Genomic DNA, 230,686 nt, shown 5'->3' on the forward strand with positions numbered 1-230,686 from the left:
CACCCAATGCCACTTGCTCGCCTTCAATATTTGCAACACCTGTCAATACAGATTCACCCAAGTCAGTTTGTGACTTAGCTCGTGCTAACTTTTCCGCATAACCAGGAAAATCTGGCGTTGTCATTTCAATATCAGCATCCATCTCTTCAAAGTTATCTGTCAGGAGAGCCACACGTTCACGTGCCTGTAAACGGAAACCATAGCCACATTTAGCGCAAACGCGATAGTCGCCCAACTGCTTATTGTACATTTGTGTACCACAGTAAGGACAAGCTAAAAATAGCCCATCGGGAATGCGATCGTTAACTGAGGCATCTCGTTTAATTTTTGATGTTGATCGTTGATTTTCATATAAATCCATATTAGCTTTGTGTATTCACCAATTGCCAATAACTGATGAATACACATCCTCCTATTCGTTCTGATAAAACAAAAGACACAATCCTTTAAGGTTGATACAACAATACCGCATATGGTGACCATACGCGGTATGTCTGTTTATTCGCTATCTGATAAAGTTGCCATCCATTGTGGCAAAAATTCATTTTCTAAATAGCGCGTATCAAAGTCACCACTTTGTACATGTGGATCATCTAGCAAAGCTTTTTGGAAGTCGCGACTGGTTTCGACACCTTGAATGACGATTTCATCGACAACACGACGCATTTTAATCAGTGCTTCCTCACGTGTTTTACCCTTAACAATTAATTTACCAATCATAGAATCGTAGAATGGCTGTACTTTGTAGCCATCATAAAGTGGTGCGTCAAGACGAATACCAGGCCCACCTGTTGGTAAGAAGACAAAATCAATGGTTCCCGCACTCGGTGCAAAGTGCTTAGCAGGCTGTTCAGCCGTCAAACGTACTTCGATAGAATGTCCGTCAACCTCAACTTCATCTTGTGTCAGTGGCAAATCGTAACCGGCCGCTACCATGACTTGCAGCTTAATCAAATCAAGGTTAGTAACCATCTCTGTCACTGGATGTTCAACTTGCAGACGTGTGTTCATTTCCATAAAATAGAAATTGCCATCTTTGTCTTGCAAAAATTCGATTGTTCCAGTATTTTCGTAGGTAATTGCTTGAGCAGCTTTAGTCACAATCTCACCCAAGTGCTCACGCATGGCTGGTGTCATACCAGTTGCTGGTGATTCCTCAATGACTTTTTGGTTATTACGTTGCAATGAGCAGTTACGTTCTGGGAAATAAATGACATGGCCATTATCATCACGGATTAACTGCATTTCGATATGACGCACATTTTCCATGACTTTTTCCACATACATGTGATCATCGCCAACTGCGCCACGTGCTTCATTTTGAGCAGAGTCAAACTTTTCAGATAATTCATCTTCATGATACACAAACCGCATGCCTTTACCCCCACCACCACCGGCAGCTTTCAGTAATAGCGGATAACCAATTTTATCAGCCACAGCTTTTGCTTCATCAAAATCACGAATAAAGCCATCTGATCCTGGAATAATGGGGACACCAGCTTGTCGCATTTCTTCACGCGCATTTGACTTATTGCCCATTAAATCAATAGTTTCAGGTCGAGGGCCAATCCATTTAATACCAACTTCACCAACCATTTCTGCAAACAAAGCGTTTTCAGATAAGAAACCATAACCAGGGTGAATAGCCTCAGCGCCTGTCAAAAGTGCAGCAGTCAAAATATTTTTCATATGTAAATATGAATCTTTTGGCTTTGGACCACCAACTGCAATAGCTTCGTCGGCTAACTGCACATGTAGACTGTCTTTATCGGCCGTAGAATAAATCGCAACTGAAGCGATACCCATTTCTTTTAACGTTCTGATAATACGCACCGCAATTTCGCCACGGTTTGCAACCAATACTTTTTTAAACACAATTAATCTCCAATGATGAATGTTAGTTCTGCCGTCGTCGCCTTTTTGTCATTAATCCAAACAATACCTTTACCAGTACCAATTGGACCACGTAGACGTTCAATATTCACTTCTAACTTCAAGCGGTCTCCTGGACGTACCATTTGACGGTAACGGGCCTTTTTAATACCACCAAAGTATGCCGTCTTACCTTTATATTCAGGCATTGATAATAAAGCAACAGCACCTGCCTGTGCTAATGCTTCGACAGTTAATGCGCCGGGGAAAGTTGGATTTCCTGGAAAGTGGCCTTGGAAAATTTCTTCGTTAATTGATATATTTTTGTAGGCAACAACGCGTTCCCCAGGTACAAGTTCTTCAACTGTATCCAACATTAACATAGGATAACGATGAGGAATAATTTCCATAATTTGTTGGGTATTTAATAAGCTCATTTGTCTTTCTAACGTATCATTTATCTGTGTAACAAAATGATAACGCCTTTCCTCCTATTCAGGTATGTACGCGGTTAAAACCGCTTTGATTAATCTTCTGTCACAACATAGAGTGGCTTATTATAATCAACCACTTCTTCGTTTTCAACAAGAATATCAGAAATAGTCCCAGAAACTTCACTGTGAATTTCTGTCATCAATTTCATAGCTTCAATAATTGCAACGGTTTCACCAACCGCAACTTTATCGCCAACTTTCTTGAACATAGGTGCGTCTGGCTTAGGTTGTAGATAAACCGTACCGACCATAGGTGCAACAATTTTAGTACCAGCCTGTTCAGGAGCAGCTACTGGTTGCGTAGCAGCTTGTTCAGCTACCGCTGCTACTGGGGCAGCTGCCACAGGTGCTGGTGCTGCAACTGGGCTAACAGGTGCAACATTTTCATTCTTTGACAGGTGTAAATTAAAATCACCATCAGAAACTTGGAATTCACGTAGTGAACTGTTTTCTAAATCCGCTATTAAACTACGAATTTCTTCGATTGTTAAACTCATGAATTACGCCTCTTCATACCATTTTTTGAAAATTATAACTGCATTATGACCACCAAAGCCATAGTTCGCGCTCATAACATATTCAGGTGCTTGGTTTTGTGTTACTTTTGTTACTAAGTTAACGACTTTAGTATCATCATCTTGTTCATCAACACCAACGTTAACAGGCAATTGGCCACGATCAATAGCGCCAACCGAAATCAATGCTTCAATAGCACCTGCAGCACCTAGTAAGTGTCCTGTCATACCCTTTGTTGAAGAAACAGGCACAGTATTTTCACCAAAGACTGTCGCAATGGCATGTGCTTCACCAGAATCATTAGCCCCTGTAGCTGTACCATGAGCATTGATATATGAAATTTGGTTTGGTTCAAGTGATGCATCACGTAGTGCATCGTTGATGGCACGTGCTGCACCTTCGCCATCAGGCGATGGTGAAGTCATATGGTATGCATCTGAAGATGCACCATAACCAACCAATTCAGCTAAAATATTTGCGCCACGAGCTTGAGCATGTTCAAGGCTTTCAATCACCAAAATACCAGAACCTTCGCCTAATACGAAGCCATGACGGTTCTTATCAAATGGTTTTGATGCTTCAGTTGGATCTGTTTCTGTTGACAAAGCAGTCAAAGCTGCGAAACCAGCAATACCAATTTCGTTGACAGTGGCTTCAGACCCACCAGTCAACATGACATCAGCCTTGCCTGATTGTACACGCCAGAACGCCTCTCCAATGGCATTAGTAGCCGAAGCACAAGCAGTGACGACTGTATAATTCACACCCTTGGCACCAAAACGTAATGATACGTTACCAGACACCATGTTTGGAATAGATTCAGGCACGAATAGTGGGCTAACACGTTGTGGCCCTTTGTCGTGCATTTTAATCACTTGTTCTTGGATAGTCGTCAAACCACCAATACCATTTCCTAAAATAACACCAAAACGTGTTGGATCTTTAACTGTTGTTGGATTTTCAGAACCTTCAGGGGCTTTCAATCCAGCATTTTCCAAAGCTTGATCGGCTGCATCAATTGCGTATTGTGAAAATAAATCCAACTTACGTGCATCACGTTTACCAACACGTTGTGCTGGATCAAACCCATCAACTTGACCTGCTACTGTGATTCCTGTCTCGCTTGCATCAAACTTTGTAATTGGCTTAATACCAATTTCTTCGTTGAAGATACCATTTAAAAACGTTTCTGCATCGTTTCCAAGTGGTGTTACTGCACCAAGACCAGTAATTACTACTCGTGACATGTTATTCTCCTTCATTAATTAAATATACAATCCACCATCAACTGTCAATGTTTGCCCAGTAATGTATGTGTTGCTTGCCAAGAACAAAGCGACATCTGCTACTTCAGAAGCCTCACCAAATCGAGACAAAGGAATATTTTTCAATATTTCAGCCTGTGTCTCTTCAGGTAGCACTGCTGTCATATCTGACACAATCATGCCTGGCGCAATCGCATTGACACGAATACCACGCCGCGCACCTTCTTTGGCTAATGACTTTGTAAAGCCAATAATACCAGCCTTTGAAGCAGCATAATTAATTTGACCCATGTTACCCATGAGTCCTACAACAGAACTTAAGTTAATAATAGCCCCATGCTTTTGACGAATCATTTTTTTGAAAATAGGTTGTGTGACATTAAAGGTACCATTCAAATTGACATTAACGACATTAGCAAAGTCAGCTGGTGCCATTGCCATAGCAAGTTGATCTTTAGTAATCCCAGCGTTATTGACCAAAACGTCGATACCTTCAAAGCCCTCTTGCTTATAAAGTGCTTTGATACTTGCTTCCGCAGCTTCTGCATCGGCAATATCAAATTGCAATGTCTGTGGCTTTTGCTTAAATTCAGCTAACACTTCTGGCTTAATTTCTGAACGTGCATGTAAAATTAATTGCGCACCAGCGGCATCAAAAGCTTTGGCAATTGCCAAACCAATACCACGTGATGATCCTGTAACTAAGACTGTTTGGTTAGTAAAATCTGTCATGCTTGTGATTGCTCCTTTTCGGCTAATAGCATATCGCGGACATCATTGAAGCTTGCCAAATCTGTTATCGCATAGCGCTTGACGTCCTTTGGCGCGATTTTCTTTGCAAATTTAATTAAAGTGTCAGATGGGCCAACTTCTATGAAGGTATCAACGCCATCATCCAACATACGTTGTAGTGCTTGTGCAAAGTAGGTTGGTGAAATAATTTGCTTCGTTAATGTATCAAATAAGGTATCCGTTGAAAATGCTTCACCGGTGGTATTTGAGTAAACGGGGTAATTAAATGGGGCGAACGTTTCATTAGTTAGACGCTCAGTTAACTGCGTTGCTGCTTGAGTCAACAATGGTGTATGAAATGCACCAGATACCGGTAATTCAACCATACGCTGAATGCCTGCTTCAGTTAATGCTGTCATTGCTACATCAACATCAGCCGCCACACCACCAATGACCAACTGTGCAAAGGTATTGTAATTAGCCGGATAAACGCGCTTACCCTCTGACTGTAATTTTGCCAGCACATCTTCAACTAATTGTTGATTGTCTCCCATCACAGCGACCATTTTACCAGGATTAGCTTCACCAGCAGTCTGCATATAAATGCCCCGGTCTTTGATAATAGCAACTGCTTGGTCAAACGATAATGCACCAGCAGCTGTCAAAGCCGAATATTCTCCCAAACTTAATCCCAATCCCGCAAGTGGTGTTGGTAACGCGTCGCCCAAAGCATTTACAATCGCCGTACTCATTGCAAGAATAGCAGGTTGTGCATATGCTGTTTGAGAAATTTTACTATCATCATTAGCAACTGATTGTAAATCATAACCCAATATATTTGATGCGCGATCAATCGTTTCTTGATAACCTGGTAGTGCGTCATACAAGTCAGAACCCATACCGGCTTTCTGTGCCCCTTGACCACTAAATAAAATACCTAATTTCATGTTTAACCCCGTATACTATCTATTTACGAAGACTGTACGCCTTCTAAACTTATGATAGTGTTTTATTCTCAATACCCATTACACCGGTAGCTTGTGTCCAAATATCAGACAAAATATCAGCAGCCGGCTTTTCATCTTTAATTAAGCCTGAAATTTGGCCGGCCATAAAGGCTCCGCCTTCCTTATCGCCTTCTTGCACTGCGCAACGCAGTGTGCCTGATTCCAATTTTTCGATAGCAGCAGCGTCTGGCTTTTCTTTTTGTAATTCGTTAACTTCATTTTTAACGAAGTTTTTGGCCATTTTATTTTTCAAGACACGTGCACGATTACCTAATAAGTTACCAGTTACAATCGTATCAATATCTTTAGCTTTCAAAATTTTCGCTTTAAAGTTAGGATGAATTTCTGATTCAGTTGCTGTTAGGAAACGTGTTCCCATTTGTGCTCCGGCAGCACCTAGCATGAAGGCAGCCGCAACACCACGACCATCCCCAATACCACCAGCTGCAATCACTGGAATATCAACGGCGTCAACAACCTGAGGCACCAAAGCCATTGTTGTCAACATACCAATATGACCACCAGACTCCATACCTTCTGCAATAACAGCGTCAACACCCTTTTTCTCCATCATTTTGGCGAGAGAAACAGACGGTACAACAGGCATAACAATGATCCCAGCAGCATGCAATTCATCTAAGAAAGGTGATGGATCACCTGCACCTGTTGCCACAACTTTAACGCCTTCTTCGATGATAACATCAAATACTTCACGGATATGACGACTCAACAACATCACATTAACGCCAAAAGGCTTATCTGTCAATGATTTCACACGCTTAATTTCTCGGCGTACATCTTCGCCGTGCCAATAACCAGTACCAATAAATCCAAGGCCACCAGCTTCAGAAATTGCTGCTGCTAATGCACCTGTTCCGGCCCACGTCATCCCGCCTTCAACAATTGGGTATTTCATGCCTAACTTTTTAAAAATTGGGTTGTCTACGTTTACTACCATTATGTTTTCCTTTGAATATAATTATGTACGTGACCATAGCTGATCACTTGATACATTAAGCTGCCAATTGTTCCTTAACCTTGTCAACCAAATCTTGGGTTGTCTTGATATCTTCGGCAACAGCCAACTTAATGTCGAAATCATCTTCAACACGGTTCAACACTTCAAACAAGTCCAATGAATCGGCATCGATATCATTTGTCAAATCTGTTGTAAGCGTTACTTCGTCTTCTTCCAAATCAAATTGGTCAACCAAGATTTCCTTAACCTTGTCAAAAATTTCTGCATCTGTCATTATAAGTCTCCTAATATTCGTTTTATGTATTGTCGTTAGATTTTTACGGTGCAGCCGATCTACACCGATTATTTTAGATTTTCCAAATTTGAGCGCCAACTGTTAAGCCACCGCCAAAGCCAACAAAGGCAATTGTTTGGCCAGGATGAATAATTCCAGCTTCTCTTAACTCATCTAATAAAATACCAATACTTGCTGCGCTCGTATTGCCATTAGTTCCCATATTCATCGGGAATTTCTCAATTGGTTGTCCAAAGCGCTTAGCAATAGATGACACAATTCTTGCATTTGCTTGATGTAATAAGTAGAAATCAACATCATCAGCAGCCACTTTCGCCTTTTTCAAAGCACTTTCTAACGCTTCAGGCACTTCACGCGTGGCAAAATTATAAACTTCTCGACCATTCTGGTGAAAATATGGATCTAAACTAGATATTTCACCAGAGAAAGGGTTACTGTTGCCAAATTGTCCGGCAACTAAATTTCCCCCCTTATCACCAAAAGTACGTAGTTCTTCACCAGCTAGGCCAATTGCATCTGATGTGCGTTCAATCATTACACCAGCAGCGCCATCGCCGAATAATACAGCCGTTGTTCGGTCATGCCAATCGACTAATTTTGATAACACTTCGGCACCAATTACAATACCGCGTCGATAACGCGTTAATAAACTTGTGGCAACACTCAAACCATAAACTAATCCGGAGCAAGCCGCACTCAAATCAAAAGCAAACGCCTGATTGGCGCCGATTGCGCCTTGAACAATCGCTGCAGTACTAGGTGACAAGGCGTCTGGTGACATTGTACTGACAATAATAAAATCGATACTCTCTGCCGTCGTCCCTGTCTGCTCAAGCAGCTTTTCTGCCACTTTCGTAGCTAAATCACTGGTGTTTTCAGTGACAACAACATTACGTTGATGAATGCCAGTTCTACTGTGTATCCATTCATCATTTGTGTCCATCATCGTGCTCAACTCGTCATTAGTCACCTGTCGACTTGGAATTTGCCTTGCTGATGCCACAATTTTTAGGTGTTCCATGGCTTCCCCTATTTAATGTTTAATAACATTTGCTAAATAACATACCAAATTATGGATGGCTCGTTGGACAATAACGGTCTCTTGCGGTGCCATGTCTTTTAACAAATTATGTGTTAAATCACGATGAAATCCTTGATGTGCACGATAAACCACTCGTCCCTTGTGTGTTAACCCCAAACGAACAACGCGACGATCTTTGTTAGATCGTCGTCGCTCAATATAACCTTTATCGACTAATTTATCGATGGCAGTCGTCATCGCACTGGGTGTTAAGTGTACAATCTTTGCTACCTGTGATGCACTTTTCTCCGAGTACATCGAAACAGCATCAATGGTGTGCATATCTTTCAAAGTAATATCTGAAAAATCACTCTGCTTTAAGGCAGCTTCTTCAATCCACATCACATTATTGAAAACATCAACTAATTCACCGTTTAACGATTCAAAATTTACTGGTACTGTTTCATTCATTAGTTTCATCTGGTGCAACAACGAACATCAGCTCTGCCGATGTTGCTGTCTTCCCGTCAACTTTTGCTTCCACAATCACGCTCCCCATATTTGCGCGAAGCTTACCAAAAGTAACATGCAACTTCAAAACATCACCAGGTACAACCATTTTCTTGAACTTGGCGTCATCAATACCTGTCATATAAGCTGTCTTACCTTTAAATTGGGGTGAAGACAAAATCAAGATTGAGGCGGCTTGGGCAAGTGATTCAATAATTAGAACACCTGGCATTACTGGATTGCCTGGAAAATGACCTTGGAAAAATTGTTCATTAATTGTGACGTTTTTAACCGCTACAATTGATTCGTCTGGTACCATCTCCTCAACGTAATCCATATAGAGAATGGGATAACGATTGGGAATAAGATCCATAATTTCTGTTGTTGTAAGAACTGGCATAATTCACTAGCATGATTTGACTAAAAAAGCACTTAGCCAAAACACATTTCCTTTCGTCAAATACTTCGATAATCGAAATATATAATAGTCAAATTATCTCATGATTTATTTCGATAGTCAAACTAATTTTTAAGAATTAATAAAAGCACCCGCTATAGGTGCTTAAAAATTAAGAATAATTAATCGTTGCTGCCACTCAGAAATAAAATCATCTGATGCCCATTCATGAACACGCGATGTGTTATAGCCAACAGCAACATTGTAATAAACATTATTGCCAACTTTTAATGGGGCGGGGTGTAAGTGCAGATGGCCGGTAATTGTATTAATCGTATATGATTTATCTAAGATACGGCCGACCTGTTCACTTCCCAGTAGCGCGTTAGCCATATCTAGTCGCGTATTACCGTTTGGAAAACGTTTAATGTAGTCACGTCGGGGAACAAAATGTGACACAACGACAGTTTGCTTCTGCCCTGCAGCTTTTAACTGTTCTGACAACTGTGACATATTACGATTAAAGCGCTCTTTATCTGAAACAGGTTGTTTAATTCGGCGATCATACCAGAACGCCGCCTTAAATTGTGCAATCTGCTCTTCTGTGTAATCATCACCAACAAAATCATAATTGTACCAACCGTTATTGCCAATCAAGCGAACTTCTGGTGTTAAATCAATGAACTTATTATGAAAGTACAAGGGATCAATATCACTTTCTAACTCTTCGTAAGTCACTCCATAACCCATATCATGATTGCCGGCAATAAATCGAATCAACATTTTATCACCCAGGGCTTCTTGCATGTCGCGCGCAAATTTTAACGATTGGTTAAAATCATTAAATAAATCACCGGCAATCACATAAATATCTACCGCATGATTCAACAAATATAATGCTTGAATGTGCATCATCCGCTGGACATCCAACTTATTGAGATCAAAATGATTATCTGATGAAAACGCAACTTTCACAAACAAAACCTCTTTCAAATAGCTGAATAAAGTATAGCATAGATTGGTAAAAAATACCGACACAACACAAAAAAGACCTACACAAGTAGGTCTTCTTTTAATGAAACGAAACAATCAAATTACAATGTAGCGAAGTGCAACAATGTACGGATCATGTTTGAAGTGAAGCCGTATTCGTTATCATACCATGCAGCAACCTTAACAAGTTGTGCATCTTCACCTGAAACGATTTCAGTTTGTGTAGGATCAAATACTGTACCGTGTGTGTCGCCGATGATGTCTGTTGATACCAAACCATCACCATTGTAACCGTATGAATCTGATTCATACTTCTTCATAGCTGCGTTAACTTCTTCTACAGTTACTTCTTTTTCCAAAATAACTGACAATTCAGTGATTGAACCTGCAGGAACAGGGACACGAATAGCTGAACCAGTCAACTTACCATCCAATTCAGGCACAACAAGACCGATAGCCTTGGCAGCACCTGATGAGTGTGGCAATGAGTTTGATGCAGCATCGCGGTTAGCTTGACGCTTTGCAAAGTTTGAGCTCTTAGGGCCATCTTGCAAGCTTTGTGAAGCAGTGTATGCGTGCACTGTCAACATCAAACCAGTCTTAACACCGAATTCCTTTGACAAAGCATTTGCCATTGGAGCCAATGATTGCGTTGTGCATGAACCAGCAGAAACAATCTTGTCTTCTGCCTTCAAAATGTCTTGGTTAACGCCGTAAACAACTGTTGGTACCTTACCTGCTGGTGCAGAAATCAAAACTTTCTTGGCACCGGCATCCAAGTGAGCTTGTGCTTTTTCGGCTGATGTGTAGAAACCAGTAGCTTCCAATACATATTCAACGCCATCATTTTGAACCCACTTTAGGTCAGCAGCATTACGTTCTGCGTAAACTGTGTAGTGCTTACCATCAACGATGATACCTGTTTCATCTGATGAAACTTCTGCCTTCAACACACCATGAATTGAGTCATACTTCAACAAGTATGCCAACATTTCGGGTGAAGTTAAATCGTTAATTGCAACCACTTCAATATCTGAAGCTGTATCTGACAATTCAAGGATACGACGGAAAGCCAAACGGCCAATACGTCCAAATCCGTTAATACCAATCTTAACAGTCATGTGTTTAGATCCTCCAAAAATTTTTGACTTATGTCAACACCAATATTATAGCACAAAGTTAGCGATTGAGCGAACGAAAGCACAACACAAACGATTGCCACCGTTCGTTATACGACAACATGAAATAGCATGATAATTAACACGCCACCAGATTTTCCATCGTCAAAAGCTAGCGCGCACAAGTACTTTTACCTCGATGATTCACAAACAAAAAATATAGTCAAATGATAAAATAGCCTGTATATTGTCACATCAATAGCCGTAAAAAACAACTCTCAATCACAACATTGTGATTGAGTGAACTTTAAAAGATAAACCTACACTTTTCCTTAGTCATAAGGAGAAAATACTGTTTAGCCTTTATACCCGTTGTTTGGCAACATTAACTTAGTAATTTCACCAGAATTAATATATGCTAACCCTGTTTCAGTATCTACTACCAAACGCCCGTCTTCATCAATCTCTTTAATAACACCATTAATGTGTGTCTGGCCACGTTGTACTTCCACTTGTTGCCCAATCCCAACCACACGTTGGCGATACTGGTCGATATACCGACCATCTTGATAGTCAGCATACATATCAAAAAAATAATTAATTAGCGTGGCAACGACTTGGTTTCGCGACACAGTTAATTTGTCGACTAACGCCCCAGCCTTTTGACTGATTGTTTCGGGGAAACCTGTTGCCGGAACAGCCAAGTTCATCCCAACACCAACAGCTAAAGACGAAAATTGTTGGCTTTCAATATCGATGGTGCCCTCAGTTAAAATACCACCAACCTTACGGTTATGGTAAATCAAATCATTAACCCACTTGAATTCTAGGTCGATATTAAACAATTCTTTTACCATTTTTGATGTTGCGACCGCTGTGCTTGTTGTTAATCGCCCAGGATTGACCGCACTATGTGAATCTAATGGTAACGCAAATGTGACATATAATCCTGTATCTTTGGGTGAAAAAAATTGCCTACCTAAACGGCCAACACCGCCTGTTTGTTGTTCAGCCACCAGTACTGTGGTCTCGTTAATTTCACGTGAACCAAGCTTTTCCTTGGCGTAGATATTTGTTGAATCAATGGTATCAAAAACTTCCAGATTCACATGTTGTTTGAGATATTTTTCTATACCAGCAACTGATATTTTAGCCCCTTCAACATAACGATAACCCTGCCCGCGGACACTTTCTATCGTGTGCCCTTGTGCTTCTAATTTTTGTACAGACTTCCATATAGATGTACGTGTCATACCAAGACTTTGGGCAATCAATTCCCCCGATACCCAGCCGTCGGCCTGAATTAACAAGTATAGTAACTTATCTGCTGTATTCATCACATCTCCTATTTGCTACTCAGCATAAAATTTATGCCAAGATGCGTCAAAACATCTTGGCATAAATGCTATTATTCAATTCCAGAACCAGCCACAATCGTGTCGGGTAATATTGTCACAGTAACAATGTCATTCTTTTCGGCTGATAGAATCATACCTTCTGACACCTCACCCGCCATTTTACGTGGCTTCATATTAGCAACAATGGCAACTGTCTTGCCGACGAGCACTTCTGGATTAGGGTACCATTTGCGAATACCTGATAAAATTTGACGTGGCTTGCCAGAACCATCATCAAGTGTAAACTTCAATAACTTTTCTGACTTGTCAACAAGTTCTCCGGCAACAATTTTAGCGGCTAAAATTTTCACTTTGGCAAAATCATCATAAGTAATCAAATCCCGTTTAGGTTCTTGCGGTGCCTCATTGGCTGCCTGCTTGGCCGCTTCCTTGGCAGCACGGCCTTTGCCTTTGGTATCTTTTGATACTAAGCCGGAAATGAAGGCAACTTCTTCCGTTACATCTTGGCGTGGGAAAATTGGTTCGCCCTTTTTGACCACTGTGCCACCCGTTGGTAATTTACCGAAAGTTAAGCCAGCAATACGTACGCCATTTTCTGGATAAGTGAATCCAAGCTGTTCATAAATTTTCTTTGGTGCTTGTGTTAATACAGGCTGTAACAATACAGCAACAACTCGCAAGGCTGCCGCAAGATGTGCCATAACATTAGACAAAACGACCTTTTGCGTATCATCTTTAGCTAATACCCACGGTTGCGTTTCATCAATATACTTATTTGCCCGGCGAATAATCGTCCAAACGCTCTCTAGTGCATCAGCTGTACGCATGTCTTGGAAATATCTATTGTAGTCTGCAATAGCATCTTCAACTGTACGGACAAGATCTTCATCAAAGTCCGTTTTACCGGTGTGCAATTCTGGCACAACACCATGTTCATATTTATTAATCATAGCAACTGTACGGTTCAACAAATTACCAAGATCGTTAGCTAAATCAAAATTGACTCGGGCCACAAAGTCTTCTGGTGTAAAGACACCATCATTTCCAAAAGGCATGGCACGTAACAAATAGTAACGGACAGCGTCCAGACCATAACGTGCCTCAAGCACTTCCGGATAGATTACGTTTCCCTTGGACTTTGACATCTTGCCATCTTTCATAACCAACCAACCATGTCCAATCACTGACTTTGGTAATTCCAATCCAAGAGCATGCAACATAATCGGCCAATAAATGGTATGGAAACGAACGATTTCTTTACCAACAAGCTGCACATTTGCTGGCCAAAATTTATCAAATAAGTCTGTATTATCAGAATCATATCCTAATGCTGTAATATAGTTTGACAAAGCATCGATCCAAACGTAGATAACATGCTTTTCATCCCCTGGTACTGGAATACCCCAGTCAACAGCTGTACGTGTCACAGCCAAATCTTCAAGACCCGGTGCAATAAAGTTGTTGATCATCTCGTTCATGCGCGCTTCTGGTTGGATGAATTCAGGATGTGTCTTATAATAATCTAACAGCCAATCAGCGTACTTGCTCATTTTGAAGAAATAAGCTTCTTCTTTAACTAACTCTACTTCGTGACCTGAAGGTGCTTTACCACCAATCATTTTCCCAGCATCATCGTGATATACTTCTGCTAATTGTGATTCAGTAAAGTATTCCTCATCAGAAACAGAGTACCAGCCTTCGTACTCCCCTTTGTAAATGTCGCCCTTTTCAAACAATGTATTAAAGATTTTTTGGACGGCCTTCTCGTGACGTTCCTCCGTGGTCCGAATGAAATCATCATATGAAATGTCCATCAGTTGCCACAAGTCTTTAATTTGCTTAGCCATACCATCAAGATAAGCAATCTCAGACGTGCCAGCTGCCTCTGCCTTTTGCTGGATTTTGAGGCCGTGCTCATCCGTTCCCGTCAAAAAATGCACCTGTTCACCAAGCAAACGATGATAGCGCGCTGCAGCATCAGCCAATACTGTAGTATAGGTATTCCCTAATTGTAACTTTCCGGATGGGTAATAAATTGGTGTCGTAATATAGAAAGTCTTGTCTTTTTGCACAGAAAACTGTTGTTCTGCCTTCGAAAACTTATCGTAAATGACAGCTGAATCTGTTAGATTAGCTGTATTAAAAAGAACATTATTTGGTTCTGACATATGAGTCTCTCTTTCTCTAACATGCTAACAAGGGTCTTGTGCATGTTTTTCTGCCGTATGAGGCGTGATTTACTAAGATAATTATAACGAATTTTATTTATTTTTCATAGTTTTTTTCAGCTCGTGCTGCCGATTTGTGGGAAATATTGCCCCTTTATTACTCGACCAGAAACTGATAAGGTAGAAGATACCACATTAATAATTTAAGGGAGCTTGATATGACGCAACTCGAACAAATTACGCAATACATGCAGACAGCACTCGCTTCAGATAATTCAGGGCACAGTGCCGATCACATTGACCGTGTCGTGGCGTTAGCAAACAAAATTCTAATCAATGAACCTATGGCCGACCCTTTTATCGTTCGTGCTGCCGCATTACTGCACGATGTCTACGATGATAAATTGTTTAATAATGCATCGGATGTGCAATTAGCAAAATCACATCTTAAAACATTTTTGAGCAATATTTCAGTATCTCAAGACGATATTTCACGGATTTTTTACATTATTGATAATATGTCTTGGTCAAAAGGCATTGGTGGTCAAGCTCAACACCTTGATATCAATGGTCAAATCGTGCAAGATGCTGACCGATTGGAAGCTGTGGGCGCCATTGCCATTACACGTGCCATTACTTATGGTGCCGTGAAAAATCGCATCTTATATGACCCAGCAATTCCACCCCGTATTGCGCAAAACAAAGCTGAGTACCGGAATGATGATAGTACGACAATTAATCACTTTTATGAAAAATTATTATTGATTAAAGACCGTTTAAATACTGACACTGCAAAAAAAATTGCAACTAGTCGTCATCAATTCATGCTCGATTTTCTAGCTCAGTTTAAAGCAGAATGGGATTTAACTAAGTAAAAGATTTGACAACGCTATTAATCCCAGTTAGAATGATATTGTTTTGGAGGATACCATGTTAAAATTACAAGCAGTAATTGCATATTGCTCGAACCGGCGCATTGTTTAGCACCGGTATTTTGACGTTCATTCTATCAAACTATCATACGGACTAACTCAGCGCCAACTAGAAATTAACTAGTTGGCGCTTTTTGTTTGCACAGGAGAAAAAACATGAAGAAAATCACTATCGCCGTCATCACTATCGTCATTATATTAGCCGCTGCTATTGGATTGGCTAGACAGCAAGCGCATCATAAACAAGCGTCAGCTGATACCATATCGCCTAATACACTAACCATTGGATTAGAAGGCACATTTGCGCCATTCTCATATCGACAAGACGGTAAACTGACTGGCTTTGAAGTCGATTTATCTACTGCTATTGCCAAAAAACTTGATTTAAAGCCCAAATACGTCCAGACAAAATGGGATTCTTTGATTGCCGGTTTGGGTTCTAAACGTTACGATGTGATTTTTAACGACGTTGGTGTGACCCCAGAAAGACAGCAAGCTTACCGTTTTTCCACGCCTTATTTATATGCCAAAACAGTCTTAATTAAGCGTAAAAACAATACGCAACTCAATTCTCTAGCAGATCTCAAAGGTAAGAAAATGGCACAATCAACCACATCAAATTTTGGTGTGCTAGCCAAAAAAAGTGGTGCTGAAATCGTTGCTGTCCCTGGTATGACTGAAGCCATGAATATGGTGACAACACAGCGCGCTGATGGTGCACTCAACGATCTTGGTGCCTATGCTACCTGGCAAAAAGCCAACCCTGATGCTGATACGACAGCCATTGATTTGAGTAAAGAAAGCCCCGCAGCACCGGCAGCACCATTGTTAGCGAAAAATAATAAAAAATTACAGCAACGTATTGATCAAGCTATTGCAGATTTGAAACAAGATGGCACACTTCAAAAATTGTCATTAACTTACTTCAACGCTGACTTAACAAAGAAATGATTACACGGTAAAAATCAGTGATTTCGATTTTGACCCACACTAAAAACTGAGGATATCATATGTCAGATTTTATCAATTTAGCTATCAAATATTTACCAGAAATTTTGCGTGCGGCATTGTTTTACACGATACCATTAACTATCATTTCTTTTACGTTGGCGATTATTTTTGCTGTTATCACGGCAGTCATTCGCATCATGAAATTACCAAAGTCACCAATCATACGTTGGTTAACTCTTATCATTAAAAGTATGGCCAGCTTTTATGTTTGGTTATTTCGCTCGACGCCTATGATAGTACAATTATTTATTGTTTTTTATGGCCTGCCTAATGCACATATCACGCTTTTTGCAAATGCTTGGGTTGCCGCCATTACAGTTTTCTCCTTAAACACAGGTGCTTATGCTGCTGAAAGTATTCGTGCCGCAATAACTTCTGTCCCAGCCGTACAAAAAGAGGCAGCCGAATCATTAGGCATGTCACCTTTTCAGGTTTATCGTCATATTATTTTGCCACAAGCAGCGCGCATTTCAATTCCACCACTAAGTAATTCGCTCATTAGCTTGCTAAAAGATACTTCATTGGCTAGCGTGATTACGATTGTCGAGATGTTTTACCTTAGCCAACAAATTGCAGCTGAAAACTATAAAATTCTATCCATGTATCTACTTGTTGCCCTAGTTTATGCTGCCATGACAACTATTTTGTCTATCGGTCAGCATTACTTAGAACGTTATACATCGAGGTTTATCCAATGATTCGTATTAATAATTTAGTCCAGCAATACAATGATAAATTAGCCCTTGATCACGTATCGGCTACGTTTCCAGAACATCAAACCACCGCGATTTTAGGACCTTCTGGTTCAGGTAAATCGACTTTGTTACGGGCATTAAATTTGTTAGAAATGCCAAGCAAAGGCACGTTAAAGATAGGTAATGATACAGCGATTGACTTTGATCAACCACTAACCATGCCCCAAATATTAGCAACACGACAGCAGTTTGGCATGGTTTTCCAAGAAAAAGCACTGTTTACACATCTAACTGTCCGAAAAAACCTAACTGAGGGTCCGATTAAAGTCAAAAAAATGTCTATTAAACATGCCAATTTAACAGCAGATCGTCTCCTGCAACAGTTTGATATGACAGATTTAGCTGAACGTTATCCCTATCAACTATCAGGCGGTCAGCAACAGCGAGTAGCGATTTTGCGTGCACTAGCGATGCAGCCTAAGTATTTATTGCTAGATGAACCAACAAGTGCTTTAGATCCAGAATTAGAAGCACAAGTTCTACGCATCTTACGTGATTTGGCATCACAAAAAACGTCGATGATTATCGTGACACATAATATGCAGTTTGCCAAACGTGTTGCTGATCAAGTACTCTTTTTAGAAGCTGGGCAAATCACTTACGCAGGTGCAGCCCGTGAATTTTTCGAAGCCCCGAATCCCCGCATTCAAAATTTTTTAAGTGCCATGCAATTTTAAACGAAATCAACAAACTTTTATATGTTAAAATAGTATGATTTCATGACACAAATTAGGGAGTATGATATGGCTAGAAAGCGCACGTATAACCGTCGAAACCAACCACAAAATAAAATATTATCAGTGCTCATTTTAGTTGCTGTGATTGGTTTTTATCTCTGGCAAAACAACCAAGCCTCCCATTCTAATCAAAGTGCAACAAGCACTAAACCGTTTTCGAGTGCTGTGGCTGCTGATAATCAAGCCTTACTTAATTTAAAATGGGACGGCACACTTGATGGTGATGTGGTTCATATTAATAGCGATAAAGCAACCTTTACAAATGTTGAAATGGGGGAAACTTTCCCCTCACAAGGGTCTAAGCTCCGCCCTGTCGATGGTTTGAGTTTATCACCGCTGGATAATCTAGGTCGTTCACAACAAGGTAATTTTATTGCTAGTCGTTCAGCGATGGACAAAGTTACCAAACGTCCAGATCGTATTGGTTACGATGTACGCCCTTCTGGCTGGTTCATTGATGACCGCTTTGATGGCACAAAGTGGGTTGGTGGCTACCATAATAACCCAAATGTTAAATTAGGTAATAGCAAACAGGCACTATGGAACAAGTCGCATATTGTGGGTTATCAATTTTTTGGTATGCCAACCATGGTCACAGAAAACATGACCACTGGTACGCGCGTCGAAAATGCGTACCCTGGACAGCTTGTGGCCGAAGATGACATCCGCAACGCAATTAAAAAGCATCCAAATATCATGATTAGAGGCCAAGTTACACCGCTATATATTGGTACTGAACGCTTACCACGCGGCGTACACTACATGGCTAAATCCATTCAAGATAATGGTAAAATACTAAACTTAAATTATTGGATTTTTAATGTTCAACCTGGCATTACTATTGATTATCAAACTGGTAAAGCAACCATACAAAAGAGTGCAAAATAAAAAGCCAATCGAATCAAGACGATTGGCTTTTTTAGCATAATCACTTATTAGTCGTTTCTTACGATTGTATCTTTTAACACCATCGAACTTGAGTGTCCTGGTCCCCCACGATTAGGATCAAAACAACGAATAGCAGCATTCACTGCACTTGGCGCTTCGCCTAGACCAATTGCAATTAAGTCTGCTTTGCCAATATAATGACTAGCATCACCAATGGCAAAAAGCCCTGGTACGTTTGTCTCTAGCGTCTGATTTACCGCAAAGACTTGCCCAGCTAACTTTGGCTGAACTGCCCAAGCTTGAATAGTTTTGTTTTCAGAGATGAAGCCATAGTTAATAATTAAGTCATCAACTATGATATCGTTAACTTGTTGATTATCTTTAACGTGTGCTAAACGTAATTTCAGACGCCCATCGGGTTGCTTTGAAACTGATAATATTTTTTTAGGCGTTTCTCGAATAACCTTAGATGCCATCAACGTTTTAACACTTTGTTCCATTGCTCTAAAATTATCGCGTCGATGAATTAAAGTTGTTTCTGCTGCAATATGGCTTAACATCGTTGCCATATCGACGGCTGTGTCACCACCACCCGCAATCGCAATATGATGATTATCAAAGTCGTGCTTATTTTTTATAAAATAATGCACCCCTTGACCCACTAAATTATCAACACCGGCAACTTGAATTTTACGTGGTTCAAAAGCACCTTTACCCGTTGCGACAATAACTGTTTTAGCTTGAATAGACGTGCCATTATTTGTTGTTACTGTGAATAAATTGCCGCTTTTTTCTAAGTTAACCACTGTTGTCTGCGTTCTAATATCGACTGGAAAACGCTGTAATTGCTGTGATAGTGCAGCAATAAAATCGGTTCCTTTAGTTGCTGAAAAACCAGCAACATCCAAAATTGTTTTTTCCGGATAAAGCGATGTAACTTGCCCACCAAGGGTTGCTAGGCTTTCTAAGAGTATTACCTTTGTATCACGCAAACCAGCGTAAAATGCTGCAAACATGCCGACTGGGCCACCACCAATGATAGCAATATCATAAATTTCTTGTGCCATATTACCTTCAATAAACCCAATTTTTTGGGCAACCGTCCTTTCAAATAAAAATTCTACTCCCATTATTATACCTATTATGACATCTTTTAACGCACTTTTTTTCGACAGTCGGTATAATAGAGATATTAATGACTTGGAGGATGGATGTGTTGCATCATCAGCGACAACACAAAAAAAATTATGGCTCAAAAAAAGATGATTCTTGACCTTGATACTGGCATTGACGATGCCCTCGCTCTGGCTTATGCTGTTGGCGATCCCAACGTTGACTTGATTGGCGTTATCGCAAGTTACGGTAATACCTATGTTGAAACGGCTGCACAAAATTCGTTGAATCTATTGCACCTACTTGGCGCCGATGAAGTGCCTGTCTTTTTGGGAGAAAGCCACGCCTCAACAGCTGACCATTTTGATGTTATGCCAATTTCTCAGTTAATTCATGGTAAAAATGGTGTCGGTGAGGTACCCTTAGATGTCGCCCCACGTGGTGTTGAGAAACAATCTGGCGTTGATTTTTTGATTGCATCAGCTCATCAATATGCTGAGGATTTAATTTTCATTCCAACCGGCCCGTTGACAAATTTGGCTACAGCAATTAAAAAAGACGCTGAAGTTGCTCACTTAATTGGCAACACCACCTTAATGGGTGGTGCACTGACAGTGCCCGGCAATGTATCGCCATTTACCGAGGCCAATATTCACCAAGATCCTGAAGATGCTGACTACGCTTTTACTCGCCAAAAGAACCTGACAATGGTTGGATTAGACGTGACATTGCGGACACTGCTGACAAAAACAGAAACCGCCGCTTGGCGTGCTTTAGGCACCTCAGCGGGTGAAAAATATGCCGACTTGATGGATTTCTACATTGATGCTTACTACAATTTAGATATCGACAAAAAAGGCGCAGCGCTACATGATCCATTAGCTGTAGCTGTTGGTATTGATCCAACTTATGTGACAACAATGCCTTTAGCTATGCATGTTACCTATGATCGTGATAGTGGTGATTATGGTCGTACTATTGGTGATAAAGAAAAATTGCTTGAACCAACAACAACTAAAGCAGCTATTTTAGTTGACACTACTCGTTTTGTCTCTGATTTTCAAAAGATGATGCTGACTGTTCTAGCTTAATAAAAAAGTGTTGCAACGCGATAACGTTGCAACACTTTTTTATTCACGTATTTGTCCTTGACCAAAGACTTCATATTTAATTGTTGTCAATGCTGGTAAGCCCATCGGCCCACGCGCATGTAACTTTTGGGTTGAAATACCAATTTCAGCGCCAAAACCAAATTCAAAACCATCAGTAAAGCGACTTGATGCATTTTGATACACTACAGCAGCATCTACTTGATTCATAAATTGTGCGACATTTTCAGAAGACTTACTGATAATCGTTTCTGAATGATGTGTTGTATGGTTATTTATCCAATCAATCGCATCATTGGTATCAGAAACAATTTTAATCCCCATAATCAAATCATTATACTCAGTATCCCAATCTTGTTCTGATGCCAAGCTAATCCGTGGGTCTAGCTGGTGGCTGGCTTGATCCCCACGCAATTCAACATGTGCACGGACCAATTTTTCGGTAATCTTAGGTATAAACTCAGCCGCAATAGCCACATCAACCAATAACTTTTCTGCTGCATTACAGACAGCAGGTTTTTGTGTCTTAGCATTGTGAATAATTGCAATAGCCTGCTCTTGATCTGCTGATTGATCCACGAAAATGTGGGTATTTCCGGCCCCAGTCTCTATCACAGGTACTGTCGCATTGGCCACAACAAAGTCAATGAATTTTGCTGAACCTCGTGGAATTAAGACATCAACGTAGTCTCGCATATTTAGCAAGACATTCACTGACTCGTGAGATGTATCCGTAATCAGTTGGATAATATCTGGATTCAGCGCATTATCTCTCAAAACATCACGCAAAATATTTGCTAACACGGTATTGCTATGAATGGCTTCTTTCCCACCACGCAAAATAACAGCGTTTCCTGATTTCAAAGTTAATGCTGCTGCATCGATTGTGACATTCGGACGTGCTTCATAAATCATAGCCACGACGCCTAATGGCACCACTCTTTTAACAATTTTCAAATCAACATGTGTTTGCCAAGTATCAAAAGGCCCTGCTAATGGGTCGGGTAATGCAACAACTGCCAATAACGATGTCGCAATAGCTTTAATGGTTGGTTGGTCCAGAGTCAATCGCTTAATCATCGGTTGACTTAAAGTATTCGCATAAGCCGCTATATCTTCCTTATTAGCTGCCATAATGGCCGACTGGTTATCTAACAATGCCTGACTCATTTGACGTAATAAATCATTTCGTGTTGTTATTGTTAGTCCCGCGACATCAGTCGCTGCTGTCTTAGCGCGCTGTCCAATTTCTTGTACGCTTACTACCATATTAAACTCCTTTAAATAAAGTACCAACTTGTTTTCCGTTAACTACATCTAATATTGTAGCGGGATTTTCGCCATTAATTAATACCATTTGGCGTGCTCGTTTTAATAAATAATCGGCTGCATACAATTTAGTGGCCATTCCACCCGTTCCTAGTGTTGATGAGCCATTAGCACCAGCCAACAATTCAGCTGTCACTTCAGACACTAGTGGGATTGCCTGTGCATTTGGGTTGACGTGTGGATTAGCTGTGTATAACGCATCAATATCGCTTAGGACCACAAGACTATCAGCAGATGTCTCATGTGTCACAATTGCTGCTAGGCGATCATTATCACCAAAAGAGTGTTGGTGGTCTAACTCATCAACCGCAATAACATCATTCTCATTAATAATCGGAATAACATTTTGACGCAACATAGCCTCAATGGCATCGATTGTATGACGTAACATTTGCTTATTGTTGAAAACATCATAGGTTAAAAGTACCTGTCCAACATGTTGTTGATAAAAAGCAAAACTCTGATTATAAATTGCCATTAAATAGCTTTGCCCAATAGCTGCAAGTGCTTGTTGCGCAGGAATGTCAGTTGGCCGTGTGCGACTATTCATCTGATTTAATGCAACGCCAATGGCACCGGAAGTAACTAAAATAACATCATAATTTGATTTTTGTAGCTGTGTGAGTGTTTGTGCTAAACGATTAATTACTGGATACTTAATATCGCCAGTAGCATCAACAATAGTACTGGTACCAACTTTAACGACAATGCGTCGCCACGCTCTATCAGATTGAATGTCTGACCGTGATAATTGCATGATAATTGCGTCCTTTTTTACTTGCATGTTCATGGTTGTTAGCTATGTCTGACACAGGTAATAACGCACGGTATAATGATTTTCTCATTTAACATTTATCATTATATCATGAATAGACAGGTATAAAAAAATAAAAACATGATGCGACTCATGTTTTTATTTTTTAGCGATCATATTCTGATAAAAACTTTTCAATCTTGTCACGATAAAGTACTGGGTGGTCATGAAAACTCTGAACATGCTTTGAGCCTTGACTAACCCACAATAACTTTGGTGCTTTTAAAGCTCGATATAATGGATAAACCATCTTGGTTGGTACAAAATCATCGGCACTGCCATGTATAAAGAAGGTTGGTAATGAACTTTTAGACACTTGTTTTAAGGGACTCACTTCGCCGTAAAAGTAACCAGCACGAATTTTTGAAATGCCGGAAACAACATTAACAAACGGAAAACTTGGCAAATGATACATTGCTTTCGCTTGATATTTTGTTTCGTCTGCTAAATTTGTATAGGCAGAATCTGCAATAACTGCTTTAACTTGATGTGGTAAGTCAGGCTCACCAGAGACTTGCAGTACCGTTGCTGCACCCATACTCATACCGTACATAATAATATCGGTATCCTGACCCTGGTATTTAATAATTTGATTCAACCATTGAATATAGTCACGGCGATCAAGCCAACCATAGCCAATGATTTTTCCTTGAGAATCACCATGTGCACGATTATCAGGAATCAAAACATTGTACCCTAATTCATGAAATAGTTCACCATAAATTGCCATGGTTGTTTTATTATTGTGCCAACCGTGAGCGAGTATCGCTGTTTTGTTGGTTTTTTTATCGGCTGGTACGTACCAGGCATCTAATTTTAAGCCATCACGCGTTGTTTCATGCCAAATTTGCTTGTGACGTGCCAGAAATGTATTTTCATATCGGTAAAGTGAGTTATCTTTTGAGCGCAAGATATCTGGTTGGTTTGACTTTGGATTACGTACTTGCGCGACATGAAAAAAATACATACCTGATAGCAGCAAGATAATGACAATCACAACCACAAACCCGATCAGCCATTTGACTAAGTTGTGCATATTTGTTTACCCCTTAAAGTAATTATTGTACACCCCTATCATCTTTCTCGCAATTAAGGGCACTTATTCTGAGCAATCACTTACTGATATGATAATAAATTCATTTAGTTGCAATATACTCATCATGAAAAATGGTATACTAAAAAGAAAGTCAAAAAGAGGTATAAACATGGGTTACTCACAGACCTGGGATTTAGAAAGTATCTATCCCGGCGGCATCAGTTCACCAGCTTTAGAGGCAAAATATCAAGCAGTAGCACAGGATATTAAATTGTTTGAGCAGGACCTCATATCAGCAGAAACTTCAGCTGATAGCCTTGCCGATTTATCTGATTTAGCGCAAAAAATTGGTTCTGGGTTGGGCACAATCAGTATTTTCATTAATGGTTGGGCTTCAGTTGATTATGGCAACAGTATTTATGGCCCTCATTTTGCTAAACTAGGTCAACTGTTTGCTGATTTTGCTACACCCATGAACAAATTCAAAAAATTATTGTTAAGCTTGAACGAATCAGCGTTTAGAGATGTACTAAAAACACCTCGCTTAGAACCAATCGCTTTTTACCTTAGCGAATTGCGAACTGATGCAAAGCGACTACTCGATGACCAAACTGAAACATTAATCAACCAATTTGATTTAGACGGTCAGCAAGCTTGGTCACAGCACTATGATACAATTTCAGCCGGCTTATCGATGACTTATACAGATGACAATGACGGCAAAACACGTCGCATTTCTGCAGGACAAGCACTCAATATGTTAGATGGCGAACCCGATAACAAAACGCGTGCCAACATTATGACAAATTATGAGAAAATGTGGGGCAATGCTGAAAACTTAACTGCTGATACACTCAATCATTTGGCAGGTTTTCGTTTAACTAATCAAAAGGCACATGGCCGTCAATCACACTTAGAACAGCCATTAGAAATGAATCGTATGTCCCAAGCAACACTAGATGCCATGTGGTCGGTTGTTGATAATAATAAAGCCATGTTCAAGCCTTATTTTGAACGTAAAAAACAACTGCTCGGTTTAACGCAACTTGGCTGGCAAGATCAAGTTGCGCCACTGACATCCATTGGTAATTATCAACCCGCCGAAGTGTCTTATGACGATGCAGCAGATTTTATTGTGACACAGTTTGGCAAATTTTCTCCTAAAATGGCTAGTTTTGCTAAAATGGCATTTGAAAAGCGTTGGATAGAATCTGAAAATCGTCCTGGCAAGCAACCAGGTGGTTATATGGAATCTGTTCCTGATTTGCATGAATCCCGTATTTTCCTGACTTACACTGGCTCTGTCAATGATGCAGCAACAATTGCACACGAATTAGGACACGCTTTTCATTCTGCACAGCTAACGGATTTACCTCTTTGGCGTGATGCCTATGCGATGAATGTGGCTGAAACAGCCTCAACATTCGCTGAGTTAATTGTTAACGATGCAAATGTTAAGGCAGCAACTTCTGATGCCGAAAAGCTCGTGCTGCTTGATGCGAAAATGACAAACCCTATTGCCATGTTTTTAAATATTCATGCACGCTTTTTATTTGAGGATGCTTTTTATAAAGAACGTCAGCATGGCGTCGTTACACCGCAAAAACTTAATGCACTGATGGATGAGGCTCAAATTTCGGCGTTTGATGGCATCCTAGATATACGCCATCCACATTTTTGGTCCTCAAAACTACATTTCTTTATCGATTCCGTGCCATTTTATAATTTTCCGTATACCTTTGGTTATTTATTCTCAGCTGGCATTTATGCTGAAGCCCAAAAAGATCCTAATGGATTTGAAGATAAGTATATTGCGCTGCTTCGCGACACAGCTAACATGACTTCAGAAGCACTGGCACAAAAACATCTTGGTGTTGATTTAACGCAACCTGATTTCTGGCAAGCAGGTGCTGACCTGATTCAACAAGACATCAACGACTTTTTGAGATTGTCGGAACAATTTATTTAAACAAAAAGCCAAGCACAATGCTTGGCTTTTTGTTTATTTATATTTTTCTTCCAACTGACTCATCCATAGGCCTATACTAGTACCTATCAAGAATAATAACGCACTAGCAATGCCACTGACCAGATTAAAACCACTATAATCGGCAACTGGTGGCACAATAATTAATACAGTTGAGACAATAACAATTCCTAAAATCACATGATACACTTTCGCATGATACTGTCTAATCAAAAAATGCATAATCTTTGATAGTAAAAGAAGTGTCACTAAACCACCTAGTGTGATGGGGATGAAAACCCCCGGATCAGCACGCTTAAAACCCTGAATCATTGGCTTAAACAACCCGAGATACAGCAGAAAATTAGAAGGGCTTAAACCAGGTACAATGACCCCTAATGCAATTAAGCCGCCAGCAAGTAACCAAGAAAAGAAATTAACTGGTAATTGGCCAACTAGTCCTGCGACATTATATAAGAACACACCACCAATAATAATTGTGGCAAACAATACCAACCAATCGGACCAATGACGACCTGTCTTGCTACTTTCTTTAAACAAAGTTGGTAAAGTCCCCACAATTGCCCCAGCAAATCCCCACAAAACAACTGCCTTATAAGTCGTCAACAAGTAGGACAACGGGTTGCTAAGCAAAATAATACCTACAATGCCACCAAGACCAACCGGCAAGAAATACCAAAAGTCACGCTTAAAATTTTGACGTACATGAGCCATAAAATCTAACATACGTTCATACAAACCAAGTATTGCTGCGAGTACACCACCTGATACGCCTGGTAAGATAAAACCAAGTGCGATAAATATACCCTTAACAAAACGGCTAATCCAATTTTTAATGATTTGATTTTCCATAATAATAGCCTAACATATTTTTAGAATATACTCATTAAATATGTTTTTTCTTATTATGTCCTGTTGCGCCAATCTGCTAATGTTTTTTGGATATCTTCACTTTGACTAATCATGCTAATCACCGCTGCCCCGTCTACGCCCGTTGATAAAACCTTCGATAAATTATCACGTTGAATCCCACCAATAGCTACAATTGGGTGATGCGCGATGCGAATCAATTGGCTGAGTCCAGATATGCCAATTGGCGGTTTGGCATCTGACTTACTCGTTGTTGCAAATATTGGGCCGACACCTATATGGTCAATACCCGCTACATGAGCAATTCGCTGGTATTCTTGCTGGTTAGACACGGAAACACCGACAAACAAATTGCCAGATTGTTTAATATTATCAACTGGCCGACCATCATCTTGACCAAAATGAATACCATCAGCAGCAATGGCGTGTGCTAATGCCATATCATCATCGATTACCAGAGGGACATGATATTGCGCTGTTAGTGCGCGTACTTGCTTTGCTAATTGTAACTTTTTTTGCCCAACTAACGCACCTTGCCCTTTTTCACGATACTGAAATAGGGTAATTCCACTTCGCAATGCCTGATTTAAGATTCTTAAAAATTCTGCTTCGTCAGCAACATCTTGTGTGCCCATAATGAAATACCGAGCTAACATCGTCTTATCAAATATCATAAATCACCTCTGGTTGGTTTTTTATTGTACTTTGGGCTAGGTGATTTAACGGCCCATAGCGATGACCAACCAAAATACCATCACGAATAGTTGCATCAACATAAGTCTTGGCAGCAATAATGGCAGTTTCTAAATCATGTCCTAGTGCGAGTTGCGCTGTAATTGCAGCGGAAATTGTATCGCCAGTGCCATGCGTCCGTGCTGTGTTAAAGCGCTTTGTCCTTAGCCAAAAATGGCGACCATCTGCCAACAAAATATAATCTAAAACAATTGGTGCATCCCCGTGGCCGCCCTTTAGTAGCACATTTTTTGCGCCCAACGTCTGTAACTGTTGTGCAGCTAGCATGATATCATCTGTGGTTTTAATTGATAGATGAGTTAATACTTCTGCTTCAGGTAGATTCGGTGTCACTAGTGTTGCCAAAGGCATCAACAGTGTTTTCACTGCTGAAACAGCCTCATCAGTTAATAGCTGTGCGCCACCTTTAGCAACCATAACAGGGTCTAAAATTAACGGCCCAAAGTTAAATTTAGTCATTGCTTTTGCCACCGTTTCAACCGTGGCCGTATCGCCTAACATGCCCGTCTTCACCGCACGAATTTTCAAATCATCAGCAACAGCTGACAATTGTGCCATAATCATATCTGGTGTAATCATTTGGACTTTTTGAACACCACAAGTATTTTGTGCCGTCACCGACACCACAATATTTGCCCCATAAACACCTTGAGCTGAAAATGTATTTAAGTCTGCCGTCATACCTGCGCCACCACTTGAATCTGTGCCAGCTATTGTCATAGCCTGCGGTGTATCATTCATATTTTTTCACCTCCTTTGCAATAAATGTTTCAAGCTTGCTTTCTGATAATAAGTATAATTCATCTAATACCTGATTAGCAAAGTAACCAGGTGTGGTTACTTTGTGGCTTGCTGTTAAACCAGCTAATTTCATCATAGCCATAGCACGAACAGTGTTGTCCATAGAAATTTCATCACCGTTGAATGCTCCGATTATAGCTGATAATGCATCACCCGTACCAACATTGCTAGCTAGTAATGGTACGTTAACTGGTAGCATACGCGTTGTTTTACCGTCAGAAATAACATCGCTAGGGCCACTCATTGCAATAATTGCGCCGGTTTTATTCGCGGCTAACTGTGCAATCTGCTCTATATTTCCTGATCCAACGGCATCAATACCATGACTGGCAAAATCGATGCCAGCAAACCAGGCAATTTCGGCAGCATTACCACGAATAATATCAACTTTACTATTTGTGAGCAACTCTTGAACAGGAACGCTTCTAGACGGTATACCTACCGCAACAGGATCCAAAACCACTACTGTCTGTGTTTGATTGGCAATTTGTATCAGCTTTACTGTCTCAAGCAGCTCTGCTCGTCGCCAAGTACCAGTATTAACTACCACGGCATCACTGACAGCAACGAGATCTGAAAATTCTGCCACTTCTCGTGCCATAATTGGCGAGCCACCAATAACATTAACAGCATTTGCAACAAACTGCGGTGTCACATAGTTAGCATAATTAAATACTAAAGGTGTTGTTTCTTTTAATGTTGATAACTTCATAGTTTTAATTCTCCAATCAATTGCGACAAAATTTTTGTGCCCGCCACAGCTTTTAAAAACAAATAAGCTAGTATGGCACCAAAAACCGATGCTGGCAGAAAAAACGGTATATAAAAATAAAAATGTGGTACTTTAACATGATAAAGCCAAGTCATTATTGGCGCGGAAACGATAGCTGAAATAATGCCTGTCCCAACGATTTCACCCAGAACTGCGGCTAGGTAATTGTCCGTTAGACGATATAATAGACCAGCTAGCGCTGCACCAAAAACCGCGCCTGTAATAGCTAAAATTGGGCGTCCTTCTAATACCATCCGCATGCCACCTGTTAAAAAGGCAACACCAATTGCATACCAGGGTCCTAGTAGTACAGCTGTAATAACGTTAAAAAAATGTTGAAAAGGGGCCATATTAGGTAACACAACAATACTAGACGTTGCAAACGATAGTGCGGTTAACACACCAGCTATGCTGATTTGACGTAATGTTTTATGGCTACCCGATTTTACTGTTATCTCCAAAACATACTCCTTTTACCTATTAGCATGCCACCATATGAGCAATCAAAAAGCCGCCACTTATTTACGCTGGAAATAAGTAACGGCTACCAAAAAAACGTGCTTTATTAGTACCATTAGTGTATCTCCCTTCGCGCGCATGACCACGATCAGGTTCAATGGGTATTTCTCAGCCAATGAAGGCACCCCAGATAGGTTTATTTAGTTTATGGCATAATTGTAACCTAGCTTAACACGATATGCAAGATTCAATTTAAGGCTTACCATGTTTTATCATCAAAATCACGCATTTGCTGCGTCAATGATAATTGTGATTCAGAGGTCACCCGACTATAACTTGTAGTATATGGGTTTTTCATTAAGTGTTTCATTTGTGCAAATAATTCACTGGCTAAAAAATCAGCTAGTGCATCGTGATCCGGCCAAAAAGTCCATAGCATGAAGTCAGCTTTACCATTACTATTTTGCGCTAAAATTGCGTGGTTCGGCACGAGTTGCTTGATTAATTCATCGTTATGTTCTTTGCTTTGAAAAGCAATTTGATGTACCACATCGCCAACTATGGGCGACTTAACGATGCGACTATCAAAAGACATTGGTCTCTGAAATTTCGCAACCAAGTCAGGAGCGTCCAACAACAAGACGTTTGTTCCAGCTAGTTGTGACTCTTTACCCAAATAAAAAAAGTTGTCTGGATGTTGCGCTTGCATTGCAAGTAATGTTGCAGGTTCTTGTTCCGGTGTTAAAATTAAATTGATTTTCATAAGAATGGCTCCTTTAACGCATTCACGACATTTGATGATAAACGTGCTTGATGAGATAAAATAAAGTGTTGTACACCAGAAAAAGTTGTCAAATCAACCTCAGGTTTAATAACATGGGCAGCAGCAAGCTTTTTCGCAAAGGTTATATCAGCCTGCGTCATCATACTAACGCCCCATGAATCATTTAATAAAAGTGACTCCCATTGATTTGTCAATATTGCCTCGGCGCGTCTGAAACGACTGTCTTTATCAATAAAGCTACGTAAATCCATCGGCTCTAATTTTTTATCCATATGTTCGCTTAAAATTTTCCTCACCTCCTATGCCAAATCAATTGGTATCATTTTTCCAAATGGTTGCTTAATACTTAAGCGCTTTCCACGAGGTAATAGCCAATATACTTGATGAAAATTTGTTGATAAGGCAGCGTGCTCACCATCACCATCGGTTAAAATAACGATAACGGTCCGCATTGGCTCATAGTGTTTTGCTGCAAGCATATCAAAGATACATTGAAATGATGTACCCCCACCTGCATGTCTGACCCATTGTTTAATACGCTTAACAACGTGCACTGATGTATCAAAAGAAAATATTTGTATATTTGCATCGAACTGCTTCGCAATCTGTGCCACTTGCGCCAACATCATACTCACTTGGTGATTAGATATCGAAGCAGAATTATCAACAAAAATTATCAATTGTAATGCATAAGTACTGAGTTCTCCTGGCAAATCTAAACGATAGGCTTGACGTCGGTTAAATCGTGCACGTGTTGTTTTACGGCGATTAGGTATAGCACTTAATCCTGCACGTAAAATCGCTCGCCAATGACGTTTGGGTACCATAATTTCATCAATCCGTTGCTGGATACTTCCCGGCAACTGTCCTCGACCGGAACGTTGTGCATCTTTTTGTGCCTGTCTGATGACTGTCTCTAATGCTGCCTCGGCTTCATCTAATGATACACCAGCACTTTGCCATTCTTCATGGCCTGAATAATTGCCAGCATATTGTGGTAATAACTTATCATCGAGTTCCGCCAGTTGTGCAATATACTGCGCAGAATCTTGATATGGTGGTAACAGCTTACCATAAATCCCCAAGATGGTCTGTAACGTGATGGCCTCTGGCAGGTCACCTAAATGTGATGGCAAATATTGATTGACTGCTATATCCGTTCCTAAATTAACCAATTGACGACGTTGCTTTCTATCAAAAGCATAGCGAGTTGGATGAGCCCAAACAATATGTAATGCCTCATGAGCCAATGCTAATGCAACTTGATTATGATTACTAAATTGACGGTTAAATCGGGTTGGATTCACAATCAAAAACCAACGATGTGCTTGCCATCTCAGCTGCAAGGCCGTCAATGCTTTTTCGTCATCATCGCGTGCTAAATTCATCACAATATTACCATACAGCGGTGAAACATCTAAAAGTGTTTTGATGCCATCAACAATCAGATTGTTATTTAAATTTGTCATCGTGTCGCAATATCCATAATTTGCTGATACAAAACATTGGCATAATGCGCATCAGAAGCATACAAATCATCTAAAATCGGGGCACTTGTCATTTGCTTAACTAAAGCATATTGCCCATCTGGTGATACCAAACCTAATAATTCACTAAATCGCCCAGCGTTATTATCAGTAGTCATATTAGCTGTTAATAATAATGTCTTCATAACGCTTAATTTTTGAATATCGGAAAGTTTTTCAAACGTTAATCGAATTGTCTTAGGTAACTGCGGTCCCACCGGTTCTGTCTCAAAAACATCTGCTGCCGTTAGACTAGGTGTCTGTTCACGAACAAACGTCACAAATTGCGTAGCAACTTGATGGCCTAAATCACCAGCCACAATATCAAATAGCAGTTGGTCTTGCATAGGCGTTGCTAGTTGTCGTAACTCGTACAAATTATCAGATACACGTTGCCATGCGCGCGGCGTTGGGTTCAAATCAATTTGTCTGACTTCTGGATATAAGAGCGTGGCGTGCTGCGAAATAAATTGTCTTACCAGTGGATGAATGTGCTCTCGATGCTGAGTTTGTTCTTGCTTAGCCCAATCTAACCAATCAGTCACTGAAACCGACATAACCAAACGCGTGGTACGATCTTTAATGGCAGCATCGGAAGTCTGCACAGCATATTCTGAATCTTCAAACCCAGTCATCGAATCATCTGGGTTTTCTGCTAGAACTAATTTGACATTTTGGGGTAAAATCAAATCATTTATCTGACGCTGTAAAACCAAATTCATGAGCTCACCTTGCACAGCTTGTGACCCACGATTGAATTCATCTAGAAACCAAATGATGGGTTTTTCTGGGTTGGACTCAGCTTGTTGAATAATTTGAATCAACGTATGGGTATAACCAAATTGAACATCCGCTAAACGACCATAATTTTTCGTCGTTATAAAAGCCGCATCAGTTAATGGTGGTATAGGTATCGCTAAATCCCCTTTTTCAGATAGTGATACCACTGTTGTAAATAGTGTTGCATTTAAACGCTTAGCAACAGTTTGTACAAGTGCTGATTTCCCAATCCCCGCTTCGCCAACAATTGTTGGCACATTGCCACCCTTTAAGATCAAAGGCACAGCTGTTAATAATTGTTGAAATGATAATGCCATATTTTGCCCTCTTTTACTTAACTCAATTTTACCGCTAATTTGTTTTTCATGCTAAAATAAAGACATGACAAAACTACTTATTCTCGGTGCTAACGGTCAGATTGCTAAACTCGTCGTCCCTATGTTAGCTAATACCGATGTACAATCTACTTTAACTTCATTACATGGACGTTCCAACAAGAATATTCAAACACTTGACGCTGTCAATGAAACGCAGTTAGTCTCTATGTTAAAAGATATTGATATCGTTTATGCAAATATCGGTGCAGAAGGACGACAAAAAACAGCCGCCAACAGTGTTGTTAATGCTATGCATCTAGCTGGCGTGCGCCGCTTAGTTTGGGTTGCCACGGTTGGTGTTCATGATGAATTACCTGAAAAGCAAAGTGATTTATGGGCAAATATACTCGGTACAACAGATAATGAAAATACCTACATGGGTGATCAGGCCGCAGCTGTCAAAAGGATTATGACTTCTGGTTTAGACTATACAGTTATTCGTCCAAATGAATTAATTGATGATAATATCATGCAACAGTTAACTATTCAAACGGATCCAAAAGAAATAATTCAAGGTGGTCCGGTTACCCGAGTAAGTGTTGCTGAATTTATTACGCAAATTATTTTAAATCCAACAACCTACAATGGCATGTCTGTTGCTATTTCTAATAAAACAAATTAAAACACGAGCCACTAAAGTGGCTCGTGTTTTAATTTTACTTTGGTTTTTCGGCAACATATTTCCAATAAGCATCAATAATTTTAGCTGATATCTTACCGTTAGTACCATCTAAGTAGTTATTCATACCCGGAATGGCCATTGCAACAGCAAATGGTTGGCCTGGTACGTAAGCTACCATTGATTCAGTATACGTATCATGTCCATTAGTTTTGGTTTCCGCAGTTCCTGTTTTTGCGTAAACATGGGGCTGTAATTTGTGCATATCGCTACCACCCGTGTTCCAAGGATCGGAACCATTGGCTACACGTTCCATACCATTTTTAATGACTTGCCATTCATCAGCGGTAAGATTAACTTGGCCTTGAATATTTGGTGTTGCCGTCCAAACAGTTTTTTGCGTATCGCTATTTGGCATGCTTTGCTGGACAGCTCCAACGACATGTGGCGCTACAAGATAACCACCATTAGCAATTGTTGATACATAACGCGCTAATTGTAAAGTCGTATAAGAATCATATTGTCCAAACGAGGCATACAAATACTTTCCACGTGCCTCACCAGTCGTTGGTCCGCGATAACCAGCGGTCTCACCAGAAATATCAATTCCAGTCTTAGTACCTAGTCCAAACTGACCAAACCCATTGCGTAATGTTTGAAAGGCATCTGGTTGCAAAGCTAATGGTGATCCTGGACTATAGGTTTGACCGCCAATTTTCATACCTAACTGTACAAAATAAGTGTTGGAAGAACGCTCAAATGCGGTTCCAGCATCAATAGGCACTGGTGCTCCGGATTTGTTCCAGTAAGAGGTAATTTCTTGAGTACCTGCAATTTTAATACCTTGATCATTTAACACTGTGTTACTAGGTGATATAACCCCTTTTTGAAAGGCTGTTGCCATCACTGCTGGCTTAACAACAGATCCCATCACAATTGCATGATTCATATTACCTAATGGGTCAGCCGTTTTTTGACCCGTTTCGTAATTGCGATCAACACCTGCCATTGCATAAATACCGCCAGTGAAAGGATTAATGACTGTCGCATAAGCGCCTTCCACATCACCGCCAGGCACATTGTCTTCCAAAATCTTTTGAACCTCACTTTGGAAACGTGCGTTGATTGTCAATTTGACATTATCACCGGCTTGCCCGTTGTATTTAATTTGTGATGATTTAACCTGACCATTACTGCCAGTTGTCACTAGTGTTTGAGATGCTGAGCCTTTCAAAATTGATTCATAGCCCATTTCTAAACTAGAATTACCAACCGGCTCATTTTGTGAGTAGCCTTGTGCCAAAAGTGTGTGTAACTTGCTTTCTGGCAAACCTGTCGCCTCATTGGTTACTGTACCAACCAAGGCTTTAAATTCATCCCCCTCAGGATATTGGCGTGACCAGCTTGTTCCAAGCTTCACACCAGGAAAGTCACTTAATCGCTCGCCAACTTCAGCTAACTCTGTGTTCGTTACCCCTGATTCTTTAATAAAAGTAGTTGATAATGTGTAAGCGCCACTCATGCGCTGGAAAATCATGGCAGCATTGCTATCAACGTTATCAGCTAAGTGATTTTGCTGTACATAAGCCACCATATATTTATTAATTTGGTCTGGCGTCAGCGTACTCTTCTGTTTCTGATATTTTTTGACCATAATGGCCGATAATTTTGTATTATTTTTGTTATCGGCTAAATAAAAGTCAACTTTAGCCCGCTCACTTAGCCGCTGTGTATCAACTGCTACTATTTTCCCAAGCTTAATAGCCGTTTGCCGCATTGTTGGTGCTGTCACTGCCGTCCCACGTGTAAACGTAATAGCAGCCTGTGCCTTGTTACCAACAATAACTTTTCCAGTTGCATCATAGAACATACCGCGCGGAACGTTACCCTTTTCAATGGTTTCATCACTACGGTTTACTTCTCCCTGATAATATGCACCTTGTTTGATTGTCAGAAATGCTAACTGAATAATGAGTGCTATCATTAAAGTGAGTGAAATACCCAATAATATGTTTAAACGTACGGGTAGATTACCACTAGCACTATTTTTTTTATCACGATCTTCTAAGTAAGGATTACGCTTCATATTTGACCCCAATTTATCAATAAGTTACTTAAACTAGATTACCACAAATCCTGTTTTCGCGCTAAAAAAGACTAAAAATTTGGTATATTAGTAACATGAATAAAAAACACTACTTTATTGCACCATTAGCACTTAGCTTTTGGCTCCCAGCTTTAGTAATACTGGGTTATTTTGTTTATCGGGGTATGGCGCCATTTGGACCAAACTCTATTTTAACAGTTGATCTAGGCCAACAATATATTGACCAATTTGCTGCTTTCAAACACACATTTTTATCCCATCCTACAAGTTTTTTCTATTCATTTAGTAATGCGTTAGGTGGTGATATGCTCGGCGAATGGGCTTACTACCTTATGAGCCCATTTAATGTCATCTATTTATTCACGCCAATTGTGCACCTACCCTCTGCCATATTATTTGTTACCGTACTGAAATTTGGTAGCGCTGGCTTAAGTATGGCTTGGCTTCTAAAACAACTACAGTTGCAACGCGGTTACTACATCACATTATTTGCCGTTAATTATGCTTTATCTGGGTGGTTTATCGCCAACGATTTAAACCTGCTCTGGTTAGATGCTGCCATATTACTCCCAATACTGATTGTACAAATCGAGGCTCTTTTCAAACAAAATAATTGGTGGCGCTATGCCCTAATTTTAGGTCTAACCATTACCAGTAACTATTACATTGGCTACATGATTACATTATTCGTTATATTGTATTTTATTTGGCGTTTAACTTGGCCAAACCAAATTAAGCAGCGCTGGCAAGTAATCAAACATTTTGTTTACGGTAGCTTACTTGCTGGTGTTTTAAGTGCTTGGCTGATATTACCCACATATTATCAATTACGACTAGGTAAGGCCCAATACAATACGAATTGGTCTTTCAAATTTGACAATGATCCCGTTAAATTAATCCTGAAACTAATTCCAGGTAGTTTCGATTTCAATCAAATGCAAAGTGGACAAGCTAATTTTTTCGTCTCTGCTTTTATATTGTTTACAGTCATTAGCTTTTTTGTTGTCAAAACGGTTCATTGGCGCATTAAAATAGGCGCACTATTGCTTCTTGGTATTCTATTAATCGCAACAACCTGGGCCCCTTTAACAATTATATTCCACGGTATGCAATATCCTGTCTGGTATCCCTATCGTTTTAGTTTTCTAATTAGCTTCATGTTCATTTATTTAGGCGCGTTGGCTTGGCAACCAAATCAACCATTAAATCTTATGAGTAGCTCATTAAGTCTCGTATGTATCATTACTATCACTTTTTACGCTTATCAACAAAGTCATCATCTCAGCTACATCGATCAACGTAGTATATCGTTATTTGCGATTTTAGCTATGCTTATACTTGCGCAACTGATGTTCCCATCACAGGATCACTATCAGTGGCTATTGCTCTCTTTTACCGTTCTCATGCTAGTCGTCAACGTTTTGCTAACACTCAACCGTTTTTCCTACCTCACAAACACTGAATATCAAAGAACAATTAAATCACTTACACCTGCCATCAAAAAAATTAAAACAGATCGAACTTTTTATCGGATAGCACAAACCTTTCAACGTACACGCGGCGATAGTATGATGCTAGATTTTTATGGTGGTTCACATTTCAGTTCAACGCTACCAAAGGCAACACCTACTTTCTTTGGTAATATAGGTCAACCAGATGGTGATAACTACGTTGCTTATAGTAATGGTAGTTTATTATCGGATGCCTTGTTAGATATGAAATACATTGTGGCCCCAAATAATCAAGATAAACACTTGCCCGGTGATCCAAGTACACATTTGATTGGTTATCGGCCTGATACATCAAAGTATCATCTTAAAGCAGTAACAGACAAAACAAGTGTATGGGAAAATCCATACGCGCTGCCACTGGCTTTTGCAGCTAGCGATACTGTACTCAAAACAGCAATGCTACTAAATAACCCTATGCAGAACCAAAATAATATCTGGCAAGGACTAAACGCTCAAAAAGCACCCTTAGTGACGGCAGAAAATTTCAGCCAAGCCGTTGGCCATAACGTCAATACGCCAGCTACAATTACGGATGCATTATTGGTAAAAAACAAACCCAACGAGCCAGCTAGCCTTGACCTCACGTTTAATCCAAAAACCAATGATAGCTATTATTTAACACTTGGTAGTGGCTTACCGATTAAAGATTTTGATTTACTCATTAATGGCCAAGTGATTACACAGTTTAATTCTTACCGCCATACTGTCATTATTAATTTGGCCTCACAGGTTAAAAATAAACCACAAACTGTTACCATACGTTTTAAACAAACTCGCTCGTTGTTATTAAACAATGTTACCTTATACCGCATATCGCAAGATAATTTCCAGCAACAAGTTAATCAGTTAAAAGCACATCCCCTAACTATCGATGAATATCGCGACAATAAGATTACTGGCAATATCACGACAACTAAGCAACAACCCCTACTTATGACAACTATTCCTAGCACACCTGGCTGGCAAGTGCTGGTTGATGGAAAACGTGTCAAAACAGAAAAAGTGGCCAATTACTTTATCGCTGTGCGAACCGCCCCTGGAAAGCATCATGTCACCTTTAAATATACACCACCTTTTTTCTGGCTAGGTGTCATGTTAACAGGCACTGCTGTCCTGATTTTAGGCATATTCCAGTTTTATTATAAAATGCTTGCAAGAAAACGCTCTGCATGATATGCTCGTCTTGCTATTATTTGCGAGAAATACGCAAAATTGAAAGGAATCTTTTTATGTCAGAAGAAAAAGTATTTCCAATGACAGCTGAAGGACGCGATAAGCTCCAAGCTGAATTGGAAGATCTCATTACACGTCAACGCCCAGAAATTACAAATCGCATTCAAATTGCACGTTCATACGGTGATTTATCTGAAAACTCTGAATATCAATCTGCTAAAGATGAACAAGCTTTCGTTGAAGGTCGCATTCTCACATTGAAAAAAATGATTGAAAATGCCGAAATTATTGACCCAAACGCAACAGCTGCAGATGTTGTGTCCCTCGGTAAGACTGTCACATTCAAGGAACTACCCGATGAAGAACCTGAAACGTATGCAATTGTTGGTTCAACTGAGTCTGATCCGTTGGCTGGTAAAATTTCTAATGAATCAGCTATGGCAGTTGCACTACTTGATAAAAAAGTTGGCGACAAAGTCTCTGTTCCGCTACCAAGTGGTGAAAGTATTGACGTTGAAATTCTAAAAGTTGAAAAGTAATAAAAAGGACTTGCTGTTAGCAAGTCCTTTTTATTACTTCTTTATGCAAACTGATTAATATTTCCAATAATAATTGCACCGACAACAACTAGTATTGTGCCAATAATTATTAACTTCATTTGGTAATTAGACTTCTTTTCGCCTAATAGATAAATACCGCCAAATGTTGCCACAATGATACCTAATTGTGAGAACGTCGTTGCAATTGTTTGACCGATGGCTGGGTTAGCGGCTGAAATAAACATAAATATATTACCAGTCGCCCAAACTAACCCAGTCAAAATGTTTTTCCATGTTGGTTTGTTAAACATTTTATCCGCTTCTTTTAACACAAAGATAACAATCAAAAATGCACCAATTACTTGTCCAATCGCTTGAGGCCCAACGATTGCAGTCATATAGTCAACACCATTATTCTTAGCTTTAATGGTATCAGAAATATAGCCAATTTTATTCAAAAAATTAGGTAATACGAAATAAAACATATACCCAACAGTCGAGATAGCTAGATACACTAACCCTTTAGTCATACTTTTCGCTTGGCTTTCAATGCCTGAATTTAATGCCTTATCACGCGCAGAAATAAGTGTTGCACCAATAACAACGGCAATAATCGATATCACACCGATAGCCCACATCTTCCCTGTTTTCCAATCGCCAAGCACCACTGCTGCCATTAAAGCATTTGTAACAATTTGACCAGCAGTAGACAATGGAATAGCCAAGGACACACCTAAATCTTTAATTGCCAAGAATTGGCCGGCAGTACCAACTGCCCACACAAGACCAGATGCGACGCCCACTGTCCAAATTTCTTTTCCTAAATAGGCATGGTGTGGCATCACATAGAAAAACATAGTGGCTAGTCCGAATAATAGCGCACCAAATGTCATGCCTAATGTCTGTTGCCCAGCTGAGCCACCCATTTTTGTATTGACGAGACCAACTGATCCCCAAGCTAATGCAGGCACAAGTGCCAACAAAATTGCTGCATTCATTATATCTAATACTCCTTCATCGTGTTTGATTAACAAAAACTATTTTACACGAATGAAAACGTTTACACAAGTCTTTTTAGGAAATTTTGTAAACGTTTTCATCATTATTCTTGTAACTTACATCACAATCTCTCTATATATTAAAATGAGATACAAGCTGATAGCTGCTTTAACTTGATTATCGCGTATTTTTTATGAAAAAACTCATGATGATCTATTAAAAATAGGCTGACGAGTGTGACTTCACTCATCAGCCTATTTTATTTATTTATCATATTTTTGCATGTTCCAAGTTTCAATTACATTAATGAGTAATTTAGTATAGTTAACATCTGTTGCATAATGATCATCGTAGAGCGCCTTAGCTGCCTGTTTATAATTTTTAGCTGCTAAAACGTCCTTAAATTGATTAGGGTTCCAAGAATTACCATTCACAATTGTTTCAGCATGCTCCCGCATACTGTCCTTCCAACTATCATAGACAGCAAAACGTGCCTGTTGTGTTTCAGGTTTGCCGTCCACATATTCTGTAGTGTCTAGAACAACTGACTTACCTGGTGTGGTATCTTGTGTTTTAACACCATAAAAGTTATTATACTTTGATGACAACTTAGAGTTATCCCAATTCGATTCATGGGCTGCTTGTGCAATAGAAACTGAAGCTAAGATCCCATACTTTTTGGACAACTCTTGTGCATAAGGAGCAATTTTTTTAACAAAAGCTAAGCGTCGTTCAAATTCCGATTTACCAGAAGTAGCAATCAATGCCATCACATTTGGCGTTGCCAAACCATTGCTTTTTAAGGTTTTATAATATGGTTGCATTGTTATATCAGAAGTTTTTAACATTGTTTCAACAACATCACCAGCATTTTTAGCATTTGTTAAATTAAAGGCTTGTGGATAAATATAGTCTAATAATTTGGCATCCTGCGTATCTGATTGATTAACACCTCGCAACAAATCTGGATACTTCTGATACATCTTAGCGATTAATTTTTTATCATTAAGTGCTGTTAAGACAGACTGTTCTGAGACATTCTTGACCTTATCAGAAACATTTTTAGCAACTTGACTAGCAGATTGTCCAACGCTGACCATGACATACCCCTTTGGTAGACTCGGTTCAGCTGTCGGACCACTCACCATCTGTTGATAAATTAACTGTATCGTTTGTGAAGGTGATAGATGATACGTTCCGGCTTGTAACTTTTCTGCTCCTTGAGACATAGCATACTTGTAAAACGCTTTGGCGCTCTTAATAATTTTTTTATTTTCTAGTGTTTGACCCATTTGCATGGCCGTGGAACCATCATTAATTTTGACAGTTTTAAAAGTGGTATCCTGTGGGTTTAAAGCAGCATTGTTATCCGTAAAAAGTGCCTTAATAACTAGTACAAAGCCCACAACAACAATAACGGCCAAAAATGCCGTTAGCCATTTAGACTTTTTAGATCGCTTTTTGTGTGGCCCACGGCCACCGCCTATTGGTCCAGCAAATGGATTATTTGATGTACTATTTTGTGTGGCATCTAAAGCTTCTGCTGCTTTTATTTCATGTTGATGCCGTTGTTTTCGAGATTCCATAGTTTATCCTCTAAAATAAATTATCATAATAATGAAAGCGACCAGTATCATTAATACTAGTCGACTTGTTATATTTTAGCATATTTTTTTATGGGATAGATTAAGAGAAGATTACTTTAACGCTTCTACATCGCGTGCAATCATTAGTTCTTCATTAGTTGGTATTAATAGCGCCTTGACCTGTGAGTCCTTTGTTGAGATTTCAATTTCTTCACCACGCTTCTCATTAGCTACTGAATCTAATTGTATACCAAAATAAGCTAAACGATCGATAATTCTTTTTCTAATTGGAGATGAATTTTCACCAATACCAGCTGTGAATACCAACGCATCTACGCCACCCATTTCGGCAATATATTGCCCCACATACTTAACAATACGATTGACAAAAATATCGACAGCCAACCGCGCATGATCATTCGTGTCCTGAACGTCTAATAAATCACGCATATCAGATGAGATTGTTGATAAACCTAATAAACCTGATTTTTTATTCAAAATAGTCAGCATCTCGTCATTTGATAAGCCCTCTCGTTCTTGAATATAATAAACTAGTGATGTATCAACATCTCCAGATCGCGTAGCCATTGCTACGCCAGCTAGCGGTGAAAAGCCCATAGATGTATCTAATGACTTACCATCCTTAATAGCAGTAATAGATACACCGGCACCTAAATGTAATGTGATGAGTTTAAGTGATTCTAACGGCTGCTTAAGCATAGTTGCCGCACGAGAGGCCACATAGCGATGCGAGGTACCATGAGCACCATACTTACGTGCCCCATAGCGCGTATAGTATTCATAAGGCAACGGATAGAGATAGTTTTCTTCGGGCATCGTCTGATGAAATGATGTATCGAATACGGCAACAGATAGCGCATTGGGTAAAAGCTTCTGAAAGGCACGAATTCCCATGGCATTAGCTGGATTGTGCAAGGGTGCATAATCGGCAAGACGATCAATTTTTTCTAAAACGGCATCGGTCACAACAACAGAATGATTAAACCATTCACCACCAGCTACGACACGGTGTCCAACACCTGTAATTTCATTAAAATCTTCAATAATGCCTAAATCTGTTAACTTTTGAAGCATGAAATTAATGGCCTGCTGATGATCTTTAATCGCCAGCACATTTTCATACTTGTGACCCTTACCGTCTTTTAAAATAACAATATGGTCATCATCTTCAGAGTTGCCAATTAAACGTTCACCCTGCACTTCTGAACCGTACTTAATTGTCACAATAGCGTCATCCATCCCAATTCGCTCGATAACACCTTGTGCAATTACTTGTTCTGCTGGCATCTCTAATAATTGAAACTTTAGCGAAGAACTGCCGGCGTTAACAGCCATTGTTTTAGCCATAATATGATTTTTACCTGTCTTTCTTAAACGTTTCTTGACTGGACGCATGTTGAAAATATAAGACAAAAATAATTCAGTAGACTTTGCCATACATTTAGGCGATGTTTACAATCTCACGCTTCATTCTTTTCTCTATCCAGTTTAACCCAAGCCTTGATATCTTGCAAAAATTTTTTTAAATTATCCACATCTTTCAGTGGTGGATATTGTCCCATTAAAATGTCACCAGTATTCTCTGCCTGCTTTTTTCTAATCACTAAAATAGCTTTCGCAGCACTTTGGTTTTGAAAAAAATTGTTCGGTAATTGTAAAAATGCTTTAATTTGTGCCTTTGCTGTAAGCATGCCTAACAATTTTTTTGAATCAGTTCCCGATAGTACATCTGCTGGAACAAGCAAATATGCCCAACCATCAGGCGTTAAAAAGTCTAGACTCTTTTCTATTAATAGTTGATGTACCATTGACTGTCCATTGGCTAGCTGTGTGGCATAATAACTCGGTGCTGCCATTGGATAATAGCCTACTGGTAAATCAGCTATAACAACCTTAGCCTTTGGTATATCTTCTAATTGAACGACATCTGCCTCATAAAAACTAGTTGTTCTATCGTTAATCAAGCCATCAACCGCTGAAGCTAACGCTAACTGCCTACTATCATTATCAATCCCTATTCGAGCAACTGTAATGCCGTTATCTACTAACAAATTGTTAACTGTGTTGAGTAAGTTTCCTGTACCAACATTAAAGTCTATTAGGGTATCACCCGTTTTGAGTGCCGCAGTTTGTAATAGAAAATCCGATAACAAATAACCAATACCATCGGGTGTAATTTGAGAATTGGCGGGTACTTTATCTTCACGATGAACTTTGAGCGTAACAAGTTGTAATAATTTACGCAAATCATCAGCTGACAGTTTATCTTGCCTGAGCGATTGTGTTAACGTTTGTATTTGCTCAACTATAACTGAATTAGGTTTATTAGCATCGACATGAACAGATCCATCATTGATGTCTTCAAGTATTTCAACAAGTGCATCTGTAAAATTCATGTCAACATCTTTAGAAAAATCAGTCGTTATTGCCGTTAAATTATCAAAGTATTGTGCTATTTTTTCTTGTGTCATAGCTTAATTTTAGCGTCTTTCACCTGTGTTTTCAAGAAGATGTCACTGCCAATAAATCTCTATTGTGATAGCGTGACCCTATTTTGATAGTTATCTTTTGCCCATCTATCATAATGTCATGCTGATCAATTTTTTGGTGACGGTGCCCAGACTTTGCAAACTCAAGACTTGCTTCTAATTGCAGCCGATCTAATTCGACTGCCAAAATCATTTGTCGACGATTAGATAGTTGCGCATTAAACGCATTGTTTTGTAATAGTAAACCAAAGCTCAACATTGCTAACATTATGACCGTTGTGACAGTAATTGTTGCTTCTACACGTATCATTTGGCCGCTTTACTTTCTTTTAAAAAGAGTATATCTGTTGCTACCTGTCCCTTGTTGTTTACCACAGTTATGTCTGTGTATCCTTGATGACGAACTATCTTCATTTTATTGATATTATTCATCAAAATAATTTGACCAGCACCCTCGCCTAGTAACTTAAGTTTTTGATTGTCTACTTTTAATATCATTTTTTTACCTTCACTATTTTCTAATATTATCTGGTCTGGGAATCTATCAGCAAGCAAGTATTTTTGCGCTGCTAGTTGATGCACAATTATGTTTAATGTCATATCTGAAGACAACTCACTTCTATACTTAAACATTGGCAACACCAACTGCATTGTGAGTAAGAGCAATGCTATAATACCAAACGATAATAGGGATTCAATTAAAGTGAAACCTTTTCTATCGCCCACTAATATAATCTCGCCATTTTTTTGCTGAAATAACACGAAATTTAGTAGCATCCTCATATTGCGCTTTTAATTTCGTTTCTTGCTGTTTAAAATTAGCAATTTGCTGATATTCAAATATGCTCAATCCCGTCACCAAGAATAATGATAATAATGCCTCCGTCAAGATAAAGGCAGATCTACGATTTTTCCACACGATATTCTCCTCCACCAAAACTAAAAATAATTTTTATGTATGCTGACCCACTAGTTAATGTTACAGTAGTCGGTGCGACATAGCCTGTGGGTAAAATATCTAATTGTTGCTGTCCTTTGTGGCGATACCCCTTAGGATAGATCAAATTAGCATGAGCCATTGCAACAGATTTTTCTTTAAAACAAACATAGCATTTTTGCTGCTTTTGTTGCGCAGTAAGACGAACATGTTGCCAATTCGAGTGAAAAGCCGTTTCCCAATGGTTAATATTTGATGTTTGTGGTAGCGAATTCTGTACGCCAAAAGTAATCACCCCCGCAATAATACCTAATACAATCAGCGATTCAATTAACGTATATCCTTTATCTATGTGCTTCATTATTAGCAATTACTATCTTTAACTCTTTAGCCTTTTGTGCCTGTTTTGAGGTCAAGTAACCGGCTGATTTCAATTCCTCGATTGTGACATTTTTCTTGTCTGGATGGTCATTAATATATAAATCAATTTGTGTCTGAATAGTCGATACCATTGCTACCTGATGTGTTTCGACAGCCTTTTGGCGTTGTGTGTTTAGATTGGGTAAAATTAACAACATTAAGAGACTGATGATAAACAGTACAATAGCTGATTCAATTAGTGTGAATCCAGATGATAAATGCTTGCATTGTAATCTTTTAAAATTCATTGATACAACCTTCCTATAGATTGGTACATGGGTAACAACATAGACATATAGACACCGATGATTGACAGCCCAATTACACCAAAACAAATCGGTTGTATCGTGTTAATGAGTCGATCAATTTGTCTCATAGCCATTTCAAATTGAGTTTTAGCATAATATGATAGATGCTTTGCAATAATTTTAGGTGCTTGTCCACGAGCAAAGTAACCTGCCAGTGACTCATTAAAATAAGTTTGTCTTAAAATATAGTTTTCAACAGACTCGCCATCTGCCAAATATTGTTTCGCATGAGCAATTATGACTGATGCTGTTTTTGACAATACTTTGCGCTGAGGAACATCAGATAATGATTCTAATACTTGTGGTAATGTTAAACCATTAGCCAGCAATACCGTCAACTGTTGTGAAACTTGATACGTTACAATTGTTCTTATAATTGCACCAATAATTGGTAGTTTAACCAAAATAAGCAATTTTTTTCGAGAACTAATTTTAAACCAACATATCATTACCATAACACTAACAATTAAAAGTATTGTTGTTACAACAAACGGCATTGAGACAAAAAGTGACTTATTTTCTGACATATCGACATTTTGCCACTGATTCAATATTGGTGAAATAAAATATTTAATGCCTACTAACAGTGCGCCTAAAATAATAAGTAGTATCATAGGATAACGCATAACTTGTTTGATTTTATTCTTTTGTCGTTGTATTTGCCTTAAATTTTTTCCAATTAGTATTAGGGATTCAGATAAATTGCCATGCTGATCTGCTAATCGGAGCTGTAACAAAATATCTAGGCTAACATATGGTCTAAGACTATCCGAAAATGACTGACCTGCTGCTAGATCTTTCTGGATATCAGATAACCAAGAACGCCATGAATGGTGTGCTAAAAATAGTGTGTCTAAACTTTGTGCCATATCATACCCAGATTGTAATAAAGCGCCGAGTGATTGAAAAAATACTATTTGCTGCTGTTGTTTAAATCGCTTTGTATGTTTCATAGACCGCCTTTGATATAATATTGTGTTTAAGCGCGTATTGGAGTGTCTCTCGCCACATATTAGAAAATTTTTCAACCGATTCTCCCGCTATAATACGCTTAATTAACCCTTCTGACAGATAATCAATAAGCGCTGCTTGAGTTCCAGATATAGTTGTAATTAGGCGTTGATAGACAACACCACCAAGCGCTAGTTTCAATTGCTCCGATTTGATACCAAGATCTAATAGACGTAAAACAACATCACGTGCTGACATAGCATGAACCGTACTGAACACTAGATGACCACTAAGCGCTGCACGTATCGTAGCTTTTGCAGTAGCAGTGTCTCGTATTTCGCCTACTAATAACACTTCAGGACGGTGACGTAACGCTACTTTGATTAGTGCATCATAATCCATTTGTGCTGACGTATTGACCTGCAACTGTATAAATTGATGCTGTTGAATTTCAACTGGGTCCTCAATCGTCAAGACTAACTTCTCAGCTGCTATGTTGTTTAATAGGCGATACAGTGTTGATGTTTTCCCCGATCCCGTGGGTCCAGCAATAACAAACAATCCACTATTTGGTATGGCAGCTCTGAGTTGCTTAAATTGACCATCATCTACCCAATTTTGCTGCTGTTGATTGGTATAAATAAATCGTAAAACAACGGTTTCACGGTTCAAAAAATCACCTACGGTAGATACGCGGATCCAAATCTTACCAAAAATAAATCGCCCTATTTGCGGCCTTCGCTTCTCAGCAATATCCATGTGAGCACGATATTTAATTGATGCAATCAACCGCTGTACGTTAGTATTCTCTACATACTTAGATATCTTCAGTTTCCCATTAACATGAAACTTGATAACATATTTTTCTTCCTTAGTTGGCGAGATATAAATATCATTCACACCTTTTAACATCGCTTCGTTCAGTATTTTTTCCATTCATATATTACGACCTTTCTAACTTTCATATGGCATAATACGTGACAACAACAAATTTATCTTATTATTATCCCCTAAAAGAAAGCATCTGAATTATTTAAGGTACTAAAAAAGTTGGCCAGCGTAACAAAAATGTTACGCTGACCAACTTTTATGTTGATTCTAAATATTAATAATTTTATTCACCTAAACGAGCACGGAAGTCTTTTGTCGCTTCTTCATAGCCAGGCTTACCTAAAAGCGCAAACATGGCTGTTTTGTAAGCTTCAACACCTGGTTGGTTGAACGGATTAATACCGAATGTGTACCCAGAGGCACCCACAGCCATTTCAAAGAAGTAAATCATGTAACCTAATGTGTAGGCATCTTGCGCTGGCAAATGAACCGCCAAATTAGGTACACCACCATCAACATGTGCTAGCGTAACACCTTGTGACGCTTTAGTATTTACCTCATCAATGGTAATACCCTCAAGGTACTGTAGACCATCATTATTACCCGCTTCATGTGGCAAATCCAAATTTGATACCGGATTATCTAACTTGACAACTGTTTCAAATAAGTCACGACGGCCTTCCTGAATATATTGACCTAGTGAGTGTAAATCAGTTGAGAAGTTCGCAGAAGATGGGTAAATACCCTTTTGATTTTTACCTTCTGATTCACCCATTAATTGTTTCCACCATTCAGACAAGTATTGCATTGTGGGTTCCCAATTAATTAACAGCTCTGTTGTGTATCCCTTATCGTACAAAATACGACGTGCAGCAGCATACTTATAGGCTTCATTCTTAGTTAAATCTGATTCCGAATACTCTTCTTGGGCATCTTTTGCACCGTTCATCAAGTCTTGAATATTTGCACCACTAGCCGCAATTGGCAATAATCCAACAGGCGTTAAGACTGAGAAACGACCACCAACACCATCAGGAATAGTAAATGTCTCATAACCTTCACTGATAGCTTCGTCATGCAATGCCCCATGCTTAGCATCAGTAGTAGCATAAATACGCTTTTTAGCCGCTTGAGCACCGTATTTCTTTTCTAGTAATTGCTTGAATACACGGAAAGCAATTGATGGTTCTGTGGTTGTGCCAGATTTAGAAATAACATTCACTGAGAAATCTTGGTCACCGATGACACGCACCAAATCATTTAAGTATGATGCCGATGTTGAGTTACCAGCAAAATAAATTTTGACACCTTGGCGCTGATCATCTGCTAGTTCATTATTAAACATTGGATTCAAGAAATCCACAGCCATCTTTGCGCCTAAGTAAGAACCCCCAATACCAATCACAACCAAAATTTTTGAATCTGACTGAATTTGCTTAGCTGCTGCTTGAATACGTGAAAATTCTGCCTTGTCGTAATCAGTTGGTAAAGTAATCCAGTCGGAATACTCTGCCCCTGCGCCTGTACGATGGCGTAATTGTTCATCAGCCATTGTGATTAATGGTTGCATTTCTGAAAATTCATGTGCTGCCACGAAATTTTCAATGTTCTTTGTGTCAAATGTGATGTGTGCCATAGTGTTAGCCAAACGTCATTTGCTATTATCAGCTAGTGACGCGTTTCCTCCTTAAAATATGTTAAGCGCTTACAAATTTATTTTATCACAATTTCGCTGCCGCTGCGTCATCAATAATGACTGTAACATTGGGATGTTGTTGCAACACAGAAGCTGGGAGCTTTTCAGTGATAGGTCCAGATATCATTTGTGCCACTGCATCTGCTTTTTCAGCACCAAATGCCATTAACAATATATGCTTGGCGCTCATTACTGAACCAATGCCCATGGAAATTGCTTGTGTCGGTACATCTACTTCATGATCAAAAAAACGCGCATTTGCATCAATTGTAGACTGCGTCAAATCAACGATATGCGTTTTGCTATCAAAAGCTGTGCCGGGTTCGTTAAAACCAATGTGTCCATTACGACCCAGACCGAGCAACTGTAAATCAATAGGATTCTCTTCAATAATTCTGTCATATTGTGACGTGGCCGCTTGGCGGTCAGGATTTTTGCCATCAGGGATAAATGTTTGCTTGAACGCTTTATGATTAAATAAATGTTGCGCCATAAAAAAATGATAACTTTGTGGATCATTACCAGAAAGACCTAGATATTCGTCTAAATTAATAGCAGTAGCCTGAGAAAAATCTAGTGGACTTTCGACAAGGCGTTGGTATAAAGGTACCGGTGTAGAACCCGTTGCTAAGCCAAAAACCCTTGCCCCTTTGGTTAAGGTCTCTGCAAAGATGTCATAGGCACGTGCAGCACCTTGGCTTGCGTTGTTAACTTTTATAATGTTCATCGTTACTCCTCCTATTGGTCTATACCACTTCGGTCTATACCAATATAATACCACATTATTACGGCTTTGAAAAGGTACAATAAAAAAGGACAAATTATTATTTTAAATAACAACTTGTCCTGCTTATAATTACCCAAAAATGTCACGCCAGACACGTGTCCACCATGGTGCTTGTGTTGTGTCTATCGTTGATTTTAATAATAAATTACGGCTATTAACAGACGTGTTCGGTAAAAATACGACGTCAGGTAGTGCCAGTTGGGCTAGTGCAACGGATTGACCCCGAGCTACTTTTTTAGGATGTCGGCTTAATGTTGTGTGGTTCACCTTGATTGGTGCCTGTTTTTGATGCCAAAAAGTTTTAGTTTGGCCAACAACAACCGGTACTTCTTTTCGTTTCATATCTAACATTTTTACTTTTTTGCAATCAGAAAGTACGCTGCCGGCCTCAAAAGTCTCTGGTACCTGTGATTTGAGTACATCATTCACAATGTTAATTGTCTCTTGATATCTCGTTACTGTATCAGTATAATAGCCAGCACCATTCACTACAGTAATAAATTCATGGCCTGCTTGATCTTTGACAATTCCTGTAAAAGCAGCCCCTGATTCTGGGGTTGACCCTGTCTTTAAGCCCTCAATGATTAAATGATTTGGATTCGATACTTTCTTTGAGTGTTGGTGACGAAATAAAAACTGGTCAGTGGTTAATTTCACAGTACGATTAGCTGATGCCGATTTATAAGAAATAAAATCGCTCTCACCCAAAGTACGAATATTAGGATCTAATTTAATAATTTCACGTGCTAGCATGGCCAAGTGCTCGGCACTGGCTAAATTAGCGGCCTCACCAGGCTCATGAGCTATTTTATTTTCAAAAGCATTACCATTCACTTGACCAGCGGCATTGTACCATTTGGAGTGATCTAATTTCAATTCATTAGCCCATGATTGTAATGCTGCTTGAGTCGTCATACCTTTAGGTGTTAAATATTCGCTCAGTGCAAATGATGCATCATTTGCGGAAATCGTGAGCATAGCATTGTACAGTTCTCGAACGGTTAAATGGTCACCTGCTTTAATATCAAGATGAGAATAAACATACTTAGGTTGATGAGATAAATCTGCTTTACTCGTAATTGGAATCGGTGTATCCCAGGTTAGTTTGCCGTCATGAATCGCACGAAGCGCAGCATATGCTGTTAACATTTTTGATTGTGACGCAATCATACCAAGTTTTGTCGCATTTCTAGTCGCTAATACCTGTCCTGTTCTTGCATCAACAACAACTGCTGAGGTCAATGACTCTTTTAAATCTATTGGCTTAGCCGATGGTGCTGCTGACACAATACGCACGAAACTTATTAATCCTACACTAAAAAATACGACAAATTTAATCCACTTCATCTCTATTTCCCCTACTTTGCTTGAGTGGCAACGTCATAATAAATGTTGTTAACTCAGCATCTGATGTTGCACGAACAGTGCCCCCATGTTGCAAAATAATGCCTTTAACAATGGCTAAACCTAAACCTGTCCCACCCGTCTTACTATTACGAGAACTTTCGACACGATAAAAACGATCAAAAATTTCCAATAGGGCTTCCTGAGGAATCTGAACACCATTGTTAATCACACGAATTTCTACTTCTTGTGCCTTTACCTGCGCGGTTAGCTTAATATATGTTGCCCCTTCGCCATATTTAAAAGCGTTCGTAATGAGATTAATTAATACACGCGCTAATTTATCAGAATCTGCTTCCAAAATAATGAGTTCTGGGTTGGTGATTTGCATCATTTCAATTTGATGTTCGTGTGCTTCGATTTCATAACTGGCGAGAAGTTGTGCAAACAAATCGCCTAAACTAATAGTTGTTAAATTCAAGACTGCATCTCGAGCCTGTGTTTTCGAGAATTCAAATAAATCCTCGACTAATATTTTCATTTGATTCGATTTATCATAAGCAGTATGAATATATTTAGCACGATCTTCAGGACTCAAAGTCGTTGCGTTCATTTCAACTAACCCAAGATAACCAATAATAGCAGTAAGCGGTGTACGTAAGTCATGTGAAATATTAGTAATCATTTCATCCTTGGAGCGTTCACTCGCACGTTCTTCTTCCCGGATTTTTCGCGTATTTTTGGCTATCTTGTTAGAGACGTCAATAAGGGCTTGTGTTCGCGGGGCGTAGTGTGCATGCCAATCAATTGTCATATCTGAATTTTCTTTGGCAATTTGGTGTAAATCACGAATTAAGTGAATTAAACTTTCTGCTTGGCGCCAACGAACGTATTGCCAAAACACAATCACTAAGTCACCTAGTATTAAAATTAACATACTTAACCAGAAACGCCATCGTAAAGCTATGTGAGCCGCTTGCCCTAATACTACTGTGGCAGACAATACGAACCAACTAAAAAGCAGTAGTAACAATACTGTTCCTACCGCATAATATATTTTGGTGCGATTGTGCTTAAAAAATAACGATAGTTTGTTCATTAATTTACTTCAATCTTATAGCCGACACCCCAAACGGTTTGAATGACTTGGTCACCATTCGTGGCTTCTTCAATTTTATCACGTAGATGTGATACATGTACCATAACTGTTTTAGCTGAGACAACCGATTCTTGTTGCCAAACACGTTCAAAAATATCATCGGCTGAAAACACACGATTTGGATGAGAGGCTAATAAGTAAAGAATACCGAATTCTAGGGCCGTCAAATTGACAATGTCGCCATTGGCCGTTTTCACTTCATGACTGTCTTTGTTAATCACTAACGAACCAATATCTAAAACATCAGGCGTTTTATCTTGTACGGCATTGTCTGCCCGTCGTAATAACGACCGAACACGGGCCATGACTTCTAATGGATTAAAAGGTTTTGTCACATAATCATCCGCACCTGTAATCAGTCCCTGAATTTTGTCCATATCGCCCGACTTAGCTGACAACATCAAAATTGGCACACGACTGTCTTTGCGGACAATCTTAACCACCTCTAGCCCATTCATATTGGGCATCATAACATCTAAAATCATCAGTCCAATATCTGGATTGGTATTCAGTTTTGAAATGGCTTCTTTACCATCAGCAGCCATGACTGGCTCATAGCCTTCATTTTTAAGATAAATTTCGAGCAATTCAGCTATTTCAATATCGTCGTCAACAACTAAAATCTTCATCAGTAGCGTCTCCTATTTTTTAGTCTTGGCTGAATCCAAACGTGCTTGTTGTGATAACTGGCTAATAGCAAAGAAACCGCCCTTTAAACCAGCTTTTTGGCGATTCCAACGGAATAGGCCATATGCAGCCGCAGCTAAAATAATATAAGCAACTGGCGGCAAAGTTGGATTAATAACTGGTGGTAATAGACCAAGTATCAAAAAGCCAATTAACCATGCCACAACTGCTGCAATGAGGTATAACCATCTTCGTGAATTAGATGGTGCATTCTCGGGTGCTTTTGGATTAGGCGTAAGCTTGAGAATAATTCCCGTGTAGATTGACCCACCTAAAGCAGCAATAAGCAATAGGGAAATAATACCAGCACCTTGATTTGCTTGCTGTTTAGCGAAAAACAGTGATAAGCCAAATACACCACTAAACAGCATAAAAATAACAAGTGACGTATCTAATGCTAAGGGGGCAAATTTATAATCATGCAATTTTTTGGCAGTTACTTTTGGATCTAAATATTTTTGCGCCGCCTGTGTAGGCGTTCCAAATAGTTGAACAGCTGTGGTTCCTGTTCCTTGTGCTGCAAGCAATTCTGCGGTAACTTCATCAGTAATCTCTTCTATCTTTTCTGCTGATAAATGACTGTTTTGCGCCACAATTTTTTTGAAACGAAAAATAAAATCTTCGTTTTTCTTAGTTAATTGATGCTTTTCTTCTACCATGTTGGTCGTCCTCCGAGACTATGTACGCAACCCGCAGGTTGTCTTATTTTAGACGTTAAATCTAAATTCAATAATATCACCGTCATTAACGATGTATTCTTTACCTTCTGATCGTAATTTACCAGCCTCTTTAACAGCTTTAACCGAACCAAGTTTGTCAAGATCTGCAAAAGCAATTGTTTCAGCACGAATAAAGCCACGCTCAAAATCGGAATGAATAACGCCAGCAGTTTGTGGTGCTTTCATACCTGCTTTAAATGTCCACGCACGCGTTTCTTTACCACCAGCGGTAAAGAATGTACGTAAATCAAGCAGGTGGTATGCTGCGCGAATTAATTTGTTTAGGCCAGGCTCTGTCACACCAGCCATTTCAAGAAATTCAGCCTTATCTTCGTCAGCTAACTGAGCAATTTCTTCTTCAGCACTAGCCGACAACCCAATAGCATCTGCCCCTTCTGTGGCAGCAAAATCTTGAATAGCTTTAAAATACTTAGATGATTCAGGATCTGCCATGTCATCTTCAGCCAAATTAGCAACATATAATACAGGCTTAGTCGTCAGTAAAAATAGTCCCTTTACAATTTTTTGCTCATCATCTGTAAATGTTATTGTTCGTACAGATTTACCAGCTTCAAGCACTGGCTTGATTTTTTCTAAAACCGAAAACTCGGCTTTTGCTGCTTTATCTGCACCTTTGGCTGCGCGTGCTACCTTGCTATAGCGCTTATCAACAGTCTCTAAATCAGCTAAAATCAATTCAGTATTGATTGTATCAATATCATCTAATGGATTAACTACCCCATTGACGTGAATAATATCATCACCGTCAAAGGCACGAACCACGTGAATAATGGCATTAACTTGACGAATATTTTCTAAAAACTTATTGCCGAGACCCTCACCTTGCGAAGCACCTTTAACGATACCTGCAATATCAGTAAATTCAAAGGTTGTCGGAATAATTTTGTCTGCCGGCACTAATTCTTGAATACGTGCCAGACGATCATCAGGCACTTCAACCATACCTACATTTGGTTCAATTGTTGCAAACGGATAGTTTGCCATTTCAGCTCCAGCTTTAGTGATTGCATTAAAGAGCGTTGATTTGCCGACGTTAGGAAGACCGACGATTCCAGCAGTAAGTGCCATAGTTTAGGTATATATTTTGCTAAGTATCTAGCTACTCTTAGCGAAATATATCCTCCTTTCTTAAAATACTTCATATTAGTTATCTTTTTGAGATGATAAAACTTTTTTTAAACGTTTATTAAAGTCAAATCGTGGCATCATAATTCCGCGACCACAATTCGTGCAAGTTAATTTAATATCTGCACCAATTCTTGTGATTCGCCACGAATTGGTCCCACAAGCGTGTGGTTTTTTCATTTCCACGACATCTTGTAATTTATAAGTTATTGGTTCAGCCATTTAGTCTACCTCAACATTTAACAGCGCTAAAATACGACTCAAATCATCATTGGAAAGATAATTAATTTCAATTTTTCCGCTACCTTTTTCCGTAGCATTGACTTTAACTTTCGTACCAAATTTCTCTTCAAGTTGTGTGGCTAATGCGCGAATATATGGTGACGTTGGTGTTGCTGGTTGCTTTTCGACAGGCCCCTCATTTATCTGTTTTACTAATACTTCGACTTGACGGACTGTCAGTTGACGACTGACCACAGTCTGCGCTAACTCTTCAATATTAGCTTTTACTTTTAAGCCTAGTAGCGCACGCGCTTGACCCATTGATAACAAACCAGACTGTACCATGTCTTGCACAGCTTCAGGCAATTTCAACAAACGGACCGCATTCGCTACTGTCGTACGTTCCTTACCTACTTTTTGAGCTACTTGTGCTTGTGTCAACTTAAGTTGTGACATCAACCCACTGTACGCTTGTGCTTCTTCAATAGCATCCAAATTATCACGTTGCAAATTTTCAATTAATGCAACGGCAGCCATTGTATTATCATCAACATCACGCACAATGGCACTAATTGTTGCCTGCTTAGCTAATTTCGAAGCACGCACGCGCCGTTCACCAGCAATAATTTGAAAATCATTACCAAACCGTCTCACAATAATGGGTGTCAATACGCCATTTTCACGAATAGAATCAGCAAGTTCTTGTAATTTACCTTCATCAAAACGGTGTCTTGGTTGAAAAGGATTTGCAGTGATACGGTTCAAATTCAATCGTTCAACACGTTCAAATTCTGTTATTTTTTTGGTTGCTTGTTTAGTATGCTCAAGAGTTTCTTCAGTAACATTATTTGCATTAAACAAACCACCTAGGCCTTTACCTAAGCCACCTTTTTTAGTTGCCATATTGTTTCAAAACCTCCTGTGCAAGTTCTGTATACACCTGAGCACCAATAGACTTTGGATCAAAATCAATAATGGCTTGACCATAAGAAGGCGCCTCACTTAAACGTACTGAACGAGGCACAACTGTGTGATACACTTTATCACCAAAATATTGGCGAACTTCTTCTGAAACTTGTTTAGCTAAATTAGTTCTGCCATCATACATTGTCAATAGTATGCCAGCAATATCCAGTGACTCATTAAACTGTTTACGGACTAATTCAATCGTATTCAGTAGTTGCCCTAGACCCTCTAAAGCATAAAACTCTGTCTGCACAGGAATTAAAATAGCGTCAGCTGCAGTAAAAGCATTAACTGTTAATAATCCTAAGGCTGGTGGATTGTCAATTAATATAAAATCATAATCATCACTGACAGTCATTAATGCCTTCTGGAGTCGGTATTCTCTTTGTTTTTGCGTAGCAAGTTCAATTTCAGCACCAGACAATTGGATAGTGGCTGGTAATAAATCATAATTATCAGTTGGTACAATTACATCTCTAAGGGCAGCGCCATCAACTATCACGTCATAACTATCTAGTGCTAACTCAGATTTATCAATGCCTGACCCACTAGTCGCATTACCTTGTGCATCAATATCAACCAAGAGAACGCGCTGTCCATCCTGTGCCAATGCCGCACCTAAATTAATACTTGTCGTTGTCTTACCAACACCACCTTTTTGGTTGGCTAATGCAATTATATGTGCCATATGCTGTTGGCATCCTTTCTTTGAATATGGAAATAGTATCTCAGTCGTGCCTCATTAAGCAATTGGCTTTTTATTGGGTGTCCCAGCTTGACGCGGATACTTTTTAGGGGTTTTCTTGTGCTTATCAACTAATTGAATGACACGTTGGTCGCCATTGGGTAGCTTAAAGTCAAAGGCACTTGATACTGTGCCCCCAAGCGTTGCTAAAGCTTGTTGTCCGTCAGCCAATTCTTGCTCTGCAGCAGCGCCTTTCATCACTAACAACGCACCGCCCACTTTAACAAAGGGCAACGTATACTCAGCTAAAACACTAGTTCGAGCGAGCGCTCTGGCCGTTGCAAAATCAAACTGTTCGCGATAGGCAACATTTTGACCAATGTCTTCTGCTCGGCCATGAACAATTGATACATTTTTTAAGTCCAACGTATCCACAACGTCTTGGAGAAAGCGTACACGCTTTTGCAAAGCATCAACCATGGTGATTTTCAATTGTGGAAAAGCAATTTTTAAAGGCAAAGATGGGAAACCTGCACCAGTACCAACGTCAATTAATGTGCTTGATTGATGCTGTAACGCCTTCACATAAATAGCAACGGTTAATGAATCATAAAAATGTTTTAAGTAAACATCTTTCTCATCGGTAATCGCTGTCAAATTAAATTGTTTGTTAGCTTCAACAAGTAGTTCAAAATAACGTTGAAATTGTTCAATCTGTTGTTCTGTTAATGTAATACCATCATCATTTAAGGCTGAAATAAACGCTTCGACTGTCAATTATTTGCTCCATTTCAAGTTTGTACAGCACAAAAAGCGCTAATTACAACTACTTTTAGAATACCTGAAAAAGCCTTAATTTTCAAGCTTTCCAGCATTAACCATCCCGTCGTTTATTTTATTAATTTCCAATAAATACCAGGCATTAAAAGCTGCCACATCAACTGCCATTGCGACGTGAATATTGGTTGTCTGATGTGTTCTCGCATGAATATCAGCTACTGTTGCCCCAATAGCTGGTCCGTCTGTGACAACGTCAACCCAATAATCCTGTAAAGTAAACTTTTCCGGTGCTAACAAATAAAATAAAGTATTAACATCATGCATTGGCTTGCCTGCTTGCATGGAGCCATCGCCATAGTAAGAAAAGAGTTGCATCAACATTTGTCCTGTGTGATTCATATTGGATAATGTTGTCATTGTTTCTGATTTTAATAGTGCTTTTAGCGTGACATCCAAGCCAATCATAGTGATATCTAAGCCGCTTTCAAACACAATTTTGGCCGCATCGGGATCAGTGAAGACATTAAACTCAGCTGCCGAAGTCATATTACCACCAGATAAACTACCACCCATGACAATAACACGCGCAATGTTGGTCATCGCTTCGGGGTGAATTGTCAGCAATTTAGCTAAATTAGTAAACGCGCCGACTGCAACAAGTGTCACTTTTTCTGGACTAGTCACTAAGGCATTGAACATCGCTTCAACAGCATCTATTGGCATGGCTTCAGTCGTTGGTGTTTGAAATACGTAACCCGGCATACCACTTTCACCATGAATATTGGCCGCATCGTGATATTCCCGCACCAATGGCTTTTCAGCACCACGCGCTACCGCAACATCTTCTCTTTTGAAAAAATGCGTCAACTTTAGTACATTCAATGTTGTTTTATCAACTGAAACATTGCCCGCAACTGAAGTAATTAAACGCACATCAAAGGCTGGGTTGGTCAGCAGAATAGTCAGAGCAGCAGCGTCATCAATGCCAGGATCTGTATCAAAAATGATAGGTATCTTCTTTTTCATCAGTCAAGAACGATAATTATTTAAAGTAATGATCAAAGAAATCAGGGCTTCAAATAACATACGTATTCCTCCATTATTAATTTACTTTAATTATAACAAATTCATCACAAGTTCCAGAGATTGATTTGGATTATCTCTCAATACATTATTTATTTAGCTTTACCACATGGGGTGAATTAAAATGATTCTAATTCAGATTGCACTAGCAATTATAAAAAATACCCCATTTTATATTTATGTAACCCTTTACTTATTTCCATTAATATTCATACAATTACAACTTATTTTTAATAACGCATTGTAATAAATAATTATGCTAGTCTTATTCATTATTGGATAAATCCAGTTTAAACCTTTATCATTATGAGAGAAATATTGCAAAATGTAAACATTAACATCCTATTATTACTTTTGTTCATTAAATATATAGGCGCATTTCCGAATATATGTTATATTATATATCTAACACAAATATTAGCATGAAGGTAGACAGTATAATGACTGGACTGGAATACAACATCATCAAAGAATGGGGTCGCAAGGTGCTCGTATACTGAAAATCCGGACCGCTTTATTTCTAGGGCATAATCCGAGATAATCAAGTATAGGAGTTTTTTTATATTATGAAAGCTAAGCGATACTCAACAGAATTTAAGTCATCAATTGTCACCTTGTATAACGAGGGACGTTCTGCTAATTCTCTAGCCAATGAATACCATTTGGCTGTACAAACCGTCACGGGTTGGGTGAAGAAAGCCCAAATCATAGGGACGGACGTTACCGGTAAGCCAGTGACTCGCGCCCAATTTAATGCAATGCAGAAAGAAGTCGCAAGACTCAAAGAAGAAAACGAAATTTTAAAAATTGCGGCCGTTTTGCTGGGCGAACATCGCAAGTAACACGTAAGACCCATTTTACTATTGTCCAATCATTGCTAAAACAGCATTTTAAACTCATGATGGTGCTTCGCCTACTCAAAATACCCAAAAGCACCTACTTTGATTGGGTTCACTATACTGAGAGCCAACGACAACGAGAAGACACGATCTTAAAAGCTTTGTTGCGTGAAATTTGGCAAAATAACTATAAAGCTTATGGCGCGCCACGTCTGCGATTAGCATTAGCTGATCTGAATTTGCATCATGGAACCAACCGAGTTCGTCGTTTAATGCGAGAAGCTGGCATATACTCTGTCATGAGTCGTCGATTTAACAAACCAACGACAACTGTTGATTATCGTCAACGTCCCAACTTAATCAGGCATTTACCCGAAGCCAACGCTTGGAGCATGGACATCACTTATTTAAAGTTGAGTAATGGTCAGTGGGTCTATTTAGCGTCAGTTTTAGAGTTACAAACGCGTAAGATATTAGCCCATCAAATCAGTGCCACGATGGATACCAAATTGGTAGTTACAACACTACAAAGATCGCTGTCAACTGATAAAAAACCAAATTATTTACATACTGATATGGGCAGTCAGTTCACTAGTTTTGGCTTTGAAAATTTGTTAAAGCGACATAAAATTGATCATTCGTATTCAAAACTAGGACATCCATATGATAATGCCAAAATTGAAAGTTTTCACTCCCTATTAAAGCGTGAAATGATTTATCAATTCCGGTTTCCATCGATTGCACATCTAATTTTAGATGTGTCCAAGTATATTCATTGGTTCAACAACGAAAGAATCAGTCTTGCCAATCAAAAAATAAAAGTTGCCTAATCAGTTCAGCCCTAGATAAAAAACATTCCGAATTATTGACATATGAGCAAGGCTTACCGTAAAGAAACTGATGATAAATTACTTGAACATGTCCCTGTTCGTGTTCAAAATCTATGGGAAGACTTTCACATTGCGCATCAACTCCCCCTTGATGCGCAAATATTGGCGTTCGATCGTATCTTGACCGATTTTCAATCGCATGGCTGGTCTAAATAAAAAAAGCTGCTATCCAGCAGCTTTTTTTATTTCCCTTCTCTGCCCGTTTTACAAACCAGAAATAGCTAGTAATTGTTCATAATGTTGATATAACATGATAAATGGATTGATACTGTTACTCTTTTCCCAAGGTTTTGGCCGACCGCAATAGTGTAATATCACTGTATTTTCCATAACCCATCGCATATCAACTGATCCAAAGCTTTTGGCATAATGCATAATATTATCACGTGTATCATAATTCCAAATTTCTTCGGGTAAACTTAAAATCTCATCACCATAGAGATAATTTAAAATGTCCTGATCTGGTAAAATAAGCTCTTTGCCGTATTGCTGAATAACAGACAAAATAGCTTTCATATCAACTCGTTGTCGCATCATATCTAGATCCATTAACATCACGCCCGAGTTGAAATATACTTGACGGGTACCAAGTCGTAAGTGATTAATCGTTTGGCTAATACCTGTCAGCCCCATATGACTTGAAGCAGCCAGCATTTGGCCTTTTAATGGCATATTAGCTAATGGCCTAATTGGATTAATCACTAAAATATCTGGATCAAGATAAATCACACGATGTAGTGTTTTAGGCAGATATTGACCGCATAATAGTCGAAAGTACATTTCTGGCGGATACTGTTTGAAAGTTGGCGCACTTGCCCATAGACTTGTATCGACTCTAATCGTGTGCAAAACAAAACCTAATTGCGCAACAAATTGATGTAATTTTTCTAACTGCGCCGCCTCAATATGGTCATGAGCCAACCAAATTGTCATATTTTCTCTTGGGTTAGTTTGCCTAAGTGAATAAAGCAAAACACGTAACGGTTTAATATAATTTTCATCGATGGTGATTAATATGTTCACGCTATCATCATTTATTATTTTGGTTTTTTCCATATACTATATTATACGCTGAGAATATTGTTAGTGTGTCATTAGGTTTAACGCGAGTAATTGTCAAACGTTATAGTATAATAAATCACAGTGGGGTAATTTTAATGAATAAGATTCTAAAAGAACAGTTTTTAATTGATACGCTCTCTGACGATCAAACAAAAAAGATTACAGAGCTCAATAACTATATCAATCACAACATGTCTAAAAAAGAACATGCAGTTGCCATCATTCAAGGCGCAGCAGGTACTGGTAAATCGGTCGTACTCATGCAACTTGTTAAAAAATATATGACTGACAGACGCTACAAAAGTGCGCTTGTCGTTAACCACCCAGAACTTTATAAGGCTTATCAAGATATGGCTAAAAGTTTTGACGGCCTCAATCCACGCGACATTAGACGGCCAACTGCTCTGATTAATGATGCACAAAAAAACCATCGTCACTATGACGTCATTTTCGTTGACGAAGCACACTTGCTCTATTCTAAATCAGAGCCGTATGCCCATTATCGCGGTAAAAATCAGTTAACTGATTTAATGGCTTTGTCAAAAGTTGTCGTAGTTGTTTATGATTTTAAACAAGTATTTCAATCAAAGATGTATTGGTCCAAGCAGCTATTATTTAAGACAATCGGTCACCATCCATATCGTGAATTCAATATGGATTTCCAGTATCGTATGGTTACAAGTGACAAACAAGTAGCTTGGCTGGATAGTTTCACCGCACAGCAACCAATCACACCTTTTCCAAAAGATAGTCAATTTGAGTTTGAAGTTTTTCCTACAGCTGGTGCACTTTATGACAAAATCAAAGCGCGCAATAGTGAGTATGGTTTAAGCCGTGTCGTTGCAACATCTGGATTCCCACGCATCGATGGCCGTCATAATGTCGAGATGGACACCTTTTCCCTACCTTGGGATGAATGGGATCCGCAACGCACCCACTGGGCAAAGCGCGAATCATCTATTACTCAAGTCGGGACAATTTACACATTACAAGGTTTCGATTTAAATTATGTCGGTATGATTATTGGTCCTTCTTTCGGTTACAATCCTAAAACCGATAGCATGACTATTATTCCGGAAAAATACTCTCATAAAGAAATTTTCAAAAAAAGGCAAGATATTCAATTTACACCAGCACAATATCAAGATTTTATTGCCAATGTTTTAAACGTTCTCCTCAAGCGTGGTAAATATGGCCTGTATCTGACTGCTTACGATGATGCACTACGTCAGCGGCTCATGGCATTACAGTCCTAATTATTAAGCATAGACGTACTAAGCCAATCATGCTTGCTAAAAATAAATCACTAAAAAAGACATTAAGTTAACTTAATGTCTTTTTAAATCAATGATGCCGTCGGTGGGAGTCGAACCCACACGGTGTTGCCACCACTGGATTTTGAGTCCAGCGCGTCTGCCAATTCCGCCACAACGGCATATATCTAATACCGTTTGTATTAAACAACTATATTAGAATACCAAATTTTAACATTCACGTCAACCCTATAATTCAAATGATAATTATTCGTCTCCTAAATTAAATACATGATCAACGTGCTTTAAAGCATTGTCTAAAAGAATTAGAATATGCGAGTCACTCAGATAATACAATACTTCACGTCCTCGCTTCTCTGCTTGAACTAATTGCGCTTCGCGGAGTACGCGTAGTTGATGAGAAACAGCCGATTGCTCCATATTCAAAATATCAACAATTTCAGAGACCGAATATGAGCGTGATCGCAATAACTCTAGAATCGTTAATCGTTGTTTATTCCCTAATATTTTAAATATTTTTTCAAGTTCACTAATTGCTTTTGTCTTCATACTTTTATTATAACAGGCTTATAAGATATTGAATCGTTCCTGCATCAAACATAACGTATAAGCCAAGAACAATATAAATAATCACTTGAATTTTGTCACCAAAACGTTCGAAGAACGTATGAACTGGCTTAAAGTCGGTTAGCTTTTTAGCCAAAAAGATAACAATTGTTAGCACCGCAATAAAAATCAGTAAAATTGCGGGTAAGTAGACAAGATTCGCAGTAGCAAAATAAGGCATATACAAGGCCAAATTATCAGCACCACAGGCACCAATCGTAATGATAACCATGTTACTAATCAAGTTTCTATTATTATCCTGCGCTAACTTATCTTTAACTTCTTCTGTTTCATCGTCATTTGAAAAATATTTGCGAATACCAATTACAATCGGCACAATTCCCAGAAAACCAAGCAGCCAAGATTCTGGAATGTTTTTAAGCAATACCGCAACGAGTAACGCTATCAAAACCAAGAGTGCATTTCCTAAATAGGCACCGAAGATAATTGACCGTGTCTGCTTTGGTCCCCGATATTGTCCGAAGACCAGTAGTAAAACAACAAAATAATCAGATGTTGTGCCAATATAAGATGTAAGTGCCGTTAAAAGTGTTTGAACCATGTTGACCTCTTTATATGAACTATTTTTACATGAAATACTTTTCATATATTATACCACAAAAAATTTATTTCAGTTTTTTTAAAATTTTTATACTGATTTAATCTGGTCAAGTTATATTATATACAACAACAAAACAAGTCATCTCAAACAACGACGCGTTTTAGAAAGGTAGGAATTGTATATGCTAGATTATCGTTGATGTTCTCCACGGCATCAACACACGAAACCCCATACGGGCAACTTTTCTCTCCTATAATCTCCCAATATTCTCTTCTCTAAAATCTCTCCCAAAAAATAGCCCCGATAAGCGCGTTAGCTTATCGGGGTTTCGTGTTATACAAAAGCTAATTTTCAAAAAAGACACTGTCTATTATGGCAGTGTCTTTTTGATTACTTACGAGCAACCATTGATGAAATTTTTGCATGACGGGCAATGTATGCGGCTTGTGAACCCAATGATTCCCAAAAGCCCTCACGTGAGTGCGCCCCCACAATAATTAAATCTGCTTGTACTTTTGGCGCAACATCTTGCAACAAAACTTCTCCAGCCTTGGCACCATCAGCAAAGACCGTTATAACGTTTTCAGCCCCTTGTGATTCAGCATAGGCCTTATAACGTGCAAGGTTCGCCTCGATTTGAGCGCGACGTTCTTTAATGACATCCAGATGAAGGGCATCAATGGTTGACAAATCCCCCATCTCCAAAACGGATGCAATGATTAGTTGCGCTTCATCTTCACTAGCTTGATGAATGGCGTTAGCCAAAGCAACATAACCTTGCTCAGATTCATCAACACCAACTAACACGCGTTTAAATTGAATCGGTTCGATGTTTAAGTTTAAATTACTCATGTTATCTCTCCTTAAATAATTATATTAGCCACCAGTGACTTGCTGGTAAATACTTAGAATATTCAAAGCTGTTAAAATAGCAAATGAAATCCAACCTAGAATTGCGACCCACTTAGGATTAGCAAAATCGCCCATTATCTTTTTAGAAGATGTGAAGTAGACTAATGGCGCCATAGTGAATGGTAACGCTATAGCTAAAAATACTTGTGAATCAACCATCAATTTATCTAAACGGCCTTCTGCGCCACCGTACATTAGAGTAATGACAACTACGGGAGCCAATGCTATACCTCGTGTAATGACACGACGTAACCACATTGGAATGCGTAGGTGAAGGAAACCTTCCATCACAATTTCACCAGTCAATGTTCCCGTAATTGTTGAATTTTGGCCTGACGCAAGCAAAGCCACGGCAAACAATGTTGAAAGCACAGGAGAGGCAATAGCACCAGCAATGTCACTATTTCCTAAGGCACGGTACATGTCACCAAACGCACCAACAGAATCAGCATGTCCAAAGAATAGTGAGGCACCTAAGATTAACAATAACGAATTGATAACAAAAGCTAATGAAAGTTGTATGTTAGAATCCCATGTCATAAAGCGAACAGCTTCTTTAATGGCTGATTTATCTGTACGATCAACCTTACGTGTCTGTGAAATTGATGAATGCAAATATAAGTTATGTGGCATAACAGTTGCACCAATGATACCCAGAGTTAATGTTAGTTGTGAAGAACTTGCCCCAACGGCTGGTTTTGAGCTCAGAGTCTGTAACTGTGGCAAATAACCACCAAACATCGCAGACAATTCAGGTCTCGAAAGTACAACTAAATAAGCAAAAATAGCCAAAATTGTTATAATCAATGTCATAACAATTGCTTCGATTTTACGGAACCCAAACTTCATAAGCAACAACAACAGCACAACGTCAAACGCTGTCGTAAGGACTGAGGCAATCATTGACCAACCAAACAACAAGTGTAAGGCAATCGCACCACCAATAACTTCGGCGATATCCGTGCAAATCAAAGCTAATTCAGTCATTATCCACAAGATAATACCACCAGCTTTATTCGTGCGATCACGAGTAGCCTGCGCCAAATCTTCTTGCTTGACAATACCTAATTTTCCAGCCATGTACTGTAATAGCATGGCCATCAAACTTGATACTAACACTATAGATAATAGTGTGTACTTATACTGTGCACCACCGGCTACAGATGTCACCCAGTTACCTGGATCCATATAGCCGACAGCTACTAACGCACCAGGCCCAGAGTAGGCTAATAATTTACGCCAAAAAGACCCATCTTTGGGCGCTTCAATTGAGCTGTTTACGTCACTCAAGCTCAGTTGATCATCTGCCTTCTCCACAAAATGATGCTTTGGCTTAACGCTTTTAGAATCTTGCATTCTAACTCTCCTTAAGATTTCTCCTCAGGACAAAAAATATACGAATTTTGACCAAAATACGCATTTAGTATTCACTTTTTAAGCTACTTAACGGTGAGCTAAACACGTATTAACAGTGCTAAATAATTTTCATAAAGGATTTCATTCAACAGTGTTGAAAGCTTATGAAAGGTATCTAACTCGGCTATTAATGCCCTAATACATAATAAATGATACACGTTTTTAAAAATTCGTCAACTAAAAAAATCATAAATAATGTTTTCTTGCCATTATTTATTACATTTTCTGACTATAATGATAAAAGCACCTTATTATTATATAGCTTTGTAAGCCTTTTCATGAGAAAGTTACAATTACGTAACATTTTAAATCAAATTACATGGCTGATTCATTGCGTGACGCTCTATTTGAATGGTGACATGGTGAATTTCATACTTTTGACGTAATGTCTGTGACATATCTTCTAACAAAACCTGCGTATCAACATCTGGAGAAACAGAAAGATGAACGGTTAAAGCCGTCTCTGTTGTTGACAATGGCCAAATATGTAAGTCGTGTAACTTTTCAACACCAGGATACTGTTTAAGATAACTTAAGATGGCTGTTTCATTAATCGTTTTTGGTACCCCATTAATAGCCATAGTAAATGTTGATGTCATTACAGGCCACGAAGTGACTAATATAATTACACCTATAATCATCGATACAATCGCATCAATCATATGAATGCCTGTCAACTGAATTAAAATACCAGCCAGAATAACACCAACTGAAACGCCTGCATCAGATAACAAATGTATATAAGCAGTCTTAGCATTCAAATCCTGGCCATGGTGGTGTCCATGTTCATCTGGTGCGCCACTTGCTCTAAACAACATTGCCGTAAAAAAATTAATCCCAATACCCACGGCAGCAACAATCGTAATCATGATACCGTTGGTATGTATTGTTGGCACAACAATTAAATCGCGAATACCTTCATAAAAAATCGTGACAACTGCAAACAACAATAAAATTGAATTAAATACACTGGCTAAAATCGAAACATTATGCCACCCATATGTATGTTTTCGCGTAGCCTTTAAACCAAAAGCAACAACTGCAAGCCAAGCAATGACTAAAGCTAAGACATCACTTAAATTATGAAATGCATCAGCAAACAGTGCGGTTGAATGGGCTAATTTAGCAAACACTAACTCCGTCAGCACGAAAATTAAATTCAATGTGATGCCAATCACGTAAGGCGTTTGTCTCATTTTCACTTGTTCCATCACTATACCTCCATGAACCACTATAGCACACATGAAAATAAATTCATACAATAAATAACAAAAAGCATAACTTCATACTTTAAGCGCTTCAAAAAAAGTTGTTGCATCCCCTAATATTTGCGTCACTGGGAATGTTGTCTGAATATGTTCAAGATTGATTGCAATGACTGGTACGTCGGGCTTAGCATAATTAAGCAACCCTGCAAATGGGTAGACTTGAAAACTGGTGCCAACAATGACAATCAAGTCCGCTGCTTGGACCCACGCAGCAGACTTTTCCACTTCAAAAGGCATTTCTTCATAAAATGTAATTCTGGGTCTTAGCATTGCCCCATCTGCACGCTTAGGACTTTTCATATACGCTGACAAATTTGCTTTTTGACCATCTTTTGGTGCATAAATATCGTATAGTGAGCCATGAAAGCGAATCAAATTGGCTGCTTGTGATTTGGCTTTAACATGCAAATCATCGACATTTTGAGTAATAATTTTAGCACGATTTTGTCGCGTTAATTCAGCCATTTTTTCATGAATCACATTAGGCTCAGCCGCTGGAAAATACATATTATCAATCATAAATTGATATTGCTTTAATGGTTCATTTTGGAAAGCTGTTGCTGACAATAAATATTCTGGGCGCAATCTCACCCCTTGATAAATACCATTTTTTGAACGATAATCCGGAATACCTGATGCCGTCGAAATACCAGCACCGGTCATGAAAAGAATGTGTTTAGCTTGATCAAATTGTTGTTGGATATCTGCTGTTAACATCTTATCTTCTTGCATTATTCCCCCCTGAAAATATAAGGTAGCGCTAATTTCTTAAATAAATCGCTGACACGCATACGATAAAGTGATTTAAAGAATTCAGACGATTCTTGATTATCTGGCTTAGAAATAACAAAACTATTTTGCTTATCCACTTTACTAAGTCCGACATAAGCTGTTTGGTGCGTTTGATAATCTATCATTTCAGAATGATAAATAGTAAATACTTGGCTAACTGGCAAGTTAAGCTGCCGCTCTGACAAAACACTCGTCAATGTCACATACTCTTTTGCATTGATTGTTGGTCGTCCCCATTGACTCATAATATCATCAACGCCAGCAAACATAGCAACCATCTGTCGACGCACATGACGTGGCTGTTTTAAATCCGCTGATAAAATTGGGGTAACTAGCTTTTCAGCCGCAGTATAGGCCAATGGGTACAAGCCTGATAAGCTCTTAAAATCAGCTCCACTGACACTTGCGAATACTAAAGCATCTGCTAATGTCAATAAACGCCATAAGCTTTCATCATCCACCTCACCATTTTCTGGTGTTAGTTCAGCTTTGACACCTGCCAAGTAAGCATCAACAGTTTTCGGCGTCAAAATACCCTTTGCTTCTAACTCACGGTATGTTATTGCATGCATGACAGTACGATGCATGCGCGTGGCAATTTGAATCATTTGTTCATCTAACGTATCATCTTTAAATGTTAGTGCAAAAAATATTTGTGGTATAATACCATTCAAAGTTAATAACATCTTGAGTAATTCGTTACCTATCAAGAAATCAGACTCGGTTGCTTCGGCCAATTCAATTAGTAGTCGATCTTCGAATACTTCTTGTGAAACGCGGTCAATATGCAGCTCCCCTGTCTGATTGCCAGCAACACGTGTTAGTACAGTTCCCGGATAAATATTATTCACCGCTTCTAAAAGTGATTTTATTTGTGGATTCATTTTCTCATCTCCGTTAATAATTCTTGTGCTACTCTGGCATCAACTTGCTGTTCTTGGCTTAGTTTGAATACAAGATTAGGAAGTTCTTCGACAGTTGCGCCGACTTGTAGCGCCAAAGCGCGGTATTGCATGCGCATATGGCCGCGCTGAATACCACCGTCTACTATGGCTTTTAAAGCAGCTAGATTTTGCGCCAAGCCAACAGCGAGCATAATGCCACGCAATTGATTAGCCGTTTGAATAGCCATCACTTCTAACGCTTGTTTTGCTTGAGGTAATGCCGTAATCGTTCCACCAACTGTACCAACAGTGATGGGCATGGATATTTCGCCGAGTAATAAATTGTCAACAATATGCCATGTTGTTAACGCTTGATAGCACCCCGTCCTGCTAGCATAGGCATGTCCTGCAGCCTCAACTGCTCGCCAGTCATTACCAGTTGCTAAAGCGACAGCGCTGATCCCATTAAAAATACCTTTATTTTCAGTTGTCGCACGATAAATATCATGTTTTGCAAAATCATTTAAGGCAACAATTTTTTCAGCGATATGCTGCCCACCAATTTGTTGTACAGTAACTTCAGCACTGACTGTCACAACTTGTTCAGTTGCATAATTTGATAAAATAGCGCCCAAAAAGTTGGCTTCAAACGATGAAAATACAGCACGTTCTGCCTCTAATATCGTGTTAACAATATTAGCCCCCATTGCATCTTTTGTATCAATTAAAAAGTCGACACTAACTTGTGTTGGCGATACACGTCTAGCGTTAACAGAAAGTAACCCACCGTTTCTGCGATAAATACTTGGCTTAGCATGCTTGGCACATTCAAAAAAGGCCTGCTGATTGGCACTCACAAACTGCGCTATAGCATCATCTGCAGTCTGATAGAACAATAGTTGCCCAATCATTGCCGTTTGCCGAGGAGACTTTACATGTAAGCCACCAAGATTATTCAGCAATTTAGCACCATGATTTGCTGCGGCAATAACACTAGGTTCTTCCGTAGCCATAGGCACTGCATAATGTTTATCATCAACGACAATGTCTTTCAATATTCCTATTGGTATGCGCATATCACTCACATAATTTTCAATGAGTTGTGCATTAGTCTCACTTTGATTGTCATGCCACAATGTAGTTGCCCTTTGGTCTAAATGTAAAGACGCCAAACGTTCATCTGGCGTCAATTCATAATATTTTTTAGTCATTATTTTTCATCATCTCCGCGATTAACCCTTCACGTACACCGCTCTCTGAAAATATTACTCTTGGTGCATCTATCAACTGCATAAGATTAAGTAAAGGCAACAAACCGCTAATAATAATATCGGCACGTGATATTTCTAATCCTGCAATATGCTCACGTTCTTGTCTTGACATATACCTCAGATTTTGAAAAATATGTTCAACCATTTCAACAGACATTTCGAAGCCGTGAATTTGATTAATAATATCTTTCCCAAGGATTGTTCGGCCCATACGGGCCAGAGAACGATTGGCACCCCCCAATAGTATGACTGGCAGACCCCGATGTGCATTCAGCCAAGGCAAGACTTCATATTGCGACAAAATATCTTTGCACGCAGCAGCAATATCACGTTGACTGACCTCGTTTGCCAAATTGAACGTTTCGGACAATGTCACGGCGCCAAAAGGTAAGCTGATTGCTGATTGGTTCTGACCATCAATTACGGCAATTAACTCAACCGATGCCCCTCCTGTGTCAAGAATAATACCATTATCAATCGCTAACGTTGTGATAACACCTAAATAATCATAATACGCTTCTTCATCACCTGTTAACACTTCAAAATCGATACCGGTTTCATTTTTAACACGCGTCAAAAATTGTGTCTGATTCCTGGCAACACGAACTGCAGCTGTGGTAATCGCACGTACAGTTGGCTCAAAGTCACTGTACTGGCTTTGAAAGTATTTCAGTGCAGCAATGGTGCGTGCGATTGGCACCTCTTTTAGCACGCGCTCTGGCCCCATATTTTGAGCAATGCGGGTATCTTCTTTTTCACGGATTATTTCGGTATAAGTGCCATCATTGTTTAGCCGCTCGACGACCATGCGCGCCGAGTTACTCCCAAGATCGACAATTGCTAAGTAGCTCATGTAGACATCCTAAATTCTAGTATTATCTTTAAGTATAACAAAAAAGTGCTTATAACAGTATGAGTTTTACTCCTGGATAAATAATAATATATAAAAAAACTGGCAGTCAGATGTCTGCCAGTTTTTTTCAATGCCTCAAGATACTAACGTCAATCTGACCTTAGCACCACAAGAACATCGAAATGTTATTATTTTAATTTATTAATACCAAGGTTCATTTCCCTGCTGCATCGCTTTTTCTCAGTAAAGCATTAATGCACGGCTATTAGGACTGAGATTCGACAAAGTGTGCACCGATTAATCGACTAGCTGCAAAAACTAATAATCCAACCAAAATTGCCGAAACCGTTACATCCCCCAACCAATGTGCACCAATGCGTACACGACTCATGGCAGTCAAGATACCCATTGCGAGGCCAAAAATTGTCATCTTTTTTTGAAGAGAAACATTTTGACGTGGTACAAACAATGCTAAGTATAAGAATAACCAGCCTGACATGGTGTGTCCTGAAGGAAATGAATTATGACCATTAATACCATTAATATGGTACCAAGGCGTAAATTCACTAAATGCTTGTCCCGAAACTGTTGTCATTTCATACGGTCGAAAACGTCCCCAAATTGTTTTCATTTCACCAATCATTGTCTGGGCAATAAATACTGTTGCAATACCAACAATTGCAACAACAATTAAGTACGCCATATCTTCATCCGTTTTTTGACTTAACCACCGAGCAAATAGCGCTGAGAGCAAAATCGTGATAACCAACGCTAACGACCAACGCAAAGCTTCAGGATAATTTTTAACAGCCGCTGTGTTGTTAGCAATCCCCATAGGCACACCTTTAGCGATATTATTCAGCATTGAAAAGGTATAACTTAAAGCATCTTGTAGCAATGACAGCGCCTGATTGAAAGCAAATATTAACATCCCACCTGTCATAATAAAACGAATCACGTCATCGGCAACTCGACGCCAAATGTACCAAGCAATCACTTCAGCACAGACAAATGTCACAACTTGTGCACCTTGGTCGGCGTAATTCTGAAAAATATTACCAAAAATAGAATTTTGATTCATGACTGCTTGTGTCACATTCTTATCGAAAAAGGTGGCTATCAATAATGACAATATGCCTAGTCCAAGTAAAGTTAAAACAACTTTTTTCTCCCCACTTGTGGTTCGAAAACTACTGTGATTTAAACCATTACCTGAGTTTAAATATGATGGTCGAACGCTATTATCCCCTGCTAATTGCATCTTTTTACTCCATTTCCTTTTCTATACTTTCATTTTAAACCGGAAGTATAGCTATTACGTCAGGATTATATCTAGATAATGTAAAAAGTCGACTGTTTTCAGTCGACTTTTTACATTATTTTCATTGTGGATCTAATATTTCATTAATCACACTTAAATTATTTTCAGCAACTCCTAGCGAGGCTTGTGGTACATTACTGCCAAATTGCGTACCAGTCTTTTTAGCTGACAAATCTAACGATTGCCTGAGCTTATTGGTAACGCGCTGCTTTTCTGATTCCGGTACCATTTGATAACTCACCCCGCCATACATATCTCCAACGCCTTGCATGTGATCAGATACTTGATTCTTAGTTGCGGGCATATATTTTTTAGCGAGGTTCATAATATCAGAATAGGTCATATCTGTTTCAACATTCGTTGAGATTGATGCCATAAATTTAGCATTCATTAATGTCGATATGCTTGCTGACTTTTTCAATAGCGCTTTTAAGACTAAACGCTGTCTGAGTTGTCGACCATAATCACCTTGTGGGTCATCATAGCGCATACGAGAAAATGACAGAGCAGCGTCACCATTCATCGTTGTATAAGTTTTGAAGTTTTTGCCATCTTTAGCATATTCAAACTTTTCTTGGTCTTTAAAAAACTTATAAGTTGCCGGGGTTGTATCTGCTTCTGGTGTGTAGGTAAACGTCAAGGGTGAGGCCACTTTTACACCACCAACTTGATCAATTAGTTTTTCCAAACCACCCATGTTTACCAAAACATAAAAATCAATTGGCACATTTAAATAGTTTTGCAATGTCAACATTGAAGCTCCTACGCCAGCAATGGGAAAAGCTGCATTCAACTTCTGGGGGAATGTATTTTCAGCACCAGAAATCGACATCATGATATCACGTGGAATGGACATCATTGTTGTGGTTTTTGTTTTTGGGTTGACAGTAATCAGCATCATTGAATCTGTGAGACCAGTGCGATCACGTTTCAAGGCCCCAGTATCCGTTCCTAAAACGAGCATAGAAAATGGCTTGCCATCTTTAATAACTTGAGACACTTGCCTGGCTTTAGTGATGTCGGCACTGCGTTGCATTTTATTAATTGATTGATGCACATTATTAAGAACGGTCGCAAAAACTACTCCGCCTATAACAGCTAACAACAAAACCAGCGCCAACAGCCAGCGCCAAATCCTGCGACGACGCCTTGGCTTTTTAGGTGGCCTGCCATCACCACCATGATGATTTTGTTCTACTTGTTGTTCACGTCGTTCTGTACGACTCAAATTTTGGTTATCCATGGTTATCCTCGCTCGATAACAATTATTATACCATTAAACGAAATATTGTCGGCCACTGGGTGCTAATGATAAAAGCAATTAGTGCTTATGCACGCCCCGTTATCTTCTTTAAAGCACGATAAGCTTTATACTTCAAGGGTCTAACTGGTAAAATAAAACGTCCGACTAACTGTCTCGCATGGCCTTCAAAAGCTGTTTTAAAGCCTAACACACCATCTGAGCCATCAAAACGGCCAGAAATACCATAGAAGTTATACCTTGGAATACCAAGTGCAACCGCGCGGCGAATCATCATATCTTGAATCTGATAAGGACCATAATAATCTTTGTAGGCCTCATATGTACCAGAATACAAATATGTCATCTCCTGTGGCTGTTTGATAAACAACGCACCAGCAACGACAACCGTTGCTTGCCCAGCATCAGAGAATTGCTTCGTTGCCTTTTGTATGCGTTGGCTGTGGTGCTGTTTTTGATCTTCAAATTCATGATACTGTCGTTTGAATTTGTCTTGGTTCGGATATTTGCTTATTTTTTCATTAATTTTAACTAATTTCTGTTCTAATGCAGAGACTTTGTCTCTCTCAGAAGCAATATAAGTCTCAAAATTCAATTCAGCAAATACAAAAATAGCATCATCACCGTAAATATCATAAATCGATTCATAAAAAGCTAAATCTTTATCATGATAGTGTAATCGCTCTGCTGTACTTTCAGTCAACGCTTTAAAACTCGGCAAATCAGTCCGTGATAATTCACGTAATTGAATGCCAAATTGTTTATTCTTTTTTAAATAATATTGTACATTTTTACTATAGGACTTCAAAATGGACTTTTCATCGGATAAATCACTTATATCTTTAACATATTCCCAACTTGGCGACCCAGTCGTTGACATGCCAAAAGTAAAGGGCTCATGCTGAAAACCAAGACCACTCATAGTTGTCATGAATGAGTCATTAACACTTTGTTGCATATCGCCTTTGTTGTTTGTGACTAAATAAGTGACATTAGGTGTCCATTCTATGTATAGTGCGCCTCGTTGCTTAGCAAATTGTCGCGATTTAGTCACAAAGAAATGACAAAGTGCCCGATCATTAAAATCAATTAATGGCCCGCGATCAAATAAAAAAACAGAACCGAAGCGAGTTGTTTCGGTTAAAACGAGTGCGGCAGCAACCACCCGCTCATAATGTTTAACACCAATTAAATAAGGGTGCCGCCCACGTGCCGATAAAACATGATACTGTGCAATTGATTGTGTATAAGTACCCAAAGCATGCTGTTGCTCAAATTTTTCAAATTCTTTTGGTAGTAATTCAACAAAACGATACGGCATAAAAAATTATCCTCTAACATCTATTATATAAAATAAAAAAACGCCCTGCGGACGTTTTAATGAAATTTTATAATTAATATTGACCGGCGTCTGATTCAGCAACAATTGTATCACCAACAATACCAAAACCAACTGAAGTTACTCTAGGATTGGCAACCCACATGCGGTGACCAGGTGTGCCATTTGTTACCATGTTTGTTTCATTGTACCAAGCATTAACAACATCTCCATAGCCCCAACCAATAGCGACTACTTCACCATTCGTGCGGAAATGATTTACTGGCAAACCGCCATTTGCAACTGCATTAGCTGCACGAGCCGCTGCACGAGCTGACAAACCAGCATCTAAGCTAACTGGGCCCAATCCCAATGCTGAACGCTTTGCATTCAAAGTGTTCAATAATGTTTGGATAGCAGAATTTGGTGTTGCTGGTGTTGCAGTTTGTGCTGGTTGCACTGCAGGCGTAGTTGTCTGAGCTACGGGTGTTACTTGTGTCGTTGCCGTAGTTGTTTCTGCTGCTTGTGTTGTAACAGTAGTTGTTTGTTGTGCAGGTGCTACCGTCTGAGTTGGCGCAACAGTTGCTGGCGCTACTTCAGGTTGTGTCACTTGCTTAGCAGCAGGTGTTGCGGGTTGTGCAGGTGTAACGGCCGGTTGTGCAGCCACTTGCTTAGCAGCAGGTGCTGCTGCTACTGGTGCTGCATTACCAGACAAGTTCAACACTTGACCAACACTGATAAAGTTAAGATTTTGAATATTGTTAGCTGCTACAAGGGTTGCCACAGAAGTACCATTTGCAGCCGCGATACGATACAATGTATCACCAGCTTTAACAGTATAAGCACCGTTAGTTGCTGTAGCAGGTGCTTGCGCTGGTTTAGCTTGCGCAGCAGAAGCTGTACCTTCTGTTTGAAGTTGTTGACCCACAAAAATCAAATTGGGGTTGTTAATGCCATTGGCTTTAACCAAAGCATCAACTGTTGTGCCATTGGCACGGGCAATTTGATTAAGTGTGTCACCAGACTTAACAGTAACTGAGTTAGCAGATGCAGTTGCAACGCCAGCTGCGGCAAACGCACCGGCGGCAACAGCAGATTTAATAATAGTAGATGATTTCATAACAGGGATAACTCCTTAAAGTTCATTCAGTTAAGCAATGCTTAATGTTGTTTGAGGTCTTCTCGACATTTATAAGTGTACCAAACTAGCATAACATGGATGTTTTATCTTTTTTGCACTTCGTTATCAAAAACACAATCAGGTAACTAAAAAGTCTTTTTGGTTATCTTTGTGACAAAATAGTGTCAAAACACCAACAAATTCATGTCATCAAAGAACTGTTCCTGTAAATGACGGATACCAATTTTGATTCAATGTCTGCATTTTAACTCGCTTACTATTTTCATCTACCGACACAAAATGACCACCGCCAACATAAATCGCGACACTATAAGGTTGCTCTGGAATACCCCAAAACAATAAATCACCAGGCCGAGTATTCTCAACCGAATTTAATTCATAAACATCATAAACTAAATCAAGTAATGCTGTGGACCATTCACCAGTCTGACCATCAGCACGAATACTCGACTCATTCATGACAAACGCAACAAACGCACCTGAGGAAGGATACGTGTTCCCCAACTGCGTTAATGCAACATCTAGCCAATTACTTGTCATAAATCTTTATCAATAATTAGAATTGTCCGGCATCAGATTCGCCGACAATCACACCGCCAACAATACCAAAGCCAACAGCAGAAGCACGTGAGTTAGCTACCCACATACGATGTCCTGGCTGGCCATTTGGCGTCATCATATTTGTTTCATTATACCAAGCATCAATAACAGACCCTGTAGAGAAGCCATCAGCAACCACTTCACCATTTGTTGAGAAATGGTTTGTAGGAATACCACCATTGGCTGCCGCGTCTTGGGCACGACCTTGGGCACGCGCTGATAATCCAGCATCCAAACGAACAGGAGCTAAGCCTAATGCTGCACGTCGCGCATTCATTGCGTTAACTAATGTTTCAACATCAGATGATGCAGCTGGCGCTGCTTGCTGCGTTGTTGCAACTGTTTGTGTTGTTGCGACTTGGGTCACTTGAGCTGTCGCCGTGCTTGGTGCTGCTGGTGCTTGTTGTTGTGCTGCTGAACCACCGTTTGCTTCATAGGCTGCATATTCTGCTGCGCTCATGAAACCATCTTTGTTGGTATCAGCTGCCGCAATATATTGCACATTTTCAGGTACTGAAGCTTGTGCGGGCTGTGCTGCTGGTGTTGACGCAGTCACAGTAGTGTCGCCACCATTCGCCTTATATGTATTGTATTCTTCTAATGACATAAAGCCATCTTTGTTAGTATCAGCTGCCGCAATATACGATAACTTAGGCGCTGCTGGTGCAGCCTGTTGTGCTTGTTCACTAGCTGTTACAGTAGGTGCTGTTGCCACCGGTGCAGCCTTTAATGACAATTGTTGACCAACAACCACCACATTGTTACTTGCTAAATTATTTAATGATGCTAAAGTTGCAATATTAACACCTGTCTGTTCAGCAATCTTTGATAAACTATCCCCTGCTTGAACCGTGTATGTTGCCCCATCAGCTGAAACAGACTTGGCAGCTGGTGCAGCCACAGTTAGTTGTTGTCCAGCAATGATAAGATTCTTGTCATTGATGTTGTTGGCCTTAGCCAAATCATCAACAGTCGTATTGTTTTCTGAAGCAATACCTGTTAAGGTATCGCCTGATTTAACTGATACTGTATCAGCTGACGCAGCGGCATGACCGCCAACAAATGCTGCAACACCAGCAGCAGTTGCTAATAATGTTTTCTTGATATTATTACTCATTATGTTATAGGCTCCGAATAGTTTAGTTTCTCTTAATATTGTTTAACTTTTTGTTCAGTTGTTATATAAATCTTAAGAACATTATCTAGTATAGCTGTCTTGTATAACGTCAACATTTTGCTAATTTATCAATTATATAACATTATTACAACTATGTGACATGGACAAAAAACGCTGTTATATCAAGGGTTTTAAACTGGCTTGGCCCTTTTCAATGCGTTAAAAAAATGACAAACCGTCTCACCAGACCCGTTCGCCATTTCTTTTTTTACACTATTGATTTATTAAAGCTCTTAACACTTTCTTTAGAATTGCATCAAAATACTACCGTAAGTAAATCCAGCGCCAAAACCAGTCAATAAGACACGTTTCCCAGTTAAATTGACTGACTGATTCAATTCATCAAAACCAATAGCAATGCCTGCTGATGATGTATTGCCATTTCTAATGATGTTTGTTGAAAATTTTGATAACGGTTCATCTAAATCTTTTGCAATGTATTCAATTAAACGCAGATTAGCTTGGTGTGGAATGAAATAGTCGATATCACTTGGCTTCAGAGATTTTGATGCCAGAAAATCCCTTATGTGTTGTGGAATAAGAGTTGTCACCTCATTAAACACATCTCGACCCATCTGGACGAAAGCATCAGTCTTTGGGTAATTTTCAGCTGACAATTCCTGCAACGGTGGAATACGGCCTGAGTGCACAACATCAGCATTTCCAATTGTATGCATATCTTCACCAGCTAAGAAGCCATTCCCTTGCATATCGGCTGTTAATACAACCGCACCGGCACCATCTCCAAAAAAAACTGTGCTCGTCCGGTCAGTAAAATCCATCATTTTTGAATTCACTTCAGCCGAAATGACTAATGCATGTTGGTAAACACCAGAACGTAGAAATTTGTCAGCCGTACTCAATCCAAAGATGAATCCTGAGCAAGCCGTCATAATATCGTACGCCCATGCTTTATTGGCGTTTAAATTACGCTGTACCAATGCAGCAGTTGATGGTGCTAAGCCATCAGGCGTAAATGTTGTCACAATAATTAAATCAATATCTTCAGCGGCCAAATCGGCTTTGTCCAAAGCTAGCTGTGCTGCTTTAGTTGCCAAGTCACTCGTATTTTCCCCCTTCAACGACATGTGTCGCGTTTTAATCCCGGTATGAGATTGAATCCACGCATCGCTGGTATCCATTATTTTGGCTAAATCATCATTTGTGACAATATCACTTGGTACATAATGAGCGCTGGCTAATATTTTACTTCCGGGCATGTTTTTTCCCCTTTAATGTCTATCAGTGTTGCGATAGGTGCTCATTTTGTGCACTGATTAAAATTATTTATACTTATATTATTGTATCTGATTTTATGCTTAACGCAAGTTGTTCGCATTATCACGCCACAATAAAGTTGTTTGGGGTTGATCGAATTGATGCCAATTGAAAGCATGATAAACGCTCATGCCCAAATAATCAGTATCTCTAAAATCAGCATATAAAACACTACCTACCGGTAAAATACCTAATAAGTCATGCCACAAATCGATTATAGTTGGGACATCATCACCAAAAGTCCATCCCAGACGATAATCTTCTTGTGCTTGAAAAATAAGAATTGCAGCAACAACATGTTGTCGTGATAACCTCACAATACTATGCTCGAAATCAAAAGATGCTTGATTATAAGTTAACTGGCGATAATCAATGTTAGCAGAGGCAGGATTAACGCGATTGATACGTTCATAATGATCACGCAATAATAATAGCACTTCATGCTTTAAATCATCTTCCAAGTCTAAAATAGAAATAACTGGATTTCCTTTGTAATCACGGACATTTAATTTAGAGAAATAAGTATGATATAGTGTCTCAAATCCTCTATCTTCTAAAAATCCTTTGCTAATATTATCAGAAACTTGCGCTATTAAACCTTTGTGTTGCTTATGTGCAACGGATTGTATCCCCCATACCGTTTCAACAGCCATATCTGCTACATTTGATAAGACATAATTACTTGGGTGATTTGTGTTTAATTTATAAAATGATGACATGTTTTTTCCCTCTATCGTTTTATTGCTCGTCTCGATAAAAAGCTATAAACAGGAAAAGAATCAGCTCGTGATTCGAACTGATTCCTTATACCTCATTGCACTGCTTCAAGTGCTGCTAAACGTTCTTGCGTCGCCCGCAACTTTTCTTGCCAATCTGCTAACTTTTGTTTTTCAGCAGTTACAACCGCCTCGGGTGCTGAATTGACGAATTTTTCGTTATTCAACTTACCTGATGCACGCTTAACTTCACCAGTAAACTTTTTGACTTCTCCTGATAACCGCTCGATTTCAACTGTGATATCAATTAATTCTGCCAAAGGAACATAAATTTCTGCTCCTGTAATCACCTGCGACATAGCCAAATCTGGTACTTCAATGTCGGCAGCAATACTTAGTGACTTTGGATGGACAAAACGATTAATATAATCTGTATTTTCATTAAATATTTGAATTAAATTATCATCTGTCGTTTTAATCAGTAAATCAATTTCTGTTGACATTGGGGCATTCGCTTCTGAACGAATATTGCGAACCGCGACAATCAAATCCTGCAGTGATTTAAACGCCGATTCAGCTTGTTCATCGTGAAGTGCTTCATTGACGACAGGATAACGTGTAATTGAAAAGTCAACATCTTTACCGGCTTGGTCTGGCATCTCTTGCCAAATAGCTTCCGTCACAAACGGCATAATAGGCTGTAATAAACGCAATGTTTGATCCAAAACATAGGCCAATGTTTGTTGCACTGGCGTTTTATCGCCATCACCGTTTAACGTTTCTTTGGTCATTTCGATATACCAATCAGCAAAATCTGACCAAATGAAATTATATAATTCACGACCTGCTTCACCAAACTCAAATTTATCAAAGTTTCGCGTCACATTGTCAATTGTTGTATTTAAGCGTGACAAAATCCATTTATCAGCCAATGTTAATTGCGTTAAATCTGGTAATGTTGAAGGTGTATGATTATCTAGGTTCATAATGACATACCGCGACGCATTCCAAATTTTGTTAATGAAATTCCACGCTGCATCCATTTTGTCATAAGTAAAACGGACATCTTGTCCAGGTGTCGATCCCGTAGCTAAGAACCAACGCAAGGCATCGGCACCATATTTTTCAATGACATCCATTGGGTCAACGCCATTACCCAATGATTTAGACATTTTACGTCCCTCGCCATCACGAATCAAACCATGGATGAGCACATTTTTAAATGGTCTTTGTCCCGTAAATTCTTTCCCCTGGAACATCATACGTGCAACCCAGAAGAAAATAATATCATACCCTGTCACTAATGTGTTAGTTGGGTAATATTTTGCGAAATCACCGGTTGTGTTTTCTGGCCAGCCCATTGTTGAAAATGGCCACAATGCTGAACTAAACCACGTATCTAAAACATCAGGATCACGTTCCCAGCCATCACCGTCAGGGGCTTGTGTCCCCACAAAGATTTCCTCTTGATCCGTCCCTTTATTTTTATACCAAGCTGGAATCTGATGACCCCACCATAACTGACGAGAAATTACCCAGTCGCGAATATTTTCCATCCAACGTGTAAATGTGTCTTCAAATCGTGCGGGTACAAATTCAACTTTTTCATCTGGCTTTTGTTGCATGGCTAACGCTTGTTCAGCCAGTGGGGCCATTTTAACAAACCATTGCGTTGATAGTCTTGATTCTACTGGAACACCAGTTCTTTCAGAATGCCCAACTGAATGTACAATTGGGTCGACTTTTAACATATAATCGCCAGCTTCTAAATCAGCCACAATAGCTTTACGGGCTTCAAAGCGTTCCATCCCATTATACTTACCAGCCAAGGCATTAAGATGTCCATCGTCCGTCATGGTGTTAATACGTTCTAAGTTATGACGGTTACCTACTTGGAAATCATTTGGATCGTGTGCTGGCGTAATCTTGACCATCCCAGTACCAAAATCTTTTTCAACATATTCATCGGCGATAATAGGAATTTCACGTCCAACCAATGGGACCATCACAGTCTTACCAATGAGATCTTTATAACGTTCATCACTAGGATGTACCGCGACAGCAACGTCACCAAACATCGTTTCTGGTCGTGTTGTCGCAATTTCAATATAATCTTGCCCATCAAACGTTGTCCCATCTGTAAATGGATACTTTACGTGATAGAAGGCGCCTTCATCATCTTGATAGATAACCTCAATATCAGATAATGCTGTTCGTGCCTGTGGATCCCAGTTAATAATATATTCACCACGATAAATTAAGCCTTTGTTGTATAAATCAATAAAAACCTTATTAACTGCTTTATTCAAACCCTCATCTAACGTAAAACGCTCACGGTCAAAGTCTAACGACAAACCCATTTTACCCCATTGTTGTTTAATCGTTGCAGCGTATTCATTTTTCCAATCCCAAACTTGTTCGACAAACTTTTCGCGGCCCAAATCGTAGCGTGATACTCCTTCAGCACGCAAACGTTGTTCAACTTTAGCCTGTGTTGCAATACCTGCATGATCCATGCCTGGTAACCACAAAACATCCATTCCTTGCATTTTTTTCTGTCGAATAATCATGTCCTGTAATGTTGTATCCCAAGCATGACCCAGATGTAGCTTTCCCGTTACGTTTGGTGGTGGAATCACAATGGCATAAGGAGCTGGCTCGTTTCCTTGAATGGCCTGGTTCGATTCAGGGGCAAATAATTTTTTTGCTTGCCAAGTATCATAACGCCCTGATTCAACTGACGTTGGTTCATATTTTGTTGACATATCAATATCACGCATTAACTTAATTTCTCCTCATTTAGTGCACCAATTAAAAAATCGTCCTAAAACACAATTAGGACGATTTTCACCGTGGTACCACCTTATTTGCTGTCGCTATTTTACAGCGCCAACCACTCTAAAAATTATCAAATTTTAAACACTTAGCAACCTTGGGCATTAACATGACTGATTTACAGCACCATCAGCTCTCTACACATGTATTTGCTTAATCCTCTAAGATAATCCTAATCTTACTAGAATTTCTAGTGTCCGTCAAGTTAACATGAGTTCATATAGCGTGAACTCATGAAATACACATTATTTTTGCTTCCTATGGGGGTATTGATATGGATTAAAAACCAAAGATAGCCAAGGTATATTTTGTACTAGACGTACCACCAGTAAACTAATACACCAAGCACTGATTAGTGTCAGAAAAACCAATAAAACATAAGATTCCAGACCTAACTTCTGTAGTGCTATCCTGATGACAGAAGCAGCAGGCGCATGGACTAAATAAATAATCAAAGAATACCGGCCACAATTGGTGAAATAATTGCCAACAGAACCCAATTTAATATGTGAAAACAGATATAAAAATAACGGTATGCTACTCAACTTCGCCAAAACGTCAGTTGGCGTCATCATATCAGTAACAAACCAAGTTGAACCACCAAAATTTGCTTGAACAATGCAGCCCAAAGCAAATAAAGCCACGCTCATAATAAATAGCAATCGATCATGTAACATCAATGGTTTCTTTTTTAACAGATATCCAATGTAAAAACTACTTGTCCACATACATACGCCTTGTAGTATATATGGTAAATGAATGATTTGACTGAGACTTAGAACAAGTAATAACAGATAAATGGTTAATTGTAAAATAGGTGATATATTTAATATAGACAACAGACCAACCAAAACAAAAACAAAAAAAAGCACATATAAATACCACAGATAACCAATCGGTAAAACACCAATGTGGGCCAAATCTTGCCATGAATTGAGATGGTGTACATCTGTACCCAGATGCTGTAACATGACGTAAATCACTGAAAAAATGATATAGGGTACGCCTAAACTTATTATTTTTTTCTTTAAACTAGCTAAGAGTGATTTAAGCCCACTCACTGGTTTGTATACAAACCCTGATAATGCAAAGAAAACTGGCATTACAAATGTAAACAATATACCCATTGTTGCTTCTGCAAAAAAATTGAACTGGCGATACTGTCCTGTCTTATAGATGCCTTCAAGGACATGAACAAGTACGACAAAAAAAATAGTGATCCCTTTTGCTACATCTAACCACGCAATGCGTTTCACAATTTATTCTCCACGATAATCATTTGAATTATTTCAAACCAACACTGATACGAAGTGCCTGAGCAACCTGCTGCATCTCTTGTGAATTAGCGCTAATATGCGCTATTTTGTCACGCAACCGGCGCTTGTCAATAGTTCTAACTTGTTCTGTTAGAATCACTGAATCGCGCTTAATGCCGCCCATATGAGCCGGCAACAATACATGCGTTGGTAGTTTTGGTTTAGAAATTTGAGAGGTAATAGCAGCAACAATTGTTGTTGGTGAGTTTGCATTACCAACATCGTTTTGAATAATCAGAACTGGCCTTACACCTGATTGTTCTGAACCGATGCCTTGTTTCAAATCGGCATAGAAAACATCGCCACGTGTCACAACTTGATATTCTTCTTTCATAAAATGTCTCACTTAATTATGTACGCGCCAAAGCGCTTAAACTATTTTTTATATATTCTAGGTAATCTCGGACCAAAAGATGTCAAAATTTCATGAGGAATCGTATTTGCATAATCAGCAAATTCTTCAACAGTAATCTCATTATCGCCATCACGACCTATTAATGTCACCTCTGTACCAATAGGGTAGGCTTGATCTAAGGCAATCACAATTTGATCCATGGTAATACGGCCAATGACATATGTTACTTTCCCATTAATTAACACGCGCATCCCAGCCATACGTCGTAAATAACCATCTGCATAGCCAATAGGCAAAGTTGCAACCCACTGTGGTTTTTGTGCCGTATAGGTTGCCCCATAACTAACCGATTCACCTGTTATTAATTGATGTACTGCCCCAATACGTGATTTTAAAGCAAAAACGTGTTTGAGCGGAATTGGCAAAGTCAACAATGGCGTGCCCGGATTGTAACCATAAAGTACCGAACCAACGCGGATAGTACGTGTATCAATTTCCTGGGTATGCCACAACGCAGAACCTGAATTCGCCAAATGCCAATATTGACGTGGAATACCGGCAGCAGTTACCCAATCGTTAAATCGTTGTGCTTGCTGTTTATAGTAACCAATATTACTATCATCCGCTGTGGCAAAATGTGTAAAAACACCGCCAAGCTCTAGTTTGTCATTATTCTTGATATAACGATATACTGAATCAACAGCCTCTTTGGAATGAGCACCCATACGCCCCATACCTGTATCAACAGCCAATTCAACATCTAAGGTAGCACCTTCTGGTATTGCTTGTAATGCGACTGACAACCAATCAATTGACTCAATTGCAGGGGAAAGCCGATATTTGACCATAACGTCTACATGGGCAATATCTTGAACCCCTAACAATACAATACGATAATCTTGATATGCTAATTCTTGGCGCAGTTTAATTCCCTCAGCAATAGTTGCAACAGCAAAATCTCGCACACCTATCTCATAGAGAGCATTAGCCACTGGTGTAGCCCCATGCCCATAACCGTCTGCTTTCACCACAGCAATTAAACGTTTCGCCCCAGCATGTGCCATAATACTCTGAGCGTTTTCTTGAATGGCCCCTAAATCAATTTCTATCCAAGATGGCCGTGTCAATAAAGTATCTTTTTGTTCTGTCATAACTATAAAACTCCACGTTTTGGAAAAAACTTCAAACTCAGACGTTCTAGAATTGTTAATCGCTCAATAATAACAACAGTATTCACGAAATCACCACTATGTGTAATCGCAACATATGTTTTATAACGAAAATTTTTGACCTGCATAATCGGTCGGCCATTAGGTTCATTTAAAATTTCAATATCATGCCAATGGACTTTTTCACCAATGCCGTAGCCAGTCGCTTTTGAAAAAGCTTCTTTCGCAGAAAAACGGCCCGCCACAAATTCATGAAAATGTTTTCCTTTGCGCTCTAATGCTTGCTCACGTTCTGCCGGCGTTAAAATGCTGTCCATAAATTTTGTCTGACGTGCCACAATTTGTCCTACACGACTAATGGCTTCTGTATCATTTCCAATTCCGATTATCATGATTCTATTGTATCAAAACGTCTCCAATTCACCAACTACTATCGTCCGGACATCCCATGATTAGGCTAACAGCTTCAAATATAAATATACGCTCTTTATCCATGATAATATATTACAAATTCATAACTGAATCTGAAGAGATGCTTTGCGATAAAAATCTCCAGTCAATGTAAAAGGGTAACATCAAGTTGATGTTACCCTTTTAGTCATGCCGTCGGTGGGAGTCGAACCCACACGGTGTTGCCACCACTGGATTTTGAGTCCAGCGCGTCTGCCAATTCCGCCACAACGGCAAATATAAAGCCATAAGGCTTATAGGGCGGTAGAAGGGGATCGAACCCTCGCATGCTGGATCCACAAACCAGTGTGTTAACCACTTCACCACTACCGCCATGGCAGGGATAGAGGGAATCGAACCCCCATCAACGGTTTTGGAGACCGCTATTCTACCGTTTAACTATATCCCTACATTTTTAAACTCAGCTATAAGCTGATATAACATGGTGAGGAATTGCGCCTCACATAACACTGGCTTGTTCATGTTTGTCAGTAATTAGCGGTCACAGCGGGGCTCGAACCCGCGATCTCCTGCGTGACAGGCAGGCGTCCTAACCAGCTAGACCATGCGACCAATGGACGCTACAGGGATCGAACCTGTGACCCCCTGCTTGTAAGGCAGGTGCTCTCCCAGCTGAGCTAAGCGTCCATAATGGAGAGGAAGGGATTCGAACCCTCGAAACAATTCCTTGTTTACATGGTTTCCAACCATGCTCCTTCGGCCAGACTCGGACACCTCTCCGATATCTTCCGTTCTCTCTTCTAATTAAAGCAAAAGCACTCTTCTCAGAGCACTCCCTATGTACGGCACCGCATCTTCCTATCCTCGCAGCCAGCGATCCGGCAACTACTTTCGGCGTGATAGAGCTTAACTTCTGTGTTCGGAATGGGAACAGGTGTGTCCTCTATGCTATCAATACGACACCTTTGAGTTATTCACTCAAAACTAAATAGTATCAAATTCTTTCTCTTCATTAAACCACTCATATTACGTTTTGAACTTCCGTTCTTGACTTTGGTTAAGTCCTCGACCGATTAGTACTAGTCCGCTACATGCCTCACAGCACTTCCACTTCTAGCCTATCTACCTCATCATCTCTAAGGGGTCTTACTTCATTAAGAATGGGAAATCTCATCTCGAGGCGAGTTTCACACTTAGATGCTTTCAGCGTTTATCTCATCCAAACATAGCTACCCAGCAATGCTCCTGGCGGAACAACTGGTACACCAGCGGTTTGTTCACCCCGGTCCTCTCGTACTAAGGGCAACTCCTCTCAAATTTCCTGCGCCCGCGACGGATAGGGACCGAACTGTCTCACGACGTTCTGAACCCAGCTCGCGTACCGCTTTAATGGGCGAACAGCCCAACCCTTGGGACCGACTACAGCCCCAGGATGCGATGAGCCGACATCGAGGTGCCAAACCTCCCCGTCGATGTGGACTCTTGGGGGAGATGAGCCTGTTATCCCCAGGGTAGCTTTTATCCGTTGAGCGATGGCCCTTCCATGCGGAACCACCGGATCACTAAGTCCTACTTTCGTACCTGCTCGAGTTGTAGCTCTCGCAGTCAAGCTTGCTTATGCCTTTACACGCTACGAATGATTTCCAACCATTCTGAGCAAACCTTTGAGCGCCTCCGTTACCTTTTAGGAGGCGACCGCCCCAGTCAAACTGCCCGCCAGACACTGTCCACGATCGCGATAAGCGACCAGTGTTAGAATGTTCATACAACGAGGGTAGTATCCCACCGTGCGACTCCGTCTAGACTGGCGTCCAAACTTCTACGTCTCCTACCTATGCTGTACAAGCAGCACAAACATTCAATATCAAGCTACAGTAAAGCTCCATGGGGTCTTTCCGTCCTGTCGCGGGTAACCCGCATCTTCACGGGTATTTAAATTTCACCGAGTCCCTCGTTGAGACAGTGCCCAGATCGTTACGCCTTTCGTGCGGGTCGGAACTTACCCGACAAGGAATTTCGCTACCTTAGGACCGTTATAGTTACGGCCGCCGTTTACTGGGGCTTCAATTCATACCTTCGCCGAAGCTAAGCACTCCTTTTAACCTTCCAGCACCGGGCAGGCGTCAGCCCCTATACTTCATCTTACGATTTTGCAGAAACCTGTGTTTTTGATAAACAGTCGCCTGGGCCTATTCACTGCGGCTCATGTTGCCATGAGCACCCCTTCTCCCGAAGTTACGGGGTCATTTTGCCGAGTTCCTTAACGAGGGTTCTCTCGCTCACCTTAGTGTTCTCCACTCGACTACCTGTGTCGGTTTGCGGTACGGGCAGTGTAATACTTCCTAGAAGCTTTTCTCGGCAGTGTGACATCTCAGACTTCTCTACTTTATTTCGATCCGCATCACAGCTTGTCCTTATAGTAGAAAGCATTTCACTCTCTACAAAACTTACTGCTTGCACGCACATATCCATCAGTGCGCATCTGGTAGCCTCCTGCGTCCCTCCATCGGTCAAACGCATTACTACTGGTACAGGAATCTCAACCTGTTATCCATCGACTACGCTTCTCAGCCTCGCCTTAGGTCCCGACTAACCCTGGGTGGACGAGCCTTCCCCAGGAAACCTTAGTCATTCGGTGGACAGGATTCTCACCTGTCTTTCGCTACTCATACCGGCATTCTCACTTGTAAGCGCTCCAGCAGTCCTCACGGTCTACCTTCGTCGCCCTTACAACGCTCTCCTATCGCGCACTTACGTGCACCCGCAGTTTCGGTAATATGTTTAGCCCCGGTACATTTTCCGCGCAATGGCACTCGACTAGTGAGCTATTACGCACTCTTTAAATGGTGGCTGCTTCTAAGCCAACATCCTAGTTGTCTATGCACTATCACATCGTTTTCCACTTAACATATATTTAGGGACCTTAACTGGCGATCTGGGCTGTTCCCCTTTCGACGGTGGATCTTATCACTCATCGTCTGACTCCCATTCATACATATCTGGCATTCGGAGTTTATCAAACTTTGGTAACCCGAGATGGGCCCCTAGGCTTAACAGTGCTCTACCTCCAGTATGCTTATAATGAGGCTAGCCCTAAAGCTATTTCGGAGAGAACCAGCTATCTCCAAGTTCGTTTGGAATTTCACCGCTACCCACAGTTCATCCGAGCATTTTTTAACATGCACCGGTTCGGACCTCCAGTAAGTTTTACCTCACCTTCATCCTGACCATGGGTAGGTCACCTGGTTTCGGGTCTACAGCATCGTACTATTCGCGCTATTCACACTCGCTTTCGCTGCGGCTCCGGTCTTTCCACCTTAACCTCGCACGATACCGTAACTCGCCGGTTCATTCTACAAAAGGCACGCCATCACCCATTAACGGGCTCTGACTTCTTGTAGGCGTCGTGGTTTCAGGAACTATTTCACTCCCCTTCCGGGGTGCTTTTCACCTTTCCCTCACGGTACTGGTTCACTATCGGTCACTAGGGAGTATTTAGCCTTACGGGATGGTCCCCGCAGATTCCGACCGGATTTCACGTGTCCGGCCGTACTCAGGATCCTGAAAAGAGTGTGCTCTATTTCGCTTACGGGGCTATCACCCTGTTTCGCCAAGCTTCCCAACTTGTTCTGCTATAAAACACTTTTGTAACTCTTATTTATCAGTCCTACAACCCCAACATGCAAGCACGTTGGTTTGGGCTCTTCCCCGTTCGCTCGCCGCTACTTAGGGAATCGATTTTTCTTTCTGCTCCTGCTGCTAATGAGATGTTTCAGTTCACAGCGTATTCCGTCGTCTATCCTATGTATTCAGATAGCGACAACTCTTTTCGAGTTGGGTTTCCCCATTCGGAAATCTCTGGGTCATAGCGTACTTACCGCTCACCAAAGCTTATCGTAGTTAGTCACGTCCTTCATCGGCTCCTAGTGCCAAGGCATCCACCACGCGCCCTTATTAACTTAACCTATACAACTTGCGTTGCGGTTTCGTTTTATGAGTTGGTCATTTTTCAGACCTGCGATTAAACCGTTCTTTTTAAAGAACTTCTTTTTGTGTTGTTTCTCGGTTCAATTTAGAATAATGTTTCCATTACTTTTAAAAGAATTTGTTACTATTCAGTTTTCAATGTACAACCAAGACAATCTTTCGATTGCCTATGGAGAATAGCGGGATCGAACCGCTGACCCCCTGCTTGCAAAGCAGGTGCTCTCCCAGCTGAGCTAATTCCCCATAGGATCATCTTTTGAACATGATACCTATTACAGTACCACACTCAAAACTAAACAAAACTTTGAACATTTGAACTTGCAATCTAATGCACTGTCACTTTCCGATTATCCTTAGAAAGGAGGTGATCCAGCCGCAGGTTCTCCTACGGCTACCTTGTTACGACTTCACCCCAGTCATCTGTCCTGCCTTAGACGGCTCCCTCCCGAAGGTTAGGCCACCGGCTTTGGGCATTACAAACTCCCATGGTGTGACGGGCGGTGTGTACAAGACCCGGGAACGTATTCACCGCGGCGTGCTGATCCGCGATTACTAGCGATTCCGACTTCGTGCAGTCGAGTTGCAGACTGCAGTCCGAACTGAGACGTACTTTAAGAGATTAGCTCACCTTCGCAGGTTGGCAACTCGTTGTATACGCCATTGTAGCACGTGTGTAGCCCAGGTCATAAGGGGCATGATGATCTGACGTCGTCCCCGCCTTCCTCCGGTTTGTCACCGGCAGTCTCGCTAGAGTGCCCAACTGAATGCTGGCAACTAACAATAAGGGTTGCGCTCGTTGCGGGACTTAACCCAACATCTCACGACACGAGCTGACGACGACCATGCACCACCTGTCACTTTGTCTCCGAAGAGAACACTTCTATCTCTAAAAGCTTCAAAGGATGTCAAGACCTGGTAAGGTTCTTCGCGTTGCTTCGAATTAAACCACATGCTCCACCGCTTGTGCGGGTCCCCGTCAATTCCTTTGAGTTTCAACCTTGCGGTCGTACTCCCCAGGCGGAATACTTAATGCGTTAGCTTCGGCACTAAGAGGCGGAAACCTCCTAACACCTAGTATTCATCGTTTACGGTGTGGACTACCAGGGTATCTAATCCTGTTTGCTACCCACACTTTCGAGCCTCAACGTCAGTTGTTGTCCAGTAAGCCGCCTTCGCCACTGGTGTTCTTCCATATATCTACGCATTCCACCGCTACACATGGAGTTCCACTTACCTCTACAACACTCAAGTTAACCAGTTTCCAATGCCATTCCGGAGTTGAGCTCCGGGCTTTCACATCAGACTTAATCAACCGTCTGCGCTCGCTTTACGCCCAATAAATCCGGATAACGCTCGGGACATACGTATTACCGCGGCTGCTGGCACGTATTTAGCCGTCCCTTTCTGGTATGGTACCGTCAAACTAAAATCATTCCCTATTTTAGCATTTCTTCCCATACAACAGTGCTTTACGACCCGAAAGCCTTCATCACACACGCGGCGTTGCTCCATCAGGCTTGCGCCCATTGTGGAAGATTCCCTACTGCAGCCTCCCGTAGGAGTTTGGGCCGTGTCTCAGTCCCAATGTGGCCGATCAGTCTCTCAACTCGGCTATGCATCATCGTCTTGGTAAGCCTTTACCCCACCAACTAACTAATGCACCGCGGATCCATCTCTAGGTGACGCCGTAGCGCCTTTTAACTTGATATCATGCGATACTAAGTTTTATTCGGTATTAGCATCTGTTTCCAAATGTTATCCCCAGCCTTGAGGCAGGTTATCCACGTGTTACTCACCCGTTCGCCACTCGCTTGAAAGGTGCAAGCACCTCTCGCTGCGCGTTCGACTTGCATGTATTAGGCACGCCGCCAGCGTTCATCCTGAGCCAGGATCAAACTCTCAATTTAAATGAATTTAAATTCATTGTTTGAAGATGTACTCTTCGATTAAACTGACTAATTGCTATATCTCTATAACGACTATCCGTTTATTGTTTGTTACGAATTGACTTCGCAAATTTGTTTTTGTTATTACTGCTAATAACTAGTCACAGATTCGTTTGTTCAAAGTTTTGTTCAGTTTTCAATGTGCTACTTGTTGTCGCTGAGACAACTATATTATCTTATCAGCTTTCGCTGCCGTTGTCAACACTTTATTTCGTCGCTTACTTTCGCTCGCGTCGCTTTCGCTTTTTGACAACTTTATTACTATACTTTATTCTTCTCGCTTTGTCAACTACTTGCTCGCGTTCTTTTTCACTCGCTCACACCGTTGCTCTCTTTCGCTCTTAAGAACATATACTAATATACCAACCTTTTCCCCCCTCGTCAACTACTTCCTTTACTTTGTTTTTACTCTTCGTTTTATCTTCCTTATCCTCTTGATTTTCCCTTGCCTCGTTCGCTTTCTGCCTGTGAGGCATGTCTTTATTTTGATAATTTTCGTTTTTGTAGTTACTGTAATGTTAATCGTAAGTCTTCTGGTTGAATCCATCTTAGTTTAACAATGAAAATCCAGCGCAAAATGACAGCAATCGTAATTGGAAAAATGATAAAAGTCACTAAAATAGCAATTATAGCGCCCACTGTTTTATTTGATAGGTTATAGGCTGTTAATGGTCCAATGAGGCCAGAGAAACCAAAGCCAGCTGAAAATGCCGTCCCCTTAATATCAAACATTGTTGCTATTGCACCCATTATTGCTGCCCCGATTGTAGTTGGCAGAAAAAGTTTGGGCTTTGTTAACATATTAGCCATCTGTATTTTAGGCGACCCAATGAAATGCGCTAGTGTCCCACCTAATGGATTAACACTAGCACCCATTGCAGCTAACGTGAAACTTGCAACGACAATACCAGCATTTGCTGCACCCGATCCGACACCTGTTAATCCAATTGCAGTCGCAATACCGACTGAAGATAATGGTGAAACAATTAGAAAGGCGAATGCGGCGCCTAGCAAAGCGCCCATAATAATGGGTGTAAAGTCTGTTGCATAAGCAACGCCAGTGCCTATCCACACTTGAACTTGCCGCAAAGGTGATAACGTAAACAACCCAATGCCACCGGCTACTAAGACCAAAAAAAGTGGCTGGATGAGTATCTTAAGATGGCCAAAGGTAACTTGCGTTAATTGCGCCAGTCCAGTCGCCAAAATAGCCACTAGAATGATATTTAAAATAACGCCAGTACCACTAATCACCATACTTTTTTGTGATTGTATAACCACCCCAGAAGACACAAACATAGCCAGGGCAATCGCCCCTGAATCAATTGCCGACATTTTCCTAATTTGGCCAACTGCAAAACCTGAAACAATTGGTAACGCACTCTGTACCAGCGTTGTCATGAAACCAACTTTCAATGCCACAACACTAGTAGGGAACAGTAGCAAAAATTGACTCACTAGCGCACTAGGTATTAAGGTAATAACAATCCCTAAGCTCGTGCCATTTAAGACATCCACAATAAATTTTTTAACGCGTTTGCGATCACTTTGAGCCATACCCTATGTCCATTGTCCTTTTCATTCTAAAATTGTGTCGCCAGTGTAAAGCTACTGATTGCTTATATTTCGTTAACAGCCTGATGACCTGATATAATCGCTAAAACATCATCCAACGCCGTATTAACCATATTGTCTACTGCAATATTTGTAAAAAAAGCAATATGTGGTGTGAGTAACACGTTTGGCATCGCCATTAATTGTCTGATTTGTGAGTTATCAATGCCTTGTTGCCTTAAATCACGGTTAAAAACGAGTGACTCACCAGTTACAGTATCTAAGGCAGCCGCTTGTATTTTACCTGAAAGCAACGCCGCAATGAGGGCCTCTGTGTTAACCACATCCCCACGTGACATGTTCAAAAACAAGCTACCTATTTTCATTTGATTAAAATCAACCGCTTGGAGTAAACCAACCGTACTATCATTTAAATCAACATGCACACTAATGACATCGCTTTGAGCCAATAATGTTGCTTTAGAAACGTATGTCAGATACTTTTTTAAACATTCTTGTGGCTTGACATCGTAGGCAATCACTTTAGCACCAAGTAAATGTAGGAGCTTAGCTAACGTCCCACCAATGCGTCCAGCACCTATAATACCCACAGTAATGGTGTGAATCTCTCTCGCCTGCAAACCAGCCCAGCGAAAATCATTCTGATTCATACGTTGTTCAAAGGCCCAAGTCCGTCGCAGTAATTGAAATATTTGTGTCAAGGCGAGCTCTGCAACTGATCTAGGTGAATATTTCGGCACGTTTGTAATTTTTAAACCAGCACGTTTAGCAAGTGTAACCGGAATCATATCAACACCGGCAGTACGAGTCGTTATTTGTTTTAAGCCTTGATGAACTAATGACTGGTAGAATGCTTCATCACCACCAATATTAGCAGTCTGCTGAACAATTAAGCCATTGTACTCTGATAAATTATCATGCTGTCCGGGATGAAATTCTTCGCGTACCATATCAATTTGTAGATTGTGCGCTTTAGCATAGGTTTTAATACTAGGTTCTTCATCAGATCGTACACTCGTCATCAAAATTTTTGTCATATATTCACCGTGCCATATAGGCTGATAAACGTGCCATAGCTTCTTTTAGTTGTGCCATTGATGCAGCATAACTGATACGAATATAGCCCTCACCACCAGGACCAAAAGCAGAACCAGGTACAACTGCCAACTTATCTTTCTGGGCTAAATCTCTGGCAAATGCAACATCGTCTTGCAGATAACCCGCTGGAATTTTAGCAAAGATATAGAATGCACCTGCTGGCTTTGGCACTACAAAACCTAGCGACATCATTGTTTGATAGACAAAATCTCGTCGTGCTTGGTAAGCTTTTTTCATATCTAATGTATCTTGGCAACCAGCTTCTGTACTTAAAGCTTCAGCCGCAGCAGCCATAGCAGAATTTGTTGCCGTTGTAATCGTGAACTGATGAATCAAGCCCAATTTTGCCACCAATTCAGCAGGTCCTGCCAAGAAACCAATACGATAACCGGTCATCGCATGAGATTTTGAGACACCATTGAGTAAAATTGTCTGTTCGGGAAGATATTGAGCCATTGATACATGCTTTTCATCATAGGTAAGTTCAGAGTATATTTCATCCGAAATAACCACAATGTTAGTGTCTCGTAAGACGTCAGCAAGTGCTTTGATTTCATCTGCAGTGTAGGTTACACCAGTTGGATTAGAAGGGAAATTCAATACAATTGCCTTGATTTTATCGCCATGTTCTGCAATGGCTGCTGTTAACATTTCTGGACTTAAAACAAAGTTATTCGTTGATGTATCAATAAACACAGGTTCACCACCACCGACAATGGTAACGGGTATATATAATGGAAAAATGGGTGTTGGTAATAGGACTTTATCACCCACGTTGAGTAGCGATGTTAACACGGTATATATCGCTTCAGTTGCACCGACAGTGACAATAATTTCATTTTCTGCATGATAATCGAGTTGATAACGGTCTGCCAAGAAATTGGCAGCGGCTTTTCTCAATGCGATTGTCCCATTAGATGCTGAATAATGTGAATCATTGGCTGTTATCGAATGAATGGCGGCGGCCTTAATATGCTCAGGCACATTAAAATCTGGCTCCCCTAAAGTTAATTTCAAAATATCAGGAATCGCACTGACTTCATTATCAAATGCTCGTATAGCACTTGGTTTTACTAAATCTAAACGGTTATTAAATGAGCTTAATAATGATGGCTTTGCTTTGGGCATATTTTTCTCCTAAATTCTGCTTCCTAAATCCTGCTAATGATTTCTAACAAAAACGCACACTCGGTCGATTCCGAATGTGCGTTTACACCAGCCAATAACTGTGTTTACTTTAGCATTCGAACCGTTGATTATCCGAATACCACAACAAAATGCTTTTGGTAAACGGCTACTACCCGAAATACCAAAAGTAAAATCGCATTTTAATTTGTGTTGCTTTATTTGTCATTTGTTAAAAAACCTTAATTTTATTATGAGATAATAATAATCTTTCTTAATCAAAATGTCAAGTTATAAAATACGTCAACTTTTTATTCTAATTGTTTTTTTGGCAAACGACGACCATGCATTATATCTGTCACAAGTAAATCTAGTCTTGTTTTTGTCTTTGACCAGTCATCGTTCACTAATTCATACGCTCTCCCCTTGAGATTCTGCGGCAACTTCATATCTCTCAAAAATTCAGGTGAGGCAACACGTTGTTTGACAGCATGTGGATCATCCCCTCGCACTTGCACGCGGTCAACCAAAACAGACGGACTAGTTACCGTCACAAAAATAATAATCGCCCGTGATCCCAATTCTTGTGCATAAGTAATTGCACCAGCTGTATCCAAGACAATGGTAATATATTGGCTTTTCTGCCATGCACGGTCTAGTCCTTCATACGACGAACCGTATTTAGCCCCTGCATAGGTCACACGTTCTAAATAATGATTATTCTCAAAAGAATCATCCGTTTCAAAGTAGTAGGCAATACCATTCACTTCACGTTCTCTTGGTCGACGTGTTGTATGTGTAATCACACGAGGCATACGATAATTTTCTTGTAAATAGCGGGCAATTGTGGTTTTGCCAACACCTGTCGCACCAGTGATGACAAATACTTTGTTATCTTTCATATAATCTTATTCCTTATCTTTTCTATTGTAACGTATCTGCAAGAGCAAAGTTAGACATTCGCCTATGAAATTGCTAAAATAATAGTTATGTTTAAATTAAAATAATATGGGAGAAACATCATGTCTATCTTTGCGAGAGCATTTAAACGAGAATCTGTTGATAATTATATGCAAGCCGATTCTCATATGTCACGAATATTAACCACACGTGATCTCATAGGCCTTGGTGTTGGGACTGTGATTGGGACTGGAATATTTATTTTGCCCGGCCATGAAGCTGCTCAACATGCCGGCCCAGCGGTATCTATTGCTTTTCTTATTGCGGCTATATACTCTGGCTTATCTGGCATGTCATTTGCTGAATTTTCTTCAGCTATGCCAGTTGCTGGATCAGCCTACTCATATGGTAGCGTCATTTACGGTGAAATTATTGGCTGGTTACTTGGCTGGTCCTTAATATTAGAATACTTTTTAGCCGTCTCTGCCATTGCTACTGGTTTTTCAGCCTATCTCAATAACCTGCTCTTAACCTTTGGTGTTCATATGCCAAAGTCGTTACTGGCTGGCCCAATGGAAGGCGGCATCGTGAATTTATTTGCGGTTATGATCATTCTCCTTGTTACCGCGATTTTATCTCGTGGTCTTAACGCTTCAAAGAAGATTGAAAATGGCGCCGTCATTTTAAAAGTAGCCATCCTTGGTTTGTTTATTATTGGTGGTTCATTTTTCATTAAGCATACAAACTATGTCCCATTCTATCCGAAAGAATTTCACACTGGACCACTTGGTTTAAATGGTATTATGTCAGCAACTGCAAGTATCATTTTTGCTTTCCTTGGTTTCGACACAATTGCCGCACACGCTGCCGAAGTGAAAAACCCACAAAAAACAATGGTACGCGGCATTGTTGGCACAGTTTTAATTTCTGCTTTACTATATGTCCTATTTTCAATCGTGTTAACTGGTATTGTTAACTATAAGCAACTAGGTGTTGATGACCCTGCTGCTTTTGCTCTACAGGCTATTCATCAGACACAATTCGCTGTTGTGATTACAGTTGGTGCTTTGGTTGGTATGTTTACGGCTATTCTCGCTTTGATATATGCTTCTTCCAGACTAACTTATTCCTTTGGTCGTGACGGCTTGCTCCCACGTTCACTTGGTAAAATTTCAAAAAGTTCAAGACTACCCGTTAACGCTTTGCTTGTGGCAGTTGTGATTGAGGCTATATTTGCTGGTCTAATTCCTTTAAATACCCTAGCGAGTCTGATTAATGCTGGTACATTACTGGCTTTCACATTCATTAACTTTGGCGTACTGATTCTACGCCGACGTCAAGATTTGGCTCATGACGGTTTTAAAGTACCTGGTTATCCTGTTATCCCATTCATCGCTGGGATAATTAGTCTATATCTCATTACTAAGTTACCAATCGATACTTTAGAACTATTTAGTATCTGGGTACTTATCGGCGTTGCATGGTACTTCATATATGGTATGCGCCATTCAAAACTATCATGAATGCATATTAAAAGGCCACCTGACTTAAATCGGGTGGCCTTTTAATATATATCAAACTCAGTTTATTTATAATAGTGGCGTTTTACGACGCATATAGGCATCTACTAACTTTTCGTAGACACCAGGTTCCACACTATCAAGTGCCGGTCCCAAAACATCCATCGCCTTATCAAAGTTATAATCACGCTCGTAAAACATGCGCGCCTGCTCACTCGCAGCTGCCACCCGCTCATTAGTAGCGCGATAACGATTAGCATATTGAAGTAACTGCTCAGTTAAATTAGCTTGATCAACAATTTTATCAGTTTTTTCTTTCAAGGTATCGATGTCTGCTGAAACAATATTAAGCTGTCTTTGAACTTCGTCCATGTTAACCAATGTCGCTTGTAGTGATTTAGCCAATCTCTCCAGCTCATTCGATACTGCAAAGAAATACTCCAAATAACTGGCAGGTAGTCCGGGTAAGTTCATACGTTCAACAGCATGCTTGATGTTTTCAATATCTTGTTGGTATTGTCCACCAAATTGTCTTGCAGAACGCTGCGCTTTTTCAAGTCCAGAAATTTTATCCCAAATCTCTATTTGTTGTGCCTCTATTTCAGAAACATGTGCCAGTAACTTTTCTTGCTTAGCCTGTAATTCACTAAAGGACATTTCTGAAGATTCGAGCAAATCATCATTATGGTTAACTTGTTCTTCAGCCGCATTAATTTGTTCTAAAAGCGTCCGGCGCATTTCAATTTCTCTATTGTTGAATTGGAAACTTTGGCCTAAGCGATCTAATTCAATCGCCAATGTACTATTTTGCTCACGTAACCGCAACAAATCTGATGATAGTTGGTCCGCGTGTTTAGTTACTTGCTGACGCGCCGTCATTTCAGTTTCCATCATATCGTAGAGTGTCTCAATTCGTCTTTCGATATAACCATTTTGTTCTGAAACTTCTTTTAACTTTAATTCACTGAGCAACTTTAATACTTGCTGACGTTGGTCATCAATAGCATTAAGCTCCTGATTAATTGTATCGTTTGGAAAAACGTAACCTTGCGCAACTAAATCAGAATGCCCCTGTGACAATTCATTGAGTTGCTCAACGTAGACCCTATCTACTTTATCAAACAGGTCCGGGATGTCTGCCATCATGTTTTCCATTTGTGTGGTTTCCATGGCTAGCTGTTCGTATATATCGGATGCTGTTGCGTGATCCCCATCTTCAGTTAAACGTGTGAATTCATCATAGTCGGCTTCTAGTTGTGACAAAAACTTATCTAACCCTGCGTTTGCTGGCCCAAATTTGAAGTTTTCAGCTAATAATCGTTTGCGCAAGTCGTCATATTTTTTCTTTAAATCATTGATTGCTTCACGATGCGCTTCATTAATTTTTTTGAGCTCGGTTAACCCTTTTCGGACATCACTGATTGTTTGTTCCGTTTCGTTGACCATCGCCTCCAAACGTGCCAATTCATGACGCGTTTTAATAAAATTAATACCCCGTGCTTCAAATAATACTAAATTAGCCTGTTGATCAATTTTTAAGAACTTATTGTTTTTAACGTCGTTAAACTGTCTTTCAAGATTCTGATACTCTTTTAAGGACTGTCCAGTTAATGATAACTTCCGCCCTTCAACTAACTCCTCGCGTACCTTCAAAGACGCTAGCTGTTCTTTTCTGAGCTTGAAAACATTGACTTTTTTAATTGTAGTTCGTTGCATCGCAAAAATTGCTAAGTAAGCAATAATAACGATACCTAAAATAATAGCTAATATAGTTAAATTCATGTGTTTTTATCCCATTTTTATTGATAACCCAATTCTAACACGCTGTGCCTTGGTTATACAGTAACAGACTGTCTTTTTTGCCAAATCTCAACTCGTTTACACTTTTCTTAATAACTTGCTATGCTGTCTAGTTTCTGTTATTATTAAAAGAAGTTGTTAATTGAGTAGCAGTAAGTAAAGAAGCGCGTCAACAACGCCCCAAATCGTTAGTAAGGCCATAGCTACTGGTTCTGAGAAACGTCAAGTTAGGCGCTGCACGCATCTGGTACTTACCCTCAAATGTACGACAAAATACATTTTGGAGGACATATACATGTCACGTTATACAGGTCCAAAGTGGCGCATTTCACGTCGCTTGGGTGTTTCATTGTCAGGTACTGGTAAAGAATTGTCACGTCGCGCATACGCGCCTGGCGATCACGGTGCCGGACGCCGCGCTAAGATTTCTGAATATGGTATGCAGTTGCGCGAAAAGCAAAAGTTGCGTTTTACTTACGGTTTGACAGAACGTCAATTCCACGCTTTGTTTAACAAGGCGGGTAAGATTCGTAAAGGTACTCACGGTACTAACTTTATGATCTTGTTGGAGCAACGTTTGGATTCACTTGTTTATCGACTTGGTTTTGCAACAACACGTCAACAAGCACGTCAGTTGGTTAACCATGGTCACATCATGGTCGATGGTAAGCGTGTTGATATTCCATCATACAACGTTACCCCTGGTCAAGTTGTTTCAGTACGCGATAAGTCAAAAAACATTGTACCTATCCAAGCTGCTGTTGAATCAGTTGTTGCACGTCCACAATTCGTATCATTTGATGCTGAAAAGCTTGAAGGATCACTCGTTCGCTTACCTGAACGTGAAGAATTAGATGCCGACCTTAACGAAGCTTTGATCGTCGAATACTACAACCGTTTGGGTTAATATACTTAATCTGATTCTGGTTGAAACGTCACCTTTGGGTGGCGTTTTTCTTTTGTTTGTCATGTTATTTAATCATAACGTATAATAGAAGTACTACAACGTATCGGAGAATAAAAATCTATGGATATCAATGAACGCCTGCAACAAGAACAATTAGGTGGTCAGCCTAAAATCAACCCCGACGAACAACGTCGATACTTGGGTACTTTTCGTGAACGTGTCATTGCAGCAATAAAAGTATCTCAGCTAACCGATAAAACTATCCAGTCTCAATTTGAAAAGATATTAACCAAACATTCAACCGGAAAAGTCTTAATTGACCAAACCCTCACCACTGATAATTTTCCAACATTTGTCAGTTTAGCAACCAAAACACATCATCCATTTACTGTGTTATCTGATGTTACTGTTAAAAATCAAGTAACCGACCCGATTGCCGTTTTACTGGCAGCGGATACAGCTGTCAACGTCAATAATATTTATCTAGACTAGTTCACTAAAGAAAGGCATTTGAGAAACTATCTTGAAGCATGTCAATCATAGACTTCAACTTGTTTACTCAATATGAAAAATGACTATGCAGCAACCACTTGCTTATCGTATGCGCCCAAATAAAATTGAAGACATTGTTGGCCAACAGCATCTTGTTGGCTCTGGTAAAATCATTTGGCGTATGGTGGCTGCTAAACGCTTAAGTTCAATGATTTTATACGGCCCCCCAGGAACAGGAAAAACATCAATTGCTTCAGCAATCGCCGGTTCATCTAAATATGCTTTTCGTGTGCTAAATGCAGCAACAGATAGCCAAAAGGACTTACAGATTGTTGCTGAAGAGGCTAAAATGTCTGGTACTGTTGTCTTGTTACTAGATGAAATTCATCGTTTAAACAAAGTAAAACAAGATTTTTTATTACCACATCTGGAATCAGGCGCCATTATTTTAATTGGTGCAACTACTGAAAATCCTTATATCAACGTCACGCCAGCAATACGCTCACGAACACAAATTTTCCAAGTGACGCCTTTAACTGAAGATGACGTTAAAAGTGCAGTCCATCGTGCATTAAAAGATGACACACATGGTTTAGGCAAATACAAAGTGACGCTAACAGATGACGCAATGAATCATTTGGCACAAGCAACAAATGGTGATTTGCGTAGTGCACTCAATGGTTTAGAACTGGCTGTTTTATCCACACCAACAGCAAAGGATAAGACAATTCACATTACGTTACCAGTCATTGAAGAAACTGTTCAGCGAAAGGCGATGTTTGCTGATAAAGATGGTGATGCGCATTATGACGTGATATCTGCTTTGCAAAAATCAATTCGGGGATCTGATACAGATGCTGCATTGCACTACGCTGCACGTATCATAGAGTCTGGTGATTTACCTATCTTAACTCGGCGATTAACTGTTATCGCTTATGAAGATATTGGTTTGGCCAACCCCACTGCTGTGCAACATGCTGTCACAGCTATCCAATCTGCTCAATCACTTGGCTTGCCAGAAGCACGCATTCCCTTAGCCAATGCCATTATAGAATTAGCGTTATCACCTAAATCCAACGCTGCTTATTTAGCCATTGATAAGGCACTTAGCGACATCCAATCCGGTAAAACAGGTGATGTGCCAGATCATCTTAGGGATTCACATTACAAAGGTGCCGCTGAACTCGGTCATGGCAAAGGTTATATCTATCCTCATGATTTTGACAATGATTGGGTTCCACAACAATATTTACCAGAAAAAATTAGCCAGACACAGTATTTTAGTCCTAAAGGTAATTCAAAAATTGAAAAAGCGTTCAGCGACGTTTATCAAACATTAAAAAAATCCCAGCGTGACGGATTAGACTCCTGACACACTGCTGCTTTTCATTTTGTCAAGACTAGTGATACCCGAATTTTTGCGTTATAATATATTATGAATTACTCAGATATACGCATTGCTACATTATCAGCTTTTTCCTTACAACCTTTATATTTCGGTTGGGAATTCTTGACTTAGAAGATCTGCCTTCTCATTTGGTAATCTGACAATCTTGATGAACCATCCACCTCGATAAATTCGAGGAAAATCTGCGTAGCGATTAACGGTATCAAGAGTATTCCGGGTTTAACCCGTGCGTTCACATCATGTGAGCGCTTTTTTTGAAAGAATGATTGCAAAAATTGAAAAAGACTATTATTTTTTCAATGTAAGCGTTATACTTAGTGTATAAACAGACTTAAGGAGAACGATCATGACAGCAAACTACAACAAGATTTTAGTACCCATGGATGGTTCAAAAGAATCAGAAGCTGCACTTGTACGTGCCATTGAGTTAGCCAACGACGCCGGTGAAAGCGGTGTTTTGTCAATCTTAAATGTCATTGATACACGCGCATTTCAAAATGTGGCTAGCTTTGATGATACTATGGTTGAAGCTGTATCAGATGAAACACGTAAGAGTCTTGAAAAGTACAAGCAGCAAGCACTTGATGCGGGTGTCAAGAATGTGGACTATCTCATTGAGTATGGCTCACCTAAAACACTAATCGCTAAAGAAGTCCCAAATGAAGTTAGTGCTGATATCATCGTTATCGGTGCAACTGGTTTGAACGCTGTTGAGCGTCTTGTTATTGGATCAGTAACAGAATTTGTCACGCGTACAGCAAAAGTTGACGTACTAGTCGTACGTGGTTAATTTTGATTAATTAAGCTCTAAAAAAAGGTCTCACACAATGTGAGACCTTTTTTTAGAACTTAATTGTATCCAACTGAGCTAAACGTGCTTCTGCTTTTTGGCAATTTGACAAATAGGCAGCAACATGAGCATAATGAATCTGTTTTTGTGCAGCTTCGTGATTACCACGCTTTTCTTCAACTTGTGCTAATAATTCACTCAAGTCAGGCACCCAGAATAGATCAACCCGCTTACGTAAAATTTCTAACCCCTCAGTCAACAAATCAGCTGCCTTATCCAATTCATTCTGTGCAATCAAAAATTCAGCATAATATTGCCGGCCTTGTAATGCACCATGGAATTCCATATCACCCGCAGTCAACAAATTAGGTTCTAGTTCAAATGCGTACTCAAATTTTTCCTTCGCTGCTTCAATATCACCTTGCAAGTAATAGTTGGTGCCCATTTGACGGTAAGCATAGAATGTATAAAAATCACCTAATGATGGTGTTCTGGTATCAACTGCCAGGTCAGCATAGTGTACGACTTCAGCAAAGTCTTTTTTATTGTGACAAGCATCTGCAGCTTTTAAAATATAATAAGCTTGTAGCGTTGGTGCATTTTGACTTAAAGCTTTTTCAAACTCAGCAAACTCGGACAAGGCATCATGTTTCATTTCTAACACAACTTTGCCAAGTAATTCTTTGGCTTTTTGTGTTAAAAAGTCACCCGAAACAAATTCAGAAATATCTAAATTTAAACGATCGAGTATCGCCAATAAAACATCAGCGTTTGGTACACGATTTTGATTTTCAACAAGAGAAATGGTGGCTTGTGTTGTAATGCCTTCTGCTAACTCTACTTGCGATAAATGCATTTTCTTTCGCGCCGCGCGAATTGCCTTACCATCAAAACTATCGTTTCTATTGTTTTTTACCATTAGTTAAACTTCCCTATTTTTTCTTCACCTAGACTAACAAATTCATAACTTAATTGTGCATTCTTTTCAAATTCAGCAAAGCCATAATCAATCAATTTATCGACTAACTCAACATTATCTATATCTGAATAATCCCACAGGCGCTTAAATAGTGACATGTTTGTAAAACCAGGTAAGGTGTTTGGTTCGCCAAGATATGGTACATTATTCTCATCTAATAAGAAGTCCATACGTGCTTCACCTCTTAAATCGAGTACTTTATAAGCTTTTAAAGCCATATCTTTTACTTCAGCAGTAACAGCATCTGGCAGATTAGCTGGAATTTCAAACTGCACACTTGAATTATCAACGAATTTATTATTGTAATCGTACCATGCATCGCCATCGCCTTGATTTGGTACATGATGGGCACCTATTTCAGACACAATAGGGTCTTCGTTCCCAATCACACCAACTTCAAGTTCACGTGGTCCCTTTACAGCCGCTTCAATCAATACTTTATAATCGTACTGGAATGAGTCCGTTAATGCAGCCTCAAACTCATCTGCCGTTTTAGCACGTGATACGCCAACGGATGAGCCTTGATTAGCCGCTTTAACAAAGACAACGTCACCAAGGTCTTTCACAACTTGCGCCCAAGTTAATGTTTTTGCTGTCTTTTCATCAACCACAATGTATTTTGTATTGCGAATATTATTAACAGTTAATAATTCTTTGGTTAATACTTTATCAAAACTAACGGCATGCCCGCGCAAAGGCGCTCCAACATATGGCTTGTTGAGCAACTTGAACAACCCTTGTAATGTGCCATCTTCGCCTAAGTTACCATGAACAACAGGGAAGAAAATATCAAAATCACCAGCCGCACGCAAAGCATTGATACGGCTTAATGGGTCTTGCTGATCAACTGTCGTCATATAGTCTGCAACAATTGGCCTTTCATCTTCCAAAGCCAAAATGCGCTTTGATCTTTCTGGATCAAGCACATAACCATTTTGGGCAATAGCAAAAACCGTTATACGATATTTGCCTGTCGCTAAAATAGCATCATAAAAGTTTTGTGCTGAACGTTTAGAAACATCGTGTTCTGAAGAATTTCCACCGAATATTAAAGCAACATGTTTTTTTGTCATTTTCTTTCACTCCAAATTTTATTATATCAAAACAAAGTAATATTAATCAAGAAATACCCTATTATGTCAGAAAGTCTCGTGTCTCGGAAACATAGTTAAATATTTTTTCAGGCACATTATCCTTGCCTCGTAAAATAATGGCATTAAAGAAGCGCGCGCGATTGTACATTTGATGCCACCGACCCTCATTTTGTGGTGGCTGACGGGTAACCAAATCTTTGCGCCATAATTTAAGTGTTAATAAAATATAATCATGGTACAAAGGGTGCGCATTAGCGCTATACATGGTCACTTCAACCAGTCTCTCTGTTTCACCCATATTGAGAGGCTGCTGCAATTCACGATAACCAGCCAGCATACTTGCTAGTAAAAATAGCTTGTCTGCTCGCAGTAACTGTGGCATCATGAGTACCTCAGCAACTGCATTGCCTATGTGAGTAAAGGCGTGTGCCCAACCATTCGTGCCAATAAAGCCACGCGTATCACGTTCTATTGCAACGTACAAAGCAATTTGGTTAATGACAATTGCCAACTGTTGTGGCGCCATAAAAGCTGACTTGGTTCTTTGTTTAAAAAGTAATAATGACAACACTAAGATACTAAAAGAGCGTTGATAAATTGCCGCATTATTTGGTTCGAAAATGTGTGAAAATAGCACATCATCACTAATCAAGTACGATGTCAGCCACCGCATTTGCTCATCAGATAATAAGTCATTTTGTATCACATCACTTAGAAAAAAGAACGCACCAGTATCACGATACTTTGGCAATGGATTCGCTAACTGTGCTGCTGCTAAATGCAAATCTGCATCTGAAACCATATCTAAACCATCACCACTTCTGTGATTATCTAAGCGTTGACTGTAGGCTTTCATTTTTGCCAATGCATCGTCACCATTTTCTGGTAACTGAACTGGCGTTTTTGGCTGAACTTTAACTTGAGTTAAAGTGTCGCTAAGCACCTCGCCGATTGACTGAAATATATCACCTGCACGTGTCTTTTGCTGTATGGCTATAAATTGTGTGCGTAAATTTTCTAATTTATCCATTAAACTGAAAAACCTGTCGATTCCGTAAAGGTTGTGTTTTGCTGTTGGTAACCAATGGTTAAAATCAGTCCGACACCAATCATATTACCCAAAAGAGAAGAACCACCTTGTGAAATAAATGGTAGTGGAATACCCGTTAATGGTAACAAACCAATACTCATACCGATGTTTTCAAAAACGTGAAAGACAACCATCATGACAACGCCTGTTGCAATATAGGCATAAAACGCATTTTGTGCCCTAAATGTTGCTCTAATTAACCGATAGATTAAGGCAAAGTATAATACAATTAACAACGTGCCACCAACGAAACCAAAACTTTCACCAATTACCGAAAATATCATATCAGACTCTCTGACTGGCACATAAACTTTAAGATGGCCAAAACCCTGCCCCGTTAACTGTCCCGAACCAATTGCTTTCAAGCTTTGATATGTTTGATAACCCTTTGAAGAAGTGTCTTGATCGGGATGCAACCATGTCTGAATACGATCAAATTGGTATAACTTGAAGCCAAGGGCATCCAAAACAACTTTTCCTGTGGGTGAAAGAACGAGTGCCAAAAGTGTCGCGCCTATTGTTGATGCTAACGCTATTACAGGAGCTAAAATCCGCCAAGTTACGCCCGAAACTAAAGCAACACCACCTAAAATAGCAATGAAAACTAGTAACGTTCCCAAATCAGGCTGTAATAAAATAAGCACAGCGATTGGTAGAAAACATAACGCCATCTTACCTAACAAGATTGCATCAGATTTAACATTATGGTGTTCATACAGGCGATTATGTTGTACCACAACACGACTAAGCATTAAAATGAAAGCAGGTTTAACCACTTCAGTCGGCTGAAAAGACACAGGGCCAAAGACAAACCATGATTTGGCACCTGTAGAAGCTGCCATTGAACGATCATAGAAAATAAGCACAGCAATTAATAGAAATATACCCAGACCATAAGCGATTGGTGCTAATCGCCATAACTGTGATGCATCAAATCGCAACAAAAAAGCGATAATAATCGCACCAATAATCCAGAAGGCGCCTTGTACAATTGTGGTACGCAGTGCTAACTGCATTGTGCCATACTGTGCGTGTAACGACGCTTGGAAAATTGAACTCAAACCAATAATCATGAGTAGCAGTAACGATAAAATAATACCCCAATCAAGTTCTGAACCTGACGTTCGGTTACTGATTTGGCGTGATGGTATATTTTGCATATTGATGTCCCCTCACCTATGTACAAGCCCTTATCACAAAAGATGATAAGGGCTTTTTTAACTATTTTACTGATAGAGATTAAAACTGGATAAAACAGCTTGTATTGCTTCATCTTGTGTTTTTGCTTGATTAATAACAGCTTGCTTACCAAAATAACCTGAGAAGCCACGGTCACTTGCTATAACATACCCAATTTGTTTATTGTCAATCAATACTTGTGTCTGACCATCGTTATCGATTAGCTCAACATTAAAATTTTGATTTTTTTTTCGCATTTTATAATCCCTTATGGCTTGATTTCATATGTTCTAATAATGCCCCGGCACCCTTAGCAACATTATCAAGTGGTGAATCAGAGACAACGACAGGCACCTCTAGCGCATCAGAAAGCAATTGATCCATGCCGTGCAAAAGTGCGCCACCACCAGTTAACATGATACCGCGATCAATAATGTCAGCTGCTAATTCAGGTGGCAACTTTGCTAAGACAGAGTGTGCGGCACGGACAATTTGTTGTAGCGTATCGTGTAATGCCTCTTCGACTTCGTTTGAGTTAATCGTAATAGTTTTTGGCATACCTTCAAAATTATCACGACCGCGGACTTCCATTGTCAAAGGTTCATCGACAGGCAACGCTGAACCAATCTGAATTTTAATAGTTTCAGCCGTACGCTCTCCGACAATTAAATTGTGACGGCGCTTTAAGTAACCAACAATATCAAAATTCATCTTGTCACCGGCAATACGAATTGACTCAGACACAACAATATCGCCAAGTGAGAGGACGGCGATATCTGATGTACCACCACCCATATCAATTACCATCGATCCGATTGGTTTGAAAATATCTAATCCTGCACCGACAGCCGCAACCTTTGGTTCGTATTCTAAGTAGACTTTAGCGCCCCCAGCTTTTTCAGCAGCTTGAATAATTGCTTTTCGTTCGATTTCAGTAATATTTGTTGGTGCGCAAATCATAATGTTAGGCTTAGACATGAAGCCCTTAACATTTAATTTGTCAACGAAGTAGGTTAGCATTGCTTCAGTAACATCAAAATCAGAAATCACACCGTCTTTCAAAGGACGCACGGCGCGTATGTTGCCCGGTGTACGCCCAACCATTCGATAAGCTTCCGAGCCAACGGCCAACACACGATCTGTTTTATCATCTACTGCAACAACAGAAGGTTCATTCAAAACGATGCCCTTACCTTCTACATAAATGAGAACATTGGCTGTTCCCAAGTCAATGCCAATATCTTTTGCCATGTTTATTCTCCAGCATTTTTATTTTTATAAAGGGGCACAAATGTACCAAATTATCTACATAATCTAGTCAATTATACCATAATTTGTTCCCTTTTTTGTTATTTTCCCAATAGTGAACTTGGCAAAGCAACAACCCAATTTGTCATAGCAATAAAGAAACTAGCTACCAAATAACCAATAGCAATTGACAATAAAACCTTTAAAAAAGTCGCTTGTTTTGGTGTGTAGGGCATGAATTTAGCAAAGTTAATCGGCCGAATCGTCCAAAAAACAAAATACGTCGCTAGTAAGTTGATACATAACATAAATAAAGGTCCCATTTTGTCCTCCTGATTGGCAGATACCTTATCGACTGATTTATTCGTGGTTCCATTATAGCAGTCGTATGACTGAAATTCTAATACAACATTGCTTGACAAAATAAAGCAATAAAAAAACCAGTCATATACTGGCTTTAAGACATTAGCGATGTTGTTTTAAATCAACCGCCTCTAATTTAATCATTTTTGTTTTATATCTTATTTTGTAACCAAAGTACAAAATGACAAATAGCGGTACAGAGAGATAAGTAACAGCTATTTTTTCCCAATTCAAATGCGTAAAACTACCTGGATCTTGACCGATAATCACCCCGATTGAAATCACAAGCGCAAATAGTGGGCCAAACGGGAACCACTTCGCTTTATATTTCAAAGCGTTTAAATCTTTTCCTTGGGCCACATAAGCCCTACGGAAACGATAATGTGAAATGGCGATGCCAACCCAAGCAATGAAGCCAGTTAACCCAGAAGCATTTACCAACCATGTGTAGGCAACAGAACCACCTTTTGTATTTGAAATAAACGCTAATAATCCGATAACTGTCGTCAATAGCAAGGCAAACACCGGTACACCACGTGTCGAAACTTTGGCAAAAATCTTAGGTGCCTCCCCCTTACGTGCCATAGCGTACAACATTCGTGTTGAGGCATATGAGCCCGAGTTAGCTGAAGAGACAATCGATGTCAAAATAACCGCATTCATTAAACTAGCGGCAAAGGCAATTCCAGCATTTTTAAAGACAATCGTGAAAGGCGACACAGCCACATTTTCCGTTGATGAGCTGAGTAAGCGCGGATCTTGATAATAAACTAATGCTGAAATAACAAAAATTGCTAAAATATAAAATAGCAAAATACGCCAAAATACTTGATTAATCGCTTTGGGAACTGACTTATCAGGATCTTGTGCCTCACCAGCCGTAATCCCGATTAACTCCGTACCTTGAAAGGAAAAACCTGCCACTACAAACACTGATAATACAGCCTGTGGTCCGCCAACAAAACCATGGTTACCAACAGAAAGATTTTTCATCACATTAACATCTGAGTGAATCACACCAAAAATAGTTGCTACACCAACAATCAGAAAGGCAATAATTGTAATCACCTTAATCATTGATAACCAAAACTCAGCTTCACCAAAAGCACCCACAGAGAATAAATTGATTAAAAAGATAAGAATTAATGCGACTGCAGAAAATATCCATGCCGGTGTATGCGGAAACCAAAATTTCGATACTAGACCAACCGCCACAATATCAACTGCTAGCGTAATCGCCCAGTTGAACCAATAATTCCATCCCATAGCAAATCCCAATGCTGGATCAACGTATTTTCCTGCGTAATCTGAAAATGACCCTGATGTAGGTGAATATGTTGCCATTTCTCCCAAACTTGTCATTAAAAAGTAAACCATTACACCAATTGCTAGATAAGCAACAATCGCACCGAATGGCCCAGCCTGTGCCACGGTTGCCCCAGAAGCAACGAACAACCCTGTCCCTATTGAACCACCTAACGCAATCATTGACACATGACGCGTCTTCAGATTACGTTTAATTTCACCATTATGTTCTGCCATAAAAATCTCCCTGTCGGGGCAAATAAAAAGCCCCTTTCTTATATAGAAAGAGGTTTAAAAAGTCATTGTATCGTAACTTTTCAAAGCACACCACATCACTGTGACAGTCTAACAAGTATTAGTTGTTAGCCCAATATCATTCTGCCTTAAATGATATTTCGGCAACCGCCCCTTTGACGCAAAGTCACAGTTCTTGGCGAACTCATTTGCGCTAATCATGTTGGTTGCAACCTCTTTGATAACTTGAATATCATATCATCTTTAGATTTGTGTGTCAATTTCCAACACAGAACGCCAATGCTGGGCTCGTTTACGATATTGTTGTTCACTCAATTGCCACCAAAAATAACCAAAGAATAAAGCACCCATACCACTTGACAGTGGCATGTCAGCAAACTTCATACGTGCTAACAAGATCAGTAACCAGAACACAACAGTAACTGTTGTGATAATGACACGTGTTCTTTGGTGTTGGCACACTCTGGGTAAAATGATAGCCACAATCACAGCCAAAAATTGTAGCCACCAAACAAGTAATAAATCCGGCATCATCGGCCCAATTTTTAAACCATTTGACCAATAGACTTGGAGTATAAGTGATAATACGCCTGTTAATAGCAACACAGCAAACTGTGTGATGAGAAACCACCACATCGCAATTTGATAGTTAATAGCCTTGAAAAATAACGCTAACCCTATGCTCAATAGGACAATGACCCAATAATGTGCAAAAAGGCCACCCAAAGCCACCCAAATTGCCAAGGCATGTGGTAACAAATTTTGTATCACTAATGTGCCACCATTATCTAATACGTGGACGAACAACATGTCAAAGCGGACTTGTATAGCTAACACTAAGAACAACACACTAAAAACAACAATCAATAATTTTCTTAATCTGTCTGGCTGGATTAACATTTCATTAACTCTCTTGTTTATTTATCACAGTAATTGTACCATTATATACAATGTACACAATAAAAAATAATTAAGTGACGGTATCATAAAGGTGTCTTTATCTATAGCGATTATCATCATGTTATCTGTTGGCGTTTTTGCCGGAATTTTGGGTGCCTTACTCGGACTAGGCGGTGGGATTGTTGTCACACCAATTTTAGTCATTGGTTTTAATCTACCCATTCATTATGCAATCGGTGCTAGTATTGTCGCAGTCATTGCAACCTCTTCTGGCGCATCTATTGCTTATTTAAAGGATGATTTACTCAATATCCGCACAGCCATGTTTCTGGAAATATTTACAACTGTCGGCGCCTTGCTGGGTGCTATTTTAGCCGGCTTTTTTGCGCCAATTTGGTTGAATTTTTTCTTTGGTATCCTACTAATGTATCAGGCTTTTCGTATGTGGCGCAAATTATATGGCAAGCAAGTATCTGAGACGGTGGCTAAGCCAAACCAACTGGCACACAAGTTACAACTCAATGCTTCTTATTATGATAAAGCGCTCGGCAAGCAAATTAATTATCATGTTGAAAATGTTTTTTTGGGGTCACTGATTATGTTGTGGGCCGGCCTAGCGTCTGGCTTGTTAGGCATTGGTTCTGGTATGTTTAAAGTTTTTGCCATGGATTCTGTCATGAAAATGCCACTCAAGCCTTCCAGTGCGACTTCTAATTTAATGATGGGTGTCACTGCCTCTGCTAGTGCCTTGGTTTACTTTTTCAACGGTACTATCCGAGCTGATATTGCTGTCCCAATAGCACTAGGTATTATTGTTGGCGCAACCATTGGCGCAAGAATGATGCCCCATGTCTCCACACGACACTTACGCCAATTGTTTATTCCGGTTGTTGGTTTAGCTGGTATCCAGTTATTATTAAAGGCCTGTAACATAACATTGTATTAAGGAGTACAGCAATGTTTGATAAACAAAAAGAAAAAAATATTGAGCGTCAAATTGGCGTCACCCTGCGTATTGGTGTCGTCATATCAGTTAGTATTATGCTGGTTGGCTTTGTATATTATCTCTTATCAAATGCACAAACCGGCCTATCAGGTAATCATTGGCCACAGCAATTCAATACATTAATTGTTGCTGCTGTGCAACTCAAACCCGGCGCCATCATGATGTTTGGCTTGTTGTTATTGATTTTAACGCCTATCTTACGCGTGTTAGCCTCTATTTATGCCTTTTATACAATAAAAGATTGGCAATATGTTACAATCACCACAATTGTTCTTTTCATCCTCATGCTTGCCATGTTTATTGGCCAAAATTAACTACCAGGAGAAAATCATGGATCCCAAAAATGATTCACGTTCTAAGCGTTATTCTGCCCCTAGTCATAGGCTACGTAACATTATTTTTGCAGTTATTACCGTTATTGTCCTCGTTATTGGTCTATTTGCTTGGCAAGCCATCCATAACACCAAAGGTGCACTTGATAAATCATATGCTGGTGCTGGTTTAAAAAAATCACGTGATGTCTCAGATGTTATTAAAAGTGGCCGTCCTATTTCGATTTTGCTATATGGCACAGATACAGGTGAATTGGGACGTACCTATCGTGGGCGCACCGACTCGATGATGTTGTTGCTTATTAACCCTAAAACCGAGAAAACAACCCTTATTTCATTGGCACGCGATGCCATGGTATCGATTGTCGGTTATGAAAATACTTTTCCTCAAAAATTGAATGCCGCGTACGCCTATGGCGCCACCGCAACGTCCATTAAAACTGTCGAATCTTTTTTGAATATTCCAATTGATTATTATGCCTTAGTCAACATGGGCGGTTTATCAAATATGGTTAACCAGGTTGGTGGCATTTCGGTTAAGTCCCCGATTGATTTTACATACAGCCAAGAAACTGCCCATGATTATGGGCCCAATCTTTATCGTTTCCATAAAGACAGCACTAAATTTGAACACTCTGATGACAATGGTAAGACTTGGTCAGCCTCACGAGCAACTATGGATGGCGATGCTGCTCTTGCCTTTTCAAGAATGCGTTATGACGATCCTAATGGTGATTATGGTCGTCAACAACGTCAACGTTTAGTCCTAGAAGGTTTAATTAAGAAATCAGCGAATATTTCTAATCTGTTGAATGATAAATTCATGTCAACCATTTCTAAAAACGTACGTACTGATCTGACCTTCGGTGATATGACAACTATGGCTAGCAAATATATCAAAGCTAAAAATAACATTGTCACAGAACACATGCAAGGTGTTGGTGAGAGTTATCCTGATGCAGAAGGTAATAATGTTTCTTATGAAGTCATTCCGCAACATGAAAAACAACGTGTCACTGATTTAGCAAGAAAGGCACTGGGTCTACAAGCAGCCAAGACAGGCTTACCATATGGTGGCGAAGTACCAGCAAACCTATCTGGTATAGCTACATCCTTAAGACCAGCCGGAGATAATAACGCTAATGAAACAACCACCCCAAAAACAACACAATAAAAAAAAGCCACTTGCTAAATCAAGTGGCTTTTTAGTTAAAATAATCAACACCCATGGCGTGACGAACATCTTTCATAGTCTTTTCTGCCACAGCATTGGCACGTTCTGATCCTTCTGCCAACATAGACAAAACTGCTGGTATGTCTTTTGCAAATACTTCACGGCGCGCGCGAATCGGTCCCATTTCTGCTTCCATAACATCAATCAAGTGCTTTTTAAGCTTCATATCGCCTAAACCACCAGCTGTATAGTGATCTTTTAAATCTTGAACGCGTTGCTTATCTGGATCGAAAATATCAAGATAAGTAAAGACAACATTGCCTGCCACGTGGCCTGGATCAGCAATATTGATATGGCGCGGATCTGTGTACATGGCTTTCACTTTCTTTACCAATGTGTCGGCATCGTCAGAAATATAAATCCCATTTCCTAATGATTTAGACATTTTAGCATTACCATCTATACCTGGTAATCGCCCCTGCCCTTTGGGTGGAAATACACCGACTGGTTCGACAAGAACATCTGTATTATAAGCATTGTTAAAAGCACGTACTAACTCACGAGTCTGTTCGATCATTGGCTCTTGGTCATCACCGACTGGCACCTTAGTCGCACGGAAGATTGTGATATCAGCAGCCTGTGAAACGGGATAAGTCAAAAAGCCGGCAGGAATACTTTCACCAAAACCTTTTTGGGCAATTTCGGACTTAACCGTTGGGTTACGCTGCAACCGTGCAACCGAAACCAAGTTCATAAAATATTCTGTTAATTCAAATAACCCCTTGATTTGTGACTGAACAAAAATTGTTGTTTTTGCCGGGTCTATGCCGACCGCTAAATAGTCTAATGCCACCTCTGTCAATGATTGTCGAATTTTTTCAGGATTTCTAGCATTGTCTGTGAAAGCTTGGGTGTCAGCAATCATGACAAAAGGGTCATATGCACCAGAATCTTGCATGATAACACGATTTTTTAATGAACCGATGTAATGCCCAATATGTAACTTTCCTGTTGGACGATCGCCTGTTAAATATATTTCTTTAGACATATGAACTTCCTTTATTTGAAACGTGCAAAATGCACTATAAGTATTATTATACGTGAAAATTAATCAACTTCATAGCCTTAAGGTTTGGACTAACCCTTGACTTAAAATGTGATAAAGATTAGAATAATATCATTAAAAGTTAAGGAGATTCATACTATGAAATATGCAGTAGTTGGCGCAGGTGCGATGGGGTTGCGGTATGGTATTCTCCTTCAAGAAAACGCTGGTGTCGCTGTCGACTTTATTGAGCCGACTCAGGCGAGTTTAGATAAAATTCGCGCACAAGATAATCAGGTCTGGAAATCGCGTGATCACCAAGAACGTCATCAAATTAAAATTAATATTTTCTCACCAGAAGATTACACTGGTGAGCCGGATGTATGGATATTTTTCATGAAACAAATGCAGTTACAAGAGACATTAGAACGTTTGTCACCTAAATTTAAAGCTGGCCAAACAGCACTGGGTGCTATGAATGGTATGGGCCATATTGAAAAATTACAAAAATACTTTGACGACGAACACATCATTGGCGGTACAGCAATGATTGCCACCGTACTCAATGATTTTGGCGATGTGGACTTTATGGGGGCTGAAAGTGCCGGATCATCTGTCTACGCTAATCTGACTGAGCAACCTTCACAGGTCATGGATAACCTTTTAGTTGATTTTCAGGCGGCCCATTTAAATCCCAGTTATACTGAAAATTTCATGGGAACATTACTAACAAAAGTTTTTTTCAACGCTGTCGAGAATTCTATTGCCACAATGTTTCAATCACGTATGGGTCAATTGATGGCTTATGATGGCTTTTTAGAAGGCATTGCCCGACCACTCATTAACGAAGCTTATGATGCAGCCGAAGCGGCTGGCATTAAACTCATTGAGACACGTGATGAAATGGTTGCACAAGTTGATTACGTTTCTAACGTTGCTAACCCTCTACATTTCCCTTCTATGTATCAGGATTTTGTCAAGGGGCGCCCCACAGAAGTTGACTATATCAATGGTTGGATTGCTGACTTGGCTGAGAAGCATGGTACCAAAGCACCGAATCATCGCTTAGTGACAAATTTTGTCCATTTAGCAGAAGCAATGCGCGAATTCACACCACCAGTAAACAAATTAGCACCAGATTATACAGGCGCTTAAAAAAGCAACGTGGCTTATCAAACACACGTTGCTTTTTATTTTGTTAATAATTCAAGTGTTGCTACATGTTGCTGGCCATTAAAATACTTGTCTAAAGCCGATTGGAACAAGCTAGCATCAGGCGAAATATAGTTAAACAACGTTAAACTGGCTTGAAACTTTTGCGCATCAACTTGTCCAAATAAAGCGACTGGATCACTCTTCGGCAATGCTAACGTCACTTTTATTAATGCTGCTAGTCGTTCATTGAGTTGTGGGTGCGCCAGATATTCATGTGCTTCTTTGACACCGTCAAGGCCATAAAAAATTGCACGTTCGCTGTTACCTAATCCGCGCAACTGTGGGAAAACAAACCACATCCAGTGTGTTTGTTTTAAACCATGAGCCAATTCGTCGCGGGCTGCTTCATAATCACTAACCCCAACAATTTGACCGTTCTGCGCGTCTAAAAATCTTTGCAAATCAGAATCAAGCGTTAACATTTGCACTTGTTTCGTCGCTTGATACTGACGGTATAAACGATAAACTGCCTGTCCAGAAAACGTTAGATGCTTATGTTCAATTGTTTTGAGTGACATCCATTGTTTGGCATCAATCTCTGTATCATCAATAGCTGCCTCTTCTGTCTCCCAATGCGTTAAATGAAAGATATTCGTATACAGCTTAGCGACATCCCCGTTAGGATAATGTGCGACAAAATTTTTTCCTGAGATGGCGCCAATCAAGTTAAGTTGTTCAGGCTTTGCATGAATGCCTGCTTCTTCTAACACTTCACGAGCTGCATTTTCTTGCCAAGCCATTTCTGGTTCGACATAGCCACCGGGAAACGCCCAACCATCAAAATCACGATTATAAATCATGAGTAACTCACCTTGGCTATTTTCAATGACAACATCAGTTGTTGGCATAACTAATTCAAAGTCATGTCCAACGTAAGTCCGAATTTTGGCAACATAAGAATCTTGATATGGCATTTTTTTATCGTGCACATTCACAATGTGCACTTCCTTTCCTGAATTCGTTACGTCCATTATAACAGTAACATCTCAAATTTTTCTGATCTAAGCTAACTAGACCGTAAACTTATTGAAAACACTTTCAATATCTTTAATCACTAAGGACATTGTCCCATTAACGTTGTTCACAAATTCGACCTTTGACGGATCTTGATAAACTGATATAGGAATAGAAATTTCGATACCAGAATCCAGCTTAAATTTTTGTGTGCGATACTTTTTCTGATACTTTTCTTTATTTTCAATGGCAATCGTTTTATCGATTACTTGTGCCGCTATTTTTTCTTGATATTGCATTTTAGCAGTCAAATTGTCTGAAAACACTTTTTCCGCAATAGTATTTGTGTCTAATTGTCCAGATTCTAAGGCATCATAAATCACTTCCTGTGTTTTGGCTAATACTTCATGCGCTGGTAAATCATCATATTTGTCAGCAATATTTTTAACAGTACGCTTAATCGTCTGCATATTTTCTTTTACAGATGTCTCAGGCTGAATGGCTAAGAACTTCTCAGAAAAGTAAGCGACACGATGACCATCAATAAGGTATTTTTTCTCCAATAAATGGTATTGTTGTGTTGTTAAATCAACTAAAATTGCTTCATCAACTGTCTGCGTTGCTGCTGGTAAGACCGCCTGATTTAATACCAAATTATTGATCATTTGGTTATCTTGATATGCCACAACATGAGCATAGCGGGGTGAGAAATTTAATTTTATCAAACCAAATAAAGGACCATCATCTGTTGTTGCCAAAAAACTTAATATATCTCCCGGCCGTATCGCATCTTGACCAGACATAATATCAAACATTTTGCTGGCCAATTGCGTTGTCATATCTGAAAAATCGGCGTTATCTAACATTGTTGCAAGATAGTCATGCGCCGTTAAGGTGCCTTTTTTGACATCCCCTGCATAAATTTTTTTCACTATTTGTTCAATATAATCTTGAACTCCGGCGCCATCTAAAGCCATTTCACCTTGTGACGCAATTAAACTGCCAGTATTGGTATCCAAAATATGTAGTATTGCATGTTGAATAATCATCATCGTACCCTTTAATCGTAATTCATCCATTATAACATGCGGATTTTTAAGATTTAACACAAAAAAACTGATAGACAAACTGTCTATCAGCCACATATACTGCTTAATTAATTACTTATCAATCACTGCCGAAATAACTACTTTACCATCAACTAGATCGGCACTCAAATGCTTCTCACCAGGATTATCGAGGTAGAAGTCAGTTACTTGATCACGAATTTGTTGTTCGATAACACGGCGTAATGGTCGTGCGCCCATCGCTTCATCATAACCAGCTTCAATCAAATGATTTTTAACTGCTTCTGAGACCTGCAATGTCAATTCCTTTTTGGCTAACGTTTGATTTACATCATCCAACATCAAATCAACAATTTGCTTCAAATCATCTTTAGTCAAAGCTGAGAACTCAATGACACCGTTAAAACGATTTAAGAATTCAGGACGGAAGTAAGGTGCCAAACGCGACATCAAATCACCTTCACGCTTGTCTGAAAAACCGGCATTTGATGTTGCGATAATGACTGTGTTCTTAAAGTTGACAACATTTCCTTGACCATCAGTCAAGCGGCCATCGTCCATCACTTGTAATAGCAAAGTCAATACCTGCGGATTAGCTTTTTCAATTTCATCTAATAACACGATTGAATATGGGTTACGACGAACTTTTTCTGTCAGTGTGTTGCTATTATCATCATAACCAATGTAACCTGCTGTTGTACCAATTAACTTAGAAACAGCTGTTAAATCAGAATATTCTGACATGTCCAATCGGATAATATTTTCTTTCGAACCAAACATATCTAATGCTAACTGCTTAGCTAACTCTGTCTTTCCAACACCTGTTGGTCCCACAAATAAGAAACTACCAATTGGACGATTTCCTTCATCAAATCCAGCACGGTTTCGACGAATAGCACGTGCAACCATGTTGACCGCTTCATCTTGACCGATAACTTTACCAGCTAAACGCTGACCGATTGTCTTTAAGCGCTCAATATCAGAAGCGCCCATTTGCGATACAGGAATACCAGTCAAGCGTTCAACGGATTCCGCCACATCATTTGTTGTTGCCACAACCTTTGTGGCTTCATCAGCGCCAGCAATTTTCTTTTCCAACTCTGCAATACGATTCTTTTGGTTTAAGGCTGCTTCAAAGTCCTCTTCTGCTACAGCCTTGTCTTGCTTTGCTTTGGCTTCACTTAATGCTTTTTCCAGACTGACCTTGTCAGTCACAGGATTCTTAGCACTTAAATGTGCGGCTGTCATGTCTAACAGGTCAATTGCCTTATCTGGTAATGAACGTTGTGGAATATATTGTACAGAATAATCTACAGCCGCCTTTAAGACTTCTTCAGGGAGTGATACATGATGATGCTTCTCATATAAAGCAGCAATTCCCTTCAAAATCTCTAGCGTGTCTTTTGCAGATGGCGCATTAACGGTTACTTCATTGAAGCGGCGTGCCAATGCTGCATTCTTCATGATGGTATTACGATACTCGTCTTGCGTCGTTGCACCAATTAATGAAATTTCACCACGGCTCAATGCTGGCTTGATAATATCTGCTAATCCTTTACCACCATCTTCACCACCTGTTGAGCCGGCACCTAGAATTTGATGAATTTCATCGAAGAATAAGATAACGTTTCCAGCTGCCTTAACTTCTTTCATCAAATTTTGAATATTTTCTTCAAAGGCACCTCGGAATTGCGTACCAGCCTCTAAACTTGAAATATCAATTGAATAAATTTCCTTGTCTTTAATCGCTGCTGGCACATCACCATTAACAATTGCCTGGGCTAAGCCTTCAACAACGGCTGTTTTTCCAACACCAGCATCTCCAACCAAAACAGGATTATTCTTTGTACGGCGGCCCAATATTTCTGCCGTTTCTTGAATTTCTTTGTTACGACCAATGACTGGGTCAAGCAATCCATCGCGTGCTTCCTGAGTCAAATTACGTCCTAGCTTTGCCAACATACCTTCTTGCTTAGGTTGACCTGATTGTTGGGCAGTCATTCGACCATTCCCAGAAACTTGCCCTTGTTGACCACCTTGTGGTAACTGACCACTCTGACGATACTGGGCAAATTGCTCAGGTGTGACTTCTTGACCGTTGATAAGATAACGTCTGTTTTCACTATTATAGCCATTCATGTTGCCCATCATGTTGTTAAAAATGTCATTCATATCTGATCCAAATGGATCGTTAAAAAAGTTATTATTTGCCATGTGTTAAAATCCCCTTTTTACATGTGCTCATCAGTTATCACTCATCCCTTAAAATATGATAAACATAACTGATTACTTGTGCTGATCGGAGTCAAAATACAATCGTTCGAGATCACGAAGAACCTCCCACATTGCTTTGTGTTGCGCTTTTGCTAAGGCATCTAAGTCTCTCACATTTAAACTCGTTGCATCCGATTGCGTCTTGTTAAACGACTTGTGAATCGTTGTATAGCCGTAACCAGAATCTTTCGCTACTCTATAAATTGTTAGCGAATTATCATCCAAATACGCCTTAATATCAAATCTCATCATCGTTTACTCCAACTTAATGTTTGTCCGCGGACACGAACGTGACTGCGGTTGATAAAGTTTATGCTTCTTGTCATTTTTCCACATCTCCTTTACAACAATAATTATACCACATCAGTGTTATAACACAAGTGTAAAACACTCACATTTGTAAACTATTTTAAATTCACATAGCTGTTATACTAGTTAGATAACAACGTCACCATGGCATTGCAATGCAGAAAGGATTGTGCTTTTGATTAGCACACAAAATATGACAGAAAATAAAAAACAAAAAAAAGGTTATCCATCTAAATCAAAATCTCAACCAGGCCAAAAGACCTATTATGGCAAGCATTTTGATCCACGTAAACAACATGGTCAGCAGCGCGCTTCAACTGATGGCGTTGCTGTTCGTATTGGACAGAATTTTCCATTAACAATCAAACGTTTGGGCATTAACGGTGAGGGCATTGGTTACTTTAAGCGTAAGATTGTCTTTGTTCCCGGCGTTTTACCCGATGAAGTCGCTGTTGTCAAAGTAACAGACGTCCAGCCAAAATATATTGCTGCCAAGGTCTTGAAAATTCGTGAAAAATCACCCAATCGTGTGAAACCATTAGATACATTCGCTGATGAAGTTGGTGGTTTTGAACTTGAGCACATGACTTACTCTGCGCAATTAGCCTTTAAAAAAGATGTTATTGCGCAATCACTAGAAAAATTCCAACCAAAAGGCTGGTCAGACTATGACCTACGTGACACGATTGGCATGGCTAACCCTTATGAATATCGCAATAAGGCGCAGTTCCCCGTTCGCAAAATTGATGATGTACTTAGTGTTGGCATGTACAAGCGTGGTAGTCATGAACTAGTTGATTTACCCATTGTCCATACACAATCACCAGCGACAATGAAAGTGTTACGCACCGTACGTGATCTATTAGATAAATTGTCAGTATCTATTTATAATGAAGATAAGAATCGTGGTACAGTTAAAACAATTGTCGCCCGTGTGTCACACACCACAGGTGACGTACAATTAACATTCGTCACAAATACCGATGGTTTCCCTGGTGATGTCGCACTTATTGCAGCAATTAACCAAGCATTACCAGAAGTTAATGGTATTTTCCAAAACTTCAACCCCGGTCGTACGAGCCTTGTCTGGGGTGAAGAGACTATTAAGTTATGGGGCAAAGATTATATTAAAGAAACGGTGATGGGTAAGACATTCCAACTATCACCGCGTGCATTCATGCAGTTAAACCACACGCAAATGACCGTTGTCTATAATGAGGCACTGTCGGCACTTAATTTAACACATGCCGATAAGCTCGTCGATGCATATGCTGGTGTTGGTACAATTGGTCTCAGCCTTGCTGATAAAGCTGGCGAAGTCCGTGGCATGGAAGTCATTCCTGAAGCTGTTGACGACGCTAATATCAATGCTAAAATTAATCATATCTCAAATGCTAAGTATGAAGTTGGCACTGCTGAAGTACTCTTTCCAAAATGGCAAGCCGAAGGTTGGTTAGCTGACGCGTTGGTGGTTGATCCACCGCGTACTGGCTTAGATACCGCGTTACGACGTGAAATTATTCGGACAAAACCAGAGAAATTTGTTTATATTTCATGTAACGCATCAACGCTGGCACGCGATTTAGTTGATTTAACCAAAGCATACAAGGTTGATTACATTCAAAGTATTGACATGTTTCCACAAACTGCGCGTTGGGAAGGCGTTGTCAAGTTAACACGTCGTGATTAACAAAAAAACCAAACTGTCATACAGTTTGGTTTTTTTAATGGTTATTTGTCGCTGCTTTCATTTAGCTGATAACATAGAAACTTTCATAATATTGTAAAGCACACTAGACTACAAAATAAAAAGCACTAATCTTAGATTAGTGCTTTTCGATTATGCCGACTAGCGGATTCGAACCGTTGACCCCCTCATTACTAGTGAGATGCTCTACCAACTGAGCTAAGTCGGCAACTCCAAGTACTCAAGTATGCCTATACCATACCAGATACCCCAGAGAATACACAATTCTCTTATACGGGTGACAGGAATCGAACCTGCACGCCTTGCGGCACTGGAACCTAAATCCAGCGCGTCTGCCAGTTCCGCCACACCCGCATGCTATTGCTAACACAACTATATTAGTTTACTTGAAAATAAAGCATTCGTCAAGAGTTTATTTCAATTTTGTTTTAAACGATACGCATGAACCAGTAAATCCAACATGATACCATTTTCAATTAATGCTTGCCACATACCAGGTGTATATTTTTCACCACGAATGATTGCTGACATAATGGCGCTTATCAGGCGATAATCATCTGAATTTTTTATGATTTCAGTTATCTCTGACTCTGGTAATCCTGAATAATAATGATGTTGATGTAACGAACGGTCAAAATTCCTATCATACTCCGCGGATTGATAATAATCTTGTGCTAAGGACAGGATTATAGTTGGGTAAGTGGGATATTCGGTTGCACCCCATGGTATTGTTTGCCCTTTAGCCTTTTGAAGTACCGTAATATATTTTTCAAAATCAAATGTTTTCACTGTTCTATTTTCTCTTTTCAACTTTTTAGACAGTTCTATACTAACACTTTACTTACTTTTTGTCAGAGAAAACAACTCAAAACCAAACTTCACAATAACCCTGAGTACCGCGTACACTGGCACGATTAATATCATACCAACAATGCCCCACAAATTACCCGCAACCATTAATAAAAATACAATCGTTAGCGGATGAATAGCTAATGATTTACCAATTACATTCGGATAAATGAAGTTACCATCTAATTGCTGCACTACGGTCATCACAATCAAAACAAAAATAACTTGTTTCCATGACTGTGTACTTGCGACGATCAAAGATGGTACGACACCAATCCATGGGCCAATATAAGGCACAATATTTGTAATCCCTGCAATAACTCCTAACAACCAAGCATAGGGCTGCCCAATAATGAAATAACCAATCGTCATTGATAAACCAACAAAGCCCATTTCAATCGCTTGACCAGAAATATATTTTTCGATGGTGCGATCCATTTTTGCCATTAATTCTGATATTTTTTCGGCATGACGTGCCGGAAACATTTTTTTAATCGCTGGCACAAAACGTTCACTATCACTAAGCATGTAAAACAAAACGACCGGAATGGTAATTAAGTTGATTGTAAACGACGTCACTGTTGTTACAACAGTGCCCAAGGTACCTGCTGTAATGGTCAGAAAAGATGCGGCATACTTGCCAACAGCATTTTTAACTTCAGACACATTAATTGATAAATTAAGATTCTCAAACCAGTGACTATTCATGGTTTTAGTTGCAAATTGTTGCATATCTTGTGCAAAACTTGGTAAGGAATCAGCCAAATTGGTAATTTCACGAATCAACGTGGGTACTAAGACCACCAACGCACCAGCAATAACCGATAAGAAGAAAATGAATGTTACCACTACCGCTAATTGGTGTGGTATTTTTTTGCCACGAATTTGAATACGCTTAATCAGAGTTAAAAGTGGTTTCAGGACATAGTACAAAAAGCCTGCCACAACTAGTGGTACAAAGACTGTTGAAATAAATACTTTGATGGGACGCATCAAAAAGTCAAACCCCAATAATAGGTAAACTAAAATCGAGAGCGCAAGTAGTTCAATGGTCCAGAAAAAAAGATGTTTGAGTTTAGTATTAGGAAACATTAGCGTAATTCCTCCAAAGCGGCAAGTAGTTTGTGTTGTACAGTTGGTAGAGAAAGCGCCTGCCACTGTGTTGATGACAAATATTGTTGTGTTGATGTCGCTGTGACATCCTGTTTCACCAACCAGATTTCCCATCGGCGATGCGTAAAGACGTGGACAATCGGCTTAATATTGAGCTGTTGCCCTTTGATGTCGTCAATACTAGTAATTTCAGTTAAGGGAAAAGTCCAAAAACCCGATAATAGCCCTTTTTCAGGTCGTTTCTCGAATAATAATTTGCCATCTTTTTCAGAAATAGTGGCCATAAATAACTGTTTTACCGGTTTTTGCTTTTTTGTTTTAACCGGAAAGTCTAATTCGACGCCATCTCGATATGCGGCATTAAACTGACGTACAGGTGAATTGATACTATCTGGATTCTTAGCTGTCATATAGCTAGAACCCAAATCCATGATTGCTTGATTAAAGTCGCCAGGCCGTTGGGGGTCAACAATAGGTAGAATCGCATCATAAAATATTTTACGTGATTTTGTTTGCGCAATGTCTGCGTCAATTTTTAATAATCGACTAAAAACACGGTAAGCATTACCATCAACGGCTGGTACCACTTCATTAAAACTAATCGAGGCAATGGCAGCTGAGGTATACGGACCAACACCAGGTAGCTCCTGTAAATCATCTGCACTTTCCGGCCAATTACCATGTAACTCATCAACAACAAAACGGGCTGCTTTCTGCAAATTGCGTGCTCTAGAATAGTATCCTAAGCCCTCCCACAACTTTAACACTTGTTCTTCCGGGGCACGCGCTAAATCCTGTACAGTCGGTAGATGTTGCATAAATCGTTCATAGTAAGGTAAGACCGTATCAACCTGTGTTTGCTGCAACATAATCTCTGATACCAAAACACGGTAAGGTTCATGATTTAAGCGCCAAGGCAAGTTGGCACGGCCTTCTTGATCATACCAAGTTAATAACGTGTGACGAAAATCTCTAATTGTTTCTTCAGACCATAATTCCATATATCTATTGTACCTTATCTTTGTGAATTTTTATCACCGCAAATCAATGAGAGTCTTGATTTTTCCAGTTTTATACCGTATAATAATATCTTGTATGTAAAACATTTTAAAAAAGGAGTACCCATCATGGCATTAAAGAAGCCGCTTAATTCATTCGCCCGTGCTCGTAAGGTCGGACACAACTCAGCCAAGAAGCAACGTCAAACTGCTATCGCAAAGTTGCAACAATGGGCAAAAGGTAAGTCAGAAGAATTACCTGCAACAAAGTAATTTTTATCTTTTACCGTTGAAAACCAGTATTTTACTGGTTTTTTTGTTTATTTTCATATCACTATACTATCAATGAAAGGCAGGTATGCTATTGAATATTTCAAAAAAACAACGTTCTATCCTCATTATTCTTGTTATCGGCATATTTTTAGGCTTTCTCAACCAAACACTAATGAATGTGGCTTTACCTAATATCATGACCGAATTTCACATTGGCCCAAGCCAAGGGCAGTGGGTAACAAATGGTTATATGCTAGTTAATGGTGTGATGGTGCCGCTCACCGCTTTTTTAATCCAAAGACTCACCACTAGAAAACTATATTTAACTGCTGTTGGTTTATTTGCGTTAGGCACGCTAATTGCTGGATTTGCTAATAGTTTTGCTGTGTTAGTCACTGGTAGAATGGTACAAGCCATCGGTGCCGGTGTGTTTGGTCCGCTAATGAATGTCGTGGTTATGAACCTCTATGAATCAGATAAACGTGGTCAAGCCATGGGGATGATTGGCTTAGCACTTAACTTTGCGCCGGCCATTGGACCAACATTGTCGGGTCTGATTATCACGCAACTATCTTGGCGTTTTCTATTTTTAATTGTCGCCCCTTTTATTATTGCAGACTTTATATTAGCTTTCTACCTTCTAAAAAATATTGGCAACACTAAGCGGCTCAAATTTGATTTTCTTGGCGTAGTACTATCAAGTATTGGTTTGGGTAGTTTACTTTACGGTTTTTCAAATGCTGGTGCAACTGCTTGGTCAGATTTCACTGTATGGGGATTTGTAGTTATCGGCTTAATTGTCACAGCTTTGTTTATCTGGCGTCAAATAACAAATAAAACGCCACTACTCAACATGGCTGTCCTAACGTATAGGCAGTTCGTTGTTGCTATGCTTATTAATGTTGTCTTAATGATTGCCATGTACGGCGGCGCACTGATGTTACCATTGTATATTCAAAATGTACGTCACTATTCAGCATTAATTTCTGGTTTAATATTACTGCCGGGCGCACTAATTACCGCCCTTTTATCGCCTCTCAGCGGTCGTCTATATGATAAATATGGTCCACGCTACCTCACACTCACAGGTATCTTACTCACTACTGTAGGTACGTTTAGTTTGTCTACGGTCACTTTAAACACACCAATCTGGTTAGTCGTAGTGAGTCAATTAATTAGACAATTAGGCTTGGTCATCGTTTTGATGCCTATTCAGACTGAGGCATTCAATGCTTTGCCATTATCGCTGATGCCTGATGGTTCTGCTATGTTTACTACTGTTCGGCAACTGGCAGCTTCTTTTGGAACAGCTGCACTAGTCACTGTCATGACACAAGTCGTTGTCTATGCGGGCAAAGCACATCCAACCCATACGACATTAAATCAACTACAAGGCATTCAAGTTACTTTTTTGTTTGCAAGTGTATTGATGATTATTGCTGCTGCTATGACAACACTGTTAAAACAAAAAACAACGATTTAAAAAAGCAAACTAACGTTTGCTTTTTTATTTTAGGTCATTATTTATGATAAGGCGAGCCTTGTTGAATCATAAAAGCGCGATAAATTTGTTCAATCAGCACTAAACGCATTAGTTGGTGTGGCAAGGTCAACAGTCCAAAGCTAATCGCCATGTCTGCTCGCTGCTTAATACGTTCATCCAAACCAAGCGAACCCCCAATGATAAATGTAATGGTTGAATAACCAGACAGTGTGATATCCGACATTTTTTTAGAAAATGTCTCTGACGGTAACTGTTTGCCCTCAATTGCTAATACAATAACGTAATCACGTGATCCAATTTTATCCGCAATACGTTCCCCTTCTTTAGCCATAATTTGTTGATTTTGTGCTTGACTAGCATGCTCTGGCGTTTTTTCGTCAGGCACTTCAATCAATTCAACTTTAGCAAATCTGGCTATCCTTTTACTATATTCTGCAATCCCATCTTTTAAATAGTGCTCTTTTAATTTACCTACTGTAATTAATTTAATATTCATAATTTCTCCGCATTTTTCATTTTCTTAAGTAATTTAATAGTTAAGCAAACATTTGTATCAGACCCTGATTCTAAAGATGTCCACACGAACAACAACATCAAAAAGGTGACATAAGCCAATTATATCAATTACCCCGCTGTTCGCATAATTTTTTATCCACAAGCGCACCGTTTTTTTACTAAAAGTGTGGATAACGTTATCAACGCTATATGTATGCGATTTGATAAAACAGTTGCCTCAAAAAAGATAGTTATCCACAGTTTTCCACTTTTTTATCCACAACTGTGGATAAGCACATTTGTTCCCTTGACAATACCTTTACGTCAATCAGAAATCGTTAGGTATTTATACCGTAACAGACAATAAATTCTCATTTCACTATCACTTTAACAAAAAAACCGTATAATCTATCGGCAGACATGATTGTCAAGATTTTTTAAACAAAAAATACTTCTTTTGTATAACGTAGCCTGAATTTTAGAAAAATTTATAATTTTTAGCCTTTTATCCACACAGTAATATGAGTTATTCACATTTTATCGACTTTTTAACCGATTTATCAACATTTTCAGCACAGTTTTCAACATTTTCAGAAAATACATACTTCATTTCTTTTGTCAACTAAAGGTAAAGAAAAAGCTAACGCGTAACGTTAGCTTTCAAGTTTTTGTGTTAGTTTCACTTTAACTGTCTTTTTATCATTTTGATGATAGAATGTGATATCAATTGTATCGTTTAGATTGTGTTTATAAAGTTCTTCTCTCAAGTCAGCCTGCCCAGATAATTTTTTACCATCAATAGCTGTGATAACATCATATTTCTTTAGACCCGCACGATCAGCTGGGCCATTAGGCGTGGTACTCATCACCACAACACCGCCAGTAACAGCATCAGGTATTTTGAGCAATGACTTCTGATCATCAACTGTTACGGCAGAAAGTTCAACTAAGCCAATGCCAATAGCTGGTCGCGTAACCTTGCCATCTTTCACTAATTTGTTGACAATATCAACCACTTGATCAGAAGGAATAGCAAACCCCATGCCTTCAACGCTCGTACCTGAGGCTGAAGATGATAGTTTCATCGAATTGATACCGACAACCTGGCCAGCAAAATTAACTAAAGGACCACCCGAATTTCCTGGGTTAATAGCCGCATCTGTTTGAATAACTGTAGAGCCACCATAATTTTGGCCGTTCTCAGAACTAGCATCAACTAATCTTTTCTTCGCCGAAATGATGCCTTCTGTTACTGATGAAGCATACTGGGATCCCAGCGGTGACCCGATTGCTAAGACCTTTTGCCCCACTTGAATTTGACTAGAATCACCAAAGGCAGCTGTGGTTGTGACATTAGCAGGATCAATTTTGAGTACCGCCAAATCAGTCATGGCATCTTTACCAACCAACGTCGCTTCAACTTTTTTACCATCATGCAACATTACCTGTATTTTTGCTGCGCCGTGTATCACGTGATTATTTGTAACAATATAGGCAGCATCATTGGCCTTTTTATAAATAACGCCGGATCCTTCCGAAGATTCGGAAAATGAATTTTTTCCTGTTTGTGAAAAATTCAACACAGAAACAACCGCATCTGAAATCTTGTTGTACGCAGTTGTTGCCGTAGCGTTAGTTGGTATAGCTGCAGTCTTCTCTGCTTTTGTATTTACTTTTTGCGTTTTCGTCTGGATATCAGATAATTCGCGCTGGCCGTACAAAATTGCACCACCACCAATAACACCAGCTATCGCACCAGTTAATACAATTTTTGCTAAGGATTGTTGTGTCATACTAGTCACCCACTCTTTACTTTAAAATCATTATACTTTGGCCAAATTAACATTATATTAAAGTTCATTCAGACAAATTGTCACCTGTGAACGCATTAATCTTCAAAATAGCATGACGATTTTGCCGTTTCACCTCAAATACCCAAACAGGCAAATAAATATCATACCCATTAACAGATAACGTCTTGTCGTAACCTAAATATCCAGTTGATAAGCGATCACCACGATCAATTTCATTATACCGGTATAATGAAACAATCGCATCTTCTTCAGTCAATGTGGCCCGATCATCACGCAAATCCTGAATATTAGTGAGTTGCCGTTTTATGACAGTATCTGGCTTCCCGTCTTTCCCATATCGAAATGTCATTGTCCCAGCACTATTCATAACGGGTAAATCATTGATTCGTTGAGAATAAATTTTAGTTTCGTCAGGCTGTGCTGCACTGAGTATAGCGTTATAATGATAGCCAGAATCATCAGCCACTGCTTTAATTTGTTTAGTGATGGCCTCGTAATCATCGCGATGTATCTCATCATCAGGTTTGAAACGAGCAATCAGTTCATCCCAATTACCACCATTTTTATCCCATGTCAGCGTGCTTGGTAGTTTCCCAATCTCATTTTTATGCGCTTTTTGAACAGCAATATAGCTATTATATTGTACTGAACGGCTAAATGTTGGTAACACAATGTTTTGTTTCTTCATTTCAGCAATAATATCAGCATTGGCATCAGCCACCTGCTCGTTAGTTGTCTGCCCGGCACGCCACCAATTAAACAGAAAAATATCCAATAAAACAAATAAAACTAACATTAATATTTTAATTCGTTTGAATTGCATATTTCCTCCTTATTAATCTTGTTGTGCATTAACATGCTTTTTTGACAAATATGCTGAGACACTTTGCCAGCCAGTCGGTGTTTCTATCATCCATGTGGGCACCATATTCACAGCTGCCTGACTATCTTGATTAATTAACCATTCATAGCCGGGTGTAATGAAATCATAATCAGACGACTTCACACCAGCATCATGTAATTGCTTTAATATTGTTTCCGTACTTGGCAATTGGACATCTGCCTGATTACTAGGAACGGGTACCCCGATTTCATTGAGTGAATAAGTACTTTTTTGATCACCATTTTTGGATAGCTCAATATGAATGGCCCCACTCTGAGACTGAAAATACACCGGGAAACCCTTAACATAGGTTCTAAAGGTAATTTTCTGACCCCCAGCTTGACTTTCATAAAAACGCGTATCCATTAAATTAAGCTGAAGCAAATTAATCTGAGAAAATGCTAGGTTTAGACGATTAACGTATTGTTGTGGCAATTTGTTTTTAGGATTTTTATCTTCAAATGTGACAGTTTCCCAAGACGGATCATATGTTATTTTCTGATTATTCAGCTTATTCGTATAAACTGTCTTGCTGCCTTCTTGGGTAACCGACAGTTGGTTGAGTGTTCCCAGTAAAGCTGAAACATAAGTTTTCGGGTCACGTTGATTAACTAAGTAAGAATAAACCGGTAATTTAAATTGTTTCGGATAAGACAACATCACACGACCTTGATACTTATGAAACTCAACCCCGACATCAGTTGGTAACTTAGCTGCCATTTGCCAGACATCAGGTGTATTTAATTGGCTAATATTAACAGTCGTTACTTCATTTGCATTCGTGTTAATAAAATACCCCTTATTCGACTGATCTAAGGCTAAAACAAAATAATTAAAGTTAAAGGGTTTCCCACTGTTAATTGTTTTACCATATCTTGTATTAAAGTAAGTTACTGGCACAACGTCTGGATACCTTAAAATTTGCGATTTCTTTTGAGATAATATTGTTTGAATAGCATGTGTTGTGCTTTTCTTCGTTTCGGCACCTGAAAATTTAGCTTTTGTAATAGCATCTTCAATCGTTTTGACTTGGGTGTTAGCAGGCGTTAAGGCAATATATTGATTGCCATTAGCTTTAGTAACAATATATTGTGTTGGCCGAAACACTTGTGATTGCTGTTCCGCTTGCTGTTCATTGACACTTTTTAATGGTTCATTTTTGCCAAATGAAATAAAAATAAAGCCTGTCAACACGACTGAAATGATAATAGCAATAACAAGTGAAAAGTCCAACGTGATACTCTGAAAAAAGCGATTTTTATTCCGCATCCCAATCAGCCTCCTGTAGTTCGGCGTCATCGACATAGGCTAGCGAAATATAGAAAGTAGAACCCTGATTTTCAACTGAATCAACCCAAATACGACCATTAAACTTTTCAACAACTTCTTTAGAAATAGCCAAGCCCAATCCAGTCCCACCTTGTGCGCGTGAACGCGATTTATCCACACGGAAAAATCGGTTAAAAATATTATTTAAATCTTTTTTAGGAATCCCCAAACCTTGGTCCGAAATACTCAAAATAGCACGCGTTTTAGTCTTAATTAACCGTGCTGTGATAACGCCACCATCAGGTGAATATTTAACAGCGTTATTCATGATATTATCTAATACCTGTGTAAATTTATCAGGATCTACTTCAACCCAAACATCCTCACTAGTAAATTCACGTTGTATACTGTAATTTTTATTTGGTGTTTCTGTATTCTTGGCATCATTTTCGATAATCATGTCAAAACGATTCAAAACAAAGTTAAATAAACTATTGAGATTGATCACTTCAAGTTTAACTGACATGGTTCCTTGGTCTAAACGTGACAACTCTAATAAATCGTTAATCATGCGAATCATGCGCTGTGTTTCATTTTGAACCACACCCAGAAAATTATGTGCCATTTCAGGGTCATTAATTGCCCCTTCGGCAAGGGCATCCACATACGATCTAACTGATGTGAGTGGTGTTCGTAACTCATGCGAGACATTGGACACAAACATGCGCCGTTCAGCATCAATACGTTGTTGTTCGGTGATATTGTGCAAAACAACTACTAAGCCAGATATAAACCCAGATTGACGCTTAATCAGCGATACATAAGCTTGCACCAACAAATCTTTACTATCATCAGATAAATCAACACGAAAATCATCTAAGTTCTCTAGCATATCACGTAGCGTTCTTTTGCCCTTTAACTGCAAAAGTTCAATGACGTTCTGGCCAATGGCTGCGTCACGATCAACACCAACAAAATCTGCCGCAGCTTGGTTAATAATTGTTACTTCGCCACGCCGATTAGCTGCTAAAACACCATCAGCCATGTGTGTCAAAACAGAATCCAATCGGTTACGCTCTGCATTCACTGTCTCCGTTGATTCTTCGACACGTGTTGACAACTCATTAACCGACTGTGCTAAATGACCAAGTTCATCAGAACCATAAATATGATTAACCATTGAATAGTCGCCATTAGCAATTTTGGTTGTTTGTTCATCAATCTGCTCAATCGGTCGCGTTAATGTTCGTGCTAAGAACAGTGCTAATGCAATACTGACCATTAGCGCCAGAATACCAGCAATCACAAATAAGCGCATGACACTATCAATGTTTTTATAGACTGGTGCTAAACTTGCTTTAACAACAAGCACACCAACAATGTCTTTTCCTCGTCCGTTATTGGACCCTAATGTCGTTGTTAATAATTCTTTACGTTCGTTATTTTCATTAACTGTACGCGATTTCAAAAAGGACTGTTCGCCTGCAATCGCTTTTTGGGCATTTAAATCAGTTGTTTTCTGACCAATGGTCTGCTGTCCTGAAACGGATAAAGTCCCACGTATCGTCCCCGTTTTATCAATCACTTGCGCTTCTTGTAAGTTGGTATTGTTCAAACTAGACAGAATATCTTGGATCTCGTGGTTACCTTCATTACTGTCTTTTTTCTTTAAAGCTGTGGTGATTTGATCAGTAACATACTTTGGCAAGGCAATTTGCTGTTGAAAAGTTGTTAGGTTTTGGCGCTCTATTTGACGTACAAAAAACGCACCCAAAAGTTCGAGTGCGATAATCATTAACAACACAAAAACAAGTGCTATACGAAAGCGTATGGATTTAAAAAAATTAGTCGTACTATTCATAGTTGCTGACGCATGGCGTCTGTCTCCTTGGTATTGACTTAAAACCTTTTTGATGGTGACTTTAGCAAACCGTTCTATCTTTCACAGGCTAGCTTTTGATTTTTTATTCAGCGTCGGGCCTTAGATAGTAACCAACACCACGACGTGTAGCCAACCAATTTGGATGACTAGGATTGTCTTCTATTTTTTCACGTAGACGACGAACCGTAACATCAACAGTTCGCACATCGCCAAAATAATCATAGCCCCAGACTTGCTGTAAAAGATGCTCACGGGTCATGACTTGCCCAATATGTTGTGCTAAGTAATAGAGTAATTCAAACTCACGATGAGTTAATTCAATATCTTGGCCTGCCTTAGACACCATATAAGCTTGCGGATGGATAGTTAAATCACCCAGCGCAATGTCTTCATTATGAACAGTTGCCTCTTCACTATGTTGGGAAACGGCCTTACGGCTACGCAAATTAGCCTTAACACGCGCCACTAACTCACGATTAGAAAAAGGTTTTGTAACGTAATCATCAGCACCCATTTCTAAGCCTAAAACTTTATCAATTTCAGAGTCTTTTGCAGTTACCATGATTACTGGTGTTTCTGATTTAGAACGAATTTGTCTCAAGACTTCAACACCATCAATCTCTGGTAACATCTGATCCAGTAACACAAGATCAGGTTTTTCATCGTTAAAAAGTGCTAAAGCTTCTTGACCATCGGCGGCTGTAATTACATCGTAGCCTTCTTTTGTTAAATTAAACTTGATGATATCCGAGATTGGCTTCTCGTCATCCACAACCAAAATTTTACTCATGGACGTTCTCCTCACATGATTCTACTATTTGTCTATCTCTAAGTATATCATTTTTTCACTAGACTGTAATATTTTGCACAAAAAAAGCCGACCAAATCGACCTTTAAAAATTAACATTTATATTTTAATGTGTTCGCCGATGAAAACGTGTCTTAAATAAGGATGAAATCGCTTCGTTATTACTAATACGGCGAATTGCTTCACCAATAAGTTCACCAACCGATACAATCTCTAACTTATCAAATTTCTTGTCATCAGGTAAATTAATTGAATCTGTCAAAATAACTTTAGTGAATACAGAATTCTGCAAACGTTCAACAGCAGGACCTGAGAAAACTGCGTGGGAAGCCACCACGTAAACCTCTTTGGCACCATGCGCCATAATCAACTCGGCTCCTTGCGTGATTGTGCCAGCCGTGTCAATCATATCATCAATCATAATAGCAGTCTTACCAGCAACATCACCTACAATGCTACCGATTTCAGCAACGTTTGGCTTTGGACGGCGCTTATCAATGACTGCTACTGGTGCTTCCAGTTCTAGCATATTATTTAAATTACGTGCACGTGTCATACCACCATGATCTGGCGATACCACTACAGCTTGCTTTTTGTCAGCAATACCTGACTCAATTAAATAATCTGCAAGCAGTGGTGCACCTTGTAAATGATCCATCGGAATATCAAAGAAACCTTGAATTTGGGCCGCGTGTAAATCTAACGCTAATACGCGTGTTGCTCCAGCACGTTCCAACATATTGGCAACTAACTTAGCTGTAATTGGTTCTCTAGAACGTGCCTTACGATCTTGACGTGCATAACCATAATAAGGTAAAACAACATTGATCTGATTCGCCGATGCACGACGCAAGGCATCAACCATAATTAATAATTCCATGAGATTATCATTAACTGGTGACGAAGTGGATTGAATAACAAAGACGTTATCCCCACGAATGCTTTCCTCAATGTTAATCTGTACTTCACCGTCAGCAAAACGTTTGACAGATATTTCACTCAATGGGACACCAACGGCATCGGCAATCTTTTGCGCTAATGGTTCATTTGAGCTTAAAGAAAAAAGTTTCAATTTAGGTTCTGGCATGTCTGGCTCCAAATGTTTTATGTAAATTTCACGTTCATACTCATTTTAACAAAAAAGCTTGTTAAAAGCCACAAAGTCTCTATCTCAACACAATAAAAGAACCTTACAATATATCACATGAGATAAGGTTCTTTGCTGAAAACACTATTTAGTTAGTTCACTTAAAGCTGCCAAAACATTATCATAGTCCGGCTCTTGTGACACTTCAGATACAATTTGCGCATATCGAACAATACCTTGTGCATCTATGATATAAACCGCTCTTGTATCCCAAGCATTAGCTGGCAAATAAAGCTTTGTTGCATAGCCAAATGATTCTTGTTCATCTGACAACATACGCATATTTTTAACACCTTCAGCCGCACACCAATCACGCTGCTCCGCCACAGAATTAGTTGAGATAGTAATAAATTGTACATTTTTAAACTGATCAACTGTTTGATTAAAATGGCGTGTCTGAAGTGAACATGTTCCCGTATTCAAATCAGGCACAACAGAAATCAACGTTACTTGACCTAATAAATCAACTGTTTTAACCTTTTCGCCGTTCTTGTCTTCTAACTTAAAGTGAGGCAATGCCTCTCCGACTGCTAGCGGTTCCCCAACTAGCGCTGTTTCTTCACCGTTAATTAAAACGTTCATTTTGACAACCTCCGTTGTTTATTTTTTACGCTACCGTAATTGTAGCACGAAATGCTCAATTGCCTTCGCCACTCCCGACGCGTTGTTTGTCGCTGTTTCAAAATCAGCTATTTGCTTAATATCAGGAATTGCATTACCCATGGCAACCCCAATACCAGCCTGTTCAATCATGCTATAATCATTTGCTTGATCACCAATCGCCATCGTCTCCGATGGCTTGACTGCTAACTTTTTTGCTAACGCAAGAAGCGCATTACCCTTTGACGCTTGGCGATCAATGAATTCTAAATTATTAGCTGTTGATCGAATAACATTGACATTCTGACTGATGTCATCGGGAACAGCCGCTTGCACAAGATCGAGTTTAGATTCTTCATCGTTGGCAATCGCCTTAATAAACTCGACTTTTTCCAATTCAGCCTCCGAATCCAAAACAAATAGTGGCAAATTAACCAAACTATTCTCAAAACTAGCCCAAGGGTGAATTTTATGGTGTGTTGTGTAAGCAGCATCATGTGTTTCAACTTGCACATACGTATCTTTGGAAACCATAAAGTCATTGATTTTCTTAAATTCGGCCACAGACAAAGGCTGCCTGAATAACGTCTTCTTGCCATCGGCGGTCTGAACTAACCCACCATTATAAGTTATAACGTATTGGTTGTCACCAGCAATACCTAATTCTGCTAAAATACCTTTGACGCCTGGTAATGGTCTTCCTGTCGTAATCACAATCTTGACATCTTGTGCTAACGCATGTTTAATTGCTTGTTTGACTTCTGGCGTCACTTCACGTTGGTCATTTAACAGTGTCCCGTCAATATCAATTGAAACGATTTTAATTTCTGACATGTCCCATATATTTCATAAGCTGCTCATGAAAGTGCAGATTATTAGTTCCCTTTCAATTTAAATGATGACAACACGTTCACGTATTGTGTTGCCATGTTAATTTAAATAATTGACTCTATTATAGCAAAAATACGCCACGATTTATAATAACTATCGTGTGCGCTTTTCTCGCAACATTTGTACAGCTAAACCCGTAAATAGCATACTAGTTAAAGTCACAAGCAACAGTAACAAGGCCGCACCAACATTACCAATCAGTACTGAAGCACTAACTATACCAGACGACAAGATAAATCCGATTGGACGGATGGCCGAACTAAATCCACTGTAAACGCCTATTTTTTCTTGATTCATCATTTCAGCGCGCAGTGATTGACTGGCTGGTGTCACAATCATTTCGCCAATTGTTAAAATAATAGCTAGTACTAACAATGGCCAAAAATCCGTGAGTAAAAATGTGATAGCAAAACCAATGCCTTGTATCGCTGTGCCAACTAAACTCGACTTCAAATCCGACCATCTAGCAAATAACTTCGTCATGAAGCCCATGAGTAAGACAATCATCAATGTGTTGGTAATGGTGATAACTGACAACATACGTTGCCCAAATATCTGCACCCCAAACATTGATGTGGTATGAAAAGATTGCGCCAGGTGTGCTGCCAAATAGTAATCTGGCGAAGAAAAGATAACTGCAATACCTATGCCGGCAACCATAAATTTTACATAACGTCTGTCCAACAAGACAATACGATAATTTTTAATCACGGCCCAAACGGACCGTCCTTGTTTTTGTCGTCGTTCAACTGGCAGTGTTTCTGTAATCCAAAATAAAACAATTAACAAACTAATTAGCGCGCCTAATGCTGTTCCAATGAGTAATTCAAAGCGTGCTGTCTTAAAGAACCAACCACCTAATGATGCACCGATCATGATTGACAAATTGATAACCCAGTAAATCATTGCGTAAATAAATTTACGATTTTGAACTGTTGACACATCAATCATCATGGCTTCTTCTGCTGGCGATGCAAAACTAAGACCAACTGATGCTAGTAAAAAACCAATAAATGTCACATAGGGATTGACATAGTATGGTGAATTCATCGCTGCCGCAACAACGTACCCAACCACCATTAAAGCAATTCCTGTTAACATCACACGTTTACGCCCCCATGAGTCGGACAAATGACCACCATAAAGACCTGCTATAAAACCAGCGACTTGCACTGATACTAACAAAAATCCCGTGACCAGAGCACCCATATATTCGACATAATAAATTGTCATATTTGGTCCAACGGATGACCCAATTGCAACCGTTATAAACATCATCAAAATACGCAACTGAATATTACGATCTAACTTGAAAAAATCTGACATAAGACCTCCAAAATAAAAAGCATACAAAAGTTGTATGATTTTAAAAATGATACTTTTTAAAACAGTAACGTCGCCGCCTTAGAAATTAAATTGGCTTCCGTTAGCTGATGATTGTTTTGCATGACATGAAGAGCATCTGCTAATGACATCCAATCAGCAGCAATAACTTCCGCTGCTTGTAGTCGGATAGACATTGTCTCGCTATCTATTTTTATAGCGTACCAATCTTCAATCCAACTGCTTAATCGACGCGTCAATAGGAATCGTAACTGGTGAGCTGGTACACAAATATTCATTTCTTCTGACAACTCTCTCACTAGGGCCTGCTGACTCGTTTCCCCGACTAAAGCTGAACCCCCAATTTCAGCTGTCCATAGACCTGGTCGACTCATCTTATGAAATGACCTTTGCTGCAATAAAACCTGTCCAGCAAGATTAAAAATAATGCCATTGGTCACTAAATGATACTCCCCAACATTGAGTTGCTCGCCACGCCGATGTGAGCGCCCCGTCTTTTGTTTATCGGCTGTGTAGACATCCCATAGCTCATCTAGTTTATCAGCACGCTCATCAACCATGTGCTGGCAATAAAACGTCAGCTAATGCTTCTCGCGTCGTGACAATACTATCTGGTTGTGCTGCTTCTAACGTTGCGAGATGATGTGAACCCCATGTCACAGCGATAGTTTTCATGTGTGCCGCATGACCAGCGTCAATATCAAAAGTAGCATCACCAATCATAACGGCTTGATTGGCAAGCAACTGGTGCTCTGATAAAGCCTGTAATAAGCCTTCAGGATTTGGTTTAAAGGCAACCACACGATCAGAACCATAAATATCAGTAAAATACTGATCACAAGATATCAACTTTAAATTCCGTTTTGCAACAGCTGACTTTTTACTAGTCATAATAAAGAGAGCAATACCTTGTTGCACCAATTGTTGTAATAATTCTGGGATTCCTGAATAGGCTTTAATATTTTTTTCAGATTCATTATTTTGGTAAGCCTGACGAAATAGCTGGAATAGTTTTTTTAGTTTTTCTTCACTAAGTTGTCGTTCTGATAATTTTGGAAAAGAGGTTTCAATAGGCACACCTTGATAATTGATAATATCTTGAGCCACTGGTATAGGTAAACCAACCGATTCAAATGCTTGTTGCGTCGCTAACACAGAGAGCTTCTCTGTGTTAGCAATCGTCCCATCAAAGTCAAAAAAAACAGCCTTCAGTGCTTGGTTTTTCATCATTTCAGCACCTCCTTAAGTAGGTCAAAATGCCTACCGATATCATGCACACGATGTGCATCTGAACCGTAAATTATCGGTATCCCCATATCCTGAGCAGCAGTGATAATATCATTATCCGGGTAAGCCTCACCATTTTCCGGTTCACTTAAACCAGCTGCATTAAATTCTAATTGGTAGCCTCTTGCCTGTATCATTTGTAAAATATCTCCGATTTGGCGGTAAATTCCATCTGAATAGTCTGGTAGATTGAGTACCTTTTGAAACTTTTTTACTAAACCTAAATGTCCAATTCTAACAGGCACATCAAGACCAATTACTGCTTCAACACTTTGCGCGACAGTTTGGAAATAACGTTGGTAAAATTTTTGGGGATCAGCCAACAGGTTTGAGAAATGTGCTGACACATATTCCGCTGTATAGTCAATTGGACGCAATTCGCCTACGTCATCTGGTATAAAATGAACAGCAAGCACAATTTCATCGAGCCATGTTTGATTATCACGCAAAAAGCGACGCATATTCACTTCATTATTAGCTAAATAATCAACTTCAAATCCCTTTGTGATTGTAATCTGTTGCTTATATTTTTTTATTAAACGTGCCGTTTCACGTTTAACCTGAACAATGTCTTCATCAGTGACAACGGCATAATCGCCTGGCAATGACAGTCCCGATAATAACGGTGCATGCTCGGTAATTGTATAGGTTTCAAATCCTAACGTCATTGCACGCTCAATATAAGCATCAAAAACTTCATCAGAATTTTGATGTGAAAACGGTGTATGTGTATGGCCGTCTTTTTTTGGTAACATCATTGCACAAACCTCTTCATTCTTTCCGTATCATTAACTATTATTGTACAGATAAGTTAAAAAAAAAGCGAACCAGAATATATCTGATTCGCTTAATGATTTAATGATTTAAAGAGTTGACTTAATCGTGATTAACATGGTTAATTACTTCAAAGCTGACCAATTCCAATCAGTAAATTCTTCGATATCGCGACCTTCGTTACGAGTAACTTCGAAATGCTTTGCCAAGGTAGCATCCATCTTTTCGATAAATGTATCAGCAGCTGCTTGATCAATTGTGCCATTAGCTGACAAAATTTCGGCAGCTTCCTTAGCTTGGTGGAAACGATCCAACTTTGAGTAAACACGCATGTCATAAGTTGTTGTGATGTCACCATCTTCACGGTAACCATGAACATAAACATCACCCTTGAACTTACGTTCGAAGAAGAATGATTCAATCAAATCTTCGTAAGCGTGGAAACCAAAGATAACAGGCTTATCAGCTTGGAAGAACTTGTTGAATTCTGCGTCAGACAATTCACGTTCATCATTCATGTGAGATTCTGACTTCTTTTGCAAACGAAGTAATTCAACAACGTTAACATAACGGAACTTTACTTCTGGGAAGGCTTGGTTAATCAACCACAAGGCAGCAAGTGTCTCGATTGTTGGTTCTGTACCAGATGATGCGAATGTAATATCAACATCACCAGATGGTGCAGTAGAAGCCCAATCAATAATCTTCAAACCTTCATTAGCTAATTCATCAGCTTCATCAGCAGTAAACCATTGTTGACGTGGTTGCTTAGAAGCAATAATCAAGTTAACCTTGTGACGTTCTGAGAACGCACGATCTTGAACAGCCAACAATGAGTTACCATCTGCAGGCAAGTATTCACGAATGAAGTTAGACTTCTTTTCAGCCAAATGAGTCAACATACCTGGATCTTGGTGTGTGTAACCATTGTGATCTTGTTGGAACGCAGTCGACGTCGCAATCAAGTTCAATGATGGATAATCATTACGCCATGCTTGTTCTGAGGCGTGACGCAACCACTTGAAGTGTTGTGTAACCATTGTATCCACAACACGCAAGAATGACTCGTATGAAGCAAAGATACCAACGCGGCCAGTCAATGTGTAGCCTTCAAGCCAACCTTCAGCTTGGTGCTCTGACAATTGCGAGTCAATGATACGACCTTCTGGGCCAACATATTGATCATTTGGTTCCTTAACTTCTTCCATCCATTGACGGTTAGTTGTGTTAAAGAGACTCCACAAACGGTTTGACATTGTTTCATCAGGTCCAAAGACACGGAATGATGTTGGGTTCAACTTAGCAACTTCTTCCAAGTAGTTTGAAAGTGTTGTCATATCCATGTTTTGAGTAACCTTTGGCAACTCGTGTCCACGATTCTCATTTGTAATGTCATTTGTGAATTGACGCCAATCTGGCAATGTCAAATCGGTCGCTTCTTCACCACGACGACGTCCGCCGTTAGCGATTGGGTTAGCTGACATACGCTTGTCACCCTTAGGTGCAATAGCTTTCAATTCATCTTTTAATGAACCATCAGCATTGAACAATTCTTCTGGCTTGTATGAATTCATCCAGTCTTCGAATTGTGACAATGTTTCTAACTTGTTTTGTGCCAAAGGCAATGGCACTTGGTGAGCACGGAATGAATTTTCGATAGGGTTACCATCTTCATCATGTGTTGGTCCACCCCAACCCTTTGGCAAGCGTGCAATAATTACAGGCCATGCTGGGATTGTACCATCTTCGTACTTACCGTTTTCACGCGCATCCTTTTGGATAGCTTGAATATCTTCAATAGCTTGATCCAAAACCTTAGCAGCCAATTCGTGATAAGCTGTATAGTCATGGATGTCATCATTTTCGATAAAGCGAGGTGAGTAACCCAAACCTTCAAAGAACTTTGTGATTTCTTCATCACTCATACGTGAGAAGATTGTTGGGTTAGAAATCTTAAATCCGTTCAAATCCAAGATTGGCAAAACAGCACCATCATTCTTAGCATTCAAGAACTTTGTTGAGTGCCATGATGTCATTGATGGGCCTGTTTCGGCTTCACCATCACCAACAACAGCAAAAGCAATTTGATCAGGATTGTCCAAAACAGCACCAAAGGCGTGTGACAATGAATAACCCAATTCACCACCTTCATGTAATGAACCTGGTGTTTGTGCTGTCATGTGTGATCCGATTCCGCCAGGGAATGAGAAACGCTTGAACAAGCGGCTCATACCTTCCAAATCTTGAGTGATTTCTGGGTAATCTTCAGTATATTCGCCATCCAAGTAGGCATTAGTAACCATTACTTGGCCACCGTGTCCTGGTCCACCGATGTAGAACATGTTCAAGTCATACTTGTTAATCAAACGGTTTGCGTGTGCATACAAGAATGTTTGACCTGAAATAGTTCCCCAGTGACCGATAGGCTTAACTTTAACGTCTTCGGCTTGGATTGGTGTGTTAGTAACTGAGAACAATGGGTTGCTCTTCAAGAAGATCATCCCTGCTGACAAATAGTTAGTTGCACGCCACCACTTATCAACGAGTTCCAAGTACTCTTTTGAATCGAAATCTGCCATGAGATTAAGTACTCCTTATTTTTTGAGAGAATCGTAAACCACGAATCTTTCTCCGTTATTTACTTCTCAAGTATAACCGATTTTAAGGATTTATTCAAGATAAAAACATTATTGGTTGATTTTGTTTTTTATTTTGGTTGGCGCAGTAACATAATTGGTACGGTCCAATACAATAAAAATAGTTAAGTTTTTTATTCGGAATCAATACTAACAAAGGCGTTATATCTTAAATATTTATAGTGTAGTCGCATACTGGAAAATTCCAACGGTGTCCCGTCATCCATGAAAAATATACCTTCCATAATCCCAACTGGTTCACGATCTGACAGTTCCAATAATTGTTGGTCTTCTGGGTTTGAAGGTTCAGCCATGATTGTCATAAAGGATTTGGTTACCGTTCGGTTTTTAGTATTTTCGACATACTCATAAACCGAACCTGAAACAATCTCTCGATTTAAGCCCGGTAATACATTAATCGGGACATAGCCCCTTTCAATCATAAACGGCACCCCCTCTAATCGTCGCAAACGTTTGATTTCATAAACAAAGTCACCTTCACTCAAAAATAACGCTTGTTGCTGTTCGGGTGTTGCTGGAATAACACGAAAATCTAATAATTCGATACTTGGTGCTTTCCCATCGACCCGAAACGAATCAGAGACACCTAAATTAGAGCCTTCATGTTGAAATAAAGCATTATTTTTAAGATAGAGCGGATTGACGAAAGTGCCACTGCCACGCTTTTTAAAAATAACCCCTTGTTGTACAAGAACATTCAAGGCACGCTTAATTGATGAGCGTGAGACATGATAATTTTCGGCCAAAGAACGTTCGTCTGGTAACTTTAGATTAGGAAAATCACCATTATATATTTTTTGTTTTAAGTCCGCTTGCACGGTTACATATATAGCTTCTGACATCATGCCAAATAGTATATCATGAATTGGTTGGACCGCGCTACTTTTTGGTTGTGCCAATTTGTGGTAAACTGTCATTATTATGGCAAAAAAGAAAATCAAAAAAACATTACCTGAGCAGATTATGGATAAGCACGATGTGGCATACGAAGGCTTTGAATTTAATATTCTAGACAAAACTGAAGCCCAACGGGATGCTCTATTAGAAAAATTCAATGTCAAACACGCAGACATCTATAAAACGTTAGCGGCTACTGGTGATAAGACTGGTCCAGTGGTAGCAATTATTCCCATTACACAACACCTCGCCATGAAAAAATTAGCACACGTTTCTGGCAATAAGAAAGTTACCATGTTGTCTTTGAAAGAACTGCAAAAAACTACCGGATACGTTCATGGCGCTAATAACCCAGTGGGTATTTGGCAAAATAAACATTTCCCCATTTTTATCGATAGTACTGCTGAAACTGCCCCTTATTTTCTGGTCAGCGCTGGTGAACTTGGCCGTTCTGATAAAGTTAAACCAAAAGATATCGCAACACTAGTCGGTGCCACATTTGCTGACTTGCTGGATAAATAAAATAATAAAAAAAGGGACGGCCAATATATGGTCGTCCTTTTTTACCACCCTGGGTTACCATTTGGTCCAGCATTTGGATCGTCGCGAAACAACGGCGCCATCGGACTAAATTTGAATGTTGGTTTATTAAACATCAGCGTTGCAGTGCCTCGCGCACCAGCACGATTCTTTTCCAAAATGATTTCAATTGGAACAGCCTCATCATCATTACGCTGATCCCCACTACCGTCTTCATCTGTCCCATCGTTACGATAATAATCATCACGATATAAAAAGGCAACAATATCTGCATCCTGTTCAATCGAACCAGATTCTCGCAAATCTGATAACACTGGCCGCTTATCAGTCCGTTGTTCAACACCTCGGCTAAGCTGTGCTAAGGCTAAAATTGGCGTATGCAATTCCTTCGCTAATTTCTTAATGGCACGTGATATTTCCGACACAGCTTGCTGTCTGCTTTCTGTGTTATTCGATTCAATCAAACCCAGATAATCAATAATGACCATACCAATTGGGTGAGGATTGTTAATTCTGTCTTCTTGCGTCATATCATTGAGCAAGTCTTTTTCTAACTTACGTAGTTTGGCACTAATTTGATTAATTTTAATACCTGGTGTATCATCCATGTAAATTTGCATGTTAGCCAAGGATTGCATGGCTAATGTTAGTGATTGCCAATCATCTTGGGACATTTGCCCAGTCGTTAGGTGAGCGGAATCAATTGCCCCTTCGGCCGCAACCAATCGTGTCACTAGGTCAACTGCACCCATTTCCAAACTGAAAACAACCACCGGCACTTGTTCTGCTTTAGCAACGTTCTTTGCAATATTTAACACAAATGCAGTCTTTCCGACTGCTGGTCGAGCCCCTAAAACAACCATTTGATCTTCTCGAAAGCCGTGCGTCAAATTATCTAACTCCGGATACCCTGTGGCTAACCCAACAATATCATTGTCGTTTTCAACAGCGTTATCTAAGTTCTCTTGAAATTCACGCAAGACATCTTTAATTTTTTGAAAATCTTCGTCACCACGATTTTCCGCCAATGTATCTAAATTACGATTAAGTATATCTAAGATATCTTCACTCGGTTCAGCAGCATCATATGCCAAAGACATGCTACGTGTTAATGTTTCAATAATACGACGTAAAACGGATTTTTCGCGGACAATATTTGCATAATGCTTTAAATTGGCTGAAGACGCCGATGACTCAGATATTTCGGCCAAATATGTCATGCCACCAACATTTTCAAGTTGTTGCATGCTATTAAGCTTGTCTTGCAACGTCAACATATCAATAGGGCGCTGTTCATCGACTAACTGCTGCATCGCTTTGAAAATTGTTTGATGCGCTTGACGATAAAAGTCCGCAGGTTCCAAAATCGCCTGAGCTTCTACCATGGCACTATCTGATCTCACATCGAAAAAAATGGCCCCGAGCACCGCACGTTCCGCATCCACATCTTGTGGTACTTGCCGATACTCGTATGATCCCGGATTGTCCATATTATCCCTCGCTGACGTGTACACGCAAATTAGCTACAACATCACGATGCAACTTAACTGGAACATTCGTATATCCCAATGCATGTATGGGTTGATTCAACAATAATTTGCGCTTATCCAGCTTAATTTGTTTTTGTGCTACTAATGCGGCAACAATTTGCTTAGTTGAAATAGCACCAAACAAACGTCCGTCGGCACCGGACTTCCCCTTAACTTCTACAACAAATTTTTCATCTGCCATTTTAGCCTTTAGTTGTTCGGCTTCGGCTAAGGCTTCAGCTGCTGCCTTTTCCTCTGCTTTTTGACGCCCTTTAACAGCACCTAAATTTTTACCTGTTGCTGGTTCGGCTTTTTTATTTTTAATCAAAAAATTGTTGGCGTAACCATCCGGTACTTCTTTAATTTCACCTTTTTTGCCACGACCTTTAACATCTTCTAAAAATACAACTTTCATCTTGAATCTCCTTCTATTTGTATGCACTAGCTGACAGCGTATTCCCCAGTTACTGTGCTTCAATGGCTGCTTGTAAGACTTCTTTTAACTGCTTTGTCACTGCTTCTGGTGTCTCACCTGAAATTTGTGTTGCCGCATTGGATAAGTGGCCCCCACCACCCATTGCTTCCATAATACGTTGCACATTGCGTTGTCCTGTTGAACGCGCCGAAATACCGACACGACCATCCGCACGCTTTGTCACAACATAAGAAGCTTCTACACTGCTGATTTGTAATAATTCATCTGCTGCTTGTGCTGTAATCAAACCCGAATAGGTTTGATTACTTTCTCCTGTCACAATAGCATTACCTGAATCCACCACTGCCAAATTAATGAGATGCGTACGTGATTTAAAATCAGTTAGATTTTCTTTCATAAACGATTGAATCAAATTACTATCTGCTCCATTGGCTCTAAGATAACTTGCCGCATCAAATGTACGTGAACCAGTTCGCAAGGTAAAGTTTTTCGTGTCAATTTGAATGCCACCAAGCATAGCGGTCGCTTCTAATTTTGTAATCGGCGCATGGCTCTGATCTTGATACTGTAACATTTCTACAACTAACTCAGAGGTTGACGATGCATAGGGCTCAACATAAGTCAACAAAGGTTTTTGGTCCAACCCTTGTTCTGCTAAACGGTGGTGATCAATCACTACCACTCGGTTGGCTAACCTATCGAGCAAATGTGGTGCACTAGTAATTGCCGATTGTGCATGGTCAATTAATATCAGCAATGTGTTCTCACGCACTAGCTTTAAGGCACGTGTTTCATCAACAATCGAATCATTAATATTGGAACCTGGTGCGACAATGTCAGGTGTATTTTTTCTAATTTCTGCCAATAATAATTTAATATCACTATATACCGTTTTTTCGTCAATAATAACGAATGCTGGCTTATTTTTAGTTTGTGCCATACGCCAGATACCTAATCCGGCACCAACAGCATCTAAATCTGGTGTTGCATGGCCAACAATCATAATGTTATCAGATTGTTCCATTAATTCAGCGACAGTTTGTGAAATCATACGTGCGCGGACACGTGTCCGCTTTTCCATTGGGTTTGTTGCACCACCATAAAAGCGAGCAGCTGATTGATTAGACTTGACAACAACCTGGTCACCACCACGACCTAATGCTAAATCTAAGTTGGTTTGTGCCATTTTAGCTAGTTGAATAATATCCTGCTCACCATAAGCAACACCCATGGATAACGTCACCGGTGAATTTTGTTGTGCTGTGGCCTCTCGGATTGCTTTTAGTACTGAAAACTTATCTTTTTCTGCTTCTTGTAACGCAGTTTTATAGCCAAACATGACATAATGAACTGTATTTAGCCTTCTTAAATAAATATGATGCGTGGTTGCCCAATCAGATAATGCGCCTGTGACATAAGTTCGAAGTGTAGAAGTTTCTGATTCACTCATGCCTTCTGTAACTTCTTCATAGTTATCAACAGAAATTAAACCACTAAATAATTGATGATTATCATATTCTGTGGCAATAGCAGCATACTCACTAATATCCATCATATAAATGACGCGCAAATTTTGCTGTACATAAAGCGAGAACTGTTTATCTTGCCATGTAATTGTATTCGTTTCTTTTGCATCAGAGTAGTTTTTGACATCAGCAGCGAGATTGCCATCTAAATCGGATAGCGATAATCCTAAAACATCACGCTTACCAATATAACCTTGCATGTAAGGATTAATCCAATCTATTTTTTCAGTATCATTTAGCAATATAATACCAATAGGCATCCGAATCAAAGCTTCTTGTTCACTACGAGAAATGCGATAGCCTAATCCTGAAAGGTATTCCTGTGCATTCTCACTAACCTCTTTCAGCGCCTGACCAGAATAAATCAAACCAATAATTACAACAATCAACCAAATCAATCCAAAAACCCAATTGACAAGTACCGCAAAAAAAGCACTCAATAGGCTGACTAACAACAGTAATAATGCTACAGTCCCTAATTTTGTACTTTGAAAAAATATTGGTAATGTTTTAAAATTAAACAGCTTTTTCACAAGTAACCTCAATATTCCCCATGTTTACTTTTTGACTATTTTTTGTCAAAAAAATCATATACCCTATTTTACCACAGTTCGCTTTTTTCAAAATAAACAAAAAAGCCCAGGTTAAATACCTGAGCTTTCTAAAGCAGAATAATATTAATTAGTCTTCTGTAACGAATGGCAACAAAGCCATGATACGCGCACGCTTGATAGCTGTTGTTACCTTGCGTTGGTTCTTAGCTGATGTACCTGTTACACGACGTGGCAAAATCTTACCGCGTTCTGAAATAAAGCGTTCCAACAATTCTGTGTTCTTGTAGTCAATAAATTCAATATGATTGGCTGCAATGTAGTCGACCTTACGGCGACGACGTGGGCCGCCTTGTGGACGACGTGAACGTTGTGGACGTTCTGAGTTTTGTGGACGTGAGTTTTGTTCTGACATGATTGAAGCTCCTTTCCTAATAATTTAAATATTTTTAAAATGGTAAATCATCATCTGATATATCAATTTCTGTTTTGCCACTAGCCGCAAATGGGTTAGGTGCTTCACTTGTTGCAGTTGATTTTTGGGTGTTTTGATTTGCACCAGCAAAAGGATCAACAGCATTAAAGTTATTATTACTTTCACTACCACCAAAATGATTATCATTTGAAGGTGTTGTTGCTGACGTACCATTTTGGGCACGACGCTTATCGCTTTCAGCACGTGATTCAAGTAATGAGAAATTATCGACAACAACCTCGGTAACGTATACACGCTGGCCTTGATTATTTTCATAATTTCTTGTCTGCAAACGACCCTCGACAGCGACTAAAGCGCCCTTACCAGTGAAATTTGCAAAATTTTCCGCTGCTTTTCGCCAGATAACGGCGTTAATAAAGTCAGCTTCACGTTCACCAGATTGATTAGTGAACTGGCGATTTACCGCCAAGCTAAACGTGCCGACCGCTGTACCCGATTGCGTATAGCGTAATTCCACATCCCGGGTCAATCGCCCAATCAATACTACTCGATTAATCATATTAAAGCTCCTTCACCAGTGGAATTTCAGAATTATTCTGCGTCGCGCTTAACAATCATATGACGTAAGATATCTTGTGAAATCTTTGCCAAACGATCAAATTCGTTGATTGCAGCATCGTCTTCAGCAGTGAAATTGATGACGTGGTATACGCCTTCGCGGTAACCAGCAATTTCGTATGCAAAACGACGTGTTGCCCAATCAGCAGACTTAGTAATTGTTGCGCCGTTGTTAGTCAAGATACCATCAAAACGCTCTACAAGCGCTTTCTTTGCATCCGCTTCCATATCAGGGCGAACGATGTAAGTCATTTCGTATGATGTAGCCATGTTTTATTTCCTCCTTTTGGTCTCTGGCAGCCTTGGCTGCAAGGAGTGTTTGCACTTTTGTGCATTCACAATTATTAATGATACTACAAAACAAGGGTAAATTTCAAGTACTTATCAGAATTTTCCAGCCGGTCACTATATTATACGTTCCTCCGAAAGAAAAAACTAAAATTCTGTCGTAAAATTAATTTCCTCTAGCCCCTCTTCAACCATTGCAATAAATTCATCATCAGCCAATCGTTGTAAAATATCACGATCACTGTTGGCCGACATCCCCGCTAAAATGTTGCTAACCACTGTTTCCCACATGGCATCTGCTTCTTTTGTCATTTTCACAGTACCATAGCGTGCCCGTGGTGTTCTATTATTATTTTGTGCTACTTGGAAATCATACGCTGAGGCCAGAACGCGTGCCACACTTTGTGCGCTTAGTTTGTCTTCTAGGGCTTGTCTAAATTCAGGTAACTGCATGCGTTTTCTCTCAATGTCATTATTTGCTTAATTATAGGAACATTTGTTCGCTTTGTCAAGTTGTTGTTTCTGCTAGCTCATATAAGGCTTGTGCAAAAATAGCTTGCGCGCGAGAAATATTAGACAGCAATACATATTCATCTGGCTGATGACTCATCACTGGCAAGTTGGGAAATTGCCCCCCAAAGGCTACGCCACGTTTTAATAAACGGGCATATGAACCACCATTTGATATTTTATACGTTTTATCTGTGTTTGTCTGTTGCGCGTATATATTTTGTAATTTAGTCACAATGACATCATTTAAATCGACCATATGTGGTTGACTACCAAATTGTACTTCTTTAAAAATTTTAGCTTTTAACGGACCGACATGACGTTGAATTTGAGTTAGAATTGTCGTTTCGCTCATGCCAACTGGATACCTAAATTGAATTCTAATGTAGCCTTCCTGCCCCTGACGATAAACTGTTTGCCCTACATTCATCGTTAAATCGCCCATAATTTGATCATGGTAAGCTAAACCGATGTTTGCTGCAAAGACATCACGATGATACACATCGCCTAATTGGTGGAGTAAAGCTTGTGCTTGGTGTTGGAAGGCGTAATGACTTAGAAAATGCGCTAAATAAGTGCCTGCATTCAATCCGTCTTCAGGATAAGCACCATGTACTGATTTGCCATACAAAGTCAGATGAATTTCACCGTCATCATATTGACCAATACCACTAATTAATGGTTCTGCGGTCAAGTATTGCTCGTATTGTTTTAAAAACAAATTAATATCCTGATTATCTGACAATTTAACAATTGCCGTGGCTTTGCCGGGAACAACATTGTCACGCGTTCCCGCTTGAAAAGCCAGTAATTCAAATTCGCGACAATCAAAAGTATCGCCTACGAAACGCATGGTAATTGTCTGGACTCCTTTTTCACCTGGGACTACAGGAAAGGTTCCATCAGGTGAAAAACCAAGTGTTGGCTCACCAAAATCTTTTAAATAGGCTTGCATGTCGCGCCAATCAGATTCTTCATCACTACCGAAAATTAAGCGAATTTTTCTTTTGGGTACAAAGCCCTGATCCTTTAACTGCTTTAAGGCATAATAGCTCGCAATTAAATCTGCCTTCATATCATATACACCGCGGCCATAAAGACGATCATCAACAATTTTAGGACTAAAAGGCATCGTAACCCGCCATGCTGCTGCATTACCGGGAACAACATCAACATGAGATAAAACGCCCACAGTCTCTGGCACATCATCTGGTCCGTAATCAACTGTCACAACCATGTTGTCTGCAACACGTTCTACCTTAAAGCCATCACGCGTTGCTATATCAACTAAAAATTGTAACGCCGTATCAATCCCAATGCCAAAAGGCCTTTGAAAAGTAGCTGTTTGCGGATCTAAGACAGACGGTATTGCTAAAAACTGCAATAAATCCACTAATAATTTATCTTGATATTTCTGTGCTGTTAGTTGCCATTTGTTCGTAGTCAGCATCACATTACTTAGCCTCTCTGTTATTTAAATGGATTATATATGCGCCCATGATTGACCACTAGTAACCAAACACCGATTATAATGACGATACCAGACCCAAAAATGATGGCGCCATCTCTTTTAGATAGTGATTGTTCTTGGTACCAAGATCTTTTACTTTCACGTCCAAACCGACGCAATTCCATAGCTTGACTAATCGTTTCAATCCGATTAAGGCTTGTAAAAACAAGTGGTAAGATGATTTGCACTGCGCCCTTTGAGCGTGCTAATAAGGGTGCCTTAGTAGATATTTCATAGCCTCTCGCCTGCTGAGCTAAACTAATAGTACGATAATCACTTTGCACATCGGGAATATAACGTAAAGTGATTGCAAAAGCATAAGCAACTTTATAAGGCACGCCTATTTTATTCAATCCGGCTGCAAATTCACTGGGATTAGTCGTAAATAATAAGACAATGGCCAAGGGCAATGAAAAGAAATATTTAAGTAATAAATTAAACTCATAGAACAATTGCTCTTGTGTTATCGTCCAATAACCGTTACCAAACAAGACATGACGTGTCCCATATAATGACACACCATATTGCGGTGCCAAAACGGTTACCATCACAAGGTTAATCACTGCAAAAAAAAGTACCAGTTTAAGCATCAAAGCATATTCGTGATATTTAATATGTGCTGTTTGCATTAAAATAACTGCCACGATACTTAAAAATAGTAAAAAACGCGTATCATAGGACAGCATGCCCATCGTTGTTAATGCCAGAAAACCAATTAATTTTGCTGTCCCAGTTGTTTGGTTGAGCCAAGTATCTCTTTTTTTATAACCAAATAAATTATTCATCGTTCTCCTGTAGCATTTTCATATACAATCGCGGCATTCAACATCTCTGGGTGATCAATTTGCAATCGTGTTGCGAGTTGATAAATACTCGTCGTACGTAAACTGGCCGCTTTAACAAGTGCTTCATTAGCAAGCAATTCAGCTGGTGTCGTATCAGCCAATAACTGCCCGTCAACAATCACTAACGTCCGAGTTACAAAGTTTGCTAACAAATGCATGTCGTGGGTAATAATGATGATAGTTGTCTGTGATTGCTGATTGATTTTTGTCAAAAACTTTAGTAGTTCACCCGTGTGTGTGGCATCTTGACCGGCTGTCGGTTCATCTAAAATTAAAATTTCTGGTTGCAACACAAGCACTGCCGCAATTGTCAAACGTTTTTTCTGGCCAAAACTCAGTGCGGCAATCGGCCAGTGACGCATACCGTCTAAATCAACTAAACTAAGTACTTCACGGACACGTGTTTCTATCTTATCAGATGAGACATGTCTTAAAATCAAGCCACTGGCAACTTCATCATAAACTGTTGCTTTCGTAATCATATGATTGGGGTTTTGTAAGACATAGCCAATGTGATCTGCGCGCTCTTTGATTGATTGCTGCAAAACTGATTGCCCATCTAACAAAATATCCCCCGAATCAGGCATTAAAAAGCCCGTTAGCAGGTGCGAAAGCGTTGTTTTCCCCGATCCATTTTTGCCAACAATACCCAGTATTTCGCCTTGACAAATGCTAGTATTTAGCCCCTCAAATAAGGCTTCGTGCGTATCGTAACCAAAATTCAAATTCTGAACGACTAACTTTTCAGGTAAGACTGGCTGCCGTTTCACAGGCACTTTCAGTTGTTCAATAGCATGTTTTTGGTCATCAACGGAGACTAATTGAACATCTGCTACGTGGTCTAGTTTTGCTACTTCGATACCCGAACGACGTAATAACTGTACAAACAGGGGCTCGTCAAGCCCGTTTTCTGGCAATATACCGGCCTGAATAATGGCAGTTGGCGTATCGTCGGCTACGATATGACCATCAGACATCACAATGATCCGATCGACATCGGCACGCAACACTTCTTCAATACGATGTTCAATAATCACAACTGTTAAATCACGCTCAGCTTGTAAACGATTAATCATATCCATAGCAGCATTACCTGCTGCAGGATCTAAACTAGCTAACGGTTCATCAAACAATAATAATCGCCCATCATCAACTAAAACACCCGCCATAGCAGTTCGTTGTTTTTGACCACCAGACAACATTTGTGGCGCTAATTCTAACCGTTCACTCAAGCCAAAACGTTGCGCCCATTTTGCTACTTTAGCCTTAATTTTTGATACTGGTTGATCATCATTTTCTAGAGCAAAAGCAATATCTTCTGCCACAGTTAAACCAACGAACTGGGCATCCGAATCCTGTAGTACTGTGCCAGCCTGTAAAGATAACTCGAAGAGCGACTGTGATAGAATATCTCGACCGCGGAGTTTTAGTGTGCCAGTCACATCCCCAGCATAGGCTTCAGGTATCAAACCATTTAATAGTCGTAATAAGGTTGTTTTACCTGAGCCCGAAGCACCAGCGATTAATACTTTCTCACCAGGAAAAATCTGAAAATTAATATCGTGTAACGTGGGTTCGGCTTGTGCATGATATTTAAATGTGACATGCTGAAAATCGATAAGCGGCGTTGCCATAATGTATCCTTTATTGTTTAGTATGTACACAAGCTATTGCGCTTGTTTGATGTTTTATTCACTACGTAGACTGCTCTTCTTTGGTCGTGACTTGACATAAGCGACCAATAATAATGATCCGATGATTGCTACGGATATAGTGTTCACAACCGCAGTTACTGCACCTTGTAGGAATACTTTCTGTGCCGCTTCTTTATAGATTATAATATCGCCAAGCGGTGCGATAATCACCCAGACTAAGACATTTGAAACTGCTTGCCAAACATTAAATTGCACCAATTTTTTGGTTGTCAACTCGCCATATTCTAATGCTAAATACTTTTTACCAAAGCCTAACAATAAGCCAAAGACGCCATCTGCAATCACCCAAGACCACCATGGTGCCCCATAGGTCACGGCATCATTTAATGTATGTCCAATTAAACCAACCAACAAGCCTACTACGGGACCAAACAACCCCGCAATCAATGCTAACCAGCCCTCAGCAACATTGATTGTCGTATTGGGCACACCGGTTGGGATGGCTATAAACTTCATTAAAACAAAAAACACCGCAGCCCCTATACCAGTTGCAACGACTGATTTCACTGAAAATCCCTGATTCTTTTTCTGATTATGCATGCTTTTACGCCTCGCTTTCTAATTAACTGTTCTGTTACGCTATCACACAAAATAAACGACTAGGCCATAAACATGACCCATATTGAAAACAAAAAAGGTCCCTGTTAGTCATCTAGCGCATAACTAACAGGGACGTAAAAACGTGGTACCACCCAAATTTAATCGCACATTGTCTAACAGTATGCAATCCTTAAGGTTGATAACGGGACTAACCGTGCCAACAGCTTTCACTATTCGCCTCATTCACGTTCATTTTCAATATGTCTCATCAAATCGGCTTTCACCCGCCCGACTCGCTTTACTGATGCTACATACTTACTCTTCGTTTCATCGATTTATTAACATGACTAGATTTTAAGACACTTCTCACACTTTGTCAATGCATTTATTATTTTATTAATCTGGCAAAATAATTTGCGTAGAAGGACCTTGTGGTTGATTAATCTCTTGTTGTTCTTGTACTAAGAAGCTCGGAAACATTGTCAAAGATTTTTGTTCAAAACCAATAACGGATGAACCCAATATGCGACTCACTAATTCAATTAATCTTTCTTCAAAAATCGGCTTATCAATTTGTTCAATTTCTGGTTTGAGTGCTTGCTGATACATATTAATGTGCACATGTGGCATTAATGCATAGTCTCGCCCAATAAGACCAGCCCACGCTTCAAAAAGCTCACTTGGCACTTCATCTTCGTCGCTAGCTATCGGCATAAAGTTCACACTAAAAGTATTATTAGCTTCACCCTCTTCATCAAATTCAGCTTGCGTGATTTTACCATTTGTTAATTCACTGGCATAGTCAAAATCAAAGACGCGTCGCTCGTCAAAAATGTGAATAAAGCCTGCTGTCACTTGTTCATCACTAGCCATATCAACTACACGCAAAATACGATCACGCTGCCCATTAAAAAGTTGTTGTGTAAAATAAGACATTATTCACCCATATGCTGATTATATCGCCTTAGGCTAACCAATAAGCATACATTCCTCCATCCATTTGTTACCCAATTCTAACACAATGATTCACGAACCACCATATTTCAAATGATAAAAAAATTCAGTCCGAACAGTGGACTGAATTTTTAAACATTGCTTAAAGTGTTGTGAAATCAAAGACTTTACGTCCGGTAATTTTACCAGCTTTCATCTCATCAATGATTTCGTTCATGTCTGCAAAGTTAACTTTCTCAACAATTGGCTTAACTTTGCCTTCTGCACCAAATTGGAAAGCTTCTTTCAAATCAGCACGTGTACCTACTAATGACCCACGAACTTCAATACCATCTAAGACGGTCTTAGCAATATTCAAAGCCATGTCACCTTGTGGCAAGGCCACAGCAACTAACTTACCCATAGGGCGTAGTGAGTCAACTGCTTGATTAAATGCAGCTGCGTTAACTGCGGTCACTTGTGCAGTATGGACACCACCGGTTGCTTTTTGTACTTCAGCAGCCACATCTTCAACCTTTTTACGGTTGATTAGGACTTCAGCACCATTCTCTTTTGCTGCAGCAAGCTTATCATCATTACCATCAATAACAGCCACATGTGCGCCAAACACGTTGTGCGCATACTGAACAGCTAAGTTACCTAAACCACCGGCACCATGAACAGATACCCACTGACCTGGTTTTGTTTCACCGACTTTAAGTGACTTATACATTGTCACACCAGCACAGGTAATTGACGTAGCTTCAACTGGATCCAAGCCTTCAGGCACTTTAACAGCATACTTAGCATTAACCACTGCCTGTTGTGACATAGCACCATCAACCGTGTAGCCTGAATTCCGAACTTTACGACAAAATGTCTCATTTCCCGTTACACAATAATCACAAACGCCACAAGCATCGTAAAACCAAGCAATAGATACACGATCACCGATCTTCAAGTAATCACCAGCACCTTCTGCTAACTTTGATACACGACCAACACCTTCATGCCCGATTACACGGCGGAACGCACCGTTTCGTTGTCCAATTTTATTAGGATTCCCAAAATCGGCACCGGCTACGTGCAAGTCTGTATGGCAAAGACCAACATATTCCATATCAACTAGGGCTTCACCAAATGACAAAGCTTTTGGTTCCCAATTATCAATTAAATCAACGTAACCATCTGGGTTTTCACGTACAACTGCTGCTTTCATAATATCGATATACTCCTTCTTTTTGTGAACTATTTTACAAGTAAATTGTACCTGTTTTAAGGACAGATGTAAAGTTTTTTTATCAAAAAACACACAATTTCACAATTTATTATGTGATCAATCAGACTAAAAAACACATGCCAATGCACGTGTTTAATCAAAAGTTAACACTAATTTACCTAAAACATGTTTTAATGTTTGGAATTGTTTCATGTTTTCGGCATCAAAAGGTGCAACTTGGGCAATTCTGATTGAAATTTTGCCAACTGAAACAAGGCCCAGCAGTGTTTCTAAACGCTGCCCATTCGATTGCAGGTAACTGTGTTGTACCCGTTGATCAGTTGCATCTTCGACAAGTGATACTAATCTGCCCTGTGGTTTGAGTACATTTAACGATTGCTGTAATGTATCGCCACCAATTGTGTCTAAGATGACATCAACCCCATCGGGTAAAGCCTGTGTCAGGGCAGTGGTGCGATAATCAATGACTTGCACTTGGCTATCTATCGCCTGCAAATATGCTGTCGCTGTGCTACTGGCAGTAGTGTATATCGTTTGTACGCCTCGAAGTCGTGCAGCTTGTATTGCAGCTGATCCAACTGACCCTGCCCCACCATGAATTAAGACAGACTCACCTGGCTGAATATCTAAATCTACTGTCACCATCTGATAACCCGTTTGCGCGCCTAAAACTGTTGCCGCAGCGGTTTCATAACTGACATTATCTGGTATTTTAGCCAACAAAGATTGACTAACAGCAACATACTGTGCATAAGACTTTAAATGCGTCGAAGCTGCCACGCGGTCACCTATGCTAAAGTTTCCCACCTCATCCCCAACAGCAATGACTTGACCGGAAACACTTGAGCCTGGAATTAATGGCGTTGGTTTATCTGTCCCCATCAACCCTTGACGAAACTTAACGTCATAAGGATCAATTGCTGTGGCGTGTTGTTGTACAAGAACCTGTTTTGATTTAATTTCTGGTCTTTGTGCTGTTTGTGTATCCGTCAAAACATCCAAGTCACCATAATTAATCATTTCTACAGCATACATTATGTCACACTTTCTAAATTAATATAATTGATTGCAACGTGTTAATAACTATATTTTAGTCTAAAAACAATCATAAGTGTTACTTCCTGTTCTAAAAAAGCATGAACTAATGCTATGCATCGTCCATGCTCTCATTTAATTCAGATAATTTGATTTAACATCAGCCATTGTTTGTAATACGGTTGCCTTATCTAAAACAACTAGCATTTCAGGAAGATTTGGTCCCTGAACTTCATGTGTTGTCGCAATACGAATAGGATTCCAGAGATTACGGCCTTTAATTTCGAGCTGATTTTGAATACCACGAATCGCATTCAGGTAATCTTCTGCTGTCGCATCATCAGGTAGTGCGATGTAAGCTGATTCCCATGCATCAAACACGCGACGACCTTCTTCGGAGGTTAAGTAAGCCACCATATCATCAGTAATATCACCTAATTCAAAGAAAGGCTGACGTACTAAGTCAACTATTTCACGCGTATAAGAAATGCCTTCAACACCAGCCACCTTAATCACCTGAGCTAACCAATCTGCCTTAACTGTTGCATCAGCAGGACTAACAAGATTAGCAGTCACTAATTCTTGAATTAATTGTGGCATAATTTCTTCTAAATCACGGCGCATCCACTGGTTATTAATCCATTCCAACTTCTTTTGATCAAACTTCGCATTTGCCTTTGACAGGCGGGTTTCGTCAAACATTTGCTTAAATTCTTCTAGTGAGAAAATTTCGTCTTCACCCTTTGGTGACCAACCTAGTAAACCAATAAAGTTGACCATTGCTTGTGGTTGATAACCTAATGCTTTGTATTGTTCAACGAATTGCAAGACGTTTTCGTCACGTTTTGATAACTTTTTACCTGTCTCACCATTGATAATCAGCGCCATATGACCAAATTGTGGTATATCCCAACCAAGCGCTTCAAATATCATCATTTGCTTGGGGGTGTTAGACACGTGATCATCACCACGCAACACATGCGAAATCTTCATCATGTAGTCATCAACTACAACTGCAAAATTGTATGTTGGCATGCCATCGGCTTTTTGAATGACCCAATCGCCTCCAACTTCTTTGGCACCAATTTCAATGTGTCCTTTAACAATATCATCCCAAGCGTAAGTCTTTTCTTCTGGCACACGGAAACGAACCACTGGCTTTAGACCCTTTGCTTCAAATTCGGCATACTTTGCCTCACGTTCTTCACGTGTTAAACCTTCATATTCGTAAACATAATGCGGGGCTTGCTTGGCTGCTTGCTGAGCTTCACGTTCAGAAGCTAGTTGTTCCGACGTTTTATAAGATTTATATGCCAACCCTTCAGTCAACAACTTATCAATAAACGGTTGGTAAATACCCTGCTCATTACGCTCAGATTGGCGATAAGGTCCATATTCACCTGGCTTTTCCGGTGATTCATCCCAGTCTAAACCGAGCCAAGCTAAGTTTTCTAACTGAGATTTTTCGCCATCAGCAATATTACGGGCTGAATCTGTATCTTCAATACGAATAATAAATTTACCATTATAATGGCGAGCAAAAAGCCAGTTAAAAATAGCTGTACGCGCATTTCCAATATGTAAATGGCCAGTTGGTGATGGTGCGTAGCGAACACGAATATCTTCTGTCATGTGATGTGTTATAGGTGTTTGTATAAAAAATCATACAAACACATTCCTCCTCAGTTATACGGGTAAAACCCGCTATTTATCTACTCTATTGTACAACATTACAGCGCATAATTTCCAACGCAGACTGGCCTGCCAATTCAAACGGTCAAATTTATGTCGATCCCTTCTACGTGTACTTCATTTAAGTACATCATGAGCAGTAATGACGTATATTCAAGCTATTTGTACAACGATATTGGTTGTTTCACGTGAAACACTTTAGCAAGAGATTAATCTAACGCTAACGCCAAGGCTTCACTTAATGTGGCAACGCCAATGACTTGAATTCCTGCTGGTAATTCAATACCATTGAGGTTATTTTTTGGCACAATTGCTCTTTTAAAACCAAGTTTGCGCGCTTCTTTCAATCGTCCTTCAATATCAGCCACACTACGCACTTCCCCAGTCAATCCAATTTCACCTACAAAGACATCACTAGGTCGTGATTCTTTATCATGATATGAACTCGCCAAGGCCACAGCAATAGCTAAATCAATCGCCGGTTCATCTAATTTAACCCCGCCGGCCGCTTTCAGGTATGCATCTTGATTTTGTAATAACAAGTTGGCGCGTTTTTCGAGCACTGCCATAATTAACGACACGCGATTGCGGTCCAATCCCGATGCTGTTCGTTGAGCATTACCAAAAACAGTTGGCGTCACTAATGCTTGCAACTCGACTAAAATTGGTCGTGAGCCTTCAAGCGCCACAACAATAGCTGACCCAGTTGCACCAGCAAGACGCTCCTCTAAAAATATTTCTGACGGATTAGCAACTTCAATTAGTCCACCATCACGCATTTCAAAGATCCCTAATTCATTGGTGGCACCAAAACGGTTTTTAACAGCACGTAAAATACGATATTTATAGTTACTATCTCCTTCAAAATAAAGCACCGTATCAACCATATGCTCTAAAATTTTTGGTCCAGCAATTGCCCCATCCTTGGTGACATGTCCAACAATGAAAACAGATATATTATTTGTCTTGGCAATTTGTAATAAGTCAGCAGTTACTTCTCTAATTTGTGAAACTGATCCTATAGCAGAAGTTACATCGGGCTCCTGCATTGTTTGAACGGAATCAATCACAACAAAATCAGGTTGTAAATCATCAATTTGCTTCTTAATGGCTGTCATGTCTGTCTCAGGATAAAGATAAAATTCATCATTCCCGACACCTAAGCGGTCAGCACGTAACTTCACCTGAGTGGCAGATTCTTCACCTGTAACATACAAGACACGTCCCTCATGAGCTAATTGACCAGATACTTGCAATAGCAAGGTCGACTTACCAATACCAGGGTCACCACCAATGAGCACCATAGAGCCCGGTACCACACCACCCCCTAAGACACGATTTAATTCTTTGAGGTTTGTCGCTACTCGCGGCGTTTCTTCTGAAGTGACTTCATTAATTTTTTCGACTTTGGCAGTCCGACCATCCAAGCTCACTCTGCTCTTACGGTCTGTTGTTTCTGGTAAGACCTTTTCTTCGACAAGCGTACCCCATTCGCCACAATTGCTACAGCGCCCGAGATAACGTGCTGAAACATAGCCGCAGTTAGAACAAATAAATTGTGTTTTTACTTTAGCGATAATCGGTCTCCTTTAAACTGTTGCACAACTAATTTTGGCCTGTCGACCCAAAGCCACCCTGTCTCTGTGCTTTCTCTGTTGTATCATCCCCATCGGCTAATAGATATGGTAAGAAAATACCTTGGCCGATACGTTCACCCTTTTTAATCACAACATCTTTCACCCCAAAATTAATAAATTGAAAGAAAATTTCACCTTCATTAGAAGGATTATTATAATAATCAGCATCAACAATCCCTACAGCATTTGGCATCATAATCCGCTTCTTAATTGGGCCGCTAGAACGCGAAACCAGTTGTAAGTATTCGCCTTCTGCCATATAGGCTTTGATGCCCGTCGGTACCAATACTGGTTTAAGCATCCCCTGTAAGTCTTCATTATCTCGTATATTTTTAAGCTTGCCAAGTGATAAAATATTTAGTCCTTTAAAGAATGGATTACTTAGAGCACTTGGAATAACCACATCTTCAGATGCCTCAAAGTCATAGCCAGCTGCTGCTTCTGTGCTTCTTTTTGGTAAATTCAAGTCATCCTGATTCTTAGTTGATACAATTTCAAATCCGCGCATAATTATTTAACACACGATGTCTTATGACAAATCATGTGCTTCCTCCATTTCAATTATCTTTCTACTATTATACGGTAATTCGCTATGAAATTTATACCAAATTACCGTCCAAATGAATTGCCATATTATTTTAACCCTGATAGCATATCAAATATAGCTATACCTGCGGTATAATAAAGTAACCTATTGTTGTAGTCTTACATGATATGCAGAATGGAGAAAGTGATGAAATTTCAACATGAACCCGGTCGTTACTTTTTAAAAGAGAACGACAAAACCTTAGCCGAAATTAGCTATACAACAATTAACGATGGCCAAACCTATGCCATCAATTCAACAATTGTTGATCCGTCACTACGTGGTCAAGGCGTGGCAGCACAACTAGTAGATGCTGTCGTTGATGAGGCACGTGAAAAGCATATGACAGTACACCCCGTTTGCTCATATGCTCGTCAAGCTTTTTATAGAAACCCGGATAAGTATCAGGAGATTGAGTACAAACCATGAGCCAAGCATTACAAAAAATTATTGCTGGTCGTCGCGCCGCTGAATTTGTTCAAAATGGCATGGTTGTCGGGATTGGGTCTGGCTCAACCATTGCCCATGTCATCGAAGCACTTGGTGAACGTGTCGCGCAAGAACAACTTAACATTGTTGGCGTAGCGACTTCTGAAAAAACACGCCGCAATGCAGCACAACTGGGAATTCCCATGTACAATGTCGATGATATTGATAAAATCGATTTAACTATTGATGGTGCTGATCAAATTGCCGATGACTTTTCAGCCATTAAGGGCGGTGGCGCTGCATTATTATGGGAAAAAATCGTCGCCTTCAACTCACGACAAAATATTTGGGTTGTTGATGAAACAAAACGTGTCACTAAACTGAACCAATATCTACCTGTTGAAGTAATCCCATATGGCGCTAACCAACTGTTTAAGCGTTTTCAAGCAGATGGTTTTCACCCAACATGGCGTTTAGACCAAAACGGTAATCCTGTAAGAACTGATTCAGCTAATTTTTTAATTGATTTACATTTACCAATGATTGATAATCCTCGTGATTTGGGGGATGAACTCATCAAGATGGTCGGTGTTGTCGAGCATGGCCTGTTCACTGATGTCGTTAACCGTGTCATTATCGGCACAGATTCACAAACAGCAAAAGTAATTGATGTTAAATAATACGAAGCAATGAACTATGTTTCATTGCTTTTTTGGTATGATTAGCTATTTTAACAACTAAACCTTATATAATAGCTTTTTATCATGTCATAATAGATAACATGTTTAATTGGTCTACATTTAATTAGCGCTAAAATATGCGTATAGATATGTTATTAAGGAGATAACCATGCGCATTGAATCAGATTCCCTGGGACAACTCAATATCCCGCAAACCACCTATTATGGTATCCATACCCAAAGGGCTTTAAATAATTTTCCTATTTCTAAAGCGTCAACGCATCCTGAACTTATTCGTGCTTTCATTGAAATCAAACAAGCTGCCGCACAAACAAATGCAACTTCTGGTAATCTCAACCGTTCGGTGGCCAAACACATTGTCAGTGCCACTAAAATATTACTCAATCAGCCTATTGACACAACCATGTTCCCCATCAGTGATATTCAAGGTGGCGCTGGTACCTCTACTAACATGAACGTTAATGAAGTCATTGCTAACTTAGCCCTTGAAAAAGTTGGCCGTCAACGTGGTGATTATCAATTCATTCATCCAAATGACCATGTGAACATGGGACAAAGCACCAATGACACTTACCCAAGTGCAGGGAAAATTGCACTTATCCGCTTATTAGCACCACTCTTAAATGAATTAACCCAACTCATTGATGCCTTGGGCAATAAGGCCGATGAATTTTCTACGACTTACAAAATGGGCCGGACACAATTACAGGATGCCGTCCCAATGACATTAGGCAACAGTTTCCATGCTTGGTTAAAACCGTTATTGCGTGATAATCTGCGTATTCAATCTGCGCGTGATAGTCTTTATTATTTGAATATGGGCGGTTCAGCTATTGGCTCTGGCATTAATGTCAGCTATCATTACCAAGTACATATTGTGCCAAATTTAGCAGGAATTACTAAACTCCCCTTAAAGCAAGCGCATGACTTATTTGATGCCACACAAAACTTAGATAGTTTTGTGGCACTATCAGGGACTTTAAAAACTTTAGCAGTTAACCTTTCTAAGATAGCAAATGATTTACGGTTGTTGAGCTCTGGGCCAAGATCTGGTCTTTTAGAAATTAACTTACCTGCAAAGCAAGCAGGTTCCTCGATTATGCCTGGCAAAGTCAATCCCGTGATTCCTGAAGTCGTCAATCAAGTTGCCTTTGAATACTTCGGCTTTGATGCAACAGTCACGGCTGCAGCTGAGGCCGGACAACTTGAGTTAAATGCATTTGAACCCATTGTGTTCAAATCACTTTTCACCGGCATCGAACATTTAACAGCCGCCATGGCAACCTTACGAATTAATGCCATTGACGGTATTACTAGCAACAAAAATAGATTAGCACAGGACATTGATTTATCAGTCAGCTTTGCCACAGCCATGGCACCAATCGTTGGCTACCAATTGGCAGCAAAAATGGCCAAAGAATCACTTCGAACAGGCAAGTCTTTACGACAAATTGCCGAAAAGAAAAATTGCTTTACACCAGAAGAACTGGCACATATCTTCAAAGTCGAAGATATTGTCATTAACGCACGCACGCCGGAACATGGTCTCGTATTACACGCGCCAGAACAAAAAAATAGTTAGAAAAAAGCAGTCACAATGTGACTGCTTTTTTTGATTGCCCCTGCTGGATTCGAACCAGCGCATGTCGGTACCAAAAACCGATGCCTTACCACTTGGCGAAGGGGCAATAGTTAATCTTTTTAGCCGCTAACTATTAAATCGGCTATGGGAGCGGTAGGATTCGAACCTACGAACCCGAAGGAACGGAGTTACAGTCCGTCGCGTTTAGCCAGACTTCGCTACACTCCCATATCTCAAACAACTATATTATAATACCAAATTTTTGAGACCTTGGCAACCCTTTTAATGGGCTTTTTTCCAATTTTTTTTGAAAGAATCACGTAATAAACCAAAGACTGTCCAAAGTGACACAATAATAATTAATTTTTTGAGTAAATCTGTATCTAGACTAGTAAAGAATTTAGCTGCAACCAAGACACCAAGAACGCCACCAATTGCCACACCAGCAAAGCCGCGCCAAGATATACGATCCATTTTAATGACATTCCAAGCAGTGGTTGGCATAATTAAAGCAGCATCTAACATCATGACTGGAAAAGCAATCGCCGGATTAACACCCATCAACGAGAAAAAAATCAATTCTGGTGCATAGTTACCTAGCCCCATAGTCATCAAAACACCAATGCCTAAATTAAACACAATGCCTAAGATCAACCACCACCCATGTAGCCCGTGAACGCTCATGGCATTGCTTGAACCTGGTGTCGTAATCATACGAATAATCATAATCACAACGGCTATAAATAGTGCCCCTGCCATCACCCGCTGCACAGTCGGTGCATGCCAATTTTTTGTCACGTGCGTTCCAACGTAAGCGCCTATAACAGCAGCTGTTGTCATTGGAATTAACGTGGTTAATTCCACCTTGACCGCAGTAATAAAGAATAAAGCTTCTACCATCACGGGAATGGCATGCATCGCATTTAGTGTGCCCGGTAATTGCCGATCATCTTGGACAAAATGCGTCGCACGAAATGCGGCTGTTGTGGTGGCAAATGAGCCAATCCCTAGCGTGTCACCAAAGTCAGTGAAAAAACCAATAAGCATTCCTAAACCGAAACGTTCAAATATTGGTTTTTTACGCATAAGATACGTACGGGCAACGATAACAACCATTAATATCATTACTACGACTAACAAAATCTGAATAAATAAAACAACTGCTTTTTCATGCATAAGACGTGATTACTCCCAGAAAATCAATACACACTATTGTATCAGAAATTGGCACCTAACGTCGTATTTTTGTATGTCAAAATCAAACGCCTCACAGCGTATTTGTTGTGAGGCGTTTATTATCATTACCAAATTTGCACACGCAATGATGGGTCTAACCACATCTTATCTGTAGCTATTACGCCAAACGTGTTAAAGAACTCATCAAAATTCTTAACTTGGACATTAACTCTTAATTTTGCCGGCCCATGTGGGTCAGATGCCGCCAATAATTGCATATATTCTGGTCGCGCTTTCATACGCCAGATGGTTGCCCAACTTTCAAAGAAGGCACGCGCTGAAAAGTCATCATCTAATTTAGCAGCAGCTAATGCGGCGGCTAAGCCACCTAAATCAGCCACATTTTCCGACACAGTCAGCTTACCATTAACCTTGGCACCATACGATTCTAAACCATCAAATTGTGCCACGACTTGATCTGTTCGTTGTTTAAACGCCTTAAAATCCGCATCAGTCCACCAGTTATTAAGACTACCGAACTCATCAAATGCTGCACCATTAGTATCAAACGCGTGTGATATTTCATGTGCAATCACTGCACCAATACCACCATAATTGGCTGAAGATGATTGCGAGAGATCATAAAATGGCGCTTGAAGAATAGCCGCTGGAAAGACGATTTGATTCTGCTGCGGATCATAATAAGCATTCACTAAGTGCGCAGGCATATGCCATTCACTACGATCGACCGGTTGCTGCCACTTAGACCACTGATACGCTACTTCTATTTGTCTAAACTTTAGTGCTGTCTCAAATAGCGTAGCGTCGGGGTCGACAATTTTCTTTGCTAAACGTGCAGGCAACTGCTCTGGATAGCCAATGTGTGGCACAATAGTATCTAACTTGATAACCGCTTTTTTCTTTGTTGTCTCATTAAGCCAGTCATTTGTTTCCAAACGCTGTTTGAAGACATTAATCATCGTGGCCACTTTCGCCTCGACATCCGCTTTAGCTTCAGGAGAAAACTGTTGTTGCGCGTAATAATAGCCAATCGCTTGATTAAATGGCTGCGCCGCCAAGTAAAAAGCGGCTTTTTCCGCAGCCATCGCTTCAGGCAGACCCGTCAGAGCACGCTGATACTGACCACCAAGCACCCGAACCTCATCTGATAAATAAGCTGTAAACTGGTTAGCAACAGTCACAATAAGATAAGCTTGCAACAATGGCCAAGCTGCCTCCGAGTAAAATTGTGGTGCCGCAGCCCAAAAACGCTCTTCAGGAACAATAATTTTATCTGGCTTTTGACCGACTAAGGCAATGATAATTTCATCTAATGGCAATTCAGGTGCAAGTGCTGTGAATTCAGACCATTTATAAGGGTGGTACAATTTCGCGTATTCGTGACCAGCTTCTTGGCTAAGCACAACAGCCGCCGCCTTGGCATCTAACGCTAAATAGCGTGTGATCAAGTCCTGCACTTCATCCTCTGAGAAACCAAACTTGGGTAATAATGCTTCCTGCGCCTCACGAAATTGCTTTAAAAGCGCTTGGCCTTGCTCATGGCCAGCTTCATAATAGGTTGTATCAGGCAACACTAAATCAAAAGCGCCGGCCCATAAAACATTCGTACGTGCATCTTTAAAATCAGGTTCAACCGCAAAAGGTAACGCATTTGGTAAGCCTTGTTGTTCTAAAGTCACAATATGCTCGGCAAAATCTGAAAAGGACGTATATCGCTGATATTGCTCTAATAATTTTTTAACCGGCGCTACACCTAATGCATCACGTGTAACAAAATCTGTCGCGAGGTGGTGATAGGCAATAAATTGCTTTAATATCGGTGATTCTGGTAATGCCTTGCCTTGCTGCCATTTTTTTGTTGTCGACACCAACCATTTTTCAATATCATCGGATAGATCACTAAAGCCGCCCGTACGTGGCTTATCATTGGGAATAACAGCTTGTTTTTCCCATTCCCCGTTTACTGCTTCATAAAAATCATCTTGCAACTTCACCATACTTTACCACCTTTATTTAATAGTTAATTATAATCATACACGTTGTTAACGCATTTATCACAAATCCACTGCACCATAAAAAGCTATAACTTTACCGTTTAAAAGGATGTTATAGCTTTTTCAATCATCGCTGCGCCGCTTTGTAGGTAGCAGCTTCTTCTGGTGTTGCCAAAACAAAATGACCTGGATTAACTTCAATCATGTCTCTTTTCTTACCATCAGTTTCAACACTCGTATCATAGTCGACATGCTGTCGTGCCTTTTCCACTTCTGGATCAGGTACGGGGATGGCAGATAACAGACTCTTTGTATAAGGATGTAGTGGGTGATTATAGACAGCATCAGCAGAACCAATCTCTAATAATTTACCCCAATGCATTACACCAATACGGTCAGAAATATATTTCACCATCGACAAATCATGCGCGATAAACAAATACGTCAGTGAGTGTCGTTGCTGTAATTCTTTCATCAAATTAACAACCTGCGCCTGAATAGATACATCAAGTGCCGAAATAGGCTCATCTGCAATAATAAACTTTGGATCAACAGCCAAAGCACGTGCAATACCAATACGTTGACGTTGCCCACCAGAAAATTCGTGTGGATAACGCGTCGCATGATCTTTATTCAACCCGACAAGGTCAAGTAACTGTTGCACTTTTTGATTGCGATCAGCTTTTGACTCAGCTAATTTATTGATATCAATACCCTCTGCTATGATATCTCGCACCTTCATTCGACCGTTTAGACTGGCTTGGGGATCCTGAAAAATCATTTGTGCATTTTTACGAAACTCAGATAGTCGCTTGCCTTTAAGGTGCGTAACATCTTTGCCTTCAAACAAAATATCACCAGCTGTGGGTTCGTACAACTTAAGTATTGTCCGGCCAATTGTTGTCTTTCCAGAACCAGATTCGCCAACTAAACCAAACACTTCGCCTTCATAAATGTCAAAACTAACATGGTCAATCGCACGAACTTCGTTAGACTTACCCTTATTAAAATATAATTGTAAATCTTTCAGCTCAACTAACTTTTTTGGTGTTCCTTCAGTCATAATTAAGCCTCCTGTCCTTGAATTTCTTGCCAATGTGCCCAACGTTTTTGGATTTTTTCAGGCGGTGTGACTTTAGGTGCTCTTTCATCAAGTAACCAAGTCGCCGCATAATGCGTGTCACTCACCTTAAAGAATGGTGGTTCTTCTTTTGAATCAATCGCTAATGCATAAACGTTACGCGAGGCAAAAGCATCACCTTTTGGTGGCTCTAATAAATCTGGCGGTGTCCCAGGAATAGCTTCCAATGACCCAACTTCTGTATCTGTTGTCGGCATTGAATTTAACAATCCCCATGTATAAGGATGCTGTGGATTAAAAAATATTTCATCAACCGTGCCATACTCAACAATTTTGCCGGCATACATCACCGCAACACGGTCGGCCATACCAGCAACAACACCCAAATCATGGGTGATAAAAATAATTGAACTGGCAGTTTCTTCTTGCAGCTGTTTCATCAAATTTAAAATTTGTGCTTGGATTGTTACATCAAGCGCTGTTGTTGGTTCATCAGCAATTAAAATTTCAGGGTCTGCTGCTAAGGCAATGGCCACAACAGCACGCTGCCGCATGCCACCAGACCATTGATGTGGATAATCGTTAATATGCTCTTCAGCATTGGGAATCCCAACACCTTTCATCAGTTCCAGCGCACGCGCTAAAGCATCTTCTTTTTTCATCTGCCGATGTTTGATTAACGGCTCAGCAATTTGCATGCCAATTTTCATCGTTGGATCTAGACTTGTCATAGGGTCCTGAAAAATCATTGCAATCTCATTACCACGAACTGATTGCCACTCATTTTCCGTTAAGTCCAACAAATTACGATCTTTAAACAACAAACGTGAATTATCAGGAATAGCAGCGTTTTTAGCATTTAAGCCCATAAGTGTTTTTGTTGTGACTGATTTGCCCGAACCGGATTCACCAACAATCGCCAACGTCTCGCCTTTATTTAAATCAAAAGAGACATCCCGAATCGCTTGCACTGTACCAGCATAGGTATTGAAGTTAACGTGCAAATTTTCAACTTTTAAAATTGGATTATTTAACATATTTGCACACCTCTTAATCTTCACTCGCACGTGGGTCAAATGCATCGCGTAGCCCATCACCTAATAGAATGAACGCTAGCGAAATCAAAACCAACATGACGGCAGGAATTAATATTTGATAAGGATAGAATTGTAACATTGCTTGCGCATCAGCAATCAATGAACCCAATGAGGCCGTTGGTGGCTTAACACCCAAGTTAATGGCAGACAACACAGCTTCAAACATAATAGCATTCGGCACAGTCATCATGACTTGAACAATAATTGTCCCAGCCATATTCGGAATAAGGTGTTTAATAGCAATTTTTGTTGAACTTTCACCCAGTGATTTTGCGGCTAACACATAGTCACGTTCCTTCAATGATAGTGTCATGTTACGAACCTGTCGCGCCATACTTAGCCAGCCAGTCATAGCAATCGCTAAAATAATAGACAGGACACCACTGCCAAGTAGTAACCCAAGCATTGTGACAATAATCAAGTTTGGGATAGATGATAGAATTTCGATAATACGTTGCATGACATTATCAATCCAACCACCTTTCCAACCGGAAAAGACGCCATAAGCAACGCCAATTAATAAGTCAATCAGCGTAGCGACAATAGCAACTAACAATGAAATACGCAGGCCAACAATCACACGTTTTGCAACTGATCGACCAATGTTATCCGTACCCAAAATAAATTTCTTGCCGTCTGGTACGCCTTGTGAGGCGTAGACATCAGTTGCTGAATTGTCACCTGGTGCCTTGATTTTCCCATCCCAACCTGGAATAGGTAATCCTGAATTTGGTGGTAAGTTCTTATAAACACCAACTTTATCAGAGTTAAATGAATTAGCCGCTTTTTGCGGTACTAAAATATTAGATACCACTGCAAACGCCATAATAAAAATTAAAAACCACATTGAAATGACCGCTAGCTTGTTAAGCTTTAGTCTACGCCAAGCATCTTGCCAAAACGACAGAGCCGGCTTTGCGATATGTTCGTTGGCATCAGAGCTTTGTGCGCCAACGATGACAAAATCTTCAGTATTTGCTGCCATCATAAGCCTCCTTATTGCAAACGAACACGTGGATCAACAATTGCTGTTAAAATATCTGTAATCAGAATCATTACCATTAACATTGCAGCATAGACAATCGTTGTTCCCATAATTACCGGAAAATCCTTTGACGGAATTGACAGCACAAATTGCTGACCAATACCCGGGATGGAAAAAATTTGTTCAATCAATGTTGAACCAGTTAGCAAAGCCGCTGCCATCGGTCCAATCAAAGTCAAAACAGGAATCATTGAGTTGCGATAAGCGTGTTTATTAACAATTTCTTTATCACTTAGCCCTTTAGCCTTGGCTAATTGTACATAGTCTGAACCGAGCGACTCAATCATTTCCGAACGAACAAATCTCGTTGTCACTGCCGCTGGGCTGGCAGCTAAAGCTAATGTTGGTAATATTGTCTGCGAGAATGTACCCCAGCCAGAAACTGGGAACAATGGCCACTTAAAGCCAAACAAGTACACAAGAATAATACCCAAAATAAAACTTGGTACAGAAATCCCCAGCGTTGATAAAATACCAGATACGCCATCAATTTTGTTGTTCTTATTTCGAGCAGAAATAGCACCCATAAACAAACCAGCAATAACACCTACGACCAAGGCTTGTGCCCCTAACTGAGCAGATACAGGTAACCGCTGGCCAATTAGCATGCTAACAGGTTGGTTTTGATATTGGAATGAAATACCAAAATCACCATGAGCTGCACCAACAAGATAATTCAAATATTGTTGCCAAAGTGGTAAGTCTAACCCATAAGTGGTTTTCAACTGTGCCAATGCTTCGGGTGTCAATTTGGGGTTGTTAAACGGTGTTCCTGGCATAATTTGCATTAAGAAGAACGTCGCTGTAATAACTAAAAACAGTGTGAAAATCATCAACACTAGTCTTTTTAAAATGTATTTCCACATAATATGACTTCCTATAATTAACAAAATAAGAATTAACTGACGTCAATCCTTATTTATCCATTCAATATAATTAATTATAACAGTGTTTACTTCTTCACTGCCAACTTCCAGTCTTGATTCAAACCAGTCGTATTAATAACCATCCCTGTAACCTTAGGATTCTGCAATGAGTATCCTGAGCGGAAATACAGTGGGTTAATGTTGCTATCCTTAAACAAAGCGGCTTCAGCGGCTTTGTAGTCCTTATCACGTGCTGATTGGTCAAGAACATCAGTTGTTTCGGCCTTCTTTACAGCGCTTGTGTAAGTTTCATTCTTGAACTGGCCATTATTATATGAAGCACCGTCCTTGAACAAATCATAGTAAGTTGAACCTTCAGGATAATCACCACCCCAAAGCGTTACTACAACATCAAAATTTTGTGTTTGAGAATCTTTGATACGCTGTTGGAATGGTACCAGTTTTTCGTTTATTTTCAAACCTGGCAATGCTTTCTCCCAAGAACCTTGAAGATAGTCTAATGTTGATTTTGCTGCTGGACTGTCAGCATCAGAAGTAATTGTCAAACTAGCACTCTTTTCGCCCAACTCTTGTAAACCTTCTTTAAACAAATCGGCTGCTTTCTTAGCGTCGAAAGTATAACCTGGTGCAACATATTTAGCTAAATCTCCACCAGAAGAAGTTTTAGCTAAGTCTTCCGGTACTAGCCCACTTGCTGGTGTAGAAATACCAGATGTCACTTGATCTGTTAATTCTTTTCGGTTAGTAGCCAGATTCAAAGCTTCACGAATCTTAGCATTAGACAGGAATTTGTTTTTTCCTGTTTGATTATATTCTAAGAATGCCGTTGTTGCCTCTGGCGCCTTTACAGCATCTTTATTATTTTTATTTGCCTTATATAATTCCGGTGTATTTGCGATTGAAACACGGTCAATTTTGCCCTGCTTATATAATTGCACAGCAGTATCAGGCTTTTGAACGACTTGAACATCGATTTCTTTTGTTTTAACATTCTTGGCATCCCAATAATTGTCATTTTTCACCATTTTGAATGTGTTGTTCGTACCATTCCAACCTTGTACTTTATATGGGCCAGAATAGAGTGTTGTATCAGAATTAGTAGCATACTTCTTGCCTTGCTTATCAACATAACTCTCTTTTTGTGGCATGAAGTTAGTAAATGTTAACAAATACTCAAATTGTGGTAATGGTCGCTCTAATTGGAACGTGATTGTATTACCTTTTGCAGTAACACCTAATGTATTAACAGCTGCTTTACCGGCAGAAATTTGATCAGCATTCTTTACACCAGAAGCCAAATAGGCATATTGAGAAGCTGTCTTTGGATTAACAATACGCTGCCACGTATAGACAATGTCTTGAGCTGTCAACTTTGAACCGTCAGACCACTTCAATCCATCTTTCAAAACAACTGTATATGTCATACCATCTTTCGATGCTTTAACAGATTTGGCCAATTCTAGTTGTGGCTTCCCTTTTGAATCAACACGCATCAAGTTAGCACCTGAGTTACCAATAATTGTACCTGAATAAGTGTCAGTATTCTTAGAAATATCCAATGTCTGAATTGGTGTTGGCAATTGGAATGACAAATTTTTGGCACCATTTGCTGAACCGCCCCAGAGGCCTGCAGCACGTGTACCGGCACCGACAACGACTACTGCTGCTGCACCAATGGCTACCTTTTTCCATGTTTCCATAGCATATATCCTCCCGAGATATAATTGTGTTATTTTAAGCTTCTTGATTAACAGATATTAGTATACCATGTGTAATTCTCATATACAACTAATTATTTGTTATTTTTTTGAAATAATAAGTATTTAACACGTTTTTATTAGATTATTAACATAATATTTAGTCCATTATTACGGACTAAATACCACTTTATGCTAACTTATGATCAGCCCATCTGGCAATTAGCGACAAACCATAATTCAAGACAAAGTAGACTAGCGTGATTGCCACTAATACAGGAATAATGTAGGTTGAATTTTGTGCATAGATAATTTGACTACGATATGTCATCTCAGCCAGCACGATTCCCATTGCCAAACTTGTATCTTTCACCAGTGAAATGAGTTGTGAAATGATTGGTGGAATCATCTTTTTGTAGGCTTGTGGCAGAATAATATAAATCATTGTTTGCATATTACTTAATCCGTTAGCACGGGCACCTTCAAACTGGCCAATATCAATTGACTCTAGTCCACCACGAACAATTTCAGCTAACATGGCAGATTCAAAAGTACTCATAGCCACAACAGTTGCCCAAAAGATTGGTAAGTGAATACCTATTTTTGGTAAAGCAAAGTAGACAAAGAAAATAATTAGTAGCAACGGCAAGTTTCGAATAACATTGTTAATCGTCCCAACGAATTTAGAGAAATAAGGCAATCGCTCAAATTGGATGATACCAACAACAGACCCGAAAATTAAACTTAAAATAACAGATATAATCGACACACCAACAGTAATTCCAAGTCCACCTAACAAGTACATGACATTCTGTGGTGTGAAGGCGCTAAAAATTCCTAATGTAACCATAATTCCTCCTTACGCCGCGTGCTTGAGCTTACGCTCAAGATGTTGCATGTAATAGCTTAGTGGTAGTGTAATAATTAAGTATAAAATACCAACAATGATATAAGTACTAAAAGTTTCAAATGTATTAGCGGCAATCATATTACCTTGATACATTAAATCCAGACCACCTACGAAAGCTAGTATCGATGAATTTTTGACTAAATTAATAAATTGGTTGCCTAGTGATGGTAAAGCCACTCGGAACGCTTGTGGCAAAATAATGTACTGCATAGCTTGCGCAAAAGACAAACCATTTGCACGGGCGCCTTCCATTTGCCCACCGTCAATTGATAAAATGCCTGCACGAACTGTCTCGGCAATGAACGCAGATGTATAAAGCATCAATGCAATTGTTCCCGACATAAAGCCGCTCATTTTAACGTATTTTGATACGACAAGAAAGAAGAAAAATGTAATAATCAACAACGGAATATTACGAAATACTTGCACATAGACATTCCCTACCTTGCGCACCCACTTTTTAGGCACAATTTGCATAATGGCAAAAGCTGTGCCTAAAATCATAGATCCGACCAAGGCAATTAAGCTAGATAGTAATGTGTATCCGAACCCTTGCATAAATGTTGGAAAATTATTTTGTAATAATGCCATTACTTCGCCTCCAAACTGTGCCAATCAAGCCCTGGCACATCACTGAACCATTTTTTAACGAGTTGATTATAGACACCATTTTCCTTAATTTTGGCTAATGCCTTGTTTGCTTCGCGAATCATCGGCTTTTGATTGTTATCAAAAGCAATACCATAAGGTCCATGCGTGAATGTGCCACCAGCTATATGGTAGTCAGGGTTTTCTGTTGCGAACCCGTATAAAATCGCATTATCTGTTGACATCGCTTGTCCTTGTCCACTCTTGAGCGCCTGCATACCAGTCGCATAATCCTGTACAGCTAACACCTTAGCTTTTGGCGCAAACTTGGCAATTTCTGTTGCGGCTGTTGTGCCGACCACGACAATGATTGTATATTTGCTATCATTCATATCCTTAACAGAATTGATGCCAGAATCTTTTTTAACCAGAATTGATTGTCCCGCATCGAAATATTGGTTCGTAAAATCAATGATTTTCTCACGCTCAGGTGTAATTGTCATTGTTGACACAGAACCATCAATATTGGTGTTCTTAATCAATTGCATTTTCGACGAGGCAGACACCGGTACGAATTCTGCAGACATTGGCACGCCGGTTTGCTTAGATATTTGTACTGTTAATGCTTTCGCAATATCAATATCAAAGCCTTCTGGTTTACCTGTCTTGGTGTTCATTAGACCAAATAACTTTGTATCAGCTTTAACACCCCATACAATACGACCAAGTTTTTCAACACGAGCTAACGTATCTTGATGCGCTTCGTTTTGCTTAGCTGTGGCTGTTGCCCACATTAAACCGAGGACAATAACGGCAGCTAAAACAATTGTTGCGATAATACCAAATTGTCTTTTTTTAGCTTTTTCCATAATAAGTTACACGTTTAGATGAACACTAAACGTCCCCTCCTCTACTTTTAATGATCAGCAACTTGACTCAAGAATTGCTTTGCACGTTCTTCCTTAGGATTTTCAAAGAATTCTTTAGTTGAACTATCCTCCAAAATTTCCCCATCTGCCATGAAGATAACACGGTCGGCAACTGCCTTAGCAAAGCTCATTTCGTGAGTCACGACAAGCATTGTCATCGAAGAGTCTTTAGCAATATCTCGCATGACATCTAAAACATCACCTATCATTTCAGGATCCAACGCTGACGTTGGTTCATCAAACAATAACGCTTTAGGCTTCATAGCTAGTGAGCGTGCAATTGCTGCACGTTGCTTTTGACCACCAGATAGTTCAGAAGGCATATTGGCAGCTTTATCTGCTAAACCAACTTTTTCAAGTAGCGCCATTGCTTCACGCTTATTTTCAGCCTCATCACGCTTCAAGACCAAACGTGGTGCTAACATGACATTCTCAATCGTTGATTTATTATTGTATAAATTAAAATGCTGAAAAACCATGCCAACATTTTTACGGATACGATTCATATCAGTCTTGGGATCGTGTAAGTCAAAACCATTAACCAGTAATTGCCCTTCTTGAATTTCTTCTAAGCCATTCACCGTGCGAATCAGTGTTGATTTTCCAGATCCAGATGGTCCAATTAAAACAACCGTCTCACCTTCATCAATTTTTAAATTGATGTTTTTTAATGCGTGAAAATTACCGTAGTACTTTTCGACATTCTTGAATTCAATCATTGACATGAGTAGATTCTCCTTATTCTCGTCGGTGCGCCATTAGCAGCACACGGTTTAACAACAAAAAGATAGCACACCAAAACGCTACGACCAGTTTTACAGCATATCTATCCTATTCTTGCTCTAACTCTCATTATACCCGTTTTAAGGCATTTAGACCAAGAGTATGGTAGAAAACATGACATTACAATGTGAGTTTTTTAACATCAGAAATTGTTTGTTAATCTGACCCACCCCAATATCATAAATAATTAATGAGCCAAGCTATCAAAATCCATGCGCTAGCCAAACAAAGGTGACGCCACTTGTTAAGACTCATTACCCCTGCAAATTCTCGTAGAAATGCTGTCATTCGGTAACGCCATACCACATCACCACCGCGACCTTGTGCTTGTACATTTTGTTTTTGCGCAAGCAATACTGCCCGGAAAACGTGATAATCACTGGTATAAAAGGTGAACGCTTGATTTTTCAATAGCTGATTACTGTATTTGATATTTTGATATGTGTTACGTGACTTATCTTCTAAACGTGTTTTTGAGATAGGTACTTGGTAGGTTAAAACAGCCCAATCGCGCATCGCTTTTGCTTCGCTCACCAACTCATCTTCACCCTGTCCGCCGGAAAAAATTATTATTGGATATATCGACATCAATTTTGCATCAGTTACCGCCGCACGAATTCTTGCATCAACAATCTTTCCAATCTTATAACCGTCAACCAAACCGCCACCTAAAACAACTATCGGCCCTTGCTTTGGTGCTTTTGTCACAACACTGTAGACTAAACTACTGATCAAAAAACGCATAAATTGCCAAACAAAATAAAATAATAACCAGGCTAACGTCCATCTCATGACCTGCCAATAACTCGTGACGATGAGCGCTACCGTATAAATACTAGCAGCCATAAAAGTCAGATAGTCACGCGATTTTTTCCAACTATACCAACTCATGCTGAATAATAATAAAAGACCAAAAATAACCGCAAGGGCCCCTACACAACTACCAAATCGATACCACACCAAACGATCGAATTGACCGAAGTACAAAACGCCTAGACTTAAGAACAGAACAATAAAAACCCCGTACGTGCCGACTGTCATCGTTGCGGGGTTTTCTCTAATTTGGTAGTATGACCCACCAATTAATAATACGATAAAAATAAAATAAACGATGGCTTCTTCCATAGGGCTATTGTATCATTTTAAAGCGTTTCAAATCTGTTTATTTCATTTTTAGGCACACGGACTAGGTCCAAAGCAACTAATCGTTCTGCAATTTGGACTGTATTCCAAGCAGCACCTTTTAATAAATTATCTGAAACAACCCACATATGAAAAGCATCATCACTTTCTAAATCTGGCCTTACACGGCCAACAAAGGTTTCACGCTTACCTTCAGCATGAATTGGTTGTGGATAAAGTTGCGATTTTGGGTCATCTTCTAACACGACGCCGGCAGCTTGACTAAGCGCCTTTTGAATACCTTCAGTTGTTGCACCAGCATGATCATCAGTTTCAAAGTAGACCGTCTCACCGTGACCAATTGGCACTGGTACACGTACAGCTGTTCCAGTCACTTTGACAGCCTTGGAATTCTTATCCCCAAACATAATCTTTTTTGTTTCATGAATCATCTTCCATTCTTCATGAGTATAGCCATCTGCTTCAAAAACATCAATCTGTGGCAAAAGATTATATGCTAATGGATAATGCTTTGCCGCACCTTTAACCGGTAAAATGTTTGCAACCATCTCTTCACCACGATTATAGGCATCTGTTTGTGTTTTAAGTTCTTCCAAAGCCGATTGTCCGGCACCAGAAGCCGCCTGATAGGTTGATACGATGACACGGCGTAAGCCATAAGCACGACGAATAGGTTCCAAAGCAACAACCATTTGAGTCGTCGAACAGTTTGGATTAGCAATAATTCCGTGATGATTGTTCAGTGCTGCCTCATTAACTTCTGGCACCACTAAGGGCACATCATCATGCATACGCCAGTAACTTGAATTATCAACCACAACTGCACCACGCTTAACTGCTTCTGGTGCAAATTGATGTGATACTGCACCACCACCTGAAGCTAAAACTAAATCAACATCATTAAAACTTTCTGGCGTTGTGGCTTCCACGGTTAATGCTTCGCCCTTGAACAGTAATTTCTTACCAGCCGACCGAGGTGAAGCTAATAATTTCAAATGCTTAACCGGTACCTTTGATTCTGCCAGCTGGGCAATTAAGCGTGTCCCAACAGCCCCTGTTGCCCCTAATATTGCTACATTATACTCACGCGCTACCATCTTACCATTCCCTCCCAGGTTGTGTTTCTCTCATCTAGTCTACTAAAATACGATGTAACCGATCTTGCATTCCGGTCATGATTTCCCACGGTGCCAGATCTGCATGCTGTGCGACATCTTCAATTGTGTTTTCTAACCCACCATCTTTTCCAATTAATGTCACTTTTGTACCAACTGGATACTCATGTGGTAAACGAATCATCAATTGATCCATTGCAACTTGACCAACAATCGGCGCATATTGCCCATCAACAATGACATGAAAACCAGTCATTTTGCGTAACCAGCCATCACCATAGCCAATTGGGACAGTCCCAATCCATTCATTTTCAGAGGTGGTGTACTTGTGTGAATAACTAATGCCTTCGCCGGCTGGTAATTCTTTCACAAAGTTCATTTCACTACGCAACGCCATCACTGGGGCCAGTTCTCGGCCATCCCACAATTCACCTCTTGATGGTTCGACACCATACAGTACGGTTCCAACACGAATAACCTCATGTGGTACTTCATTAGCATGATACATTGCTGCACCAGAGTTGGCGACGTGATAATATTCTGGTTCTGGTAAACCATCTGTCAACTTATGCCAACGCTGAAGTTGCATATTAAAATAGTCTGTATCAGCCGAATCTGATTCGGCAAAATGTGTGGCCAGTCCCACATAATCAAATATATCTCGATGAGCCTGCACATAGTCAATTGCCTCAGACAATGATTGTCGGTCTCTAAAACCAATTCTCCCCATCCCTGTATCGACACCTAAGGAAACATGTAATCGCTGTTCACCGGTGAGATACTGTGCTGCTTCTTGTAACCAATCAAGTGAGACAACAGTTGCCATAATATGTTGCACTGCCATTAGTTCAGCATACTCGGCGGGTGAAATACCCAAAATTAGTATTGGTGCAGTGATGCGTTCGTGGCGCAGTGCTAGTGCTTCGTCAATAATTGCAACAGCTAAACCATACACACCACCAGCAACTGCTGCTTTAGCTGTTGGAATTAAACCTAACCCATAGGCATTTGATTTAACGGCTAAGAAAATTTTTTCTGCACCCGAAACACGTTTGACAACAGCGACATTGTTTTTTAAAGCTTTTTGAGATATTTCAATTTGCGTCGGACGCGTAATCGCCTCTACCATGATTCACACTCTTTTCTCATAAAATAAAAATCCGCTTCTGCTGGGGGATAGCAGTCACGGATTACACTAAAAACTCGTTTCCGTCATAGCACCCCGCATATGCGACAGTGTAATAGCTATTAACTAGTACCCCAGCTAACTGATATGATAGTATCAGCGCTTCGGCCATATTCCCTTTGACACGTTTCATTGTATCTATCAATACTCCACGTGCGACTCATGTCTATGGCAACCTCTATGATTTTCTCATTGTTTTTATTTTATTCTAATGTTTTTATTTTGTCAAATGCTTTTACTATCTTCACTTTATCACGGTAAGGGGTTAACAATGCCAAAACAGCCAATTTATCGTATCGATACCACTGTTTGAGCCACTTGACATAAGGCCATATCTGTTGGTATTGTCTGGGACCATGATTCATGCGGGTATCTAGCCAACGCGTGATAAGCCGAAAAATATTCAGCCACAATGGCACATCCAAGACATAAATAATATCAGCTGCGCCAAACACGGCTTGCCCATGACGGTATTGAGTGCCTTCAATAATCCAATGGTTTTGGCGTAAGACATGATTTAATTCTGTTTGTCTTTCAGCTGGCGTTTTATGAACATCCCCAGTTACCATTCGATGCCAATTTAACGTATCCAACGCAGTAACAGGGATGCCTGTTTGCTTACTTAATGCATTGGCAAAAGTGGTTTTACCACTCCCAACTGGACCAATAATTCTAATCTTCATAAAAAATGCCACACTATCTCACAATTCCGGTTCCCTGATAGACAGATTCTAACTGCTCGTAATAAAAAGGTCGAGAACGGCTTTATTAGTAGCCTTTCCCAACCTTTTATTATAACTGCACCACCAATTAACCATTGCTGATGGATATACTTACTTATCTTAATCCGTTTCGTTCTTAAAGGATAACGCAGCGACGTTTAATTCGCGATCACCAAAGCCTTTAGTAAAGCTGACTTCGTGGGAAACAATAATAACATTTCCCGGAAATTTATCAATAGCTGAGCGCAAGGCGTTTTTTGTTCCTTCGTCTAAGTGGTTTGTTGGTTCATCAAGAATTAAGAAGTTACTTGGTTTCATCTCCATAATTGCCAATTTAACCTTTGTTTGTTCACCACCAGATAGTTGTTGTAATGGTTTTTGTGCATTTTCTGCATTAATACCCGCCGCAGCAAGACGTGTACGCAGTGCTTTGGGTTCTAAAGTTGGGAAGCGATCTTGCATCTCTTGCAGTGGCGTTTTAGCATCGTTATCCCATTCTAAATCTTGATCAAAGTAGTTAACAATAGCAGATGGTGAAAACTCTGCTTCACCATGTAATGCTGGAATAACACCCAAAATGGATTTAATTAATGTTGATTTACCAGCACCATTAAAACCCTTGAAAACAATTTTTTGGCCGGTCGTAATGGAGAAAGTCACCGGCTCTAGAACAGGTGTCACATAACCAACAGATAGATCACTAACGGTTAATGCATTAGCTGATTGCGAATTGACATAAGGAAAATTAAACTTCGCTTGCAACGTCTCTGATGGTGGATCGATTTTATCCATTCGTGCCAGCATCTTTTCTCGTGACTTAGCTTGTTTGGACGTTGACGCACGCGCTTTGTTTTTAGCAATAAACTTCTGCGCCTTTTCAATTTCACCCTGCTGTTTTTCATACTGGCGTAATTGTTGCTCTGCGCGCTCCTCTTTTTGGCGCATCGCCTTTTTAAATGAGCCACGGTACTTGGTGATTTTTCCAAAGGACAAATCAATAATTGCGTTAGTTACTTTATCCAGAAAGTCAAAATCGTGCGAGATAATTAAAGCAGCGCCTTCATATGTCTGCAAGAAATCTTCCAGCCAGGTAATATGTGCCACATCCAGATAGTTGGTTGGCTCATCAAGAATGATGACATCATCGTTTTCTAATAACAACTTAGCCAAAATCACTTTTGCACGTTGTCCGCCAGACATTTGCTCGAGTTCTCGGTCCCGGCCAATGGCCTCCAACCCAAGACCAGAAATAACGCGTTCAATCTGCGTATCAACATCATAAAATCCTGCGGCATCGAGTTCTTCTTGCATACGACCTGCACGCGTCAACAATTTGTCATTCATGGATTCAGCGTACTCATTGTAAAGCGCAGTGATGCGATCCTGCTTGTCATATAAGTCTTGGTAAGCAGTATGCAAAAAAGCTACCAAATTCATCCCATCTGGTATTTCTGCATATTGATCCAAGTAACCAATTTTCAGACCCTTTTGCCATTCAATCTTACCAGACAATGGTAGTTCTTGGCCTGTAATGATTTTGATAAGTGTTGACTTACCCGCCCCATTTTGTCCAACAATGCCCATATGTTCATTCTGTTGTAATTCGAAGGCTGCGTCTTCGTATAAAGTTTTTTCTGCGTAGGCCATTGAAAGGCCACTTACTTCTAATAATGCCATAAGTTTAAGTTTACCATAAATTATATGTCTGTGGTAATGGATCCTTTGTTATTTAACATCAGTTGAAAATTAACACGATTCCGCTATACTTATAAGTATTATGAAACCACGTAAATTAAACATTAAAACAATTCCAGCAACTGATATCAATCGTGCCTATCGCTTTTGGCGTGATGTTTTTGATTTACCACAATCTGGTCATCAAAGTGGTCGTCATTTAATGTTGGACGGCGAGGATATTATCTTTGTGGTCGGTGAACCCACTGCCAACCTTGAATTACTTGTGCGTGATCATGCAGATGAATTACGTAAACATTTACGTAATAATTTTGTTGATATTATTGGTACGCCAGCACAACGTTTTGGACAAAAAGTTGCTTTTAAAATCAAAGACTCTGAAAATAATATAATCACGCTTGAAGCAAACCTATAAAATAAAAAAGAAGTGTAGTCTTTGATTATCACTTCTTTTTTATTTCAATAGTTTTAACATATCCAATAGTAAACTACTTAGAAAACCACCCAAAATCAAGAAAATCCACCAATAACTCGCTAAAAATTGCCAGAAATTCATACGTCGCCGTATATATTTACCAGTTCTTGGGTCAAACATAAACTCGTGTTTGTCGATTTTATCTACATCAACTGATGTCTCTTCTTGTTGAACCGTACCAAGTACCACAGAATCTAATGATGTCTCTAAAATCTCAGCTAATTTCACTAAATTTGTTAAATCCGGTGTGGCATCACCGGATTCCCATCTAGAAATTGCTTGCCGAGAGACAAATAGTTGATTAGCAATATCCTCTTGTGATAAACCACGTTCTGTGCGCATTCTTTTTAATTGTGTCGGCAATAGAATCGTCATCATCTCACCTCTCATTTCCTTTTGTTATCTTTATTATCAGCTATTCAATCTCAAAAAACTAGCAATAAATAATCAAAAAAACGCAATTAGCAACTAAACTGTGCGCACAGATTAGTTGCTATTACGTTTAAAGATAAGTATAGATATTGTTATATCAATCTTTTACCCAGTTGCGTCATGATTTAGACAGCACTTTCCTAGACACTGCGCTTGATATGATAATCCCCAAAGCCAAAGGTAATAATGCTGAATAATTTAAATGGGTAATCTCAATTAACATGAACATTGCCATAAAAGGCGCTTGCTGAGAAGCTGCCAATAACGTACCTGCGCCTAAAATAGCGCCTTGTCCCACTGAAACACCCGGTAGAAAAAAACTGAGAAGTAGTACTAACACAGCACCCAAGGCACTGCCTACTGCAATTGATGGTGTTAACGTACCCCCAGCAGCACCAGCTCGAATAGTTAACACAGTAATGATTACTTTCAATAATGCGCCACACACAAGCACAACAACCAGATGCATTTGTTGACTATTAATTGCGAATTGCGCCAACGACCGGCCATTTCCCATGATTTCAGGGAAAAAATAGGCAACCAAGCCGGTCATGAGCGCTATGGCTGGTAACTGCCACAAAATACTTTTTGATTTAGTCTGATTTTTTTCAGCCCACTGAAAAAAACGACGGAAAAAACCACCGGCTAAACCAGTCAAAGGCGCTAAAATCAAAATAAAAATAAAACTAGTTAGGGTAAACGTCATATCATGTAATATATAATACGGCTGAAAACCTTTAACAAGTGAACCAATTAGCATTGCAATGGTTGACATGGTTAAACTCACACCAACAGTACGCAATGTCATTTTTTTTAACAACACCTCAACAGAGAAAAACATCCCCGTAATGGGTGAAATGTATATACCAGCAAAACCTGCACCAGCAGCAGCAGTCATTAACAGTCGGCGATCATCTGCTGAAAGTTTGGGGAAATGCCATTTTTCTAACAGATTTTCCCACTTTTGTGCTAAAAGTGCGCCCGCTTCTCGCGGCGCTAATTCACGACCAATTGATCCCCCAGCCCCAACATAAAAAATTTGTGTCATGACATGTAAGGTTGTCTGCCAAAAAGGCATTCGTTCACCGGACAAAGCTTTTTTGATACTAACAGTTGGGACTGTTTTTGTTCTTAACCCCCACCAAATCAGAGCCGCAATAACACCCCCGATTACCACAGAAATTAAGCGATCTATTGGTAACGTATTAATTGGTGCTGGTATTTTTGCTGTTTCTTCATAATGAAGAAAAAAATGTTCTACTACTTCTAACAGCAATGACAGTAACAAAGAACTAAAGCCTACAATAACCCCTAAAAAAATTGTCGATAACGCCAGGACAATATTTTCTGGCTGTTGCCAATTTGGTCTCTCTTCATTCTCTCGTAATAAATTGAATCTCATCCTTGAGATGCCTCATTTCTTAATTGATTATCTGCCCAAATTGTTTGGTGGGCTAAAAAAGAAGCCTTGTTGATAGCTAATGCCAACATCAAATAATTTTTCTAATTGTCGTTGATCATTCACACCCTCAACAATCATCACTACATCATCATCTTGATGCTCTTCTTGAAACTGTTCTAGTCGCTGTTTAACTTCTTGGAATGGCAACTGCTGGACCATTTGATGTGAAAATTTAACCCCATCAATACCTAAGCGGCTCATGACGCAACTGTTAATATGCTTATGCGTATCAACATCATCCAATAAAATACGGAATCCTTGCCGCTTAGCATAACGAATAAACTGTATCAGCGCATGATCCTGACCACTATACTCACGCTCCGTAATTTCTAGTATGACGTGATTGGCAATATCTTTCACATCTTCCAAAAAGCGATAAGTTCTCTCGTATCCTAGTTGGATTGTCTCGAGATTAATTGATATATCACTGTTATCATGCTGCTGCAGTACCACTCTGATTTGTTGCTCTGAAAAATCTAAGAACTCTTCGTTCCCATTTTCTTCAGAAATCGCATCAAAAAAAGCCTGTCCTGGGAAACGGTTCGTCGTGCTATCACGCAATAAAAGCTCATAAAATCCAACTTTAAACTGGCGATAATCATCTAGCACCACAACGGGTTGTGTCGTAAAATAAAGCTTATTTTCCATAAAACGCATCGCCTTTCAATTGGGAAGGTTATTGTGTGCTGCATGTACTATTTGTCTTCGCGCGTATGCGCTTTACGTTGCTTTAAAACATCCAACCACCAAATGACAAATAAGTGAAACATGTATTATTGCTAAAATACATCTATTTTTCAATTATTGAATACTTTTAGATTATATACCAACTAGCCATTATTTATACGATGAATTTTAATTCCCTATCAATTGTCCAACCATTATAAGATATTTTCGACTTCAATCCGTGTTTGTTCTCGACCAGAAGTTTTCGCAACATATAGTAATTTATCCGCAATATCAAAGGTTTTAACTGGATCGAAATCATGATTTGCCAAGTAAGCAATCCCGGCCGAAAAACTAAGTTTTTGATCAAGTGATGCAATATCAACATTGCTGATTGAAGTCTACAAAATATCAAAGAGCGCTTCCATGCTCTTCTCTTTCAATGTCTTAATTGTTACGACAAACTCTTCGCCACCATACCGATACAGCTCAAAATTATTTTCTCCTAGCTCTCGCGTTAAACATTGATGTAGATGTTGAGAAAAAGTCACCAAAACTTGGTTCCCCATACTATGCCCATGTTGATCATTCACTGTCTTGAAGTAATCTAAATCAATCACTGCGATAGCTAATGTTTGTCGGTTCAGCTGTCGTGAACTAAAATCTTTATTTAAATGATATAAGTTATAAAACTGCGTTAATTCATCCTTATTTGCCTGTAATGTCAAGTCGTCAACATCTTCCTTGCGCTCAATCAATGAGCGATTAAAACGATCAACTGCAATTATAAAAAATATTGCTGACATAGTGGCAATGAAGATACCCTGTGCCGTATGCAAGCCATATGCCGGCAAAAAATAACCAAACAATCTTTCTAAGACTAACATCACCACTGCAGCTAAACTCACTTTAACTATTGCTGGTTTTTTGAGAAAACTAATCAACCACGTCGCACCATAATTTAAAAAACCACTAGCAAACACTAATAAAGGTATATCGATAGGTAATGGTTTTTGAAGTATCATGTCCAAATACAGTATGATGACAATAGGTGTTAAAACAAAATACAGACTACCAATGGCCGGACTGATATAATAAAACACCAAAATAGCGAGTAAATAATATAAATAGATATTACCAAATACTAGTTTAGAGACAGATAATAAGCTATATATTGATGGCAAAAACACCACAACCGTAATCAATTGCCAAACCAACGTATTAGGTCTCTCCAGAAAATTTAAAATTGTCAATAGTTTGATGCCTAAGCCAATAACCATTGTCGATAATATCAAGGTACTAATTATTACCGTCCACATAGGTCCTCCCAAAATCCACACATTGCAGTAAAAAACGACACTAACACTACACATTTTATCATATAAATTACATAAAACATATTAAGAAGAATCCTATGATATAGCGCTCTTATCAACTAAAAAAGCGAGCGACCCATTATTTTATCACTTTATAAATATTGTTTATTTTATATGTTAAAGAATTGTTAATCGTTTGTGAAATGATATACGTTCGTAATTTTATAGCTTATAATTCATTTGTTTCAAAGAATAATCACAAATGGAGGAGAGAATGTTTTGATTAAAGAGAGAAATGTACGAAAAAAGCTCTACAAGTCTGGTAAGAGTTGGGTTATTGGGGGACTCATTTTATCGACAATTATGCTGTCTATGACCGCTACTTCACAAAATGTTAATGCAGATAGCACAAACACAGTGACGGATAAGTCAGTTACTGTCTCCAATAATTCGAATACAACCAATCAACACGATACTGTCGTTGACAAACAAACGACACCTGTCAAAAATGACCAAACAACACAACAAATCGCCGCAAATGCCACCCAAGCAGAAAAAGTAAAAGCATCAGACACAACGACTGATACGCAAAAGCAAGCTGAAACGGCAAACAACACTAACAAGGATTCGATAGATAATCTCACCAAGCAGTTGCCGACTGTTACGCCAACAGCTAATCAAAAAACTGGTTATCTGGAAAAAGATGGTAAATGGTACTATGTAACCAGTGATAACACACTTGCTAAGGGGTTGACTACTGTTGACAACCACAAGCAGTATTTTGACAACAATGGCGTGCAGGCAAAAGGCCAATTCGTTACTGATAACAGTAAAACATACTATCTCGATTCTAACTCCGGTAACGCAGTAACCGGGATACAACAAATTGGCTCACAAACATTAGCCTTCAATGACAACGGTGAACAAGTTTTTGCTGATTTCTATACAGCGCCAGATGGCAAAACTTATTATTTTGACGATAAAGGACAAGCAACTATTGGTCTAAAGGCCATTAATGGGCACAATTATTACTTCGATAGTTTGGGACAACTAAAAAAAGGATTTACCGGTGTCATTGACGGTCAAGTACGCTATTTTGATCAAGAATCAGGACAAGAGGTATCAACAACCGACTCACAAATCAAAGAAGGTTTAACTTCTCAGACAACAGACTATACAGCACATAATGCCGTTCACAGCACCGATAGCGCTGATTTCGACAATTTTAATGGTTATTTGACCGCTTCTTCATGGTATCGCCCTAAAGATGTTTTAAGAAATGGTCAACACTGGGAAGCAACAACAGCTAATGACTTCCGGCCCATTGTGTCAGTTTGGTGGCCTAGCAAGCAAACACAAGTAAATTACCTAAACTACATGTCTCAAATGGGACTCATTGACAATCGTCAGATGTTCTCGCTAAAAGACAATCAAGCCATGTTGAATATTGCTTGCACAACAGTCCAACAAGCAATTGAAACAAAAATCGGTGTGGCTAATAGTACAGCATGGCTTAAAACAGCCATTGATGATTTCATTCGTACACAGCCACAATGGAACATGTCGAGTGAAGATCCCAAAAATGATCATTTACAAAACGGCGCTTTGACTTTCGTCAACAGTCCATTGACACCAGATACTAACTCTAATTTCAGACTATTAAATCGCACACCAACAAACCAGACAGGTGTGCCAAAATATACAATTGATCAATCTAAGGGTGGTTTTGAACTCTTACTCGCTAATGATGTAGACAACTCTAATCCTGTTGTGCAAGCTGAGCAGTTAAATTGGTTACACTATTTGATGAATTTTGGTAGCATTACAGCAAACGATTCTGCTGCTAATTTTGATGGGATACGTGTCGATGCTGTCGATAATGTTGACGCTGATTTGCTCCAGATTGCAGCAGATTATTTCAAAGCTGCTTATGGTGTTGATAAAAATGACGCAACAGCAAATCAACATCTTTCAATTCTTGAAGATTGGAGCCATAACGACCCTGAATACGTGAAGGATTTTGGTAATAATCAACTCACAATGGATGATTACATGCATACCCAGTTAATCTGGTCGTTGACTAAAGATATGCGTATGCGTGGTACCATGCAACGCTTCATGGACTATTACCTCGTCAATCGCAATCACGATAGTACCGAAAACACTGCCATTCCAAATTACAGCTTTGTTCGCGCACACGATAGTGAAGTACAAACAGTCATTGCTCAAATTATTTCTGAGTTACATCCCGACGTAAAAAATAGTTTGGCACCAACAGCAGACCAGCTAGCCGAAGCCTTTAAAGTTTATAATAACGATGAAAAACAGGCGGATAAGAAATATACACAATACAACATGCCTAGCGCCTATGCGATGCTGTTAACTAATAAAGATACAGTACCGCGCGTTTATTATGGTGATTTATACACCGATGATGGTCAATATATGGCAAATAAGTCCCCTTATTTTGATGCCATCAACGGCTTGCTAAAGTCACGTATCAAATATGTTGCTGGTGGTCAGTCAATGGCTGTTGATCAAAACGATATCCTGACAAATGTTCGTTATGGTAAAGGTGCCATGAGTGTGACAGATAGCGGTAATGCAGACACACGAACACAAGGTATTGGTGTGATTGTCAGTAATAAAGAAAATCTGGCCTTAAAATCAGGCGACACGGTGACATTACACATGGGTGCCGCTCACAAAAATCAAGCATTCAGATTATTATTAGGGACAACTGCTGACAATTTGTCTTATTATGATAATGACAACGCCCCAGTAAAGTACACCAATGATCAGGGCGATTTAATTTTTGATAATACTGAAATCTATGGTGTCCGTAACCCGCAAGTCTCTGGCTTCTTAGCTGTTTGGGTGCCTGTTGGGGCTGACAGCCATCAAGACGCGCGTACTTTGTCTGACGACACAGCCCATCATGATGGCAAAACCTTCCACTCAAATGCTGCTTTAGATTCTCAGGTTATTTACGAAGGTTTTTCAAATTTCCAAGCTTTTGCCACAAACACTGAAGACTATACAAATGCTGTCATTGCAAAAAATGGTCAGTTATTCAAAGATTGGGGTATCACAAGTTTCCAGTTGGCACCACAATATCGTTCAAGCACCGATACCAGTTTCTTAGATTCAATTATCCAAAATGGTTATGCCTTTACAGATCGTTATGATTTGGGCTACGGTACACCAACAAAATATGGCACAGTTGACCAGTTACGCGATGCCATCAAGGCTCTGCACGCAAATGGCATCCAAGCAATCGCTGACTGGGTACCCGACCAAATTTATAATTTACCGGGTCAAGAATTAGCGACTGTCACACGAACAAACTCTTATGGTGATAAAGACACTAACTCAGATATTGATCAGTCACTATATGTCATACAAAGTCGTGGTGGTGGTAAATACCAAGCACAGTATGGCGGTGCCTTCTTATCTGATATCCAGAAAAAATATCCAGCACTTTTCGAAACAAAACAAATTTCTACAGGGCTACCTATGGATCCTAGTCAGAAAATAACAGAATGGTCTGGTAAATACTTTAATGGCTCAAATATTCAAGGCAAAGGGGCTGGCTATGTCTTAAAAGACAGTGGTACCGATCAATACTATAAGGTTACATCAAACAATAATAATCGTGACTTCTTACCAAAACAGTTAACAGATGACTTATCTGAAACAGGATTTGTCCGCGATAACATTGGTATGGTCTACTACACATTGAGTGGCTATCTAGCTCGAAACACCTTTATACAAGATGATAATGGCAATTATTATTACTTTGATAGCACCGGCCATCTCGTTACTGGCTTCCAGAATATTAATAACCATCACTATTTCTTCCTACCAAACGGTATTGAACTCGTTCAATCTTTCTTACAGAATGCTGACGGTTCAACGATTTATTTTGACCAAAAAGGGCGTCAAGTATTTAATCAATACATTACTGACCAAACCGGTACCGCCTATTACTTCCAGAATGATGGCACAATGGTCACTTCTGGCTTCACTGAAATCGATGGTCATAAGCAATACTTCTACAAGAACGGCACACAAGTCAAAGGGCAATTTGTATCAGACACTGATGGTCACGTTTTCTACTTAGAAGCTGGTAACGGCAACGTGGCGACACAAAGATTTGCACAAAATAGTCAAGGTCAGTGGTTCTATTTGGGTAATGATGGCATTGCCTTGACTGGTTTGCAAACAATCAATGGTGTTCAAAATTATTTCTACGCCGATGGTCATCAAAGTAAGGGTGATTTTATTACGATACAAAATCACGTATTATATACTAACCCACTAACTGGCGCTATAACGACAGGTATGCAACAAATTGGTGACAAGATTTTTGTCTTTGACAATACGGGCAACATGTTGACCAATCAATACTATCAAACACTAGATGGCCAATGGTTACATTTAAGCACTCAAGGTCCAGCAGACACTGGTTTGGTAAACATTAATGGTAATTTGAAATATTTCCAAGCTAATGGTCGGCAAGTGAAAGGTCAATTTGTGACTGATCCTATCACGAACGTGAGTTATTATATGAATGCCACTGATGGTTCGGCAGTATTTAATGACTACTTTACCTATCAAGGCCAATGGTATTTAACGGATAGTAATTATCAACTCGTCAAAGGATTTAAAGTTGTTAATAATAAGCTACAACATTTTGATGAAATAACAGGCGTACAAACTAAATCAGCTCATATCATCGTTAATAATCGAACATACATTTTCGATGACCAAGGTTACTTTGTCTCAGTCGCTTAACTAAAAAAAGCCTACTCAATTAAGAGTGGGCTTTTTTAATTTAAGAAGTATAAGGCAATTAAAGCAACCAACGCCGGTAATCCTTGTACCACAAGAATTTTCCGAGCTGATGTTATGCTGCCATATATCGCTGCAATTAAGATATAGAGCATTTCAAATTGTAACATCAGCACTTGTTGCGGACCATGAATGAAAAACATGGTCACCAATATGAGTACTCCGAATAAACCGTTGTATATTCCCTGATTAGCTAATAACACCTTCACTTCTGGCATTTTTAAAACAGCTGGTTCTAATTCAAACGACTTAGCTTGCTGTGCAACTGAGCCAAACATTTCTATCATCATGATAATGATTGCTTCAATAGCAACTAACCCGGTAATAATTTGTGCGATCATTTTATACTGTCTCTTTCTTTATTTCTACCACAATCTTACCACGCGCATGATGTGTTTCGCTACGCTGATGAGCTGCACGCATACCTTCTGTTGTTAGCGGATAAATACTATCGACCACAATTTGTAATTGATTTTTTGTAATATAATCAGCGAGTGTGGTTAAATCTTTACCATTAGTATCCAACCAACCGGTTGTAATTGTTTTGTTAGGTGTCTGCTGTTGTTGAGCCGTTAACTGCGCAGAAATTGTCACCAAATGGCCGCCATCTTTTAAAATATGAATACCATTATCGATGTCCCCAACCATATCAAATACAGCATCGTAATCAGACAAAACATCCTGTATTTGGTATGCGTGGTAATCAATCACTTGATCTGCCCCCAGTGACGCAACAAAATCGTGATTAGCTTGACTCGCTGTTGTTGCTACATAAGTCCCCATTAACTTGGCGAGTTGAATGGCATAAATACCAACGCCACCAGCGCCAGCTTGTATTAACACCTTGTGCCCTGCTTTAACTTGTAGTTTTTCCAACATTTGTAGCGCTGTTAGGGCTGCTAATGGTACTGCAGCGGCTTGATTAAAAGTAATATTTTCTGGTTTAAAGGCTAATTTGTCGGCTTTCACCACGGTGTATTCCGCGTATGACCCATTTCGACCAGTCGGATCAATATCTGGTCGAGCAAAAACAGCATCGCCAACCTTAAAATTCGTCACATCCTGGCCAACGGCCACAATTCTGCCAGCAATATCCCATCCTAAAGTCACAGGGAACTGCCATTGAAACATCCCCTGCATCAAACCTTGGCGCGCTTTATAGTCAATGGGGTTAATACTGGTAGCCATATTTTCAACCAGCACTTCGTCTTGCTGAATATGAGGTATTGCTTGCTCAGCGATAACAAGTTGTTCACTGCCACCGTAAGCATTAATAATAGCTGCTTTCATCATTATTCTCCATTTAATCTAAATAGTTTGCAATCATTGGTAACACAACACCAGTATGTGCTGGAAAAGCAAAAATTTGTGATTGAATATCATCACGTGTATATTGCTTGTTGATAACTGGTACTAAAGCATTCACAATTTCTGGGGCAAAATCCCCAATCATTGCGGCACCAACGAGTTTTTTCTCAGTATTGACAACAATCTTCAGCGCTGCTTGACTATCGTTTAACGTTTGGAAGCGCATCATTTGCCCATAAGGAATTTCGATGACTTGCAAATCATCACGCATTGTAGCCTCTTGAGATGTCACACCAACTTGGGCAACACGAGGTAACGTAAAGGCAATCGTTGGCACAACAGGGTATCGAATAGGCGCTTTTTCCCCTAGGAGCACTTTAGCAATGTAATGTGATTCAAAAGTTGCTGTTGGCGTTAGACGCGCAATTGACTTAGAAATCACATCCCCACTAGCATAGATGTTAGGTACAGTTGTTTGCAAATGGTCATTAACCAAGACGCCTTGACGGTCATATGCGACACCAATGCTGTCTAAGCCTAGCTGATCAATATTGGCTGTGCGGCCAGTTGTATCCATGACATAGTCTGCTTGGAAACGCGTTCCCTGACTTGTTTCGATAACATATTGCCCATCATCCAGTGCTTTGACTTCAGAAACGGCCTGATTAAAAGCAAATGTGATGCCTTTGGCTCGCATATCTGCGACAACTGTCTCAGCATATAGCTTATCAAAACCATTGAGTGCACTACCCCCATATTCAATTAACGTCACTTGACTTCCTGCAGCATGTGCAATTGATGCAAATTCCATTGCAATATAACCAGCACCAATGAATACCATCGACTTGGGCATGTCAGGCAAATCCAAGAAATCCGTACTATCGTGCGTTAATTCAGCACCCGGAATCGGTAGTTTGGCTGGTTTTTGGCCGGTTGCAATAACAAACTGAGCCGCCGTGTAGGTCGTCTGGCCCACTGAAATCGTCTGTGTGTCAACAAACTGCGCATGGCCAGCAATGATATCAATACCATCGACAGATAACATGCGCGCTAAGGCGTCTGACAAGGGGTCGATCACTTGATGCTTGTAAGCCATCAGTTCTGGCCAAATAATATCTGGTGTATCATTAATACCAACACCATGATAGTGATGCAAATGATGAATCATTTCAGCTGGGCCATCTAACAATATTTTAGCGTTACAACCAAAATTTGTGCATGTGCCAGCAACCTTATTTTCCTCAATCAGCGCAACTTTTTTACCAGCGCGTGCTAAAGTTTGTGCGCCATGCCAAGCAGCGTGGCCACTACCAATAAAAATAATATCATACATCATTTCTCTTCCTTTTCAGCTAACATACGCTTTAACATATCATTTAATTGTTGATTTTCATGAAGTACTTCTGCCAACGGTCGGCCGCTAAGTGACAACAATTCATGTCGCATGATTTCGACGTCGCTCAATATCTTGTTAAACAAAGCTACTTTATGTTCCGTCATAGCCAGCATTTTGATACGCTTATCTGCAACATTGGATTGCTTAACCAACCAATCTTTACGAACTAACTTTTCAATGACTGGCGTCAGTGTATTGCTCGATAAATCTAGTGCGAGGCCGATATCCATCAATTTTAATTGCCCTTGCTGATGAATCAATAATAAACTCATATATTGTAGGTAAGATAAATCATATTTATCCAATATGCGATCATACAAACGGTGAAAATAACGATTCGTATTATAAAATGATAAACATAATTCGTCATACAGATGTTGCTCTTTTGCCATACTATTTCCTTTTTTAATGTGTTGTTTATAATTATATCGCATACGATATAATTTACAACTAATAAAAAAATGATATCACATCATTTTTTATCTCAAACTTATTTTTATTGTGGCGCCACAGCAAGTAACCAGTTACCATTTGTTGCTGTGTCCTCGGTTTCCCGTATATTATAATTTTCAGCATTCGTAATAATCATCATAACGGTGATATCATAACCAGCCGATTGAATGGCTTCACGATCAAACACTAATAACTTATCGCCCACGTCAACTTGTTGGTCTTGTTTCACAAATTGTTCAAAGTGCTCACCATTGAGTTGAACCGTGTCAATACCGACGTGCAATAAGATTTCTAAGCCATCATCTGAAATTAAGCCAATCGCGTGTTTACTTGGATAAACTGCTACAACCTTACCCTTAATTGGTGATACCAGTGTGTCAGCTTCTGGCACGATGGCAATACCTCTGCCCATCGCACCACTAGCAAATACTTCATCTTTCACAGTTGATAGTGGTACAATTGTGCCACTTACTGGTGCCATAACTTCTTCTTCGACTGATGAAACTTTTTGTGTTGTTTTTTCTAATGATGCACTGGGTACACCAAACCAATACGTTAGCACTGCCGCCAGTACAAAGGCAACGATGATACCAACTACAACACTCATGAATCCTTTTCCTAAATATGTTGGTAAAGCTAACAGGCTTGGGAGTGTAAAGGCACTGGCCTGTGCACCACCACCGCCAGCAATAGCGCCACCAATACCGCCAGCGATTGTAGCAAAAATGAACGGCTTTTTAAGCTTCAATGTCACACCGTAAATAGCTGGCTCAGTAATACCTAAAATACCAGTTAGAACCGCAAACCCGGCTAATGCCTTCATTTTCTTATCTTTTGTCTTTAAGAAAACACCAAGCGTTGCACCAGCTTGTGATAACACAGCGACACTTAACATTGGTAGCATGTAGTCATGACCTAATTGACCAATATTATTTGTCATCACAGGTACAAACGTCCAATGCACACCAAAGATAACAAAGACTTGCCACATGGCTCCCATCACAGCACCAGCTACATAAGGCGCAACATTGTAAATACTTTCAACTCCTGATGATAACACTGTGCCGACACTTGTGCCTAATGGCCCAACCACCAATAGTGTTAAGGGTACCATGATTAGCAAACTGACCAATGGTGTTAGAATATTAAGAATCGATTCATGAAATGCCCGATCCAGTGCTGGTTGCAAATACGACAATAGCCACACAGCTAATAAAATTGGAATAACACTTGAACTGTACGTTGTGCCAATGACACGAATACCTAAAAAGTCTAGTGGTTTTGTCCCAGTTAGTACTGTTGCTAGACTAGGATAAAGTAACGCACCAGCCAGGGCACCAGCAACGTATTGATTCACTTTCAGTTGCTTGGCAGCTGTAAATGCCAACCAAATAGGTAAGAAAAAGAAGAAGGCATCGCCTGCAGCATACCAAATTTGATAAGTACCACTTGTTTTATCTAGCCAACCTATAGCCACTAGTAGTGCTAATAGCCCTTTCAATACACCGGTACCAGCCATTGCACCTAAGAAAGGCGTGAAAACGCTTGAAATAAAGCTGATAAAGCGATTAACGATATTTTCTTTAGGCTTGTCACTAGGAGCATGAGTTTGGTTATCTAAGTGTTCTAGTCCCGCTGCGGCTGCCAATGGTTCAAACACTTTCGCTACCGAATTGCCAATAACCACTTGATATTGTCCAGCAGATTTCACAACGGTCACCACACCAGGTAGCGCTTCAATCTCTGCTGTTTGTGCTTTGTTCTCATCTTTTAACTTAAACCGTAAGCGTGTAGCGCAATGCCAGGCCTCGTTAATATTTGCTTTCCCACCAACAAGACCTAAAATATCTTTTGCCAATGTTTCGTAATTCATGGTTCGACCTCTTTTCAAAAAATAAAAACCCAAAAGTTATCACCTCAGTGACTAACTTTTGGGTTTTGCCTAAATTTATAGTAACAATCCCATAATTAATTCATATGTTCCAATAATCGTTGCAAGTGCATGGTGAGATAAATACGTTCACTGGTCTGTGCCCCACGATGGGTCTCATGTTCAATATAACGAATAATATCTTCGGCACAGCGATATGCTTTCGTGTAACGCTGTTCAAAATGCTGCATCATGACCTGATCAAAAGGGTTATCGGCATTATTCTCATACTCATCTGATAGTAAGCGATCCAGCAAGAACCTGAGATGCACCACTAAGCGTTGATAATTGAGTGCGGAGTAATCAATTTTTGGCGATAGTTCATGCCGCACAATGGTTAACACCCCTTCAATTAACTTTGTCAAGCTAGTTGCACGCTCACTGATTTCCGGTCCAGCACGTTTTTCAATGAACTTTAAGGCAATAAAACCAACTTCATCATCGGCTAAAGTCACATTAAGTTGTGCCGCAATGTATGCAACAGCTTCTTCACCAATCATATATTCTTCTGGATAAAAATGTTTTGTTTCCCATAAGAGTTCATTTTTGATGGGCAATGCTTTCAGTTGACGCGCAACAGCGAATTGGATATGATCGGCCAATCCGATTAACAGATAATCATCAAAATCAGTATCTAGCCGTGCTTCAGCAGTAGCGATAATATGTGAAGCAATCTCAATATATTCAAATGCTATCGCTGATGTTAACTCATTAAATAATGTGGTCCACCTTTGGTCTTTTGGGTAATAACATTTTTCAATTTTCTGTTGCGCAACCACTTGGCCAATTTTCTGCTGAAAACCGACACCCCGACCAATGACAACAATTTCCTGATCACCATCTTCTGCCAGCAAAACATTATTATTAAAAATTTTCTTAACTAGCATAGTCACTCTGCCTCAACTCAAACAAAAAACCAAATAACGACACAATCACCTCACAAAGATGATAGCAACATTATCTGGTTTTGCCCGTTTTTACGGTAACAATCCATTTCTGTGTCTTCATTATACACAATAATGTAAACGCTTGCAATATATTTATATAGTTGATAACCTATTCATCTACAGTCTCGTTCCACCGCTGGCAATCAACTCTTGATACCACTTGAAACTCGCTTTTTTGTATCGCTTAGCGCTACCTTCACCAAAATCATCTAAGTCAACATATACGTAACCATAGCGCTTCTTCATTTCACCAGTACCAGCCGACACAATGTCAATCGGTCCCCATGACAGATAGCCAATAACTGGAATACCATCATGAACAATTGCCTTTTCAACCTCGGCAATATGGGCTGCCAAGTAAGCGATACGATAATCATCATTAACCGTAGGCTGACCATTTGCCTCAACCAGTTCATCGTAGGCACCAAATCCATTTTCAACAATCATGATGGGAAGGTCGGGATACAAATCATTCAATTCATTTAAGGTATAGCGTAACCCCTGTGGATCAATTGACCAACCCCAATCACTGGCTTTAATATTGGTATTTGGCACCGTTTCCCAGTTCGCTGCCTCGTCCAATTCCGAGTCATCATCCTGCTTGGCACGAATCACAGAAGAAGCATAATATGAAATACTCAAATAATCTACCGTACCAGAGGCCAAATCAATAAAATCTTGATCCGTAACATCTGATCGCCAACCCGTACGTTCAAAAAGCTTTTCCATTTCGTTTGGATAAGCGCCACGGATGTGAACATCACTGAACCAGTCACGCTGTTGCCGCGCTTTTTGCACTGCCAGCTGATCAGCCGGCTTTGTGGAAGCTGGATACAAGCTGCCAACATTCAGCATCGCCCCAATCTGAAAATCAGGATTAATCTCATGACCTATGCGAACAGCACGTGCGCTAGCCACCAACTCATTATGTGCGGCCTGGTACATCGCTGCTTGACGTTCTGAGACTGTTGTCTCTGCATCAAATTTCAAACCAGAATTGGTCCAAACCAGAAAATCAGAAAAGCCATTTATTTCTGCTTGATTCGCTTGGTTCGAAATTTCGTTATGCGTAATCCAATAAGTTACTTTGTTGCGATAACGTTCAAACACCACACGCGCATACTTTTCAAAAAAGTCAATCACCTGTCGATTTTGCCAACCACCATATGCGGTAACTAGATGATAAGGCATTTCAAAATGATTTAGCGTGATAACTGGCTCGATACCTAATTCATGCATGGTATCAAACATATCATCATAAAATTTTAAACCTGCCTCATTAGGTTCAGCATCATCACCGTTTGGAAAAATACGTGTCCAAGCAATAGAAGTTCTAAATGCTTTGAAGCCCATTTCCGCCATCAAAGCCAAGTCTTCCTTATATGTTTTATAGAAATAGATACCATGATGATTTGGATAGTTTTTGTCTGGTAAGACGCCATCAGTAATCTCACGAGGCTTTTCATGTGATCCTGCCGTTAATACGTCAGCAATCGAAACACCTTTACCATCAGCATCCCAATAGCCTTCTGCCTGATGTGCAGCAATAGCGCCACCCCACAAAAAATCTGACGGTAATTGTAAACCTTTTTTCGTCATCATATCGACTCCTTTATTTAATAATACAATTGTAAGCGTTTTCTTTAATAAAAAAGGTCAGTTTTTATCATATCTTTGGTCATTTCATGAACCTATACTTCTGCATTGATCTTCAACAATAGATGATAAATCGCACCATATAAATTGGCATCATTGGCAAACTTGCTTGCCTTTATCTCTGCTGGTGTTAGAACAGCTGCGACCATCTCATTACTATGAAACATTTCATCATAAGCGCTTTGTATTGTCTCCGTGACTATTTTTTGGGCACTTATCCCGCCACCAATAACAATGCGATCAACGTCAATAATAGTCTGCAAATTATAAATCAAGTGCGCTATCTCTTTAGCATAATCTTCAAATAGCGGCCAAGCAATTTTATCTCGCTTGTTAATTGCTTCAAAAACAGCATATCCATCGTGCTGATCTGCCAAATTAAGTGCCGAGGCTACGCGCTCAATCATGTGCACAGCGCTACCACGCCAACCAATCGAATGATGAATATCACCAAGATTACGCGTATCAAACAAAAAGCTCAATTCTCCTGCTTGAAAATGTGTTCCCGAATAGAGTTGCCGATTGAAAATTAATCCCCCACCAACACCTGTTCCTAAAACAACCGCTGCGCCATTTTCAACACCTTTTAAATGCCCTAACCACAGTTCCGCTAAAGCGGCAGCTTTCCCATCATTTTCAACACTCACTGGCACAGGTAAATTTAATACTGTTGCTAAATTCACTTGGTCTAAAAAGCGGAGTGCCCCTCCACCACAAATCGTATCATCCGGATGTTTGACTGTCCCTGGTACACTAATGCCAACACCCTTGATTTGATCCCTATACTGCGTAACAATGGCACTCAGTTGTGCTAAAAAAACCTCACGGTCCGTTGCTTCTGTCGTAACACTATGCTTTTCAATTAAACGACCTGCCCGATCGATTATGCCATATTTTAAATTTGTACCGCCTATGTCAATTGATAGATAATTACGATTCATTTTGCGCCTCCTTATTTAGCAGCAAAGCTAGCTGCTTCACGCAACGCATCATCGGCTTGCGGAAAATCACCAACTTTATCCATAAAGGCATGGGTCATGCCATTGTAGCGTACATAATTTGCCTGTCCACCACTTAAACGTACCTTTTCAACAAAAGCTTCTCCTTGAAAACGTAATGGATCATACTCGCCAATAATTGTTAACGATTCAGGTAGTTCTGCTAGTTGCCTATCGTTGGCTAGGAAAGGTGAAAGATAGATACTATTCGCATCGTTTTCTTGAATATATAGCTGATCAATCAACCCCTCACCACCAAAAAATCCAGTCAGATAAGGTAATAATAATTCACGGTCATCATCTGCTACAGGATAACGTGTTGTGTCACTAAACCATTTTTCAAAATGCGTATCGTGTGCCTGATAGGTTACTGGATAAAAAGCGACCAATTTAGTAATCGCATTAACACCAAATGCGCGGTCTAGCAAGCCCAAACCGTAGACAAACCCGCCCCCTGCTGAATCACCCAATACCGTAACTTTATGTTTATCAATTGACCAGCCACTTTGATTTAAGACCCAAATTATCGTTTGATAAGCCTCAATAAATCCTTCCGGATAGGGATGTTCGGGTGCCAAAGCCCAATCAACCGACACAACCAAAACATCAGCTAAATCAGCTAGTGCACGCGCCGGCATATCAACATTGTCTAATGAACCCCCAAAGAAACCACCACCATGATAAAAGAAAATAACTGGTAATTGTTTGTCTAGCAAGGCTGTCTTAACGTACGTGCGTAATTGAACGCCGTAATCCGTTGCTGTATTAGTTATCGTTAGATCATGCGTCGCAATATCTTTTGCATTCGGCCATCCCATCATATCACGTAGGGTTGCAATATCTGGTATATCGCTAGTCTCTTCCGATGTTGAATTACCATGTTGCGAAGCTAATAATTCCTCCCGCGCACGCGGATCTAAAACACCACCATGTTTTTCATTAGGGACCAGCTTGATAATATTCCCACTACCATTATCTTTAATTGCTTTAAACGTTATCATGATTTCATTTCGCTCCTATTCTTTATTGGCTGTTTCTTAGTTGTAGCCATTACCAATTGGATTGCGCCCAAGACAAACAACATGACGGTTGATACTAACATAGTCGCTTTATTGCTCGTCTGGCCAATTATCTGTGTCGTCACTGCCAACACCTGCGGTGACAGAAAAACTGCCACATTTATGCCAACCAGCATCAAAGCAGACGATAGATTAGAAGAACCTTCTGGTTGTACTTCAGCGACTTTACCAAAAATAGCTGGCATCACAATTGGTAAGCCAAAACCAGATATGACAATGCCTATCCAGGTCATAGTAAGTGTACCCGCAGTAGCGATGATACCGATACCGAGTCCTGTTATGATTAAACCAATTGGAATAGTCAAGCGGCGTAGATGTTTATAGATTTGCCCATATAATAGACTGGGTAATAGACCAATTAAAGACATGACGCTTAATTGCGTTGCTGCAACTGCAGCCGTTCCCAAGTGCTGTTCCACTAGAAAACCTGCTAATTTCAGTAATAGTCCAAAGTAAAAAGCAAAGAAAGTTGCAATAAGTAGCACATAACCAACAACTGCCATATTTGTGGTTTCTTTTGCTTTAATTGGTGCCGTATCACCTGTCTCAGTCACCACCGGATTCGTAAATTGGTCAATTTTTGTAGCAAACAAGCCAAATAAGACAAGCGGAATCACAAACAACCAATTGACATTAAAGGCAACTTGCCAGCCACTACTAATTAATAGGCCAACTACAAAAGATGCTAACGCATTGCCAACTGTCCCCACAGCGGACTGGAAGCCCAACATCGTTTGTCTTTCTTCGCCTTCATAGACAGCCATGATTAGACTATAAGCCAAGTTGTTAAATAATCCAACACCAACACCTAGTAGTAGACGGGAAATAAAGACAATCACGTAATCGTTAATGAATACGGGGACTAAACCTGCTAATAGCGCAATTATCAACCCGATTAACGTAGTCCGTCTCGCACCAAGTCGCTTAATAATCCACGAACTGGCTAAAACTGTCAGCAATAAAGAAATGGTCGGTAGTGTCGTTAACATCTCTACCTGAGTTGATGGATATTGCTTGAAAGTTGCAATCATAGCTGGTAAAGCAGTTGATACAGCGGTTGTGACCGTCAAAACCAAAGATATCGATAAAATCGATATTTTGAATAAAAACGAATTCTGAACAGATGAACTCATGTGCTATTCCTCCATAATTAAATTAAAAAAACGCTTCAACACAATTATTGTAAGCGCTTTCTTTTAAATTTATAGCACAATTATTACTGTTTTTAAGTCACTTTCTGAACTGCTGACGATAACTCTTAGGTGAGGTGCCATACTTTTTCTTAAAAAGTCGTTCAAAAGATTTAACATCACCAAAACCAGTGGTATCAGAAATCCAACTCATTGATTTATTCGTGTTCATCAAATATTGGTAAGCTTTATTTAAACGCACAGCCTGCAAATAAGCCAATGGTGACATTTGCAACTTGATTTTAAAGTAGCGAGATAAATAACTTGTCGAAATATCGAAATGTTCGGCTACCGCTGCTACCGTTAACCCATTATAAATGTGTGCCTTGATATAAAATAAGATTTTATACAGTCGTTCATCAACAGTCTGAATAAGATGTGGGTTAATCCCAAATTCACGATTGGAAAAATGCATCACCAGCTCATCTAAAATATCGTAGGCTAACCGCGTAATTCTCAAATAATTCATCGGATCATGGCGGACAGTATAATGCATTGCATATAAATAATCGACTAACTCGGTACTCTCAACAGCACTGACATCATTTGGGTGCGTAGCAAAAACAATCTCAGAAGCCTGAGGCAAAGCCGCGCGTAAAAAATCAGGATTAAAAAATAAAGTAAAAGCTTCTGTTCCTGGTTTTTGTATCGGGACGCTATGCACACTGCCTGAGTTAATGACCAACACATCTCCCGTTTTGGTGTGATAAGGTCGTCCATCGACTGTAAACTGATCAATATGACCATTGACAGTCAAACTTAACTCTAGCTCTTCATGCCAATGCTTTGGTACGTCTTGTTGCAGGCGATCACTTTCATGAATGAGCCATTGTACTGGCAAATGTAAGGACTCATGCTGGACAATTTCGTGTTTAAAAGCGTCACTCGTAAGATTTCCTGGCATGTATGACATATTATAATGACCTCCAAACTAACATATGGCCTATCATAACACATTTTGAAAGCGGTTACACCGTCTTCCAACTAACCATTTACATTGAAACTCAAAAAAAATAACGGCGCATACGCCGTTATTTCACCATGGCTTGTCGCCAGTCAATTTTACCAAATTCATCAACATTAATATGCTGTAACAATTTAGCGATTGTATAATTTTGTAGTCGTTTCTTAAAGTCAGCTTCCGCATCATTAAAAACTGTTAACACATCATCAACTGCGACTTCCAACGCTTGTTGTACATCTTCAACTGGCTTATTAGAAGCTTGATTCAAAAAAATACGGTCTGCAAGTTGTGTGGAATGTATAAAACTGCCATCACCTTCAATAGCCTCATACACATCTAGTAACGTAATATCAGCAATCGAACGGGCTAGTTTAAAACCGCCTTCTTTACTAGCAATGGCCTGTACAATACCTGCAACCACTAACTTACGCATTGTTTTTTTTAAATAAGACTCTGATACCTCTAAACGGTTACTTAATAAGTAACTTTTGATAGGTAATTCATCTTTTTGTAATGCCAGCATGACCAATACAACTAAACTTTGCTCAACAGCATTTGACATTTTCATAATTTTCTCCAACTCTAGTCAGTTACTAATTCCTCACCACCCCAAAATAGTGGGTTATGCTTTAACTTCCACTGGTAAACGCCCCAAGTCAATACCATAGATACAATACCAACAATAAGTAGGATAATCAAGTCATTTGTGACACTACCACCAATAGAAATCACTTCACGGAATGCATGCACTGAATACGTCATCGGTACCCAAGGATGAATCGTTTGGAAGAAATTATTTGATAGTTCTATTGGATAAGAACCAGCACTTGCACTGAGCTGCAGTACTAACGCAATAATCATTAGGCCAGATCCCAACTTACCAAACATAATACTAAATAGTAAGACAAGTTGATTGAAGGCAAAGGCTACAATCAAGGCTGTGAGATATAGCATCCCAACATTTTTAGGTTGTAACCCGTCAACGAGTAACAATAGGGTTGTAATAATAATGGCTTGCGCAATCCATACCGGCATATTCACAGTTTGCTTATCTGCCCACCAAGCAAAACCATTTTTTGGTCGTTTAGCAACCGTCACGAAATCATAAATTGCACTGAATGTAATCATACCAACGAACAGACCAACAGACATCATATATGGCGTCATACCTGTACCATTATTGTCTACTTCAGAAAGGTTCGTTTGGTTACTTTTAACTGGCTGTGTCAGTGCACTAACATTAGCCTTATCGTTATGCACTTTGTCTAATTTAATGGCACCATCAGCAAGTTTTTGCGCCAATGTTTGTGTTCCATTTTGCGCCTGTCCGAGTGCTGACACAGCTTGTTGAGTCCCTGTTGTGAGTTGCTGTGCGCCCTGATTAAGCTGACCTGCACCAGCATTTAATTCGCCATTTTTAGCTACTAACTGACCTAATCCACCATTAAGTTGATTCAGACCGTTTGCCAACTGTGCATTTCCATCAGCTAGCTTGTTTGCGCCATTGTTGAGTTGCGCTGACGCTGAGCTAACCTGCTGTTGCCCGTTGTTTAATTGTTCGGCGCCGCTGGCCAATTGGTTAGCTGCGGGTACAAATTGCTGAGAAAGCAACTGGCTCACTTGCGTTAAGCTCCCATTTAACTTGGTAATGGCTTGCTGATTACCGGCTTGAACAGCTGACATGCCGGCTTTAAGCTGTGGTAATTGTTTTTTAAACGCGTCTAATTGCGGTATTAATGCTTGCAACTGAGTTAAATTAGTCTGCAATGCTTTTGCTGCTTGACCACTTTTGGCAAGATGGCCTTGTAAACTTTGCGCGGTAATACCAAAATCTTGCTTAAACTTTTGGTGAGTTGCTAGGAAAGTTTGAAAATCAGGATCTTTCATTAATTCAGCTATTTTCTGTGCATCAACGCCAGCCCCTGTTAGTCCGTCTTGCAACGCCGTACCAGCCTGTGTCAGCCCGTTACTATCAATTGCATTCTCCGGCAATTGGATGTTATTGACTTGTTGCGTTAAAGTTGCTAAACCAACCTCTAATTGCTTAATTTGTGCCGCCCCGTTAGTCTGTCCTGTCGTAATCCCGTCGCTTACTTCTTGTAATTTGCGAGCTAATTCTTGCGCGCCACTAGCTAATTGTTGGCTGCCTGCTGCAAGTTTCGGTGCGTTCTGTGCGAGTTGAGATGTTCCGGAAGCGAGCTGATTTGCGCCAGTTGCCGCGGCACCAGCGCCATTAGATAACTGATTAGAGCCTGTATTGGCCTGTGACACACCATTCGTATACTGTGATAAACCACCTGCTAATGTTGATGACCCATTCGTCAGCGCCTGGGCCCCATCGTTTAACTTCTGACTACCATCTGCTAACTGACCGAGACCATTATTAAGTTGTGTTGCCCCGTCAGCGCCCGCTTGGAAACCTTTTTGCGACGACTTTGTTGCTGATAAAATCGTTTCATTATAAACTTGCTGTAATGAGCGATTCACACTCGCTTTAATCTTATCCGCAGCCGAACTCGTCATCTTTTCAGCAATAAAACTTTGGCCGGCATTTTGCGCGATATCAATTTTAGCATATTTAGGATTGTTGCTGAGCAATGTGCCAGCATTATTAGTGAAATCACTAGGAATCGTGATTGTCATATAATATTTACCTGACTTTAAACCATCTTTTGCTTTCTGAGAGGACACTTCACTCAGTTTCAAAGGCTTTTCCCGTAACAGTTTATCGGTCAAATCTTGTCCCAAATGCTGTGTTTTACCATTAATATCGGCTGCTTGATCATTGTTGACAACGGCCACCGGTAGGTTATCTATTTTGCCATAGGTATCCCATAGGGAAGACAAAAAAATCACTGCATAAATACTTGGGATAACCGCAATCCCAACAAGCAATAATTTCAGACCACGTAATTTACTAATACGTTGCCACTCTGCACTTTGCCAAAACTTCATAAAACGCCTCTTTTTCGTGTACTTATTTTATCTATGGATATATTATATACACGGATAAAAAGAAATGCAAACAAAAAAGCAAAATTTCTTTTGCTTTCTGAAAAATTTACATGTATCTACATTTTAAAGTTGATCCATCAATAATTGCTTGATTTCAGCCAAACTTGGTTGGCGTGGGTTACCAGGTGTGCACTGGTCATTATATACAAGGTCAGTCAATTGATCGATATTCTTTTCAAGGTCAGCTTTTTTAACTCCGTTTCCTGACAATGTTTGGTCAACTTCTACCGACTTTGCTAATGCTTTAATCGCTACGATTAAGGCGTCAACCAATTCAGCATCTGTCGTCCCTTGCAAACCTAAGTAACGCGCAATGTCTGCATAGTCCTTTTGTGCTGTGTAAGTTTCGTAGCGTGGGTATGGTGTACGCTTAACGTTACCTGTTACAGCATTAAACTTAATCACATGTGGCATTGCAATCGCAATGGCCAAACCATGTGGCAAACCGAACTCACCACCTGTTTTGTGTGCAAGTGAGTGATTAATGCCTAAGAAGGCATTGGCAAATGACATACCTGCCAAAGTTGAAGCGTAATGCATTTTTGTACGTGCGTTCTGTCCTTCTTTGGTTGGCTGCTTTGGATCATACTTGTAAGATGTTGTGAGGTTTTCAAAAATTAGCTTAATTGCTTGCAATGCCCATGGTCGTGTGAACTCTGAAGCCATGACTGATACATATGATTCAAAGGCATGTGACAAAGCATCCAACCCAGAAAAGGCTACTGTACGCTTTGGTACTGTCATGACAAATTCAGGATCGACAATAGCCACTTCAGGCGTCAATTCATAATCAGCCAAGGGGTACTTCACATGAGTGTGGTCATCTGTGATAACGGCAAATGGTGTCACTTCTGAACCAGTTCCTGATGTCGTAGGAATCGCCACCATTTGTGTCAAACGTGCATGATAGAACTTAACAATACGCTTACGAATATCCATGAACTTTTGTTGCAATTCCATGAATAACTCTTTGATACCTTCTTCATCTGATAAAATACCCTCATGACGCGTTGAGTATTCATACAAGAAGCGACCAATCTTACCGGCATCTAAGGCTGAACCACCACCAAGTAAAATCACTGTATCGGGCTTAAAATCAGCCATTTGGCGGGCAATGTCAACAGCCTGTGACAATGTTGGATCTGGCTTAACTGATCCATAAATGTTCGTTTCAACTTGTTCTTGGCGAAGCTCAAGTTGACTCAAAACCTTACCAACAAAGCCGAATTCTACCATACCAGGGTCGGCGACGATAAAGGCACGCTTAACTGATGGTAAGTCTTGCAGGTAGGTAATTGCGTTTGCTTCATAGTAAACTTCCTTTGGCAAACGAATCCATTGTGGCCGATTACGACGACGTGCCACAGTTTTAATGTTGAGTAAATCGTATGTTGACAAGTTGTGAGACAATGAATTCTTCCCCCATGATCCGGTACCAAGCGTTAATGATGGGCGCATGGCATCTGTATAAATATCACCAACACCGCCAATTGAGTCTGGCTGGTTAACCAAAATACGTGATGCCCCAATGGCGTCAGCATATGACTTAATAAACGGATCGTCTTGTGAGCCAATTTGAATCGCTGCGTTATGTCCTGCACCTTGATAATTCAGCAATGCTTGTACTGTATCGATTGCTTCTTGGCGTTCTGTGACCTTGTAAATTGACAATAATGGTGATAACTTTTCTGATGATAAAGCCTCGCCAATGTTCTTTTGATCCAATTCAAACAGCAAAACATCTTTGCCTTCAGGAATCTTAACGCCAGCTTGTTCTGCAATCCAACGGCCTGACATGCCGGCAACAGGACCTGCTACACCAAAACCTTCAGCATTCGGCTTAAAAACATAGTCCGCGATTTTCTTGTAATCTTTTTTAGGTACGAGGTAAGCCCCTTGATCTTGCAACTTTTGCAACACGTCGTCATAGACTGAAGCTTGAATAACTGCTGAGTTTTCTGTAGCACAGATCATACCATTATCAAAACGCTTTGATAACAACAAATCTGAAACAGCACGATCAGTATCTACCGTACCGTCAATATAAACTGCACCGTTACCTGCCCCAACACCCATTGATGGATTACCTGATTTCAAGGCTGCATTAACCATTGATGGGCCACCAGTTGCTAGGATTGATGCAATACCCGTATTTTGAATTAACGCACTTGTGCCATAGATTGATGGCTTTTCAATCCATTGAATGAAGTTTTCAGGTGCACCAGCCTTTAAGGCTGCTTCATAAACAATTTGTGCAGCATGTGATGATGATTTCTGTGCCTGTGGATGGAAAGCAAAGATAATTGTATTACGTGTCTTCGCTGTGAGCATTGACTTGAAAATAGTTGTCGATGTTGGGTTAGTTGTTGGCACAATACCAGCTAAAACACCAAGTGGCGCAGCTAATTCAACCTTTCCTTGAATTTTATCTTCATTAATAACACCAACGGTCTTGTCATATTTGATAGCGTTATATACTGATTCAGATGCAAAACGATTCTTGGTGTCTTTATCTTCGACAACACCACGACCAGTTTCGTCGTGTGCTTCGTGAGCCAATAACAATGAATTTTCTGATCCAGCTAATGCCATTGCTGCAACAATTTTATCCACTTGTTCTTGCGTGAATGTTGAAAACTCAGCTAAAGCTTTTTGTGACTTTTCAACTAGTTCTGCCGTCATTTTTTCTGCCTGAGTTTGTAATACCGCTTTTTCTTCGGGCGTCAAAACCTTTTTGACTGGCTTCTTTGTTGTTGCTTCTACCATAATTAATGCTCCTTTTATCGTTTGCTCATTTATTAACAATATAAGTATATAACACCCCTTTGAAAAAAGCAAGTTTTTTATTTATTTATCTTAAATAGCTTATATAAAGCGTTTTGTAAGCGCTTTTATAATAAGTGATTAATTGTGCATTAATAAACAATATGAAGGAAATGGCTCCTTTTATTGCAGGAAACAGCTAAAAAAACCTGCCCATTAAAAGGTAGGTTTTTAATGTTCTAACTGCCGACGATACTGACTTAATAATGGCGCCCAGTCGGTATTAATCATATTAGGTTGATAATTTATCATAACTTCCTGCCAAATATTTTCTGGCGATGCTAATGGCGATGCTAATATAGCGTTATCATCATCTAGCGTCCCAAAAAGTGACGTGGTAGTATTTAAAGTCAACGTATTAATCATTACAGTTAATCCCAAAGCCTTGATATGCTTAATGACATCTAGCTGTACATGCGAATCTGAAAGATTAGTAGCCACTAATTCAATACCAATGATATTAATCTCGTCAGTCAAGTGATTGAGAATATACTGCAACTCACTGTCATGATTAACAATCACAACCGTCATATACTTTATTCTGTGCTGACGCAAAGTGGCTATCTGTTCTGCTTTTGGTTTTATTTTAATCACAAACTGCTGTTGCTGGTTGGGAAAATGATCTAGCACAGCTAATAGCTCAGATAAATGGGACCAACCACGATCTAGATGAATCATACGGTTCCTAGGTAGTTGTTTAATAAAATTGCATAGGGTAACTGGTTGATAGCTGCTTAGTTCTCCAATGTTATTATAATAATGCTTATTAGTAAATTGCTTTGCTGTTATCGCTTCAGGTGAAAAGGATTGCCCGAATAATCGTTTTTCTGTGCCTGTATACAAAAAAAGCCTAAAAATATGCTAATCTTTAGACTTTTTAGTGCATAAAACTCACAAGAATACCGGCGACAACCAAAATTAATGCCCCACCAATTCGATTACCCATTTGTGCAAACGCAATTAAATTCATACGGTCTGATGCTGCTAAAACAGCAACATTTCCTGTACCGCCCATACTGTTATTAGCTAATCCTGCCGTAATCACAGCTTCAACTGGATAAAGACCAAATAATTTACCTAAAATTGCACTTGATAATGAAATGATAATAATGCTTGAAACACACAATACCACAAACTGCCAAGAAAGTGCTGCCATCAATAACTTCATATTCAATAATGACAAACCGACACCCGCTAACAAGGCATGTGTCATGTTTTTAACTACCAATTGACCAAACATAATCACAGAGTCTTCGTAATACTTGGGCAACAAACCTAACGATTTAATCAACACAATGGTCAAGATAACAAAAGCGTAAGCATTCACTTGTGGCACTAGCTTGTTCAGCAAAGTACCCAATACAAAGAATGCCACTGACATCGTTAGACCAACACCAATTTGCATATAGTCTAATGATACTTCTGTTGCCTGCTTTGTTTCAGTTTCATTGGTCTTCAACAAGGCCCCATGCCCATTATTTTTACTCGTCATAAATATTTTAGAAACTAACCCCGCACTAATGATAGCCAACAAGTTACCAAAAATAACGGCAGGAAAAAGTTGCGATAAAATCACTTTAGCTGGATGACCAAATGCATGCGCATAAATACCAGATAAGGGCACAATACCTGCACCGACACCCCCAGCCATAATCGGCATCCCGACATACAATACAGAATGACTAAAGCCCTCACCTATCAACAAACCAACAAGTCCTACACCAAAAAATGTCACTGCCATGGATAAAAAGGCCACTGGTAAAAAGCGAACTGCTGCCTTTAAGATTAAACTACGATTCATTCTAAAAATAGATGACCCAATTAACGATACAATATATAAATCTAGAAAATCGGATGTGTTAATAAAACCGGATGCAGTTTTAACAACATCGGGTGGAATAATACCAGAAGCAGCTAAAACTGCTGCCGTAACAATGGTAAAAACTGAACCACCGCCTAAATATGAACGGAAAATCGGTAGTTTGGCCCCGATATAGTAAAAAACATGTCCCATAACAACTAGCGCTAAAATGGCGCCAATCATATTATTCGGTAAAGTGTGCGTCCGAATAGCTACCACTAATAGAACAGCCATAATAATATAGGCAACTAGGCCTATGCCACTAATTTTAATATTGTCTAACCTTGCTAATTTTTGGCGCCAATCAGATGATTGGTTAATATTTTTTTGTTGCTTGTTTCCCATGACTTGATGTCTCCATTTATTTTTAAATTAGTTACAAAATTCACAATAATAGATAAAAAAATATAAACTTGCTTTTATAAAAATCACCGCCTTTGATAGTCCACTTAACTTCATCTCATTGATTTAAACAAAAAGTCTGATATAAAAGCATTTACTATGCTTGGTTTTTCCATATGAACTAAATGCCCAGCATGTGCAATACTTTTTACACTTATTCCAATATTGTTTTCTTTTTCACAAAATTTCCTGTAATTTCCTTGCCATAATCCCGAGTCCACCGACAAAATAAAAAGTTGAGGCACTTGCACTTGATGTATGACGCGACGCCAGTCCTGCATTAAATGATCGACTAGTAATTCAAACCCAATTTCTTTGTTGAAGGGATATGCTGACCGTTGTTTTTCTACTCGTCGTCGCAAATTTTTTGGTATCTCACATATTGTCATCGGTCGATCTAATATATGCGGTGACATCAGCCAAAAATTATCCCAATTCAAGCCTTGTAATCCTGATTGCCAATGCGCATCATTAATTGGTTTAGGCGATTCATCTATCGTAATAATGCTTTTTAAGTTCTTTTGCCCAAATATCGTAATATATGCCCAAATGATACTGGCTCCCATAGAATGCCCTATCATGATCATATTATTGACGGCTGTTTTTTGAATCAATTCATTAAGATCTGCCGCTAGTCGCATGACGCGCAGATTTTTAGTCGTACGTGTTGAAGCACCATGACTACGCCAATCCAATGTAATGACGCGAAATCCCTGATTACGTAGATAGGTTGTCTGCTCATACCATTCCTCTTTGATGCCTGAGTATCCTGTCAATAAAATCACAACATCCCCAGTGCCTTCGTCGGTATAAGTTAGTTGTACCCCGTCACTTGTTAAAAAGTGCATTACAAGATACCTCCCATCTTTGCCAGAAAAGTAGTTAGGATTAGATTGTCTGCTGCACCGCCTATACTCAAGTTGCGTGTCATAAAATGTTCATCAAGCGTATACAAATATGACAGGCCTTCTGGCGTGACGCTGCCACCTAGCTCAAAATAATGGCTTATCCATTGTTTTAGTTCCGGTATGATAGCGATTGTGCCAGCACGTTTAATCAAATTGGTATCGTTAATATTGTCAGCGATGACCATCAACGTATCGAGTAATTTTTGGTTAGTGGTACCTGAAGCTTGCTGCAAGAAGGGCAAAGCAATGGCCATTACAGTCGGGAATCCAGCAGCAGCTTCGCCACGCACACCAGTTAATTGATAGGCTTGATACTGCTTTTCGCCAGCGGTTAGTACGCGTTTTCCAAAACTGTGGTTTAAATCTTGTGTCACAATACCTTGCAACATCCCTTGGACAACCTGTTGTAACTGCTGTAGCGAAGCCACACCCTGACGACTAATGTAAGCAATGGCTGTAACCAAAATACCCAAAGAAAATATGGCGCCTTTATGTGTATTAATCCCATGTGTCGCCACAAACATTTGCTTTTCAGCAGCGATGCCAGCTTTCCTGAGCATCTGAAACATTGATGTGAGTTCACCTCCTGAATAATCCAGCCCGATACGATAAGCCTGATTAAAATAATTAGTCAAAGCTAAGCTACTATCAATAAAGGTAAAAACAGTCATGTCATCGTGAGCACCATTACTAACTGGATCAACCAATCCAGGTTTCGGATTGACACTCACCTCATAAAGAAGAGCAGATAGCGCATATTGTACAACTGCTGCTTGCGTTTGTGGCCAGATACGTAATGGTGTTGTGGCCATTTTTTTATACAGTTGATTGATGACTTGATAACCTTCAGTTAACGTATGCGCACCCAACTTCATACATACTTTGGCATCTTTATCACATATTAGGCACTGCCGCGCAGGTAAACCCAACGCCTGACGTGATAATTGCTTTTCATTATGATAAGCCATAACATCAACATCAAATAAGCGACCAGTCAGCATATCAGACTCAAACAATACTGCGACACGTTTAACTGTGGTAATGTCTTCACTAACAATCAGGAAGGTTTCTGGTCCACTGGGCCGTGCAACAAAAAATTTAATATCTTTCACATGAAGGCGCCCTAGCATCATACGCAACCGATTGAAACCTTGCTGAAATAATTGTTGTAATCCTGGGCTGTTTTTAATGGGTCCCGGTATATTCAATTTGACACTAACAACGACATCGTCCGGATATTGTTTTTCTAATTGCGTCTGAAATGCAGTTCGCCAGTCTTTGTTGGCGAGCACTGTCTCTAGATCAATAGGTTGTCCATCTTGGAAGATATTCATTATTTGTCTTCTTTCACTTATTTTTATGTACACGAATCTTTCGATTCGTTTTAGTCTAGTCTTTAACGGCTTTGATGACGTCAATCACTGTGCCATCACGATACTCTGCAACAGCTACAACACGATCTGTAAATACTAGAGGTTTAGCCTGTCCGACAATTTTCTCGGCTTTTTGCTGCAAAGCCTCAATGGTATAAATTGGTAATCCAGGGACATGCGACAGTTGTTCAATTAAGTCTTGCCGTTTTGGATTAATAGCAATGCCAATTTCAGTCACCACCACATCAATCGAATCACCGGGTGTAATCACAGTTGTAACATTAGGCACAATAGTTGCAATACGGCCACGAACAAGCGGTGCCGAGATAATAGTTAATTTAGCTGTTGCTGCATCCTGATGGCCGCCAATAGCACCACGTATAATGCCATCAGATCCAGACATAACATTCACATTAAACTGTGTGTCAATTTCTAAAGCGGACAAAATCGCCACATCTAATTGGTCAACCATAGCGCCTTTATTAGCTGGATCTGCATACCAAGACGCGTCAATTTCTTGTTGCTGACGATTATCTTTCATGGACTCAGCAGCGCCTTTATCAAAGTCCTGCACATCCATCACACGTGCCACTAAGCCCTCATTCAGTAAATCAATTGTCGGTTTTGTGATGCCACCAAGTGCAAATGATGCCTTAATCTGATTGTTAATCATAGCTTGTCTAAGAAAACGTGTGACCGCCAAAGCAGCACCACCAGAGCCTGTTTGAAATGAAAAACCCTCTTTGAAGTAAACTGAATTGATGATGACATCATTCACTGTTTTAGCAATTTTTAGCTCTTTAGGATCTTTTGTGAAACGGGTTGCCCCAGAACCAATCTTTTCTGGATCTCCCACAGCGTCAACTTTGACAATGTAATCGACTTGTGTTTGCTTGATAGAAGCTGGTGTATTAGGATAAGCTTTAATATTGTCAGTTACCAATACCAAAGTATCAGCGTATTGCGCGTCAATTAAAGCGTAACCAAGTGAGCCAAACGCCGCATCACCGTCCATGCCATTCGCATTGCCAGCATTATCTGAATTGGGTACACCAAGAAAAGCCACGTCAATTTTAATCTCACCTTGCTCAATGGCGCGTGCACGATTACCATGTGATCGGAAGACTACCGGATTTTCAAGTAAGCCATGTGATACTGCTTCCCCCAACGAACCTCGCATACCCGAAGACGTAATATTGGTAACAACGCCCTTTTTAATTGCCTCTACAACAATGTCGTTCATAATATTTGTCAAAGAAGACGGTGCTAAAGTTAAATTATGGTATCCCTGATCAATAATGCTACGCATGACCTGATTAAAGACGTAGTCGCCTTCTCGAAAATGATGATGAAATGATATTGTCATCCCATCAGCGACAGTCTTGGCAACAACTTCGTCAATTGATGACAAAACTTTATCACGCCCAGTGGTTGCACGAACCTTGGGCGCAACCCTTTGCGCTATTGGGTGTCCATACGTCACACCGTTGAAAGGCTTGCGTGTCATTTGCTTTAAAATATTATCTGGTATGTCACGTGCTACTTTATTTTTCAATGTAATTTCCCTCCATATCAACTAAGTGGTTGGCCTTTGCCAGTCGCATCACACGTTCTGCTCTTAGTACAACAGGACGGTCAACCATTTGCCCATTCATTGCAATGACACCAGACCCTTTTTGACGAGCTTCTTCAATTGCAGCAATCACATTTTGTGCATTTAAAATCTCTTGTTGAGATGGTTCGTAAACTTTGTTCACCATGTCAATTTGCCGTGGATTAATGAGTGACTTACCGTCAAAACCAAGCTGATGAATAAGCTCCGTTTCACGATAAAAGCCAGCTTCATCATTTAAGTCTGTAAAGACCGTGTCAAACGCTGCAATACCAGCTGCTCGTGCTGCATGTAAAATGACGTTACGTGCATAGCTTAATTCTTGGCCATCGGGGTAACGGTGCGTTTTCATATCCGTTGTGTAATCTTCTGCAGATAATGCAATACCAATCATACGTGTTGATGCCATAGCAATTGCATTCGCATTAACCACACCACGTGCCGATTCAATTGCGGCCATGAGTTGTGTTGAACCTATCTCTCGTCCAAACTGTTTCTCTGCTTCAATAACCAACTTTTCAAGCGTTTGAATCATTTCAACTGATTCCACTTTGGGCAAGCGAATCACATCAATCCCAGCCTTGACCATAGCTTTAATATCATTTTGATAAAAAGGTGTATCTAAGCCATTAATACGTACTACCAGCTCAGCATCCCCATAGTCCACTGTTTTTAGTGCTTGATAAACAAGATAACGTGCCGCATCTTTTTCATCCAATGAAACCGCATCTTCTAGATCAAACATAATTGAATCTGCCCCAAAAATACCAGCATCTTTAACCATCGCCGGATTGTTTCCTGGCACAAACATCATGGTGCGGCGTAATCTTTCTTCCGTAGCCATTACATTACCTCCCAATTTGGTTCATCTGCTAGGTCTAATGCCCGTTGCACAGCTGTCATAGCGCGTGCTTTGATCACCATATCCAAGGCACCCTTATCAACAACTTTTACCTCAGCATTGTCGACACCATACAGTGCTAAAACTGCCGTAATTGTTGCTTTGATTGCATCATCAAATTGTTTTGCAACATCTGAGACTAAATCGAAAGTAATCCCATCGCGCCCTTGACTCAACATAATTTGTACATCAGAAGATTCTAACGTTCCTGCCATCGCAGTTTTTTTAATTTCCATCAATTTTTTGTCCCTTTCTAATGCGCGTTTGTAGCGCGGTAATATTTTCTGATATAAACAGCGCGGTCGTTTCTGGTACCATCTCCGTCCAAACTTGGCGGTTATCAGTTGCAATAGCTTCTCGTACGGCACGCGCTGAGACAACCTGTCGCTGACTATTTAATCGTGGTACGATTGTTAGTTCGATACTGTCATCGAACTCTCGTGCCAATGTTTGATTGTAATGTGCCGTTGTTTCAGATAGGGGTTCACTACCAACATAACGTCGGGTAATATGTCGCGCCGGTGCGATAATATTTTTGAAAAGACGTGCGTCCAAAGTTGTCTGATAATCAATAACAGTCGTTTCATCATGAATAAAGTAAGAAGGAAAGGTGAGATAGCTAACCATGTAGTCACCCCCACTGACGACCACCACATTCTTCAAATCTGCTACACCTTTTGAAACAAGCATTTGGCGTTCAGCCGTTGTGAAAAGAGAAACATCCTGCGCAACCACAAAAACATAAACAAAATCATTTTCTGTGGCCGCTTTTTCAATGAGATAACGATGTCCCCTGGTAAAAGGATTAGCGTTAACGACAACAGCAGCTATTCTTGAGGTCTGATTTCCCATTTGTGGCAACTGCCGTATAAAGCTATGGACATCAGGCAACCCTTTTTCTAAAATCGCCCCCAGACTAGACTCAGCCAATACACCAAATCCAATGTGTTTAAAACTAGCGATATATCGCGGCTTTGTAAACACAAAATGATGAAAACGACCAAGTGTTGCCATATAGTTTTCCAAAGTTGTCATGACCTGATTAAATCGTGCCCCTTTAGAGGTTGCCCCACGGTCGCAAACGGCGATATATTTCAATACTTTACCTGCGATAGCGCCAGTCCCCACTAGGCGCTCACCGTCAAATAGACCAACTATTTTTTCAATCCCTATTAATTCTTTTTCATTAAAATTATCAATATCTAGTTCAGATAAAAATGTTTGCCAATATTGCCGCTGCGTTGGGTTATTTAGATTAATATCCCGTATGATATCAACCATCAGCTACCCTCTTTGTGTTGTTTAGCGTAGGTCAAAACTGCTGCCTCTACTTGAGAAACAACACCTTTGCCAAATACACCTGGCACAATATGTGTTTCGTCTGGATCTGTCATCATGTTTGCTAAAGCTTTTGCAATTTGTACCTGTAATGCCATATCAACATGCTTTAAGCCACTGGCCAATAATCCTTTGAATAAGCCAGGAAATACCAGCACATTGTTAACTTGGTTTGGCCATTGTGATGAACCTGTTGCAACAACTTTAGCCCCAGCAGCAAGCGCTTCTTCGGGTAAAATTTCTGGAACGGGATTAGCTAGTGCAAAAATGATTGGCCGTACGCCCATTTTTGCAACCTGCTCCCCCGATAAAACGTGCGCATCTGATAAGCCAATAAACACGTCTTGTCCAGTGATGACGTCGTCCAATGTTTCGCCAGCTGCTTGAGAAACCTTTCGTGCTAATTCACGTTGATAACTGTTATATCTATCGTCATTTTGTGAAACAACACCATGGACATCAATCAAGGTTATCTTAGTCATACCCGCCGCTATTAAAATCTTTGCGGTAGCCACGCCAGCAGCACCAACGCCATTAATAATTACTTTGAGTTCTGATAATTTTTTATGAACAACCTTGGCGGCATTAATCAATCCTGCCAGTACAACAATTGCTGTTCCTGTTTGATCATCGTGATATACCGGTATGTTAAGTTCTTCACTCAATCGGCGTTCAATTTCAAATACTCGTGGTGCTGCAATGTCTTCTAAATGTATCCCAGCAAATGACGGGGCCATTGCTTTAACCGAATTAACAAATTCATCCACACTCACTTGATTTAAAGCCATTGGGATGGCATTAACATCCGCAAAGTTTTTATAAATTAAAGCCTTTCCTTCAACAATAGGTAATCCTGCTGCGGGACCAATATTACCAAGCCCTAAAACGGCTGACCCATCAGTAATCACAGGAATTAGTTTTCCGCTCATTGTATAAGCTTTCTTCTGTGACTCATCGGCAGCAATGAGTTTTGCTAGTCCAGCTACCCCTGGTGTGTACGCTTCACTCAACTCAGACGGTGTCGTAATATCAAACTTAGATTCAATATCCAATACACCTGTGTGTGCTTCATGAATCGATAAAACTTCTGCCATATTTACCATAGCTACGCCTCTTTTCTTTTTGTAGCATGTGTTTTGTACATGTACATTAATTAACAACCCCTATTCTAGTAAGAGGCTATGGTACTGTCAACGATTTTTATTGATATTTTTTAAATATTTTTTTATAAATAGACGATTTTTTAAATATTTAAAACGAATGAATATTTTTGAATTTAATTTTTTAAAATGAATCGTATTTTTTAAACAGTTTGTTTCAATATTAAAAATTTAGTACAATAGCAGCAGAGGACCAAAATATGAGTTCACATGAATTACTATCTCAAATTGCTGAAGACTATTATTTGAACAAACGACCCTTTGGCGACATCTCAAAAAAATATCATATTAGTCGTTACTTAGTAAATAAATATCTTAACGAAGCTGTAAAAGAAGGCATTGTAAAAATTGAAATAACCGCTAATTCTCATCGTAATGCACAACTTGAGCACATTTTACAAGACAAGTATGCTGATATTAGCTTCTATGTTGTGCAAGACGATATCAATAACATTACGACGTCAGAACATTTATCAAATTATGCGGCGAACTTAGTTGACAAATTACTCAAAGATAATAATAAAGTGATTGGCCTAACTTGGGGTGAAACGATATATAGTATGATTGATAGCCTCAAAAGTACGCCTTTAGAACGGGTTAAATTCACACAATTTTTAGGTGAAAATATGAAATATAACTCAACTGCAGGCTCAATACGTATGGTTGAACGTGCGGCTAAAAAAGTTTCGGGTGAATTTTTGACTTTACCAGCACCACTATATATTTTGAATGACATCGTTAGACAGGGACTATATTCTGAACCTTCCCTGCAAAATACACTGGCTGTAGCAAATAATATGGATGCGTTAATTACCGGCTTGGGTACGTTGCGCTCACTGGAATCTATTCCAATTTGGTGCAACAATCTAAATGGCATTTTCCCAACTATCAATTTCCGTGATATTGCTGGGATGATTTACGGTCGCCCATACGATATTCATGGCCATTTTTTGAATCAAGATGATGATAAAATTGTTGGCCTACCCGTTAATCAAATTATGAAAGTGCCAAGACGTATCTGTTTGGTGCGTGGTAAATCAAAATCTCGACCCGTTGTCGGAGCACTTCGCGGCAAACTTATAACAGATATGATTCTCACTGAAGCTATGGCTTATCGTATTCTCAACGAAGAAAGTTTGTAATGACAATAAAAAAGCAGTTAAATGATCAATGTCATTTAACTGCTTTTTTATTCAAGTTATTTAATTATTAATGAAATACCATACCACCATCAACGATAATCGTTTGACCAGTGATATAGTTTGAATCATCCCCTGCTAGGAAACTAACAACATTAGCCACATCTTTGGCTTCACTCAGACGGCCCAATGCGATACCATTAGAGAATTGCGCCATGCCCCATTCATCATCTTTACCCGCATTTTGCCCAACTTCATGAGCAATATCCCACATCATAGGCGTCTTGACAATACCCGGTGCAAAAGCATTAACGGTAATACCAAACTCTGCTAGTTCTTTAGCTGTTGTTTGCGTAATGCCACGAATAGCAAATTTAGTTGAACCATAAACCGTTAGATTAGGATTGCCTTCAACACCTGCTTGTGATGTGGCATTAATAATTTTACCGCCATGTCCTAATGCTTTAAAGGCCTCGGTAGCAGCTTGTGTGCCCCAAACGACACCGTTGACGTTAATTCCCCATGTCCAGTTCATATCGTCCTCCGTAACCGCCATGATAGGGGTTGTTGGTGCTACACCAGCATTGTTGATGATAACGGAGAAATCACCAAACTTTGCTTTTGTTGCCTTAACAGCTGCAAAAACCTCATCACGCTTTGCGACATCAGCTTTAATCGCAATAGCTTCGCCACCTTGTTGATTAATCTCGCTTGCTACCTTTTGCACTTTATCTAAATGACGACCAACAAGTGCCAACTTAAAACCATCATTTGCCAATCGTTCTGCAATTGCTTGTCCTATGCCTTGTCCAGCGCCTGTTACTAATGCTACTTTTGTCATAATCACATATCTTCCTTATTTTTTTATATCTACACTTAACAATATACGCCGTTTTGTGAAAAAGTAAACATAAATCGTTAAACAATTTTACCCTTGCTAACTGCCATTGGTATAAAATAAAACTATTAGTATTTACGGGAGACATATATGTATTACATTGATGGTCAATTTTATCAACTGGGATTAAAACAAAAAATCAGTTTTTTTATTGTGTCCCTCGTCATTAATTCCTTCGGTAATGGTTTAAGTGTTGCATCCGATATGGGATCTGCCCCTTGGACTGCTGGTGCTGCTAACTTAGCAAATCTAACTGGCTGGCAAATCGGAATTTTTCTAGCTCTTTTTGCCATAGCAGTTGCTTTTCTCAATATGTTTCTAGCCATGAATTTCAATTGGCCTAGACTACTGGGAAATGTGGCTTTTGGCCTATCATTTAGTTTTTTGGTTGGCTTGTTTTCTTCACTATTTATTAATTTAGGGATACATACCTTGCCATGGTGGTTACGTTTGCCGATTGATTTCTTTGCTATTTGGAATATAGGTGTTGCCATCTCAATTTATCAACGTGTGAACTGGGTTTTGCATCCCCTTGACGATTTGACAAACATTCTACGTTTTGATTACTTTCACGGCAATGCTTCAAAAGCACAGATGAGCAATTTCATAGTAGCTATTGCTATTTCCTTAATCACATTTTTATTTACACACCAGTTTGTTGCCCTTGGTATTGGCACAATTGTCTCGTTTCTTTTCCAAGGTCGTAATATTGCCTGGGCTGATAAATATATTTTTAAACACCTGGTTCATGGCGATGTTCGAGGCAATTAAAAAAGTGCTTGGGTATAAAACCAAGCACTTTTTTAAATATATGGGCTATTAAATTTTGTTTTAGCAAAGGTGAGCCATAACGAAAAAATAATACTGACACTTACAGGAATCCACCTGATTAAATTATAACTCGAACTCGCCTTATCAACATGAAAGATAATAACTAAGGCAGCGAAAGCAACATAGCATCCCATTGGTATCAGCTGCCACCAACCAGAAAACCCAGCATCATGCAGACGACGTGTGTATAACGCTATATTGGGTATGAAGACAATCACTGCAATGATTGCGGAGACAACAATTAAAAATGACACCGTACCCATTAACGGTGAGCTCTCGGTTGCCACATTACCCCGCTTGCCAAAGAAAGTACCTAATCCTGCAACCATAACAACAACACACATTAAGCATAAATAGATTACACCCCAAAACCATGTCACCCAATTAAAAGCACGCTGTGAACTGGTCCCCCGAAATGTGGCGTATCTTTTAAAAAAATCGACTAATGCTGCCCAAGCTGTCATATTAATCCCCCATAAAACTCAATTCGTTTTGTCCATTCTACCATTGGTTTATTTTGATAACAATAAAAAAACGGCGACAGCCGTTTCCAATATTATGACATAAATATCTTTTTTGTTGCTTGTTTTACAGCCCCATTATTAAGAACAGCGTAAGTAATCAAAACCTGAATTGGGAAAACAATGACGGATTTGACAAACCTTGGCCCTAACAGAGTCATAAAAGTAGTCATATTATGCACATGGGAATACATGATAAACAGCCACACTGTATTTAAAAAGATGTTAACAACAAGGGTTATTACCCCGACAACTAGGATAATACGCAGCCAACCAACATAATCTTGTTGATAATAACCTAATGCATAAACTAACGCACTAAAGACGGCTGATACCGTAAATCCGATAAAAAAGACACCCGTGGGGTTAACAATTGTAATATTAACGACATCTAATACCAACGCAATCAACATCGTCCACAAAGGCCCATACCATTTGGCGATAAGGGATATGGCAATAAACACAACGCCCACTTTAATAACATTCGTACCAATCGTCAGCTTACCCAAGACTAAATCTAATCCCATCAGTAATGCTAAGACGACTAGTTGACGACTATCTAACTTCGGCAGGACCCACTTATTGGTAATCCCTGATACTTTTTGAACAAACATTGTTCTGAACCTCCTATTGGAGTGTTCACCGCAAATATATTTTGGTGAATGTGACAGTTGCATCGCACGTTTTCAATATCGAAAACATTTCGTTGAAGGCCCACATTCCGTTTCCTTCACACTTAACGCACAACTATCTACCCCGTTTTATTTGTCTCTTGGACTCGTTTATTGTAGCACTTTTTAATCCGAACAATAGAAATAATTAGTTTCCATTTCACGCAAACCAACTATTTGCAACACACAAAATGTTAAAATATTGAGATAAGCTACACTACCAAAAGTTACATATCAAAGGCGGTAACCATGACAAACAATGCTATAGAAAAACCACGTATTACAATTACCAATGTCATTTGGTGTTATGATGCTGTCAACCAAGCCGTTAAGCTATTGCTCATCAAACGTGCAGATACGCCGTTCCAAAATTTTTGGGCTCTGCCAGAAACCTGGCTGCGCGTAGATGAGAGCGCTCATGAGGCCACATTACGCTTAGTTAGAGAAAAGCTAGGGCTGGATTTACCCAATATTCACGCTGAGCAACTCGCAACATTCACTGAGCCAGACCGATCACCTGGTGAACGTGCGCTATCGTTAAGTTATATGACTTTTCTACCAGTCGAGCCTCTGCTAACACCTGGCCCAGGAGCAACAGACGCCCAATGGTTCACATTAAAAAAACACAAATCTGGTTTATTTCAGTTTAAGTATCGCGAGCTGTTATTTCGTACGCTGTTAGCTGATGACTATATCACACACAACGACCCGCAACACCGACTCGCGTTCGATCATAACTGGATACTCACTGTTGCTACGCAACGAATTGTGAACAAACTGGATTACCAACCAACTATCTTGTTAACACTTGGACCCGCATTCACTTTAAAACAAGCCCGACAAGTCTTTGAAATTTTTGGCAAAAAAGAGCCTGATAACTCAAACTTTCTTAGAAACCATCAACATATTTTGATTCCGGTAGGTTCAAGTAGTCAAAATAAGCCTGGTCGGCCAGCAAAAAAATATCAGTTGCTTATTGATTTATTATAGTGTATAGTTCTCCTTAACCAATAAAAGTAAAATTAACTTTTATTAGCATTGGAAGGAGAGATTTTGTCATGGACAAATCTAAACGTCTGCTACTTATCGTTGGCACAGCTTGGATGATTGATGCTCTGGACGTCGCTATACTGTCATTTATGATGCCACTCATCAAAACAGAATGGACATTAAATGAAACGCAACTCGGCTTAGTCGGTGCAATGACTTCATTTGGCATGTTGATTGGGGCATTACTTTGCGGTAAACTGTCTGATCGATTTGGTCGTAAGAAAATACTAATGGGGACACTTATTTTGTTTTCGCTTAGTAATTTGGCGCTCGTTTTTGCACCAAATGTCACTTGGTTCATGGCGATTCGTTTTATTACTGGTATAGGTCTCGGCGGTGAATTGCCTGTAGCTGCAGCACTAATTGCCGACCGCTATACTGGCACAAAACGCTCACAAATGCTCGTGCTGAGTGATAGTTTTTGGGCTTATGGCTGGATTTTAGCATCCCTAATTGCTTTCTTTGTCATCCCACACTTTGGTTGGCGAATTGCTGCACTACTTACAGCAGTATTGGCGTTGTACGTTTTCGTCTTACGAAAACATTTGCCCGATGATGCGATTACCCATAAGCAAAATACTGCTTCTTTCCGACAACTCTTCTCCCCAAAACACAAGTGGCCTTTAATTATGCTAAGTTTGGTTTGGTTCATTGTGATGTTGACCTATTATGGTATTTTCCTATGGTTACCTAGCGTGCTTGTTTTACGTGGTTTTTCAATTGTCCATTCGCTAGGCTACACACTTGCTATGAGTATCGCACAGCTACCCGGCTATTATTTAGCAGCGCATTTACTGGCTAAAATGAACCCCAAAAAACTACTCATCGGCTATCTTATGGGAACAATTTTAGCTAGCCTGATATTTGGATTGGCCAATAATGTTACCATTATTTTAATTGCCGGCGCGGCATTATCATTCTTTGATTTAGGTGCTTGGGGCATCCTTATCGCCTTAACACCTAGCCTCTTCCCACACGCTATTCGCGGTACTGCAATGGGTTCAGCTCAAGCAGTTGGCCGCTTGGGTGCCGTGATTGGCCCATTCTTAGTCGGCTGGTTACTTGATATTAAAGTAGGTATTGGTGGCGTCTTTAGTCTATTCGTAGGCTTATTGTTAATTGCCATTATCATTATGGCTTTCGGTATCAAAACTAGAGTCGACAATTTCGACAACTGATAACCACTTGCAGACTCATGCCCATAATAAAGAGGTCGCAATTAAAAAAGATCGTCAACATCATAATAGTTGATGATCTTTTTTTAATGTCATGCGACTGTGCTATGGCTTAATGTAGGCAAAGCCTTGATGTTGTTTGTTCACCAACTCTACAACGCCAGATGGTACGATACGACTCTCGGCTTGTAATTGTTTTGGTAGTATTTGTCGTTGCTGTAACGAATTGTTGCAAACCGCAACATCGATGCCTCGTCGATATAAGTCAGTTAAATTGATGTCGGCGTCTTGGCGTACCTGCGTAACCGCCTCACCATTAACCAACAATTCAATTATCCCGTCATCATGACTTTGCTGCCAATGTTCATATAAGTGTGACAGATTAGATAATACGGTTGGCCACTTGTTTGTTTCATCGATATGCACGATCACGTTCATTTTATTTTCCTACGCCTTTTTAAAGCAGTATAGCACTTATCCACGAAAATTGTTTAATACAAGTATGTGCTTTGGTTGTCGATGTTCTGTCATATGAAATGCCTTTTCAGAGGTACTAATCTCACAACACAATACTTTCTAGCCTGCTTTTAGCAACTGGGTGAAAGTTTTTATTTGACTTATTAATTATAAATATTGGTCCTTCCAACAAAGAACTGATATAATCAACTTCTACTAGTGTCATTAATAACGTCTTGTGGTTTTCATTTTTCAGATACTGTGCTCTCAACTATCGAATGGCTGTTGTATTTACGATTAAATTCTTAAGAGTAACTATCGCTCGTATAGAATCAAATCAAGTTGCCGAATCTCTTGTTTTGCTATCACTAATAGCTAAAGCGCTAGACACAATGGCTAACTATTTAAGGCAAAATGATAATAATCCATAATACGTGCATTGAATCACGTTAAAAGCATAATTGGGGAAAATAAATGAGAACAAAAATTATTACAAACTGGTGGTCAACTCAATTACTAGCAGATCAAATCAATGCCGCTTTATCTGACTTAGAAGCGAACGGTTATGAAATCATAAATGTACAATATACGTCACCTTTTTTTGTGTACACTGCTATGATTGTTTATAAATAACTCGTCCGTGGTCGTGAGATAAAACTATGAAAATAAATAAAAGATTTTGGAAATTAAGACTAACGTTAATTATCGTTGTTCTTGCATTAATGATTGTCAACAACACATTCAACTTGAATCAACAAATAGTCGGACTTATTCAGGGGGTTATATTGCCTATCTTGTTGGCTCCACTGGCTTTTGAAAGTTACCAAGATAAAAAATGGTGGCTGTTTACTTTTGCTAGTGCACTAACTATGATAAGTATCTTATCCCTCGTGCAAAGTATTTATCATTTTTATGTTTTAAATTATTAAGCCACGCGTTTTAGCAAGATAGCAAACCGCTTAACAAAGCTCGTCATGACATTAATCATGACCTGAAGCCTTAAGGCAAATCTTCACTGACACTGCACGAATTATAACACATATTAAATGGTGAACAACATAAAATTTATGCGTTTAAAACGCTAGCATACTTTTACTATAAGTAACTATTTTAGGGGGCAAACATGAAAAAAAACAGACAATTTTCATCACAGTGATGTGCCTATCTATACTAATTGCCTTAATGACAGCAACCATAATAACTGATAATCGCCTTTATGCCAAAATTGGCTCATCATTGTTGGGCATTTTAACGGGTGTATCTCTTATTTTAGAAATAAAGAAAAACGGTCATTTGACTTGGCAAAGTGGTGGTTTCTTATTCATTAGTTTGTGGTTTATATTAAATCCATGGCTTCATATTACTGGATAATAATTTAAATTCATATACTCATAAAGTCAATAACTCATTGTTACTGAACCATCTGGGTCTATTACAAATTTTGTATATTATATTCTTTTTAATAAAAAGACTCCAGCGAATGATTGTTGCTGAGCAAATAGAAGAAAAAGTTTTGAATAAATTCTCTCAAGTCAGAAAATATAACTTTCTCGGAAAATAACTGTCATACAGATTTGCAGTGGAAAATACTGAATTAAAATTAACAGAACCTCAAGCTATTGTTCAATACAACTAAGACAAATAAAAAAAGTCTCCAACAACTACGTCAGGGGCTTTTATTATTGTTTGAAGCATAAAAAGACAACAAAAAAAGCCTAACAGGCTCTTGATAGAATTTATATACATCTTACAACTAAATTTTTTATTTAAAGGAATTACTATAATATTTAAAATGATTGTCGGTCTCTCTGTACCGGCCAAAATATATCACACATACGATTAAACTTTAATTAAACAAGTATACTGCTAGACTTGTTAAAGAACTCTCTGTTTCTATTAACACTTATGAGTATACCATGTATTCGTATTAATTACAATTTTTGGATTTACCACCTACTTTTTTCGTTTGTATTGGACAACGATTAATAGCTTACACTGTTTTGGCGTCAGCCTAAAAAATCGTTACTATTTTGTTATTGCTTTGAGACACTGCTCTTATACTAAAAAAATGGACTACTTTTATTCAGTCCGTAAAATGAAAGTATAGGAGTATTTTTATGTCAATTCGTTATTCACAAGATTTTAAAGATTCACTGGTTAAACTTCACCAAGAAGGACGTTCACTTAAGTCATTAGCAGAGGAATTTGGACCTTCAAAAGATTCTATTGCTATTTGGGTCAAGCAAGCTACCCCAGTCATGATTCAGGGTCAGTCAAAGACGTTAAAGGATGTCAAGCAATTAGAAAAGCGTCTCGCTATTTTGGAGGAAGAAAACGAAATTTTAAAGCGAGCGGCCATCTTACTAGCCAAAAAATAGTCCGTAATGTGGGATTGCCGCTCGTTAACCAATTTTTAGCACAAGGCTACGCGCTTGTGCGTATTTTAAGTGCACTTAAAATCAAACCTAGTACCTATTACAACTGGCGCCATTGGCAGCCCAGTCGACAAGAAAAGCGTAGAGAATCTCTAAAACCTTATATTTTAGACGTTTGGAAAACCTTTAAATTTTATGGTTATCGCCGTATTGCTGCTTATAGTCAACAAACCGACGGGCCGAAAGTATCTGAGTATATGACACTCAAATTGATGCGTGAATTAGGGATTAAATCCCGCATGCAAAAACGTTATCGCAAGCCAAAAACTGTGGTGACTGTTGATCAAAAGCCCAATTTGATTAGACACTTGCATGATTTGAGCGGTGTTTGGCAAACAGATATCACTTATATTCAGTTGACTAACCACAGATGGGTCTATTTAGCGACCGTTTTGGATCCTGAGAAGAGAAAAGTATTGGGCTATAAAATTGGCGATACAATGACAGCCGAGCTAGCCACAAGTGCCTTACAGATGGCTTTAGATAAGCATCGAAAGCCATTAATTATTCATTCAGATATGGGGTCGCAATACACGAGTGCTGAATTTAATATTAAATGTCAAAATTATGGCTTGAAACATTCATATTCACTCAAAGGACATCCATACGATAATGGCCGTATGGAAGCATTTCATTCAATATTGAAACGTGAAGAGGTGTATT

At 39.7% G+C, this 230,686-nt stretch carries 216 protein-coding genes, 12 tRNA genes, 3 rRNA genes, 1 pseudogene and 4 riboswitches (2 of these 236 cut by a window edge); of the genes and pseudogenes, 40 read left to right on the plus strand and 192 right to left on the minus strand.

Annotated elements, in window-relative coordinates; all coding sequences use genetic code 11:
• From FAZ25_RS01490 to metG, 16 genes are all read right to left on the minus strand, one after another.
• Positions 1–361 carry the 5' portion of an acetyl-CoA carboxylase carboxyltransferase subunit beta gene (locus FAZ25_RS01490; RefSeq protein ID WP_048801794.1) on the minus strand. 479 nt of this gene lie to the left of the window's left edge, so the window shows 361 of its 840 coding nt (coding positions 1–361); it begins with the start codon at positions 359–361; its stop codon lies off the left edge, out of view.
• 137 nt (positions 362–498) lie between these two features.
• Positions 499–1,875, minus strand: a complete 1,377-nt coding sequence (accC, locus tag FAZ25_RS01495; RefSeq protein WP_004907451.1) for an acetyl-CoA carboxylase biotin carboxylase subunit — start codon at positions 1,873–1,875, stop codon at positions 499–501.
• Between the two features lie 2 nt (positions 1,876–1,877).
• On the minus strand, positions 1,878–2,309 hold the full coding sequence (fabZ, locus tag FAZ25_RS01500; RefSeq protein ID WP_004904327.1) for a 3-hydroxyacyl-ACP dehydratase FabZ: 432 nt from the start codon (positions 2,307–2,309) through the stop codon (positions 1,878–1,880).
• An 89-nt stretch (positions 2,310–2,398) separates the two neighbouring features.
• Positions 2,399–2,863 carry an acetyl-CoA carboxylase biotin carboxyl carrier protein gene (gene accB / locus FAZ25_RS01505; protein WP_004901127.1) on the minus strand — a complete coding sequence of 155 codons (465 nt, stop codon included), beginning with the start codon at positions 2,861–2,863 and terminating at the stop codon, positions 2,399–2,401.
• 3 nt (positions 2,864–2,866) lie between these two features.
• Positions 2,867–4,129, minus strand: a complete 1,263-nt coding sequence (gene fabF, locus FAZ25_RS01510; protein WP_048801792.1) for a beta-ketoacyl-ACP synthase II — start codon at positions 4,127–4,129, stop codon at positions 2,867–2,869.
• An 18-nt stretch (positions 4,130–4,147) separates the two neighbouring features.
• Entirely contained in the window at positions 4,148–4,879 is a 732-nt protein-coding gene (gene fabG / locus FAZ25_RS01515) for a 3-oxoacyl-ACP reductase FabG (RefSeq protein WP_004901131.1), read from the minus strand.
• Complete coding sequence (locus tag FAZ25_RS01520) at positions 4,876–5,826, minus strand: ACP S-malonyltransferase (RefSeq protein ID WP_004901133.1); 951 nt, start codon at positions 5,824–5,826, stop codon at positions 4,876–4,878. Before FAZ25_RS01520 ends, fabG begins: the two co-directional genes overlap by 4 nt.
• 49 nt (positions 5,827–5,875) lie before the next feature.
• A complete protein-coding gene (locus tag FAZ25_RS01525; protein WP_004901137.1) occupies positions 5,876–6,844 on the minus strand; it encodes a nitronate monooxygenase in 969 nt (322 codons plus the stop codon).
• A 55-nt stretch (positions 6,845–6,899) separates the two neighbouring features.
• Complete coding sequence (locus FAZ25_RS01530) at positions 6,900–7,139, minus strand: acyl carrier protein (RefSeq protein ID WP_004904335.1); 240 nt, start codon at positions 7,137–7,139, stop codon at positions 6,900–6,902.
• Between the two features lie 73 nt (positions 7,140–7,212).
• On the minus strand, positions 7,213–8,181 hold the full coding sequence (locus FAZ25_RS01535) for a beta-ketoacyl-ACP synthase III (RefSeq protein ID WP_048801791.1): 969 nt from the start codon (positions 8,179–8,181) through the stop codon (positions 7,213–7,215).
• 12 nt (positions 8,182–8,193) lie between these two features.
• A complete protein-coding gene (locus FAZ25_RS01540) occupies positions 8,194–8,652 on the minus strand; it encodes a MarR family winged helix-turn-helix transcriptional regulator (RefSeq protein WP_004907458.1) in 459 nt (152 codons plus the stop codon).
• Entirely contained in the window at positions 8,645–9,091 is a 447-nt protein-coding gene (gene fabZ / locus FAZ25_RS01545; protein ID WP_004901151.1) for a 3-hydroxyacyl-ACP dehydratase FabZ, read from the minus strand. The genes FAZ25_RS01540 and fabZ (FAZ25_RS01545) overlap by 8 nt, the downstream gene beginning before the upstream one ends.
• Before the next feature lie 162 nt (positions 9,092–9,253).
• Positions 9,254–10,063, minus strand: coding sequence for a metallophosphoesterase (locus FAZ25_RS01550; protein ID WP_004904336.1), 810 nt, complete (start codon positions 10,061–10,063; stop codon positions 9,254–9,256).
• 119 nt (positions 10,064–10,182) lie between these two features.
• The gene (gene gap, locus FAZ25_RS01555) at positions 10,183–11,202 is read right to left on the minus strand and encodes a type I glyceraldehyde-3-phosphate dehydrogenase (RefSeq protein ID WP_004901157.1); all 1,020 of its coding nucleotides are present in this window, start codon (positions 11,200–11,202) and stop codon (positions 10,183–10,185) included.
• A 353-nt stretch (positions 11,203–11,555) separates the two neighbouring features.
• Entirely contained in the window at positions 11,556–12,536 is a 981-nt protein-coding gene (locus tag FAZ25_RS01560) for a biotin--[acetyl-CoA-carboxylase] ligase (protein ID WP_040189856.1), read from the minus strand.
• A gap of 71 nt (positions 12,537–12,607) precedes the next feature.
• Entirely contained in the window at positions 12,608–14,725 is a 2,118-nt protein-coding gene (metG, locus tag FAZ25_RS01565) for a methionine--tRNA ligase (protein WP_146972533.1), read from the minus strand.
• Positions 14,726–14,943: 218 nt separating this feature from the next.
• On the opposite strand from metG, the gene FAZ25_RS01570 reads away from it, so the two are divergent.
• The 5 genes from FAZ25_RS01570 to FAZ25_RS01590 all read left to right on the plus strand — a co-directional run bounded on the left by FAZ25_RS01570 (position 14,944) and on the right by FAZ25_RS01590 (position 19,048).
• A complete protein-coding gene (locus tag FAZ25_RS01570) occupies positions 14,944–15,600 on the plus strand; it encodes an HD domain-containing protein (protein WP_004901164.1) in 657 nt (218 codons plus the stop codon).
• A 213-nt stretch (positions 15,601–15,813) separates the two neighbouring features.
• Positions 15,814–16,608, plus strand: a complete 795-nt coding sequence (locus FAZ25_RS01575; RefSeq protein ID WP_040189852.1) for a transporter substrate-binding domain-containing protein — start codon at positions 15,814–15,816, stop codon at positions 16,606–16,608.
• A 59-nt stretch (positions 16,609–16,667) separates the two neighbouring features.
• Positions 16,668–17,366, plus strand: a complete 699-nt coding sequence (locus FAZ25_RS01580; RefSeq protein ID WP_004901168.1) for an amino acid ABC transporter permease — start codon at positions 16,668–16,670, stop codon at positions 17,364–17,366.
• Positions 17,363–18,100 (plus strand): amino acid ABC transporter ATP-binding protein, encoded by a 738-nt coding sequence (locus FAZ25_RS01585; RefSeq protein ID WP_048801790.1) that lies wholly within the window; start codon positions 17,363–17,365, stop codon positions 18,098–18,100. Before FAZ25_RS01580 ends, FAZ25_RS01585 begins: the two co-directional genes overlap by 4 nt.
• 66 nt (positions 18,101–18,166) lie before the next feature.
• Positions 18,167–19,048 carry a DNA/RNA non-specific endonuclease gene (locus FAZ25_RS01590; RefSeq protein WP_040189851.1) on the plus strand — a complete coding sequence of 294 codons (882 nt, stop codon included), beginning with the start codon at positions 18,167–18,169 and terminating at the stop codon, positions 19,046–19,048.
• 47 nt (positions 19,049–19,095) lie between these two features.
• On the opposite strand, the gene FAZ25_RS01595 is transcribed toward FAZ25_RS01590, so the two are convergent.
• Positions 19,096–20,115, minus strand: a complete 1,020-nt coding sequence (locus FAZ25_RS01595; RefSeq protein WP_040190128.1) for an NAD(P)/FAD-dependent oxidoreductase — start codon at positions 20,113–20,115, stop codon at positions 19,096–19,098.
• A 180-nt stretch (positions 20,116–20,295) separates the two neighbouring features.
• On the opposite strand from FAZ25_RS01595, the gene FAZ25_RS01600 reads away from it, so the two are divergent.
• Positions 20,296–21,252 (plus strand): nucleoside hydrolase, encoded by a 957-nt coding sequence (locus tag FAZ25_RS01600; protein WP_048801815.1) that lies wholly within the window; start codon positions 20,296–20,298, stop codon positions 21,250–21,252.
• A gap of 39 nt (positions 21,253–21,291) precedes the next feature.
• Here the strand turns inward: FAZ25_RS01600 and FAZ25_RS01605 are convergent, their stop codons facing one another.
• The 3 genes from FAZ25_RS01605 to FAZ25_RS01615 all read right to left on the minus strand — a co-directional run bounded on the left by FAZ25_RS01605 (position 21,292) and on the right by FAZ25_RS01615 (position 24,449).
• Positions 21,292–22,539: a glutamate-5-semialdehyde dehydrogenase gene (locus FAZ25_RS01605; protein ID WP_040189848.1), complete on the minus strand. Its 1,248-nt coding sequence runs from the start codon at positions 22,537–22,539 to the stop codon at positions 21,292–21,294.
• A 1-nt stretch (position 22,540) separates the two neighbouring features.
• Entirely contained in the window at positions 22,541–23,356 is an 816-nt protein-coding gene (gene proB, locus FAZ25_RS01610) for a glutamate 5-kinase (RefSeq protein WP_192269756.1), read from the minus strand.
• 163 nt (positions 23,357–23,519) lie between these two features.
• Entirely contained in the window at positions 23,520–24,449 is a 930-nt protein-coding gene (locus FAZ25_RS01615; protein ID WP_004904349.1) for an alpha/beta hydrolase, read from the minus strand.
• Between the two features lie 169 nt (positions 24,450–24,618).
• On the opposite strand from FAZ25_RS01615, the gene FAZ25_RS01620 reads away from it, so the two are divergent.
• Complete coding sequence (locus FAZ25_RS01620; protein ID WP_048801789.1) at positions 24,619–26,418, plus strand: M3 family oligoendopeptidase; 1,800 nt, start codon at positions 24,619–24,621, stop codon at positions 26,416–26,418.
• A gap of 33 nt (positions 26,419–26,451) precedes the next feature.
• Here the strand turns inward: FAZ25_RS01620 and FAZ25_RS01625 are convergent, their stop codons facing one another.
• The 9 genes from FAZ25_RS01625 to FAZ25_RS01665 all read right to left on the minus strand — a co-directional run bounded on the left by FAZ25_RS01625 (position 26,452) and on the right by FAZ25_RS01665 (position 33,498).
• Positions 26,452–27,288, minus strand: a complete 837-nt coding sequence (locus FAZ25_RS01625) for a DUF368 domain-containing protein (RefSeq protein WP_004904351.1) — start codon at positions 27,286–27,288, stop codon at positions 26,452–26,454.
• 53 nt (positions 27,289–27,341) lie between these two features.
• Positions 27,342–27,980: a thiamine phosphate synthase gene (gene thiE, locus FAZ25_RS01630; RefSeq protein ID WP_004901199.1), complete on the minus strand. Its 639-nt coding sequence runs from the start codon at positions 27,978–27,980 to the stop codon at positions 27,342–27,344.
• Positions 27,970–28,800 (minus strand): bifunctional hydroxymethylpyrimidine kinase/phosphomethylpyrimidine kinase, encoded by an 831-nt coding sequence (gene thiD, locus FAZ25_RS01635; protein WP_004904352.1) that lies wholly within the window; start codon positions 28,798–28,800, stop codon positions 27,970–27,972. Before thiD ends, thiE begins: the two co-directional genes overlap by 11 nt.
• Positions 28,793–29,572: a hydroxyethylthiazole kinase gene (thiM, locus tag FAZ25_RS01640; RefSeq protein ID WP_048801788.1), complete on the minus strand. Its 780-nt coding sequence runs from the start codon at positions 29,570–29,572 to the stop codon at positions 28,793–28,795. The genes thiD and thiM overlap by 8 nt, the downstream gene beginning before the upstream one ends.
• The gene (gene thiW / locus FAZ25_RS01645) at positions 29,569–30,093 is read right to left on the minus strand and encodes an energy coupling factor transporter S component ThiW (RefSeq protein WP_040176569.1); all 525 of its coding nucleotides are present in this window, start codon (positions 30,091–30,093) and stop codon (positions 29,569–29,571) included. The genes thiM and thiW overlap by 4 nt, the downstream gene beginning before the upstream one ends.
• 106 nt (positions 30,094–30,199) lie before the next feature.
• A riboswitch (TPP riboswitch) is annotated at positions 30,200–30,290 on the minus strand.
• Between the two features lie 60 nt (positions 30,291–30,350).
• On the minus strand, positions 30,351–30,854 hold the full coding sequence (locus FAZ25_RS01650) for a hypothetical protein (RefSeq protein ID WP_004901210.1): 504 nt from the start codon (positions 30,852–30,854) through the stop codon (positions 30,351–30,353).
• Positions 30,851–31,147 (minus strand): hypothetical protein, encoded by a 297-nt coding sequence (locus tag FAZ25_RS01655; RefSeq protein WP_004901213.1) that lies wholly within the window; start codon positions 31,145–31,147, stop codon positions 30,851–30,853. Before FAZ25_RS01655 ends, FAZ25_RS01650 begins: the two co-directional genes overlap by 4 nt.
• A gap of 27 nt (positions 31,148–31,174) precedes the next feature.
• The gene (locus FAZ25_RS01660) at positions 31,175–32,344 is read right to left on the minus strand and encodes a VWA-like domain-containing protein (RefSeq protein WP_004907487.1); all 1,170 of its coding nucleotides are present in this window, start codon (positions 32,342–32,344) and stop codon (positions 31,175–31,177) included.
• A complete protein-coding gene (locus tag FAZ25_RS01665; RefSeq protein WP_146972538.1) occupies positions 32,341–33,498 on the minus strand; it encodes an ATP-binding protein in 1,158 nt (385 codons plus the stop codon). The genes FAZ25_RS01660 and FAZ25_RS01665 overlap by 4 nt, the downstream gene beginning before the upstream one ends.
• Positions 33,499–33,562: 64 nt before the next feature.
• Here FAZ25_RS01665 and FAZ25_RS01670 point away from each other — a divergent pair, with 64 nt between their 5' ends.
• Entirely contained in the window at positions 33,563–34,180 is a 618-nt protein-coding gene (locus FAZ25_RS01670) for an NAD(P)H-binding protein (RefSeq protein ID WP_048801786.1), read from the plus strand.
• Positions 34,181–34,214: 34 nt separating this feature from the next.
• Here FAZ25_RS01670 and FAZ25_RS01675 read toward each other — a convergent pair whose 3' ends face one another.
• Entirely contained in the window at positions 34,215–36,263 is a 2,049-nt protein-coding gene (locus FAZ25_RS01675; protein WP_004904358.1) for a penicillin-binding transpeptidase domain-containing protein, read from the minus strand.
• A gap of 95 nt (positions 36,264–36,358) precedes the next feature.
• Here FAZ25_RS01675 and FAZ25_RS01680 point away from each other — a divergent pair, with 95 nt between their 5' ends.
• Both FAZ25_RS01680 and greA read left to right on the plus strand, forming a co-directional pair.
• On the plus strand, positions 36,359–38,968 hold the full coding sequence (locus FAZ25_RS01680) for a YfhO family protein (RefSeq protein ID WP_146972541.1): 2,610 nt from the start codon (positions 36,359–36,361) through the stop codon (positions 38,966–38,968).
• Between the two features lie 56 nt (positions 38,969–39,024).
• Positions 39,025–39,507: a transcription elongation factor GreA gene (greA, locus tag FAZ25_RS01685; protein ID WP_004901238.1), complete on the plus strand. Its 483-nt coding sequence runs from the start codon at positions 39,025–39,027 to the stop codon at positions 39,505–39,507.
• Positions 39,508–39,548: 41 nt separating this feature from the next.
• Here greA and FAZ25_RS01690 read toward each other — a convergent pair whose 3' ends face one another.
• The 23 genes from FAZ25_RS01690 to rihC form a co-directional block, all read right to left on the minus strand.
• Positions 39,549–40,505: a GRP family sugar transporter gene (locus FAZ25_RS01690; RefSeq protein WP_004901240.1), complete on the minus strand. Its 957-nt coding sequence runs from the start codon at positions 40,503–40,505 to the stop codon at positions 39,549–39,551.
• A 264-nt stretch (positions 40,506–40,769) separates the two neighbouring features.
• Positions 40,770–42,092, minus strand: coding sequence for a glycoside hydrolase family 73 protein (locus tag FAZ25_RS01695; protein ID WP_146972543.1), 1,323 nt, complete (start codon positions 42,090–42,092; stop codon positions 40,770–40,772).
• A gap of 111 nt (positions 42,093–42,203) precedes the next feature.
• A complete protein-coding gene (locus FAZ25_RS01700) occupies positions 42,204–43,460 on the minus strand; it encodes an acetate/propionate family kinase (RefSeq protein ID WP_048801814.1) in 1,257 nt (418 codons plus the stop codon).
• Between the two features lie 113 nt (positions 43,461–43,573).
• Complete coding sequence (locus FAZ25_RS01705; RefSeq protein ID WP_099044863.1) at positions 43,574–44,584, minus strand: class I SAM-dependent methyltransferase; 1,011 nt, start codon at positions 44,582–44,584, stop codon at positions 43,574–43,576.
• A 31-nt stretch (positions 44,585–44,615) separates the two neighbouring features.
• The gene (locus tag FAZ25_RS01710) at positions 44,616–44,912 is read right to left on the minus strand and encodes a hypothetical protein (RefSeq protein WP_004901252.1); all 297 of its coding nucleotides are present in this window, start codon (positions 44,910–44,912) and stop codon (positions 44,616–44,618) included.
• A complete protein-coding gene (locus FAZ25_RS01715; protein ID WP_223246023.1) occupies positions 44,909–45,364 on the minus strand; it encodes a prepilin-type N-terminal cleavage/methylation domain-containing protein in 456 nt (151 codons plus the stop codon). Before FAZ25_RS01715 ends, FAZ25_RS01710 begins: the two co-directional genes overlap by 4 nt.
• Positions 45,318–45,521, minus strand: a complete 204-nt coding sequence (locus tag FAZ25_RS01720) for a hypothetical protein (RefSeq protein ID WP_004904363.1) — start codon at positions 45,519–45,521, stop codon at positions 45,318–45,320. Before FAZ25_RS01720 ends, FAZ25_RS01715 begins: the two co-directional genes overlap by 47 nt.
• Positions 45,505–45,900, minus strand: a complete 396-nt coding sequence (locus tag FAZ25_RS01725; protein WP_040176565.1) for a type II secretion system protein — start codon at positions 45,898–45,900, stop codon at positions 45,505–45,507. The genes FAZ25_RS01720 and FAZ25_RS01725 overlap by 17 nt, the downstream gene beginning before the upstream one ends.
• Positions 45,884–46,207, minus strand: coding sequence for a competence type IV pilus major pilin ComGC (gene comGC, locus FAZ25_RS01730; protein WP_004901262.1), 324 nt, complete (start codon positions 46,205–46,207; stop codon positions 45,884–45,886). Before comGC ends, FAZ25_RS01725 begins: the two co-directional genes overlap by 17 nt.
• Positions 46,204–47,220 carry a type II secretion system F family protein gene (locus FAZ25_RS01735; RefSeq protein ID WP_004907502.1) on the minus strand — a complete coding sequence of 339 codons (1,017 nt, stop codon included), beginning with the start codon at positions 47,218–47,220 and terminating at the stop codon, positions 46,204–46,206. The genes comGC and FAZ25_RS01735 overlap by 4 nt, the downstream gene beginning before the upstream one ends.
• Positions 47,198–48,154 (minus strand): competence type IV pilus ATPase ComGA, encoded by a 957-nt coding sequence (gene comGA, locus FAZ25_RS01740; RefSeq protein WP_012305043.1) that lies wholly within the window; start codon positions 48,152–48,154, stop codon positions 47,198–47,200. The genes FAZ25_RS01735 and comGA overlap by 23 nt, the downstream gene beginning before the upstream one ends.
• A gap of 178 nt (positions 48,155–48,332) precedes the next feature.
• Complete coding sequence (locus FAZ25_RS01745; RefSeq protein ID WP_004901269.1) at positions 48,333–49,685, minus strand: glucose-6-phosphate isomerase; 1,353 nt, start codon at positions 49,683–49,685, stop codon at positions 48,333–48,335.
• A gap of 85 nt (positions 49,686–49,770) precedes the next feature.
• Positions 49,771–50,472, minus strand: a complete 702-nt coding sequence (gene nagB, locus FAZ25_RS01750) for a glucosamine-6-phosphate deaminase (RefSeq protein ID WP_146972545.1) — start codon at positions 50,470–50,472, stop codon at positions 49,771–49,773.
• A gap of 129 nt (positions 50,473–50,601) precedes the next feature.
• Positions 50,602–51,879 (minus strand): D-alanyl-D-alanine carboxypeptidase family protein, encoded by a 1,278-nt coding sequence (locus FAZ25_RS01755; RefSeq protein WP_012305042.1) that lies wholly within the window; start codon positions 51,877–51,879, stop codon positions 50,602–50,604.
• A complete protein-coding gene (locus FAZ25_RS01760) occupies positions 51,866–52,975 on the minus strand; it encodes a cell wall metabolism sensor histidine kinase WalK (protein WP_040176563.1) in 1,110 nt (369 codons plus the stop codon). The genes FAZ25_RS01755 and FAZ25_RS01760 overlap by 14 nt, the downstream gene beginning before the upstream one ends.
• On the minus strand, positions 52,975–53,664 hold the full coding sequence (locus FAZ25_RS01765) for a response regulator transcription factor (protein ID WP_004901276.1): 690 nt from the start codon (positions 53,662–53,664) through the stop codon (positions 52,975–52,977). The genes FAZ25_RS01760 and FAZ25_RS01765 overlap by 1 nt, the downstream gene beginning before the upstream one ends.
• A 12-nt stretch (positions 53,665–53,676) precedes the next feature.
• A complete protein-coding gene (locus FAZ25_RS01770; protein WP_040189836.1) occupies positions 53,677–54,381 on the minus strand; it encodes a DUF1129 domain-containing protein in 705 nt (234 codons plus the stop codon).
• Between the two features lie 48 nt (positions 54,382–54,429).
• Entirely contained in the window at positions 54,430–55,530 is a 1,101-nt protein-coding gene (ychF, locus tag FAZ25_RS01775) for a redox-regulated ATPase YchF (protein WP_004904371.1), read from the minus strand.
• 75 nt (positions 55,531–55,605) lie between these two features.
• Positions 55,606–55,809, minus strand: coding sequence for a DUF951 domain-containing protein (locus FAZ25_RS01780; RefSeq protein ID WP_040189834.1), 204 nt, complete (start codon positions 55,807–55,809; stop codon positions 55,606–55,608).
• Positions 55,810–56,712, minus strand: a complete 903-nt coding sequence (locus FAZ25_RS01785) for a ParB/RepB/Spo0J family partition protein (protein ID WP_004901286.1) — start codon at positions 56,710–56,712, stop codon at positions 55,810–55,812.
• Positions 56,702–57,463 (minus strand): ParA family protein, encoded by a 762-nt coding sequence (locus tag FAZ25_RS01790; RefSeq protein WP_004901289.1) that lies wholly within the window; start codon positions 57,461–57,463, stop codon positions 56,702–56,704. Before FAZ25_RS01790 ends, FAZ25_RS01785 begins: the two co-directional genes overlap by 11 nt.
• Positions 57,464–57,517: 54 nt before the next feature.
• The gene (gene rsmG / locus FAZ25_RS01795; RefSeq protein ID WP_048801778.1) at positions 57,518–58,237 is read right to left on the minus strand and encodes a 16S rRNA (guanine(527)-N(7))-methyltransferase RsmG; all 720 of its coding nucleotides are present in this window, start codon (positions 58,235–58,237) and stop codon (positions 57,518–57,520) included.
• 75 nt (positions 58,238–58,312) lie between these two features.
• Entirely contained in the window at positions 58,313–59,266 is a 954-nt protein-coding gene (rihC, locus tag FAZ25_RS01800) for a ribonucleoside hydrolase RihC (RefSeq protein WP_099044856.1), read from the minus strand.
• Between the two features lie 623 nt (positions 59,267–59,889).
• Between rihC and FAZ25_RS01805 the strand changes: the two genes are divergently transcribed.
• The 3 genes and pseudogenes from FAZ25_RS01805 (at position 59,890) to FAZ25_RS01815 (ending at position 61,208) form a co-directional block, all read left to right on the plus strand.
• Positions 59,890–60,165, plus strand: coding sequence for a transposase (locus FAZ25_RS01805; RefSeq protein WP_004906421.1), 276 nt, complete (start codon positions 59,890–59,892; stop codon positions 60,163–60,165).
• Positions 60,162–60,992: pseudogene (locus FAZ25_RS01810) on the plus strand (IS3 family transposase); the annotation flags it as partial. The gene FAZ25_RS01805 and the pseudogene FAZ25_RS01810, both read left to right, overlap by 4 nt.
• A 42-nt stretch (positions 60,993–61,034) precedes the next feature.
• Entirely contained in the window at positions 61,035–61,208 is a 174-nt protein-coding gene (locus FAZ25_RS01815) for a hypothetical protein (RefSeq protein WP_192269759.1), read from the plus strand.
• Between the two features lie 48 nt (positions 61,209–61,256).
• On the opposite strand, the gene FAZ25_RS01820 is transcribed toward FAZ25_RS01815, so the two are convergent.
• Positions 61,257–62,108 (minus strand): glycosyltransferase family 8 protein, encoded by an 852-nt coding sequence (locus tag FAZ25_RS01820; protein ID WP_080763165.1) that lies wholly within the window; start codon positions 62,106–62,108, stop codon positions 61,257–61,259.
• 101 nt (positions 62,109–62,209) lie between these two features.
• Between FAZ25_RS01820 and FAZ25_RS01825 the strand changes: the two genes are divergently transcribed.
• Entirely contained in the window at positions 62,210–63,370 is a 1,161-nt protein-coding gene (locus FAZ25_RS01825) for a DUF2075 domain-containing protein (protein WP_004901302.1), read from the plus strand.
• A 95-nt stretch (positions 63,371–63,465) separates the two neighbouring features.
• Here FAZ25_RS01825 and FAZ25_RS01830 read toward each other — a convergent pair.
• From FAZ25_RS01830 to FAZ25_RS02010, 37 genes are all read right to left on the minus strand, one after another.
• Positions 63,466–63,549: transfer RNA gene (locus FAZ25_RS01830), tRNA-Leu, on the minus strand.
• Between the two features lie 85 nt (positions 63,550–63,634).
• On the minus strand, positions 63,635–63,937 hold the full coding sequence (locus FAZ25_RS01835; protein WP_004901305.1) for a helix-turn-helix transcriptional regulator: 303 nt from the start codon (positions 63,935–63,937) through the stop codon (positions 63,635–63,637).
• Between the two features lie 7 nt (positions 63,938–63,944).
• A complete protein-coding gene (locus FAZ25_RS01840) occupies positions 63,945–64,556 on the minus strand; it encodes a cadmium resistance transporter (RefSeq protein WP_004901309.1) in 612 nt (203 codons plus the stop codon).
• Positions 64,557–64,946: 390 nt separating this feature from the next.
• On the minus strand, positions 64,947–65,408 hold the full coding sequence (locus FAZ25_RS01845) for a universal stress protein (protein WP_004901312.1): 462 nt from the start codon (positions 65,406–65,408) through the stop codon (positions 64,947–64,949).
• A 24-nt stretch (positions 65,409–65,432) separates the two neighbouring features.
• Positions 65,433–66,824 (minus strand): Nramp family divalent metal transporter, encoded by a 1,392-nt coding sequence (locus tag FAZ25_RS01850; RefSeq protein ID WP_004901313.1) that lies wholly within the window; start codon positions 66,822–66,824, stop codon positions 65,433–65,435.
• 365 nt (positions 66,825–67,189) lie between these two features.
• Positions 67,190–68,095, minus strand: coding sequence for a cation diffusion facilitator family transporter (locus tag FAZ25_RS01855; protein WP_004904378.1), 906 nt, complete (start codon positions 68,093–68,095; stop codon positions 67,190–67,192).
• Between the two features lie 72 nt (positions 68,096–68,167).
• Positions 68,168–68,884, minus strand: coding sequence for an NAD-dependent protein deacylase (locus tag FAZ25_RS01860; protein WP_004901318.1), 717 nt, complete (start codon positions 68,882–68,884; stop codon positions 68,168–68,170).
• Complete coding sequence (locus FAZ25_RS01865) at positions 68,884–69,828, minus strand: hypothetical protein (RefSeq protein ID WP_040189824.1); 945 nt, start codon at positions 69,826–69,828, stop codon at positions 68,884–68,886. The genes FAZ25_RS01860 and FAZ25_RS01865 overlap by 1 nt, the downstream gene beginning before the upstream one ends.
• Positions 69,825–71,039, minus strand: a complete 1,215-nt coding sequence (locus tag FAZ25_RS01870; protein WP_004901323.1) for a hydroxymethylglutaryl-CoA reductase, degradative — start codon at positions 71,037–71,039, stop codon at positions 69,825–69,827. Before FAZ25_RS01870 ends, FAZ25_RS01865 begins: the two co-directional genes overlap by 4 nt.
• Complete coding sequence (locus tag FAZ25_RS01875; protein WP_004901326.1) at positions 71,032–71,952, minus strand: exopolyphosphatase; 921 nt, start codon at positions 71,950–71,952, stop codon at positions 71,032–71,034. Before FAZ25_RS01875 ends, FAZ25_RS01870 begins: the two co-directional genes overlap by 8 nt.
• A 265-nt stretch (positions 71,953–72,217) precedes the next feature.
• Positions 72,218–73,213 (minus strand): phosphatase PAP2 family protein, encoded by a 996-nt coding sequence (locus FAZ25_RS01880; protein ID WP_004901329.1) that lies wholly within the window; start codon positions 73,211–73,213, stop codon positions 72,218–72,220.
• A gap of 121 nt (positions 73,214–73,334) precedes the next feature.
• On the minus strand, positions 73,335–74,516 hold the full coding sequence (locus tag FAZ25_RS01885; RefSeq protein ID WP_004901331.1) for an LCP family protein: 1,182 nt from the start codon (positions 74,514–74,516) through the stop codon (positions 73,335–73,337).
• Between the two features lie 85 nt (positions 74,517–74,601).
• Positions 74,602–75,855: an aminoacyltransferase gene (locus tag FAZ25_RS01890; RefSeq protein WP_146972553.1), complete on the minus strand. Its 1,254-nt coding sequence runs from the start codon at positions 75,853–75,855 to the stop codon at positions 74,602–74,604.
• A 73-nt stretch (positions 75,856–75,928) separates the two neighbouring features.
• Positions 75,929–76,972 carry a LysM peptidoglycan-binding domain-containing protein gene (locus tag FAZ25_RS01895; protein WP_146972555.1) on the minus strand — a complete coding sequence of 348 codons (1,044 nt, stop codon included), beginning with the start codon at positions 76,970–76,972 and terminating at the stop codon, positions 75,929–75,931.
• 210 nt (positions 76,973–77,182) lie between these two features.
• Entirely contained in the window at positions 77,183–77,533 is a 351-nt protein-coding gene (locus FAZ25_RS01900; RefSeq protein WP_192269762.1) for an NlpC/P60 family protein, read from the minus strand.
• A 16-nt stretch (positions 77,534–77,549) separates the two neighbouring features.
• A complete protein-coding gene (locus FAZ25_RS01905; RefSeq protein ID WP_004907537.1) occupies positions 77,550–78,710 on the minus strand; it encodes a LysM peptidoglycan-binding domain-containing protein in 1,161 nt (386 codons plus the stop codon).
• A 305-nt stretch (positions 78,711–79,015) separates the two neighbouring features.
• Positions 79,016–79,990 (minus strand): beta-ketoacyl-ACP synthase III, encoded by a 975-nt coding sequence (locus FAZ25_RS01910; RefSeq protein ID WP_040176555.1) that lies wholly within the window; start codon positions 79,988–79,990, stop codon positions 79,016–79,018.
• A 99-nt stretch (positions 79,991–80,089) separates the two neighbouring features.
• Positions 80,090–80,767, minus strand: coding sequence for a hypothetical protein (locus tag FAZ25_RS01915; RefSeq protein WP_040189816.1), 678 nt, complete (start codon positions 80,765–80,767; stop codon positions 80,090–80,092).
• A 92-nt stretch (positions 80,768–80,859) separates the two neighbouring features.
• Positions 80,860–83,544, minus strand: coding sequence for a valine--tRNA ligase (locus FAZ25_RS01920; protein WP_146972561.1), 2,685 nt, complete (start codon positions 83,542–83,544; stop codon positions 80,860–80,862).
• Between the two features lie 300 nt (positions 83,545–83,844).
• Positions 83,845–84,855 (minus strand): acyltransferase family protein, encoded by a 1,011-nt coding sequence (locus FAZ25_RS01925; protein ID WP_192269765.1) that lies wholly within the window; start codon positions 84,853–84,855, stop codon positions 83,845–83,847.
• 28 nt (positions 84,856–84,883) lie between these two features.
• Positions 84,884–85,249: a type II toxin-antitoxin system PemK/MazF family toxin gene (locus FAZ25_RS01930; RefSeq protein ID WP_004901352.1), complete on the minus strand. Its 366-nt coding sequence runs from the start codon at positions 85,247–85,249 to the stop codon at positions 84,884–84,886.
• 41 nt (positions 85,250–85,290) lie between these two features.
• Positions 85,291–86,421, minus strand: a complete 1,131-nt coding sequence (alr, locus tag FAZ25_RS01935) for an alanine racemase (RefSeq protein WP_040189813.1) — start codon at positions 86,419–86,421, stop codon at positions 85,291–85,293.
• 2 nt (positions 86,422–86,423) lie between these two features.
• The gene (gene acpS, locus FAZ25_RS01940) at positions 86,424–86,831 is read right to left on the minus strand and encodes a holo-ACP synthase (RefSeq protein WP_004901356.1); all 408 of its coding nucleotides are present in this window, start codon (positions 86,829–86,831) and stop codon (positions 86,424–86,426) included.
• A gap of 209 nt (positions 86,832–87,040) precedes the next feature.
• Positions 87,041–87,124, minus strand: a tRNA-Leu gene (locus FAZ25_RS01945).
• Positions 87,125–87,149: 25 nt separating this feature from the next.
• Positions 87,150–87,222 (minus strand) — tRNA-His (locus FAZ25_RS01950).
• 2 nt (positions 87,223–87,224) lie between these two features.
• Positions 87,225–87,298, minus strand: a tRNA-Trp gene (locus FAZ25_RS01955).
• A 90-nt stretch (positions 87,299–87,388) separates the two neighbouring features.
• A tRNA-Asp gene (locus FAZ25_RS01960) sits at positions 87,389–87,462 on the minus strand.
• Between the two features lie 2 nt (positions 87,463–87,464).
• Positions 87,465–87,537: transfer RNA gene (locus FAZ25_RS01965), tRNA-Val, on the minus strand.
• Positions 87,538–87,541: 4 nt separating this feature from the next.
• Positions 87,542–87,630 (minus strand) — tRNA-Ser (locus tag FAZ25_RS01970).
• Between the two features lie 65 nt (positions 87,631–87,695).
• A 5S ribosomal RNA gene (rrf, locus tag FAZ25_RS01975) occupies positions 87,696–87,812 on the minus strand.
• 91 nt (positions 87,813–87,903) lie between these two features.
• Positions 87,904–90,815 (minus strand): 23S ribosomal RNA (locus FAZ25_RS01980).
• Between the two features lie 192 nt (positions 90,816–91,007).
• A tRNA-Ala gene (locus tag FAZ25_RS01985) sits at positions 91,008–91,080 on the minus strand.
• 114 nt (positions 91,081–91,194) lie between these two features.
• Positions 91,195–92,744: ribosomal RNA gene (locus FAZ25_RS01990) — 16S ribosomal RNA — on the minus strand.
• The 16S, 23S and 5S rRNA genes sit together here with 7 tRNA genes alongside, the layout of an rRNA operon.
• A 546-nt stretch (positions 92,745–93,290) precedes the next feature.
• Positions 93,291–94,340 carry a PTS transporter subunit IIC gene (locus tag FAZ25_RS01995; RefSeq protein ID WP_004905848.1) on the minus strand — a complete coding sequence of 350 codons (1,050 nt, stop codon included), beginning with the start codon at positions 94,338–94,340 and terminating at the stop codon, positions 93,291–93,293.
• Positions 94,341–94,402: 62 nt separating this feature from the next.
• Positions 94,403–95,395: a D-2-hydroxyacid dehydrogenase gene (locus tag FAZ25_RS02000; protein WP_004903761.1), complete on the minus strand. Its 993-nt coding sequence runs from the start codon at positions 95,393–95,395 to the stop codon at positions 94,403–94,405.
• Between the two features lie 4 nt (positions 95,396–95,399).
• Positions 95,400–96,584 carry an aminotransferase class I/II-fold pyridoxal phosphate-dependent enzyme gene (locus tag FAZ25_RS02005; protein ID WP_040189809.1) on the minus strand — a complete coding sequence of 395 codons (1,185 nt, stop codon included), beginning with the start codon at positions 96,582–96,584 and terminating at the stop codon, positions 95,400–95,402.
• A gap of 308 nt (positions 96,585–96,892) precedes the next feature.
• Complete coding sequence (locus FAZ25_RS02010) at positions 96,893–97,483, minus strand: AAA family ATPase (RefSeq protein ID WP_004903765.1); 591 nt, start codon at positions 97,481–97,483, stop codon at positions 96,893–96,895.
• Between the two features lie 120 nt (positions 97,484–97,603).
• Between FAZ25_RS02010 and FAZ25_RS02015 the strand changes: the two genes are divergently transcribed.
• The gene (locus tag FAZ25_RS02015; RefSeq protein ID WP_040189807.1) at positions 97,604–99,004 is read left to right on the plus strand and encodes an APC family permease; all 1,401 of its coding nucleotides are present in this window, start codon (positions 97,604–97,606) and stop codon (positions 99,002–99,004) included.
• Positions 99,005–99,070: 66 nt separating this feature from the next.
• Here FAZ25_RS02015 and ezrA read toward each other — a convergent pair whose 3' ends face one another.
• The gene (ezrA, locus tag FAZ25_RS02020; protein ID WP_004905856.1) at positions 99,071–100,783 is read right to left on the minus strand and encodes a septation ring formation regulator EzrA; all 1,713 of its coding nucleotides are present in this window, start codon (positions 100,781–100,783) and stop codon (positions 99,071–99,073) included.
• A 313-nt stretch (positions 100,784–101,096) separates the two neighbouring features.
• Here ezrA and rpsD point away from each other — a divergent pair, with 313 nt between their 5' ends.
• The 4 genes from rpsD to FAZ25_RS02040 all read left to right on the plus strand — a co-directional run bounded on the left by rpsD (position 101,097) and on the right by FAZ25_RS02040 (position 104,398).
• Positions 101,097–101,708 carry a 30S ribosomal protein S4 gene (gene rpsD, locus FAZ25_RS02025; protein ID WP_004903771.1) on the plus strand — a complete coding sequence of 204 codons (612 nt, stop codon included), beginning with the start codon at positions 101,097–101,099 and terminating at the stop codon, positions 101,706–101,708.
• A 120-nt stretch (positions 101,709–101,828) separates the two neighbouring features.
• A complete protein-coding gene (locus FAZ25_RS02030; RefSeq protein WP_004903774.1) occupies positions 101,829–102,200 on the plus strand; it encodes a DUF1694 domain-containing protein in 372 nt (123 codons plus the stop codon).
• A gap of 85 nt (positions 102,201–102,285) precedes the next feature.
• A complete protein-coding gene (locus tag FAZ25_RS02035; protein WP_004905858.1) occupies positions 102,286–103,572 on the plus strand; it encodes a replication-associated recombination protein A in 1,287 nt (428 codons plus the stop codon).
• A gap of 382 nt (positions 103,573–103,954) precedes the next feature.
• Complete coding sequence (locus tag FAZ25_RS02040) at positions 103,955–104,398, plus strand: universal stress protein (RefSeq protein ID WP_004903778.1); 444 nt, start codon at positions 103,955–103,957, stop codon at positions 104,396–104,398.
• A 52-nt stretch (positions 104,399–104,450) separates the two neighbouring features.
• On the opposite strand, the gene FAZ25_RS02045 is transcribed toward FAZ25_RS02040, so the two are convergent.
• The 9 genes from FAZ25_RS02045 to FAZ25_RS02085 all read right to left on the minus strand — a co-directional run bounded on the left by FAZ25_RS02045 (position 104,451) and on the right by FAZ25_RS02085 (position 112,811).
• A complete protein-coding gene (locus FAZ25_RS02045) occupies positions 104,451–105,317 on the minus strand; it encodes a helix-turn-helix domain-containing protein (protein ID WP_004899498.1) in 867 nt (288 codons plus the stop codon).
• Complete coding sequence (locus tag FAZ25_RS02050; protein WP_040189789.1) at positions 105,317–106,450, minus strand: D-alanine--D-alanine ligase family protein; 1,134 nt, start codon at positions 106,448–106,450, stop codon at positions 105,317–105,319. Before FAZ25_RS02050 ends, FAZ25_RS02045 begins: the two co-directional genes overlap by 1 nt.
• Positions 106,451–106,511: 61 nt before the next feature.
• Positions 106,512–107,501, minus strand: coding sequence for a DUF2785 domain-containing protein (locus tag FAZ25_RS02055; protein ID WP_040176546.1), 990 nt, complete (start codon positions 107,499–107,501; stop codon positions 106,512–106,514).
• Positions 107,501–108,721, minus strand: a complete 1,221-nt coding sequence (locus FAZ25_RS02060; protein WP_004899503.1) for an FtsW/RodA/SpoVE family cell cycle protein — start codon at positions 108,719–108,721, stop codon at positions 107,501–107,503. Before FAZ25_RS02060 ends, FAZ25_RS02055 begins: the two co-directional genes overlap by 1 nt.
• 66 nt (positions 108,722–108,787) lie before the next feature.
• Positions 108,788–108,997: a DUF2969 family protein gene (locus FAZ25_RS02065; protein ID WP_004899504.1), complete on the minus strand. Its 210-nt coding sequence runs from the start codon at positions 108,995–108,997 to the stop codon at positions 108,788–108,790.
• Between the two features lies 1 nt (position 108,998).
• Positions 108,999–109,991, minus strand: a complete 993-nt coding sequence (locus FAZ25_RS02070) for a rod shape-determining protein (protein ID WP_004899505.1) — start codon at positions 109,989–109,991, stop codon at positions 108,999–109,001.
• A 98-nt stretch (positions 109,992–110,089) separates the two neighbouring features.
• Positions 110,090–110,311 carry a DUF1146 domain-containing protein gene (locus tag FAZ25_RS02075; RefSeq protein ID WP_004899507.1) on the minus strand — a complete coding sequence of 74 codons (222 nt, stop codon included), beginning with the start codon at positions 110,309–110,311 and terminating at the stop codon, positions 110,090–110,092.
• A 142-nt stretch (positions 110,312–110,453) separates the two neighbouring features.
• Entirely contained in the window at positions 110,454–111,893 is a 1,440-nt protein-coding gene (locus FAZ25_RS02080; RefSeq protein WP_004899508.1) for an amino acid permease, read from the minus strand.
• A 75-nt stretch (positions 111,894–111,968) separates the two neighbouring features.
• Positions 111,969–112,137, minus strand: a riboswitch (Lysine riboswitch).
• Positions 112,138–112,154: 17 nt separating this feature from the next.
• Positions 112,155–112,811: a hypothetical protein gene (locus tag FAZ25_RS02085; RefSeq protein ID WP_040189785.1), complete on the minus strand. Its 657-nt coding sequence runs from the start codon at positions 112,809–112,811 to the stop codon at positions 112,155–112,157.
• A gap of 118 nt (positions 112,812–112,929) precedes the next feature.
• Between FAZ25_RS02085 and FAZ25_RS02090 the strand changes: the two genes are divergently transcribed.
• The 3 genes from FAZ25_RS02090 to FAZ25_RS02100 are packed head-to-tail and all read left to right on the plus strand — an operon-like array spanning position 112,930 to position 115,323.
• Positions 112,930–113,757, plus strand: a complete 828-nt coding sequence (locus tag FAZ25_RS02090) for a sulfite exporter TauE/SafE family protein (RefSeq protein WP_220457263.1) — start codon at positions 112,930–112,932, stop codon at positions 113,755–113,757.
• Positions 113,758–113,768: 11 nt separating this feature from the next.
• A complete protein-coding gene (locus tag FAZ25_RS02095; protein WP_004905871.1) occupies positions 113,769–114,131 on the plus strand; it encodes a DUF1634 domain-containing protein in 363 nt (120 codons plus the stop codon).
• Between the two features lie 16 nt (positions 114,132–114,147).
• Positions 114,148–115,323 (plus strand): LCP family protein, encoded by a 1,176-nt coding sequence (locus FAZ25_RS02100; protein WP_004905873.1) that lies wholly within the window; start codon positions 114,148–114,150, stop codon positions 115,321–115,323.
• A gap of 31 nt (positions 115,324–115,354) precedes the next feature.
• Here the strand turns inward: FAZ25_RS02100 and trpS are convergent, their stop codons facing one another.
• A complete protein-coding gene (gene trpS, locus FAZ25_RS02105) occupies positions 115,355–116,371 on the minus strand; it encodes a tryptophan--tRNA ligase (protein ID WP_004905875.1) in 1,017 nt (338 codons plus the stop codon).
• 156 nt (positions 116,372–116,527) lie between these two features.
• Here trpS and FAZ25_RS02110 point away from each other — a divergent pair, with 156 nt between their 5' ends.
• Positions 116,528–117,523, plus strand: coding sequence for a ketopantoate reductase family protein (locus FAZ25_RS02110; protein ID WP_040176544.1), 996 nt, complete (start codon positions 116,528–116,530; stop codon positions 117,521–117,523).
• 35 nt (positions 117,524–117,558) lie between these two features.
• Here the strand turns inward: FAZ25_RS02110 and FAZ25_RS02115 are convergent, their stop codons facing one another.
• From FAZ25_RS02115 to FAZ25_RS02130, 4 genes are all read right to left on the minus strand, one after another.
• The gene (locus FAZ25_RS02115) at positions 117,559–118,497 is read right to left on the minus strand and encodes a DUF1810 family protein (protein WP_036058314.1); all 939 of its coding nucleotides are present in this window, start codon (positions 118,495–118,497) and stop codon (positions 117,559–117,561) included.
• A gap of 96 nt (positions 118,498–118,593) precedes the next feature.
• Complete coding sequence (locus FAZ25_RS02120) at positions 118,594–119,586, minus strand: nucleoid-associated protein (RefSeq protein WP_040189795.1); 993 nt, start codon at positions 119,584–119,586, stop codon at positions 118,594–118,596.
• 111 nt (positions 119,587–119,697) lie between these two features.
• Positions 119,698–121,818: an AAA family ATPase gene (locus FAZ25_RS02125; RefSeq protein WP_040189783.1), complete on the minus strand. Its 2,121-nt coding sequence runs from the start codon at positions 121,816–121,818 to the stop codon at positions 119,698–119,700.
• A 72-nt stretch (positions 121,819–121,890) separates the two neighbouring features.
• Entirely contained in the window at positions 121,891–122,127 is a 237-nt protein-coding gene (locus FAZ25_RS02130; protein ID WP_036058316.1) for a hypothetical protein, read from the minus strand.
• Between the two features lie 253 nt (positions 122,128–122,380).
• Here FAZ25_RS02130 and rlmD point away from each other — a divergent pair, with 253 nt between their 5' ends.
• The gene (gene rlmD / locus FAZ25_RS02135; RefSeq protein WP_146972568.1) at positions 122,381–123,877 is read left to right on the plus strand and encodes a 23S rRNA (uracil(1939)-C(5))-methyltransferase RlmD; all 1,497 of its coding nucleotides are present in this window, start codon (positions 122,381–122,383) and stop codon (positions 123,875–123,877) included.
• Positions 123,878–124,030: 153 nt separating this feature from the next.
• Here the strand turns inward: rlmD and FAZ25_RS02140 are convergent.
• From FAZ25_RS02140 to mutY, 5 genes are all read right to left on the minus strand, one after another.
• Positions 124,031–124,103: transfer RNA gene (locus FAZ25_RS02140), tRNA-Thr, on the minus strand.
• Between the two features lie 64 nt (positions 124,104–124,167).
• Positions 124,168–124,249, minus strand: a tRNA-Leu gene (locus tag FAZ25_RS02145).
• Positions 124,250–124,312: 63 nt separating this feature from the next.
• Entirely contained in the window at positions 124,313–124,684 is a 372-nt protein-coding gene (locus FAZ25_RS02150; protein ID WP_004904458.1) for a DUF6508 domain-containing protein, read from the minus strand.
• A gap of 48 nt (positions 124,685–124,732) precedes the next feature.
• Entirely contained in the window at positions 124,733–125,836 is a 1,104-nt protein-coding gene (locus tag FAZ25_RS02155; protein WP_004899530.1) for an AI-2E family transporter, read from the minus strand.
• Positions 125,836–126,858: an A/G-specific adenine glycosylase gene (gene mutY, locus FAZ25_RS02160; RefSeq protein ID WP_048801831.1), complete on the minus strand. Its 1,023-nt coding sequence runs from the start codon at positions 126,856–126,858 to the stop codon at positions 125,836–125,838. The genes FAZ25_RS02155 and mutY overlap by 1 nt, the downstream gene beginning before the upstream one ends.
• A gap of 126 nt (positions 126,859–126,984) precedes the next feature.
• Between mutY and FAZ25_RS02165 the strand changes: the two genes are divergently transcribed.
• Positions 126,985–127,128, plus strand: a complete 144-nt coding sequence (locus tag FAZ25_RS02165; protein WP_004899533.1) for a hypothetical protein — start codon at positions 126,985–126,987, stop codon at positions 127,126–127,128.
• A 91-nt stretch (positions 127,129–127,219) separates the two neighbouring features.
• Complete coding sequence (locus FAZ25_RS02170) at positions 127,220–128,611, plus strand: MDR family MFS transporter (RefSeq protein WP_192269767.1); 1,392 nt, start codon at positions 127,220–127,222, stop codon at positions 128,609–128,611.
• A gap of 37 nt (positions 128,612–128,648) precedes the next feature.
• Here FAZ25_RS02170 and rlmH read toward each other — a convergent pair whose 3' ends face one another.
• From rlmH to FAZ25_RS02245, 15 genes are all read right to left on the minus strand, one after another.
• Entirely contained in the window at positions 128,649–129,128 is a 480-nt protein-coding gene (gene rlmH / locus FAZ25_RS02175) for a 23S rRNA (pseudouridine(1915)-N(3))-methyltransferase RlmH (protein ID WP_004899536.1), read from the minus strand.
• Positions 129,129–129,780: 652 nt separating this feature from the next.
• Positions 129,781–130,920 carry a S1C family serine protease gene (locus FAZ25_RS02180; RefSeq protein ID WP_040189781.1) on the minus strand — a complete coding sequence of 380 codons (1,140 nt, stop codon included), beginning with the start codon at positions 130,918–130,920 and terminating at the stop codon, positions 129,781–129,783.
• Positions 130,921–130,984: 64 nt separating this feature from the next.
• Positions 130,985–131,764, minus strand: a complete 780-nt coding sequence (gene yycI / locus FAZ25_RS02185) for a two-component system regulatory protein YycI (RefSeq protein WP_004899539.1) — start codon at positions 131,762–131,764, stop codon at positions 130,985–130,987.
• A 12-nt stretch (positions 131,765–131,776) separates the two neighbouring features.
• The gene (locus FAZ25_RS02190) at positions 131,777–133,093 is read right to left on the minus strand and encodes a regulatory protein (protein ID WP_004904471.1); all 1,317 of its coding nucleotides are present in this window, start codon (positions 133,091–133,093) and stop codon (positions 131,777–131,779) included.
• The gene (gene walK, locus FAZ25_RS02195; protein ID WP_100665135.1) at positions 133,083–134,954 is read right to left on the minus strand and encodes a cell wall metabolism sensor histidine kinase WalK; all 1,872 of its coding nucleotides are present in this window, start codon (positions 134,952–134,954) and stop codon (positions 133,083–133,085) included. The genes FAZ25_RS02190 and walK overlap by 11 nt, the downstream gene beginning before the upstream one ends.
• Before the next feature lie 103 nt (positions 134,955–135,057).
• A complete protein-coding gene (gene yycF / locus FAZ25_RS02200; RefSeq protein ID WP_004899544.1) occupies positions 135,058–135,765 on the minus strand; it encodes a response regulator YycF in 708 nt (235 codons plus the stop codon).
• A 124-nt stretch (positions 135,766–135,889) separates the two neighbouring features.
• A complete protein-coding gene (locus FAZ25_RS02205; protein ID WP_004899545.1) occupies positions 135,890–136,870 on the minus strand; it encodes a ribose-phosphate diphosphokinase in 981 nt (326 codons plus the stop codon).
• Between the two features lie 144 nt (positions 136,871–137,014).
• Complete coding sequence (locus tag FAZ25_RS02210; protein WP_048801833.1) at positions 137,015–137,512, minus strand: peroxiredoxin; 498 nt, start codon at positions 137,510–137,512, stop codon at positions 137,015–137,017.
• A 30-nt stretch (positions 137,513–137,542) separates the two neighbouring features.
• Complete coding sequence (locus FAZ25_RS02215) at positions 137,543–138,364, minus strand: Cof-type HAD-IIB family hydrolase (protein ID WP_048801834.1); 822 nt, start codon at positions 138,362–138,364, stop codon at positions 137,543–137,545.
• 150 nt (positions 138,365–138,514) lie between these two features.
• Positions 138,515–139,747, minus strand: a complete 1,233-nt coding sequence (locus FAZ25_RS02220) for an MFS transporter (RefSeq protein ID WP_004899551.1) — start codon at positions 139,745–139,747, stop codon at positions 138,515–138,517.
• 56 nt (positions 139,748–139,803) lie between these two features.
• Positions 139,804–140,325 (minus strand): NUDIX domain-containing protein, encoded by a 522-nt coding sequence (locus FAZ25_RS02225; protein WP_146972570.1) that lies wholly within the window; start codon positions 140,323–140,325, stop codon positions 139,804–139,806.
• Positions 140,318–140,995 (minus strand): HAD family hydrolase, encoded by a 678-nt coding sequence (locus tag FAZ25_RS02230; protein ID WP_004908465.1) that lies wholly within the window; start codon positions 140,993–140,995, stop codon positions 140,318–140,320. The genes FAZ25_RS02225 and FAZ25_RS02230 overlap by 8 nt, the downstream gene beginning before the upstream one ends.
• Positions 140,992–141,810 carry a histidinol-phosphatase HisJ gene (hisJ, locus tag FAZ25_RS02235; RefSeq protein ID WP_004908466.1) on the minus strand — a complete coding sequence of 273 codons (819 nt, stop codon included), beginning with the start codon at positions 141,808–141,810 and terminating at the stop codon, positions 140,992–140,994. The genes FAZ25_RS02230 and hisJ overlap by 4 nt, the downstream gene beginning before the upstream one ends.
• A 141-nt stretch (positions 141,811–141,951) precedes the next feature.
• Positions 141,952–144,405 carry a phosphoketolase gene (locus tag FAZ25_RS02240; protein ID WP_004899556.1) on the minus strand — a complete coding sequence of 818 codons (2,454 nt, stop codon included), beginning with the start codon at positions 144,403–144,405 and terminating at the stop codon, positions 141,952–141,954.
• Between the two features lie 191 nt (positions 144,406–144,596).
• Positions 144,597–145,325: a GntR family transcriptional regulator gene (locus tag FAZ25_RS02245; protein ID WP_036058318.1), complete on the minus strand. Its 729-nt coding sequence runs from the start codon at positions 145,323–145,325 to the stop codon at positions 144,597–144,599.
• A 79-nt stretch (positions 145,326–145,404) separates the two neighbouring features.
• Here FAZ25_RS02245 and FAZ25_RS02250 point away from each other — a divergent pair, with 79 nt between their 5' ends.
• Positions 145,405–145,902, plus strand: a complete 498-nt coding sequence (locus FAZ25_RS02250; RefSeq protein WP_004899560.1) for an aminoacyl-tRNA deacylase — start codon at positions 145,405–145,407, stop codon at positions 145,900–145,902.
• A gap of 41 nt (positions 145,903–145,943) precedes the next feature.
• Here the strand turns inward: FAZ25_RS02250 and dnaB are convergent, their stop codons facing one another.
• The 17 genes from dnaB to FAZ25_RS02335 all read right to left on the minus strand — a co-directional run bounded on the left by dnaB (position 145,944) and on the right by FAZ25_RS02335 (position 163,469).
• A complete protein-coding gene (gene dnaB, locus FAZ25_RS02255; protein WP_004899562.1) occupies positions 145,944–147,410 on the minus strand; it encodes a replicative DNA helicase in 1,467 nt (488 codons plus the stop codon).
• 1 nt (position 147,411) lies between these two features.
• Positions 147,412–147,864 (minus strand): 50S ribosomal protein L9, encoded by a 453-nt coding sequence (gene rplI, locus FAZ25_RS02260; RefSeq protein ID WP_048801836.1) that lies wholly within the window; start codon positions 147,862–147,864, stop codon positions 147,412–147,414.
• Between the two features lie 49 nt (positions 147,865–147,913).
• On the minus strand, positions 147,914–149,944 hold the full coding sequence (locus tag FAZ25_RS02265; RefSeq protein ID WP_004899564.1) for a DHH family phosphoesterase: 2,031 nt from the start codon (positions 149,942–149,944) through the stop codon (positions 147,914–147,916).
• Between the two features lie 148 nt (positions 149,945–150,092).
• On the minus strand, positions 150,093–150,377 hold the full coding sequence (gene rpsR / locus FAZ25_RS02270; protein WP_004904499.1) for a 30S ribosomal protein S18: 285 nt from the start codon (positions 150,375–150,377) through the stop codon (positions 150,093–150,095).
• 34 nt (positions 150,378–150,411) lie between these two features.
• On the minus strand, positions 150,412–150,957 hold the full coding sequence (ssb, locus tag FAZ25_RS02275) for a single-stranded DNA-binding protein (protein ID WP_004899568.1): 546 nt from the start codon (positions 150,955–150,957) through the stop codon (positions 150,412–150,414).
• A gap of 32 nt (positions 150,958–150,989) precedes the next feature.
• The gene (rpsF, locus tag FAZ25_RS02280; protein ID WP_004899569.1) at positions 150,990–151,286 is read right to left on the minus strand and encodes a 30S ribosomal protein S6; all 297 of its coding nucleotides are present in this window, start codon (positions 151,284–151,286) and stop codon (positions 150,990–150,992) included.
• A 165-nt stretch (positions 151,287–151,451) separates the two neighbouring features.
• A complete protein-coding gene (locus FAZ25_RS02285; protein ID WP_004899571.1) occupies positions 151,452–151,757 on the minus strand; it encodes a hypothetical protein in 306 nt (101 codons plus the stop codon).
• Positions 151,758–151,812: 55 nt separating this feature from the next.
• Positions 151,813–153,264, minus strand: a complete 1,452-nt coding sequence (gene pepV / locus FAZ25_RS02290; RefSeq protein ID WP_040189773.1) for a dipeptidase PepV — start codon at positions 153,262–153,264, stop codon at positions 151,813–151,815.
• A 20-nt stretch (positions 153,265–153,284) separates the two neighbouring features.
• Complete coding sequence (locus FAZ25_RS02295) at positions 153,285–154,109, minus strand: energy-coupling factor transporter transmembrane protein EcfT (RefSeq protein ID WP_004904505.1); 825 nt, start codon at positions 154,107–154,109, stop codon at positions 153,285–153,287.
• Positions 154,106–155,803, minus strand: a complete 1,698-nt coding sequence (locus tag FAZ25_RS02300) for an ABC transporter ATP-binding protein (RefSeq protein WP_040176536.1) — start codon at positions 155,801–155,803, stop codon at positions 154,106–154,108. Before FAZ25_RS02300 ends, FAZ25_RS02295 begins: the two co-directional genes overlap by 4 nt.
• Before the next feature lie 54 nt (positions 155,804–155,857).
• On the minus strand, positions 155,858–156,424 hold the full coding sequence (locus FAZ25_RS02305; protein ID WP_004899578.1) for an ECF-type riboflavin transporter substrate-binding protein: 567 nt from the start codon (positions 156,422–156,424) through the stop codon (positions 155,858–155,860).
• 396 nt (positions 156,425–156,820) lie between these two features.
• The gene (locus tag FAZ25_RS02310) at positions 156,821–157,360 is read right to left on the minus strand and encodes a hypothetical protein (protein WP_048801837.1); all 540 of its coding nucleotides are present in this window, start codon (positions 157,358–157,360) and stop codon (positions 156,821–156,823) included.
• 160 nt (positions 157,361–157,520) lie between these two features.
• Positions 157,521–158,576 carry an alcohol dehydrogenase AdhP gene (adhP, locus tag FAZ25_RS02315; protein WP_004904509.1) on the minus strand — a complete coding sequence of 352 codons (1,056 nt, stop codon included), beginning with the start codon at positions 158,574–158,576 and terminating at the stop codon, positions 157,521–157,523.
• Between the two features lie 153 nt (positions 158,577–158,729).
• Positions 158,730–159,632, minus strand: a complete 903-nt coding sequence (locus FAZ25_RS02320) for an NADP-dependent oxidoreductase (RefSeq protein WP_048801838.1) — start codon at positions 159,630–159,632, stop codon at positions 158,730–158,732.
• Positions 159,633–159,767: 135 nt separating this feature from the next.
• Complete coding sequence (gene gltX / locus FAZ25_RS02325; RefSeq protein WP_048801839.1) at positions 159,768–161,264, minus strand: glutamate--tRNA ligase; 1,497 nt, start codon at positions 161,262–161,264, stop codon at positions 159,768–159,770.
• Positions 161,265–161,533: 269 nt separating this feature from the next.
• A complete protein-coding gene (gene radA, locus FAZ25_RS02330; protein ID WP_080514229.1) occupies positions 161,534–162,901 on the minus strand; it encodes a DNA repair protein RadA in 1,368 nt (455 codons plus the stop codon).
• 28 nt (positions 162,902–162,929) lie between these two features.
• Positions 162,930–163,469, minus strand: coding sequence for a deoxyuridine 5'-triphosphate nucleotidohydrolase (locus tag FAZ25_RS02335; RefSeq protein WP_004899592.1), 540 nt, complete (start codon positions 163,467–163,469; stop codon positions 162,930–162,932).
• Between the two features lie 225 nt (positions 163,470–163,694).
• Between FAZ25_RS02335 and FAZ25_RS02340 the strand changes: the two genes are divergently transcribed.
• From FAZ25_RS02340 to FAZ25_RS02350, 3 genes are all read left to right on the plus strand, one after another.
• A complete protein-coding gene (locus FAZ25_RS02340) occupies positions 163,695–163,976 on the plus strand; it encodes a GNAT family N-acetyltransferase (protein WP_004904518.1) in 282 nt (93 codons plus the stop codon).
• The gene (gene rpiA / locus FAZ25_RS02345; RefSeq protein WP_004899594.1) at positions 163,973–164,656 is read left to right on the plus strand and encodes a ribose-5-phosphate isomerase RpiA; all 684 of its coding nucleotides are present in this window, start codon (positions 163,973–163,975) and stop codon (positions 164,654–164,656) included. Before FAZ25_RS02340 ends, rpiA begins: the two co-directional genes overlap by 4 nt.
• Before the next feature lie 169 nt (positions 164,657–164,825).
• The gene (locus tag FAZ25_RS02350; RefSeq protein WP_080763161.1) at positions 164,826–166,259 is read left to right on the plus strand and encodes an aspartate ammonia-lyase; all 1,434 of its coding nucleotides are present in this window, start codon (positions 164,826–164,828) and stop codon (positions 166,257–166,259) included.
• A gap of 34 nt (positions 166,260–166,293) precedes the next feature.
• Here FAZ25_RS02350 and FAZ25_RS02355 read toward each other — a convergent pair.
• The 18 genes from FAZ25_RS02355 to FAZ25_RS02440 all read right to left on the minus strand — a co-directional run bounded on the left by FAZ25_RS02355 (position 166,294) and on the right by FAZ25_RS02440 (position 184,310).
• A tRNA-Gln gene (locus FAZ25_RS02355) sits at positions 166,294–166,365 on the minus strand.
• 39 nt (positions 166,366–166,404) lie between these two features.
• Positions 166,405–166,487, minus strand: a tRNA-Tyr gene (locus tag FAZ25_RS02360).
• 54 nt (positions 166,488–166,541) lie between these two features.
• Positions 166,542–167,435 (minus strand): sulfite exporter TauE/SafE family protein, encoded by an 894-nt coding sequence (locus tag FAZ25_RS02365; protein ID WP_004899597.1) that lies wholly within the window; start codon positions 167,433–167,435, stop codon positions 166,542–166,544.
• Between the two features lie 125 nt (positions 167,436–167,560).
• On the minus strand, positions 167,561–169,453 hold the full coding sequence (locus tag FAZ25_RS02370) for a M13-type metalloendopeptidase (RefSeq protein WP_040189762.1): 1,893 nt from the start codon (positions 169,451–169,453) through the stop codon (positions 167,561–167,563).
• Between the two features lie 124 nt (positions 169,454–169,577).
• Complete coding sequence (locus FAZ25_RS02375; RefSeq protein ID WP_004899599.1) at positions 169,578–170,513, minus strand: ABC transporter ATP-binding protein; 936 nt, start codon at positions 170,511–170,513, stop codon at positions 169,578–169,580.
• Positions 170,514–170,515: 2 nt separating this feature from the next.
• Positions 170,516–171,568 carry an ABC transporter ATP-binding protein gene (locus tag FAZ25_RS02380; protein ID WP_004899600.1) on the minus strand — a complete coding sequence of 351 codons (1,053 nt, stop codon included), beginning with the start codon at positions 171,566–171,568 and terminating at the stop codon, positions 170,516–170,518.
• A gap of 13 nt (positions 171,569–171,581) precedes the next feature.
• The gene (locus tag FAZ25_RS02385) at positions 171,582–172,613 is read right to left on the minus strand and encodes an ABC transporter permease (protein WP_012305021.1); all 1,032 of its coding nucleotides are present in this window, start codon (positions 172,611–172,613) and stop codon (positions 171,582–171,584) included.
• An 11-nt stretch (positions 172,614–172,624) separates the two neighbouring features.
• On the minus strand, positions 172,625–173,539 hold the full coding sequence (locus tag FAZ25_RS02390; protein WP_004899602.1) for an ABC transporter permease: 915 nt from the start codon (positions 173,537–173,539) through the stop codon (positions 172,625–172,627).
• An 86-nt stretch (positions 173,540–173,625) separates the two neighbouring features.
• Positions 173,626–175,260, minus strand: a complete 1,635-nt coding sequence (locus tag FAZ25_RS02395) for a peptide ABC transporter substrate-binding protein (RefSeq protein WP_192269769.1) — start codon at positions 175,258–175,260, stop codon at positions 173,626–173,628.
• Positions 175,261–175,447: 187 nt separating this feature from the next.
• Positions 175,448–176,107 (minus strand): amino acid ABC transporter permease, encoded by a 660-nt coding sequence (locus tag FAZ25_RS02400; RefSeq protein ID WP_004899606.1) that lies wholly within the window; start codon positions 176,105–176,107, stop codon positions 175,448–175,450.
• Positions 176,108–176,116: 9 nt separating this feature from the next.
• Entirely contained in the window at positions 176,117–176,758 is a 642-nt protein-coding gene (locus tag FAZ25_RS02405; protein ID WP_004899607.1) for an amino acid ABC transporter permease, read from the minus strand.
• Positions 176,758–177,624, minus strand: a complete 867-nt coding sequence (locus FAZ25_RS02410; protein WP_004899609.1) for a transporter substrate-binding domain-containing protein — start codon at positions 177,622–177,624, stop codon at positions 176,758–176,760. The genes FAZ25_RS02405 and FAZ25_RS02410 overlap by 1 nt, the downstream gene beginning before the upstream one ends.
• 47 nt (positions 177,625–177,671) lie before the next feature.
• Positions 177,672–178,409, minus strand: coding sequence for an amino acid ABC transporter ATP-binding protein (locus FAZ25_RS02415; RefSeq protein WP_004899615.1), 738 nt, complete (start codon positions 178,407–178,409; stop codon positions 177,672–177,674).
• Between the two features lie 235 nt (positions 178,410–178,644).
• A complete protein-coding gene (locus FAZ25_RS02420) occupies positions 178,645–179,592 on the minus strand; it encodes a YdcF family protein (protein ID WP_048801842.1) in 948 nt (315 codons plus the stop codon).
• Positions 179,593–179,609: 17 nt separating this feature from the next.
• The gene (locus tag FAZ25_RS02425; protein ID WP_048801843.1) at positions 179,610–180,707 is read right to left on the minus strand and encodes an aspartate-semialdehyde dehydrogenase; all 1,098 of its coding nucleotides are present in this window, start codon (positions 180,705–180,707) and stop codon (positions 179,610–179,612) included.
• Between the two features lie 34 nt (positions 180,708–180,741).
• The gene (gene alr / locus FAZ25_RS02430; protein WP_004899619.1) at positions 180,742–181,854 is read right to left on the minus strand and encodes an alanine racemase; all 1,113 of its coding nucleotides are present in this window, start codon (positions 181,852–181,854) and stop codon (positions 180,742–180,744) included.
• A 78-nt stretch (positions 181,855–181,932) separates the two neighbouring features.
• Positions 181,933–182,100: riboswitch (Lysine riboswitch) on the minus strand.
• Between the two features lie 14 nt (positions 182,101–182,114).
• Positions 182,115–182,594, minus strand: a complete 480-nt coding sequence (locus tag FAZ25_RS02435) for an isopentenyl transferase family protein (protein ID WP_004908529.1) — start codon at positions 182,592–182,594, stop codon at positions 182,115–182,117.
• Between the two features lie 159 nt (positions 182,595–182,753).
• Positions 182,754–184,310, minus strand: a complete 1,557-nt coding sequence (locus tag FAZ25_RS02440) for an ABC-F family ATP-binding cassette domain-containing protein (RefSeq protein WP_004899624.1) — start codon at positions 184,308–184,310, stop codon at positions 182,754–182,756.
• 100 nt (positions 184,311–184,410) lie between these two features.
• Between FAZ25_RS02440 and FAZ25_RS02445 the strand changes: the two genes are divergently transcribed.
• A complete protein-coding gene (locus FAZ25_RS02445; protein WP_040189756.1) occupies positions 184,411–184,743 on the plus strand; it encodes a VOC family protein in 333 nt (110 codons plus the stop codon).
• A gap of 39 nt (positions 184,744–184,782) precedes the next feature.
• Here the strand turns inward: FAZ25_RS02445 and FAZ25_RS02450 are convergent, their stop codons facing one another.
• The 4 genes from FAZ25_RS02450 to FAZ25_RS02465 all read right to left on the minus strand — a co-directional run bounded on the left by FAZ25_RS02450 (position 184,783) and on the right by FAZ25_RS02465 (position 188,682).
• Positions 184,783–185,181 (minus strand): helix-turn-helix transcriptional regulator, encoded by a 399-nt coding sequence (locus FAZ25_RS02450; RefSeq protein ID WP_192269771.1) that lies wholly within the window; start codon positions 185,179–185,181, stop codon positions 184,783–184,785.
• A gap of 172 nt (positions 185,182–185,353) precedes the next feature.
• The gene (locus tag FAZ25_RS02455) at positions 185,354–186,637 is read right to left on the minus strand and encodes a chloride channel protein (protein ID WP_004908538.1); all 1,284 of its coding nucleotides are present in this window, start codon (positions 186,635–186,637) and stop codon (positions 185,354–185,356) included.
• Positions 186,638–186,664: 27 nt separating this feature from the next.
• The gene (locus FAZ25_RS02460) at positions 186,665–187,345 is read right to left on the minus strand and encodes an EAL domain-containing protein (protein WP_040189754.1); all 681 of its coding nucleotides are present in this window, start codon (positions 187,343–187,345) and stop codon (positions 186,665–186,667) included.
• A 419-nt stretch (positions 187,346–187,764) separates the two neighbouring features.
• Positions 187,765–188,682, minus strand: a complete 918-nt coding sequence (locus tag FAZ25_RS02465) for a GGDEF domain-containing protein (RefSeq protein WP_227005674.1) — start codon at positions 188,680–188,682, stop codon at positions 187,765–187,767.
• A 276-nt stretch (positions 188,683–188,958) separates the two neighbouring features.
• Between FAZ25_RS02465 and FAZ25_RS02470 the strand changes: the two genes are divergently transcribed.
• The gene (locus FAZ25_RS02470) at positions 188,959–193,476 is read left to right on the plus strand and encodes a glycoside hydrolase family 70 protein (RefSeq protein ID WP_048801845.1); all 4,518 of its coding nucleotides are present in this window, start codon (positions 188,959–188,961) and stop codon (positions 193,474–193,476) included.
• A 35-nt stretch (positions 193,477–193,511) separates the two neighbouring features.
• Here the strand turns inward: FAZ25_RS02470 and FAZ25_RS02475 are convergent, their stop codons facing one another.
• The 23 genes from FAZ25_RS02475 to FAZ25_RS02585 form a co-directional block, all read right to left on the minus strand.
• Entirely contained in the window at positions 193,512–193,874 is a 363-nt protein-coding gene (locus FAZ25_RS02475) for a DUF1304 domain-containing protein (protein ID WP_004904553.1), read from the minus strand.
• Between the two features lies 1 nt (position 193,875).
• Positions 193,876–194,823 (minus strand): NADP-dependent oxidoreductase, encoded by a 948-nt coding sequence (locus FAZ25_RS02480; RefSeq protein ID WP_048801846.1) that lies wholly within the window; start codon positions 194,821–194,823, stop codon positions 193,876–193,878.
• A gap of 13 nt (positions 194,824–194,836) precedes the next feature.
• Positions 194,837–196,177, minus strand: coding sequence for an NAD(P)/FAD-dependent oxidoreductase (locus FAZ25_RS02485; RefSeq protein WP_040189750.1), 1,341 nt, complete (start codon positions 196,175–196,177; stop codon positions 194,837–194,839).
• On the minus strand, positions 196,174–196,629 hold the full coding sequence (locus FAZ25_RS02490; protein ID WP_004908556.1) for a MarR family winged helix-turn-helix transcriptional regulator: 456 nt from the start codon (positions 196,627–196,629) through the stop codon (positions 196,174–196,176). The genes FAZ25_RS02485 and FAZ25_RS02490 overlap by 4 nt, the downstream gene beginning before the upstream one ends.
• Before the next feature lie 104 nt (positions 196,630–196,733).
• Entirely contained in the window at positions 196,734–198,563 is a 1,830-nt protein-coding gene (locus FAZ25_RS02495) for a beta-glucoside-specific PTS transporter subunit IIABC (RefSeq protein ID WP_146972581.1), read from the minus strand.
• 95 nt (positions 198,564–198,658) lie between these two features.
• Complete coding sequence (locus tag FAZ25_RS02500; RefSeq protein WP_004899646.1) at positions 198,659–199,507, minus strand: PRD domain-containing protein; 849 nt, start codon at positions 199,505–199,507, stop codon at positions 198,659–198,661.
• Positions 199,508–199,684: 177 nt separating this feature from the next.
• Positions 199,685–201,169 carry a 6-phospho-beta-glucosidase gene (locus tag FAZ25_RS02505; protein WP_085699391.1) on the minus strand — a complete coding sequence of 495 codons (1,485 nt, stop codon included), beginning with the start codon at positions 201,167–201,169 and terminating at the stop codon, positions 199,685–199,687.
• 89 nt (positions 201,170–201,258) lie between these two features.
• Positions 201,259–202,164, minus strand: coding sequence for an ROK family protein (locus tag FAZ25_RS02510; protein WP_100665115.1), 906 nt, complete (start codon positions 202,162–202,164; stop codon positions 201,259–201,261).
• 11 nt (positions 202,165–202,175) lie between these two features.
• Positions 202,176–203,222, minus strand: coding sequence for an alpha/beta hydrolase fold domain-containing protein (locus FAZ25_RS02515; protein ID WP_004908572.1), 1,047 nt, complete (start codon positions 203,220–203,222; stop codon positions 202,176–202,178).
• Positions 203,219–204,433 carry an MFS transporter gene (locus FAZ25_RS02520; RefSeq protein WP_004904579.1) on the minus strand — a complete coding sequence of 405 codons (1,215 nt, stop codon included), beginning with the start codon at positions 204,431–204,433 and terminating at the stop codon, positions 203,219–203,221. Before FAZ25_RS02520 ends, FAZ25_RS02515 begins: the two co-directional genes overlap by 4 nt.
• Positions 204,434–204,530: 97 nt before the next feature.
• Complete coding sequence (locus FAZ25_RS02525) at positions 204,531–205,403, minus strand: AraC family transcriptional regulator (protein WP_004904580.1); 873 nt, start codon at positions 205,401–205,403, stop codon at positions 204,531–204,533.
• Between the two features lie 118 nt (positions 205,404–205,521).
• On the minus strand, positions 205,522–206,022 hold the full coding sequence (locus tag FAZ25_RS02530) for an Rrf2 family transcriptional regulator (RefSeq protein WP_004899654.1): 501 nt from the start codon (positions 206,020–206,022) through the stop codon (positions 205,522–205,524).
• A 14-nt stretch (positions 206,023–206,036) separates the two neighbouring features.
• Positions 206,037–208,409: a YhgE/Pip domain-containing protein gene (locus tag FAZ25_RS02535; protein ID WP_040189742.1), complete on the minus strand. Its 2,373-nt coding sequence runs from the start codon at positions 208,407–208,409 to the stop codon at positions 206,037–206,039.
• A gap of 123 nt (positions 208,410–208,532) precedes the next feature.
• Positions 208,533–211,235 carry a bifunctional acetaldehyde-CoA/alcohol dehydrogenase gene (gene adhE / locus FAZ25_RS02540; protein ID WP_004908583.1) on the minus strand — a complete coding sequence of 901 codons (2,703 nt, stop codon included), beginning with the start codon at positions 211,233–211,235 and terminating at the stop codon, positions 208,533–208,535.
• 228 nt (positions 211,236–211,463) lie between these two features.
• On the minus strand, positions 211,464–212,135 hold the full coding sequence (locus tag FAZ25_RS02545; RefSeq protein ID WP_227005673.1) for a glycerophosphodiester phosphodiesterase: 672 nt from the start codon (positions 212,133–212,135) through the stop codon (positions 211,464–211,466).
• A 34-nt stretch (positions 212,136–212,169) separates the two neighbouring features.
• Complete coding sequence (locus FAZ25_RS02550) at positions 212,170–213,498, minus strand: 2-hydroxycarboxylate transporter family protein (RefSeq protein ID WP_004904591.1); 1,329 nt, start codon at positions 213,496–213,498, stop codon at positions 212,170–212,172.
• Between the two features lie 110 nt (positions 213,499–213,608).
• Entirely contained in the window at positions 213,609–214,403 is a 795-nt protein-coding gene (locus tag FAZ25_RS02555; RefSeq protein ID WP_048801849.1) for an alpha/beta fold hydrolase, read from the minus strand.
• Positions 214,403–215,797: a triphosphoribosyl-dephospho-CoA synthase CitG gene (gene citG / locus FAZ25_RS02560; protein WP_048801850.1), complete on the minus strand. Its 1,395-nt coding sequence runs from the start codon at positions 215,795–215,797 to the stop codon at positions 214,403–214,405. The genes FAZ25_RS02555 and citG overlap by 1 nt, the downstream gene beginning before the upstream one ends.
• 55 nt (positions 215,798–215,852) lie before the next feature.
• On the minus strand, positions 215,853–217,391 hold the full coding sequence (citF, locus tag FAZ25_RS02565) for a citrate lyase subunit alpha (RefSeq protein WP_192269773.1): 1,539 nt from the start codon (positions 217,389–217,391) through the stop codon (positions 215,853–215,855).
• On the minus strand, positions 217,381–218,292 hold the full coding sequence (gene citE / locus FAZ25_RS02570; protein WP_048801852.1) for a citrate (pro-3S)-lyase subunit beta: 912 nt from the start codon (positions 218,290–218,292) through the stop codon (positions 217,381–217,383). The genes citF and citE overlap by 11 nt, the downstream gene beginning before the upstream one ends.
• Entirely contained in the window at positions 218,292–218,585 is a 294-nt protein-coding gene (citD, locus tag FAZ25_RS02575; protein WP_004908609.1) for a citrate lyase acyl carrier protein, read from the minus strand. The genes citE and citD overlap by 1 nt, the downstream gene beginning before the upstream one ends.
• Positions 218,575–219,630, minus strand: coding sequence for a [citrate (pro-3S)-lyase] ligase (gene citC, locus FAZ25_RS02580; protein WP_040189736.1), 1,056 nt, complete (start codon positions 219,628–219,630; stop codon positions 218,575–218,577). Before citC ends, citD begins: the two co-directional genes overlap by 11 nt.
• Entirely contained in the window at positions 219,630–220,790 is a 1,161-nt protein-coding gene (locus FAZ25_RS02585) for an NADP-dependent malic enzyme (RefSeq protein WP_048801853.1), read from the minus strand. Before FAZ25_RS02585 ends, citC begins: the two co-directional genes overlap by 1 nt.
• Positions 220,791–221,047: 257 nt before the next feature.
• Here FAZ25_RS02585 and FAZ25_RS02590 point away from each other — a divergent pair, with 257 nt between their 5' ends.
• Positions 221,048–221,989 carry a sugar-binding transcriptional regulator gene (locus FAZ25_RS02590; protein ID WP_048801854.1) on the plus strand — a complete coding sequence of 314 codons (942 nt, stop codon included), beginning with the start codon at positions 221,048–221,050 and terminating at the stop codon, positions 221,987–221,989.
• A gap of 67 nt (positions 221,990–222,056) precedes the next feature.
• Here FAZ25_RS02590 and FAZ25_RS02595 read toward each other — a convergent pair whose 3' ends face one another.
• Positions 222,057–222,827 (minus strand): (S)-acetoin forming diacetyl reductase, encoded by a 771-nt coding sequence (locus tag FAZ25_RS02595; protein ID WP_004906216.1) that lies wholly within the window; start codon positions 222,825–222,827, stop codon positions 222,057–222,059.
• Between the two features lie 147 nt (positions 222,828–222,974).
• Between FAZ25_RS02595 and FAZ25_RS02600 the strand changes: the two genes are divergently transcribed.
• The gene (locus tag FAZ25_RS02600; RefSeq protein ID WP_004902448.1) at positions 222,975–223,655 is read left to right on the plus strand and encodes a hypothetical protein; all 681 of its coding nucleotides are present in this window, start codon (positions 222,975–222,977) and stop codon (positions 223,653–223,655) included.
• 32 nt (positions 223,656–223,687) lie between these two features.
• Here FAZ25_RS02600 and FAZ25_RS02605 read toward each other — a convergent pair whose 3' ends face one another.
• Both FAZ25_RS02605 and FAZ25_RS02610 read right to left on the minus strand, forming a co-directional pair.
• Complete coding sequence (locus FAZ25_RS02605; protein ID WP_048801855.1) at positions 223,688–224,179, minus strand: DUF805 domain-containing protein; 492 nt, start codon at positions 224,177–224,179, stop codon at positions 223,688–223,690.
• Positions 224,180–224,271: 92 nt separating this feature from the next.
• Positions 224,272–224,850, minus strand: coding sequence for a folate family ECF transporter S component (locus FAZ25_RS02610; protein WP_004908191.1), 579 nt, complete (start codon positions 224,848–224,850; stop codon positions 224,272–224,274).
• Between the two features lie 40 nt (positions 224,851–224,890).
• Positions 224,891–224,997: riboswitch (THF riboswitch) on the minus strand.
• 159 nt (positions 224,998–225,156) lie between these two features.
• On the opposite strand from FAZ25_RS02610, the gene FAZ25_RS02615 reads away from it, so the two are divergent.
• Complete coding sequence (locus FAZ25_RS02615) at positions 225,157–225,897, plus strand: NUDIX domain-containing protein (protein ID WP_004906211.1); 741 nt, start codon at positions 225,157–225,159, stop codon at positions 225,895–225,897.
• 68 nt (positions 225,898–225,965) lie between these two features.
• A complete protein-coding gene (locus tag FAZ25_RS02620; RefSeq protein ID WP_048801856.1) occupies positions 225,966–227,135 on the plus strand; it encodes an MFS transporter in 1,170 nt (389 codons plus the stop codon).
• Positions 227,136–227,237: 102 nt separating this feature from the next.
• On the opposite strand, the gene FAZ25_RS02625 is transcribed toward FAZ25_RS02620, so the two are convergent.
• A complete protein-coding gene (locus FAZ25_RS02625; protein WP_048801857.1) occupies positions 227,238–227,570 on the minus strand; it encodes a DsrE family protein in 333 nt (110 codons plus the stop codon).
• A gap of 492 nt (positions 227,571–228,062) precedes the next feature.
• On the opposite strand from FAZ25_RS02625, the gene FAZ25_RS02630 reads away from it, so the two are divergent.
• The 4 genes from FAZ25_RS02630 to FAZ25_RS02645 all read left to right on the plus strand — a co-directional run.
• Complete coding sequence (locus tag FAZ25_RS02630; protein WP_162837889.1) at positions 228,063–228,221, plus strand: hypothetical protein; 159 nt, start codon at positions 228,063–228,065, stop codon at positions 228,219–228,221.
• Positions 228,222–228,770: 549 nt separating this feature from the next.
• Positions 228,771–228,959: a hypothetical protein gene (locus FAZ25_RS02635; protein ID WP_227005672.1), complete on the plus strand. Its 189-nt coding sequence runs from the start codon at positions 228,771–228,773 to the stop codon at positions 228,957–228,959.
• Between the two features lie 746 nt (positions 228,960–229,705).
• Positions 229,706–229,966, plus strand: a complete 261-nt coding sequence (locus tag FAZ25_RS02640) for a transposase (RefSeq protein ID WP_050884923.1) — start codon at positions 229,706–229,708, stop codon at positions 229,964–229,966.
• An 8-nt stretch (positions 229,967–229,974) separates the two neighbouring features.
• Positions 229,975–230,686, plus strand: the 5' portion of a protein-coding gene (locus tag FAZ25_RS02645; protein WP_157798163.1) for an IS3 family transposase. Its footprint extends 92 nt past the window's final position; the window shows 712 of its 804 coding nt (coding positions 1–712); it begins with the start codon at positions 229,975–229,977; its stop codon lies beyond the right edge, outside the window.

Source organism: Leuconostoc sp. LN180020 (assembly GCF_014844115.1).
Classification (GTDB): Bacteria; Bacillota; Bacilli; order Lactobacillales; family Lactobacillaceae; genus Leuconostoc; species Leuconostoc citreum.

Coding starts and splice junctions, on each gene's coding strand:
- FAZ25_RS02120 (WP_040189795.1), bottom strand. CDS start 119,586: ATGATTATTCAACATGCAATACTACATATTTTGGATACCAATACTGGC.
- FAZ25_RS01590 (WP_040189851.1), top strand. CDS start 18,167: ATGGCTAGAAAGCGCACGTATAACCGTCGAAACCAACCACAAAATAAA.
- FAZ25_RS02000 (WP_004903761.1), bottom strand. CDS start 95,395: ATGACAAAAATTTTGATGACGAGTGTACGATCTGATGAAGAACCTAGT.
- FAZ25_RS02555 (WP_048801849.1), bottom strand. CDS start 214,403: ATGCACTTTTTAACAAGTGACGGGGTACAACTAACTTATACCGACGAA.
- FAZ25_RS01700 (WP_048801814.1), bottom strand. CDS start 43,460: ATGGCTAAAACAATGGCTGTTAACGCCGGCAGTTCTTCGCTAAAGTTT.
- FAZ25_RS02370 (WP_040189762.1), bottom strand. CDS start 169,453: ATGGTGAAGTTGCAAGATGATTTTTATGAAGCAGTAAACGGGGAATGG.
- FAZ25_RS01890 (WP_146972553.1), bottom strand. CDS start 75,855: ATGCCGTATCGTTTTGTTGAATTACTACCAAAAGAATTTGAAAAATTT.
- citE (WP_048801852.1), bottom strand. CDS start 218,292: ATGGCTACGGAAGAAAGATTACGCCGCACCATGATGTTTGTGCCAGGA.
- adhP (WP_004904509.1), bottom strand. CDS start 158,576: ATGAAAGCAGCAGTTGTACGTGAAAACCCAGATGGTTACGTTGATTTA.
- FAZ25_RS02305 (WP_004899578.1), bottom strand. CDS start 156,424: ATGCATAATCAGAAAAAGAATCAGGGATTTTCAGTGAAATCAGTCGTT.
- FAZ25_RS02335 (WP_004899592.1), bottom strand. CDS start 163,469: ATGCGCGGATTTGAAATTGTATCAACTAAGAATCAGGATGACTTGAAT.
- FAZ25_RS01885 (WP_004901331.1), bottom strand. CDS start 74,516: ATGGATAACCAAAATTTGAGTCGTACAGAACGACGTGAACAACAAGTA.
- FAZ25_RS02445 (WP_040189756.1), top strand. CDS start 184,411: ATGAAACCACGTAAATTAAACATTAAAACAATTCCAGCAACTGATATC.
- FAZ25_RS02495 (WP_146972581.1), bottom strand. CDS start 198,563: ATGAATTACGAAACATTGGCAAAAGATATTTTAGGTCTTGTTGGTGGG.
- trpS (WP_004905875.1), bottom strand. CDS start 116,371: ATGTCTAAAGAAATATATTTAACAGGCGATCGTCCAACAGGAAAGTTA.
- rpiA (WP_004899594.1), top strand. CDS start 163,973: ATGAGCCAAGCATTACAAAAAATTATTGCTGGTCGTCGCGCCGCTGAA.
- FAZ25_RS01525 (WP_004901137.1), bottom strand. CDS start 6,844: ATGGTAGTAAACGTAGACAACCCAATTTTTAAAAAGTTAGGCATGAAA.
- thiE (WP_004901199.1), bottom strand. CDS start 27,980: ATGATATTTGATAAGACGATGTTAGCTCGGTATTTCATTATGGGCACA.
- FAZ25_RS01850 (WP_004901313.1), bottom strand. CDS start 66,824: ATGCAAGATTCTAAAAGCGTTAAGCCAAAGCATCATTTTGTGGAGAAG.
- FAZ25_RS02400 (WP_004899606.1), bottom strand. CDS start 176,107: ATGGTTACATTAGGAATTTTTAGCGCCTTCACACCACAGAATGTCATG.
- FAZ25_RS02395 (WP_192269769.1), bottom strand. CDS start 175,260: ATGGAAACATGGAAAAAGGTAGCCATTGGTGCAGCAGCAGTAGTCGTT.
- FAZ25_RS02600 (WP_004902448.1), top strand. CDS start 222,975: ATGTATTACATTGATGGTCAATTTTATCAACTGGGATTAAAACAAAAA.
- FAZ25_RS02035 (WP_004905858.1), top strand. CDS start 102,286: ATGCAGCAACCACTTGCTTATCGTATGCGCCCAAATAAAATTGAAGAC.
- FAZ25_RS01735 (WP_004907502.1), bottom strand. CDS start 47,220: ATGAAACATACAAAGCGATTTAAACAACAGCAGCAAATAGTATTTTTT.
- FAZ25_RS02230 (WP_004908465.1), bottom strand. CDS start 140,995: ATGATGAAAAACCAAGCACTGAAGGCTGTTTTTTTTGACTTTGATGGG.
- FAZ25_RS01815 (WP_192269759.1), top strand. CDS start 61,035: ATGAGCAAGGCTTACCGTAAAGAAACTGATGATAAATTACTTGAACAT.
- FAZ25_RS01915 (WP_040189816.1), bottom strand. CDS start 80,767: ATGTCATCATTTTATAAATTAAACACAAATCACCCAAGTAATTATGTC.
- FAZ25_RS02080 (WP_004899508.1), bottom strand. CDS start 111,893: ATGGCAGAACATAATGGTGAAATTAAACGTAATCTGAAGACGCGTCAT.
- gap (WP_004901157.1), bottom strand. CDS start 11,202: ATGACTGTTAAGATTGGTATTAACGGATTTGGACGTATTGGCCGTTTG.
- metG (WP_146972533.1), bottom strand. CDS start 14,725: ATGTCAGAACCAAATAATGTTCTTTTTAATACAGCTAATCTAACAGAT.
- FAZ25_RS02505 (WP_085699391.1), bottom strand. CDS start 201,169: ATGATGACGAAAAAAGGTTTACAATTACCGTCAGATTTTTTGTGGGGT.
- FAZ25_RS02010 (WP_004903765.1), bottom strand. CDS start 97,483: ATGAAAGATAACAAAGTATTTGTCATCACTGGTGCGACAGGTGTTGGC.
- FAZ25_RS02070 (WP_004899505.1), bottom strand. CDS start 109,991: ATGGCAAAAGATATTGGCATTGACTTGGGAACAGCCAATGTTCTCATT.
- FAZ25_RS02055 (WP_040176546.1), bottom strand. CDS start 107,501: ATGGATAAATTAGAAAATTTACGCACACAATTTATAGCCATACAGCAA.
- FAZ25_RS02440 (WP_004899624.1), bottom strand. CDS start 184,310: ATGGCATTATTAGAAGTAAGTGGCCTTTCAATGGCCTACGCAGAAAAA.
- rihC (WP_099044856.1), bottom strand. CDS start 59,266: ATGAAAAAGAAGATACCTATCATTTTTGATACAGATCCTGGCATTGAT.
- FAZ25_RS02640 (WP_050884923.1), top strand. CDS start 229,706: ATGTCAATTCGTTATTCACAAGATTTTAAAGATTCACTGGTTAAACTT.
- FAZ25_RS01570 (WP_004901164.1), top strand. CDS start 14,944: ATGACGCAACTCGAACAAATTACGCAATACATGCAGACAGCACTCGCT.
- FAZ25_RS02130 (WP_036058316.1), bottom strand. CDS start 122,127: ATGAGATTTGATATTAAGGCGTATTTGGATGATAATTCGCTAACAATT.
- FAZ25_RS01920 (WP_146972561.1), bottom strand. CDS start 83,544: ATGCGTGATATTGATATGTCAACAAAATATGAACCAACGTCAGTTGAA.
- ssb (WP_004899568.1), bottom strand. CDS start 150,957: ATGATTAATCGAGTAGTATTGATTGGGCGATTGACCCGGGATGTGGAA.
- FAZ25_RS02210 (WP_048801833.1), bottom strand. CDS start 137,512: ATGAACGTTTTAATTAACGGTGAAGAAACAGCGCTAGTTGGGGAACCG.
- FAZ25_RS01855 (WP_004904378.1), bottom strand. CDS start 68,095: ATGGAACAAGTGAAAATGAGACAAACGCCTTACGTGATTGGCATCACA.
- FAZ25_RS02460 (WP_040189754.1), bottom strand. CDS start 187,345: ATGGAAAATAAGCTTTATTTTACGACACAACCCGTTGTGGTGCTAGAT.
- FAZ25_RS01790 (WP_004901289.1), bottom strand. CDS start 57,463: ATGGCACATATAATTGCATTAGCCAACCAAAAAGGTGGTGTTGGTAAG.
- FAZ25_RS02500 (WP_004899646.1), bottom strand. CDS start 199,507: ATGCTAGTTAAGAAAATTTTTAATAATAATGTTTTGCTGGCAGAAGAT.
- FAZ25_RS02030 (WP_004903774.1), top strand. CDS start 101,829: ATGGATATCAATGAACGCCTGCAACAAGAACAATTAGGTGGTCAGCCT.
- FAZ25_RS02455 (WP_004908538.1), bottom strand. CDS start 186,637: ATGAGATTCAATTTATTACGAGAGAATGAAGAGAGACCAAATTGGCAA.
- FAZ25_RS01705 (WP_099044863.1), bottom strand. CDS start 44,584: ATGACACAAGAAAAAATAGCACAATACTTTGATAATTTAACGGCAATA.
- FAZ25_RS02285 (WP_004899571.1), bottom strand. CDS start 151,757: ATGCAGTTACCTGAATTTAGACAAGCCCTAGAAGACAAACTAAGCGCA.
- FAZ25_RS01580 (WP_004901168.1), top strand. CDS start 16,668: ATGTCAGATTTTATCAATTTAGCTATCAAATATTTACCAGAAATTTTG.
- fabG (WP_004901131.1), bottom strand. CDS start 4,879: ATGACAGATTTTACTAACCAAACAGTCTTAGTTACAGGATCATCACGT.
- FAZ25_RS02215 (WP_048801834.1), bottom strand. CDS start 138,364: ATGTCAGAAATTAAAATCGTTTCAATTGATATTGACGGGACACTGTTA.
- FAZ25_RS01665 (WP_146972538.1), bottom strand. CDS start 33,498: ATGGCATTATCATTTCAACAATTATTAACAGCTGTGCCTTTGATCTTA.
- FAZ25_RS01675 (WP_004904358.1), bottom strand. CDS start 36,263: ATGAAGCGTAATCCTTACTTAGAAGATCGTGATAAAAAAAATAGTGCT.
- citC (WP_040189736.1), bottom strand. CDS start 219,630: ATGGTTGATATCATACGGGATATTAATCTAAATAACCCAACGCAGCGG.
- FAZ25_RS02380 (WP_004899600.1), bottom strand. CDS start 171,568: ATGTTAAATAATCCAATTTTAAAAGTTGAAAATTTGCACGTTAACTTC.
- FAZ25_RS02310 (WP_048801837.1), bottom strand. CDS start 157,360: ATGTCTTATTTTACACAACAACTTTTTAATGGGCAGCGTGATCGTATT.
- FAZ25_RS02450 (WP_192269771.1), bottom strand. CDS start 185,181: ATGATGACGATTCTATTGCCGACACAATTAAAAAGAATGCGCACAGAA.
- fabZ (WP_004901151.1), bottom strand. CDS start 9,091: ATGCCAGTTCTTACAACAACAGAAATTATGGATCTTATTCCCAATCGT.
- FAZ25_RS02065 (WP_004899504.1), bottom strand. CDS start 108,997: ATGCGAAAAAAAAATCAAAATTTTAATGTTGAGCTAATCGATAACGAT.
- FAZ25_RS01530 (WP_004904335.1), bottom strand. CDS start 7,139: ATGACAGATGCAGAAATTTTTGACAAGGTTAAGGAAATCTTGGTTGAC.
- hisJ (WP_004908466.1), bottom strand. CDS start 141,810: ATGATGTTACCAAAAAAAGACGGCCATACACATACACCGTTTTCACAT.
- acpS (WP_004901356.1), bottom strand. CDS start 86,831: ATGATAATCGGAATTGGAAATGATACAGAAGCCATTAGTCGTGTAGGA.
- FAZ25_RS01535 (WP_048801791.1), bottom strand. CDS start 8,181: ATGGAACACCTAAAAATTGTGGCATCAGCAAGGCAAATTCCAAGTCGA.
- FAZ25_RS02350 (WP_080763161.1), top strand. CDS start 164,826: ATGCGCATTGAATCAGATTCCCTGGGACAACTCAATATCCCGCAAACC.
- FAZ25_RS02550 (WP_004904591.1), bottom strand. CDS start 213,498: ATGGGAAACAAGCAACAAAAAAATATTAACCAATCATCTGATTGGCGC.
- alr (WP_004899619.1), bottom strand. CDS start 181,854: ATGGTAGAGGCGATTACGCGTCCGACGCAAATTGAAATATCTCAAAAA.
- FAZ25_RS01625 (WP_004904351.1), bottom strand. CDS start 27,288: ATGGAAAATCAAATCATTAAAAATTGGATTAGCCGTTTTGTTAAGGGT.
- FAZ25_RS01655 (WP_004901213.1), bottom strand. CDS start 31,147: ATGGATAAAAAATTAGAGCCGATGGATTTACGTAGCTTTATTGATAAA.
- FAZ25_RS01695 (WP_146972543.1), bottom strand. CDS start 42,092: ATGGAATCTCGAAAACAACGGCATCAACATGAAATAAAAGCAGCAGAA.
- FAZ25_RS02115 (WP_036058314.1), bottom strand. CDS start 118,497: ATGCCATATCAAGATTCTTATGTTGCCAAAATTCGGACTTACGTTGGA.
- FAZ25_RS02155 (WP_004899530.1), bottom strand. CDS start 125,836: ATGTTTCCTAATACTAAACTCAAACATCTTTTTTTCTGGACCATTGAA.
- FAZ25_RS01785 (WP_004901286.1), bottom strand. CDS start 56,712: ATGGCAACTAAAAAAGGTGGCTTAGGTAAAGGCCTAGGTGGTTTGTTT.
- fabF (WP_048801792.1), bottom strand. CDS start 4,129: ATGTCACGAGTAGTAATTACTGGTCTTGGTGCAGTAACACCACTTGGA.
- greA (WP_004901238.1), top strand. CDS start 39,025: ATGTCAGAAGAAAAAGTATTTCCAATGACAGCTGAAGGACGCGATAAG.
- FAZ25_RS02525 (WP_004904580.1), bottom strand. CDS start 205,403: ATGTCATACATGCCAGGAAATCTTACGAGTGACGCTTTTAAACACGAA.
- FAZ25_RS02390 (WP_004899602.1), bottom strand. CDS start 173,539: ATGTGGAAATACATTTTAAAAAGACTAGTGTTGATGATTTTCACACTG.
- comGC (WP_004901262.1), bottom strand. CDS start 46,207: ATGAATTTTAAAAGATTACAATGCAAGCATTTATCATCTGGATTCACA.
- FAZ25_RS02385 (WP_012305021.1), bottom strand. CDS start 172,613: ATGGCAGCAAATACTGAAGATTTTGTCATCGTTGGCGCACAAAGCTCT.
- FAZ25_RS01595 (WP_040190128.1), bottom strand. CDS start 20,115: ATGGCACAAGAAATTTATGATATTGCTATCATTGGTGGTGGCCCAGTC.
- FAZ25_RS01880 (WP_004901329.1), bottom strand. CDS start 73,213: ATGCAATTAGCAGGGGATAATAGCGTTCGACCATCATATTTAAACTCA.
- FAZ25_RS02250 (WP_004899560.1), top strand. CDS start 145,405: ATGGCAAAAAAGAAAATCAAAAAAACATTACCTGAGCAGATTATGGAT.
- FAZ25_RS01710 (WP_004901252.1), bottom strand. CDS start 44,912: ATGATACGTGTAGAAGCAACAATTACTGTCACAACGGTCATAATGTTA.
- FAZ25_RS02320 (WP_048801838.1), bottom strand. CDS start 159,632: ATGTATGCTGTAGAAATGATTAATTATGGTGACTTGGATGTTTTGACG.
- FAZ25_RS02420 (WP_048801842.1), bottom strand. CDS start 179,592: ATGGAAGAAGCCATCGTTTATTTTATTTTTATCGTATTATTAATTGGT.
- FAZ25_RS02465 (WP_227005674.1), bottom strand. CDS start 188,682: ATGTGGACGGTAATAATTAGTACCTTGATATTATCGACAATGGTTATT.
- FAZ25_RS01680 (WP_146972541.1), top strand. CDS start 36,359: ATGAATAAAAAACACTACTTTATTGCACCATTAGCACTTAGCTTTTGG.
- thiD (WP_004904352.1), bottom strand. CDS start 28,800: ATGAATGATACACCGCAGGCTATGACAATAGCTGGCACAGATTCAAGT.
- rpsD (WP_004903771.1), top strand. CDS start 101,097: ATGTCACGTTATACAGGTCCAAAGTGGCGCATTTCACGTCGCTTGGGT.
- FAZ25_RS01865 (WP_040189824.1), bottom strand. CDS start 69,828: ATGAATCCACAAATAAAATCACTTTTAGAAGCGGTGAATAATATTTAT.
- FAZ25_RS01690 (WP_004901240.1), bottom strand. CDS start 40,505: ATGAATGCAGCAATTTTGTTGGCACTTGTGCCTGCATTAGCTTGGGGA.
- fabZ (WP_004904327.1), bottom strand. CDS start 2,309: ATGAGCTTATTAAATACCCAACAAATTATGGAAATTATTCCTCATCGT.
- FAZ25_RS02015 (WP_040189807.1), top strand. CDS start 97,604: ATGTCTATCTTTGCGAGAGCATTTAAACGAGAATCTGTTGATAATTAT.
- FAZ25_RS02090 (WP_220457263.1), top strand. CDS start 112,930: ATGTTATCTGTTGGCGTTTTTGCCGGAATTTTGGGTGCCTTACTCGGA.
- FAZ25_RS02180 (WP_040189781.1), bottom strand. CDS start 130,920: ATGACACAACAATCCTTAGCAAAAATTGTATTAACTGGTGCGATAGCT.
- FAZ25_RS02585 (WP_048801853.1), bottom strand. CDS start 220,790: ATGGTAAATATGGCAGAAGTTTTATCGATTCATGAAGCACACACAGGT.
- alr (WP_040189813.1), bottom strand. CDS start 86,421: ATGACAGAACAAAAAGATACTTTATTGACACGGCCATCTTGGATAGAA.
- FAZ25_RS01650 (WP_004901210.1), bottom strand. CDS start 30,854: ATGAAAATCAATTTAATTTTAACACCGGAACAAGAACCTGCAACATTA.
- FAZ25_RS02480 (WP_048801846.1), bottom strand. CDS start 194,823: ATGAAAGCAGCTATTATTAATGCTTACGGTGGCAGTGAACAACTTGTT.
- FAZ25_RS02610 (WP_004908191.1), bottom strand. CDS start 224,850: ATGTTTGTTCAAAAAGTATCAGGGATTACCAATAAGTGGGTCCTGCCG.
- FAZ25_RS02490 (WP_004908556.1), bottom strand. CDS start 196,629: ATGGCAAAAGAGCAACATCTGTATGACGAATTATGTTTATCATTTTAT.
- FAZ25_RS02625 (WP_048801857.1), bottom strand. CDS start 227,570: ATGAACGTGATCGTGCATATCGATGAAACAAACAAGTGGCCAACCGTA.
- thiM (WP_048801788.1), bottom strand. CDS start 29,572: ATGAAGTTATCAACATTAAAAGAAACAACACCTTTAGTATTTAATTAT.
- FAZ25_RS02295 (WP_004904505.1), bottom strand. CDS start 154,109: ATGAATAATTTATTTGGTTATAAAAAAAGAGATACTTGGCTCAACCAA.
- rplI (WP_048801836.1), bottom strand. CDS start 147,864: ATGAAAGTTGTATTTTTAGAAGATGTTAAAGGTCGTGGCAAAAAAGGT.
- FAZ25_RS02095 (WP_004905871.1), top strand. CDS start 113,769: ATGTTTGATAAACAAAAAGAAAAAAATATTGAGCGTCAAATTGGCGTC.
- FAZ25_RS01780 (WP_040189834.1), bottom strand. CDS start 55,809: ATGGCTGAACCAATAACTTATAAATTACAAGATGTCGTGGAAATGAAA.
- FAZ25_RS02225 (WP_146972570.1), bottom strand. CDS start 140,325: ATGGTTGATGAGCGTGCTGATAAACTAGATGAGCTATGGGATGTCTAC.
- FAZ25_RS01575 (WP_040189852.1), top strand. CDS start 15,814: ATGAAGAAAATCACTATCGCCGTCATCACTATCGTCATTATATTAGCC.
- yycF (WP_004899544.1), bottom strand. CDS start 135,765: ATGAGTAAAATTTTGGTTGTGGATGACGAGAAGCCAATCTCGGATATC.
- FAZ25_RS01895 (WP_146972555.1), bottom strand. CDS start 76,972: ATGAAATCATCTACTATTATTAAATCTGCTGTTGCCGCCGGTGCGTTT.
- FAZ25_RS02375 (WP_004899599.1), bottom strand. CDS start 170,513: ATGACTGAAGGAACACCAAAAAAGTTAGTTGAGCTGAAAGATTTACAA.
- FAZ25_RS01725 (WP_040176565.1), bottom strand. CDS start 45,900: ATGAAGCACATAGATAAAGGATATACGTTAATTGAATCGCTGATTGTA.
- FAZ25_RS02515 (WP_004908572.1), bottom strand. CDS start 203,222: ATGATAACGTTTAAAGCAATTAAAGATAATGGTAGTGGGAATATTATC.
- FAZ25_RS02240 (WP_004899556.1), bottom strand. CDS start 144,405: ATGGCAGATTTCGATTCAAAAGAGTACTTGGAACTCGTTGATAAGTGG.
- rpsR (WP_004904499.1), bottom strand. CDS start 150,377: ATGTCAGAACAAAACTCACGTCCACAAAACTCAGAACGTCCACAACGT.
- FAZ25_RS02615 (WP_004906211.1), top strand. CDS start 225,157: ATGACAAACAATGCTATAGAAAAACCACGTATTACAATTACCAATGTC.
- FAZ25_RS01860 (WP_004901318.1), bottom strand. CDS start 68,884: ATGCAAGAAGATAAGATGTTAACAGCAGATATCCAACAACAATTTGAT.
- FAZ25_RS02605 (WP_048801855.1), bottom strand. CDS start 224,179: ATGACAGCTTGGGCAGCATTAGTCGATTTTTTTAAAAGATACGCCACA.
- FAZ25_RS02535 (WP_040189742.1), bottom strand. CDS start 208,409: ATGAAGTTTTGGCAAAGTGCAGAGTGGCAACGTATTAGTAAATTACGT.
- FAZ25_RS02590 (WP_048801854.1), top strand. CDS start 221,048: ATGAGTTCACATGAATTACTATCTCAAATTGCTGAAGACTATTATTTG.
- pepV (WP_040189773.1), bottom strand. CDS start 153,264: ATGCTGACTACGAACAAATGGCAACTAACAGCACAGAAATATCAAGAT.
- comGA (WP_012305043.1), bottom strand. CDS start 48,154: ATGGAAAAAATACTGAACGAAGCGATGTTAAAAGGTGTGAATGATATT.
- FAZ25_RS02595 (WP_004906216.1), bottom strand. CDS start 222,827: ATGACAAAAGTAGCATTAGTAACAGGCGCTGGACAAGGCATAGGACAA.
- FAZ25_RS02425 (WP_048801843.1), bottom strand. CDS start 180,707: ATGGTAGCGCGTGAGTATAATGTAGCAATATTAGGGGCAACAGGGGCT.
- FAZ25_RS02475 (WP_004904553.1), bottom strand. CDS start 193,874: ATGATCGCACAAATTATTACCGGGTTAGTTGCTATTGAAGCAATCATT.
- FAZ25_RS02220 (WP_004899551.1), bottom strand. CDS start 139,747: ATGTCAGATTTTTTCAAGTTAGATCGTAATATTCAGTTGCGTATTTTG.
- FAZ25_RS01900 (WP_192269762.1), bottom strand. CDS start 77,533: ATGACAAGTAATTGGCTAGATGTTGCATTAACGCAGTTGGGGAACACG.
- walK (WP_100665135.1), bottom strand. CDS start 134,954: ATGAATAGTACGACTAATTTTTTTAAATCCATACGCTTTCGTATAGCA.
- FAZ25_RS02060 (WP_004899503.1), bottom strand. CDS start 108,721: ATGCAAAATATACCATCACGCCAAATCAGTAACCGAACGTCAGGTTCA.
- FAZ25_RS01930 (WP_004901352.1), bottom strand. CDS start 85,249: ATGAAAGAAGAATATCAAGTTGTGACACGTGGCGATGTTTTCTATGCC.
- FAZ25_RS01995 (WP_004905848.1), bottom strand. CDS start 94,340: ATGGCTCAAAGTGATCGCAAACGCGTTAAAAAATTTATTGTGGATGTC.
- FAZ25_RS01760 (WP_040176563.1), bottom strand. CDS start 52,975: ATGAACAAACTATCGTTATTTTTTAAGCACAATCGCACCAAAATATAT.
- accB (WP_004901127.1), bottom strand. CDS start 2,863: ATGAGTTTAACAATCGAAGAAATTCGTAGTTTAATAGCGGATTTAGAA.
- FAZ25_RS01585 (WP_048801790.1), top strand. CDS start 17,363: ATGATTCGTATTAATAATTTAGTCCAGCAATACAATGATAAATTAGCC.
- FAZ25_RS01615 (WP_004904349.1), bottom strand. CDS start 24,449: ATGCACAACTTAGTCAAATGGCTGATCGGGTTTGTGGTTGTGATTGTC.
- FAZ25_RS02300 (WP_040176536.1), bottom strand. CDS start 155,803: ATGGCAACGCCGCTTATCGATTTTCAGCATGTCACATTTAAATATCAT.
- FAZ25_RS01755 (WP_012305042.1), bottom strand. CDS start 51,879: ATGAAGTGGATTAAATTTGTCGTATTTTTTAGTGTAGGATTAATAAGT.
- FAZ25_RS02165 (WP_004899533.1), top strand. CDS start 126,985: ATGGCATTAAAGAAGCCGCTTAATTCATTCGCCCGTGCTCGTAAGGTC.
- ezrA (WP_004905856.1), bottom strand. CDS start 100,783: ATGAATTTAACTATATTAGCTATTATTTTAGGTATCGTTATTATTGCT.
- FAZ25_RS01870 (WP_004901323.1), bottom strand. CDS start 71,039: ATGACTAAAAAATATTATGAATTGACGCCAGATGAACGTTTGGCGTCT.
- FAZ25_RS02340 (WP_004904518.1), top strand. CDS start 163,695: ATGAAATTTCAACATGAACCCGGTCGTTACTTTTTAAAAGAGAACGAC.
- FAZ25_RS01825 (WP_004901302.1), top strand. CDS start 62,210: ATGAATAAGATTCTAAAAGAACAGTTTTTAATTGATACGCTCTCTGAC.
- rlmH (WP_004899536.1), bottom strand. CDS start 129,128: ATGAATATTAAATTAATTACAGTAGGTAAATTAAAAGAGCACTATTTA.
- FAZ25_RS02410 (WP_004899609.1), bottom strand. CDS start 177,624: ATGGAAAAAGCTAAAAAAAGACAATTTGGTATTATCGCAACAATTGTT.
- FAZ25_RS01805 (WP_004906421.1), top strand. CDS start 59,890: ATGAAAGCTAAGCGATACTCAACAGAATTTAAGTCATCAATTGTCACC.
- FAZ25_RS02630 (WP_162837889.1), top strand. CDS start 228,063: ATGAGAACAAAAATTATTACAAACTGGTGGTCAACTCAATTACTAGCA.
- FAZ25_RS02045 (WP_004899498.1), bottom strand. CDS start 105,317: ATGGTAAAAAACAATAGAAACGATAGTTTTGATGGTAAGGCAATTCGC.
- adhE (WP_004908583.1), bottom strand. CDS start 211,235: ATGGTAGAAGCAACAACAAAGAAGCCAGTCAAAAAGGTTTTGACGCCC.
- mutY (WP_048801831.1), bottom strand. CDS start 126,858: ATGGAATTATGGTCTGAAGAAACAATTAGAGATTTTCGTCACACGTTA.
- FAZ25_RS02245 (WP_036058318.1), bottom strand. CDS start 145,325: ATGTCAGAAGCTATATATGTAACCGTGCAAGCGGACTTAAAACAAAAA.
- FAZ25_RS01835 (WP_004901305.1), bottom strand. CDS start 63,937: ATGAAGACAAAAGCAATTAGTGAACTTGAAAAAATATTTAAAATATTA.
- FAZ25_RS02005 (WP_040189809.1), bottom strand. CDS start 96,584: ATGCCCAAAGCAAAGCCATCATTATTAAGCTCATTTAATAACCGTTTA.
- FAZ25_RS02190 (WP_004904471.1), bottom strand. CDS start 133,093: ATGCGGAATAAAAATCGCTTTTTTCAGAGTATCACGTTGGACTTTTCA.
- citG (WP_048801850.1), bottom strand. CDS start 215,797: ATGAATATCTTCCAAGATGGACAACCTATTGATCTAGAGACAGTGCTC.
- FAZ25_RS02415 (WP_004899615.1), bottom strand. CDS start 178,409: ATGTCAATGATTGAATTCAAGAATGTCGAAAAGTACTACGGTAATTTT.
- rlmD (WP_146972568.1), top strand. CDS start 122,381: ATGACAGAAAATAAAAAACAAAAAAAAGGTTATCCATCTAAATCAAAA.
- FAZ25_RS02510 (WP_100665115.1), bottom strand. CDS start 202,164: ATGAATCGTAATTATCTATCAATTGACATAGGCGGTACAAATTTAAAA.
- FAZ25_RS01540 (WP_004907458.1), bottom strand. CDS start 8,652: ATGAATGAAACAGTACCAGTAAATTTTGAATCGTTAAACGGTGAATTA.
- FAZ25_RS01600 (WP_048801815.1), top strand. CDS start 20,296: ATGGCTCAAAAAAAGATGATTCTTGACCTTGATACTGGCATTGACGAT.
- nagB (WP_146972545.1), bottom strand. CDS start 50,472: ATGAACATTATAAAAGTTAACAACGCAAGCCAAGGTGCTGCACGTGCC.
- ychF (WP_004904371.1), bottom strand. CDS start 55,530: ATGGCACTTACTGCTGGAATCGTCGGTCTTCCTAACGTCGGCAAATCA.
- FAZ25_RS02520 (WP_004904579.1), bottom strand. CDS start 204,433: ATGAGTTCATCTGTTCAGAATTCGTTTTTATTCAAAATATCGATTTTA.
- FAZ25_RS01620 (WP_048801789.1), top strand. CDS start 24,619: ATGGGTTACTCACAGACCTGGGATTTAGAAAGTATCTATCCCGGCGGC.
- rpsF (WP_004899569.1), bottom strand. CDS start 151,286: ATGGCTACATCATACGAAATGACTTACATCGTTCGCCCTGATATGGAA.
- FAZ25_RS01605 (WP_040189848.1), bottom strand. CDS start 22,539: ATGGTAGTAAGCGTACAAGAAATTGGACAGCGCGCTAAGACAGCAGCG.
- gltX (WP_048801839.1), bottom strand. CDS start 161,264: ATGACAGAAGATATTCGTGTTCGCTACGCACCATCACCAACTGGCCAT.
- FAZ25_RS01745 (WP_004901269.1), bottom strand. CDS start 49,685: ATGGCACACATCACATTTGACACAAAGAACATTGAAAATTTCGTGGCA.
- FAZ25_RS02205 (WP_004899545.1), bottom strand. CDS start 136,870: ATGCCAGAACCTAAATTGAAACTTTTTTCTTTAAGCTCAAATGAACCA.
- FAZ25_RS01840 (WP_004901309.1), bottom strand. CDS start 64,556: ATGGTTCAAACACTTTTAACGGCACTTACATCTTATATTGGCACAACA.
- proB (WP_192269756.1), bottom strand. CDS start 23,356: ATGCAATTATCACGGTCAGACATTCAATCTGATAGAGCGTGGCGACGC.
- FAZ25_RS01770 (WP_040189836.1), bottom strand. CDS start 54,381: ATGGTAGAAGAAAAGCATCAATTAACTAAGAAAAACGAAGATTTTATT.
- FAZ25_RS02085 (WP_040189785.1), bottom strand. CDS start 112,811: ATGTTAATCCAGCCAGACAGATTAAGAAAATTATTGATTGTTGTTTTT.
- FAZ25_RS01660 (WP_004907487.1), bottom strand. CDS start 32,344: ATGACAAATTTAAATAACAATCTGATTGTTGATGGCATCAAAACACTT.
- citD (WP_004908609.1), bottom strand. CDS start 218,585: ATGGAAATTAAAAAAACTGCGATGGCAGGAACGTTAGAATCTTCTGAT.
- FAZ25_RS02365 (WP_004899597.1), bottom strand. CDS start 167,435: ATGCATGAAAAAGCAGTTGTTTTATTTATTCAGATTTTGTTAGTCGTA.
- FAZ25_RS02435 (WP_004908529.1), bottom strand. CDS start 182,594: ATGAAGATTAGAATTATTGGTCCAGTTGGGAGTGGTAAAACCACTTTT.
- FAZ25_RS02485 (WP_040189750.1), bottom strand. CDS start 196,177: ATGATGTATGATATTATTTTTATTGGTAGTGGCCACGCTGCTTGGCAT.
- FAZ25_RS02040 (WP_004903778.1), top strand. CDS start 103,955: ATGACAGCAAACTACAACAAGATTTTAGTACCCATGGATGGTTCAAAA.
- FAZ25_RS02125 (WP_040189783.1), bottom strand. CDS start 121,818: ATGGCAAATAATAACTTTTTTAACGATCCATTTGGATCAGATATGAAT.
- yycI (WP_004899539.1), bottom strand. CDS start 131,764: ATGCAATTCAAACGAATTAAAATATTAATGTTAGTTTTATTTGTTTTA.
- FAZ25_RS02635 (WP_227005672.1), top strand. CDS start 228,771: ATGACAGCAACCATAATAACTGATAATCGCCTTTATGCCAAAATTGGC.
- FAZ25_RS02530 (WP_004899654.1), bottom strand. CDS start 206,022: ATGAAAATGTCAAATGCTGTTGAGCAAAGTTTAGTTGTATTGGTCATG.
- FAZ25_RS02110 (WP_040176544.1), top strand. CDS start 116,528: ATGAAATATGCAGTAGTTGGCGCAGGTGCGATGGGGTTGCGGTATGGT.
- FAZ25_RS02405 (WP_004899607.1), bottom strand. CDS start 176,758: ATGGCATTATTACAAAATAATTTTCCAACATTTATGCAAGGGTTCGGA.
- FAZ25_RS02620 (WP_048801856.1), top strand. CDS start 225,966: ATGGACAAATCTAAACGTCTGCTACTTATCGTTGGCACAGCTTGGATG.
- FAZ25_RS02075 (WP_004899507.1), bottom strand. CDS start 110,311: ATGGGACCTTTATTTATGTTATGTATCAACTTACTAGCGACGTATTTT.
- FAZ25_RS02100 (WP_004905873.1), top strand. CDS start 114,148: ATGGATCCCAAAAATGATTCACGTTCTAAGCGTTATTCTGCCCCTAGT.
- FAZ25_RS01670 (WP_048801786.1), top strand. CDS start 33,563: ATGACAAAACTACTTATTCTCGGTGCTAACGGTCAGATTGCTAAACTC.
- FAZ25_RS01875 (WP_004901326.1), bottom strand. CDS start 71,952: ATGAGCTACTTAGCAATTGTCGATCTTGGGAGTAACTCGGCGCGCATG.
- dnaB (WP_004899562.1), bottom strand. CDS start 147,410: ATGGACAATCCGGGATCATACGAGTATCGGCAAGTACCACAAGATGTG.
- FAZ25_RS01560 (WP_040189856.1), bottom strand. CDS start 12,536: ATGAATACAGCAGATAAGTTACTATACTTGTTAATTCAGGCCGACGGC.
- FAZ25_RS01520 (WP_004901133.1), bottom strand. CDS start 5,826: ATGAAATTAGGTATTTTATTTAGTGGTCAAGGGGCACAGAAAGCCGGT.
- FAZ25_RS01905 (WP_004907537.1), bottom strand. CDS start 78,710: ATGAGTAATAATATCAAGAAAACATTATTAGCAACTGCTGCTGGTGTT.
- FAZ25_RS01820 (WP_080763165.1), bottom strand. CDS start 62,108: ATGGAAAAAACCAAAATAATAAATGATGATAGCGTGAACATATTAATC.
- FAZ25_RS02050 (WP_040189789.1), bottom strand. CDS start 106,450: ATGACAAAAAAACATGTTGCTTTAATATTCGGTGGAAATTCTTCAGAA.
- FAZ25_RS01765 (WP_004901276.1), bottom strand. CDS start 53,664: ATGAAGATTTTAGTTGTTGACGACGATATTGAAATAGCTGAATTGCTC.
- FAZ25_RS01845 (WP_004901312.1), bottom strand. CDS start 65,408: ATGAGTAATTTAAACTTAAACATCGAACCGATTCAATTTAAACGCGTG.
- FAZ25_RS01910 (WP_040176555.1), bottom strand. CDS start 79,990: ATGCCCGGAAGTAAAATATTAGCCAGCGCTCATTATGTACCAAGTGAT.